Here is a 230,686-nt window from a genome sequence, read left to right on the forward strand (position 1 = left end):
GCGACCCAGGTTGAACGCCGCGCAATTCGTGAATCCGCGCAGGGCGCTGGTGCCCGTGAAGTCTTCCTGATTGAAGAACCGATGGCTGCCGCAATTGGTGCTGGCCTGCCGGTTTCTGAAGCGACCGGTTCTATGGTGGTTGATATCGGTGGTGGTACCACTGAAGTTGCTGTTATCTCCTTGAACGGCGTGGTTTACTCCTCTTCCGTGCGCATTGGTGGTGATCGTTTCGACGAAGCTATCATCAACTATGTGCGTCGTAATTACGGTTCTCTGATCGGTGAAGCCACCGCAGAACGTATCAAGCACGAAATCGGTTCGGCTTACCCGGGCGATGAAGTCCGTGAAATCGAAGTTCGTGGCCGTAACCTGGCAGAAGGTGTTCCACGCGGTTTTACCCTGAACTCCAACGAAATCCTCGAAGCACTGCAGGAACCGCTGACCGGTATTGTGAGCGCGGTAATGGTTGCACTGGAACAGTGCCCGCCGGAACTGGCTTCCGACATCTCCGAGCGCGGCATGGTGCTCACCGGTGGTGGCGCACTGCTGCGTAACCTTGACCGTTTGTTAATGGAAGAAACCGGCATTCCAGTAGTTGTTGCTGAAGACCCGCTGACCTGTGTGGCGCGCGGTGGCGGCAAAGCGCTGGAAATGATCGACATGCACGGCGGCGACCTGTTCAGCGAAGAGTAATCGGATGCAGGCAGGGGAAATGTCTGTTTACCCTGCCTGGTCTGATACGAGAATACGCATAACTTATGAAGCCAATTTTTAGCCGTGGCCCGTCGCTACAGATTCGCCTTATTCTGGCGGTGCTGGTGGCGCTCGGCATTATTATTGCCGACAGCCGCCTGGGGACGTTCAGTCAAATCCGTACTTATATGGATACCGCCGTCAGTCCTTTCTACTTTGTTTCCAATGCTCCTCGTGAATTGCTGGATGGCGTATCGCAGACGCTGGCCTCGCGTGACCAACTAGAACTTGAAAACCGGGCGTTACGTCAGGAACTGTTGCTGAAAAACAGTGAACTGCTGATGCTTGGACAATACAAACAGGAGAACGCGCGTCTGCGCGAGCTGCTGGGTTCCCCGCTGCGTCAGGATGAGCAGAAAATGGTGACTCAGGTTATCTCCACGGTTAACGATCCTTATAGCGATCAAGTTGTTATCGATAAAGGTAGCGTTAATGGCGTTTATGAAGGCCAGCCGGTCATCAGCGACAAAGGTGTTGTTGGTCAGGTGGTGGCCGTCGCTAAACTGACCAGTCGCGTGCTGCTGATTTGTGATGCGACCCACGCGCTGCCAATCCAGGTGCTGCGCAACGATATCCGCGTAATTGCAGCCGGTAACGGTTGTACGGATGATTTGCAGCTTGAGCATCTGCCAGCGAATACGGATATTCGTGTTGGTGATGTGCTGGTGACCTCCGGTCTGGGCGGTCGTTTCCCGGAAGGCTATCCGGTCGCGGTTGTCTCTTCCGTAAAACTCGATACCCAGCGCGCTTATACTGTGATTCAGGCGCGTCCGACTGCAGGACTGCAACGTTTGCGTTATCTGCTGCTGCTGTGGGGCGCGGATCGTAACGGCGCTAACCCGATGACGCCGGAAGAGGTGCATCGTGTTGCTAATGAACGTCTGATGCAGATGATGCCGCAGGTATTGCCTTCGCCAGACGCGATGGGGCCAAAGTTACCTGAACCGGCAACGGGGATCGCTCAGCCGACTCCGCAGCAACCGACGACAGGAAATGCAGCTACTGCGCCTGCTGCGCCCACACAGCCTGCTGCTAATCGCTCTCCACAAAGGGCTACGCCGCCGCAAAGTGGTGCTCAACCGCCTGCGCGTGCGCCGGGAGGGCAATAGTGGCGAGCTATCGTAGCCAGGGACGTTGGGTAATCTGGCTCTCTTTCCTCATTGCGCTGTTGCTGCAAATCATGCCCTGGCCGGATAACCTGATTGTTTTCCGGCCAAACTGGGTGTTACTCATCTTGTTGTATTGGATCCTGGCCTTGCCTCATCGCGTAAATGTGGGCACAGGTTTTGTGATGGGTGCCATACTGGATCTGATCAGCGGCTCGACGCTTGGCGTACGCGTATTGGCGATGAGCATCATTGCTTACCTGGTGGCGCTGAAATACCAGCTTTTCCGCAACCTCGCATTATGGCAGCAGGCGCTGGTCGTCATGTTGCTTTCGCTGGTGGTGGATATTATTGTTTTCTGGGCAGAGTTTTTAGTGATTAACGTCTCTTTCAGACCGGAAGTGTTCTGGAGTAGTGTAGTCAATGGGGTGCTCTGGCCGTGGATTTTCTTGCTGATGCGTAAAGTCCGTCAGCAGTTTGCAGTGCAATAAAGGTTTCTATGACTTCTCTGTATTTAGCTTCCGGTTCTCCGCGTCGTCAGGAGTTACTTGCGCAACTTGGTGTGACCTTTGAACGTATTGTTACGGGCATTGAGGAGCAGCGTCAGCCGCAGGAGAGCGCGCAGCAGTATGTTGTGCGTCTGGCGCGCGAGAAAGCACAGGCGGGTGTCGCGCAAACGGCGCAGGATCTCCCGGTGCTGGGTGCGGATACTATCGTTATCCTGAATGGAGAAGTGCTGGAGAAACCGCGCGACGCAGAGCATGCGGCGCAGATGTTGCGCAAATTATCGGGTCAGACCCATCAGGTGATGACGGCAGTGGCGTTGGCCGACAGCCAGCACATTCTCGATTGCCTGGTGGTCACCGATGTGACTTTCAGAACGTTAACAGACGAAGACATCGCGGGCTATGTCGCCAGCGGTGAACCGTTAGATAAAGCAGGTGCATACGGTATTCAGGGGCTGGGTGGCTGTTTTGTCAGGAAGATAAATGGCAGCTATCACGCCGTAGTCGGCTTACCTCTGGTTGAAACGTATGAATTATTAAGTAATTTTAACGCACTGCGTGAGAAAAGGGATAAACATGACGGCTGAATTGTTAGTAAACGTAACGCCTTCGGAAACGCGAGTGGCGTATATTGATGGCGGTATTCTGCAGGAAATTCATATTGAACGTGAGGCGCGACGCGGAATAGTAGGCAATATCTACAAGGGTCGTGTAAGTCGTGTACTTCCGGGTATGCAGGCGGCTTTTGTAGATATTGGGCTGGATAAAGCCGCGTTTCTTCATGCATCCGATATCATGCCGCACACCGAATGTGTGGCGGGTGAAGAACAAAAGCAATTCACGGTGCGCGACATCTCGGAACTGGTTCGTCAGGGGCAAGATCTGATGGTGCAGGTGGTGAAAGATCCGCTTGGCACTAAAGGTGCGCGCCTGACCACCGATATCACGCTGCCTTCTCGCTATCTGGTCTTTATGCCAGGGGCTTCTCACGTTGGGGTTTCCCAACGTATTGAAAGCGAATCAGAACGTGAACGCCTGAAAAAAGTGGTCGCAGAGTATTGCGACGAGCAGGGCGGGTTTATCATCCGTACCGCAGCGGAAGGGGTTGGCGAGGCTGAACTGGCCTCCGATGCCGCTTATCTGAAACGCGTCTGGACCAAAGTTATGGAGCGTAAAAAGCGCCCGCAGACCCGTTATCAGCTGTACGGCGAACTGGCGCTGGCTCAGCGTGTTCTGCGTGATTTCGCCGACGCCGAACTGGACCGCATTCGCGTTGACTCACGCCTGACTTACGAAGCATTACTTGAGTTCACCTCGGAGTACATTCCCGAGATGACCAGCAAGCTGGAGCATTACACCGGACGCCAGCCGATTTTCGATCTCTTTGATGTCGAAAACGAAATCCAGCGAGCGCTGGAACGCAAAGTAGAACTGAAATCCGGTGGTTATCTCATTATCGACCAGACCGAAGCGATGACCACCGTGGACATCAATACCGGAGCGTTTGTCGGTCATCGCAATCTGGACGACACCATTTTCAATACCAATATTGAAGCGACGCAGGCTATCGCTCGCCAGTTACGGTTGCGTAATCTGGGCGGGATTATCATTATTGATTTCATCGATATGAATAATGAAGATCACCGCCGCCGCGTGCTGCACTCGCTGGAGCAGGCGTTGAGCAAAGACCGGGTGAAAACCAGCGTTAATGGTTTTTCGGCGCTGGGGCTGGTGGAGATGACGCGTAAACGCACCCGCGAAAGCATTGAGCACGTACTGTGTAACGAATGCCCAACCTGCCACGGTCGCGGAACGGTGAAAACCGTGGAAACGGTATGCTATGAAATCATGCGCGAGATTGTTCGTGTCCACCATGCTTACGACTCCGACCGTTTCCTGGTCTATGCTTCTCCGGCAGTAGCCGAAGCCTTGAAAGGCGAAGAGTCACACTCGCTGGCGGAAGTGGAAATTTTCGTTGGCAAACAGGTTAAAGTACAAATTGAACCGCTCTATAACCAGGAGCAGTTTGACGTCGTAATGATGTAAACAGATGCTGGGCCGCCATCCGGCAAAGGGTTTTTGAGTCACATTTTTAGCAGACAAGGAGTGACGGGTGAGGCGATTGCCGGGGATTTTACTGCTTACTGGAGCCGCGCTCGTTGTGATCGCTGCCCTGCTGGTTAGCGGCCTGCGTATTGCTTTACCGCATCTTGACGCCTGGCGTCCGGAAATCCTCAACAAAATAGAATCCGCGACTGGCATGCCGGTAGAAGCCAGTCAGCTCTCAGCCAGCTGGCAGAATTTTGGCCCGACGCTTGAAGCACACGACATCCGTGCAGAACTAAAAGATGGCGGCGAATTTTCGGTTAAACGCGTTACTCTGGCGCTGGATGTCTGGCAGAGCCTGTTACATATGCGCTGGCAGTTTCGCGACCTCACTTTCTGGCAGCTGCGCTTTCGCACCAACACTCCTATCACCAGCGGTGGTAGCGATGACAGTCTGGAAGCCAGTCACATCAGCGATCTGTTTCTTCGTCAATTTGACCATTTCGATCTCCGCGACAGTGAAGTCAGTTTCCTGACGCCATCCGGTCAGCGTGCCGAGCTGGCGATCCCACAACTCACCTGGCTGAACGATCCACGTCGACACCGTGCGGAAGGCCTGGTAAGCCTCTCCAGCCTTACCGGACAGCACGGCGTGATGCAGGTGCGCATGGATTTGCGCGATGATGAGGGGTTGTTAAGCAATGGTCGCGTCTGGCTACAGGCGGATGACATCGACCTGAAGCCGTGGCTCGGTAAATGGATGCAGGACAATATTGCTCTGGAAACGGCACAGTTCTCCCTTGAAGGCTGGATGACGATCGACAAAGGCGATGTAACCGGCGGTGACGTCTGGCTGAAACAGGGCGGTGCCAGCTGGTTGGGCGAGAAGCAAACGCATACGCTGTCGGTGGATAATCTGACCGCGCATATTACGCGTGAAAATCCGGGCTGGCAGTTCTCTATTCCCGATACACGGATCACGATGGACGGCAAACCCTGGCCGAGCGGAGCATTGACGCTGGCCTGGATACCGGAACAGGACGTTGGCGGCAAAGACAATAAACGCAGTGACGAACTCCGGATTCGCGCCAGTAATCTGGAGCTGGCAGGCCTGGAGGGCATACGCCCGCTGGCCGCGAAACTTTCACCTGCACTGGGTGATGTTTGGCGCTCCACACAACCGAGCGGCAAGATTAACACTCTGGCGCTGGATATCCCGCTTCAGGCGGCAGACAAGACCCGTTTTCAGGCATCGTGGAGCGATCTGGCCTGGAAGCAATGGAAATTATTACCGGGTGCGGAACACTTCTCCGGGACGCTTTCCGGCAGCGTTGAAAATGGTTTGCTTACCGCGTCGATGAAGCAGGCAAAGATGCCTTACGAAACGGTATTCCGTGCGCCACTGGAAATCGCCGACGGCCAGGCAACTATAAGCTGGCTGAACAATGACAAAGGTTTCCAGCTGGATGGGCGTAATATTGACGTTAAAGCCAAAGCCGTCCATGCGCGCGGCGGTTTTCGTTACCTGCAACCTGCTAACGATGAACCCTGGCTGGGTATTCTGGCTGGCATCAGTACCGATGATGGTTCACAAGCCTGGCACTATTTCCCGGAAAACTTGATGGGTAAAGACCTGGTTGATTACTTAAGTGGCGCGATTCAGGGCGGTGAAGCGGATAACGCGACGCTGGTTTATGGTGGCAATCCGCAACTCTTCCCCTATAAACACAACGAAGGTCAGTTTGAAGTGCTGGTGCCGCTGCGCAACGCGAAGTTTGCCTTCCAGCCGGACTGGCCTGCATTAACTAACCTTGATATTGAACTGGACTTTATTAACGACGGTTTATGGATGAAAACCGATGGCGTTAATCTGGGCGGCGTGCGCGCGAGTAATCTCACCGCAGTGATCCCTGACTACTCGAAAGAAAAACTGCTGATTGACGCTGACATTAAAGGTCCGGGTAAAGCCGTTGGCCCTTACTTTGATGAGACACCGCTGAAAGATTCTCTGGGTGCGACCCTGCAAGAACTCCAGCTCGACGGCGATGTGAATGCTCGCTTACATCTTGATATCCCGCTGAACGGCGAGCTGGTAACCGCGAAAGGTGAAGTGACGCTGCGTAATAACAGTCTGTTTATCAAACCACTCGACAGCACCCTGAAAAATTTGAGCGGTAAATTCAGCTTTATCAATGGCGATCTGCAAAGTGAACCACTGACAGCAAGCTGGTTTAATCAGCCGTTGAACGTGGATTTTTCCACCAAAGAAGGGGCAAAAGCCTACCAGGTTGCGGTGAATCTCAACGGTAACTGGCAACCGGCGAAAACCGGCGTTCTGCCTGAAGCGGTGAACGAAGCATTGAGTGGCAGCGTGGCGTGGGATGGTAAAGTGGGCATTGATCTGCCTTATCATGCTGGCGCGACCTATAACGTAGAGCTGAACGGCGATCTGAATAATGTGAGTAGTCACTTACCTTCACCGTTAGCCAAACCTGCGGGTGAACCACTAGCGGTAAACGTTAAGGTTGATGGCAATCTCAACAGCTTTGAATTAACCGGACAGGCTGGTGCGGATAACCATTTCAATAGCCGCTGGTTGCTTGGTCAAAAGCTGACGCTCGATCGTGCTATTTGGGCGGCAGACAGTAAAACGCTCCCGCCGTTGCCGGAACAAAGTGGCGTTGAACTCAATATGCCGCCGATGAATGGTGCCGAGTGGCTGGCCCTGTTCCAGAAAGGCGCTGCGGAGAGTGTCGGTGGTGCAGCGAGTTTCCCACAATACATAACGTTACGTACGCCTATGTTGTCACTGGGAAATCAGCAATGGAATAACCTGAGTATTGTTTCGCAACCGACGGCAAATGGCACCCTGGTTGAGGCGCAAGGGCGTGAAATCAACGCCACGCTAGCGATGCGTAATAACGCGCCGTGGCTGGCGAATATCAAATATCTTTATTACAACCCGAGCGTGGCGAAAACTCGTGGTGATTCAACGCCGTCATCACCTTTCCCGACAACGGAGCGCATTAACTTCCGTGGCTGGCCGGACGCACAAATACGATGCACAGAGTGCTGGTTCTGGGGGCAAAAATTCGGTCGCATTGACAGTGATATCACCATTTCTGGCGATACGTTAACGCTGACCAATGGACTGATTGATACTGGTTTCTCGCGGCTTACTGCCGATGGTGAATGGGTTAATAATCCGGGGAATGAACGTACCTCGCTGAAAGGAAAACTGCGCGGGCAGAAAATTGATGCCGCCGCAGAATTTTTTGGTGTCACGACGCCCATACGCCAGTCGTCATTTAATGTGGATTACGATTTACACTGGCGCAAAGCACCCTGGCAGCCAGATGAAGCGACGTTGAATGGCATCATTCATACTCAACTGGGTAAAGGCGAAATTACCGAAATCAATACCGGACATGCCGGGCAATTGCTGCGCTTATTGAGCGTAGATGCCCTGATGCGTAAGCTGCGTTTTGATTTCAGAGACACTTTTGGCGAAGGGTTCTATTTTGACTCCATTCGCAGCACCGCGTGGATTAAAGACGGGGTTATGCACACCGACGACACGCTGGTGGATGGCCTGGAGGCGGATATCGCCATGAAAGGGTCGGTAAATCTGGTACGTCGCGACCTGAATATGGAAGCGGTTGTCGCACCAGAGATTTCTGCGACGGTGGGCGTGGCTGCGGCTTTTGCGGTTAACCCCATTGTTGGCGCGGCAGTTTTTGCCGCTAGTAAAGTGCTGGGGCCGCTGTGGAGCAAAGTCTCCATTTTGCGCTATCACATTTCGGGTCCGCTGGACGATCCGCAAATCAACGAAGTGTTGCGCCAACCGCGTAAAGAAAAAGCGCAATGATTTGACGAGGGCGCGTAATTGCCCCAATCTCATATGATAATCGTTGCCAAAGGCCAACGAGCCAGAACATAACCGTAGGCCGGATAGGGCGTTCATGCCGCATCCGGCAGCCGTAAAAAATCCTCTACTGCAGTAACTAACGAGTAGCAAAAACGATGAGTCTGAACCTGGTAAGTGAACAATTGCTAGCGGCGAACAGCCTGAAACATCAGGACTTGTTCGCGATCCTCGGTCAACTGGCCGAACGTCGCCTTGATTATGGCGATCTCTATTTTCAGTCGAGCTATCACGAATCCTGGGTTTTAGAAGACCGCATTATTAAAGATGGTTCTTACAACATCGATCAGGGCGTTGGCGTGCGTGCAATCAGCGGTGAAAAAACCGGATTTGCTTACGCTGACCAAATCAGCCTGCTGGCGCTGGAACAGAGTGCGCAAGCGGCGCGCACCATCGTCCGTGATAGTGGTGATGGCAAAGTACAGACGCTGGGCGCGGTAGAGCATAGCCCGTTGTATACCTCGGTAGATCCGCTGCAAAGCATGAGCCGTGAAGAGAAGCTGGATATCCTGCGTCGCGTCGATAAGGTTGCTCGCGAAGCGGACAAGCGCGTACAGGAAGTGACTGCCAGCCTCAGTGGTGTCTATGAATTAATTCTGGTTGCGGCCACCGACGGCACGCTAGCGGCGGATGTCCGTCCGCTGGTGCGTCTTTCCGTGAGCGTTCTGGTCGAAGAAGATGGCAAACGCGAACGCGGTGCCAGTGGCGGCGGCGGTCGTTTTGGTTATGAGTTCTTCCTTGCCGATCTTGACGGCGAAGTCCGTGCGGATGCATGGGCAAAAGAAGCAGTGCGTATGGCGCTGGTCAATCTTTCTGCCGTTGCTGCACCAGCGGGCACCATGCCGGTAGTACTTGGCGCAGGTTGGCCGGGCGTGCTGTTGCATGAAGCGGTAGGTCACGGTCTGGAAGGCGACTTCAACCGCCGCGGCACTTCAGTATTTAGTGGGCAGGTCGGGGAGCTGGTGGCTTCAGAACTGTGTACCGTGGTTGATGACGGCACGATGGTCGATCGCCGTGGTTCGGTGGCGATTGATGACGAAGGTACGCCAGGCCAGTACAACGTGCTGATTGAGAACGGCATTCTGAAAGGCTACATGCAGGATAAACTCAACGCGCGTTTGATGGGGATGACGCCGACTGGCAACGGTCGCCGTGAATCCTACGCCCATCTGCCCATGCCGCGTATGACTAACACCTATATGCTGCCGGGTAAATCGACCCCGCAGGAAATTATTGAATCCGTTGAGTACGGTATCTATGCACCGAACTTTGGTGGCGGTCAGGTGGATATCACCTCCGGCAAATTCGTTTTCTCCACTTCAGAAGCATATCTGATTGAAAACGGTAAAGTAACGAAGCCGGTGAAAGGCGCAACGTTGATTGGTTCCGGTATCGAAACCATGCAGCAGATTTCGATGGTTGGCAACGACCTGAAACTGGATAACGGCGTGGGTGTCTGCGGTAAAGAAGGGCAAAGTTTGCCGGTTGGCGTGGGCCAGCCAACGCTGAAAGTTGATAACCTGACTGTTGGCGGTACTGCGTAATAATTTCATTATTTTCAGAAGGATAATTAATCTTTCTACGTGCACGAACGGTCCCCTCGCTCCTCTGGGGTTAGGGTGAGGGGAACCCGTTGGCACAGGTTTGTAGAACGTAACAGTACAATATGAATTACTTCTCTTTCCCGCGCCCGTGCATCTCCTGAAACAATTTACCGACCTCAACAAAATAATCCGTCAGCGAGTTGATCACGACCTGTACCTTCAGCGGCAGCTTATCTTTTTCGGTATATAACGCATAAACCGGGCGTGGATCTGACTGATAACGCGGCAGCAGGATCTCCAGCTCACCGCGATTGATCTCGTTGATCACCCACATCAGCGGCACGTAGGCGATCCCGGCACCCGCCGTCAGCCAGCGCACCAGCGTCATCGGATCATTAGTCACAAATCTTCCTTGTGGGATCAGGCGAGTCGAGATCCCTTCCGGTGCGATCAGTTCAAATTCATTGTCGGGCCGCACGCTGTATTCAAGCCATGAATGACTACTCAAATCGGCGGGTTTTTCCGGTATGCCGTATTGTGTGAGATAGCTTTTCGCGGCGCACACCACCATCGGCATCGCGCCCAGACGGCGGGAAAACAGGCTGGAATCCTGCAACGCGCCGACGCGGATCACCACATCCAGACCGTCGGCAATCAGGTCGGGGGCTGGAATTCCGGTAACCAGATTGACGCTCAAACCTGGGTATTCTTTCAGCATTTTTGCTGTCAGCCCGGCGAGAACATTTTGTGCCATAGTTGAAGAACAGCCAATGCGCAGCGTCCCGATGGGGGTGTTATTGAAGGCATACAGTTGCTCATGAACATCCTGCACTTCATGAAGCATCCGACGGCAGCCCTGGTAGTAAATTCTGCCGGCTTCGGTCAGGCCAATGCTGCGTGTGCTACGGTTTAACAGCTTTACCTGCAACTCATCTTCCAGTTTTGACACCGTCTGACTGATGGACGAAACGCTCATCTGTAGCTGTCTGGCGGCGGCGGTAAAAGAGCCAAATTCAACTACTTTGGCAAACACCGACATGCGTTTTAGTCGTTCCATTATTCACTCTGACTTAAAAGTGATTTAGATCACATAATATAGATAACAGCATAACAGTTACGCTAATATATTAAATATCAATCTACAGCAATGTTGCTCTCGCCCGGCTTTCCATGCCCTTCTCTGCGGCGACAGATGCTGAAAATAATAACGCCTGCTCTCTCTTTACAACCAAGGTCAACATGAGTCTGTTTCCCGTTATCGTGGTGTTTGGACTGTCCTTCCCACCGATATTTTTTGAATTGCTTTTATCACTGGCGATTTTCTGGCTGGTGCGCCGGGTACTTGTGCCAACAGGTATCTACGACTTTGTCTGGCATCCGGCGTTGTTCAACACCGCGCTCTATTGCTGCTTGTTTTATTTGATATCGCGACTGTTCGTTTGAGGTTGAAGTGAAAACACTAATAAGAAAATTCTCCCGTACGGCCATCACGGTCGTATTAGTCATTCTAGCCTTCATCGCAATTTTTAATGCCTGGGTCTATTACACCGAATCCCCCTGGACGCGTGACGCGCGCTTTAGCGCTGACGTCGTTGCGATCGCGCCGGACGTTTCTGGACTCATTACCCAGGTGAATGTTCATGATAACCAGCTGGTGAAAAAAGGACAGATACTGTTCACCATCGACCAGCCGCGCTATCAAAAGGCGCTTGAGGAAGCGCAAGCCGATGTTGCTTATTATCAGGTACTGGCACAGGAGAAACGCCAGGAGGCCGGACGTCGTAACCGTCTCGGTGTGCAGGCGATGTCTCGCGAAGAGATCGACCAGGCCAACAACGTACTACAAACGGTTCTGCATCAGTTAGCGAAAGCGCAGGCGACCCGCGATCTGGCAAAACTGGATCTTGAACGCACGGTGATCCGCGCGCCAGCAGATGGCTGGGTGACCAACCTCAACGTCTATACCGGTGAGTTTATTACTCGAGGATCAACGGCGGTTGCGCTGGTGAAACAGAACTCCTTCTATGTACTGGCCTATATGGAAGAAACTAAGCTGGAAGGGGGGCGTCCGGGGTATCGTGCAGAGATCACGCCGCTTGGCAGTAACAAAGTGCTGAAAGGGACTGTTGATAGTGTTGCCGCAGGGGTCACCAACGCCAGCAGCACGCGTGACGACAAAGGGATGGCGACTATAGACTCTAATCTTGAATGGGTGCGTCTTGCGCAACGTGTTCCGGTTCGTATTCGTCTCGACAACCAGCAAGAGAACATCTGGCCTGCGGGCACCACTGCTACAGTGGTGGTCACTGGCAAACAAGATCGCGACGAAAGCCAGGATTCGTTCTTCCGTAAAATGGCCCATCGCCTGCGTGAGTTTGGTTAATCACGATGGGTATTTTCTCCATTGCTAACCAACATATTCGCTTTGCGGTAAAACTGGCGACCGCCATTGTACTGGCGCTGTTTGTTGGCTTTCACTTCCAGCTGGAAACGCCACGCTGGGCGGTACTGACAGCGGCGATTGTTGCCGCCGGTCCGGCCTTTGCTGCGGGAGGTGAACCGTATTCTGGCGCTATTCGCTATCGTGGCTTTTTGCGCATCATCGGCACATTTATTGGCTGTATTGCCGGACTGGTGATCATCATTGCGATGATCCGCGCACCATTATTGATGATTCTGGTGTGCTGTATCTGGGCCGGTTTTTGTACCTGGATATCCTCGCTGGTACGAATAGAAAACTCGTACGCGTGGGGGCTGGCCGGTTATACCGCGCTGATCATTGTGATCACCATTCAGCCGGAACCATTGCTTACGCCGCAGTTTGCCGTCGAACGTTGTAGCGAGATCGTTATCGGTATTGTGTGTGCGATTATGGCGGATTTGCTCTTTTCTCCGCGATCGATCAAACAAGAAGTAGATCGAGAGCTGGAAAGTTTGCTGGTCGCGCAATATCAATTAATGCAACTCTGTATCAAGCATGGCGATGGTGAAGTTGTCGATAAAGCCTGGGGCGACCTGGTGCGACGCACCACGGCACTACAAGGCATGCGCAGCAACCTGAATATGGAATCTTCCCGCTGGGCGCGGGCCAATCGACGTTTAAAAGCGATCAATACGCTATCGCTGACGCTGATTACCCAATCCTGCGAAACTTATCTTATTCAGAATACGCGCCCGGAATTGATCACTGATACTTTCCGCGAATTTTTTGACACGCCGGTAGAAACCGCGCAGGACGTCCACAAGCAGCTCAAACGCCTGCGGAGAGTTATCGCCTGGACCGGGGAACGGGAAACGCCTGTCACCATTTATAGCTGGGTCGCGGCGGCAACGCGTTATCAGCTTCTCAAGCGCGGCGTTATCAGTAACACAAAAATCAACGCCACCGAAGAAGAGATCCTGCAAGGCGAACCGGAAGTAAAAGTAGAGTCAGCCGAACGTCATCATGCAATGGTTAACTTCTGGCGAACCACACTTTCCTGCATTCTGGGCACGCTTTTCTGGCTGTGGACGGGCTGGACTTCCGGCAGTGGTGCAATGGTGATGATTGCGGTCGTGACGTCACTGGCAATGCGTTTGCCGAATCCACGCATGGTGGCGATCGACTTTATCTATGGGACGCTGGCCGCGCTGCCGTTAGGGCTGCTCTACTTTTTGGTGATTATCCCTAATACCCAACAGAGCATGTTGCTGCTGTGTATTAGCCTGGCAGTGCTGGGATTCTTCCTCGGTATAGAAGTACAGAAACGGCGACTGGGCTCGATGGGGGCACTGGCCAGCACCATAAATATTATCGTGCTGGATAACCCGATGACTTTCCATTTCAGTCAGTTTCTCGACAGCGCATTAGGGCAAATCGTCGGCTGTGTGCTCGCGTTCACCGTTATTTTGCTGGTGCGGGATAAATCGCGCGACAGGACTGGACGTGTACTGCTTAATCAGTTTGTTTTTGCCGCTGTTTCCGCGATGACTACCAATGTGGCACGTCGTAAAGAGAACCACCTCCCGGCACTTTATCAGCAGCTGTTTTTGCTGATGAATAAGTTCCCAGGGGATTTGCCGAAATTTCGCCTGGCGCTGACGATGATTATCGCGCACCAGCGCCTGCGTGATGCGCCGATCCCGGTTAACGAGGATTTATCGGCGTTTCACCGACAAATGCGCCGCACAGCAGACCATGTGATATCTGCCCGTAGCGATGATAAACGTCGTCGGTACTTTGGCCAGTTGCTGGAAGAACTGGAAATCTACCAGGAAAAGCTACGCATCTGGCAAGCGCCACCGCAGGTGACGGAACCGGTTCATCGGCTGGCGGGGATGCTCCATAAGTATCAACATGCGTTGACCGATAGTTAAGTCAAAACCGACGCCAAAAGCGTCGGTTTTTTCATGGCTATACTTAGCGATGCACGGCAGAACTCGCCGCGAAACGTGACGGTGGCAACAGATGAATATTTATACCTTTGATTTTGATGAGATTGAGAGTCAGGAGGATTTTTATCGTGACTTTAGCCAAACCTTTGGTCTGGCTAAAGATAAGGTACGCGATCTCGACTCACTATGGGATGTGTTAATGAACGATGTCCTGCCGCTACCACTTGAGATTGAATTTGTTCATCTGGGAGAGAAAACGCGTCGCCGTTTTGGCGCGTTAATATTGCTGTTTGATGAGGCAGAGGAAGAGCTGGAAGGGCATTTGCGTTTTAATGTTCGTCATTAGCGCAAAAAAAAGCCCCCGAACCGGGGGCAATATCGTCGGACAAGACGATGAGGGTTTATTTGTACAGTTCAGCCGTAGCGTGCCAGGTGTCACCGCTACGAGCTTCAGTAATCTGGTAGGCCGTTGCGCCTTTCTCTTCCGCTTTTTTGTTCAGCATTTCACGCATATCCATTGGCGAAGACGCCACACCACTTACGGATACGGTCCCGATTGCTTCACGATTTTGTGCTTGTGCAGTATCAATGGAGTCGGCAGCGAATGCACCGAAAGAGAGAACAGAAAGTACGCTTAATGCAGCTACAGTGGTTTTGATTTTCATGATTTTTACCTCGACATAATCTTTTAGCTGGGCCTTTGTTTCGTGACCCATATCACAAAATCAAGCATACACTAATTATTGAACTAATTAATACCACGCTAACTATTTCAGTTGATACTAAGTGTTAAAAATGTGAATTTTAATAACAAAAAAGAATTAAAAACACGGTTATTTATTGTTAATTCTAGTATTTTCAATTAGATAATGAATTTTACATAATGTGCTTTTTTTACCGTATGTATTCATTGTGTGAATGATATGTCGCGGTAAAACGCACTATTCGTTAAATTAATCGCAGGGGAAAGCAGGGGGTTGAGAGGAATAAGCAACATTTTCCCCGCCGCCAGAAGCGACGGGGCAGAGATTAAAGCTCCTGGTCGAACAGCTCTAAAATCGCTTCGTACAGGTCTTTGACGGTGAAACCGTTAGCAGGGGTGGTAAAGATGGTGTCATCGCCAGCGATGGTGCCCAGAATACCTTCTGCTTTGCCCAGTGAGTCCAGCAGGCGAGCAATTAACTGCGCCGCGCCAGGGCTGGTATGAATCACGACAACTGCATCGTTGTAGTCGATATCCAGCACCAGATTCTTCAATGGACTGGAGGTGGTTGGTACACCCAGTTCAGCTGGCAGGCAGTAAACCATTTCCATTTTGGCATTGCGTGTACGTACAGCACCAAACTTGGTCAACATCCGCGAGACTTTAGACTGATTAATATTGTCAAAGCCTTGCTCCTGCAACGCGGCGACGATTTCGCCCTGGGAGCTAAATTTCTCTTCTTTAAGTAATGCTTTAAATGCTTTAACTAGTTCTTCTTGCTTAGCCGAGCTTCGCATAAGTCACCCGATATGGTGGTTGATACAACATTATTGTGCATACAGATGAATTTTTATGCAAACAGTCAGCCCTGAAGAAGGCTGAAATAATGTTATGAAAGAGCGGGATTTTATCAAATTTCGTTATTGAGAAACATGCCTGCGTCACGGCATGCAAATTCTGTTTAAAAGTAAATTAATTGTTATCAAATTGATGTTGTTTTGGCTGAACGGTAGGGTATATTGTCACCACCTGTTGGAATGTTGCGCTAATGCATAAGCGACTGTTAATTACGTAAGTTAGGTTCCTGATTACGGCAATTAAATGCATAAACGCTAAACTTGCGTGACTACACATTCTTGAGATGTGGTCATTGTAAACGGCAATTTTGTGGATTAAGGTCGCGGCAGCGGAGCAACATATCTTAGTTTATCAATATAATAAGGAGTTTAGGATGAAAGTCGCAGTCCTCGGCGCTGCTGGCGGTATTGGCCAGGCGCTTGCACTACTGTTAAAAACCCAACTGCCTTCAGGTTCAGAACTCTCTCTGTATGATATCGCTCCAGTGACTCCCGGTGTGGCTGTCGATCTGAGCCATATCCCTACTGCTGTGAAAATCAAAGGTTTTTCTGGTGAAGATGCGACTCCGGCGCTGGAAGGCGCAGATGTCGTTCTTATCTCTGCAGGTGTAGCGCGTAAACCGGGTATGGATCGTTCCGACCTGTTTAACGTTAACGCCGGCATCGTGAAAAACCTGGTACAGCAAGTTGCGAAAACCTGCCCGAAAGCGTGCATTGGTATTATCACTAACCCGGTTAACACCACAGTTGCGATTGCTGCTGAAGTGCTGAAAAAAGCCGGTGTTTATGACAAAAACAAACTGTTCGGCGTTACCACGCTGGACATCATTCGTTCCAACACTTTTGTTGCGGAACTGAAAGGCAAACAGCCAGGCGAAGTTGAAGTGCCGGTTATTGGCGGTCACTCTGGTGTTACCATTCTGCCGCTGCTGTCACAGGTTCCTGGCGTTAGTTTTACCGAGCAGGAAGTGGCTGATCTGACCAAACGCATCCAGAACGCGGGTACTGAAGTGGTTGAAGCGAAAGCCGGTGGCGGGTCTGCAACCCTGTCTATGGGCCAGGCAGCTGCACGTTTTGGTCTGTCTCTGGTTCGTGCACTGCAGGGCGAACAAGGCGTTGTCGAATGTGCCTACGTTGAAGGCGATGGTCAGTACGCCCGTTTCTTCTCTCAACCGCTGCTGCTGGGTAAAAACGGCGTGGAAGAGCGTAAATCTATCGGTACCCTGAGCGCATTTGAACAGAACGCGCTGGAAGGTATGCTGGATACACTCAAGAAAGATATCGCCTTGGGCGAAGAGTTCGTTAATAAGTAATTGATTAGCGAATAATAAAAAACCGGAGCACAGACTCTAATGCCGATCAGTTAAGGATCAGTTGACCGATCCAGTGGCTGTGTAAGAATCCGGAAACGCTCACTTGTTTCCGGATTTTTTTATGCACATTGGACAGGCTCTTGATCTGGTATCCCGTTACGATTCTCTGCGTAACCCACTGACTTCTCTGGGGGATTACCTCGACCCCGAACTCATCTCTCGTTGCCTTGCCGAATCAGGTACTGTAACGCTACGCAAGCGCCGTCTTCCCCTCGAAATGATGGTCTGGTGTATTGTTGGCATGGCGCTTGAGCGTAAAGAACCTCTTCACCAGATTGTGAATCGCCTGGACATCATGCTGCCGGGCAATCGCCCCTTCGTTGCCCCCAGTGCCGTTATTCAGGCCCGCCAGCGCCTGGGAAGTGAGGCTGTCCGCCGCGTGTTCACGAAAACAGCGCAGCTCTGGCATAACGCCACGCCGCATCCGCACTGGTGCGGCCTGACCCTGCTGGCCATCGATGGTGTGTTCTGGCGCACACCGGATACACCAGAGAACGATGCAGCCTTCCCCCGCCAGACACATGCCGGGAACCCGGCGCTCTACCCGCAGGTCAAAATGGTCTGCCAGATGGAACTGACCAGCCATCTGCTGACGGCTGCAGCCTTCGGCACGATGAAGAACAGCGAAAATGAGCTTGCTGAGCAACTTATAGAACAAACCGGCGATAACACTCTGACGTTAATGGATAAAGGTTATTACTCACTGGGACTGTTAAATGCCTGGAGCCTGGCGGGAGAACACCGCCACTGGATGATACCTCTCAGAAAGGGAGCGCAATATGAAGAGCTCAGAAAACTGGGTAAAGGCGATCATCTGGTGAAGCTGAAAACCAGCCCGCAGGCACGAAAAAAGTGGCCGGGACTGGGAAATGAAGTGACAGCCCGCCTGCTGACCGTGACGCGCAAAGGAAAAGTCTGCCATCTGCTGACGTCGATGACGGACGCCATGCGCTTCCCCGGAGGAGAAATGGCGGATCTGTACAGTCATCGCTGGGAAATCGAACTGGGATACAGGGAGATAAAACAGACGATGCAACTGAGCAGGCTGACGCTGAGAAGTAAAAAGCCGGAGCTTGTGGAGCAAGAGCTGTGGGGTGTCTTACTGGCTTATAATCTGGTGAGATATCAGATGATTAAAATGGCGGAACATCTGAAAGGTTACTGGCCGAATCAACTGAGTTTCTCAGAATCATGCGGAATGGTGATGAGAATGCTGATGACATTGCAGGGCGCTTCACCGGGACGTATACCGGAGCTGATGCGCGATCTTGCAAGTATGGGACAACTTGTGAAATTACCGACGAGAAGGGAAAGGGCCTTCCCGAGAGTGGTAAAGGAGAGGCCCTGGAAATACCCCACAGCCCCGAAAAAGAGCCAGTCAGTTGCTTAACTGACTGGCATTAGAGCACAGACTCCGGTTTTTTGTTTTGAGCACTCGACTTAATTGGTTGCCGGATATTCCTGAATGGTGACCTGCAGCGTTAACTGCTTATCATCACGCATCACTACAACCGGGATCACCGAACCAGGGCGAATTTCCGCCACCTGATCCATCGTCTCCAGAGCAGAGATGGCCGGTTTGTTATCCACCGAAATAATCAGATCGTTGACCTGAATACCCGCATTCGCCGCCGGGCCGTCAGGTGACACTTCATTAACCACGATCCCTTGCAGTTGATCTATACCACCGCCCTGTGCGTGCAGCGGTGCGATCTCACGTCCGCCAATGCCAATGTAGCCGCGGATCACGCGACCATCGCGGATCAGCTTATCCATAATTTTGGTTGCTAACTGGAAAGGAATCGCAAAGCCGATACCTTCCGGCGTTTCGCCATCGTTACTCTTATCAAACGACAGCGTGTTAATGCCCATCAGTTCGCCCAGCGAGTTCACCAGCGCGCCGCCAGAGTTACCGTGGTTAATGGAAGCATCGGTTTGCAGGAAGTTTTGCCGCCCGGTCGGGTTCAGACCAATTCGACCCGTGGCACTAATAATCCCCTGGGTAATGGTCTGCCCGAGGTTGTACGGGTTACCGATCGCCAGTACCACGTCGCCAATATGCGGTACGCGACGTGCATTGATTGGAATGGTAGGTAAACCGCCAGTGGCATTAATTTTAAGTACCGCCAGATCGGTTAGAGAGTCAGATCCCACCAGCAATGCTTCAAATACACGACCATCCTGTAAGGCGACGATGATCTGATCGGCGTCGTTGATGACGTGTTTATTGGTGATGATATAACCGCGTTGATCCATGATTACACCGGATCCCAGGGTGCGGATCTCAAGCTGGTTGTGAGAGTTGGTGTTCAAACCACGGTTGTAAACGTTAACCACCGCTGGCGCGGCGCGGCGAACCGCCAGATTATAGCTGGCAGGCGTCTCATCGGTACTGTCAAATTGCGGAGTGGAAAGCGGGTTAAGGCTGCGCAGCGAAGGCATGGCAACCAGCAGAATAGCGCCGACAATTAATCCAATCGCAACGGAACGTAAGAGCTTCACAAACATGATGGAGGCGTCATTAAAAAAGGGAACGGCAGCAGCATACCACGAGTTAACCGGACATCACACGTAAGCCTGATGCCCGGTTTACGACATTAACGCATCAGCAGATAGATGCTTTCATTGCCGCGTACAATTTGCAGGGCGATGATGGCCGATTTTGCCGCCAGCACTTTACGCATTTCAGCAATCGAGTTCACCCGATCGCGGTTGACGCCAATGATCACATCGTCTTTTTGCAAGCCAGCCTGAGCAGCTGGGCTTCCTTTGACAACTTCATCGATCTTAATACCTTTGCCGCCATCTTTTAGCTGACCATCGCTCAACGTTGCACCTTCCAGCGCTGGCGCGATCATTTCAGCGCTGGCCGACGAAGAGGTGCTGGTATCGAGCGTCACTTCTACTTCCAGTGGTTTGCCGTTACGCAGCAGGCCAAGTTTCACTTTTGTGCCCGGCTCGGTGGTCGCGATACGAGAGCGCAACTCAGCAAAGCTATTCAGCGGTTTGCCGTTGAGGCTGGTAATAATATCGCCCGCTTTGACGCCCGCTTTCGCCGAGCCAGAACCTGGCAACACTTCGCTGACAAACGCGCCACGCTGCACGTCAAGGTTGAAGGCTTTGGCGATATCGGCACTCATCTCGGTGCCTTTGATGCCTAACAAACCGCGTTTGATTTCACCAAAGTCGATAAGCTGCTGCGCCAGTGTTCGCGCCATATTACTGGGGATGGCAAATCCAATCCCGACGCTCCCGCCGCCAGGCGCAAGGATTGCAGTGTTGATGCCAATTAACTCACCGTTAAGGTTTAACAGTGCACCGCCGGAGTTACCGCGGTTAATGGAAGCATCTGTCTGGATAAAGTTTTCCAGACCTTCAAGATTCAACCCGCTGCGTCCTAATGCGGAAACAATGCCAGAGGTGGCGGTTTGCCCAAGGCCAAATGGGTTACCGACCGCTACGGCAAAATCACCGACGCGCAATTTATCGGAGTCGGCAATAGCGATTTGCGTTAATTTGCTCGGGTTTTGAATTTGTAACAGGGCGATATCGCTCTGGTCATCGCTACCAATCAGTTTTGCATCAAACTCGCGCCCATCATTGAGCTGAATACTGATTTTCTGTGCCTGATTAATCACATGGTTGTTGGTCAGCACATAGCCTTTACTGGCGTTGATGATGACACCGGAGCCTAAACCTTCGAAGGGTTGTGCAGGTTGCTCCGGTAAATCATCACCAAAAAACTTTTTGAATTCTTCCGGGATTTTCTGTCCCTGACTGGCCGTTCCTTCCACCCGTACGCTCACCACTGCCGGAAGCACTTTTTCCAGCATTGGAGCCAGACTGGGGAGAGGGGCCTGATCGGCAACCTGGCCTGGAATCGACGCGACGGCCTGAAATGACGCCGAGAGAGTTAACCCGACACTTAACGCTAATGCACTCAACAGCTGGGGTTGTTTTTTCATTATTCCTGCTCTCGTACCTGAATGATAAGAAAAGAGATTCAAAACAGTTTGATGTTATTGAATTTTCAGACGGCTAACAATGAGACACCAGATTAAATGATAGTCGGGGAGGGAGAGAAGAGGAGGGCGCAATGGCTGCGCCCGAAAAATAAATTAGTCGCGCTTCGCGCCAGTACGCAGCAGGCCGGATGCGCCTTCAGAATAGTCGCGAGGCATCTGCACCGGTGCCTGATCGTTGCTGGCTTCAGACTCTGCCAGACGATTACGGAACGGGTTTGCTTCAGCAGACAGTTCCGGCAGCAGGCTGCTGGAGCTTTTCGCCATGTGCTGATACAGCTGGCGATAGTCGTGCGCCATGGTATCCAGTAATTCCGCGCTGCGGGCAAAGTGGCTAACCAGCTCTTCGCGATACTCGTCCAGTTCAGCTTTATTCTTTTCCAGTTCGTACTGCAACGCCTGTTGCTGGCGTAGTTTACGATTACCAAAACGCATGGCCACAGCACCAATAATGATGCCGACGACTAACCCAATTAGCGCATATTCCCAGGTCATGAACATCTCCCGTTGTCTTTTGTTTCCGTAGGGTGTTGGCTTCAGGCTCCATGCCTGCGGCTGATTATGCCACTATAACCGTTAATTCCACAGAAGTGGAATCCCGACTGCATATCGCGTAGTGTAGAACGGCCTTTTTTTCGTCAACCGTGAACAACGGCGCACCGATTATTCAAGGAATAACAATAAGATCATGCAAAGCGTTACCCCAACATCGCAATACCTGAAGGCGCTCAATGAAGGCAGCCATCAACCCGACGACGTTCAAAAAGAGGCCGTCAGCCGCCTGGAAATTATTTATCAGGAACTCATCAATAGCACGCCACCAGCCCCCAGGACGAGTGGGCTAATGGCGCGGGTCGGTAAGCTGTGGGGTAAACGCGAAGACACAAAGCATACGCCAGTGCGTGGCTTATATATGTGGGGCGGTGTAGGACGCGGGAAAACCTGGCTGATGGACCTTTTCTATCAAAGCCTGCCGGGAGAGCGGAAACAGCGCCTGCACTTTCACCGTTTTATGCTGCGGGTGCATGAAGAGCTAACTGCCTTACAGGGGCAGACCGATCCGCTGGAAATTATTGCCGATCGCTTTAAAGCCGAAACTGACGTGCTCTGTTTTGACGAATTTTTTGTTTCTGATATTACCGATGCCATGCTACTTGGCGGTCTGATGAAAGCCTTGTTCGCCCGCGGTATTACCCTGGTAGCGACGTCAAATATTCCGCCGGACGAACTTTATCGAAATGGCTTGCAACGTGCGCGTTTTCTGCCTGCAATCGATGCCATTAAACAGCATTGTGATGTAATGAACGTGGACGCTGGTGTTGATTATCGACTGCGTACACTCACTCAGGCGCATCTGTGGCTTTCGCCACTCCACGATGAAACCCGGGCGCAAATGGATAAACTATGGTTGGCGCTGGCGGGGGGAAACGAGAAAATTCACCGACGTTAGAAATCAACCATCGGCCATTAGCGACAATGGGCGTCGAGAACCAGACGCTGGCGGTCTCTTTTACTACGCTGTGCGTCGACGCCCGCAGTCAGCATGACTATATTGCGCTCTCACGTCTCTTTCATACGGTCATGTTGTTTGATGTACCAGTTATGACGCGGTTGATGGAGAGCGAAGCGCGGCGCTTTATTGCGCTGGTGGATGAGTTTTACGAGCGCCATGTCAAATTAGTGGTGAGTGCAGAAGTGCCGCTGTATGAAATTTATCAGGGCGATCGGCTGAAGTTTGAGTTCCAGCGTTGCCTGTCACGTCTGCAAGAGATGCAAAGCGAAGAGTATCTGAAGCGCGAGCATTTGGCGGGTTAAAACCTGTCACAAATCACAAAAAGGGGTCGATCTTTGACCCCGACTTCTCTATAATCCTGCGACCCCACGTTACAAGAAAGTTTTTTTCCCAAAACTTTTTGTGTGCTGGCATAGGCTATTCGAAGGGGTAGGTTTGCCGGACTTTGTCGTGTGAACCTCAACAATTGAAGACGTTTGGGTGTTCACCAACGTGTAACTATTTATTGGGTAAGCTTTTAATGAAAACTTTTACAGCTAAACCAGAAACCGTAAAACGCGACTGGTATGTTGTTGACGCGACCGGTAAAACTCTGGGCCGTCTGGCTACTGAACTGGCTCGTCGCCTACGCGGTAAGCACAAAGCGGAATACACTCCGCACGTAGATACCGGTGATTACATCATCGTTCTGAACGCTGACAAAGTTGCTGTAACCGGCAACAAGCGTACTGACAAAGTGTACTATCACCACACCGGCCACATCGGTGGTATCAAACAAGTGAGCTTTGAAGAGATGATTGCTCGCCGTCCTGAGCGTGTGATTGAAATCGCGGTTAAAGGCATGTTGCCAAAAGGCCCGCTGGGTCGTGCTATGTTCCGTAAACTGAAAGTTTACGCGGGTAACGAGCACAACCACGCGGCACAGCAACCGCAAGTTCTTGACATCTAATCGGGATTATAGGCAATGGCTGAAAATCAATACTACGGCACTGGTCGCCGCAAAAATTCCGCAGCTCGCGTTTTCATCAAACCGGGCAACGGTAAAATCGTAATCAACCAACGTTCTCTGGAACAGTACTTCGGTCGTGAAACTGCCCGCATGGTAGTTCGTCAGCCGCTGGAACTGGTCGACATGGTTGAGAAACTGGACCTGTACATCACCGTTAAAGGTGGTGGTATCTCTGGTCAGGCTGGTGCGATCCGTCACGGTATCACCCGCGCTCTGATGGAATACGACGAGTCCCTGCGTTCTGAACTGCGTAAAGCTGGCTTCGTTACTCGTGACGCTCGTCAGGTTGAACGTAAGAAAGTCGGTCTGCGTAAAGCACGTCGTCGTCCGCAGTTCTCCAAACGTTAATTGGCTTCTGCTCCGGCAGAAAACAATTTACGAAAAAACCCGCTTCGGCGGGTTTTTTTATGGCTAAATTCTGAATCAGCGTAAAAAATGGGAAGTTGCTTTTTGCTGCCGTCTGAAAGACAGGCAAAACAAAAACCACATCGCCAATAAGGGTCTAAGTCAACTATTTCAGACTAAAGCGCATCTCTTTTTCCCCATTTCCGGCATCCACTCACCACAATGGTCGCAAAATCTGGTAAACTATCATCCAATTTTCTGCCCAAATGTCGGGTATTGCTCATTTTTTGTTTGATTTTCGAACAAAGAGAGTCGTTCCTTATTGGGTAACACAACTTCTGACTGGCCACCTGGTGGCTGGTAGCAGTAAAAATTCTGACTATACCTGGAGGTTTTCATGGCTGTCGCTGCCAACAAACGTTCGGTAATGACGCTGTTTTCCGGTCCTACTGACATCTATAGCCATCAGGTCCGCATTGTGCTGGCTGAGAAAGGTGTAAGTTTCGAGATCGAACACGTGGAAAAGGACAATCCGCCTCAGGATCTGATTGACCTCAACCCGAATCAGAGCGTTCCGACCCTGGTGGATCGTGAGCTGACCCTGTGGGAATCTCGCATCATTATGGAATATCTGGATGAGCGTTTCCCGCATCCGCCACTGATGCCTGTTTACCCGGTAGCTCGCGGTGAAAGCCGTCTGTACATGCATCGCATCGAAAAAGACTGGTACACGCTGATGAACACCATCATCAACGGTTCAGCTTCTGAAGCAGATGCCGCACGTAAGCAACTGCGCGAAGAACTGCTGGCGATTGCGCCGGTCTTCGGTCAGAAGCCGTACTTCCTGAGCGATGAGTTCAGCCTGGTCGATTGCTATCTTGCTCCGCTGCTGTGGCGTCTGCCGCAACTGGGTATCGAGCTCAGCGGCCCGGGTGCGAAAGAGCTGAAAGGCTATATGACCCGCGTCTTTGAGCGTGACTCTTTCCTTGCTTCTTTAACTGAAGCAGAACGTGAAATGCGTCTGGGCCGGAGTTAATCTGTATGGATTTGTCACAGCTAACACCACGTCGTCCCTATCTGCTGCGTGCATTCTATGAGTGGTTGCTGGATAACCAGCTCACGCCGCACCTGGTGGTGGATGTGACGCTCCCTGGCGTGCAGGTTCCTATGGAATATGCGCGTGACGGGCAAATCGTACTCAACATTGCGCCGCGTGCTGTCGGCAATCTGGAACTGGCGAATGATGAGGTGCGCTTTAACGCGCGCTTTGGTGGCATTCCGCGTCAGGTTTCTGTGCCGCTGGCTGCCGTGCTGGCTATCTACGCCCGTGAAAATGGCGCAGGCACGATGTTTGAGCCTGAAGCTGCCTACGATGAAGATACCAGCATCATGAATGATGAAGAGGCATCGGCAGACAACGAAACCGTTATGTCGGTTATTGATGGCGACAAGCCAGATCACGATGATGACACTCATCCTGACGATGAACCTCCGCAGCCACCACGCGGTGGTCGACCGGCATTACGTGTTGTGAAGTAATACAAAACAGGCCCAGGCGGCCTGTTTTGTCTTTTTAATGACTTAATAAAATAGCGTGATTGTGGCAATCATATTCACCACGAAACCGACTGCCATGGGGATCGCTGTCCGCTTCACCACCGCAGTAATCGGCGAAACCGCGCGCGCTAGCGTCGTGGCAAAATGCATCGGCATAATCATTACAACCGCTGGTACATGTAGTCCGGCTGCGATATTCGGAATAAGACTGGCAAATGACATAAACGGCGCATTGCCAGAGCCCATCACAATGGCACAAATGGCAATGACTAGCGCCATAATAATCATCACGCCAATACCGCCCAGACCAGAATGCTCCGCACCCCTGATAACCGCATCAACAGTGCCAATCGTCGTTAAGCCTTTCGCAAATATTTCACCCGCGACCACCAGCGTTACCACGTTGGCAAACTGCGTACCCATGCCGTCAAAAAACGCCTGCACATCGTCCATTGTTTCGCGCAAGTTATGCTTGCGGAAGAACTCAACAAACATCGTCACCGTCAAACTTAGTAACATCACCACCACCAGATGCAGTTCTGACTTCATCAGCCCGACGTGGGCGAGGAACAGCGAGCCGAGCATCAGGATTAACGGCATCACAGGTAAAATGGCGTAATAGAGCGGCGGGACATTATCGAGAGTTTTTTGCTCTGCCTGTTCGTGATTGATATTTTTATCTTTTTTGTCAAAAGCGCGTTGCACGAAAAAGTGGGAGATCGCCACCGAGATAATGACGCAAGAGGCGACCGGAAGCTGGTAGTGGAAGAAGTATGTGGCAATTTTCATTCCCGCGACCTGGGCTGCAAAAATGGAGTTCGTTTCCAGAATCCCCCACTCAATGGACATCGTGGTTGCGATAACCGCCACCGCAGAGAGGCGACTTACTCCCAGACTCACCAGCGTCGGAAATAAGGTGACCATCAGCAACATACCCAGACCGGAGGCGCTGGTAATAAACTGCGCCATGATTTGGCCGATGACGTAAGTTGCCGACAGAATAATATACGGCGAGCGAATGAGTTTTAACGGGCGGCTTAGCAAGCTCACCATCGCGCGACTGGCTCCTATGCGCTCCATGTAGCGGGCATAACCGCCCACCGCCATAATCGACAGCCCCAATCCGGCAATGCGGTTGGACAGCATGCGCAGGATTTCATTATAAATGTCGACGATCAAGTAGCCGCTGCTTTTGGCGGGATCGAGTACACCACCGAACCCTAACCAGACTCCGCACATCATCAGGAAGACACCTGCGGCAGCCAGCACCACCTGAGGTTTGTAGTTTTTCAGGATCAAATAGCCCATCGTAATTAATACGATGACAGATATAATTATGCCGAACATTGTTGAACTCCGTGTCAAAAGAAAACGGTCAATCCCATAAACGGCAGATTGAAAACAATGATGTTATATTTTTTGCAAGTCTATTTATGGTGCGGATGTCGTGTTTTTAATTGTAGGTGATGTGATTTTTCATTAAAAAATATGCGCTTATGATTATTTTGTAAGAACACATTCATAATATTCATAATGCTTGTGAATAGTCTTATGAATAATTCAATCGGGATGTGTTTATCTGCGTTACATTAATTTTTCGCAATAGTTAATTATTCCGTTAATTATGGTAATGATGAGGCACAAAGAGAAAAACCTGCCATTTTCCCCTACTTTCAATCCTGTGATAGGATGTCACTGATGATGTTAATCACACTGACCTTACAGAATGGGCCTTATGAACGCATTTGATTCGCAAACCGAAGATTCTTCACCTGCAATTGGTCGCAACTTGCGTAGCCGCCCGCTGGCGCGTAAAAAACTCTCCGAAATGGTGGAAGAAGAGCTGGAACAGATGATCCGCCGTCGTGAATTTGGCGAAGGTGAACAATTACCGTCTGAACGCGAACTGATGGCGTTCTTTAACGTCGGGCGTCCTTCTGTGCGCGAAGCGCTGGCAGCGTTAAAACGCAAAGGTCTGGTGCAAATAAACAACGGCGAACGCGCTCGCGTCTCGCGTCCTTCTGCGGACACTATCATCGGTGAGTTTTCCGGCATGGCGAAAGATTTCCTTTCTCATCCCGGTGGGATTGCCCATTTCGAACAATTACGTCTGTTCTTTGAATCCAGTCTGGTGCGCTATGCGGCTGAACATGCCACCGATGAGCAAATCGATTTGCTGGCAAAAGCACTGGAAATCAACAGTCAGTCGCTGGATAACAACGCGGCATTCATTCGTTCAGACGTTGATTTCCACCGCGTGCTGGCGGAGATCCCTGGTAACCCAATCTTCATGGCGATCCACGTTGCCCTGCTCGACTGGCTGATCGCCGCACGTCCAACCGTGGCTGATCAGGCTCTGCACGAGCATAACAACGTTAGCTATCAACAGCATATTGCGATCGTTGATGCGATCCGCCGTCATGATCCTGACGAAGCCGATCGTGCGTTGCAATCGCATCTCAACAGCGTCTCTGCTACCTGGCACGCTTTCGGTCAGACCACCAACAAAAAGAAATAATGCCACTTTAGTGAAGCAGATCGCATTATAAGCTTTCTGTATGGGGTGTTGCTTAATTGATCTGGTATAACAGGTATAAAGGTATATCGTTTATCAGACAAGTATCACTTCAGAGGTATTTATGGCAACGAATTTACGTGGCGTAATGGCTGCACTCCTGACTCCTTTTGACCAACAACAAGCACTGGATAAAGCGAGTCTGCGTCGCCTGGTTCAGTTCAATATTCAGCAGGGCATCGACGGTTTATACGTGGGTGGTTCGACCGGCGAGGCCTTTGTACAAAGCCTTTCCGAGCGTGAACAGGTACTGGAAATCGTCGCCGAAGAGGCGAAAGGTAAGATTAAACTCATCGCCCACGTCGGTTGCGTCAGCACCGCCGAAAGCCAACAACTTGCGGCATCGGCTAAACGTTATGGCTTCGATGCCGTCTCCGCCGTCACGCCGTTCTACTATCCTTTCAGCTTTGAAGAACACTGCGATCACTATCGGGCAATTATTGATTCAGCGGATGGTTTGCCGATGGTTGTGTACAACATTCCAGCCCTGAGTGGGGTAAAACTGACCCTGGATCAGATCAACACCCTGGTTACGTTGCCTGGCGTCGGTGCGCTGAAACAGACTTCTGGCGATCTCTATCAGATGGAACAGATCCGTCGTGAACATCCTGATCTGGTGCTCTATAACGGTTACGACGAAATCTTCGCTTCCGGCTTGCTGGCAGGCGCTGATGGTGGTATCGGCAGTACTTACAACATCATGGGCTGGCGATATCAGGGGATCGTGAAGGCGCTGAAAGAAGGCGATATCCAGACCGCGCAGAAACTGCAAACTGAGTGCAACAAAGTCATTGATTTACTGATCAAAACTGGCGTATTCCGCGGCCTGAAAACTGTCCTGCATTATATGGATGTCGTTTCTGTGCCGCTGTGCCGCAAACCGTTTGGACCGGTAGATGAAAAATATCTGCCAGAACTGAAGGCGCTGGCCCAGCAGTTGATGCAAGAGCGCGGGTGAGTTGTTTTCCCCTCGCTCGCCCCTACCGGGTGAGGGGAAATAAACGCATCTGTACCCTACAATTTTCATACCAAAGCGTGTGGGCATCGCCCACCGCGGGAGACTCACAATGAGTACTACAACCCAGAATATCCCGTGGTATCGCCATCTCAACCGTGCACAATGGCGCGCATTTTCCGCTGCCTGGTTGGGATATCTGCTTGACGGTTTTGATTTCGTTTTAATCGCCCTGGTACTCACCGAAGTACAGGGTGAATTCGGGCTGACGACGGTGCAGGCGGCAAGTCTGATCTCCGCAGCCTTTATCTCTCGCTGGTTCGGCGGCCTGATGCTCGGCGCTATGGGTGACCGCTACGGGCGTCGTCTGGCAATGGTCACCAGCATCGTTCTCTTCTCGGCCGGGACGCTGGCCTGCGGCTTTGCGCCAGGCTACATCACCATGTTTATCGCTCGTCTGGTCATCGGCATGGGGATGGCGGGTGAATACGGTTCCAGCGCCACCTATGTCATTGAAAGCTGGCCAAAACATCTGCGTAACAAAGCCAGTGGTTTTTTGATTTCAGGCTTCTCTGTGGGGGCCGTCGTTGCCGCTCAGGTCTATAGCCTGGTGGTTCCGGTCTGGGGTTGGCGTGCGCTGTTCTTTATCGGCATTTTGCCAATCATCTTTGCTCTCTGGCTGCGTAAAAACATCCCGGAAGCGGAAGACTGGAAAGAGAAACACGCAGGTAAAGCACCAGTACGCACAATGGTGGATATTCTCTACCGTGGTGAACATCGCATTGCCAATATCGTAATGACACTGGCGGCGGCTACTGCGCTGTGGTTCTGCTTCGCCGGTAACCTGCAAAATGCCGCGATCGTCGCTGTTCTTGGGCTGTTATGCGCCGCAATCTTTATCAGCTTTATGGTGCAGAGTACAGGCAAACGCTGGCCAACGGGCGTAATGCTGATGGTGGTCGTGTTGTTTGCTTTCCTCTACTCATGGCCGATTCAGGCGCTGCTGCCAACGTATCTGAAAACCGATCTGGCTTATAACCCGCATACTGTCGCCAATGTGCTGTTCTTTAGTGGCTTTGGCGCGGCCGTGGGATGCTGCGTAGGAGGCTTCCTCGGTGACTGGCTGGGAACCCGCAAAGCGTACGTTTGTAGCCTGCTGGCCTCGCAGCTGCTGATTATTCCGGTATTTGCGATTGGCGGCGCAAACGTCTGGGTGCTCGGTCTGTTACTGTTCTTCCAGCAAATGCTTGGACAAGGGATCGCCGGGATCTTACCGAAACTGATTGGCGGTTATTTCGATACCGACCAGCGTGCAGCGGGCCTGGGCTTTACCTACAACGTTGGCGCATTGGGTGGCGCACTGGCCCCAATCATCGGCGCGTTGATCGCTCAACGTCTGGATCTGGGTACTGCGCTGGCATCGCTCTCGTTCAGCCTGACATTTGTGGTGATCCTGCTGATTGGTCTGGATATGCCTTCCCGCGTTCAGCGTTGGCTGCGCCCGGAAGCATTGCGTACTCATGACGCTATCGACGGCAAACCATTTAGCGGTGCCGTGCCATTTAGCAGCGCCAAAAACGATTTAGTCAAAACCAAAAGTTAATCCTGTTGCCCGGTCTATGTACCGGGCCTTTCGCTAAGGGAAGATGTATGTCGTTACTTGCACAACTGGATCAAAAAATCGCTGCTAACGGTGGCCTGATTGTCTCCTGCCAGCCGATTCCTGACAGCCCGCTCGATAAACCCGAAATCGTCGCAGCCATGGCATTAGCGGCAGAGCAGGCGGGCGCGGTTGCCATTCGCATCGAAGGTGTGGCAAATCTGCAAGCCACGCGTGCGGTGGTGAGCGTGCCGATTATTGGAATTGTGAAACGCGATCTGGAGGATTCTCCGGTACGCATCACGGCCTATATTGAAGATGTCGATGCGCTGGCGCAGGCGGGCGCGGACATTATCGCCATTGACGGCACCGACCGCCCGCGTCCGGTGCCTGTTGAAACGCTGCTGGCACGTATACATCATCACGGTTTACTGGCGATGACCGACTGCTCAACGCCGGAAGACGGCCTGGCATGCCAAAAGCTGGGCGCCGAAATTATTGGCACTACGCTTTCTGGCTATACCACGCCTGAAACGCCAGAAGAGCCGGATCTGGCGCTGGTGAAAACGTTGAGCGAAGCCGGATGTCGGGTGATTGCCGAAGGGCGTTACAACACGCCTGCTCAGGCGGCAGATGCGATGCGCCACGGCGCGTGGGCGGTGACGGTCGGTTCTGCCATTACGCGTCTTGAACACATTTGTCAGTGGTACAACACAGCGATGAAAAAGGCGGTGCTATGACCACACTGGCGATTGATATCGGCGGTACTAAACTTGCCGCCGCGCTGATTGGCGCTGACGGGCAGATCCGCGATCGTCGTGAACTTCCTACGCCAGCCAGCCAGACACCAGAAGCCTTGCGTGATGCCTTATCCGCATTAGTCTCTCCGTTGCAAGCTCATGCGCAGCGGGTTGCCATCGCTTCAACCGGAATTATTCGCGACGGCAGTTTGCTGGCGCTGAATCCGCATAATCTCGGTGGATTGCTACACTTTCCGTTAGTCAAAACGCTGGAACAACTTACCAATTTGCCGACCATTGCCATTAACGACGCGCAGGCCGCAGCATGGGCAGAGTATCAGGCGCTGGAAGGCGATGTAACCGAGATGGTGTTTATCACCGTTTCCACTGGCGTCGGCGGCGGTGTAGTGAGCGGCGGTAAACTGCTTACCGGCCCTGGCGGTCTGGCGGGGCATATCGGGCATACGCTTGCCGATCCACACGGCCCAGTCTGCGGCTGTGGACGCACAGGTTGCGTGGAAGCGATTGCTTCTGGTCGCGGTATTGCAGCGGCAGCGCAAGGTGAACTCATGGGCGCGGATGCGAGAACTATTTTCACACGCGCCGGGCAGGGCGACGAGCAGGCGCAGCAACTGATTCACCGCTCCGCACATGTGCTGGCAAGGCTGATCGCTGATATTAAAGCCACAACTGATTGCCAGTGCGTGGTGGTCGGTGGCAGCGTTGGTCTGGCAGAAGGGTATCTGGCGTTGGTGGAAACGTATCTGGCGCAGGAGCCAGCGGTATTTCATGTTGATTTACTGGCGGCGCACTACCGCCATGATGCAGGTTTACTTGGGGCAGCGCTGTTGGCCCAGGGAGAAAAATTATGATGATGGGTGAAGTACGGTCATTACCGTCTGCTGGGTTACATCCTGCGTTACAGGACGCGTTAACGCTGGCATTAGCTGCCAGACCGCAAGAAAAAGCGCCGGGTCGTTACGAATTACAGGGCGACAATATTTTTATGAATGTCATGACGTTTAACACTCAATCGCCCGTTGAGAAAAAAGCGGAGCTGCACGAGCAATACATTGATATCCAGCTGTTATTAAACGGTGAAGAACGGATTCTGTTTGGCATGGCAGGCACTGCGCGTCAGTGTGAAGAGTTCCACCATGAGGATGATTACCAGCTTTGCAGCACCATTGAAAACGAGCAAGCCATCATCCTGAAACCGGGAATGTTCGCCGTGTTTATGCTAGGAGAGCCGCATAAGCCGGGATGCGTTGTTGGCGAGCCGGGTGAGATTAAAAAGGTGGTGGTGAAGGTTAAGGCTGATTTAATGGCTTAAATTTATTAGATCAGGTGTGACCTGACCCATCTTTGGCACAGAGCCAAACCTGAACTGACGGACCGCTCTGTGCCATTACCTGACGTTGTATTCTTTTATGTTAACACCCTTGATACTGTATATACCTGTCCGCTTAATTCGCTTGCCCTTTTTATTCGTAATAGTTGCTGTAAGTGTACTGCAGCGAATGGAATGACGTTCATCAATCACCAGCCGAATTGCTTCTGAAGCATCTTCCACCTCTAGAAGGTCGTGAGTCTTATTTAAGCCGAATGGAACAAGGTGGAAGGCAGTTTTTCCTGATGATTTTCTGGTTATTTTTACTGGATACAACACATCACCACTTTTATGGATTAATTCAAGCTGTTCAATGTAAATCACGGCAACTTTCCTTCGTTTATTTGCATGAATATACAAACCGAAAATAGGAGATGCAATACAAAAGCTGTGGAAATATCAAACAGCCTCTCAATTTGGCAGACAGCGTCTGCCAAATCTTTGCCGATGGGAATTCTGCAGATGGTGTCTGCGGAATTCCCAATGGTGTTAATTCGCCAGACACTGTCTGGCGAATTTCAACATGTTGAAAAAAGAGGTAAAAAAGCCTCATTTGGCGTAAGTTTTTTGCAGAGAAACCACGCTTATACCTTAGACTTAAATCCTTTGATAGTCGCTTGATTAGCTGCGCACCATACGCAGCCCTTGCCTCGCCACCTTGTTCAAATTCGACAATTCGTCGGCCAATTTCCCAGTATGTCGCGGTCATCAGCGCGTTAACGCTACGTACCGTTTCCGTCCGGGCGCTATCGACCAGGTGAATAATACCGTCGTGGATTTGCTGGTAGCCTGTTGAGGTTCTCTCTGAGAGCGATTCCATTATCTGTCCCTTTATATGGCGCTGCGTTGAATAATGGAATCAGCTATACGCCGGGCATCTACCGGTAACAATCCAGATGAGCGTATTACATTGGTTTTCTTCAGATTATGCGAGGCGCTTTCCAGAAAGAAAGGAGAATTTCAGCGCCGACTCTTTTCTGAGGAGGCGGCGCTGGGACAGAGCTTAAACTTCCAGCCAGTTCATAATACCGTCTGCCGCCTTACGACCTTCGGCAATAGCGGTTACCACCAGATCGGAACCACGGACGATATCGCCGCCAGCAAAGATTTTCGGGTTGCTGGTCTGGAAGGCGTTGTCGCTGCCTTCCGGGGCGATGATGCGGCCTTGTGAATCCAGCTCGACGCTGTGTTTTGCCAGCCATTCCATGTTGTGTGGACGGAAACCAAACGCCATGATCACTGCATCTGCCGGAACGATATGTTCGGAACCTGCAACGATCTCCGCGCGGCGACGGCCTTTGGCATCCGGTTCGCCCATTTCGGTACGTACCATTTTTACGCCGCTGACTTTGCCGTTACCGTTCACTTCAATCCCCAGTGGCTGGACGTTGAATTTGAACTCTACGCCTTCTTCCCGCGCGTTTTTTCACTTCGCGGCGGGAACCCGGCATGTTCTCTTCATCACGACGATAGGCACAGGTAACGTGCTTCGCTCCCTGGCGCACGGACGTACGCACGCAGTCCATCGCAGTGTCGCCACCGCCAAGGACCACCACGCGTTTGCCTTCCATGCTGACGAACGGTTCGTCGCGGGTTTCACCAAAGCCCATTAACTGTTTGGTGTTGGCGATAAGGAACGGCAGCGCTGCGTACACGCCATCGGCGTCTTCGTTTTCCAGCCCGCCGCGCATTGACTGATAAGTCCCGACGCCAAGGAAGACGGCATCGTAATCACTCAGCAGATCGTCCAGCTGCACGTCGCGGCCCACTTCGGTATTGAGTTTGAATTCAATACCCATGCCGGTGAAGATTTCACGGCGACGCGTCATTACCTCTTTTTCCAGCTTGAAGGCCGGAATACCGAAGGTCAGCAGCCCGCCAATTTCTGGATGACGGTCGAAGACAACGGCTTTTACGCCGTTACGCGTCAGGACATCCGCACACGCCAGACCTGCCGGGCCTGCGCCGATAATCGCCACTTTTTTACCGGTTTGCTTCACGCCGGACATATCCGGACGCCAGCCCATTTCGAACGCTTTATCATTGATATAACGCTCAATGTTGCCGATGGTCACCGCGCCAAACTCATCGTTCAGAGTGCAGGAACCTTCGCACAGACGGTCTTGCGGGCAGACTCGTCCGCAAACTTCCGGCAGGGTGTTGGTCTGGTGCGACAGTTCCGCCGCTTCAAAAATACGCCCCTCGTTGGCGAGCTTCAGCCAGTTCGGGATGTAGTTGTGTACCGGACATTTCCACTCGCAGTATGGGTTGCCGCACGACAGGCAGCGGTCAGCCTGCGCTTTGGCCTGGCCTTCGGAAAACGGCTCGTAAATTTCAACAAACTCAATTTTGCGGATCTTCAGCGGTTTCTTTGGCGGATCAACGCGCTGCAGGTCGATAAATTGATAAACATTCTGACTCATTGTTGCTACCCCTTACTGCGCCTGCACGCGCAACTCTGCTGCGCTACGACTACGATGACCCAGCAGTGCTTTTACATCACTGGACTTCGGTTTAACCAGCGCAAATTTAGTGGCGAAGGTTGACCAGTTCGCCAGAATCTCTTCACCGCGCTGAGAGCCAGTATGCTGAACATGCTCGGTGATAAGACCGCGCAGATGCTCTTCATGGATCGCCAGATCGTCAACGCTTAAGACCTCGACCAGTTCCGGGTTAACGCGTTTGCGGAAATCACCGCTTTCATCGAGAACGTAAGCGAAGCCGCCGGTCATGCCCGCACCGAAGTTAACGCCGGTTTTACCCAGAATACAGACAATACCGCCCGTCATATATTCACAGCCGTTGTCGCCAATGCCTTCTACCACGGTGATAGCACCGGAGTTCCGCACGCCGAAACGTTCACCCGCGCGGCCTGCGGCATACAGACGACCACCGGTCGCGCCATACAGGCAGGTGTTGCCGATAATACTTGCTTCATGGCTGCGGAAGGCGGAACCAACCGGAGGACGAATGGCGATTAAGCCGCCCGCCATGCCTTTACCGACATAGTCGTTGGCATCCCCGGTCAGGTACAGTTCCACGCCGCCCGCGTTCCATACACCGAAACTCTGGCCTGCGGTGCCGTTGAAGTACGCTTTGATAGGATCGGCTGCCAGCCCCTGATCGCCGTGCGTCTGGGCGATATAGCCTGAAAGCGACGCGCCCACGGAGCGATCGGTATTGCGGATATCGAACCAGAAGGTTTTGCTCTGGCGTTCATCGACAAACGGTTTCGCCTGTTGCAGCAACTGCGCGTTCAGCAGGCCGTTATCAAACGGCGGGTTGTTTTCGGTGCAGTAGAGTGCCTTACCTGGATGCGGTTCGGCGGTCTCCAGCAGCTTCGACAGCGCCAGTTTCTGCTGTTTGGCGGTGAAACCGTCCAGCTCTTTCAGCAGGTCGGTGCGACCAATCAGATCCACCAGCCGCGTTACCCCCAGCTGTGCCATCAGCTCGCGGGTTTCACGGGCGATAAACTCAAAGTAATTCGTCACCTTGAACGGCAGGCCGTGATAGTGATTCTTACGCAGTTTGTCATCCTGAGTTGCCACACCCGTTGCGCAGTTGTTCAGGTGGCAAATACGCAGATATTTACAGCCGAGCGCGACCATTGGGCCAGTGCCGAAGCCGAAGCTTTCTGCGCCGAGAATCGCCGCTTTGATGATATCAACACCGGTTTTCAGGCCGCCATCGACCTGCAAACGGATCTTATGACGCAGACCATTGGCAACCAGCGCCTGCTGGGTTTCAACAAGCCCCAGCTCCCACGGGCAACCTGCGTATTTCACTGACGACAGCGGGCTTGCGCCGGTGCCACCGTCATAGCCTGCGATGGTGATTAAATCGGCATAAGCTTTTGCCACGCCAGTCGCGATGGTGCCTACGCCCGGTTCGGAAACCAGCTTCACGGAGATCATCGCTTTCGGGTTAACCTGCTTGAGGTCGAAAATGAGCTGCGCTAAGTCCTCGATAGAGTAGATATCGTGGTGCGGCGGCGGGGAGATCAGCGTCACTCCGGGCACCGAATAGCGCAGTTTGGCGATGTAAGGAGTGACTTTATCACCCGGCAACTGACCGCCTTCGCCCGGCTTCGCGCCCTGGGCGACTTTAATCTGAATGACGTCGGCATTGACCAGATACGCCGGAGTAACCCCAAAGCGACCGGAAGCCACCTGCTTGATGCGCGACACTTTGTTGGTGCCGTAGCGCGCCGGATCTTCACCGCCTTCACCGGAGTTTGAGTTACCGCCGATGCTGTTCATCGCTTCCGCCAGCGCCTCGTGGGCTTCCGGGCTTAACGCGCCGATAGACATCGCAGCGGTATCGAAGCGTTTAAACAGTTCGCTTGCCGGTTCAACATCAGCAATGTTGACCGCGTTTTCACCCGGCGTAATTGCCAGCAGATCGCGCAGCGTGGTTGCCGGACGCTCATTAACCAGCTTCGCGTATTCCTGATAGTCGCTGTACTCGCCGCTTTGTACCGCTTGTTGCAGCGTGCGCACCACGTCCGGGTTGTAGGCGTGGTATTCGCCGCCGTGGACGTATTTCAGCAGGCCGCCCTGGCTGATGGGCTTACGCGCCAGCCAGGCACGTTTCGACAGATTCAGCAGATCCTGCTGGAAGTCTTCAAAGCTTGCCCCACCAATGCGGCTGACCGCCCCCTGGAAGCACAGGCCCACTACATCATCGTGTAGACCGACCGCTTCAAACAGTTTCGAGCAGCGGTAAGAGGCGATGGTGGAGATGCCCATTTTGGACATGATTTTGTACAAGCCTTTGTTGATGCCGTTACGGTAGTTGAGCATCACGGTACGATAATCTTTGGCAATCGCATGGGTGTCTACCAGGCGGCCCAGCGTTTCATAGGCAAGGTATGGATAAATAGCCGTCGCGCCGAAGCCCAGCAACACGGCGAAGTGGTGCGGATCGCGGGCGCTGGCGGTTTCGACGATGATGTTGGCATCGCAACGCAGGCTTTGATCGACCAGACGGGTCTGGATCGCGCCAACCGCCATCGGGGCTGGAACCGGCAGGCGATCTTTAGCGATATTCCGGTCGGAGAGCACCAGCAGCACGGTGCCGCTACGTACCATTTTTTCGGCTTTGTCGCACAGCTCTTTGACTGTCGCTTCGAGCGTGGTTTTAGTGACGTCAAAGGTGATATCCAGCGTATCTGCGCGGTAGTGCTCCTCTTTCATCGTCGTGAGCTGTTTGAAATCGGAGTAGAGCAGAATCGGCGATTTAAAGCTTAAACGGTGCGCCTGGCCCTCTGCTTCGCAAAAGACGTTCATTTCACGACCGATACTGGTGGCGAGCGACATAACATGCGCTTCACGCAGCGGGTCGATTGGCGGGTTAGTCACCTGGGCAAACTGCTGGCGGAAGTAGTCGTAAATAATGCGCGGCTGACTGGAGAGCACGGCGAATGGGGTATCATCGCCCATCGAACCGACCGCTTCCTGACCGTTTTCGCCCAGTACGCGAATTACGGAGTCCAGCTCTTCCGCGCTGTAGTTAAACTGTTTCTGGTAGCTGGCAAGCGTGTCGTCGTCCAGTTCGCGGCTACCCACTTCTTCATCGGGCAGATCTTCAAACGGTACCAGTCGGCGGACGTTTTTCTCCATCCACTCTTTATATGGATGGCGGCTTTTCAGATCGTCATCGGTTTCTGCCGAGTGCAGAATATGCCCACTGCGGGTGTCGATAACCATCAGTTCGCCTGGCCCGACGCGGCCTTTTTCGACCACTTCGTCAGGCTGGTAATCCCAGATACCGACTTCAGAGGCGCAGGTGATGAGCTTATCTTTGGTGATGACGTAGCGCGCCGGACGCAGACCGTTACGGTCGAGGTTACAGGCGGCAAAACGACCGTCGGACATCACGATGCCCGCCGGGCCATCCCACGGCTCCATATGCATGGAGTTAAAGTCAAAGAAGGCACGCAGTTCCGGGTCCATATCCGGGTTGTTCTGCCAGGCGGGTGGCACTAACAGACGCATGGCGCGGATGATATCCATCCCGCCTGCCAGCAGGAGTTCCAGCATGTTATCCATCGAACTGGAGTCAGAGCCGGTTTCGTTGACGAACGGTGCGGCGTCGTGCAGATCAGGGATAAGCGGCGTCTGGAATTTATAGGTACGCGCACGCGCCCATTGGCGGTTACCAGTGATGGTGTTGATTTCACCGTTATGCGCCAGATAGCGGAACGGTTGCGCCAGCGGCCAGCGCGGTACGGTGTTAGTGGAGAAGCGCTGGTGGAACAGGCAAATGGCCGATTCCAGACGCAGGTCCGCAAGATCCAGATAAAAGCGCGGCAGATCCGCCGGCATACACAGACCTTTATAGATGTTCACCAGATTCGATAGGCTACAGACGTAGAAGTCTTTGTCGGCTTCGAGACGCTTTTCAATGCGGCGGCGGGCGATAAACAGACGGCGCTCCATATCGCGCGGACGCCAGCCTGCCGGGGCGTTCACAAAAATTTGCTCAATGCGGGGCAGAGAGGAGAGGGCGATTTCACCCAGTACGCCTTCGTTAGTGGGGACATCACGCCAGCCCACAATCGACAAGGTTTCGCGTTGCAGTTCTTCTTCAACGATGCGGCGTGCGGCAGCGGCGAGTTCAGGATCTTTATTCAGGAATAGCATCCCGACGGCGTAGTTTTTCGCTAAACGCCAGCCGCGCTCCTGCGCAACGATGCGAAAAAAGCGATCCGGTTTTTGTAACAGCAAGCCGCAACCGTCACCGGTTTTACCATCGGCGAGAATCGCGCCACGGTGCTGCATGCGGGCCAGTGCGTGTATTGCAGTACGCACTACCTTGTGGCTAGGTTCGCCTTCTATGTGGGCGATCAGGCCGAAACCACAGTTATCCCTCTCAAGGGATTTATCGTACAACATATCGTGAACCTCCCCCAGGCTCTGCGGGAACCCCACTACCGAACCGCTGCGCACGGGTACAGAAAGAGCGTGGCGACGGGGGTTGCGTGTCATACGCGCGCCTCGCATTCGCCCCCTTGTTGTCCTTTTCGCATCGGTTAATACGGTGAAGAGGGGATCTCAATTACTGCATAAATATGATGAGCAGGCTGCTCATCCAGAAAGCTTCCAGCGGATTTCCAACTTATCGGGAAAGCTGATACAGGTCAAATGGCAAGCTTATTGGTACAGAAATGTGCTTTAGCGCAAAATTCTTTATTAAATGGCTGAAATTAAAATAGATTTTATCTTTAAGGCTAAAAGGGAAGTCGTTAGAGAAACAGTCAATTCCTGACTGTCATAAAGGCGTGTTAACCCTTATCCTGCCTTGAATTGACGAGAAAACCAGCATTTTATACTGCATTAATTGGTAATGACGTTTCATGCTACTGTTTTTGCCTAAAATCCATAAGGAGATAAAAAAATCTGACACAAGATAAGCAAAAGTGATTTATGTGATTATGCATGAAATTTCGGTAATTTTGATTGATTATGCAGTTGATAAAAGCGGGCCGGGACGATTGATCCAGGTCATCGCCGAATTGAGCTAAAAATGGCAGGCTTTGGCCTCTTTTCAAGGCGCGGTCTATCAGATTATGCAGTTACAGAAATTAGTCAATATGTTTGGTGGTGATCTCACCCGTCGTTATGGGCAAAAGGTGCATAAGCTGACGCTGCACGGCGGTTTCAGTTGCCCGAATCGCGACGGCACCATCGGGCGCGGCGGCTGCACCTTCTGTAATGTTGCCTCGTTTGCCGACGAAGCGCAGCAGCATCGTTCCATTGCCGAACAGCTGGCGCATCAGGCGAATTTAATTAATCGCGCGAAACGTTACCTCGCCTATTTCCAGGCGTATACCAGCACCTTTGCCGAAGTTCAGGTGCTGCGTTCGATGTATCAACAGGCGGTGAGCCAGGCCAATATTGTCGGTTTGTGTGTCGGCACGCGCCCGGACTGCGTGCCGGATGCGGTGCTGGATCTGCTTTGCGAATATAAAGACCAGGGCTACGAAGTGTGGCTGGAGCTGGGGCTGCAAACCGTGCACGACAAAACGCTACATCGCATTAATCGCGGTCATGATTTCGCCTGTTATCAGCGCACGACGCAGCTGGCACGCCAGCGCGGGCTGAAGGTGTGCTCGCATTTAATTGTCGGTCTGCCAGGCGAAGGGCTGGCTGAATGTCTGCAAACGCTGGAGCGGGTAGTGGAAACCGGTGTTGACGGTATAAAGCTACATCCGTTGCATATTGTGAAAGGCAGCATTATGGCGAAAGCCTGGGAAGCGGGGCGTTTGAACGGTATTGAACTGGAGGATTACACGCTCACTGCCGGAGAAATGATTCGCCATACGCCACCGGAAGTGATCTACCACCGCATTTCCGCCAGCGCCCGTCGCCCGACGCTGCTTGCTCCTCTGTGGTGCGAAAATCGATGGACGGGAATGGTCGAGCTGGATCGCTATCTGAATGAACATGGCGTACAGGGATCGGCGCTGGGACGTCCGTGGCTACCTCCAACGGAGTAGGTCGTTGAGGGGAATTCCGCATTTCTCACACAATTTATAACGTAACTGTCAGAATTGGGTATTATTGGGGCAGGTTGTCGTGAAGGAATTCCCTAATGAAGCAAATTCGTCTGCTGGCGCAGTATTATGTTGACCTGATGATGAAGTTAGGTCTGGTGCGCTTCTCAATGTTGCTGGCGCTGGCCCTCGTCGTTCTTGCCATTGTGGTACAAATGGCGGTAACCATGGTGCTGCATGGTCAGGTCGAAAGCATTGATGTTATTCGTTCTATCTTCTTTGGTTTGTTGATTACGCCGTGGGCGGTCTACTTTCTATCGGTGGTCGTCGAGCAACTGGAGGAGTCACGACAACGTCTGTCACGGCTGGTGCAAAAACTGGAGGAGATGCGCGAGCGCGATTTGAGCCTCAACGTTCAGTTAAAAGATAATATTGCCCAGCTAAATCAGGAAATCGCCGTTCGTGAAAAAGCGGAAGCAGAACTGCAGGAAACCTTCGGCCAACTGAAAATTGAAATCAAAGAGCGCGAAGAGACACAAATTCAGCTCGAGCAGCAATCCTCATTCTTACGTTCCTTCCTTGATGCTTCACCCGACCTGGTTTTTTATCGTAACGAAGATAAAGAGTTTTCCGGCTGTAACCGCGCGATGGAGCTGCTGACCGGAAAAAGCGAAAAACAACTGGTTCACCTGAAACCTGCTGATGTTTACTCACCGGAAGCCGCCGCAAAAGTCATTGAAACCGATGAAAAAGTGTTCCGTCATAATGTGTCACTGACCTATGAACAGTGGCTGGATTACCCGGACGGGCGCAAAGCCTGCTTTGAAATCCGTAAAGTGCCGTACTACGACCGCGTGGGTAAACGTCACGGTTTGATGGGCTTTGGTCGAGACATTACCGAGCGTAAGCGGTATCAGGATGCGCTTGAACGGGCCAGCCGCGACAAAACGACGTTTATCTCCACCATCAGTCACGAATTGCGTACACCGCTGAACGGTATCGTCGGTCTGAGCCGCATTCTGCTGGATACCGAACTCACCGCCGAGCAGGAAAAATATCTCAAGACCATCCATGTTTCGGCCGTCACGCTGGGGAATATCTTTAACGATATTATCGACATGGATAAGATGGAACGGCGCAAGGTCCAGCTTGATAATCAACCGGTTGATTTCACCAGCTTCCTTGCCGATCTGGAAAATCTCTCCGCATTGCAGGCGCAACAAAAAGGATTGCGCTTTAACCTGGAGCCGACGCTGCCATTACCGCATCAGGTCATTACCGACGGGACGCGTTTACGGCAGATCCTGTGGAACCTCATCAGTAACGCCGTCAAATTCACCCAGCAAGGCCAGGTTACCGTGCGCGTGCGCTACGATGAAGGCGATATGCTGCATTTTGAAGTGGAAGACTCTGGTATCGGCATTCCGCAGGATGAGCTGGATAAAATTTTCGCCATGTATTACCAGGTGAAAGACAGTCATGGCGGTAAACCTGCCACCGGCACCGGTATTGGTCTGGCCGTTTCTCGTCGTCTGGCGAAAAATATGGGCGGCGATATTACGGTTACCAGCGAACAGGGCAAAGGTTCAACCTTTACGTTGACGATCCACGCACCGTCGGTAGCAGAAGAGGTCGATGATGCGTTTGATGAAGACGATATGCCTTTACCGGCGCTGAATGTGCTGCTGGTGGAAGACATTGAACTGAACGTGATTGTTGCGCGTTCTGTGCTGGAAAAATTAGGTAACAGCGTTGATGTCGCCATGACCGGCAAGGCGGCGCTAGAGATGTTTAAACCGGGCGAATACGACCTGGTGTTACTGGATATTCAGTTGCCAGATATGACCGGGCTGGATATCTCTCGTGAACTGACGAAGCGTTATCCGCGAGAGGATTTACCGCCGCTGGTGGCCTTAACCGCTAACGTGCTGAAAGACAAACAAGAGTACCTCAATGCTGGAATGGATGATGTGCTGAGTAAGCCGCTTTCTGTTCCGGCGCTAACCGCGATGATCAAGAAATTCTGGGATACCCAGGATGATGAGGAGAGTACGGTGACGACAGAAGAGAACAGTAAATCAGAAGCATTGCTCGATATTCCCATGCTGGAACAGTATCTCGAACTTGTAGGACCGAAGCTGATCACCGACGGGTTAGCGGTGTTTGAGAAGATGATGCCGGGCTATGTCAGCGTGCTGGAGTCGAATCTGACGGCGCAGGATAAAAAAGGCATTGTTGAGGAAGGACATAAAATTAAAGGTGCGGCGGGGTCAGTGGGGTTACGCCATCTGCAACAGCTGGGTCAGCAAATTCAGTCTCCTGACCTTCCTGCCTGGGAAGATAACGTCGGTGAATGGATTGAAGAGATGAAAGAAGAGTGGCGTCACGACGTAGAAGTGCTGAAAGCGTGGGTGGCAAAAGCCACTAAAAAATGACCCCGGCTAGACCGGGGTGCGCGAATACTGCGCCAACACCAGGGAAATCTTGGCTGCGCCGTAAATTATTATGATGAGTTACAAGGGCACAGCACTGTTTTTCAGGCCGCACGCAGTTAAGATAGCAAAACTTAAATGATTTGTTACATGAATCAGTTAAATGTGTGATGCGTACCATTTTTATTAAAAAAATTAATGTGTTTCAGTCAATTGCGAAAGGATGATCACAATGAAGAAAATTGGCGTAATTCTGAGCGGATGCGGCGTCTATGACGGTTCTGAAATTCATGAAGCGGTGTTGACGTTGTTAGCTATTTCACGCAGCGGTGCGCAGGCGGTCTGCTTTGCACCGGATAAGCAGCAGGTTGATGTTATCAACCATTTAACTGGCGAAGCGATGACGGAAACGCGCAACGTGCTGATTGAAGCGGCACGAATAACGCGCGGTGAAATCCGTCCTCTGGCCCAGGCCGATGCCGCTGAACTGGATGCGTTGATTGTGCCGGGGGGGTTTGGCGCGGCGAAGAATTTAAGCAATTTTGCCACTCTTGGTAGCGAATGCACCGTTGACCGTGAATTAAAGGCGCTGGCACAAGCGATGCATCAGGCCGGAAAACCGCTTGGTTTTATGTGTATTGCCCCGGCGATGCTGCCGAAAATTTTCGATTTCCCGCTGCGTTTGACCATCGGTACTGATATCGATACCGCAGAAGTGCTGGAAGAGATGGGCGCGGAGCATGTGCCCTGTCCTGTCGATGATATCGTGGTTGATGAAGACAATAAGATTGTCACCACCCCAGCATATATGCTGGCGCAGAACATTGCAGAAGCGGCGAGCGGCATTGATAAGCTGGTTTCCCGCGTGCTGGTTCTGGCTGAATGAGTAAAAGCCGCTTAACGGTGTTTAGTTTCGTTCGCCGTTTTCTTTTGCTGTTAATGGTTGTCCTCGCCGTTTTCTGGGGCGGGGGCATCGCGTTGTTTAGTGTTGCGCCTGTTCCCTTCTCAGCGGTAATGGTCGAGCGACAGGTCAGCGCCTGGCTGCATGGCAATTTTCGTTACGTGGCACATTCTGACTGGGTCAGTATGGATCAAATCTCGCCGTGGATGGGACTGGCGGTGATTGCCGCAGAAGATCAGAAATTTCCTGAGCACTGGGGCTTTGATGTCGCTTCCATTGAGAAAGCCCTGGCGCACAACGAGCGCAATGAAAACCGTATTCGCGGTGCTTCAACGATTTCTCAGCAGACGGCCAAAAATCTCTTTTTATGGGATGGGCGTAGCTGGGTACGAAAAGGGCTGGAAGCTGGATTAACGCTGGGGATAGAAACAGTCTGGAGCAAAAAGCGTATCCTGACGGTTTACCTGAATATCGCCGAATTTGGCGACGGTGTGTTTGGCGTCGAAGCTGCGGCACAACGTTATTTCCACAAACCCGCGAGCAAACTTACCCGGTCGGAAGCTGCATTACTGGCAGCTGTATTACCTAATCCACTTCGTTTCAAAGTCTCCTCGCCATCGGGCTACGTGCGTAGCCGTCAGGCGTGGATTTTACGGCAGATGTATCAGTTAGGCGGTGAGCCGTTTATGCAACAACACCAGCTGGATTAAGCTTCGCGCGAAGTGAGGGCCAGCGTTTTGCTCTCACGAGGTTGCAGATCTTTCTGCAGGGCAATAGCCAGCGCCGGTTGGGCGATAAATCGTTTCCATAACCGCTCTTGCTTACGCAGACAACACCACTTCGACCAGGTCGCCAGTGGAATCAATGTGCTTTCACCAATGTTGTCGCAGACGACCGGGATAACCTCTGACTCACTGATGCGGTGACAGAGGATATTCTGCGGCTTCAGCGACATCGTCACGATACGGTTATCCTGCAAATAACGCTTCAGCTGTTTCAGTAGCTGGCGCAGTTGTGCAATGTCTTCTTCGTAACGGCATTGTTCAGCAAATTCGGTCAGCGTAATGGAGAGTTTGCCGTCAAAATCTGCAATCACATCGTAGACATAACCGGTTCCGCAATCCGTCTCAACGGTACCGTGATAGCGCGGTATTCCACTCCAGTCTTTTAACCGGCGACCAAGATGCGCGTAGTACTTTAACTCACGGCGGATCTCTTTATCGCCACCATCGCCACGATGGTAGACAATCTTGATACAGCGTTGGGCATCTTCCGGATGCGCATAACATTTCCGATGTCTTCCGGTGCCCAGGGGACTTTGTTCAGATAAGCGAATCATGCCATCTCCTGGAAATATTTTCTGACGATCTCCAGTATGGTCGATTAACTTAAACAAAACCTAAACAATGCCTCTTAAGGTTTTCTTAAGGTTCTTCTGAAAGTGAAAAGCGCACAAAATGTACAAATGACGTTGATTGAGAACGATTTCAGTACGTGATTTTCTTATTGTCGGGGGGAGTTTGAAGGGAGTTGTATGTCAAAGTGATGAAGATTAATCTTCATCAAAACCAGAGTTAAAGAGGGCGATAACGGCGGCCAGTGCTTCCTCTTCCTGTGGGCCGGTCGCTTCAACTTCAATCTGCCGTCCTTTGGCAGAATCCAACATCAGCAGCGCAATAACGCTGTTGGCTTCGGCCTCGGTGCCTTCGTCATTACGTAACAGCACTTCAGCGTCAAAACCCTGCATTAATTCAAACAGCTTCATTGCAGGCCGGGCATGCATGCCCAGCTTGTTTGTGATTTCAACAGTTTGCTTGACGGTCATGGTTTACGTTTTTCCAGCGTACGATGGCGTGACTGGACGTTTTTACCGCGCGAGCGGAAGTAGTCTGCCAGTTGCTCTGCAATATACACCGAACGGTGCTTCCCGCCGGTACAACCAATGGCGACCGTCAAGTAGCTACGGTTGTTGGTTTCCAGCATAGGTAACCATAGCTCAAGATAGCTTCGCGTCTGGTAGATAAAATTGTGTACTTCTGTGTGGCGGTCGAGGAACGCGGCGACAGGTTTATCAAGACCTGTCATTGGACGCAGTTTCGGATCCCAGTGCGGGTTCGGCAAGAAGCGCACGTCAAAGACGTAATCTGCATCGATAGGGATACCGTGTTTGAAGCCGAAAGACTCAAAGACCATGGTCAGTTCGCGTTCACGTTTACCCAGCAGACGGGTACGCAGCATTTCAGCCAGCTCGTGAACGGACATTTCTGAGGTATCGACAATCAGATCCGCTCGCGAACGCAGAGGCTCCAGCAAATCGCTTTCTTTGTCGATAGCACTTTCCAGCGACAGGTTTTTGCTGGAAAGCGGATGCAGTCGGCGCGTGTCACTGTAACGACGAATTAAGGTATTACGGTCGGCATCCAGGAACAGGAGTTGCGGTGAGAAAGCGTCAGGCAGGTTACTCATCGCCTGTTCGAATATTTCTGGTGACTCCGGCATATTACGAACATCAATGCTGACGGCGGCAGAAATCTCGCGATCGGCCAGGGTTCGAGCCAGATCGGGTAACAACACTACGGGAAGGTTATCCACGCAGTAAAAACCCATATCTTCCAGCGCACGCAGGGCGACAGATTTACCTGAACCTGAACGTCCGCTGACGATCATCAGTACCATGTACTGTTTCTCCTCACAACGTCTAAAAGAGACATTACCGAATAACTACGCTTCATCCGGAGTACCTTCGGTATCCGTAATGATTTGATACAGCTCTTCATCGCTCTGGGCTGCGCGTAAACGGCGGCAGATGGTTTTGTCCGCCAGACGTTTCGCCACCAGCGACAGAGTATGCAGGTGCGTTTTAGTTTGGTCTGCCGACACCAGCAGGGCAAAAAGTAAGTCCACCGGTTGGTTGTCGATGGCATCGAAAGCTATAGGCGTTTCGAGCTGAACGAAAACGCCAACGGCGCGCAGAGTATCTTCTTCCAGTTTGCCATGCGGAATGGCAATACCATTGCCGATACCGGTACTGCCCATTTTTTCCCGCGTCAGGATAGCTTCAAAAACCACCTGAGGCGGCAGGCTAAGTTGTTTCGCCGCCAGCTCGCTGATGATTTCCAGGGCGCGTTTTTTGCTCTGACAGTGGACGCGGCTTCGCGTACATTCCCTGTTAAGAACACTGCTAAGCTGTAGAGTTGTATCATTATTTGTCATAATTTCACCTAAGAACCTGCCCACTCAAACAGTGGAACAGGCTCGGAGCATTAACCGTACAAATGGCCCGTTGTGCCGCACAACAGGCCGCCATGCACATGCTAATTGCCCGGACAATTAGTGTTGTTTCAGTTTATCTTTATGTTTGGTCAACTGGCGTGCCAGCTTATCAATTAAGCCATCAATGGCAGCGTACATGTCCTGACCTTCCGCGCTGGCATGAATTTCACCACCGTTTACATGCAGTGTTGCATCTGAGGTGTGGGTGACTTTCTCCACTTTCAGAACAACATAGACCTGGTTGATTCGGTCAAAATATTGCTCAAGTTTGGCAAATTTGGCTGTAACAAATTCGCGCAGTGCCTCGGTGATCTCGACGTTATTTCCGGTAATGTTGAGCTGCATAGTGTCTTCCTTATCGGTTGGGTCAAACGAGCTGTTTACGCTGGTTTGACGGCGGAATGGATAAAGACTCTCGGTACTTCGCAACAGTGCGGCGTGCCACCATGATACCTTGTTCCGACAGCAAAGAGGTTAACTTGCTGTCGCTCAACGGTTTCGCTGGGTTTTCCGCCGCGATTAATTTCTTCACCAGCGCACGAATCGCCGTGGAGGAAGCTTCGCCGCCGCCCTCGGTATTGATGTGACTGGAAAAGAAATACTTCAGTTCAAAAATGCCTCGTGGACTATGCAGGTATTTTTGCGTGGTCACGCGAGATATCGTCGATTCATGCATTTCGACAGCCTGGGCGATATCGGCCAGTACCATCGGTTTCATATATTCTTCACCTTGCTCAAAGAAGGCTTGCTGCTGTTCAACGATACAGCGACTCACGCGCAGTAGCGTATCGTTACGGCTTTCCAGACTCTTGATCAACCATTTGGCATCCTGCAGATTGCTGCGGATAAACTGGCTGTCACCATCGTTGCGCGCGTTATTGCACATCGAGGCGTAGTGCTGGTTGATTTGCAGACGCGGAATGCTGTCACTGTTGAGTTCTACCGTCCAGTGACCGTTATGCTTACGCACCAGCACATCTGGAATGACATACTCAGGTTCGCCAGTCTGGATCGACTGCCCGGGGCGCGGATCGAGCGACTGGATCAGATTGACGGCTTCTTTCAGCACATCTTCTTTCAGACGCGTGACGCGCATTAAAGTGCGGAAGTCGTGATTGGCTAACAGATCGAGATGATCGCTAATGATCAGTCTGGCCTCTTCCAGCCACGGCGTGGTTTTATCGAATTGGGAGAGTTGGATTAGCAGGCAGTCACGCAGATCTTTTGCCGCTACACCGACCGGATCAAACCGTTGGATCCGCTTAAGGACGGCTTCAACCTCGTCGATGTCGATCTCTTCATCGCCCATACTTTCGAGAATATCTTCCAGCGGGACAGTCAGATAACCGATGTCATCAACGGCATCGACGATAGAGGTAGCAATAGCGCGGTCAGTGTCGGAAAACGGTGTCAGCTCGACCTGCCACATCAGGTAATCCTGCAAGGTCTGCGTCGTTTCGCCCTGATAGACCGGCAGCTCATCGTCAATGTAGTCACCGCTGGTGCCGGATGGTGTACCAGCGGTGTAAATGGTGTCCCAACTGGCATCGAGCGGCAGCTCTTCCGGCATCTCTTTTTGTTCGAGCGCGTCGGCGGTGTCCAGCGTTTCACTGTCTTGCGTTTCGCGGGTGTCGATTTCTTCATGAGTGTCGATTTGCTCAAGCAGCGGATTACTCTCCAGCGCCTGCTGTAGCTCCTGCTGAAGTTCCAGCGTCGACAACTGCAACAGACGAATTGCCTGTTGGAGCTGTGGCGTCATCGCCAGTTGTTGGCTAAGCCTGAGTTGCAAACCTTGCTTCATGTTCAGAATCGTACTCTCCTGCTAAAACGTCGCAAACTTCTACCCTATCAGAGTCTGAAGTCTTCCCCAAGGTATACACGCTTAACGTGTTCGTCTTGTAAGATTTCTGTAGGCGTGCCGTGGGCGATCAAATGCCCCTGACTGACGATATAAGCGCGTTCACAAACCGCCAGTGTTTCACGCACGTTGTGGTCAGTGATCAGCACGCCCAGGCCGCTGTCGCGCAGGTGCTCAATGATGCGTTTAATGTCGATAACCGAGATCGGGTCAACCCCGGCAAACGGTTCGTCGAGCAGAATAAATTTCGGATTCGCAGCCAGTGCGCGGGCAATTTCTACACGGCGACGTTCACCCCCGGAGAGTGACTGCCCCATGCTGTCACGCAGGTGCTCAATGTGAAACTCTTCCATCAGCTCGTTCGCGCGGTCTTCACGTTGTTCAGCAGACAAGTCGTCACGAATTTGCAGTACCGCCATCAGGTTATCGTAAACGCTGAGGCGACGGAAAATGGAGGCTTCCTGTGGCAGATAGCCGATACCGCGGCGCGCGCGTGCATGCAGAGGCAGCAGACTGATATCGTCATCATCAATAATGATGTTGCCCGCATCGCGCGGCACAATGCCTACAACCATGTAGAAAGTGGTGGTCTTACCGGCACCGTTTGGCCCCAGCAGACCGACAATTTCCCCGGAGTTGACGGTCAGGCTGACGTCTTCTACCACGCGACGGCCTTTATAGGCTTTTGCAAGGTTCTTTGCAGTTAATGTTGCCATAACGAATTAATTACCCTTCTTCTGTGCCGGGGTCTGGCCTTTGTTGTTTTTGTCCTGCAGCTGCGACGGCACCAGAACGGTGGTTACGCGCTTGCCTTTGTCGCTGAAAGCCTGCATTTTCTGCTCTTTTACCAGGTAAGTGATCTTATCGCCCTTAATGTTGCTATCGACCTGCTGCAGATAAGCATTACCCGTCAGAACGACAAAATCTTTTGCCAGTTCGTAGTGCATCTGGGAAGCGTGACCTTCAACGGGTTTACCGTTGTCCTGCATCTGGTAGAACGTTGCCGGTTTACCGTAGCCGTCAATCACTTCTTTACCTTGTTCGCCGCCCGGACGGGTAACGACCACTTTGTCGGCATTAATTTTGATGGTGCCCTGGGTGACGATGACATTACCGGTAAAGGTAACCACGTTGCCTTGCATATCAAGAGATTGCTGGTCCGATTCAATGTGGATCGGCTGATCAGTGTCTCCGGTTACGGCAAATGCCGGAATGCTGGCGGCCAGAAGTGAGCTGGCAAGCACAAGATTAAGGCTGAGTTTGTTTGTTTTGAATTTCATAGGATGTTCTAACCTTTTCAATCAGCTCGGCGTTCTTGCTGCGTAAGTTGCCGCGCATTTTCAGACCGCTGGAGTTAAATGTTGTTCCGTATAACGTGACGAGGTCTTCAGAGGTAACATCCTGCGTCACCAGATTGATCTGCGCGTTATCCGTCGTGATTCTGCGAAGTTGAGAGTCTGGCACAAGTGCGTTGACTTCAACGTGTCCATATAAATAGAGCATCCGGTCATTGGTCAGCTTGGCTTTATCTGCTTTTACGGACCATGTCGGGATTTTATCCTTATCAAACGTGGTAAGTACCGGCTGCGTAAACCACGAAACGGCCTGATCGGAATAATATTCAACGTGTTGAGCAATCAATCGATAGCTTAGTGCCCCTTCTGGGTTATAGACGAGCGTGTCCGTATGCTCGCTTTTATAGGTGGGATCATTGTTGTTGACGACCACCTGGGCGGTATCGTCTTTTTCGGCCATATCAATGCCGATCATCACCAGAACCGCCAGTGATAGCACAATGATAACCCAACGTCTGGCTTTACTCATATCGATTGCCCTTTGGCTTCATCCAGTTTGCCCTGCGCCAGGAGTAATAAGTCGCAAACTTCGCGCACTGCGCCACGACCGCCAGCAATGCGCGTCACGTAATCGGCGCGCGGGATCAACAGTGGATGCGCATCGGCCACGGCGACGCTTAAACCCACTTTTTCCATTACCGGCCAGTCGATGAGATCATCGCCGACATAAGCCACATTTTCCGGGGCAATCGCCAGTTTTTCCAGCAGATCGCTAAAGGCGATCAGTTTGTTTGACTGCCCCTGATACAAGTGAGTGATCCCCAATGTGGCACAACGATCTTCTACCAGTTTAGCCTTTCGCCCGGTAATGATAGCGACTTCAATATCAGAGGTGAGCGCACAACGAATGCCATAACCGTCACGAACATTGAACGCTTTCAGCTCTTCGCCATTATTGCCCATATAAATCAGGCCATCTGACAGTACGCCATCGACATCGAGGATCAGCAGACGAATGTTCTCTGCTTTTGCTATAACGTCGGCGCTGACAGGGCCGTAACAGGTCGCAAGCGACGCACCTGCTTTGCTCATTGTTGTTTATCCTTGAATCTTTACACTACGCCTGCACGCAGTAAATCATGCATATGTAACACTCCGAGTAAATGGTCGCCATCGGCAACCATCACGGAGGTGATATGGCGGGACTGCATTAAGTTCAGTGCCTCAACGGCCAGAATGCCAGGGCGCACACGTATTCCCCCCGGCGTCATCACATCGGCAATACTTAACTGACGAACATCCACGCCCATATCGAAGACACGGCGTAAATCACCGTCGGTAAAGATGCCTTCAATCATCATATTGTCATCGCAAATGACAGTCATACCAAGATTTTTGCGGGTAACTTCCAGCAACGCGTCACGCAGACTGGCCGTTTTCTTAACATGCGGGATCTCATCGCCCGTATGCATAATATCGTTTACGCGCAGCAGAAGTTTACGACCCAGTGCGCCGCCTGGGTGTGAGAGCGCAAAATCTTCAGCAGTAAAGCCGCGTGCTTTTAACAGCGCGACAGCGAGGGCATCGCCCATAACCAGCGTGGCGGTGGTGCTGCTGGTCGGTGCCAGCCCTAACGGACAGGCTTCTTTCGCTACTTTAACACACAGATGCACATCTGCGGCGCGCGCCATGCTGCTCTCCGGGCGACCGGTGATGCAGATTAACGGTACGTGAAGACGCTTAAGCACTGGAATTAAGGCCGTGATTTCGCTGGATTCACCTGAGTTAGAGATAGCAATCACCACATCCTGTGGGGTGACCATGCCTAAATCACCATGCGCGGCTTCACCAGGATGGACGAAAAATGAAGGTGTACCGGTGCTGGCAAACGTTGCGGCCATTTTGCGCCCGATGTGCCCCGATTTCCCCATCCCCATGACGACAACTTTCCCTTTACACCAGAACATCTTTTCACAGGCAAGCGTGAAATTCTGATTGATGTATTGATCAAGCTCCGCCAGGCATTCACGTTCAATCGCCAGGACTTCTTTACCTGCTTGCTGAAAGTCAAAACCCGGTTGTAACTCTACGTGCGACATAATGCGTTTCCAGTTATTCAACGAGTATTGGCGATAACCAGTACAACATCGCCAGCCATACGATAAATCCGCCAGTTAATAATACCCCTACACCACGGCCCGGTTGCGGGGAGCGCCGCCAGCACAGCAACGCAAAAATAATGCTCACCAGCAACATCACGCTGTAGTCACGACTGTACGCCAATGGCTCAATCTCTCCTGGCGTTATCAGCGCGGGTAAACCCAACACGATGACAATATTAAAAATGTTTGCGCCAATGATATTTCCGACAGCAATGTCGTTTTCACCTTTGCGAACCCCCGCTATTGCGGTTGCCAGTTCCGGCAGGCTGGTTCCGATAGCAATTGCCGTCAGACCCATCGTCAACTCGCTGATGGCAAAGTAATTCGCCAGCACCGTGGCGTTATCAACCACCATCCGCGTGGCCACTGGCATGATGATAAGCGCAATGCCGAGCCATAAAAACGCGACGGGCAATCCGCCGTCACGCGGCAGCTCTGCAAGCTGCTCTCTGGTCAGGCTGTCAGTCCCCTGACGTTCAGCCTGACGTGCAAGTTTAACAATGAACAGCAGCCATAGCACAGCCAGAAAGAGGAGAAAGATACCATCGCTGCGACTAAGTTGTCCGTCATAGAGTACGGAACCGGCCACTACGCTGACCAACAACATTAAGGGTAATTCACGACGCAGAACATCGGAATGGACGGTAAAAGGACGAACCAGCGCAGCCAGACCGAGGATCAGCAAAATATTGATAATGTTTGAGCCGAGGGCTGTACCAACGGCTAAATCGCGTTGTTCGTGCAGAGACGCGGCAAGCGAGACGATGATTTCTGGTAACGATGTACCAATACTGACCACCGTCATGCCGATGATCAGCGGCGGGATGCCAAAGGTTCGGCAAAGAATAGACGCGGCAAAAACCAGGCGGTCGGCACTGTAAACGACCAAAAGTAAACCAACAATTAACAGTGCCGTAGCTAAAAGCATCTAACGTCCTTTCTTCAGGTATACTCGTCGGTCCGCTGAAGATTTTCAGAAAGCCGTAACGGATTCTTAATTTTGACTTTATGCGGCTAAAAAGTAAAACAAATGCCAGCTTTCGCTAACCACGGCGGGTAATATTCTGTAAATATGTTGGGTTCAAGGTTAAATTGAGCGCCATGCTTAGAAAATCAACGCAAGACGAAGGGTGAATTATGGAGCAGTCTGTGGCGAATTTAGTCGATATGCGCGATGTCAGTTTTACGCGTGGCAATCGCTGCATCTTCGATAATATTTCCCTGACCGTGCCGCGAGGGAAGATCACGGCGATCATGGGGCCATCGGGCATCGGTAAAACGACGCTACTCCGTCTGATTGGCGGGCAAATCGCACCAGATCATGGTGAGATCCTTTTCGATGGTGAGAATATTCCGGCGATGTCTCGTTCGCGCCTGTATACAGTGCGCAAACGGATGAGCATGTTATTTCAGTCCGGGGCGTTGTTCACTGATATGAACGTATTTGACAACGTCGCCTATCCACTGCGCGAACATACCCAACTACCCGCGCCATTGTTGCATAGTACGGTGATGATGAAGCTGGAGGCCGTGGGGCTGCGTGGAGCGGCTAAACTAATGCCTTCTGAACTTTCCGGTGGGATGGCGCGGCGTGCAGCGCTGGCGCGTGCGATTGCGCTGGAGCCGGATCTCATCATGTTTGATGAACCTTTTGTTGGGCAAGATCCCATCACCATGGGCGTACTGGTGAAGCTGATTTCTGAGCTGAACAGCGCGCTGGGCGTGACTTGTGTGGTGGTTTCTCACGATGTGCCGGAAGTGTTAAGTATTGCGGATCACGCCTGGATCCTGGCGGACAAAAAAATTGTCGCTCATGGCAGTGCCCAGGCGTTGCAGGCGAATCCTGATCCGCGCGTACGTCAGTTTCTGGACGGGATAGCTGACGGGCCTGTTCCGTTCCGCTATCCTGCCGGCGATTATCACGCTGATCTTTTACCAGGGAGTTAAGCCACTCATGCTGTTAAATGCGCTGGCGTCGCTCGGACATAAAGGGATTAAAACCCTGAGAACGTTCGGGCGGGCCGGGTTAATGTTATTCAATGCGCTGGTCGGCAAACCGGAATTTCGCAAACATGCGCCGCTGCTGGTGCGCCAGCTCTATAATGTCGGCGTCCTGTCGATGCTGATTATTGTGGTTTCTGGCGTGTTCATCGGAATGGTGTTGGGGCTGCAAGGTTATCTGGTTCTGACCACTTATAGTGCGGAAACCAGTCTGGGTATGCTGGTGGCGTTATCGCTACTGCGTGAACTGGGGCCGGTGGTTGCCGCGTTGTTGTTTGCCGGGCGTGCTGGTTCGGCGCTAACCGCAGAAATCGGCCTGATGCGCGCTACAGAGCAACTCTCCAGTATGGAGATGATGGCGGTGGATCCGCTGCGTCGGGTTATTTCTCCCCGTTTCTGGGCTGGGGTTATTTCATTACCACTGTTGACGGTTATTTTCGTCGCCGTGGGGATCTGGGGCGGATCTCTGGTCGGCGTCAGTTGGAAAGGCATTGATAGCGGGTTCTTCTGGTCGGCAATGCAAAATGCCGTCGACTGGCGTATGGATCTGGTCAACTGTCTGATTAAGAGCGTGGTGTTCGCCATCACGGTGACGTGGATTTCGTTGTTTAACGGCTACGACGCCATCCCGACGTCTGCCGGGATTAGCCGGGCAACCACTCGCACCGTTGTCCACTCGTCTCTGGCTGTTCTGGGGCTGGATTTTGTGCTGACCGCATTGATGTTTGGGAATTGAGTTCATGCAAACGAAAAAAAATGAAATTTGGGTGGGTATCTTTTTATTAGCAGCACTGCTGGCGGCGCTGTTTGTTTGCCTGAAGGCGGCGAACGTGACGTCCATACGTACTGAACCGACCTACACGCTTTATGCGACGTTCGATAACATTGGCGGCCTGAAAGCGCGCTCTCCGGTCAGTATTGGTGGCGTTGTTGTGGGTCGGGTGGCGGATATTACGCTGGACCCGAAAACCTATCTGCCGCGCGTAACGCTGGAAATTGAACAACGTTATAACCACATTCCAGATACCAGTTCGCTGAGCATTCGTACTTCCGGCCTGCTGGGGGAACAATATCTGGCATTAAACGTCGGTTTTGAAGACCCGGAACTGGGGACTGCTATCCTGAAGGATGGCGATACAATTCAGGACACTAAGTCTGCGATGGTGCTGGAAGATCTCATTGGTCAGTTCCTTTACGGTAGTAAAGGCGATGACAATAAGAATAGTGGCGATGCGCCAGCTGCTGCGCCAGGTAATAATGAAACCACTGAACCTGTGGGTACAACGAAATAATTTCAGGAGAACCGACGCATGTTTAAACGTTTAATGATGGTCGCTTTGCTGGTGATTGCACCTCTGAGTGCGGCAACCGAGGCAGACCAGACCAATCCTTATAAGCTGATGGACGAGGCGGCGCAGAAAACGTTCGATCGCCTGAAGAATGAGCAACCGCAAATTCGGGCCAACCCGGATTATCTGCGTACCATTGTTGATCAGGAACTGCTGCCATACGTACAGGTGAAATACGCCGGTGCGCTGGTGCTGGGCCAGTATTACAAGAGTGCGACCCCTGCTCAACGTGAAGCCTACTTTGCCGCTTTCCGTGAGTACCTGAAGCAGGCTTACGGTCAGGCGCTGGCGATGTATCACGGTCAAACCTATCAGATTGCGCCAGAACAGCCGCTGGGCGATAAAACCATTGTGCCTATTCGCGTTACCATTATTGACCCGAATGGCCGTCCGCCGGTGCGTCTGGACTTCCAGTGGCGTAAAAACTCCCAGACGGGAAACTGGCAGGCTTACGACATGATTGCTGAAGGCGTCAGTATGATCACCACCAAACAAAACGAGTGGGGAACGCTGCTGCGTACCAAAGGTATCGACGGCCTGACTGCGCAACTGAAATCGATTTCTCAACAGAAAATCACTCTGGAAGAGAAAAAATAATGAGCGAGTCACTGAGCTGGATGCAGACGGGTGACACGCTGGCGTTATCCGGAGAGCTGGATCAGGACGTTCTGCTACCGCTTTGGGAAATGCGTGAGGAAGCGGTGAAGGGGATTACCTGCATCGATCTTAGCCGTGTGTCCCGCGTGGATACGGGTGGACTGGCACTGCTGCTCCATCTTATCGATCTGGCGAAAAAGCAGGGCAACAACGTGACGCTTCAGGGGGTAAACGACAAAGTGTATACCCTCGCGAAATTGTATAATTTGCCTGCTGATGTTCTGCCTCGTTAAATTTTTTCAGGCCGGATATGGCGTTAACCGCCTGTCCGGCAAACCTGCCTGCAAGTCGAGCCTTGTCTGATTTATCAGCGAGGCTTTTTGCTTATTTATGCCAGCGCAACTTTGCTCTAAGATGTTTCGCTGGTTTATTAACTGATGATTGAAGATCCCATGGAAAATAATGAAATTCAGAGCGTGTTGATGAACGCTCTCTCCCTCCAGGAAGTCCACGTTTCCGGCGATGGCAGCCACTTTCAGGTTATTGCCGTGGGTGAGTTGTTTGACGGCATGAGTCGGGTTAAAAAACAGCAGACGGTCTATGGCCCGCTGATGGAATATATTGCGGATAACCGCATTCATGCTGTGTCGATCAAAGCGTATACCCCTGCGGAGTGGGCGCGCGATCGCAAACTGAACGGCTTTTGAGCTATGGGCGATTCGCCGGTAGCGGATATGAATTGTTAACTGAGAACAAACTAAATGGATAAATTTCGTGTTCAGGGGCCAACGAAGCTCCAGGGCGAAGTCACAATTTCCGGCGCTAAAAATGCTGCTCTGCCTATCCTTTTTGCCGCTCTACTGGCGGAAGAACCGGTAGAGATCCAGAACGTCCCAAAACTGAAAGACGTCGATACATCAATGAAGCTGCTAAGCCAGCTGGGTGCGAAAGTAGAACGTAATGGTTCTGTGCATATTGATGCCCGCGACGTTAATGTATTCTGCGCACCTTACGATCTGGTTAAAACCATGCGTGCTTCTATCTGGGCACTGGGGCCGCTGGTAGCGCGCTTTGGTCAGGGGCAAGTTTCACTGCCTGGCGGTTGTACGATCGGTGCGCGTCCGGTTGATCTACACATTTCTGGCCTCGAACAATTAGGCGCGACCATCAAACTGGAAGAAGGTTACGTTAAAGCTTCCGTCGATGGTCGTCTGAAAGGCGCACATATCGTGATGGATAAAGTCAGCGTTGGCGCAACGGTGACCATCATGTGTGCTGCAACCCTGGCGGAAGGTACCACGATTATTGAAAACGCAGCGCGTGAACCGGAAATCGTCGATACCGCGAACTTCCTGATTACGCTGGGTGCGAAAATTAGCGGTCAGGGCACCGATCGTATCGTCATCGAAGGTGTGGAACGTTTAGGCGGCGGTGTCTATCGCGTGCTACCGGATCGTATCGAAACCGGTACTTTCCTGGTGGCGGCGGCGATTTCTCGCGGCAAAATTATCTGCCGTAACGCGCAGCCAGATACTCTCGACGCCGTGCTGGCGAAACTGCGTGACGCTGGAGCGGACATCGAAGTCGGCGAAGACTGGATTAGCCTGGATATGCATGGCAAACGTCCGAAGGCTGTTAACGTACGTACCGCGCCGCATCCGGCATTCCCGACCGATATGCAGGCCCAGTTCACGCTGTTGAACCTGGTGGCAGAAGGGACCGGATTCATCACCGAAACGGTCTTTGAAAACCGCTTTATGCATGTGCCGGAGCTTAGCCGTATGGGCGCGCATGCCGAAATCGAAAGCAATACCGTTATTTGTCACGGTGTTGAAAAACTTTCTGGCGCACAGGTTATGGCAACCGATCTGCGTGCATCAGCAAGCCTGGTGCTGGCTGGCTGTATTGCGGAAGGGACGACGGTGGTTGATCGTATTTATCACATCGATCGTGGCTACGAACGCATTGAAGACAAACTGCGCGCTTTAGGTGCAAATATTGAGCGTGTGAAAGGCGAGTAATCGTCTGAGAGCTGGCAGCCCCGTTCGCGGGGCTACCGCCAGACCACTCATTTTTTCGGTTTAGTGTAGCTACGCATCAACTGCGTTCTGTCGATAAACTCATGGGTCTGCGGATCATGGTAGCGTGATGGCCAGATAACCCAGGGGTCAGTTCCCAGGGCTTTCGCAATAATCATCTCTCCTTTCGGCCATGGGCGCGATAATGCGTTTGCCAGCGTTGAGGAACTCAAACCATTTCTGCGAGACTCCGCCGCCATTGACGTTCCCTTCTTGCGCAAACCCGCAATGATGTCAGCGGGATGCCAGTCAATGAAATTACTTTCCATCTTTCCTCACTCCTTAAGTTAGTCGCTTTCATTCAGAACACTTCTTCTGTCGGGCATCACTATACTCCTGATGGCCTATTGCTCTAAAAAGTTCCTGTAAAGAGTGTGAATATTCAGAATATATAAAGATTCATCGCCCTTTTTTTCAGGTGTTATAGCGCTGAATTAGTGTTTTTATGGAATTTACTGGAATCATCCGCGCACTGCGCGGGATGAAGGGAGGGGATTAACGATCGCGTTGAACAGCGATGTGCGCGAGGCCGATGAGTGCTTCTCGCCAAGGGGTGTCCGGGAGCACCTGTAATGCTGCGATGGCTTTGTCTGCTTCTTCCTCGGCACGCTGACGCGTCCATTCAAGAGATCCACAAGCGTTCATTGCTTCCAGAACCGGTTCCAGAAGATGGCGACCGTTACCCTGTTCGATGGCGGTACGGATCATCTGTGCCTGTTCTGGTGTGCCATGATGCATCGCATGCAGCAGCGGCAGCGTCGGTTTACCTTCGTTCAGATCGTCGCCGACATTTTTACCTAACTGTTCGCCATCGGCATTGTAATCGAGTAAATCGTCGATCAACTGGAAAGCAGTGCCGAGATAGCGCCCATAATCCTGCAGGCCTTTCTCCTCCTCCGGCGTACAGCCAGCCAGAATCCCGGAACACTGCGCGGCAGCCTCAAACAGACGCGCGGTTTTGCTATAGATAACGCGCATGTAGTTTTCTTCAGTGATGTCCGGATCGTTAACGTTCATCAGTTGCAGAACTTCACCTTCTGCGATGACGTTTACAGCTTCTGACATGACTTCCAGCACTTTGAGTGAACCGAGGCTGGTCATCATCTGGAACGCGCGGGTATAAATAAAATCGCCTACCAGCACGCTGGCGGCATTGCCAAATGCGGCGTTGGCGGTAGCTTTACCCCTGCGCATATCTGATTCATCCACAACGTCGTCGTGTAGCAGAGTCGCCGTGTGGATAAACTCGATCAGGGCAGCAATGGTGACATGCGCATTTCCCTCATAGCCAACAGCTCGTGCAGCCAGTACAGCAATCATCGGACGAATACGTTTACCGCCGCCGCTGACGATGTAATAGCCTAACTGATTGATCAGTTGGACGTCGGAATTAAGCTGCTCAAGGATTGCCGCATTAACACCCGCCATATCTTGCGCGGTTAACTCATTGATTTTTTCTAAATTCATCGCAAAAGCCGGGCTTTTCGCCCCGATTACCTTACTGTGAACAAAGGCAACTTAGGGTTTATGGTTAGGAATATAGGGTGATTGTACTGAAAAAATGGCACAGATAAACGTTACCGTACAAGTTGTGTTTTTTTTCTTCGTGTATTGACTGTAGCACTTGTCAAAGGCGTGCGTTTTGCGTAATATTCGCGCCCTATTGTGAATATTTATAGCGCACTCTGAATCATTGAAAAGGTGTGCGCGGAAGCGGAGTTTTATATGTACGCGGTTTTCCAAAGTGGTGGTAAACAACACCGAGTAAGCGAAGGTCAGACCGTTCGCCTGGAAAAGCTGGACATCGCAACTGGCGAAACTGTTGAGTTCGCTGAAGTGCTGATGATCGCAAACGGTGAAGAAGTCAAAATCGGCGTTCCTTTCGTTGATGGCGGCGTAATCAAAGCTGAAGTTGTTGCTCACGGTCGTGGCGAGAAAGTTAAAATCGTTAAGTTTCGTCGTCGTAAACACTATCGTAAGCAGCAGGGCCATCGTCAGTGGTTCACTGATGTGAAAATTACTGGCATCAGCGCCTAAGACCTGAGGAGAGATTTCAAATGGCACATAAAAAGGCTGGCGGCTCCACACGTAACGGTCGCGATTCAGAAGCTAAACGCCTGGGCGTTAAGCGTTTCGGTGGCGAATCCGTTCTGGCGGGTAGCATCATCGTTCGTCAACGTGGTACCAAATTCCACGCTGGCGCTAACGTAGGTTGCGGTCGTGACCACACTCTGTTTGCTAAAGCAGACGGTAAAGTGAAATTCGAAGTTAAAGGCCCGAAAAACCGTAAATTTATCAGCATCGAAGCTGAATAAGTTTTTCGCGTCCCGGTAACGGATGAAAGCCCCGCAACACGTTGCGGGGCTTTTTACATTCGATAACCGGTAAAAATGCGCATGGTGCGACGTTAATCCGCAAATGCGCTTTGCAGGGAATACGGTATGAAGCAGCAGGCAGGCATTGGCATTCTTTTGGCGCTCACCACAGCAATTTGCTGGGGGGCGTTGCCAATCGCAATGAAGCAGGTGCTGGAGGTGATGGAACCTCCGACAATCGTGTTTTACCGTTTCTTGATGGCGAGTATTGGCCTTGGTGCCATTCTTGCGGTGAAGAAGAGGTTGCCGCCATTACGCGTGTTTCGTAAGCCACGCTGGTTGATTTTGTTGGCAGTGGCGACCGCCGGGCTGTTTGGGAACTTCATCCTGTTCAGCTCATCCTTGCAATACCTGAGTCCGACCGCTTCGCAGGTGATTGGGCAACTCTCGCCAGTTGGCATGATGGTTGCCAGCGTATTTATCCTGAAAGAGAAAATGCGCAGCACTCAGGTTGTAGGGGCATTGATGCTCCTGAGCGGCCTGGTGATGTTTTTTAACACCAGTCTGGTCGAGATATTTACAAAGCTCACCGATTACACCTGGGGAGTTATCTTTGGGGTCGGTGCGGCGACGGTTTGGGTGAGTTATGGCGTGGCGCAAAAGGTTTTATTGCGTCGGCTGGCCTCACCGCAGATCCTGTTTTTACTGTACACTTTATGTACAATTGCGCTCTTCCCTCTGGCAAAGCCTGGAGTGATAGCGCAGCTTAGCCACTGGCAGCTCGCATGTTTAATTTTTTGCGGACTGAATACATTGGTAGGATATGGCGCCCTGGCGGAAGCGATGGCTCGCTGGCAGGCAGCGCAGGTGAGCGCGATCATCACGCTCACCCCACTGTTTACGCTGTTTTTTTCAGATCTTTTATCACTGGCCTGGCCCGATTTCTTCGCCAGACCGATGTTAAACCTTTTAGGTTATCTCGGTGCGTTTGTCGTGGTTGCGGGCGCGATGTATTCCGCCATTGGTCATCGTATTTGGGGCGGATTACGTAAGCATACAACGGTGGTATCGCAACCCCGCGCAGGCGAATGATTTATGGAGAATAAAATGAAGTTTGTTGATGAAGCATCGATTCTGGTCGTTGCAGGTGATGGCGGTAATGGTTGCGTGAGCTTCCGCCGCGAAAAGTATATTCCGAAAGGCGGCCCGGATGGCGGCGACGGTGGTGATGGTGGTGACGTATGGATGGAAGCCGACGAAAACCTGAACACGCTTATCGATTATCGTTTTGAAAAATCTTTCCGTGCAGAGCGCGGTCAGAACGGCGCAAGCCGCGATTGTACCGGTAAGCGCGGTAAAGACGTGACGATTAAAGTGCCGGTAGGTACGCGTGTAATCGACCAGGGTACTGGTGAAACCATGGGCGATATGACTAAACACGGTCAGCGTCTGCTGGTTGCTAAGGGCGGCTGGCACGGTCTGGGCAATACCCGTTTCAAATCGTCCGTTAACCGTACACCACGGCAGAAAACCAACGGTACGCCGGGTGATAAGCGTGAGCTGCTGCTGGAGCTGATGCTGCTGGCTGACGTCGGTATGTTGGGGATGCCAAACGCGGGTAAATCGACCTTTATTCGCGCGGTATCGGCGGCTAAACCGAAAGTGGCGGATTATCCGTTTACCACTCTGGTGCCAAGTCTGGGTGTGGTACGAATGGACAACGAAAAGAGCTTCGTTGTTGCCGATATTCCAGGACTGATTGAAGGCGCTGCGGAAGGCGCAGGTCTGGGTATCCGCTTCCTGAAGCACCTGGAACGTTGCCGCGTCCTGTTGCACCTCATCGATATCGATCCGATTGACGGCACCGATCCGGTTGAAAACGCGCGTATTATTATCAGCGAGCTGGAAAAATACAGCCAGGATCTGGCGGCGAAACCGCGTTGGTTAGTGTTCAATAAGATCGATCTGCTGGATAAGGCAGAAGCTGAAGAGAAAGCGAAAGCGATTGCTGAAGCGCTGGGCTGGGAAGATAAATATTATCTGATCTCTGCGGCGAGCGGACTGGGCGTGAAAGATCTCTGCTGGGATGTGATGACCTTTATCCTTGAAAACCCGGTCGTGCAGGCTGAAGAAGCGAAACAGCCAGAGAAAGTCGAATTCATGTGGGACGATTATCATCGCCAGCAGCTTGAAGAGATTGCTGAAGAGGATGATGAAGACTGGGATGACGACTGGGACGAAGACGACGAAGAAGGCGTTGAGTTCATTTACAAGCGTTAATCACTGATGATAAACGCCAAATCAGCCTGATGCGCTACGCTTATCAGGCCTACAAGAGAATTGCAATATGTTGAATTTGCACGATTTTGTAGGCCGGATAAGGCGTTTACGCCGCATCCGGCATAAACAAAGCGCACTTTGTCAATAATCTGAAGCCCCGGCCATGTGCCGGGGTTTCTTTTTGACTAATTGTTCTGATAAATATCTTTATACAAACGGCTTTCAAAACGCACTAACGGAATACGGCGATTACGCTGATCCGCAGGTTCTACTGCATAGCCAGAAAGATATTGCACAAACGCCATTCGTTGCCCGCTCGCTGTGGTAATGAATCCCGCCAGGTTATATACCCCCTGCAACGAACCGGTTTTCGCTGAGACTTTTCCATCCACGCCCGCCTGATGCAGACCTGCACGGTACTGCAAAGAGCCGTCATAGCCCGCCAGCGGCAGCATGGAGATAAAGTTAAGTTCATTGTCGTGTTGGGCAATGTATTGCAGCACCTGCATCATGGTGGCGGGGGCAATCAGGTTATGCCGCGAAAGCCCTGAACCATCGGCAATAATGGTGTTTCCAATATCGACACCGGCTTGCTGGCGCAGGATCTGACGCACAGCGTCCGACCCGGCCCGCCATGTACCAGGTACATTGAAGCGCGCATGGCCTATCATGCGGAAAACCGTATCGGCGATCATGTTATCCGACTTTTTCAGCATAATCTTAAGCAGATCGTGCAGCGGGGCCGACTGTTTACTGGCAACTACCGTTCCAGGTTCGTTAACCTGAGTCTGGCGCAGCAGTGTTCCGCTCCAGGTGATACCCGCCTGTTTTAACTCATCTTTCAGAATTGCACCGGCATAACTGGCTCCATCCTGCACGGCAAAAGCCAACGGGAGCGGCTCAGAACGTTGTGGCAGGCATCCCGTCAGCGTAAAGCGGTTCAGGTCGCCTGGTACGACATCCAGTTCGCAGTATTGCGCTTCGGCAGAACCACGGGGGAGGGTGCGTACCTGGCTGAACATCGTAACGGGGTAATAAGATGCCACGCGTATAAAGGCCATATCACCGGGTTTTTGGGCACTGTAGAGCGAGACGGAGAAACAGTTGCGGTCAACTATGGCGGCGGCAGGCGGAGCGCTAAAGCATTGTGTCATGTCATTCCATGGCCAGCCGGGGGCTTTATCGTGGCTGGCGAAAATGGAGGTATCTATCAACACATTGCCATCGATTTGGTTGACGCCAGATTTTTTCAAAGTCGCGACCATATTGCGAATATCCTGACGTTTTAACGTCGGATCGGCACCAAATCGCGCCACTAAGTCACCCTTAAGTACGCCGTTTTCCACATTGCCTTTGGTTTCAAGCGTCGTGGTAAAACGAAAATCGGGGCCGAGTTGAATCAACGCCGCCAGCGCAGTAATCACTTTCTGGGTACTGGCAGGCAGCGCCATCTGCTGACTGTGGTAATCAATAGCGGGGGCCGACGCGCCGACTTTTTGCACCATCAGGGCAAGGTTGGCACCAGCGGGGAGTTGAGTAATGTACTCATCAACATTTGCGGCCTGAACACTGAACGCTATACAGCTGGTCAATCCGATGATAAATCTGGAAAATCGCATAATCTCGCGCTAACAACCTGGAATCGAGCCGTCATACTACGGCGCAACGCCCTATAAAGTAAACGATGACCCTTCGGGAACTTCAGGGTAAAATGACTATCAAAATGTGAATTGTAGCTGACCTGGGACTTGTACCTGGGTCGGTATTTTTTTGCTTCTGGTCCCGGTGAGGAGTTATGCCGGGCAGGCCGAACAGCCGGGGTGGGTGAAGACTTGCCCCATCAGGAATATTCAAGAGGTATAACAAATGCAAGCTATTCCGATGACCTTACGCGGCGCTGAAAAATTACGCGAAGAGCTGGATTTTCTGAAATCTGTGCGCCGTCCTGAAATCATTGCTGCTATCGCGGAAGCGCGTGAGCATGGCGACCTGAAAGAAAACGCCGAATACCACGCAGCTCGTGAACAGCAGGGCTTCTGCGAAGGCCGTATCAAAGACATCGAAGCCAAGCTGTCAAACGCGCAGGTGATTGATGTCACCAAAATGCCTAACAATGGGCGCGTTATTTTTGGTGCTACCGTAACGGTGCTGAATCTGGATTCTGACGAAGAACAGACTTATCGCATCGTTGGCGATGACGAAGCTGACTTTAAACAAAACCTGATTTCTGTAAACTCGCCTATTGCTCGTGGCCTGATCGGCAAAGAAGAAGATGATGTTGTGGTCATCAAAACGCCGGGCGGCGAAGTAGAATTTGAAGTAATTAAGGTGGAATACCTGTAAGAATTACCCAATACTCAAGATGTTGATGTATTGTAAAGAAAGGAAAAAGGCCGCTATGCGGCCTTTTATCAACGAACAGAGCGTGGCATTTTGCTCTCCTGCCTGCGGAAAACCCCTCGTTTTACACAGCAAATGTGTGTAACTTTAGGATAATCTTAGCGTGGCAGCGAGATTTTACGTTCTTTAGTTGGGCGATAAAGCACCAGCGTTTTACCGATGACCTGTACATTACAGGCGCCGGTTTCGCGCACGATAGCTTCCACGATCAAGGTTTTTGTTTCGCGATCTTCGGTGGCGATTTTCACCTTGATGAGTTCATGGTGCTCTAACGCTTGTTCAATCTCGGCCAGCACCCCTTCGGTCAAACCATTACTGCCAAGCAGAACAACTGGCTTGAGCGGATGTGCCAGACCTTTCAGGTGCTGTTTTTGTTTAGTACTCAGATTCATCGTATTTTTTGCTTACGTTGGGATTGAAAATGGGTCATTCTACCGCCATCTCCCATATATCACCAAATAGGCGCGTAAAAATTTACGCAATTGGTTACGATGAGTTATCCCCATGGGAAAGTTAAATGACAGGTAAGAAGCGTTCTGCCAGCTCCAGCCGCTGGCTTCAGGAACACTTTAGCGATAAATATGTTCAACAGGCACAGAAAAAGGGGTTACGTTCCCGTGCCTGGTTTAAACTTGATGAAATACAGCAAAGTGACAAACTCTTTAAACCGGGAATGACGGTTGTCGACCTTGGTGCTGCTCCGGGTGGTTGGTCACAATATGTGGTCACCCAAATTGGCGGCAAAGGCCGCATCATCGCTTGCGATCTTTTACCTATGGATCCTATCGTTGGTGTGGACTTTCTTCAGGGCGATTTTCGTGATGAACTGGTGATGAAAGCACTGCTGGAGCGCGTTGGCGACAGCAAAGTCCAGGTTGTCATGTCCGATATGGCACCAAACATGAGCGGAACACCGGCGGTGGATATCCCCCGTGCCATGTATCTGGTGGAACTGGCGCTAGAAATGTGTCGTGATGTATTAGCGCCAGGTGGCAGTTTTGTAGTGAAGGTGTTCCAGGGCGAAGGTTTCGATGAGTATCTAAGGGAAATTCGCTCCCTGTTTACGAAGGTCAAAGTTCGTAAGCCGGACTCTTCTCGTGCACGTTCGCGGGAAGTGTATATTGTAGCGACCGGGCGTAAACCCTAACCGGGAGATTTCAGACGAAAGTTTGAAAGATGCTGGATATAGAGTATCCTGACGCTGTTTTTAACACAGTTGTAATAAGAGGTTAATCCCTTGAGTGACATGGCGAAAAACCTAATACTCTGGCTGGTCATTGCCGTTGTGCTGATGTCAGTATTCCAGAGCTTTGGGCCCAGCGAGTCTAATGGCCGTAAGGTGGATTACTCTACCTTCCTACAAGAGGTCAATAACGACCAGGTTCGTGAAGCGCGTATCAACGGACGTGAAATCAACGTTACCAAGAAAGATAGTAACCGTTATACCACTTACATTCCGGTTCAGGATCCGAAATTACTGGATAACCTGTTGACCAAGAACGTCAAGGTTGTCGGTGAACCGCCTGAAGAACCAAGCCTGCTGGCTTCTATCTTCATCTCCTGGTTCCCGATGCTGTTGCTGATTGGTGTGTGGATCTTCTTCATGCGTCAAATGCAGGGCGGCGGTGGCAAAGGTGCCATGTCGTTTGGTAAGAGCAAAGCGCGCATGCTGACGGAAGATCAGATCAAAACGACCTTTGCTGACGTTGCGGGCTGCGACGAAGCAAAAGAAGAAGTTGCTGAACTGGTTGAATATCTGCGCGAGCCGAGCCGCTTCCAGAAACTCGGCGGTAAGATCCCGAAAGGCGTCCTGATGGTCGGTCCTCCGGGTACCGGTAAAACGCTGCTGGCGAAAGCGATTGCAGGCGAAGCGAAAGTTCCGTTCTTTACTATCTCCGGTTCTGACTTCGTAGAAATGTTCGTCGGTGTGGGTGCATCCCGTGTTCGTGACATGTTCGAACAGGCGAAGAAAGCGGCACCGTGCATCATCTTTATCGATGAAATCGACGCCGTAGGCCGCCAGCGTGGCGCTGGTCTGGGCGGTGGTCACGATGAACGTGAACAGACTCTGAACCAGATGCTGGTTGAGATGGATGGCTTCGAAGGTAACGAAGGTATCATCGTTATCGCCGCGACTAACCGTCCGGACGTTCTTGACCCGGCCCTGCTGCGTCCTGGCCGTTTCGACCGTCAGGTTGTGGTTGGCTTGCCAGATGTTCGCGGTCGTGAGCAGATCCTGAAAGTTCACATGCGTCGCGTACCATTGGCACCCGATATCGACGCGGCAATCATTGCCCGTGGTACTCCTGGTTTCTCCGGTGCTGACCTGGCGAACCTGGTAAACGAAGCGGCACTGTTCGCTGCTCGTGGCAACAAACGCGTTGTGTCGATGGTTGAGTTCGAGAAAGCGAAAGATAAAATCATGATGGGTGCGGAACGTCGCTCCATGGTGATGACGGAAGCGCAGAAAGAATCGACGGCTTACCACGAAGCGGGTCATGCGATTATCGGTCGCCTGGTGCCGGAACACGATCCGGTGCACAAAGTGACGATTATCCCACGCGGTCGTGCGCTGGGTGTGACTTTCTTCTTGCCTGAGGGCGACGCAATCAGCGCCAGCCGTCAGAAACTGGAAAGCCAGATTTCTACGCTGTACGGTGGTCGTCTGGCAGAAGAGATCATCTACGGGCCGGAACATGTTTCTACCGGTGCGTCCAACGATATTAAAGTTGCGACCAACCTGGCGCGTAACATGGTGACTCAGTGGGGCTTCTCTGAGAAATTGGGTCCACTGCTGTACGCGGAAGAAGAAGGTGAAGTGTTCCTCGGCCGTAGCGTAGCGAAAGCGAAACATATGTCCGATGAAACTGCACGTATCATCGACCAGGAAGTGAAAGCACTGATTGAGCGTAACTATAATCGTGCGCGTCAGCTTCTGACCGACAATATGGATATTCTGCATGCGATGAAAGATGCTCTCATGAAATATGAGACTATCGACGCACCGCAGATTGATGACCTGATGGCACGTCGCGATGTACGTCCGCCAGCGGGCTGGGAAGAACCAGGCGCTTCTAACAATTCTGGCGACAATGGTAGTCCAAAGGCTCCTCGTCCGGTTGATGAACCGCGTACGCCGAACCCGGGTAACACCATGTCAGAGCAGTTAGGCGACAAGTAAGTTCCCGCATCAGATGACTGTATTTGTACCGAAAACCCCGGGGCGTGCTCCGGGGTTTTTTCTTATCAATTCATACCAGGGATAACACCATGAAACTCTTTGCCCAGGGCACTTCACTGGACCTTAGCCATCCTCACGTAATGGGGATCCTCAACGTCACGCCTGATTCCTTTTCGGATGGTGGCACGCATAACTCGCTGATAGATGCGGTGAAACATGCGAATCTGATGATCAACGCTGGCGCGACGATCATTGACGTTGGTGGCGAGTCCACGCGCCCAGGGGCGGCGGAAGTTAGCGTTGAAGAAGAGTTGCAACGTGTTATTCCTGTGGTTGAGGCAATTGCTCAACGCTTCGAAGTCTGGATCTCGGTAGATACATCCAAACCAGAAGTCATCCGTGAGTCAGCGAAAGTTGGCGCTCACATTATTAACGATATCCGCTCCCTTTCCGAACCTGGCGCTCTGGAGGCGGCTGCAGAAACCGGTTTACCGGTTTGTCTGATGCATATGCAGGGAAATCCAAAAACCATGCAGGAAGCTCCGAAGTATGACGATGTCTTTGCAGAAGTGAATCGCTACTTTATTGAGCAAATAGCACGTTGCGAGCAGGCGGGTATCGCAAAAGAGAAATTGTTGCTCGACCCCGGATTCGGTTTCGGTAAAAATCTCTCCCATAACTATTCATTACTGGCGCGCCTGGCTGAATTTCACCATTTCAACCTGCCGCTGTTGGTAGGTATGTCACGAAAATCGATGATTGGGCAGCTGCTGAACGTGGGGCCGTCCGAGCGCCTGAGCGGTAGTCTGGCCTGTGCGGTCATTGCCGCAATGCAAGGCGCGCACATTATTCGTGTTCATGACGTCAAAGAAACCGTAGAAGCGATGCGGGTGGTGGAAGCCACTCTGTCTGCAAAGGAAAACAAACGCTATGAGTAATCGTAAATATTTCGGTACCGATGGGATTCGTGGTCGTGTAGGGGATGCGCCGATCACACCTGATTTTGTGCTTAAGCTGGGTTGGGCCGCGGGTAAAGTGCTGGCGCGCCACGGCTCCCGTAAGATCATTATTGGTAAAGACACGCGTATTTCTGGCTATATGCTGGAGTCAGCACTGGAAGCGGGTCTGGCGGCAGCGGGCCTTTCCGCACTCTTCACTGGCCCGATGCCAACACCGGCCGTGGCTTATCTGACGCGTACCTTCCGCGCAGAGGCCGGAATTGTGATATCTGCATCGCATAACCCGTTCTACGATAATGGCATTAAATTTTTCTCTATCGACGGCACCAAACTACCGGATGCGGTAGAAGAGGCCATCGAAGCGGAAATGGAAAAAGAGATCAGCTGTGTTGATTCGGCAGAACTGGGTAAAGCCAGCCGTATCGTTGATGCTGCGGGTCGCTATATCGAGTTTTGCAAAGCCACGTTCCCGAACGAACTTAGCCTCAGCGAACTGAAGATTGTGGTGGATTGCGCAAACGGTGCGACTTATCACATCGCGCCGAACGTGCTGCGTGAACTGGGGGCGAACGTTATCGCTATCGGTTGTGAGCCGAACGGTGTAAACATCAATGCCGAAGTGGGGGCTACCGACGTTCGCGCGCTCCAGGCTCGTGTGCTGGCTGAAAAAGCGGATCTCGGTATTGCCTTCGACGGCGACGGCGATCGCGTGATTATGGTTGACCATGAAGGCAATAAAGTCGATGGTGATCAGATCATGTATATCATCGCGCGTGAAGGTCTTCGTCAGGGCCAGCTGCGTGGTGGTGCTGTGGGTACATTGATGAGTAACATGGGGCTTGAGCTGGCGTTGAAACAGTTAGGAATTCCATTTGCGCGCGCGAAAGTGGGTGACCGCTACGTACTGGAAAAAATGCAGGAGAAAGGCTGGCGTATCGGTGCAGAGAATTCCGGTCATGTGATCCTGCTGGATAAAACCACTACCGGTGACGGCATCGTTGCTGGCTTGCAGGTGCTGGCGGCGATGGCACGTAACCATATGAGCCTGCACGACCTTTGCAGCGGCATGAAAATGTTCCCGCAGATTCTGGTTAACGTGCGTTACACCGCAGGTAGCGGCGATCCGCTTGAGCATGAGTCAGTTAAAGCTGTGACCGCCGAAGTTGAAGCGGCGCTGGGTAGCCGTGGACGTGTGCTGTTGCGTAAATCCGGCACCGAACCGTTAATTCGCGTGATGGTAGAAGGTGAAGACGAAGCGCAGGTAACTGAATTTGCACACCGTATCGCCGATGCAGTAAAAGCCGTTTAAAACGGTAAATAACTGGCTAAAAAGGCGGCGATTGTCGCCTTTTTTCTCAGCGAACACATCGGTTTTGCTGTTTTTTTCCGCAGTTGATACAATGCGATAAAATTGCCCTTGCGAAGGTCATTCGCTTTGGTTAGTATTCACACCCACTTCAGTGGGAAAGATTAAAAACTCCCGCTTTATTGGTTGAAGCATTGGTACGCGGCAACTCCGCAAGGAACAGGTTGATTATGTACGAAGCTCTTTTGGTAGTTTTCCTTATTGTGGCAATTGGCCTTGTTGGTCTGATCATGCTGCAGCAAGGTAAAGGCGCTGATATGGGAGCCTCCTTCGGAGCAGGCGCTTCCGCTACGCTGTTTGGTTCAAGTGGTTCTGGTAACTTCATGACCCGCATGACGGCGCTGCTGGCAACGTTATTCTTCATCATCAGTCTGGTGCTGGGTAACATCAATAGCAACAAAACCAATAAAGGTAGCGAATGGGAAAATCTGAGTGCACCGGCGAAAACCGAACAAACTCAGCCAGCTGCTCCGGCTAAGCCGACCAGCGATATCCCGAACTAAAAAGTAGTATCCGTGCCGAGGTGGTGGAATTGGTAGACACGCTACCTTGAGGTGGTAGTGCCCAATAGGGCTTACGGGTTCAAGTCCCGTCCTCGGTACCAAATTCCAGAAAAGAGACGCTGAAAAGCGTCTTTTTTCGTTTTGGTCCTGGTCTGAGGAATGGTTGTCAGGTATCTGTATCTCGTCCAGTTGCTTTACTCGTAGCTGGTACCTTGAAACGATGGTGCCGGTACGCCTTAGTTATAAACTTTTCCCTTCTGCTGACATAATTGGCACTTTATTGTGTCAACTCCAGTTCCGGTACGAATACGGATATGTTTACTTCTCGATAAACCATCCTGCTCCTGTCAGTATAACTACTGATGGCTACGTTCTGCGTAATGTTTAGAGACGCATTGATAATGTTATTTAATTACTGAGAACGCAATGGCCGCATCATTTAAAAAGAAAAAACTAACAGTGTTTCGGTCTGATATGGATCAGAGTTGAAAAACATGTCTGATATAAAATTGAACATTGTTGATAATTGTTTATATTGGTTGTGAACTTGGATTTCTGGATGACAGTATTCAACAAATTTGCTAGAAGTTTTAAATCTCATTGGTTGTTGTATCTTTGTGTTATTGTTTTTGGTATTACGAACTTAGTCGCCTCTTCCGGCGCGCATATGGTTCAGCGATTGCTGTTCTTCGTCCTGACCATCCTGGTTGTAAAACGTATATCATCCCTTCCGCTTCGCCTGCTTGTTGCCGCACCATTTGTGTTACTGACTGCGGCAGACATGAGTATTAGCCTCTATTCATGGTGTACCTTTGGTACAACTTTCAATGATGGATTTGCGATTAGTGTGCTGCAGAGTGATCCGGATGAAGTTGTCAAAATGCTGGGGATGTATATCCCTTATCTATGTGCTTTTGCTTTTTTATCCCTTCTTTTTTTGGCAGTAATAATAAAATATGATGTTTCCTTGCCGACAAAAAAAGTGACAGGAATATTATTGCTGATTGTCATTTCGGGCAGTTTATTTTCTGCTTGTCAATTTGCTTATAAAGATGCAAAAAATAAAAAAGCATTCAGTCCATATATACTAGCGTCGCGATTTGCTACCTATACGCCGTTTTTCAATCTCAATTATTTTGCTTTAGCAGCGAAAGAGCATCAAAGATTACTCTCAATTGCAAACACGGTGCCGTATTTTCAATTATCAGTCAGGGATACAGGTATTGATACCTACGTGTTGATTGTGGGGGAGTCTGTACGTGTCGACAATATGTCTTTGTATGGATATACACGCTCTACGACACCGCAAGTTGAAGCACAAAGAAAACAGATCAAACTGTTTAATCAATCAATAAGCGGCGCACCTTACACTGCGCTGTCGGTTCCCCTTTCTTTAACTGCTGATTCTGTTTTGAGTCATGACATTCATAATTACCCCGACAACATTATTAATATGGCTAATCAAGCAGGATTTCAGACTTTCTGGCTAAGCTCGCAATCCGCTTTTCGGCAGAATGGTACAGCAGTTACCAGTATCGCCATGCGCGCCATGGAAACAGTTTATGTCAGAGGATTTGATGAATTGTTGTTGCCGCATTTATCGCAAGCATTACAGCAAAATACGCAGCAAAAGAAACTGATTGTTCTTCATTTAAATGGAAGCCATGAACCGGCTTGTAGCGCCTATCCGCAATCCAGCGCCGTGTTTCAACCGCAGGACGATCAGGATGCCTGCTATGACAACTCCATTCATTACACAGATAGTTTGCTAGGTCAGGTTTTTGAATTATTAAAAGATCGCCGCGCCTCGGTCATGTATTTTGCCGACCACGGCCTGGAACGTGACCCTACGAAGAAGAACGTCTATTTTCATGGAGGCAGGGAGGCTAGCCAGCAGGCATATCATGTCCCGATGTTTATCTGGTATAGCCCCGTTCTTGGGGATGGCGTGGATCGTACAACGGAAAACAACATCTTTTCGACAGCTTACAATAATTACCTTATTAATGCGTGGATGGGGGTAACAAAGCCGGAACAACCGAAAACGCTGGAGGAAGTGATTGCACACTATAAAGGAGACTCACGGGTTGTGGATGCAAACCATGATGTTTTCGATTATGTGATGCTCAGAAAGGAGTTTACAGAGGATAAGCAAGGTAACCCCACCCCTGAAGGGCAGGGTTGATGTCGAATTACTGGCCTTTGTTTTCCAGATTCTCCACCTGCGGCACGCCTGAAGTGGCAGAGGAGGAGAGCAGGCCAGTTTTGGCATAACCAAAAAGTTTCTCTCGGGTATCAGTGATATCCAGGTTACGCATGGTCAATTGACCAATACGATCATCTGGCGAGAACACCGAGTCGCCTTTTTCCATCGTCAGACGCTCTGGCTTGTAGGTCAGGTTCTCTGAGACGGTATTCAGGATTGAATAATCGTTCCCACGGCGCAGCTCCAGGGTAACTTCACCAGTGATCTGGCTGGCAACCCAGCGTTGCAGAGAGTCACGCAGCATCAGCGCCTGGGAATCAAACCAACGCCCCTGGTACAGCAGACGGCCCAACTGACGACCATGTGCATGATACTGCTCAATGGTGTCTTCGTTGTGAATACCGGTCAACAGACGTTCATAAGCGATATGTAGCAGTGCCATCCCCGGAGCTTCGTAAATACCACGGCTTTTCGCTTCGATGATACGGTTTTCAATCTGGTCGCTCATGCCCAGGCCGTGACGACCGCCGATGCGGTTAGCTTCCAGCATCATTTCTACGTCGTCGCTAAAGGTTTTACCGTTCAGCGCTACCGGATGACCTTGCTCAAAGCGTACTGTGACTTCTTCTGCCGGGATCTTCACGCTCTCATCCCAGAATTTCACGCCCATAATTGGGTTGACGATTTTGACGCTGGAGTTGAGGTATTCCAGATCCTTCGCTTCGTGCGTTGCACCAAGCATGTTGGAGTCTGTGGAGTAGGCTTTTTCGACAGACATTTTGTAGTCGAAACCGCAGGCAATCATAAATTCAGACATCTCATGACGGCCGCCCAGTTCATCAATAAAGTCAGTATCAAGCCACGGTTTGTAAATCTGCAGTTCAGCATTGGTCAGCAGACCATAACGATAGAAACGTTCGATATCGTTTCCTTTATAGGTGCTACCGTCACCCCAGATATTCACGCCATCTTCTTTCATCGCAGCAACCAGCATGGTACCAGTCACGGCGCGGCCCAGCGGCGTCGTGTTGAAATAGGTCAGGCCGCCGGTGGTGTTATGAAATGCGCCACACTGAATAGCGGCAATACCTTCGGCCACCAGTTGTTTGCGGCAGTCGATCAGACGTGCGTTCTCCGCGCCGTATTCCATGGCACGACGAGGGATCGCATCATAATCCTCTTCGTCTGGCTGGCCCAGGTTTGCAGTATATGCATAAGGAACCGCTCCCTTTTGTCGCATCCACAGCAGTGCGGCACTGGTGTCCAGACCGCCGGAAAAAGCGATACCAATACGTTGACCTACCGGGAGATGCTTGAGAATCGTCGTCATAAAATAACACCCTGCTTAATTAACTGATGATGAGCCTGGATTTCCGCTCTCACTGAATTTTTATGCAAAATAAATGAGTTTTCATTTAATCATCTTTTATCGGAGACAGGAAGAGTTTAGTGTGTTTTTTGTAAAATAATGCGCTTATGTCAACGCCACGATGTTTGACCGTTATTTGCCATTTTCATGCCCGCTAAATACTTTCGTTACTGATGCTGTCCGCTTTCCACCATTTCATCATCACTGATTGGCGTTGTGTTTTTGGTCAGCACTCCAGCTTTACGTTTCTCTTTTAACCGGTAACTCTCTCCTTTGATATTCAGCGTGGTTGAGTGATGTAGCAGCCGATCCAGGATCGCTGTTGCCAGTACGTGATCTCCGAACATTTCTCCCCAGTCTGCGAACCCTTTGTTTGACGTCAGTATGATGCTCGCTTTTTCATATCGACGGTTCAGTAGCCGGAAGAACAGACTGGCTTCCTCTCTGTTCATCGGCAGATAGCCTATTTCATCCAGGATCAACACCCGGGCATAACTCAGTTGCTGTAGCTGACGCTCCAGCCGGTTTTCCTGTTTCGCTTTCATCAGTGTCGCGATCAGTCTGTCCAGTGGCATAAACAGTACCCGATGTCCCGCATCCACCGCTTTCACGCCAAGAGCTATGGCCAGATGAGTTTTTCCGACACCAGGAGGGCCCAGCAGGATCACGTTTTCGCTGCGCTCCACGAACGCCAGACCAGCCAGTTCCCGGACAACCTTACGGTCGATGCCCGGCTGGAAGGTAAAGTCGAACTGCTCCAGCGTTTTGACCCACGGCAGACGAGCCTGCTTCAGCCTGGACTCCATACCGCGCTGATGCCTGCCGTTCCATTCCTGCTGTAGCGCCATGCACAGGAACTCCCGGTAGTTCAGCTCTTTTTTAGCTGCCTGTTCCAGCAGGCTTTCAACGTGATAACTCAGATGCTCCATTTTCAGGCGACTCAGCAGGACTTCCAGTTCATGCATCACAACAGCTCCTCATAGGCACTCAGTGGTCGATGTTCCACCTGACTGACCTGCTGCCAGAGCGGGGCGTGATGCTCCGGCACTGTCTGCCAGCCAGACGATGCTGAACAGAGGCGATGTGAGGCCACCAGTTTCTCATTACTGTAGATCCGCAACTCGTCATCCAGCGATATTCGTATCGATACCGGCTGACCACACAGCGCTTCGGGAACGCTGTAACGATTACCACCAACCTCGATATAGCTGTCCCAGGACACATGGCGGATATCGAAGTAACTGGTATCGAAGTCTGTATCCGGTAACGGCTGCAGATGTTCCTGCTCCAGCGCGAAGCGCTGTTCCGGCGTTTCTTTGAACTGGCGAAGCTCCCGTTTGTCAGCCACATCGGCTATCCATTGCTCCAGTTGTTGATTGACATGAGTGAAGCTGTCGAACCTGCGGTACCGGACGAAGAAGTTCTCCTTGAGGTATTTCACCATCCGCTCAACCTTACCTTTTGTTCTGGCCCTGCGTGGACGGCATGCCCGTGGCAGGAAGTTATAGTGGTCAGCCAGCAACAGGAATCCGGAGTTGAACACGACTTTCCCGTTGTTATTCTTCAGCACCGCAGCCTTCTGGTTATCAACCAGCACCGTTTTCACACAACCACCGAAGTAGCGGAAGGCGCGAACCAGTGATTCGTAGGTATGCTCAGCATCCTGTTTTGGTGCGGCGAAGACATGGAAGCTGCGGGAGAACCCCAGCGTATTAACCGCAAAGTTAACTTTGCACCGTTGCCCGGCAACCTCCACCTCAACTTCGCCCCAGTCATGCTGGAGCTGGTATCCAGGCTGAGTTTCGAAGCGAACTGTTCTTTTTGACGGACGCATTTTACGTTTGGGCTGGATGTAGTAACGCAGCATGGAACGTCCGCCCGTATAACCCATTGCCTTAATCTCCGCGAAGATAACCTCGCTATTCCAGACATTCTCTGCCAGGCGCATGTCGATGTAATCCATAAACGGTTTCAGCTTAACCATTTTGTGGCGGGTCTTTCTGGCTGGCGGTTCAGGGTATTTGAGGTAGCGTCTGACCGTCCGTTCAGAGCAACCAATCTGAGTCGCAATATCGACGATGTACGCGCCCTGCTGGCGCATTTGCTTTATCATGTAAAAGTCCTCTCTGCTCAGCATGTTGATGTCCTTTCTGGTGTGAGAACCTTAAGGAAACAACATGTTGGGTGGAGCGGACAATCCAAATGGCGAATTACCGTCTTATATCACTGGCGCTGACACTTAAGGGGGAGCAGGAGAAGGCAAAAGTATTCAACAAATGAAAGTGAACTGGATATTCATTCACATGATTAGCAATAAACGTTGACAAAATGTGGCGTGGATCACTATAATGCCTGCAGATTTTACGTCCCGTCTCGGTACACCAAATCCCAGCAGTATTTGCATTTTTTACCCAAAACGAGTAGAATTTACCACGTTTCAGGCGCGGGGTGGAGCAGCCTGGTAGCTCGTCGGGCTCATAACCCGAAGGTCGTCGGTTCAAATCCGGCCCCCGCAACCACTTTCCCTTAGAGTCCTTTTTCAAATATACTGTGAAGACTTCGGCCTTCGTAGTGGGATTTGAAAAAATCCTTCTGGAAAGTGCTCCAGACCGCAGTTGCGGTTATAGGGTTCAGTTATATAAAGCCCCGATTTATCGGGGTTTTTTGTTATCTGACTACAGAATAACTGGGCTTTAGGCCCTTTTTTTATGTCTTGGGGGTGGGCTTGTCCACATTAGAGCAAAAATTAACAGAGATGATTACTGCGCCAGTTGAGGCCCTGGGTTTTGAACTGGTTGGCATCGAATTTATTCGCGGTCGCACATCCACACTGCGCATCTATATTGATAGTGAAGATGGCATCAATGTTGATGATTGTGCTGATGTGAGCCACCAGGTAAGTGCTGTGCTGGATGTTGAAGATCCCATCACCGTTGCTTATAACCTGGAAGTCTCCTCACCGGGTCTCGATCGCCCACTGTTCACGGCTGAACACTACGCCCGTTTTGTCGGAGAAGAGGTGACTCTGGTTCTCCGTATGGCGGTACAAAACCGTCGTAAATGGCAGGGCGTTATCAAAGCGGTAGACGGTGAAATGATCACAGTTACCGTCGAAGGTAAAGATGAAGTGTTCGCGCTGAGTAATATCCAGAAGGCGAACCTGGTTCCCCACTTTTAATAGTCTGGATGAGGTGAAAAGCCCGCGATGAACAAAGAAATTTTGGCTGTAGTTGAAGCCGTATCCAATGAAAAGGCGCTACCTCGCGAGAAGATTTTCGAAGCATTGGAAAGCGCGCTGGCGACAGCAACAAAGAAAAAATATGAACAAGAGATCGACGTCCGCGTACAGATCGATCGCAAAAGCGGTGATTTTGACACCTTCCGTCGCTGGTTAGTTGTTGATGAAGTCACCCAGCCGACCAAGGAAATCACCCTTGAAGCCGCACGTTATGAAGATGAAAGCCTGAACCTGGGCGATTACGTTGAAGATCAGATTGAGTCTGTTACCTTTGACCGTATCACTACCCAGACGGCAAAACAGGTTATCGTGCAGAAAGTGCGTGAAGCCGAACGTGCGATGGTGGTTGATCAGTTCCGTGAACACGAAGGTGAAATCATCACCGGCGTGGTGAAAAAAGTAAACCGCGACAACATCTCTCTGGATCTGGGCAACAACGCTGAAGCCGTGATCCTGCGTGAAGATATGCTGCCGCGTGAAAACTTCCGCCCTGGCGACCGCGTTCGTGGCGTGCTTTATTCCGTTCGCCCGGAAGCGCGTGGCGCGCAACTGTTCGTCACTCGTTCCAAGCCGGAAATGCTGATCGAACTGTTCCGTATTGAAGTGCCAGAAATCGGCGAAGAAGTGATTGAAATTAAAGCAGCGGCTCGCGATCCGGGTTCTCGTGCGAAAATCGCGGTGAAAACCAACGATAAACGTATCGATCCGGTAGGTGCTTGCGTAGGTATGCGTGGCGCGCGTGTTCAGGCGGTGTCTACTGAACTGGGTGGCGAGCGTATCGATATCGTCCTGTGGGATGATAACCCGGCGCAGTTCGTGATTAACGCAATGGCACCGGCAGACGTTGCTTCTATCGTGGTGGATGAAGATAAACACACCATGGATATCGCCGTTGAAGCCGGTAACCTGGCGCAGGCGATTGGCCGTAACGGTCAGAACGTGCGTCTGGCTTCGCAGCTGAGCGGTTGGGAACTCAACGTGATGACCGTTGACGACCTGCAGGCTAAGCATCAGGCGGAAGCGCACGCAGCGATCGACACCTTCACCAAATATCTCGACATCGACGAAGACTTCGCGACTGTTCTGGTAGAAGAAGGCTTCTCGACGCTGGAAGAACTGGCCTATGTGCCGATGAAAGAGCTGTTGGAAATCGAAGGCCTTGATGAGCCGACCGTTGAAGCACTGCGCGAGCGTGCTAAAAATGCACTGGCCACCATTGCACAGGCCCAGGAAGAAAGCCTCGGTGATAACAAACCGGCTGACGATCTGCTGAACCTTGAAGGGGTAGATCGTGATTTGGCATTCAAACTGGCCGCCCGTGGCGTTTGTACGCTGGAAGATCTCGCCGAACAGGGCATTGATGATCTGGCTGATATCGAAGGGTTGACCGACGAAAAGGCCGGAGCACTGATTATGGCTGCCCGTAATATTTGCTGGTTCGGTGACGAAGCGTAATAAACTGTAGCAGGAAGGAACAGCATGACAGATGTAACGATTAAAACGCTGGCCGCAGAGCGACAGACCTCCGTGGAACGCCTGGTACAGCAATTTGCTGATGCAGGTATCCGGAAGTCTGCTGACGACTCTGTGTCTGCACAAGAGAAACAGACTTTGATTGACCACCTGAATCAGAAAAATTCAGGCCCGGACAAATTGACGCTGCAACGTAAAACACGCAGCACCCTTAACATTCCTGGTACCGGTGGAAAAAGCAAATCGGTACAAATCGAAGTCCGCAAGAAACGCACCTTTGTGAAACGCGATCCGCAAGAGGCTGAACGCCTTGCAGCGGAAGAGCAAGCGCAGCGTGAAGCGGAAGAGCAAGCCCGTCGTGAGGCAGAAGAATCGGCTAAACGCGAGGCGCAACAAAAAGCTGAACGTGAGGCTGCAGAACAAGCTAAGCGTGAAGCTGCTGAACAAGCGAAACGTGAAGCTGCGGAAAAAGACAAAGTGAGCAATCAACAAGACGATATGACTAAAAACGCCCAGGCTGAAAAAGCCCGCCGTGAGCAGGAAGCTGCAGAGCTCAAGCGTAAAGCCGAAGAAGAAGCGCATCGTAAACTCGAAGAAGAAGCACGTCGCGTTGCTGAAGAAGCACGTCGTATGGCGGAAGAAAACAAATGGACTGATAACGCGGAACCGACTGAAGATTCCAGCGATTATCACGTCACTACTTCTCAACATGCTCGCCAGGCAGAAGACGAAAGCGATCGTGAAGTCGAAGGCGGTCGTGGCCGTGGTCGTAACGCGAAAGCAGCGCGTCCGAAGAAAGGCAACAAACACGCTGAATCAAAAGCTGATCGTGAAGAAGCACGCGCAGCAGTACGTGGCGGTAAAGGCGGAAAACGTAAAGGTTCTTCCCTGCAGCAAGGCTTCCAGAAGCCAGCTCAGGCCGTTAACCGTGACGTTGTGATCGGCGAAACCATCACCGTTGGCGAACTGGCGAACAAGATGGCGGTTAAAGGCTCTCAGGTCATCAAAGCGATGATGAAACTGGGCGCAATGGCAACCATCAACCAGGTTATCGATCAGGAAACCGCACAGCTGGTTGCTGAAGAGATGGGCCACAAAGTTATCCTGCGTCGTGAAAACGAGCTGGAAGAGGCGGTAATGAGCGACCGTGACACGGGTGCTGCGGCTGAACCGCGCGCGCCGGTTGTGACCATCATGGGTCACGTTGACCACGGTAAAACCTCTCTGCTGGACTACATTCGTTCAACGAAAGTTGCCTCTGGCGAAGCGGGCGGCATTACCCAGCACATTGGTGCATACCACGTTGAAACTGAAAACGGCATGATCACCTTCCTGGACACCCCGGGGCACGCCGCGTTTACTTCAATGCGTGCACGTGGTGCGCAGGCAACGGACATCGTAGTCCTGGTTGTTGCTGCCGACGACGGCGTGATGCCGCAGACCATCGAAGCAATCCAGCACGCGAAAGCGGCGCAGGTACCGGTGGTGGTTGCAGTGAACAAGATTGATAAACCAGAAGCCGATCCGGATCGTGTTAAGAACGAACTCTCCCAGTATGGCATCCTGCCGGAAGAGTGGGGCGGTGAAAGCCAGTTCGTACACGTATCTGCGAAAGCGGGTACCGGCATCGATGAACTGCTGGACGCTATCCTGCTGCAGGCGGAAGTTCTGGAGCTGAAAGCGGTACGTAAAGGTATGGCGAGCGGTGCGGTTATCGAATCCTTCCTCGATAAAGGTCGTGGTCCGGTTGCTACCGTTCTGGTACGTGAAGGTACTCTGCACAAGGGCGATATCGTTCTGTGTGGCTTCGAATACGGTCGTGTTCGTGCGATGCGTAACGAACTGGGTCAGGAAGTGCTGGAAGCGGGTCCGTCCATTCCGGTGGAAATCCTCGGCCTGTCCGGCGTACCGGCTGCGGGTGATGAAGTTACCGTTGTACGTGACGAGAAGAAAGCGCGTGAAGTTGCACTGTATCGTCAGGGTAAATTCCGCGAAGTTAAACTGGCGCGTCAGCAGAAATCTAAACTCGAGAACATGTTCGCCAACATGACCGAAGGCGAAGTTCACGAAGTGAACATCGTCCTGAAGGCAGACGTACAGGGTTCTGTGGAAGCGATCTCCGACTCCTTGCTGAAACTGTCTACTGACGAAGTTAAAGTGAAGATCATCGGTTCTGGCGTAGGTGGTATCACCGAAACCGACGCCACCCTGGCTGCGGCGTCCAACGCCATCCTGGTTGGCTTCAACGTACGTGCTGATGCCTCTGCACGTAAAGTGATTGAAGCGGAAAGCTTGGATCTGCGTTACTACTCCGTCATCTATAACCTGATTGACGAAGTGAAAGCGGCGATGAGCGGTATGCTGTCTCCGGAACTGAAACAGCAGATTATCGGTCTGGCGGAAGTTCGTGACGTGTTCAAATCGCCGAAATTTGGTGCCATCGCAGGCTGTATGGTTACCGAAGGTGTGGTTAAACGTCACAACCCGATCCGCGTTCTGCGTGACAACGTGGTTATCTACGAAGGCGAGCTGGAGTCCCTGCGCCGCTTCAAAGATGACGTTAACGAAGTCCGTAACGGTATGGAATGTGGTATCGGCGTTAAGAACTACAACGACGTCCGCACTGGCGATGTGATCGAAGTATTCGAAATCATTGAGATCCAACGTACCATCGCTTAAGGTTTTTAGGGTTCCATGCGGGATAAGGCGTTTACGCCGCATCCGGCATGGATTGCCTGATGTGACGCTGGCGCGTCTTATCAGGCCAACGTGAACAGCCCTTCCACCTGAAATTAATTTTAAAAAGGGGCTAACAGCCCCTTTTTTGTCAGGAGAATTTATTATGGCGAAAGAATTTGGTCGCCCGCAGCGCGTAGCGCAGGAAATGCAAAAAGAGATCGCTCTCATCCTGCAGCGTGAAATTAAAGATCCTCGCCTGGGCATGATGACCACCGTTTCCGGTGTCGAAATGTCTCGCGACCTGGCGTATGCCAAAGTATATGTGACGTTCCTCAACGACAAAGATGAAGACGCGGTTAAAGCGGGCATCAAAGCGTTGCAAGAAGCTTCTGGTTTCATCCGCAGCCTGCTGGGGAAAGCGATGCGCCTGCGTATCGTGCCGGAACTGACCTTCTTCTACGACAACTCTCTGGTTGAAGGGATGCGCATGTCAAACCTGGTGACCAGCGTGGTCAAACATGACGAAGAACGTCGTGTTAACCCGGACGACAGCAAGGAGGACTAATGAGTCGTCCTCGTCGTCGCGGTCGCGACATTAACGGCGTTTTGTTGCTGGATAAACCGCAGGGTATGTCCAGCAATGATGCGCTGCAAAAAGTGAAACGGATTTATAACGCCAACCGTGCCGGGCATACCGGTGCGCTGGACCCGCTGGCAACAGGCATGTTGCCAATTTGCCTCGGGGAAGCGACGAAGTTTTCCCAGTATCTGCTGGACTCCGACAAACGCTATCGGGTCATTGCGCGTCTTGGACAGCGTACCGATACTTCTGATGCCGACGGACAAATCGTTGAAGAACGTCCGGTAACCTTTAGCGCAGAGCAACTGGCGGCGGCGCTGGATACTTTCCGTGGCGATATCGAACAGATCCCTTCGATGTATTCAGCACTGAAATATCAGGGTAAAAAACTGTACGAATATGCGCGTCAGGGCATTGAAGTACCGCGTGAAGCGCGCCCGATTACCGTTTATGAATTGCTGTTTATTCGCCACGAAGGCAATGAGCTGGAGCTGGAAATTCACTGCTCAAAAGGCACTTATATCCGCACCATCATTGATGACCTGGGTGAAAAACTCGGTTGTGGCGCGCATGTTATTTACCTGCGTCGTCTGGCGGTAAGTAAATATCCGGTTGAACGGATGGTGACCCTGGAACATCTGCGTGAACTGGTCGAACAAGCCGAACAGCAGGATATTCCGGCTGCGGAGTTACTTGATCCATTACTGATGCCAATGGACAGTCCAGCTTCGGACTACCCGGTGGTGAATCTTCCGTTAACGTCTTCTGTTTACTTCAAAAATGGTAACCCAGTTCGTACATCCGGTGCGCCGCTGGAAGGACTGGTTCGCGTTACAGAAGGTGAGAACGGCAAGTTTATCGGTATGGGCGAAATTGACGATGAAGGCCGCGTCGCGCCTCGTCGCCTGGTGGTTGAATACCCGGCGTAATGTTAACCGTCTTGCGATAACAGGTCGCTACGAGTAGAATACTGCCGCTTAACGTCGCGTAAATTGTTTAACACTTTGCGTAACGTACACTGGGATCGCTGAATTAGAGATCGGCGTCCTTTCATTCTATATACTTTGGAGTTTTAAAATGTCTCTAAGTACTGAAGCAACAGCTAAAATCGTTTCTGAGTTTGGTCGTGACGCAAACGACACCGGTTCTACCGAAGTTCAGGTAGCACTGCTGACTGCACAGATCAACCACCTGCAGGGCCACTTTGCAGAGCACAAAAAAGATCACCACAGCCGTCGTGGTCTGCTGCGCATGGTTTCTCAGCGTCGTAAACTGCTCGACTACCTGAAACGTAAAGACGTAGCACGTTACACCCAGCTCATCGAGCGCCTGGGTCTGCGTCGCTAATTCTTGCGAGTTTCAGAAAAGGGGGCCTGAGTGGCCCCTTTTTTCAAGCTGACGGCAGCAATTCACTGGAAACTAATGTATTGTTGCTATGAATGATCTTCCGTTGCAGAGGTTCGCGCGGCTAATGAGAGGCTTTACCCACATAGAGCTGGGTTAGGGTTGTCATTAGTCGCGAGGATGCGCAGAAGATCGGGTATTAACACCAGTGCCGTAAGGTACTGTCTAAGAAAGAGAAAGGATATTACATTGCTTAATCCGATCGTTCGTAAATTCCAGTACGGCCAACACACCGTGACTCTGGAAACCGGCATGATGGCTCGTCAGGCTACTGCCGCTGTTATGGTTAGCATGGATGACACCGCGGTATTCGTTACCGTTGTTGGACAGAAAAAAGCCAAACCAGGTCAGGACTTCTTCCCACTGACCGTTAACTATCAGGAGCGTACCTACGCTGCTGGTCGTATCCCGGGTAGCTTCTTCCGTCGTGAAGGTCGTCCAAGCGAAGGCGAAACCCTGATCGCGCGTCTGATTGACCGCCCGATTCGCCCGCTGTTCCCGGAAGGCTTCGTCAACGAAGTTCAGGTTATCGCCACCGTGGTTTCTGTTAACCCGCAGGTTAACCCGGATATCGTCGCGATGATTGGTGCTTCCGCAGCACTGTCTCTGTCTGGTATTCCGTTCAATGGCCCGATTGGTGCTGCCCGCGTAGGTTACATCAATGACCAGTACGTACTGAACCCGACTCAGGACGAGCTGAAAGAGAGCAAACTGGATCTGGTTGTTGCCGGTACTGAAGCCGCTGTACTGATGGTTGAATCTGAAGCTGAACTGCTGAGCGAAGATCAGATGCTGGGCGCAGTAGTGTTCGGTCATGAACAACAGCAGGTTGTTATTCAGAACATCAATGAACTAGTGAAAGAAGCCGGTAAACCGCGTTGGGACTGGCAGCCGGAGCCGGTAAACGAAGCGCTGAACGCGCGCGTTGCTGCACTGGCTGAAGCTCGTCTGAGTGATGCTTACCGCATCACCGACAAACAAGAGCGTTATGCGCAGGTTGATGTCATCAAATCTGAAACCATCGCGACGCTGCTTGCTGAAGACGAAACCCTGGACGAAAACGAACTGGGTGAAATTCTGCACGCTATCGAGAAAAACGTTGTTCGTAGCCGCGTACTGGCAGGCGAACCGCGTATCGACGGTCGTGAAAAAGATATGATCCGTGGTCTGGATGTGCGTACTGGCGTGCTGCCGCGTACTCACGGTTCTGCGCTGTTCACCCGCGGTGAAACGCAGGCACTGGTTACTGCAACGCTGGGTACCGCTCGTGACGCGCAGGTTCTTGATGAACTGATGGGCGAACGTACCGATACCTTCCTGTTCCACTACAACTTCCCTCCGTACTCCGTAGGCGAAACCGGCATGGTCGGTTCTCCGAAGCGTCGTGAAATTGGTCACGGTCGTCTGGCGAAGCGCGGCGTGCTGGCAGTCATGCCGGATATGGACAAATTCCCGTACACCGTACGTGTAGTGTCTGAAATCACCGAATCCAACGGTTCTTCTTCTATGGCTTCCGTGTGCGGCGCGTCTCTGGCGCTGATGGACGCAGGTGTGCCAATCAAAGCTGCCGTTGCGGGTATCGCAATGGGTCTGGTGAAAGAAGGCGACAACTACGTTGTACTGTCTGACATTTTGGGCGACGAAGATCACCTGGGCGATATGGACTTCAAAGTTGCAGGTTCCCGCGACGGTATCTCTGCACTGCAGATGGATATCAAAATTGAAGGTATCACCAAAGAGATCATGCAGGTTGCGCTGAACCAGGCTAAAGGTGCGCGTCTGCATATCCTGGGCGTAATGGAACAGGCGATCAACGCGCCGCGTGGCGATATCTCTGAGTTCGCACCGCGTATCCATACCATCAAGATCAACCCGGATAAGATCAAAGACGTTATCGGTAAAGGCGGCTCTGTTATCCGTGCCCTGACCGAAGAAACTGGCACTACCATCGAAATCGAAGATGACGGTACTGTGAAGATCGCAGCGACCGACGGCGAGAAAGCGAAACATGCTATTCGTCGTATCGAAGAGATCACTGCAGAAATCGAAGTGGGCCGCGTCTACACTGGTAAAGTGACCCGTATCGTTGACTTTGGCGCATTTGTTGCCATCGGCGGCGGTAAAGAAGGTCTGGTCCACATCTCTCAAATCGCTGACAAACGCGTTGAGAAAGTGACCGATTACCTGCAGATGGGTCAGGAAGTACCGGTGAAAGTTCTAGAAGTTGATCGCCAGGGCCGTATCCGTCTGAGCATTAAAGAAGCGACTGAGCAGTCTCAACCTGCTGCAGCACCGGAAGCTCCGGCTGCTGAACAGGGCGAGTAAGGTTGCCATTTGCCCTCCGCTGCGGCGGGGGGCTTTTAACCGGGCAGGACGCCTTGTTAGCAACCGGGAACAGGACGTTCATTCAACCGTGGTCTTCGGGAGTGGGAAATGAAGCCTTTTTTGCGCTGGTGTTTCGTTGCGACAGCACTTACGCTTGCAGGATGCAGTAATACTTCCTGGCGTAAAAGTGAAGTCCTCGCGGTACCATTGCAACCGACTTTACAGCAGGAAGTGATTCTGGCACGTATGGAACAAATCCTTGCCAGTCGGGCTTTAACCGATGACGAACGCGCACAGCTTTTATATGAGCGCGGAGTGTTGTATGATAGTCTCGGTCTGAGGGCATTAGCGCGTAACGATTTTTCGCAAGCGCTGGCAATCCGACCGGATATGCCTGAAGTATTCAATTACTTAGGCATATATTTAACGCAGGCAGGCAATTTTGATGCTGCCTATGAAGCGTTTGATTCTGTACTTGAGCTTGATCCAACTTACAACTACGCGCACTTGAATCGCGGGATCGCATTATATTACGGCGGTCGTGACAAGTTAGCGCAAGATGATCTGCTGGCGTTTTATCAAGACGATCCCAATGATCCTTTCCGTAGTCTGTGGCTTTATCTCGCCGAGCAGAAGCTCGATGAGAAGCAGGCTAAAGAAGTGTTGAAACAGCACTTCGAAAAATCGGATAAGGAACAGTGGGGATGGAACATTGTCGAGTTCTACCTGGGCAACATTAGCGAACAAACGTTAATGGAAAGGCTCAAGGCGGACGCAACGGATAACACCTCGCTCGCTGAGCATCTCAGTGAAACCAACTTCTATTTAGGTAAGTACTACCTAAGTCTGGGGGATTTGGACAGCGCCACGGCACTGTTCAAACTGGCGGTTGCCAACAACGTTCATAACTTTGTTGAGCACCGATACGCATTGTTGGAATTATCGCTCCTGGGCCAGGACCAAGATGACCTGGCAGAATCGGACCAGCAATAGCTGACGTACACATCAGCCCGTAATCTTTTTTGATTGCCATCACCTTAACGGGTGAGGGCGTTGTTGTTCGTTAATACACCTACTTTGAGCCGGTTCACACTTTTCAATGAAAATTGCTGATCAATTTCATGATGAGTTATGTAGACTGGCCGCCATTAATTTTGAGGCACACGTACTACATGGCTGAATTCGAAACCACTTTTGCAGATCTGGGCCTGAAGGCTCCTATCCTTGAAGCCCTTAACGATCTGGGTTACGAAAAACCATCTCCAATTCAGGCAGAGTGTATTCCACATCTGCTGAATGGCCGCGACGTTCTGGGTATGGCCCAGACGGGGAGCGGAAAAACTGCAGCATTCTCTTTACCTCTGTTGCAGAATCTTGATCCTGAGCTGAAAGCACCACAGATTCTGGTGCTGGCACCGACCCGCGAACTGGCGGTACAGGTTGCTGAAGCAATGACGGATTTCTCTAAACACATGCGCGGCGTAAATGTGGTTGCTCTGTACGGCGGCCAGCGTTATGACGTGCAATTACGCGCCCTGCGTCAGGGGCCGCAGATCGTTGTCGGTACTCCGGGCCGTCTGCTGGACCACCTGAAACGTGGCACTCTGGACCTCTCTAAACTGAGCGGTCTGGTTCTGGATGAAGCTGACGAAATGCTGCGCATGGGCTTCATCGAAGACGTTGAAACCATTATGGCGCAGATCCCGGAAGGTCATCAGACCGCTCTGTTCTCTGCAACCATGCCGGAAGCGATTCGTCGCATTACCCGCCGCTTTATGAAAGAGCCGCAGGAAGTGCGCATTCAGTCCAGCGTGACTACCCGTCCTGACATCAGCCAGAGCTACTGGACTGTCTGGGGTATGCGCAAAAACGAAGCACTGGTACGTTTCCTGGAAGCGGAAGATTTTGATGCGGCGATTATCTTCGTTCGTACCAAAAACGCGACTCTGGAAGTGGCTGAAGCTCTTGAGCGTAACGGCTACAACAGCGCCGCGCTGAACGGTGACATGAACCAGGCGCTGCGTGAACAGACACTGGAACGCCTGAAAGATGGTCGTCTGGACATCCTGATTGCGACCGACGTTGCAGCCCGTGGCCTGGACGTTGAGCGTATCAGCCTGGTAGTTAACTACGATATCCCGATGGATTCTGAGTCTTACGTTCACCGTATCGGTCGTACCGGTCGTGCGGGTCGTGCTGGCCGCGCGCTGCTGTTCGTTGAGAACCGCGAGCGTCGTCTGCTGCGCAACATTGAACGTACTATGAAGCTGACTATTCCGGAAGTAGAACTGCCGAACGCAGAACTGCTGGGCAAACGCCGTCTGGAAAAATTCGCCGCTAAAGTACAGCAGCAGCTGGAAAGCAGCGATCTGGATCAATACCGCGCACTGCTGAGCAAAATTCAGCCGACTGCAGAAGGTGAAGAGCTGGATCTCGAAACTCTGGCTGCGGCACTGCTGAAAATGGCACAGGGTGAACGTACTCTGATCGTACCGCCAGATGCGCCGATGCGTCCGAAACGTGAATTCCGTGACCGTGATGACCGTGGTCCGCGCGATCGTAACGACCGTGGCCCGCGTGGTGACCGTGAAGATCGTCCGCGTCGTGAACGTCGTGATGTTGGCGATATGCAGCTGTACCGCATTGAAGTGGGCCGCGATGATGGTGTTGAAGTTCGTCATATCGTTGGTGCGATTGCTAACGAAGGCGACATCAGTAGCCGTTACATTGGTAACATCAAGCTGTTTGCTTCTCACTCCACCATCGAACTGCCGAAAGGTATGCCGGGTGAAGTGCTGCAACACTTTACGCGCACTCGCATTCTCAACAAGCCGATGAACATGCAGTTACTGGGCGATGCACAGCCGCATACTGGCGGTGAGCGTCGTGGCGGTGGTCGTGGTTTCGGTGGCGAACGTCGTGAAGGCGGTCGTAACTTCAGCGGTGAACGCCGTGAAGGTGGCCGTGGTGATGGTCGTCGTTTTAGCGGCGAACGTCGTGAAGGCCGCGCTCCGCGTCGTGATGACTCTACCGGTCGTCGTCGTTTCGGTGGTGATGCGTAATCATCGCTGAACAGCGAACACAATCTGTAAAATAATATATACAGCCCCGATTTTTACCATCGGGGCTTTTTTTCTGTCTTTTGTACTCGTGTACTGGTACAGTGCAATGCATAACAACGCAGTCGCACTATTTTTCACTGGAGAGAAGCTCTCATGGCAACACTAACCACCACCCAAACGTCACCGTCGCTGCTTGGCGGCGTGGTGATTATCGGCGGCACCATTATTGGCGCAGGGATGTTTTCTCTGCCAGTGGTCATGTCCGGGGCGTGGTTTTTCTGGTCAATGGCGGCGCTGATCTTTACCTGGTTCTGTATGCTGCATTCCGGCTTGATGATTCTGGAAGCTAACCTGAATTACCGAATCGGTTCGAGTTTTGACACCATCACCAAAGATTTGCTGGGCAAAGGCTGGAACGTGGTCAACGGTATTTCCATTGCCTTTGTGCTCTATATCCTGACCTATGCCTATATTTCTGCCAGTGGTTCAATTCTGCATCACACCTTCGCAGAGATGTCGCTAAACGTCCCGGCACGGGCGGCGGGTTTTGGTTTTGCACTGCTGGTAGCGTTTGTGGTGTGGTTGAGTACTAAGGCCGTCAGCCGCATGACGGCGATTGTACTGGGGGCGAAAGTCATTACCTTCTTCCTCACCTTCGGTAGCCTACTGGGGCATGTGCAGCCTGCGACATTGTTCAACGTCGCCGAAAGCAATGCATCTTATGCGCCGTATTTGCTGATGACCCTGCCGTTCTGTCTGGCATCGTTTGGTTATCACGGTAACGTGCCGAGCCTGATGAAGTATTACGGCAAAGATCCGAAAACCATCGTGAAATGCCTGGTGTACGGTACGCTGATGGCACTGGCGCTGTATACCATCTGGTTGCTGGCGACGATGGGTAACATCCCGCGTCCGGAGTTTATCGGTATTGCAGAGAAGGGCGGTAATATTGATGTGCTGGTACAGGCATTAAGCGGCGTGCTGAACAGCCGTAGCCTGGACCTTCTGCTGGTCGTGTTCTCAAACTTTGCGGTAGCGAGTTCGTTCCTTGGCGTAACGCTGGGTTTGTTTGACTATCTGGCAGATCTGTTTGGTTTCGATGACTCAGCCCTGGGGCGCTTGAAAACGGCATTGCTGACCTTTGCCCCGCCTGTTGTGGGTGGTCTACTGTTCCCGAACGGATTCCTGTACGCCATTGGTTATGCTGGTTTAGCAGCTACCATCTGGGCGGCAATTGTTCCGGCGCTGTTAGCCCGCGCATCGCGTAAACGCTTTGGCAGCCCGAAATTCCGTGTCTGGGGCGGCAAGCCGATGATTACGCTGATTCTGGTGTTTGGCGTTGGCAACGCACTGGTCCATATCTTATCGAGCTTTAATTTGCTGCCGGTGTATCAGTAATCAGCGGTGCCTTATCCGACATTTCTGCTGCCTACACAATGCCTGATGCGCTTCGCTTATCAGGTCTACGTAGGACAGCGTTGCCAGCTCGGATAAGGCTTCCCGCGTTAAGACACACTATCCCAACAACTCTTCCTTCACATCCATCGCCAGTTCAAACGAATGCAGGCGCGCCTGGTGGTCGAAAATCTGCCCGTTAACCATAATTTCATCGGCGTCGGTTTCGCGCAGGATCGACTGCAAGCCGTGACGCACTTTCGCTTTATCACCCACCAACGACATACTCAGCGCCTGCTGCACGCCATACTGCTCAGACGGTGACCAGAACTGATCCATATTTTGAATCGGCGGCGGCAGTTGTCCGGTTTCGCCACGGCGCAGCTTCACAAAGGCTTGCTGCATTGAGGTAAATAGAAATTCAGCGTCGCGGTTGCTGTCGGCGGCGATAATATTGATGCACACCATCGCGTATGGTTTTTCCAGTCGTGCCGACGGTTTGAAGTTGCTGCGATAAAGATGCAGCGCCTGGAACAACATATCCGGCGCGAAGTGTGAGGCAAACGCGAACGGCAGACCAAGCTGCGCCGCCAGTTGCGCGCTGTAAAGGCTGGAGCCTAACAACCACACGGGGATTTTCTCGCCATAGCCTGGTACCGGGCGCACATGCGGATTGGGATCGCGGGCGTCAAACCAGTCCACCAGCTCCGCGACATCGCGGGGGAAATTATCAATATCGCCGCTCATATGGCGACGCAGCGCCATCATTGTCCGTTGGTCACTACCTGGCGCACGACCCAGCCCCAAATCGATTCGCCCCGGATAGAGTGTATTGAGCGTGCCGAACTGTTCGGCAATGACCAACGGTGAGTGGTTAGGCAACATCACGCCGCCAGACCCCAGATGCAGCGTGGTGGTATTCGCCGCCAGATAGCCAATCAATACCGACGTGGCAGCACTGGCAATGCCAGTCATATTGTGGTGTTCTGCCAGCCAGTAGCGATGATAGCCGCGCTTTTCAGCCAGACGGGCGAGATCGAGAGAGTGGGAGAATGCTTCTCGCGCTGAAGAACCTTCGGGAATGGGGGCCAGATCGAGTAGCGAAAACGCAATGGTTTTATCAGTCATAACAGCTCACTTTGTTACCGATTAATCTTTAATACTGCATTAAAGAGTAGTTAAAGTTGTTAACAAAGTGAGCTGTGCTCTAAATAATTCGAGTTGCAGGAAGGCGACAAGAGAGTGAATCCCCAGGAGCTTACATAAGTAAGTGACTGGGGTGAACGAATGCAGATGCAGCACATGCAACTTGAAGTATGACGAGCATATTTACTTAGGCTTGCAGCTCCAGCCCAGCCAGCCGCCGCCAGTAGCCGTTACAGTCGCTGTTTGCCGTCAACGGCAGTGGCGCAGCGCCATTTTCATTAGCGCGGAAGGCGTCGAGCATCGCGAAAGTGTCAGTACCCTGCGGTGACAGGCGGACCACATCAACCAATCCCTGCATGGATGTCAGCTCGTTACCGAGGTTGTAAACGTAGCCGCTCATGGTCTGAATGCCATTGAGTACAAACACTTGTTGGTTTTCCTGCGACAGCACGTTGCGCCCGTTCGGATACTTAATGCAGCAGGTTTCACACTCATCTTTCGGGCGGTCTTCCGAACGCGCGGTAAAGCAGCGGGCGGAGTAGGCCAGCGGTAGATGACCGTAGCTCAGGACTTCCACTTCAAACTGGTTGCGAATCCCCAACTTATCGCACTGATTAAGCAGATTCACCAGCCAGTCGCGGGAAAGCTCCACCGGCATACACCAGCGCATCATGCCCTGTTTGAGCAATATTTTCAGCGTCACCGCGTTGTAGCAGTTCAGCGCGTGCCCGGCGACGAACGGCAGTTTGCGTTCAGCGCACATATTCACCACGCCGAGATCGCTGGCTTCAATCAGAAACTCACCGTTCTCAACATAGCGTTTCAGTTCGCCCAGTTCAGAGGATGCCTGCACCAGCGCCAGCGTGGAGAGCACTATCTGCTTCCCGCTTCCGGCGAGCGATTTTGCCATCTCCAGCCAGTCGCCAACTTTGGTTGCCCGGCGCTTGCTGCATACCGCTTCACCAAGATAAATCACGTCGGCGCTGCTGGTGGCGGCCTGCTGATAAAATTCTTCCAGCGCCTCTTTTGGCCAGTACCACAGCACTGGCCCTAAGGAATATTTCATTGCTCTTCTCACTGCCATTTACGGTGATACGCGCCAAGGGTGGTCTGCGTGCCTTCGGACATCGACCCGAGCGTCTCCATCCACGCGCTTTGCGGTACGAAGTTTTGCGGATCGGCCTTACAACGGTCGATAGCCTGACGCCAGACTTTCGCCACCTGGCTGACATACGCCGGGCTACGCTGGCGGCCTTCAATTTTCACCGAAGCAATATTCGCCGCCATTAACTCCGGCAGCAGTTCCAGGGTATTGAGACTGGTTGGTTCTTCCAGCGCGTGATAGCGCTCGCCGTCCACCAGATAACGCCCTTTACACAGCGTCGGATAACCTGCGTTTTCGCCATCCTGATAACGGTCGATCAGCACTTCGTTCAGGCGGGATTCCAGCCCCTGCGGCGTTTGTTGCCAGCGCACGAAACGGGCCGGAGAACACGCGCCCACGGTGTTGGGCGACTCACCCGTCAGATACGACGACAGATAGCAACGACCTTCCGACATAATGCACAGGCTGCCAAAAGCAAAGACTTCCAGCGGGACAGGTGTGACCCGTGCCAGCTGTTTCACCTGATGAATCGACAACACGCGCGGCAGCACCACGCGGGCAACATCAAAATGGCGATGATAAAAGTTAATCGCCTCTTCATTGGTCGCCGAAGCCTGCACTGACACATGACGCTCAATATGCGGGTAACGCTCGGCGGCGTACTCCAGCATGGCGAGGTCGGCGAGGATCAGCGCGTCGGCACCCAGCTGCGCCGCCATATCCACGGCGCGCTGCCAACGGGCGTAACCGTCCGGATGCGCAAAAGTGTTAATCGCGATGTGAAGTTTGCGGCGATGTTGATGGACAAAACTCACCGCTTCCTGCAATTTTTTCTCGGTAAAGTTAAGGCCGGCGAAGTGACGGGCATTAGTATCATCTTTTAGCCCGATATAAACAGCATCTGCGCCGTTTTCGATGGCCGCCTTAAGCGCCGGGAGATTTCCGGCAGGGCAGAGCAGCTCCATAATTTTTCCTGAAGGTTGCGCTTTCAAAACGCAAAAATGTTAACGAACTGGGATTTTAGTTAACCTTGCTGCGACAATTTTTGATTTAAGGCAGTTAAAGTTGTATTGGTGGTAGCAGCAATTTCATATGGAATTGTTGATTTATACCGCTATGTTATTTTTCTGATATGGCAAAATAGGATGATTGTTGAAACAGGGAGTAAAACTCGTGTTGGATAAACTGCGTTCCCGTATTGTGCATTTGGGGCCATCTCTGTTGAGTGTACCGGTAAAACTGACGCCATTTGCGCTAAAACGCCAGGTTCTTGAGCAGGTCTTAAGCTGGCAATTCCGTCAGGCGCTGGATGATGGTGAGCTGGAGTTTCTTGAAGGCCGCTGGTTAAGTATTCATGTGCGTGATATTGACCTGCAATGGTTTACCTCGGTGGTGAATGGCAAACTGGTGGTCAGCCAGAACGCGCAAGCTGATGTGAGTTTTAGTGCCGACGCCAGCGATCTGCTGATGATTGCGGCGCGTAAACAAGATCCGGATACGCTCTTCTTCCAGCGTCGGCTGGTGATTGAAGGCGATACGGAGCTGGGGCTGTATGTGAAAAACCTGATGGACGCCATTGAACTGGAGCAAATGCCGAAAGCCTTACGCATGATGCTGCTGCAACTGGCGGATTTTGTTGAGGCGGGAATGAAAACCGCGCCTGAAACCAAACAGACATCGGTAGGTGAACCATGCTAATTCGAGTAGAAATTCCCATTGATGCGCCGGGTATTGATGCCCTGCTGCGTCGCTCATTCGAAAGTGATGCGGAAGCGAAGCTGGTTCACGATCTGCGTGAAGATGGCTTTCTGACGCTGGGGCTGGTGGCGACAGATGACGAAGGTCAGGTCATTGGCTATGTGGCATTTAGTCCGGTTGATGTGCAGGGCGAAGACCTGCAATGGGTCGGCATGGCACCGTTGGCGGTTGATGAAAAATACCGTGGACAGGGGCTGGCACGCCAACTGGTCTATGAAGGACTCGATTCGCTTAATGAGTTCGGCTATGCCGCAGTGGTGACGCTGGGCGATCCGGCGCTGTACAGTCGTTTCGGCTTTGAACTGGCGGCGCATCACGATCTGCGTTGCCGCTGGCCGGGCACTGAAAGCGCCTTCCAGGTACATCGTTTAGCGGATGACGCGCTGAATGGCGTAACCGGTCTGGTTGAGTATCACGAGCATTTCAATCGCTTTTAATCTCCGGGGTTTGCAGACTGCTTAACAGCTCTGCAAACCCTGCGCCTTCCGCTACCAGACGCTCTTTTTGCCGTTTGGTCAGTTGCTTAACGCGATATTCCGCCCGTAACGCCAGCGAACGATCGCCCACTGGCGCAGAAAACGCCAGCGTCAGTTCTCCTTTCCCGCGCAGTGCTTTCGCCCCTTTGCCGCTTTGGTGCTGCTGATAGCGGCGTTCGACATCCGTGGTGATCCCGGTATAAAGCTTATTGTCGGCGGTACGGATCAAGTAAAGAAACCAGGGTGTCATCGTCTGCGTCGCATGTTAAGGTCAGGCCCACAGTATAAAAGAGAGCAGCAATGGAAACACTCATCACCATCAGCCGTTGGTTGGCAAAACAACATGTTGTCACCTGGTGTGTGCAGCAGGAAGGGGAACTGTGGTGCGCTAATGCTTTTTATCTGTTTGATGCGCAGAAAGTCGCCTTCTACATTTTGACGGAAGAAAAAACGCGCCACGCGCAGATGAGTGGGCCGCAGGCTGCGGTTGCCGGAACGGTAAACGGTCAGCCGAAAACGGTAGCGTTAATTCGCGGCGTGCAGTTTAAAGGTGAGATCCGCAGGCTGGAAGGTGAGGAAAGCGACCTCGCGCGCCAGGCGTACAATCGTCGCTTTCCGGTTGCCAGAATGCTGTCGGCCCCGGTGTGGGAAATCCGGCTCGATGAAATCAAATTCACTGACAACACGCTGGGCTTTGGTAAAAAAATGATTTGGCTACGCGACTCAGGCACCGAGCAGGCGTAACGCCTCGCGGTTAAACGCTGGCAGATCGTCCGGTGTCCGGCTGGTAACCAGCTGATCTTTATCAACCACGACTTCCTGATCGTAAAATTCCGCGCCCGCATTTTTAACATCAATAATGATCGGTTTAACTGCGGTCAGTTTGCGCCCCCGAATCACATCGGCGCTGATCAGCAGCTGCGGACCGTGACAGATGGCGAAAACAGGTTTGCCGCTATTCACAAAATCACGGGTAAAGGTGACAAAACGGTTGTCGCCACGCAGATAATCCGGTGAATGACCACCCGGTAGCAGCAGGGCATCAAACTCCGCTGGCGTCACTTCATCGATGGATTTATCGATGGTCACGCTGGCTTCTCCTTTTTTGCCTTTCACCGTTTTACCCGCTTGTTTTTCAATGGTAATCACTTCGTGTCCGGCTTTACGGAACTCGTCTGCGGGTGAAGTAAATTCTGAATCCTCAAATTCATCACTGATTAAAACGGCAATTTTCTTACTCATGCTTCCTCCGCGTTGTTGCATTGGATGAGGCGAATTTCACACAATCGGGGATAATTACCTCATGGTCTATTAAGCCTGGTGCATGAGCCGTGGAGCGCAAGGCAGACAATTCTGTAAAGGAGCGAAGATGAGTCAGGTACTGATTACAGGCGCAACGGGGCTGGTGGGCGGTCACCTGCTGCGGATGTTGATTAACGAACCGAAAGTTAACGCCATAGCCGCGCCGACGCGACGTCCGTTGGGCGATATGCCCGGGGTGTTTAATCCCCATGATCCGCAACTGAGTGACGCGTTGGCGCAGGTCACCGAACCCATCGACATTGTGTTTTGTTGTCTCGGCACCACGCGGCGAGAAGCGGGGAGCAAAGAGGCGTTTATTCATGCCGATTACACGCTGGTAGTGGATACCGCATTAACCGGGCGGCGACTGGGCGCGCAGCATATGCTGGTGGTCAGTGCTATGGGTGCCAATGCCCACTCGCCGTTTTTCTATAACCGCGTCAAAGGGGAGATGGAAGAAGCATTAATTGCCCAGAACTGGCCGAAATTGACCATTGCTCGCCCGTCGATGTTGCTGGGCGATCGTAGCAAACAGCGGATGAACGAAACGCTTTTTGCGCCGCTGTTTCGTTTACTGCCCGGTAACTGGAAATCCATTGATGCGAGAGACGTGGCGCGGGTCATGCTGGCAGAGGCGATGCGGCCTGAGCATGAAGGCGTGACTATTTTAAGCTCTTCAGAATTACGCAAAAGAGCTGAATAATTATTCCCAAGAATTGATAGTGAGCGTAATATTCACGCGCTCAATTATCATAACTTATTCCTGGGGAATGCTATGACTGGTCAGTCTTCATCTCAGGCGGCAACGCCCATTCAGTGGTGGAAACCCGCGCTTTTCTTTCTCGTTGTCATTGCCGGTCTCTGGTATGTGAAATGGCAACCTTACTACGGCAAAGCGTTTACTGCTGCCGAAACCCACAGTATCGGTAAATCTATCCTTGCGCAGGCGGATGCTAATCCGTGGCAGGCGGCGTTGGATTACGCGATGATCTATTTCCTCGCGGTATGGAAAGCGGCGGTGCTGGGGGTGATCCTCGGTTCGTTGATTCAGGTGCTGATCCCGCGTGACTGGTTGTTGCGTACGCTTGGACAATCGCGCTTTCGCGGCACGCTGCTGGGAACGCTGTTTTCGCTGCCGGGCATGATGTGTACCTGCTGTGCGGCTCCGGTCGCGGCGGGAATGCGTCGCCAACAGGTATCGATGGGCGGTGCGCTGGCATTCTGGATGGGCAATCCGGTGTTAAACCCGGCGACGCTGGTGTTTATGGGGTTTGTCCTCGGCTGGGGTTTTGCGGCGATTCGTCTGGTGGCCGGGCTGGTGATGGTGTTGCTGATTGCGACGCTGGTGCAAAAATGGGTGCGTGAAACACCGCAAACGCAGGCACCGGTCGAAATTGACATACCGGAAGCACAGAGCGGTTTTTTTAGCCGCTGGGGCAGGGCGCTATGGACACTTTTCTGGAGTACGATCCCGGTTTACATCCTTGCAGTACTGGTGTTGGGTGCCGCACGCGTCTGGTTATTCCCCCATGCCGATGGTGCTGTCGATAACAGCCTGATGTGGGTGGTGGCGATGGCGGTAGCAGGATGCTTGTTTGTCATTCCCACGGCAGCAGAAATTCCGATTGTACAAACGATGATGCTGGCAGGTATGGGAACCGCTCCGGCGCTGGCATTGTTGATGACGCTCCCGGCAGTGAGTTTGCCGTCACTGATTATGCTGCGCAAAGCGTTCCCGGCGAAAGCCTTATGGCTGACGGGGGCGATGGTGGCAGTGTCAGGCGTGATTGTCGGCGGGCTGGCGCTGTTATTCTGATTTGAGGGAAAACATGTCGGATGCGGCGTAAACGCCTTATCCGACCTACGGTTTGCATCGTTGTAGGCCTGATAAGACGCGGCAAGCGTCGCATCAGGCATTACAAGGGGCTGCTATTTAATAAACGTAAACGCTGTGGTTACCCGCTTTACGCCGCTCACCCGGCTGGCAATATCTGCCGCCGCTTTCGCTTCACGTTCAGTCACCAGCCCCATCAGGAACACTTCACCGTTTTCGGTGGTCACTTTCACGTTGGACGATTTCACCAGGTCGCTGGTTAAGAGCTGCGAACGCACTTTGGTGGTGATCCACGTATCGTTAGATGCTTCGCCCAGACCAATCGGCTGGCCCTGACGAATCTCGTTATACACTTCGTTGGCACCGTCTACGCCCATAGCAATCTGTTTGGCGCGAGCCGAAAGTTCAGCGTTTGGTGACTGCCCAACCAGCAGCACTTTGCCCTGATACGCCGTGACATTAATACGGGTTTCTTTCTTAATCTGTTCGTCTTTCGACAATGCGCTGTTCACGCGCACTTCCAGGGTACCATCGTCCACCTGGGTGCCGACACTGCGTGGGTCAGTTGCGGCTTTGGTACCCACAGCAGCGGTACCCACTACGGCAGCGGCAACACAACCTTGCAACAGCAGCGCGGAAATAAGGACTGCGATTGGCGATAATGCCTTCATGTATTCTCCTTAATCATCCTGGTGAGGGAAAAGCGTGTTATCGATCAGATCGCACAGGCAATTTACCGTCAGCATATGCATTTCCTGAATGCGAGCACTACGATGCGAAGGAATGCGGATCTCCACATCCTGTGGCCCTAACAAACCTGCAAGCTCGCCGCCGTCATAGCCGGTCAATGCCACAATGGTCATATCACGCGTAACGGCGGCTTCAACTGCTTTAACAATATCGCGGCTGTTGCCACGGGTGGAAATGGCTAACAATACATCTCCCGCATGACCCAGCGCCCGCACCTGTTTTGCATACACTTCATCATGTAAGCGATCGTTGGCAATCGCCGTTAAGACAACATTATCAGTATTTAGTGCAATGGCAGGTAAGCTGGGCCGCTCCGTTTCGAAACGGTTGATCATGCTGGCAGCAAAATGCTGTGCATTGGCAGCGGAAGTTCCATTACCACAACAGAGGATTTTGTTGCCATTGAGCAGAGACTGAACCAGCGTCATGGCTGCACGGGAGATGGCATCCGGAAGCGCCTCTGCCGCCGCAATTTGAGTTTGAATGCTTTCAGTGAAGCAAGCTTTAATTCTTTCTTGCACGCTAATCCTTAAACCTTAATTATGAGTGGTCATTAAAGGCATCCTTAATCCACTCAACCTCATTCCCGGTGAAGGCTACCACATCGAACCGGCAATCCACAGTATCAAAACTCCCATTATGACGCGCGAGCCACAAGCGGGCAGTCTGTAATAATTTGTGTTGTTTGCTGCGGGTCACACTGGCTGCCGCGCCGCCATAAAGCGCAGAGCGGCGATAGCGTACCTCGACAAAAACGGTGGTCCGGCCTTCACGCATTATCAGATCGATCTCGCCGCCACGCTCGTTCACGTTAGCGGCGATAAACCGCAGTCCTTTGCCTTCCAGCCAGCGACGCGCTTGTGCTTCCCACGCATCGCCGGTCTGTTTGGTGGTTAACTGACGGGGACTACCTGACCTTGTTGGTACTGTAGCCATGATAACTTCCTGTTAATCACGCAATCCGGGTTTGCCGTCAGGCTTCCGGTATTACCGTTGATTTCAAAACCCTGAACCTGGCGCATTTGTGAGAAATGATTTGCCAGCGACCAGGCATCGACGCCCATCGCATACATGCGAGCCAGTGAATAATCGTTATTCACCGCGCTGAGTGCCTGCTGCATTAACGGCAGATTACCGCCCGCCAGCATCGGGATTTCGCTGTACTGCAAACCTTCCATCTCCAGACGGAAATCCGGGCCTGCGGTGCCTTGTGCGCTGCGGGAGCTGGCGTACAGCATTGCACCGCTCTGGCTACCGTTACGCATGGCGATCATCGGTTTGATAAAAGCGATTTCACCCGGCGTTGCCACAATGTACACCGCATCGACACGACCGCCATTATTGGTGAACTGGTCATCGGTTGGCGTGGTTTGCAGCGTTGGATTGTTGGTCGTCATGCCGGAGTCGGTTGTCGCTCTGGGAGTAATCGGGGTACCCGTTAAAGCGATACCAGAACCGCCGTTAACACCCGCGCGTAATTCGCTGGTGGAACCAAATTTTTGTTGCAGAACGGTGCCGCCGCCCAGTTTCTGCCACTCTTGCGCAAACGCATTGGCTACGCGATCGCCCAATGAACTGCGTGGGATCAGCACCAGCGGCGCTTGTTTACCCTGGTCACGAATATGACGCGCTGCATCGCGCGCTTCGTCTTCAGGTGAAAGCGCGAAGTAACAAATATTGACGCGGTTTTCGATATTCTCTGGCTGGTTCAGTGCCAGCACGTTCAGCGGGGTGTTGCTCTTCAGCAACTCTTCAACGTTATTTTTCAGCAACGGACCAACCACAATACTCGCGCCATCCTGCTGAACCTGGCTTAAGATCTGGCTAAGTGGTTGTGATGAGGTATCGTAGATTTTCAGCTCTGCGGATGGATTTGCGGGTGCGCTTACCGCTGCGGTGCTTGTCGCCGGGGCGCTTACAGGCACCGGCTGGGCCGCAGGCTGATCACCGGTCAGATCGCTAACCGAGGCTTGTGCCGGGCTGGCAACGCCATCCACGGTTTGCGGCTGAGGTTGTTCAGCTACGTCTGCGGCAGGTGCGGCAGCTACCTGAGCCGCCACTGGCTGAGTGCCGATATTTTTCGCCGCTTCAAAGCCTTGCTGAATGGTGCGACCAAATACCGCTGCCTGGCCATTCAGCGGCAACAGCAGGGCGATTTTGTTGGTCGAGGCTGGTTTAAACGCTTTTACGTTAACCAACTGCGTTGGCAGCATTTTCGCGCCCGGATTGTTCGGATAACGTTTTTGCCAGTCGGCGATCCCGGCTTTCATCATGTCGGGATCGTTACGGTTATCAAACCAGACGCGCTGCAGATCCAGCCAGCCTTGCAGAATATTTTCGTCGGCGTTGATCACCAGCGTATTCGCCTGTTCCTGAGTCATGGAGGAGAGCGCCTGCCAGGTGGCATCAATATTCTGCTTTTTTTCTTTCGCGCCGAGCAGCGGTTCCTGAGCAATTAACGCGCGCAGTAAATCAATGGAAGGACGCCCCTGGCTGGCATCGATTTTTGCCTGCCAGTAACGCGCTTGCTGGTTTTGTTCTAAATCGGCAGGTGTGATTTTCGCCAGCAAGTTTTGCGCGCCAGCAAAATCTTTCTGCGCCAGTTTAATCTCTACCGCCAGCAGTGTTTTCTCGCGACGCTGAGAATCGTTCAGTTCTTGCGGTAGTTGGTTAAACAACTCAACCGCCTGCCCGGTTTTACCTTCTTTCACCAGTGCACGAATGGCGAGTAATTGCCAGTTGATCCTGGTATCATCAGAGCTTTGCTGCATCTGCTGAAGATAAAAGGCAGAATCAGCCTGCGCCGTGCCCTGCATATAAGCAGTGGACTGATCGGGAGTATGGGTGCCACAACCGGCGAAAATCAGGGCTGCCAGAACAACAGGCAGACAACGCGCGGCTTTCAAACGAGAAAATGTTGAGGGTACCATAATGTATCCAGTGATATTTTTTTACGCAATGCTCAATATTAAATCGGCAATACGGACGACACAATGAAACAACACCAATCGGCGGATAATTCTCAGGGCCAGCTTTACATTGTACCGACGCCAATCGGCAATCTGGCGGATATCACCCAGCGTGCGTTAGAGGTATTACAGGCCGTTGATCTGATTGCCGCCGAGGATACTCGTCACACCGGTTTATTGCTGCAACATTTTGGGATTAATGCCCGGTTGTTTGCGCTGCACGACCATAACGAACAACAAAAAGCCGAAACGCTGCTGGCGAAGCTGCAAGAGGGGCAAAACATTGCGCTGGTTTCCGATGCCGGAACGCCGCTAATTAACGATCCTGGCTACCATCTGGTGCGTACCTGCCGTGAAGCGGGGATTCGTGTGGTGCCGCTACCCGGACCGTGTGCTGCTATCACTGCGTTAAGCGCCGCGGGTTTACCCTCTGACCGTTTCTGTTACGAAGGCTTTTTACCTGCCAAATCAAAAGGCCGCCGTGATGCGCTAAAAGCCATTGAAGCGGAGCCGCGCACGCTGATTTTTTATGAATCTACCCACCGTCTGTTAGATAGCCTGGAAGATATCGTTGCGGTATTAGGCGAATCCCGCTACGTGGTTCTGGCGCGTGAGCTGACCAAAACCTGGGAAACCATTCACGGCGCGCCCGTTGGCGAGCTGCTGGCGTGGGTAAAGGAAGATGAAAACCGTCGCAAAGGCGAAATGGTGCTGATTGTCGAAGGTCATAAAGCACAGGAAGAAGACTTACCCGCCGATGCCCTGCGCACGCTGGCGCTGCTACAGGCAGAACTGCCGCTGAAAAAAGCGGCGGCGCTGGCCGCAGAAATTCATGGCGTGAAGAAAAATGCGCTGTATAAGTATGCGCTGGAGCAGCAGGGGTAACAGTGCCGAAGCGTTGCGTTAATCAAAACGCAACGTCTTCTTTTACCGCACCATGACGGTAATGGTGGCGGTGCCCTGAAATTTTCCTGTTTCCAGCTCACCACCGACCAGATTAACTGGCCAGGCGCGCATATTGACGGTGCCATGCCCGGAAGGATCAACGGGAAGGATACCGTTCTGAAAAGGAATATTTGCAACTCCGCCGCCGAGATTTTCAATACGAATACCGACATCGGGCACATTGTCTGAACTTCTTCGCCTGGCGACCAGGTTGTACTGGTCTACTACCCCAGTTGTACCGTCGATGCGCATTTGCAACGAGTTTTTAATCTTTGAAGTATCACCACAGTCATAAGTGATATCAAAGTCTACTGGAGTAAAACCGTCTGGCATGGCATTGCGGGTGGTAAACTTCTGACCATTGATGAATCCAAAATTAACCTTAATAACATCGCCCTGATTAATTTTGCACGACTGTGGGGCGGTGAGATTTCCCTGAATCGATAACTTGACTAAATCATGGAAGTCACCTGTAGACGGGCTTCCCATTCCATCGACCCACGCGCCTTTAATGACGGCAATATCCGTTTTCGGAATGGTCATCGAGCCGAGAAATGGCTTGGTGACATACAGGGTAAAGGTGGTATTTGCACCAATATTAACGGGTCCATAACGAGACGTGTCACCCTGGCAAACACCCGTTTGGGTTGCAGCAGAATATACGGTGCTGCTTTTTATCTGTGTGAATCGGGTGTTAACAGAGACAACCTGGTCGGTTGTGAGTCCTGGAATGTCGTTTGCCTGTAATGTGGTTTTAATATCCAGGCTGTCATTGAGTTTGTAATATCCTGTCTGATGTCCAGTGGTGGTAAGTACGGGGCTGACCATATAGACAAGTTTAACTGCCTTACCCGCAGAGCAGGAACAGGCGTATTGCCAGTTAGTGCTACTTAGCGTTGCAGAGGTAAATGGATTTGCCCCTATATTTCCAGACATCTGTTATCACTTAACCCATTACAAGCCCGCTGCCGCAGATATTCCCGTGGCGAGCGATAACCCAGCGCACTATGCGGATGCCATTCGTTATAATGCTCGAACGCCTCTGCAAGGTTCTTTGCTGCCGTTAACCCGTCTGGTTTGGGCATGATACTGATGTAGTCACGCTTTATCGTTTTCACGAAGCTCTCTGCTATTCCGTTACTCTCCGGACTCCGCACCGCCGTGTTCTTCGGTTCAAGTCCCAACATCCGGGCGAACTGGCGTGTTTCATTAGCCCGGTAGCATGAACCATTATCCGTCAGCCACTCCACTGGAGACGACGGAAGATCGTTGCCGAAGCGGCGTTCCACCGCTCCCAGCATGACGTCCTGTACTGTTTCACTGTTGAAGCCGCCGGTAGTCACCGCCCAGTGCAGTGCCTCACGATCACAGCAGTCCAGCGCGAACGTGACACGCAGTCTCTCTCCGTTATCACAGCAGAACTCGAACCCGTCAGAGCACCATCGCTGATTGCTTTCTTTCACGGCCACTCTGCCTGTATGTGCCCGTTTCGATGGCGGTACAGCAGGTTTTCGCTCAAGCAACAGCGCATTCTGGCGCATGATCCGGTAAACACGTTTGGCATTGATCGCAGGCATACCATCAAGTTCTGCCTGTCTGCGAAGCAACGCCCATACCCGACGATAACCATACGTGGGCAGCTCTCCGATAACATGGTGTATACGGAGAAGCACATCCGTATCATCAGTGTGACGACTGCGGCGGCCATCCATCCAGTCATCGGTTCGTCTGAGAATGACGTGCAACTGCGCACGCGACACCCGGAGACAACGGCTGACTAAGCTTACTCCCCATCCCCGGGCAATAAGGGCGCGTGCGCTATCCACTTTTTTGCCCGTCCATATTCAACGGCTTCTTTGAGGAGTTCATTTTCCATCGTTTTCTTGCCGAGCAGGCGCTGGAGTTCTTTAATCTGCTTCATGGCGGCAGCAAGTTCAGAGGCAGGAACAACCTGTTCTCCGGCGGCGACAGCAGTAAGACTTCCTTCCTGGTATTGCTTACGCCAGAGAAATAACTGGCTGGCTGCTACACCATGTTGCCGGGCAACGAGGGAGACCGTCATCCCCGGTTCAAAGCTCTGCTGAACAATTGCGATCTTTTCCTGTGTGGTACGCCGTCTGCGTTTCTCCGGCCCTAAGACATCAATCATCTGTACTCCAATGACTAGTCTAAAAACTAGTATTAAGACTATCACTTATTTAAGTGATACTGGTTGTCTGGAGATTCAGGGGGCCAGTCTAGTGGTACGCCGTCTGCGTTTCTCCGGCCCTAAGACATCAATCATCTGTACTCCAATGACTAGTCTAAAAACTAGTATTAAGACTATCACTTATTTAAGTGATACTGGTTGTCTGGAGATTCAGGGGGCCAGTCTAGTAAACTCCCGTCCTGTCACGTTATCTGTCTGGTTCACCGTAACATCATCAACCACACTGCTGTAATTTGTCGCACCGCTAGTGCTGTCAGCTCCACACCCTCCTGAGGAGGCATAAGCGCAGGATGTGGATATCAACAAAAGTCCTGTTATAAGAGGCGCTCTTTTCATTTTTTTATCCTTAATGGCACTGCGCCGTGCCTTGTAATACAGAGGTTGTTGGTTCTGAATCCGGTGTACTAAAAGCAAACTGACATTGTTGATCTGCCTGATTTCCCCAGCGTACAGTCCAGCTTTGTGATTTACTCGATATCCCAGAGAGATATAGTATGCCGCCCTCATCGACGATACTTTGTTGCCCCGTCTCATCGTTGCTGGCAAGAGCGCCAAAGGGCAACGGTTTACCGTTGCGATCGCTGACTGTAACAAGTACGCGATAACCGATATTGGCGTTGAAACGCGCCGCTACCATTGCACCTCTGTTGGGCACCACAAACTGTGTTGTTTGCTCAAGATCGACGTTATCGGGCAGCTGCGTAGTATCTACCGAGAGACGGTTTTCCTGGTAAGTCGTGAGATAAGGAACCACTGCATAGCCAAAGGGATCAGTAGCAATCCCCGGATAGTTTTGTATCCTCACGCCAGAAGCCCCATTAGCATCGATAAGCGCAAAAGCGTTGCCCAGATATTGCGAGAGCGTCACGCCATGAGTATGGATAACCACGCCGCCGGTAACGCCGTAATTGTATTGGCTGCTGTCATTACCGTAGCTGTATCCGGCACTGAAGGTGCCATAAGGTGAACGGTAACTGGCGTTCAGGCTACTGTTATGGTTGTTATCGTCATCCAGACTTTGTTCCAGGCTATAGCTCAGGCGACCATCATCCAGCAGTGAGCCATTAAGACGCATTTCATGTTGGGTTGGGCGATCTTTCTGGCTGGTCATCTGATAGGAAACCCGGCTACGCGGTAACCAGCGTTCTAACGGAATACTGAGATTCAAAGAGAGTGCGCGGTCATTATTTTGATCCGTGTAGCGACTGTATTGATAATTCAGGCTGTAACCAATTCCCCATTGCTGACCGGAAACCCCAACTGAGATATTCCTGTTTTTATCGTTATTGCCCCAATAGTCTTGCTGCGAACCGGAGGCATACAGACTTACCCCATCAAATATTGTCTGGCTGATGTTGAATTGAATTTCACTTTTTTGGCGACTGTTATAGTTCCAATTACGGGTATTGGCTTCATCAAAACTAAAATAGCCATCGTTGGTATAGCGATAGTAGCTGACAGCGATATTGGTGTTGGTTTCCGGGATATCTTTGATGTACTGCGTACGCCATTGATAGCCATGAAAAGAGTGCTGGTTATCGAATTGGGTGTCAGCTCTGTTGATATCCATCGACAACGCGCCCAGTGCGCCAAGTGTGCCGCCGATACCGATCCCCAGCGCATAATAATCTTCAGAACCGAGCAGGCCACCATACAGCGTAAAAGTATTATTCAAACCATATATTGCCGTGGCTTCAGCAAATTCGGGTTCTTTGCTATCACTGTTTGCATCAGCGCGATAGCGTCCAGCGGTCGCGCTATATTTTAGATGCCCAGGTCGCTGCATCATGGGTAATGAAGAATAAGGCTGGATAAAGCGACGTTGCGTACCGTCACTTTCTTCAATCGTGACTTCTAAATCGCCGCTGTTGGAAGAGGGGTAGAGATCGTTAATTTCAAAGGCACCCGCTGGCACGTTGCTTTGATAGATCACATAACCATTTTGCCTGATAGTCACGATTGCACTACTGTTTGCGATACCGCGTACCGTTGGGGCAAATCCGCGCTGGCTGTTTGGCAACATATTATCGTCGGAAGCGAGTTGAACGCCAGTAAAGGTGTAGCTGGAAAAAATACTGCCGCTGGTGGCGCTTTCTCCCAGAAGCAACTGAGACTTCAATGCCTTGATATCACGTTGTAAATAACTACTGATGGTATTCCAGCTTGATGTCTGATCGTTGCGTGTCCATGTGGAATAGTTGCGTAATCGCCAGGGGCCAAAATTAGCACCATTTTGCATATTCAGGTACTGTCGTTGGCTACGATTGCCCTGGCGGTAACGGTTATCAGAACCTGTAAACGAGTAGTTGGTAAACAGCGTTGGTATACCATCGTCCCAACGAGAAGGGGAGACGTAACCTCTTGCATCACGGTACAGTGCAATTTGGGGAATGCTCAAATTAAGTCGCTGATGATTGAAATCAAATTCAGCTGCTGTACCGGGAATGATTTGTTCAAGCGAGTTGATCACGCTATCGTCATCTTTTTCAGCCAGCGCCGGGATTTCATCCACCTTAATACCCAGCTCACGTAGTTGTTCTACCGTAAACTGTGGCTGCAGAAGTTGCTCTGCATTGGCGGTAAATGTAATTTTTTTCTGTGAAACCTTCTTTTTATTCAGCCAGATATCAACCTGATAAGTTCCTGGTAGTTGTGCGTATTTTTTTGAAAAACGTGACAGATCGGTTGTTTGCATACCACTTTTTGTAGTTTCCAGCATAATGGGGTCGAAATAATACTCTTCGGCGTTAGCGGTAGTGCAAAGCATGCCGCTGCCAGTGAGCACCATCGGCAAACAACGTTTGATGATGAGCGCCAACTGTTTCGGTGTGCGTTTATGTCCCTGGTGGTGTCGTTGTGGCATTCCCTGATGACCTGTGTTTTTTATATTTGTTATTGCAGTGGACGAGTTTCTGTCCCGGAACTGCCGCCATAATCATTGATTGCAGCCCATTTCACGTTCTTTCCGCCAGATGCAGGAAGTGGTAACTGTTTATGTTCTCCGGGCGCGATATATTCAATTTTGCTTGTGAGATCGGTTTTATCGACTGCCAGTCCGGCAAATACGACGTAATATTCAGTTGGGTTATATATATTGAGTGAATGGTCACTACGTTTAAATTCCAGTGATGTCCACGCATCGTTTACCCGTCCCTTCAGGTGTGCGGGGCGATAAAACATTTTGATCCGTGTTTTAAATACCAGCGTCAACTCGTTAGCATTAACATCATCTGATTTTTTCTTTGCTGGAATGGCACGAACATTAATGTAGAACAGCGACTCTTTATTTTCAGGCAGGTTATCAGCTGTTTTAATAATTCGCAGTGATGAGTCATCGCCAGCTTCAATACGAAATAGCGGTGGGGTTATAATAAATGGGGCACGGCTTGTAGGTGATGCTGCCAACTTACTGATTTAGTGTATGATGGTGTTTTTGAGGTGCTCCAGTGGCTTCTGTTTCTATCAGCTGTCCCTCCTGTTCAGCTACTGACGGGGTGGTGCGTAACGGCAAAAGCACTGCCGGACATCAGCGCTATCTCTGCTCTCACTGCCGTAAAACATGGCAACTGCAGTTCACTTACACCGCTTCTCAACCCGGTACGCACCAGAAAATCATTGATATGGCCATGAATGGCGTTGGATGCCGGGCAACTGCACGCATTATGGGCGTTGGCCTCAACACGATTTTACGTCACTTAAAAAACTCAGGCCGCAGTCGGTAACCTCGCGCATACAGCCGGGCAGTGACGTCATCGTCTGCGCGGAAATGGACGAACAGTGGGGCTATGTCGGGGCTAAATCGCGCCAGCGCTGGCTGTTTTACGCGTATGACAGTCTCCGGAAGACGGTTGTTGCGCACGTATTCGGTGAACGCACTATGGCGACGCTGGGGCGTCTTATGAGCCTGCTGTCACCCTTTGACGTGGTGATATGGATGACGGATGGCTGGCCGCTGTATGAATCCCGCCTGAAGGGAAAGCTGCACGTAATCAGCAAGCGATATACGCAGCGAATTGAGCGGCATAACCTGAATCTGAGGCAGCACCTGGCACGGCTGGGACGGAAGTCGCTGTCGTTCTCAAAATCGGTGGAGCTGCATGACAAAGTCATCGGGCATTATCTGAACATAAAACACTATCAATAAGTTGGAGTCATTACCAGGCACTCCCCGATATTAATCGGGAAGTACATTGGGATAAATCATAAAAAACTAATGATTATGCTGAAATTCGATTCGCTGAACCACAGACATTAATTTTATTTCTGACAACTTCTTTCATCGCATCCATTCCGACGCGCATATAATAACGAGGATCATTACCCTGCGGATTTTCCGCAAACCAGGCTTTAACCGCGCCAGCGAAGGCTATTTTTAATTCTGTGGCAACGTTCACTTTTGTGACGCCAAGTTCAATAGTGCGACGGACAAATTCATCCGGAACATCGCTGGCACCATGCAGCACCAGAGGAACATCCACCACTTCACGAATTTCCGCCAGCCGCTGGAAATCAATCTTCGGCGTTTTGCTGTATAAGCCGTGCGCCGTACCAATCGCTACCGCCAGGCTGTCGACGCCAGTCAGTTCGACAAAGCATTTAGCTTCTTGTGGATCGGTCAGGAATGCACTTTCGGCGTCAACGCTCATGTCATCTTCAACACCGCCCAGGCGGCCCAGTTCTGCTTCCACGCTGCAATCCTGGGAGTGGCAGAAGTCGACAACCGATTTCACCAGCTTTACGTTCTCGGCAAACGGGAAGTGGCTGCCGTCGATCATCGCACTGCGCACGCCTGCGTGGACTTTACGGCGAATATCATCCAGCGATTCGTGGTGGTCGAGATGCAGCGCCAGTGGCATGTTGTAGGTTGTGGAATAGGCGCTACACAGGGCGTAGATCTCTTCCAGCGCGATATGTTTAAAGGTCCCCGGCGTTCCGGCGAGGATCACCGGCGATCGCATTTCACTGCACACTTCGAGGATCGCCTGGATCGTCTCGGCGTTATGAATGTTAAAGGCAGGCACCGCGTAGTCATTGGCCTGGGCGTCCTGTAACAGATATTTGGTGGAGATAATGCTCATAATGCGATCCTCTTATGCCTGCCACGGATGAATGATTACGCCTTGCACCACGCGGTTAACGGTGCCACTGGCTGATGGGGTATCCGGCGTATTGCCCATGTGCAGCGACTGCATCAGTGCAAACGTCTGGGCGTACATCAGGAAGCAAAATGCCTGCTCAACGTCGATAAAGTGACGGGATGGCGGCAGGATGATATGCGGGCCAGCGGCGATAACGTCGGTGCTTTCCGCGGCGATGGCGATTACGCGCATTGCCTGGTTGTCACGGCGAAGTTCAGCCAGCAGATCAAGATCATACTGACGGGTGTAAGGGTGGCTTGAGACAAATACCACCACCAGCGTTTCGTTATCGACCAGCGATTTCGGGCCATGACGGAATCCGGTTGGGGAATCATAGAAGGCCGCCAGTTTACCCGCAGTCAGTTCCAGCACTTTCAGCGCCGACTCGCGTGCTGCGCCCTGTAAGCCACCGCTGCCGAGATAAACGATCCGTTTCCACGGTGTATAACCAAACACACCTTCGCTGAAATCACCCAGTGAGGTCAGGATCGCCTGGCAACGATCCGCCACATCGCGGAAGGTTTGGCTGTTGATCGTCTCAGGTGCGAAAACCGCGAGGCAGCTGGCCATCATGGTGGTAATGCTGCTGGTCATCGCAAAGCCGCGATCGTGCGTTTCTGCGGGCATCAGCAGGGCAAACGCGTTATCGCTGTTGATCGCGTTTTGGTAAAGAGCGCCCGCTTCGTTGCAGGTGATCGGCAGGTGATAGCACTCGGGTACAAATTGATTTGCCAGTTCCACGGCGGCGACGCTTTCCGGGCTGTTGCCGGATCGACCGAAGGAGATCAACAGCAGCGGATGAGCTGGATTCAGGTAGTCCATCGGATTGGTGACCAGATCGGTGGTCGGTACGGCGCTGAAGTTTTTACCGGTATGGCTGGCGAGCCACGGCGCGATGATGTCACCGATAAATGCCGACGTTCCGGCTCCGGTCAGGATGATCCGCAGATTCTCTTTGCGCAGTAACGGTTCAAGGAAGTTATTGAGCGCGGAACGTAGCGCGTCGATGTTGGTGAGTGAACGGATCCATGCGCGAGGCTGATGGCGGATCTCTTCTTCAGTCCATGTATCGGTTGCGGCGGCAGCAGGGGTGTAATTTTCTGGCATAACTCAATCCTTAGTCTGATGAACTTGACGTCGGGCGTTGTCGCTTTCACTTGCCTTTCGTTTCATTTCACTTGGTGATGTCTTTCGTTGATTAAAATCTATAGAAAAGAAACCGAAAGTTCAATGGAGGGAAGGGAAATAAAACGAAATCTGTGATCGTTGAAAGAAAAGACAAGGGAAGATTAAAGAATTGCGTAATGACGTCGCTATGTTCACCGATTGCCGGATGCGGCGTACCGTAGGTCGGATCAGACGCGTTAGCGTCGCATCCGGCACCGCTGCACAGATCAAAACGAAAGAAAAAGAAAGGCCTTACGGGGGAAGTGAAGGCCCAATAATGGAGCAAACCATCAAAACGAAGCTAATTGACCCTGAATCCAGATTTGTTGCACATGCAGCCCGCTATCCAGCGCAACGACGCTGGCGCGTTTGCCCGGTTTAAGCGATCCCAGAACACCATCAACACCCAGCATTCGCGCCGGATGCAGCGACGCCATATGGATGGCTTCCGCAGGCGTTACGCCCGTTAACTCGACCATGTTGCGCACTGCTGCATCGACAGATAGCGTACTGCCCGCCAGCCCACCGGACGCGGTACGGACAACGCCACCGTGCATCTGCACTTCTTCACCACATAACGTATAGCGACCATCCGGCATCCCAGCGGCCTGCATCGCGTCGGTGATCAGTACGATTCTCTCTTTCGCACAGCAACAACACAGCGACATTGCCGCCGGATGCACATGATGACCATCGGCTATCAGTTCCAGCCAGGCGCGCTTGTCCGTTAATCCCGCGCCAACCATTCCCGGTTCGCGGTGATGTAAACCTGTCATCCCGTTATAGCAATGCACCAGGCCGTCGGCACCAGCATCAAATGCGGCGCGGGTTTGTTGCCAGGCCGCCGCGCTATGCCCCAGCATCACCCTTACGTTTTGCTGTTTAAGATGGCGGATGGCCTGCAATGCCCCTTCTTTTTCCGGTGCCAGCGCTACCACACGTAAGGTGTGCTGAGAAACGGCAATCAACTGATCCAGCTCGGCAATTTCAAGCTCGCGAAACAACTCCGGCGGATGCGCGCCTTTATTCTGCGGCGTGAAGTACGGTCCTTCGAGATAACTCCCCAGCACTTGCGCACCAGGTCCGCCGCGTTGGCAACGTTGAGCAATACGTTTCAGCGCCGCATGAATGGTATTAAGCGGCGCGGTTACGGTGGTCGGTAACCAACTGCCGACACCTTCGCGTGCCTTGTGCATTGCCAGCTTGTCGAACACATCCGGCGCGTCATCCATTACATCAACGCCCGCACCACCGTGTACATGGGTGTCGATGTAAGCAGGGCAGAGCAGTTCCGCATCGCGTTCAGTCACGCCCACTGGAATCGGTTCGATTGCTGCGATGACACCGTCAGTAATACACAACTGATGGTCATCGAGCCATCCCTCTTCAGTCAGCAGCCTTCTGGCGCGCAGAACGTGTGTCATATTCCTTCCTCGACCGGACATTCCTCATGGCAGCGGCCTAACTCGTCCACCAGACAGGTCAGCCCACGGTGTCCACACTCCAGCGCCTGCACACGGAACTCTTCACCGCTTAACCCTTCGCGCTCCAGCACCATCTCCAGTAGCAGTTGCAAATTGGTGCCGGTAATCACTTCACAGCCCGGTTTTTGCATCGCCAGCGTTGAAGCTACGCGAAACGGCGTGCCGCCCAGCAAATCCGTCAGAAAAACAATGCCGTCTTCACAATCCAGTTGGGCGATGGCCTCTTCAAGCTGCGATGTAAGCAGCGCGGTGCTTGAGGTTTCGGGAAAATCGATGGCAATAAACTGCGATTGATCGCCGAGGATTTGCTTCATTGCTTTTTCCATGCCACTGGCAAACCCGCCATGCCCTGTCAAAATAATACTTAACATCTAATACCTCATTGTATTTAAAGGAAATGGCAGAATTTACCGACGATGCCGAGAACCACGGTCACTGCAATCAGGCGCAGCGGACTCCAGCCGCGGCGTACCAGCCAGAACATGGTCAGGGTGTAGACCAGCGGTAAGAAGGCAGGCATCAGTTTGTCAATAACATCAGTCTGTAACTTAACCACTGCGTCGCCCGCTGTGATTTCCAGCGTGGTGCTTAAACGAACATAGGTTGCCACCAGTGCGCCGATTACCGTCATTCCAACGATTGACGCAGCATGGCCGACTTTTTTGGTATTCGCTTTAATGAGTGGAATCGCCGCCACGCCCATGCGGTAAGCATAATGCGCCAGACCAAAACGCAGCCCCAGGTGTACCACGTTGAACAGCACAATAAAGACGACTGCGCCAAGAATAGAGCCTTGTAGCGCGAGGCTTGCGCCTATCCCGCCACAAATCGGCAGTAGCGTCAGCCAGAACATTGCATCGCCAATCCCGCCAAGCGGCGCACCGACGGCAATTTTGGTGCTCTGAATACTGTTAACGTCCTGCTTAGAACGCTCCATCGCAAGGATAATGCCGATAACAAACGTCACCAGAAACGGATGGGTATTGAAGAAACCCATATGCCCCTTCATGGCGCGCGCCAGGTCGCGTTTATTAGTGTGGATCTTTTTCAGAGCAGGCAGCAGACCGTACAACCAGCCAGAAGCCTGCATACGTTCGTAGTTAAAAGACGCTTGTAACAACATGGAACGCCAGGCGACGCGGTTGATATCTTTTTTCGTCAGCTCCGCGCCAATGCTCTGATCTTCATACACGTTTTCATTGACGCCAGTCAGCAATGTTTCTTCGTTTTCACTGACGTTCGGCAGGGTGGTTTGATTAGATGCCATCTTCAAATTCCTCTTTCTGTGCCGAAGGTTGAGTCGGTTCAGGAGATTTACGCAGCAGGTCGATCAGCGCCATCGCCAGCGCAGCGGCAGCAATAGCCAGCACCGGTAACTTGAGCCAGGCTGCGGCAACAAAGCCCAGGATGAAGTAGGGGATGTAGACGTTTTTCATCATGATTTTCAGCAGCACGGCAAAACCGATTGCTGGCATGATGCCGCCCGCGACGCCGAGGCCGTCGATTAATCGTTGCGGCAGGACATCAATGATGGTTTTTGCATGTTCCGCGCCGAAGTAGATAGGCAGGAAAGCGCAGAGAAAATAGAAAGTGCCGAGTGCCAGCAGTGCCAGATAGTTCACGCGTTCAATGCCGCGAGTATCGGCGTTCTCCGCCATCCGGTCGCAGCGAGACATCACGCCAGACATCACCGAGAACAGGAAGGTAATCCCCATCTGTACTGCGACAGCGAAAGGTACGGCGACACCGACTGCGACATCGGGTTTCACGCCAGTAGTAATGGCAAACGCCGTGCCGACGATAGTACCGATAATCACGTTAGGCGGCTGTGCGCCCGCCAGCGGGGCCAGCCCCATCCACACCAGTTCCAGCGTACCGCCGGTTAAAATTCCGGTATGCAGATCGCCAAGTACCAGCCCGACCAACGGGCCGAGGACCACCGGGCGGTGCATATGGGTTAGGCCGTTAAACATATCCAGGCCAGCGATAAAGGCGATAATGCCCAACGCGAATGCCTGCAACAGACTGATTTCCATGATGAATCCCTCAAAGTAATTTAAAGAGGTCCACAGCAGGCTCTGTCGGGACGCCCTGAACGAAGCATTCCACCCCAGCGGCTTTCAGGTCGTTAAATGCTGCGATATCGCCCGCATCCACAGAAACCGTTTTGGCGATTTGTTGTTTGCCATTGGCGTAGTGCATATTGCCAACGTTAATGCGATTCACCGGAACGCCACCTTTCACCAGCGTCAGGAAATCGGCGGGTGTTTTACAAACCAGCAGGATTTTCTGTCGATCGGCGGCGCGATGAATGTTGTCGATAACTTTTTGCAGCGTCCAGAAACGTACGGCGATCCCTTCTGCCAGTACCATTTCCATCAGGTTTTGTTGTACCGGATCTTCGGCAACCTCATCGTTGGCTACCAGCACCAGATTTGCCCCCGCAAATCCGACCCACTGAACGCCGACCTGACCGTGAATCAAGCGTTCATCAATCCGGCTTAAAACAATATTTGGCATAGCGTGTTCCTCTTTGTTTTGCTTATTGGCCTTCACAGGCTGTGTGGTACTGCGCCAGGATGTCCTGAATATGGTTGATAATGAGTTCCCGTGGCGTCGGTTGCAGCTCGCCGGAGCGAACTTTCACGTATTGCAGCGGCAGATACTGGCTGATGAGCGGTAGCGGAATTGGTGAATCCGCCAGATTACGAACCAGATGAGCGAAAGCGTCATCAATCTGGCTGTCCGGCCAGTAATAGCGCACGCGATCCGAGTAGCTATAACCACGCGCCAGACGACGCGCGTTGCCGTCACCGTGGTAGTGGCTTTGCCAGTATTCCGGCCGGTCGAGCATCACGTTTTCCAGCACCTGACGCAGACCGGAACAGGCTTTTGCTGGCACCAGTTCTTCTTCAATCGCCGCCAGAGAAAACAGGGCTTCACGCAGGGCGAAGGTCAGCGCCGGGCCAACTTTCAGAATGGCAAAGTGATCAATCACCAGCTGGCGCAGCGATTGCGGCGTTTGATAATCTGTAGAGTGCGCTTCGAATATCAGCGTTTCGTAGTTTTCGACCATCTGGCTTAAGGCGGTCGCTTTGGCGGGCTGATAATCAATAACGTTGGTGTGATCGAATTCGACGCCGGGTTGAACCACCAGGGCAATGATGCGTGGCCAGATGGCATTCAGACCCTGCTTTTTAAAGGCGTGACGATGGGCTTCCAGCGTGGCGCGGGCGGCATCCGGCGTGGTGACCGCCAGCTCGCTTAAGGTTTCATGCGCGTCGCCAGGTACCGGCACTTCGGTACCAATGACATACTCCAGATCGGCTTCGCCAAAGTGTTCGCGACAGGTTTCTTCCGCCACTTTCGCCAGACGGGCGGCGCGTTCAGCCACGATGTCATCAGTTAAGGGAATTGGATCGTCCTGACAGGACATGTTGCAATCAAGGTGGATTTTTTTGAATCCTGCCGCAACGTAGCTTTTAATCAAATCATCGGCATTGGCCATTGCCTGAGCGGCTGGCAGGTTTTGCCAGCGGTTTGGCCCCAGATGGTCACCACCCAGAATCAACGCATCCTGCGGGAAATTCAACGAGTCGGCGAGCTGACAAACAAAGCCGCGAAAATCGGCGGGCGTCATTCCGGTATAACCGCCGAACTGGTCTACCTGATTGGAGGTTGCTTCAATCAGTAACGGCGTTTGGTTTGCACTGGCGTAGCGGATTGCAGCCTCCAGCACCAGCGGATGTGCGGAACAAACGGCATAAATTCCATTTGTTTTGCCCGCTTTGTGCTGTCTCACCATTTCTGTCAGATGTTTCACTTTCCTCTCCAGTTCAGATTACTGCGATATTAATCTTTCGTTTTGTTTCAGTTGATACTGCGCCATGGTGAGATAAAAATAAAACGAAAGATAATAGTTTTCTGATCTGATTCACAAAAGAAACATAATGAAAGTTACTGAAACGAGAGTAGCTTGCGTCAATGGGCAAGGTGGGCTTGCATTTGCTTAATAGAAAGGCGTTAATAGGCAAAACGAAATGAAACGAAAGTTTTACGAAAGGACTTACTATGAGTAATACCGACGCTTCAGGTGAGAAGCGAGTGACAGGCACCAGCGAGCGACGAGAACAGATCATTCAGCGCCTGCGACAGCAAGGGAGTGTGCAGGTTAACGATCTGTCGGCATTGTATGGCGTATCTACTGTGACGATCCGCAACGATCTGGCGTTTCTGGAAAAGCAGGGGATCGCTGTGCGTGCCTATGGTGGCGCGTTGATCTGCGATAGCACGACGCCGTCAGTCGAGCCATCAGTGGAAGATAAAAGCGCACTGAACACCGCGATGAAACGCAGCGTTGCGAAAGCTGCCGTTGAGTTGATTCAGCCAGGTCATCGGGTGATCCTCGATTCCGGGACCACCACTTTTGAGATTGCTCGTCTGATGCGCAAGCACACTGACGTAATTGCGATGACCAACGGTATGAACGTGGCTAATGCGTTGCTGGAAGCCGAAGGCGTTGAGCTGCTGATGACCGGCGGGCATTTGCGCCGTCAGTCGCAATCTTTTTACGGCGATCAGGCTGAGCAATCGCTGCAAAATTACCACTTCGATATGCTGTTTCTTGGTGTAGATGCGATCGATCTGGAGCGCGGCGTCAGCACACATAATGAAGATGAAGCCCGTTTAAACCGCCGGATGTGCGAAGTTGCGGAACGGATCATCGTGGTCACCGATTCCAGTAAGTTCAACCGCTCCAGTTTACATAAGATCATTGATACTCAACGTATCGACATGATCATTGTTGATGAAGGCATTCCTGCGGATAGTCTGGAAGGACTGCGAAAGGCTGGGGTTGAAGTGATTCTGGTCGGGGAGTGAGAAAGGGTGCCCGCTGGTCAACACGAATGCGTTCGGCGGGCATTGTGAACACCATCAATGGGTTTCTTCTGTCTCTCGGGTGAGGGTTTCCCAGTCGGCAGGAGGATGTCCTCTTTTTAACATTTTGCTGAATACGGTATAGGCATTTGTTTTTTTACCGTAGGTGCGCAGAGTGTTTTCATCGTTCATCCGGTGATGCTGCCAACTTACTGATTTAGTGTATGATGGTGTTTTTGAGGTGCTCCAGTGGCTTCTGTTTCTATCAGCTGTCCCTCCTGTTCAGCTACTGACGGGGTGGTGCGTAACGGCAAAAGCACTGCCGGACATCAGCGCTATCTCTGCTCTCACTGCCGTAAAACATGGCAACTGCAGTTCACTTACACCGCTTCTCAACCCGGTACGCACCAGAAAATCATTGATATGGCCATGAATGGCGTTGGATGCCGGGCAACTGCACGCATTATGGGCGTTGGCCTCAACACGATTTTACGTCACTTAAAAAACTCAGGCCGCAGTCGGTAACCTCGCGCATACAGCCGGGCAGTGACGTCATCGTCTGCGCGGAAATGGACGAACAGTGGGGCTATGTCGGGGCTAAATCGCGCCAGCGCTGGCTGTTTTACGCGTATGACAGTCTCCGGAAGACGGTTGTTGCGCACGTATTCGGTGAACGCACTATGGCGACGCTGGGGCGTCTTATGAGCCTGCTGTCACCCTTTGACGTGGTGATATGGATGACGGATGGCTGGCCGCTGTATGAATCCCGCCTGAAGGGAAAGCTGCACGTAATCAGCAAGCGATATACGCAGCGAATTGAGCGGCATAACCTGAATCTGAGGCAGCACCTGGCACGGCTGGGACGGAAGTCGCTGTCGTTCTCAAAATCGGTGGAGCTGCATGACAAAGTCATCGGGCATTATCTGAACATAAAACACTATCAATAAGTTGGAGTCATTACCCGTTCATCCATCCCAGAATGATGACTTTCTCTTTTTCACTATAACGAAAGAAGAGACGATAACGACCTGCACCAAATTTTACCCGTGACCAGTCTTTATTTTTCCCAGAGCCTAACGACTTGCCATGACGGAATGCCGGTGATGATGGATTGACCGTGATATGCTCCTCAATCACTTTATGGACTACCGCCAATAACTTTGTGGCGGCTTTTCTCTGATAATTTTCAGGATCTTTTCCCTTTAATGTCTCGACTTCGGCAACTAAAGCGTCGTAGGTTTCCTGAAAACAGGGATGAGCATATAGCGCCCAACCATTAACCCTTTGTGGAAAATCCATTATTCGTCGTCGCCAATCTCATCATCAATGTTGACGTCCATGCCAGCGACAAGTTTCTTTCCTTGTTGAATGTTGAATGTTGAATGTTGAATGTTGAATGGACGAGTTTTTTGCGGGTTGTTCTGGATATCTGTATCCAGAAAACGCAAAAATGCATTCATAGTATGATCCTCCTGTTCATCTCCCAGTCGGCACATAAATACTTGCCCACCAGGCAGAATTTCGTAATGAATGCTGTCCTGGCCTGGCTTCAGTTTTAAGGCCTCACGCACTGGCGCGGGGATAGTTGTTTGTCCGCGTATCGTGACCTTTGATTCAGTGGTCAGTACAGCGTGAGAGCGAGCATTAGCGGGCATGATTCATTGTCCTTTTACAGCCTGTTTTCTGCTCAAATTATAAGCTTGAACTAAGGTAATGCAAATGCATTATTAATGGACGTGGGGGCTTTAAACAATAAAAACATGGCACTAAGGCCATGTTTTGCGAGGGACGTTCCAAAAGAAATCAGGTCACCGGTGCCGGGTTAAACACCGCCAGCTGGTTATGCAGCCCCCATTGATCCGAGAAGGTTTTCTTCTTCCCGCTGGCGACGTCGAGAATAAAGTGGAACAACTTCCAGCCCACCTCTTCAATGCTCTCTTCGCCGGTAGCGATAGTGCCCGCGTTAATATCCATTAAATCAAACCAGCGGTTCGCCAGCTCGGTGCGGGTTGCCATTTTAATTACGGGTACCGCCATCAGGCCGTACGGCGTACCACGGCCGGTCGTAAACACTTGTACGGTGATACCCGAAGCCACCTGTTGCGTGCCACAGACAAAATCGCTGGCTGGCGTCGCGGCGTAAATTAATCCGCGTTTAGTCGGGCGTTGACCGGGCGACAGCACTTCAACAATTGCACTTTTACCCGATTTAGCAATGGAGCCGAGTGCCTTCTCCACCACATTTGCCAGACCGCCTTTCTTGTTGCCCGGCGAAGGGTTGGCGCTGCGGTCGGTTTTTCCCATATTGAGATAGTTATCGTACCACTCCATCTCCTCCAGCAGCCGTTTGCCGACCTCTTCGTTCACTGCGCGTGGTGTCAGCAGATGGATCGCGTCACGCACTTCCGTTACTTCTGAAAACATCACCGTTGCGCCGCAGCGCACCAGTAGATCAGACGCATAGCCAACCGCCGGGTTTGCCGTTACACCAGAAAACGCATCGCTGCCACCGCACTGCACACCAACGACCAGTTCTGAAGCCGGGCAGGTTTCTCGCTGCCGTTGATTCAGTTTTTGTAGATGGCGTTCGGCGACCTGCAAAATATCCTCGACCATGGACTGAAAGCCGACATGCTTTTCATCCTGCAAACTGACAATGCTGGCGCTTTCTACTGGAATAGCTTGCACATCATCCGTGCCGACCAGCAGGCGCTCAGGCTGCAACTTTTCACAACCCAGACCAATCACCATTACTTCGCCGCCAAAGTTAGGGTTCAGCGAAATATTGTGGATGGTACGAATAGGCACAACTGCCGCCGGTGCGTTAATCGCCACGCCACAGCCGTACAAATGATTCAGCCCCACCACGCCATCGACGTTCGGGTATTTCGGTAGCAGATCGCGTTCAATGATTTTTACTACATAGTCCACCACGCCTGCCACACAGTGGACGCTGGTGGTGATGCCGAGCAGGTTTTTGGTGCCCACGCTGCCATCGGCATTGCGATAGCCCTCAAAGGTGTATCCTTCCAGCGGCGGTAAGGGGGCCGGGACTTTGGTTGCCAGTGGCAGCGTGTGTAACGGCGGCGCTTCCGGTAGTACAACCATTGATTCGTCGATCCAGCTTCCGCGTGGGATTGCGCGCACGGCGTAACCAATCACTTCGCCATAACGAATAATTTCACCATTAGCTGGAATGTCCAGCAATGCGACTTTATGCCCCTGGGGAATATGTTCAATTAATTCCAGCCCATCCGGAAAACGCGTTCCTGCTTTCAGGCCATTATCATTAACAATAATTGCCACATTATCTGTGTCGTGAACTTTTATATAAAACGCAGTTGGCGTTTCTTGTCTGATTTCGATGTTGGCCATTGTGCAATATTCTCCAGCCAGGGGTTATTAAAATGAGGATCTGGTCTCATTTAAAAATAAATGACTTCATTGGGTGAAATAAGAATGTCAGGAGTTTAAACGCAGAAATGTGATCAATGTCAATCATTTCAGGGATTGCAGTGCCGCCCGGTAAGGTAAAGCGCAAATCTGTGCTTTAGCGCGCAACCTTATGTGCATATGCTCAAAATAATATTTAAATAGTACTGATTAAATTAGCATTTGCACAATGATTATTATTCTCCCGCTGCTTATACTAATTCCCGAGTTCATTGTCGTAACGGCATAAATAAAACTCATAAATAACACCTTCCCCATAATAATAAAAATCAGCATAAGTACCCGAGGTAAATAAAATGATTCTGGACACCGTTGACGTAAAAAAGAAAGGCGTGCATACCAGCTATTTAATATTACTGATTATTTTTATTGTTACCGCCGTTAACTACGCCGATCGTGCAACGCTGTCTATTGCTGGTACCGAAGTGGCAAAAGAGTTGCAGTTAAGTGCGGTTTCGATGGGTTACATCTTCTCTGCTTTTGGCTGGGCCTACTTGCTGATGCAAATCCCCGGCGGCTGGTTGCTTGATAAGTTTGGCTCGAAAAAAGTTTACACCTACAGCCTCTTTTTCTGGTCGCTGTTCACCTTCCTGCAAGGCTTTGTTGATATGTTCCCGCTGGCCTGGGCAGGGATCTCCATGTTCTTTATGCGCTTTATGCTGGGGTTCTCGGAAGCGCCATCATTCCCGGCGAACGCCCGTATTGTCGCCGCCTGGTTCCCGACGAAAGAACGTGGTACTGCCTCCGCCATCTTTAACTCGGCGCAATATTTCTCGCTGGCGCTCTTTTCGCCGCTGCTTGGCTGGCTGACTTTCGCTTGGGGCTGGGAGCACGTCTTCACCGTTATGGGGGGATTGGTTTTGTGCTGACGGCGCTGTGGATCAAGTTGATTCATAACCCGACAGATCACCCACGTATGTCTGCGGAAGAGCTGAAGTTTATCTCTGAAAATGGCGCGGTGGTCGATATGGACCACAAAAAGCCGGGCAGCGCGGCAGCAAGCGGTCCCAAACTGCATTACATCAAGCAATTGCTCTCTAACCGCATGATGTTGGGCGTATTTTTCGGACAATATTTTATCAACACCATCACCTGGTTCTTCCTCACCTGGTTCCCGATTTATCTGGTGCAGGAAAAAGGCATGTCGATTCTGAAAGTGGGTCTGGTCGCCTCGATTCCGGCACTGTGTGGTTTTGCGGGCGGCGTGCTGGGAGGTGTCTTCTCGGATTATCTGATCAAACGCGGTTTATCCCTGACCCTGGCACGTAAGCTACCGATTGTGCTGGGAATGTTGCTGGTTTCCACCATCATCTTATGTAACTACACCAACAACACCACGCTGGTGGTCATGCTGATGGCGCTGGCTTTTTTTGGCAAAGGATTTGGTGCTCTGGGCTGGCCGGTGATTTCTGACACCGCGCCGAAAGAGATTGTTGGCCTCTGTGGCGGCGTCTTTAACGTCTTTGGCAATGTTGCCTCCATTGTCACTCCACTGGTGATTGGCTACCTGGTAAGTGAACTGCACTCCTTCAATGCAGCACTGGTTTTCGTGGGATGTTCAGCGCTGATGGCGATGGTCTGCTACCTCTTCGTAGTTGGCGACATTAAACGTATGGAATTGCAGAAATAAGCAAAGGTATAAGCGATGAATAACGATGTTTTCCCGAATAAATTCAAAGCCGCACTGGCTGCGAAACAGGTACAAATTGGTTGCTGGTCAGCACTCTCTAACCCGATTAGCACTGAAGTTCTTGGTTTGGCTGGGTTTGACTGGCTGGTGCTGGATGGCGAACATGCGCCAAACGATATTTCCACGTTTATTCCGCAGTTAATGGCCCTGAAAGGCAGCGCCAGCGCGCCAGTAGTGCGAGTGCCGACCAACGAGCCGGTAATTATTAAGCGTCTTCTGGATATCGGTTTCTATAACTTCCTGATTCCTTTTGTAGAAACAAAAGAGGAAGCAGAGCAGGCGGTGGCATCAACTCGTTACCCGCCGGAAGGCATTCGCGGCGTCTCCGTTTCTCACCGCGCCAATATGTTTGGCACCGTGGCGGATTATTTCGCTCAGTCGAACAAGAACATTACTATTCTGGTCCAGATAGAAAGTCAGCAGGGCGTAGATAACGTCGATGCTATTGCCGCTACCGAAGGTGTAGACGGTATCTTCGTCGGCCCCAGCGATCTGGCTGCGGCATTGGGCCATCTCGGCAATGCCTCGCATCCGGATGTACAAAAAGCAATTCAGCATATTTTTAACCGTGCCAGCGCGCACGGCAAACCCAGCGGTATTCTCGCGCCGGTCGAAGCCGATGCGCGTCGTTATCTGGAATGGGGCGCGACGTTTGTGGCTGTCGGCAGCGATCTTGGCGTCTTCCGCTCTGCCACTCAGAAACTGGCTGATACCTTTAAAAAATAACCACCACCGCAACAAGAGAGATGGTTGATATGACTATGAAAGTTGGTTTTATTGGCCTGGGGATTATGGGTAAACCAATGAGTAAAAACCTTCTGAAAGCAGGTTACTCGCTGGTGGTTGCTGACCGTAACCCAGAAGCTATTGCTGACGTGATTGCTGCAGGTGCAGAAACAGCGTCTACGGCTAAAGCGATCGCTGAACAGTGCGACGTCATCATAACCATGCTGCCAAACTCCCCTCATGTGAAAGAGGTGGCGCTGGGTGAGAATGGCATTATTGAAGGCGCGAAGCCAGGTACGGTATTGATCGATATGAGTTCTATCGCACCGCTGGCAAGCCGTGAAATCAGCGAAGCGCTGAAAGCGAAAGGCATTGATATGCTGGATGCTCCGGTGAGCGGCGGTGAACCGAAAGCCATCGACGGTACGCTGTCAGTGATGGTGGGCGGCGACAAGGCTATTTTCGACAAATACTATGATTTGATGAAAGCGATGGCGGGTTCCGTGGTGCATACCGGGGAAATCGGTGCAGGTAACGTCACCAAACTGGCAAATCAGGTCATTGTGGCGCTGAATATTGCTGCGATGTCAGAAGCGTTAACGCTGGCAACCAAAGCGGGCGTTAACCCGGACCTGGTTTATCAGGCAATTCGCGGTGGGCTGGCGGGCAGTACCGTGCTGGATGCCAAAGCGCCGATGGTGATGGACCGCAACTTCAAGCCGGGCTTCCGCATTGATCTGCATATTAAGGATCTGGCGAATGCGCTGGATACTTCTCACGGCGTCGGCGCACAACTGCTGCTCACAGCTGCGGTTATGGAGATGATGCAGGCACTGCGTGCAGATGGTTTAGGAACGGCGGATCATAGCGCCCTGGCGTGCTACTACGAAAAACTGGCGAAAGTCGAAGTTACTCGTTAATGACGTCGTGCCCGGATGGTGTATTGCAATCCGGGCCTGGAATCTAGGCCGAATAAGAGAAACGCCCTCCGGCGTCATGTGGTAACAGGCATAGGTATGAAAATCGTAATCGCCCCAGACTCTTATAAAGAAAGTTTATCTGCCAGCGAGGTTGCGCAGGCGATAGAAAAAGGATTTCGGGAAATTTTTCCTGATGCACAGTATGTTTCTGTTCCGGTTGCCGACGGTGGTGAAGGAACGGTGGAAGCGATGATTGCAGCCACCCAGGGGGCTGAACGTCACGCCTGGGTTACAGGGCCGCTGGGCGAGAAAGTGAATGCCAGTTGGGGGATCTCCGGCGATGGCAAAACCGCGTTTATTGAAATGGCGGCGGCCAGTGGGCTGGAGCTGGTACCTGCGGAAAAACGCGATCCACTCGTAACCACTTCACGCGGCACAGGCGAGTTAATCCTGCAGGCGCTGGAGAGCAGTGCAACAAACATTATTATCGGCATTGGCGGCAGCGCTACAAATGATGGCGGCGCAGGCATGGTACAGGCGCTGGGGGCGAAATTATGCGACGCCAACGGCAATGAAATTGGTTTTGGCGGCGGTAGTCTTAATACTCTGAATGATATTGATATTTCCGGCCTCGATCCGCGCTTAAAAGATTGCGTCATTCGCGTCGCTTGTGATGTCACCAATCCGCTGGTGGGCGATAACGGCGCATCGCGCATCTTTGGCCCACAAAAGGGAGCCAGTGAAGCGATGATTGTTGAGCTGGACAATAACCTCTCTCACTATGCCGATGTCATTAAAAAAGCGCTGCATGTTGATGTGAAAGATGTCCCCGGCGCAGGAGCTGCGGGCGGTATGGGCGCGGCGCTGATGGCGTTTCTTGGTGCGGAACTGAAAAGTGGTATTGAAATCGTCACTACGGCGCTGAATCTGGAAGAACATATTCACGATTGTACGCTGGTGATCACCGGTGAAGGGCGTATTGACAGCCAGAGTATTCACGGCAAGGTACCGATTGGCGTTGCAAACGTGGCGAAGAAGTACCATAAACCGGTGATTGGCATTGCGGGTAGCCTGACCGATGATGTTGGCGTTGTACATCAGCATGGCATCGATGCGGTCTTCAGCGTATTGACCAGCATAGGTACGTTGGACGAAGCATTCCGCGGGGCTTATGACAATATCTGCCGTGCTTCACGTAATATCGCCGCGACACTGGCGATTGGAATGCGCAACGCGGGGTGACAAGGGCGCGCAAACCCTCTATACTGCGCGCCGAAGCTGACCAGACAGTCGCCGCTTCGTCGTCGTCCTCTTCGGGGGAGACGGGCGGAGGGGAGGAAAGTCCGGGCTCCATAGGGCAGGGTGCCAGGTAACGCCTGGGGGGGAAACCCACGACCAGTGCAACAGAGAGCAAACCGCCGATGGCCCGCGCAAGCGGGATCAGGTAAGGGTGAAAGGGTGCGGTAAGAGCGCACCGCGCGGCTGGTAACAGTCCGTGGCACGGTAAACTCCACCCGGAGCAAGGCCAAATAGGGGTTCATAAGGTACGGCCCGTACTGAACCCGGGTAGGCTGCTTGAGCCAGTGAGCGATTGCTGGCCTAGATGAATGACTGTCCACGACAGAACCCGGCTTATCGGTCAGTTTCACCTGATTTACGTAAAAACCCGCTTCGGCGGGTTTTTGCTTTTGGAGGAGCGGAAAGATGAATGACTGTCCACGACGCTATACCCAAAAGAAAGCGGCTTATCGGTCAGTTTCACCTGGTTTACGTAAAAAACCGCTTCGGCGGGTTTTTGCTTTTGGAGGGGCAGAAAGATGAATGACTGTCCACGACGCTATACCCAAAAGAAAGCGGCTTATCGGTCAGTTTCACCTGATTTACGTAAAAACCCGCTTCGGCGGGTTTTTGCTTTTGGAGGGGCAGAAAGATGAATGACTGTCCACGACACTATACCCAAAAGAAAGCGGCTTATCGGTCAGTTTCACCTGATGTACGTAATAAACCGTTCCGGCGGGTTTCAGATTGTTGAGTGCGCTTTATTCATGCCGGATGCTGCGTGAACGCCTTATCCTGCCTACAAAAGCACGCAAATTCAATATATTGTAGAGATGGCGTAGGCCTGATAAGCGTAGCGCATCAGGCATTTTTGCGGTTGCCATCAGTTTCAAACCCGCGTCAGTGAGTTTTTGCTTTTGGTGCACAGGGTAAGATGAATGAATATCTACGGTATTAATTATAGATTTTGTAAGAAGTTATTATGTCTATATTGCATTTAAAAGGTCGTAATCATACGTATATTCCTCTCTGGTAAAATATAGATTCTCTGAGTTATATGCTTCATATGCGTTATATTTTTCGACCTCAAAGCAATTGTCCGAAGAATTTTCGTCTTTCTCGAGGCTATTATCAAAAAGGAATTCCTCTGAGCTAGAGTCTTCTATGTTTAAATCTATAGTGTAATTAATTTTTGGATCGACCAGATAAGCATTTTCTTTGATATTTTCATAATCTTCAATGATTATATCGATGTAATCATATATTTTTTTCTGATGAGAATTCTTTCATCTCTGGTAATTTAATTCTGTTCAAGCAATTGTTGATTTTCGATGAGCTTTTATATATTTCTTTTGTTAATTCATTTTCTAATTTATCTGTAAGAGTTGCCCTTGGTATAGATTTTATAATTGCAAATCTCATAATTTTTAATTGTTCTTCGGTAATGTCTCCAAGCTCATTTAAACAACTTTCGACAAACTTGATTTTTTCTTCAGAATACATATCGCTAATGCTTATTAAAACAGGCGTTATTTTTAGTAAATAATCCCAGGAGATTGTGGCGTTTTGTGTTGAACTAACAAAATTAACCTGGAACATGTTGGCATTAGTAAAATTTGTTGAATCCAATTTAAAAGGATTTAAAATAGTATTAGCCATATGTTTATCTGTAAAATCGTAATAATCTAAATCGACATTACGTAAGTCCAGAGAGGATAGATCAACTATATCTCCAGTCCCACAACTAAAAATTACGTTCAACCTCCTGATTTCATTGTAAATATTTTTTAATGGGCAATTAACATTGATATTGCCTGTAGATATTTCCGGTAATGACTCCAACTTATTGATAGTGTTTTATGTTCAGATAATGCCCGATGACTTTGTCATGCAGCTCCACCGATTTTGAGAACGACAGCGACTTCCGTCCCAGCCGTGCCAGGTGCTGCCTCAGATTCAGGTTATGCCGCTCAATTCGCTGCGTATATCGCTTGCTGATTACGTGCAGCTTTCCCTTCAGGCGGGATTCATACAGCGGCCAGCCATCCGTCATCCATATCACCACGTCAAAGGGTGACAGCAGGCTCATAAGACGCCCCAGCGTCGCCATAGTGCGTTCACCGAATACGTGCGCAACAACCGTCTTCCGGAGACTGTCATACGCGTAAAACAGCCAGCGCTGGCGCGATTTAGCCCCGACATAGCCCCACTGTTCGTCCATTTCCGCGCAGACGATGACGTCACTGCCCGGCTGTATGCGCGAGGTTACCGACTGCGGCCTGAGTTTTTTAAGTGACGTAAAATCGTGTTGAGGCCAACGCCCATAATGCGTGCAGTTGCCCGGCATCCAACGCCATTCATGGCCATATCAATGATTTTCTGGTGCGTACCGGGTTGAGAAGCGGTGTAAGTGAACTGCATTTGCCATGTTTTACGGCAGTGAGAGCAGAGATAGCGCTGATGTCCGGCAGTGCTTTTGCCGTTACGCACCACCCCGTCAGTAGCTGAACAGGAGGGACAGCTGATAGAAACAGAAGCCACTGGAGCACCTCAAAAACACCATCATACACTAAATCAGTAAGTTGGCAGCATCACCGATATTTCCTGGTTTTTTAACGGTTCATTAATGGGGTAATGACTCCAACTTATTGATAGTGTTTTATGTTCAGATAATGCCCGATGACTTTGTCATGCAGCTCCACCGATTTTGAGAACGACAGCGACTTCCGTCCCAGCCGTGCCAGGTGCTGCCTCAGATTCAGGTTATGCCGCTCAATTCGCTGCGTATATCGCTTGCTGATTACGTGCAGCTTTCCCTTCAGGCGGGATTCATACAGCGGCCAGCCATCCGTCATCCATATCACCACGTCAAAGGGTGACAGCAGGCTCATAAGACGCCCCAGCGTCGCCATAGTGCGTTCACCGAATACGTGCGCAACAACCGTCTTCCGGAGACTGTCATACGCGTAAAACAGCCAGCGCTGGCGCGATTTAGCCCCGACATAGCCCCACTGTTCGTCCATTTCCGCGCAGACGATGACGTCACTGCCCGGCTGTATGCGCGAGGTTACCGACTGCGGCCTGAGTTTTTTAAGTGACGTAAAATCGTGTTGAGGCCAACGCCCATAATGCGTGCAGTTGCCCGGCATCCAACGCCATTCATGGCCATATCAATGATTTTCTGGTGCGTACCGGGTTGAGAAGCGGTGTAAGTGAACTGCAGTTGCCATGTTTTACGGCAGTGAGAGCAGAGATAGCGCTGATGTCCGGCAGTGCTTTTGCCGTTACGCACCACCCCGTCAGTAGCTGAACAGGAGGGACAGCTGATAGAAACAGAAGCCACTGGAGCACCTCAAAAACACCATCATACACTAAATCAGTAAGTTGGCAGCATCACCCAATTTCTGCAAACTTTCTTTTTACCGTCCAATAATCAATATTTCTATTGTGATTGTTAACCACTGCGTGCATTGGCGGGATTGAAGGGTGAAAAATATGTGCAATTGGGAAGCCTTTCATTGATGCCTGCCTTGTCGTCATGACAAACAATAATAGATGCTTATTTTCCTCGCAGGGTTCTTTCGCACTATCAAAAAACGCTCATTTACCCGGCGTTACAGTAAACGAAGCAACATTCTGTGGCCTACGACGATCAAAAGCTCTGTGAAAATTTCCCTTGTTGTCTTTGTCTGACCTTATCGCGGCGATCAGCAATTATTCGTTTTGTGATCCTCAACACAAAATGCTATTCGTCGCCTATGAGGGGAGAAGAATTTATGGAAAACGATTGCATTCACAAAATGACGTCCTGTCAGAAGAGAAAAAGTTGACGTTAATCAATTGTTCGAGATGATCAATACCTGTATTCGAAATTTTAAAATATTGATAAAATAAATGTTTGTTCTCCAACAAATAGCGTGAAAAAATGTGACGTGCCGCAGTATTTATCGCTGAAAATGGTTTATTTATAATAAAATTTGAGAACTTGCTCATTAAATTTAACTCAAATTTTGCCTGGTAATTATCCGGTAATTGCTTGAAATATGGTCTCAGCCCCTTTTTTGTATTAACCACATAACGAATGATGTTATCGCCATAAAATATGGTTATCCCCGTCATTTTTTTTGACAAAAATCAGGGTTTATGCTGATTTTTATGCTTTAACTTGTTGATATTTAAAGGTATTTAATTGTAATGACGATACCCTGGAAAGTATTGAAAGTTAATTTGTGAGTGGTCGCACATATCCTGTTCATTTCATTTTGATACACTTCATGCCGTCAATGAGGTAATTAACGTAGGTCGTTATGAGCACTATTCTTCTTCCGAAAACGCAGCACCTGGTAGTCTTTCAGGAAGTCATTAGAAGTGGCTCTATCGGCTCGGCTGCAAAAGAATTAGGGTTAACTCAACCGGCCGTCAGTAAAATCATTAACGATATTGAAGATTATTTTGGTGTGGAATTAGTGGTGCGGAAAAATACCGGTGTAACATTAACACCTGCCGGTCAATTGTTACTCTCCCGTTCCGAATCCATTACCCGTGAAATGAAAAATATGGTTAATGAGATAAGCGGTATGTCTTCTGAGGCGGTGGTGGAAGTCTCATTTGGTTTTCCTTCATTGATTGGTTTTACTTTTATGTCAGGGATGATCAACAAGTTCAAAGAGGTGTTCCCGAAAGCGCAGGTTTCTATGTATGAAGCGCAACTGTCTTCGTTCTTACCGGCAATCCGCGACGGTCGACTGGATTTTGCGATTGGTACGTTAAGTGCAGAAATGAAGCTTCAGGATTTACATGTTGAGCCGCTGTTCGAGTCCGAGTTTGTGCTGGTAGCCAGTAAGTCCCGAACATGCACCGGCACCACCACGCTGGAGTCGTTGAAGAACGAACAGTGGGTGTTGCCACAAACTAATATGGGGTACTACAGCGAACTGCTTACTACGTTACAAAGAAATGGCATCAGTATTGAAAACATCGTTAAAACCGACTCAGTCGTGACAATTTATAATCTTGTTCTCAATGCTGATTTCTTAACTGTAATTCCTTGTGATATGACGTCACCTTTTGGTTCTAATCAATTTATTACTATTCCGGTTGAAGAAACATTACCTGTGGCACAATATGCCGCGGTATGGTCGAAAAATTATCGTATTAAAAAAGCAGCATCGGTTTTGGTGGAATTAGCCAAAGAGTATTCATCTTATAATGGGTGTAGACGAAGGCAATTAATAGAAGTTGGTTAGTTATTTGTTTTTATTTAAACATAAATAATCCACCTGTCTGTTTTGCAGGTGTCGGTTACGGTTACCTACATATTTAATTCAGGCGAAGAGGTTTTATAATGCATATTACATACGATCTGCCGATTGCTATTGATGATATTATTGAAGCGAAACAACGACTGGCTGGGCGAATTTATAAAACAGGCATGCCTCGCTCCAACTATTTTAGTGAACGTTGCAAAGGTGAAATATTCCTGAAGTTTGAAAATATGCAGCGTACGGGTTCATTTAAAATTCGTGGCGCATTTAATAAATTAAGTTCACTGACCGATGCGGAAAAACGCAAAGGCGTGGTGGCCTGTTCTGCGGGCAACCATGCGCAAGGGGTTTCGCTCTCCTGCGCGATGCTGGGTATCGACGGTAAAGTGGTGATGCCAAAAGGTGCGCCAAAATCCAAAGTAGCGGCAACGTGCGACTACTCCGCAGAAGTCGTTCTGCATGGTGATAACTTCAACGACACTATCGCTAAAGTGAGCGAAATTGTCGAAATGGAAGGCCGTATTTTTATCCCACCTTACGATGATCCGAAAGTGATTGCTGGCCAGGGAACGATTGGTCTGGAAATTATGGAAGATCTCTATGATGTCGATAACGTGATTGTGCCAATTGGTGGTGGCGGTTTAATTGCTGGTATTGCGGTGGCAATTAAATCTATTAACCCGACCATTCGTGTTATTGGCGTACAGTCTGAAAACGTTCACGGCATGGCGGCTTCTTTCCACTCCGGAGAAATAACCACGCACCGAACTACCGGCACCCTGGCGGATGGTTGTGATGTCTCCCGCCCGGGTAATTTAACTTACGAAATCGTTCGTGAATTAGTCGATGACATCGTGCTGGTCAGCGAAGACGAAATCAGAAACAGTATGATTGCCTTAATTCAGCGCAATAAAGTCGTCACCGAAGGCGCAGGCGCTCTGGCATGTGCTGCATTATTAAGCGGTAAATTAGACCAATATATTCAAAACAGAAAAACCGTCAGTATTATTTCCGGCGGCAATATCGATCTTTCTCGCGTCTCTCAAATCACCGGTTTCGTTGACGCTTAATTAATTCGTTGAGGATAGGATATGAGTACTTCAGATAGCATTGTATCCAGCCAGACAAAACAATCGTCCTGGCGTAAATCAGATACCACATGGACGTTAGGCTTGTTTGGTACGGCAATCGGCGCCGGGGTGCTGTTCTTCCCTATCCGCGCAGGTTTTGGCGGACTGATCCCGATTCTTCTGATGTTGGTATTGGCATACCCCATCGCATTTTATTGCCACCGGGCGCTGGCGCGTCTATGTCTTTCTGGCTCTAACCCTTCCGGCAACATTACGGAAACGGTGGAAGAGCATTTTGGTAAAACTGGCGGCGTGGTTATCACGTTCCTGTACTTCTTCGCGATTTGCCCACTGCTGTGGATTTATGGCGTTACTATTACCAATACCTTTATGACGTTCTGGGAAAACCAGCTCGGCTTTGCACCGCTGAATCGCGGCTTTGTGGCGCTGTTCCTGCTGCTGCTGATGGCTTTCGTCATCTGGTTTGGTAAGGATCTGATGGTTAAAGTGATGAGCTACCTGGTATGGCCGTTTATCGCCAGCCTGGTGCTGATTTCTCTGTCGCTGATCCCTTACTGGAACTCTGCAGTTATCGACCAGGTTGACCTCGGTTCGCTGTCGTTAACCGGTCATGACGGTATCCTGATCACCGTCTGGCTGGGGATTTCCATCATGGTTTTCTCCTTTAATTTCTCGCCAATCGTCTCTTCCTTCGTGGTTTCTAAACGTGAAGAGTATGAGAAAGACTTCGGTCGCGACTTCACCGAACGTAAATGTTCCCAAATCATTTCTCGTGCCAGCATGCTGATGGTTGCAGTGGTGATGTTCTTTGCCTTTAGCTGCCTATTTACGCTGTCTCCGGCCAACATGGCGGAAGCCAAAGCGCAGAATATTCCAGTGCTTTCTTATCTGGCTAACCACTTTGCGTCCATGACCGGTACCAAAACAACGTTCGCGATTACACTGGAATATGCGGCTTCCATCATCGCACTCGTGGCTATCTTCAAATCTTTCTTCGGTCACTATCTGGGAACGCTGGAAGGTCTGAATGGCCTGGTCCTGAAGTTTGGTTATAAAGGCGACAAAACTAAAGTGTCGCTGGGTAAACTGAACACTATCAGCATGATCTTCATCATGGGCTCCACCTGGGTTGTTGCCTACGCCAACCCGAACATCCTCGACCTGATTGAAGCCATGGGCGCACCGATTATCGCATCCCTGCTGTGCCTGTTGCCGATGTATGCCATCCGTAAAGCGCCGTCTCTGGCGAAATACCGTGGTCGTCTGGATAACGTGTTTGTTACCGTGATTGGTCTGCTGACCATCCTGAACATCGTATACAAACTGTTTTAATCCGTAACTCAGGATGAGAAAAGAGATGAATGAATTTCCGGTTGTTTTGGTTATTAACTGTGGTTCGTCTTCGATTAAGTTTTCCGTGCTCGATGCCAGCGACTGTGAAGTATTAATGTCAGGTATTGCCGACGGTATTAACTCGGAAAATGCATTCTTATCCGTAAATGGGGGAGAGCCAGCACCGCTGGCTCACCACAGCTACGAAGGTGCATTGAAGGCAATTGCATTTGAACTGGAAAAACGGAATTTAAATGACAGTGTGGCCTTAATTGGCCACCGCATCGCTCACGGCGGCAGTATTTTTACCGAGTCCGCCATTATTACCGATGAAGTCATTGATAATATCCGTCGCGTTTCTCCACTGGCACCCCTGCATAATTACGCCAATTTAAGTGGTATTGAATCGGCGCAGCAATTATTTCCGGGCGTAACTCAGGTGGCGGTATTTGATACCAGTTTCCACCAGACGATGGCTCCGGAAGCTTATTTATACGGCCTGCCGTGGAAATATTATGAAGAGTTAGGTGTACGCCGTTATGGTTTCCACGGCACGTCGCACCGCTATGTTTCCCAGCGCGCACATTCTCTGCTGAATCTGGCGGAAGATGACTCCGGCCTGGTTGTGGCGCATCTTGGCAATGGCGCGTCAATCTGCGCGGTTCGCAACGGTCAGAGTGTTGATACTTCAATGGGAATGACGCCGCTGGAAGGCTTGATGATGGGAACCCGCAGTGGCGATGTCGACTTTGGTGCGATGTCCTGGGTCGCCAGCCAAACCAACCAGAGCCTGGGTGACCTGGAACGCGTAGTGAATAAAGAGTCGGGATTATTAGGTATTTCCGGTCTTTCTTCGGATTTACGTGTTCTGGAAAAAGCCTGGCATGAAGGTCACGAACGCGCGCAACTGGCAATTAAAACCTTTGTTCACCGAATTGCCCGTCATATTGCCGGACACGCAGCTTCATTACGTCGCCTGGATGGAATTATATTCACCGGCGGAATAGGAGAGAATTCAAGTTTAATTCGTCGTCTGGTCATGGAACATTTGGCTGTATTAGGCGTAGTGATTGATACAGAAATGAATAATCGCTCTAACTCTTTTGGAGAGCGAATTGTTTCCAGTGAAAATGCGCGTGTCATTTGTGCCGTTATTCCGACTAACGAAGAAAAAATGATTGCTTTGGATGCCATTCATTTAGGCAAAGTTAACGCGCCCGCAGAATTTGCATAATTTAGTTGAAGTATTGTAGAGAGATTATTTTTCATGAAGATAGATATTGATACCAGCGATAAGCTGTACGCCGACGCATGGCTTGGCTTTAAAGGTACGGACTGGAAAAACGAAATTAATGTCCGCGATTTTATTCAACATAACTATACACCGTATGAAGGCGATGAATCTTTCCTCGCCGAAGCGACGCCTGCCACCACGGAATTGTGGGAAAAAGTAATGGAAGGCATCCGTATCGAAAACGCAACCCACGCGCCGGTTGATTTCGATACCAATATTGCCACCACAATTACCGCTCATGATGCGGGATATATTAACCAGCCGCTGGAAAAAATTGTTGGTCTGCAAACGGATGCGCCATTAAAGCGCGCGCTGCATCCGTTCGGTGGCATTAATATGATTAAAAGTTCATTCCACGCCTATGGCCGTGAAATGGACAGTGAATTTGAATATCTGTTTACCGATCTGCGTAAAACCCATAACCAGGGCGTATTTGATGTTTACTCACCGGATATGCTGCGCTGCCGTAAATCTGGCGTGCTGACCGGTTTACCAGATGGCTATGGCCGTGGGCGCATTATCGGTGACTATCGCCGCGTAGCGCTGTATGGCATCAGTTATCTGGTGCGTGAACGCGAACTGCAATTTGCCGATCTCCAGTCCCGTCTGGAAAAAGGCGAAGATCTGGAAGCCACCATCCGTCTGCGTGAGGAGCTGGCAGAGCATCGTCATGCGCTGTTGCAGATTCAGGAAATGGCGGCGAAATATGGCTTTGATATCTCTCGCCCGGCGCAGAATGCGCAGGAAGCGGTGCAGTGGCTCTACTTCGCTTATCTGGCGGCAGTGAAATCACAGAACGGCGGCGCGATGTCGCTGGGGCGCACGGCGTCGTTCCTCGATATCTACATTGAGCGCGACTTTAAAGCAGGCGTACTCAATGAGCAGCAGGCACAGGAACTGATCGATCACTTCATTATGAAGATCCGTATGGTGCGCTTCTTGCGTACGCCGGAATTTGATTCGCTGTTCTCCGGCGACCCAATCTGGGCGACGGAAGTGATCGGCGGGATGGGGCTGGACGGTCGTACGCTGGTGACCAAAAACTCCTTCCGCTATTTGCACACCCTGCACACTATGGGGCCGGCACCGGAACCTAACCTGACCATTCTTTGGTCGGAAGAATTACCGATTGCCTTCAAAAAATATGCCGCGCAGGTGTCGATCGTCACCTCTTCCTTGCAGTATGAAAACGACGATCTGATGCGTACTGACTTCAACAGCGACGATTACGCAATTGCTTGTTGCGTCAGCCCAATGGTGATTGGTAAGCAAATGCAGTTCTTTGGTGCACGCGCTAACCTGGCGAAAACACTGCTGTACGCAATTAACGGCGGGGTGGACGAGAAGCTGAAGATTCAGGTCGGGCCGAAAACAGCACCGCTGATGGACGACGTGCTGGATTACGACAAAGTGATGGACAGCCTCGATCACTTCATGGACTGGCTGGCGGTGCAGTACATCAGCGCGCTGAATATCATTCACTACATGCACGACAAGTACAGCTACGAAGCTTCGCTGATGGCGCTGCACGATCGTGATGTCTATCGCACTATGGCATGCGGCATCGCGGGCCTGTCGGTGGCGACGGACTCCCTGTCTGCCATCAAATATGCCCGCGTGAAACCAATCCGTGACGAAAACGGCCTGGCGGTGGACTTTGAAATCGACGGTGAATATCCGCAGTACGGCAACAACGACGAGCGCGTAGACAGCATTGCCTGCGACCTGGTTGAACGCTTTATGAAGAAAATTAAAGCGCTGCCAACCTATCGCAACGCCGTCCCTACCCAGTCGATTCTGACTATCACTTCTAACGTGGTGTACGGCCAGAAAACCGGTAATACGCCGGACGGTCGTCGCGCCGGAACACCGTTCGCGCCGGGCGCTAACCCGATGCATGGTCGTGACCGCAAAGGTGCCGTGGCCTCATTGACGTCGGTGGCGAAACTGCCGTTCACCTACGCCAAAGATGGGATCTCGTACACCTTCTCAATCGTTCCTGCGGCGCTGGGCAAAGAAGATCCAGTACGTAAAACCAACCTTGTCGGCCTGCTGGATGGGTATTTCCACCACGAAGCGGATGTCGAAGGCGGTCAACACCTCAACGTCAACGTAATGAATCGGGAAATGCTGCTGGATGCCATCGAGCACCCGGAAAAATATCCTAACCTGACAATCCGTGTCTCTGGCTACGCCGTGCGCTTCAACGCACTGACCCGTGAACAGCAACAGGATGTTATTTCACGTACTTTTACCCAGGCGCTCTGACGCCGGAGGATGTATGAAAAAGATTATCGAAACGCAACGTGCCCCAGGCGCAATCGGCCCTTATGTTCAGGGCGTTGATTTAGGCAGCATGGTCTTCACCTCCGGGCAAATTCCGGTTTGCCCGCAGACCGGTGAGATCCCGGCTGATGTGCAAGATCAGGCGCGTTTAAGCCTCGAAAACGTCAAAGCGATCGTGGTTGCTGCCGGGCTGAGCGTGGGCGATATCATCAAGATGACCGTGTTCATCACCGATCTGAATGATTTTGCCACCATCAATGAAGTCTATAAGCAGTTCTTCGATGAGCATCAGGCGACCTACCCGACCCGGAGCTGTGTGCAGGTTGCGCGTTTGCCGAAAGATGTGAAGCTGGAAATTGAAGCTATCGCAGTACGTAGTGCGTAAAGCCTCGTGAGCGGGACGGTCGCAAGGTCGTTCCGCTCCACTTCACTGAACGGCAATCCGAGGGTGTGGATATGATTAGTGCATTCGATATTTTCAAAATTGGGATTGGTCCCTCCAGTTCGCATACCGTGGGGCCAATGAATGCCGGAAAAAGTTTTATTGATCGGCTGGAAAGTAGCGGCTTATTAACCGCGACGAGCCATATTGTGGTCGATCTGTATGGGTCGTTGTCACTGACGGGCAAAGGCCATGCCACGGATGTCGCCATTATCATGGGACTGGCAGGAAACAGTCCGCAGGATGTTGTCATTGATGAGATCCCTGCATTTATAGAGTTAGTAACGCGCAGCGGGCGGCTGCCAGTGGCATCTGGTGCGCATATTGTTGATTTTCCTGTAGCAAAGAACATTATCTTCCATCCCGAAATGTTGCCTCGCCATGAGAACGGAATGCGGATCACTGCCTGGAAGGGACAGGAAGCGCTATTAAGTAAAACCTATTACTCTGTCGGCGGCGGGTTTATTGTCGAAGAAGAACACTTCGGCCTGTCGCACGATGTCGAAACGTCCGTACCTTACGATTTCCACTCAGCAGGTGAACTGCTGAAAATGTGTGATTACAACGGCCTGTCTATATCTGGCCTGATGATGCACAACGAGCTGGCGCTGCGCAGCAAAGCGGAAATTGACGCAGGATTTGCCCGTATCTGGCAAGTGATGCATGACGGTATTGAACGCGGGATGAACACTGAAGGCGTGCTGCCTGGTCCGCTCAATGTGCCGCGTCGTGCCGTAGCGCTGCGTCGTCAGCTGGTTTCTAGCGATAACATCTCTAACGATCCGATGAATGTCATCGACTGGATCAACATGTACGCGCTGGCGGTTAGTGAAGAAAACGCAGCTGGCGGGCGCGTGGTAACGGCACCGACTAACGGTGCGTGCGGCATTATTCCGGCAGTGCTGGCTTATTACGATAAGTTCCGTCGTCCGGTAAACGAGCGGTCAATTGCCCGCTATTTTCTGGCAGCGGGGGCTATTGGCGCGCTGTATAAAATGAACGCCTCCATCTCTGGCGCGGAGGTCGGCTGTCAGGGGGAGATTGGCGTGGCCTGTTCAATGGCGGCGGCAGGGTTAACTGAACTACTGGGCGGCAGTCCGGCGCAGGTATGCAATGCGGCGGAAATCGCGATGGAGCATAACCTTGGGCTGACCTGCGATCCGGTTGCCGGACAGGTACAAATCCCGTGCATTGAACGTAATGCCATTAATGCCGTGAAAGCAGTAAACGCCGCGTGGATGGCGATGCGCCGCACCTCGGCACCGCGTGTTTCACTCGATAAAGTGATCGAGACGATGTATGAAACCGGCAAAGATATGAACGATAAATACCGCGAAACATCACGCGGAGGACTGGCCATTAAAGTGGTCTGCGGCTGACATTGCTGTCAGCTTTCATCCTTGGGTGCACAAATGTGCACCTTTTTTTTGTGATCTGCCGCAAATAGAGAATGAATATTCTCTTGCGATTAATTTAGTAGAAAATTCTTATCCATCTCCGTTATTTCAAAGTCTTGATTGTGAAGATTTTCTCTGACCTCGCGCGTATCATTTCTTTATTCTAATAACTCGCCTGCAAAAACGTAGACCGCATATCGCCTTGATGCGGCTCGGAAAAAAATAATAAGCCCTACAAAATATTGAGCGAGAAATTATGGAAATTGCATCGAATAAAGGCGTCATTGCAGACGCTTCGACCCCGGCGGGTCGTGCTGGAATGAGTGAGAGCGAGTGGCGAGAAGCGATCAAATTCGACAGTACTGACACCGGCTGGGTGATTATGAGTATCGGGATGGCGATTGGCGCGGGGATTGTTTTTCTCCCGGTGCAGGTCGGTTTGATGGGATTGTGGGTATTTTTGCTCTCATCGGTGATTGGTTACCCGGCAATGTATCTGTTTCAGCGGTTGTTTATTAATACGCTGGCAGAATCACCAGAATGTAAAGATTACCCGAGTGTCATTAGCGGTTATTTAGGTAAAAACTGGGGCATCCTGTTAGGTGCGTTCTATTTCGTAATGCTGGTGATTTGGATGTTCGTCTATTCCACCGCCATCACCAACGATAGTGCTTCCTATCTGCATACCTTCGGCGTGACGGAAGGGTTGCTGTCAGACAGTCCCTTTTATGGTCTGGTACTGATTTGCATTCTGGTGGCGATCTCTTCACGCGGCGAGAAATTGTTATTCAAAATTTCGACCGGCATGGTGCTGACCAAGCTGCTGGTGGTCGCGGCGCTGGGCGTGTCGATGGTGGGAATGTGGCATCTGTATAACGTCGGTTCGCTACCGCCGCTGGGGCTGCTGGTGAAAAACGCCATTATTACGCTGCCGTTTACCCTGACGTCGATTTTGTTTATCCAGACGTTAAGCCCGATGGTGATCTCTTATCGCTCGCGGGAAAAATCTATTGAAGTGGCGCGGCATAAAGCATTGCGGGCAATGAATATCGCGTTTGGCATTTTGTTTGTCACCGTCTTTTTCTACGCCGTGTCGTTCACGCTGGCGATGGGGCATGACGAAGCGGTAAAAGCCTACGAGCAGAATATTTCCGCGCTGGCGATTGCCGCACAGTTTATTAGCGGTGACGGCGCAGCGTGGGTGAAAGTGGTCAGCGTCATTCTCAATATCTTTGCTGTCATGACTGCATTCTTTGGCGTCTATTTAGGCTTTCGCGAAGCAACGCAAGGGATCGTAATGAACATCCTGCGTCGCAAGATGCCTGCCGAGAAGATTAACGAAAATCTTGTTCAGCGCGGCATCATGATTTTCGCCATTTTGCTGGCCTGGAGCGCTATCGTACTGAACGCACCGGTGTTGAGCTTCACCTCTATCTGTAGCCCGATTTTCGGCATGGTAGGGTGCCTGATCCCGGCGTGGCTGGTTTACAAAGTACCGGCATTGCACAAATACAAAGGGATGTCTCTGTACCTGATTATCGTCACTGGTTTGTTGCTTTGTGTTTCTCCGTTCCTGGCATTTTCTTGATTTACCTGAAATTTTAAGGTTTTTAATATGTTTGATTCGACTTTAAATCCGTTATGGCAGCGTTACATCCTCGCCGTTCAGGAGGAAGTAAAACCGGCGCTGGGATGTACTGAACCGATTTCACTGGCGCTGGCGGCGGCGGTTGCTGCGGCAGAACTGGAAGGTCCGGTTGAACGTGTAGAAGCCTGGGTTTCGCCAAATCTGATGAAGAACGGTCTGGGCGTCACCGTTCCCGGCACGGGAATGGTGGGGCTGCCGATTGCGGCGGCGCTGGGGGCGTTAGGTGGAAATGCCAACGCCGGGCTGGAAGTGCTGAAAGACGCAACTGCGCAGGCAATTGCCGATGCCAAAGCACTGCTGGCGGCGGGGAAAGTCTCCGTTAAGATCCAGGAACCTTGCAATGAAATCCTCTTCTCACGCGCCAAAGTCTGGAACGGTGAGAAGTGGGCGTGTGTCACCATCGTCGGCGGGCATACCAACATTGTGCATATTGAGACGCACAATGGTGTGGTGTTTACCCAGCAGGCGTGTGTGGCAGAGGGCGAGCAAGAGTCTCCGCTGACGGTGCTTTCCAGAACGACGCTGGCTGAGATCCTGAAGTTCGTCAATGAAGTCCCGTTTGCGGCGATCCGCTTTATTCTCGATTCCGCGAAGCTAAATTGTGCGTTATCGCAGGAAGGTTTGAGCGGTAAGTGGGGGCTGCATATTGGCGCGACGCTGGAAAAACAGTGCGAGCGCGGTTTGCTGGCGAAAGATCTCTCTTCATCCATTGTGATTCGTACCAGCGCGGCATCCGATGCGCGTATGGGCGGCGCTACGCTTCCGGCTATGAGTAACTCCGGCTCGGGTAACCAGGGGATCACCGCAACAATGCCTGTGGTGGTTGTAGCAGAACACTTCGGAGCGGATGATGAACGACTGGCGCGTGCGCTGATGCTTTCTCATTTGAGCGCAATTTACATCCATAACCAGTTACCGCGTTTGTCTGCACTTTGTGCCGCAACGACCGCAGCAATGGGGGCCGCCGCCGGGATGGCATGGCTGGTGGATGGGCGTTATGAAACTATCTCGATGGCGATCAGCAGTATGATCGGCGATGTCAGCGGCATGATTTGCGATGGTGCGTCGAACAGCTGCGCGATGAAGGTTTCGACCAGTGCTTCGGCTGCGTGGAAAGCGGTGTTAATGGCGCTGGATGATACCGCCGTGACCGGCAATGAAGGGATCGTGGCGCATGATGTTGAGCAGTCGATTGCCAACCTGTGTGCGTTAGCAAGCCATTCGATGCAGCAAACGGATCGGCAGATTATCGAGATTATGGCGAGCAAGGCCAGATAAACGCCAGGTTTTGAGTATTGTGCCGGATGCGATGCTGGCGCACCTTATCCGGCCTACGGGTTGTTTAATTCGTTAATGTTGTTGGATTTTGTAGGCCGGATAAGGCGTTTTCGCCGCATCCGGCAACCTGTCTTTACGCGGTAGCTTCATCCTCGGCTAAACGCGTTTCAGCATCCGCGACGATGGCTTCCAGCTCGCTCAACATCTCTTCATAGCCAAAATTTTTGGCGGTGCGAGCAGGTTCTTTCGCCACCACGGGCTTCACTGGCTGGCGCTTTTTGGCCGATTTTTTACTCATCATCATCTCCCTGTAAAAACAACTAGACAGGCAAATCTATCAGCAAAGCGCGCAGTGGGGAATCGGCAACCAGCGTAATGTTAGCCTCGTCACGAATAAACGCCCCATCACCGCAGGTCAGCGCCGCTTTCTCTTCATGATGCGTAAGCGCATGAAATTTCCCGTGAATCGATTGCAAATACGCGCGTGGCCCATGCAACTGGAAATTCGCACTTTCGCCTTTGTCGAGCACGATATGGTGCAGCCACACTTGCTGGCGTAATTGCAGGCTTCCCATCGTACCCTCTGGCGAGGCGATTAATTGCTGCTTGCCCATATTAAGCGCCAGTTTTTGAATCAGCGGATTCTCTCGCTGCGGGCAGGCGTCCAGCCAAAGCTGCATTCGTGTTAACGGTTTGTCTTTGCTGAGATTGTGTTCGCTGTAGCTGACACCCGGCTGGGTAGAGAGCAGCAACGCCTCACCGGCGCTGGCCTGAACATGATTGCCTTCGCTGTCGCGATACTCTGCTTCTCCATCCAGAATCACATTTAAAATATCGACTTTGGGATAGGTTCGCGGCTGAAAGGCGGCACCTGGGGCCAGCACTTCCTGGTTAAGCACACGCAGGGAGGCATAGCCTAACAATTTCGGGTCGAAGTAGTGTCCAAAGGAAAAAGTATACCGGGCCTGCAACCATCCGTAGTCTGCTTGTCCACACTGCCTGGCAGTTCGGGTAGTAATCATAATTCTTGACCTCTCTTTACTTCCTTTTATGGTAAGGGGCTGGACGCTACATTGTTAGCCAGATATTCTGCCCGGTATGTTCAAATTTCCTGAATGAGAACGAAATGGCCAAAGAAAGGGCATTAACGCTGGAAGCACTACGGGTTATGGATGCGATCGCCGGGGCAGTTTTGCGGCGGCGGCGGATGAGCTGGGACGCGTGCCTTCCGCACTTAGCTACACCATGCAAAAACTGGAAGAAGAGCTGGATGTGGTGCTGTTTGACCGCTCGGGCCATCGCACCAAATTCACCAATGTCGGGAGGATGTTGCTGGAGCGAGGGCGCGTTTTGCTGGAAGCCGCAGATAAACTGACTACCGATGCGGAAGCCCTCGCGCGCGGTTGGGAAACGCATCTCACCATTGTGACCGAAGCGCTGGTACCGACACCTGCCTTTTTCCCGTTAATCGACAAACTGGCGGCAAAAGCCAATACCCAACTGGCAATCATCACCGAAGTGCTGGCGGGGGCGTAGGAACGACTGGAGCAGGGGCGGGCGGATATTGTTATCGCGCCGGATATGCATTTTCGTTCCTCGTCGGAGATCAACTCGCGCAAGCTCTATACGTTAATGAACGTCTACGTTGCCGCGCCTGATCACCCGATTCATCAGGAGCCGGAACCGTTATCTGAAGTGACGCGCGTGAAATATCGTGGAATTGCGGTAGCGGATACCGCTCGTGAGCGCCCGGTGTTGACCGTACAACTGCTGGACAAACAGCCGCGCTTAACGGTGAGCACGATTGAAGATAAACGTCAGGCATTACTGGCGGGGCTTGGCGTGGCGACGATGCCGTATCCGATGGTCGAAAAAGATATTGCGGAAGGGCGGTTGCGTGTCGTCAGCCCGGAATCGACCAGTGAGATCGATATTATTATGGCCTGGCGTCGTGACAGTATGGGGGAAGCGAAATCCTGGTGTCTGCGGGAAATTCCCAAACTTTTTAGCGGAAAATAATATTTATTATTGTTAATAAAAAGGGGCGAAATATCGCCCCAATTCTAAGATTAATTTGAACCAAACTTCGGATCGTTTCCGTAACGATTGCTGCCAGAAGTACCTTCTGTGCAGAAAAAAACCAGAAGCACGAGCCAGCCAATAAACGGAACAAAAAAGAGCAAGGCCCAGGCACCTGAACGGTCGGTATCGTGTAAGCGACGGATAGCAAGCGCAAGGACGGGAAGGAAGGTTGCCAGCAAATAAAGCATAGACAGATATGGAAGCTCCAGACCTAAAATCAATTGAATGACATTGATAATAGCGCCGACGATGGCGTTAATCAGAGTAAACATCCAGTACTCTTTACGACGTGCGCGACCAGAGAAACCAACATAATTTTTTAATACGGATAAATACCACTGCATAAAAACATCCCTTTAATTAAAAGTGACGAAAGTCTATTCCGGGTATTGTGTAAATGCTATTCGTATCTTTCTTTTTCGGATGTTATAAAGGTTTTGATATTTAAGATAAATACATGGTTATTTTTTATAGGTAATTTATATAACGACATTGAAATATTTTAAATAAACATTAGTAAATTATTCATTCATCAACATGATGATAAAAGCCGGATGAGTCAGACATCCGGCGAGCAGATTTGTTTTAAGGTTCCAGTTTTGGATCAGGTCCAAAGCGGTTTTCGCCTGGCGTACCCGCCTGGCAGTTAAAGACGATGATAATAAGCCAGCCGATAAACGGGATTAAGAATAGCAGTGCCCACCACGCCGAGCGGTCGGTGTCGTGCAGGCGGCGGAACTGAACTGCCCACCACGGTAAAAACACCAGAATACCGTAGATTGTCGTCAGGATGCCTTCGCCACCAGCGCGTTGCCAGCCTAACATTTTATCCAGCAGCCCCAGCACGAACGTAAAGATGATGTTGACCAGAATAAACATCCAGTACTCTTTGCGCCGCGCACGACCCCGGAAACCGACATAATTTTTTATTACTTTCAGATACCAGTCCATTTTTGCCTCAATTTTGCTCAATCACTTGTTTTTAAAGCAGCAAATTAAGAATAGACGTGAATGAAATGGCAGTAAATATTCGTTCAAGGAATTAATAAAGTGCTGTGAAGGCGCGCTAAGACTGATGACAAGCGCAAAATCGCCAGATGCGCTACGCTTATCTGGCCTGCGCGGTCATTGCAACATATTGAATATAAATGTTTTGTAGGTTTGATAAGGCGTTCACGCCGCATCCGATATGAACAACATGCACTTAGCTAATTATCAGAGGCACTTCGTAAGGTGCCTTTTTTTAACCGAAGCGAACATCTCGTCCTGCGGTTCATCGAGATCCTGCCACGGACCAATTGAAATAATCCCCGTAGGGTTGATGGTCTTATGGCTGCGGAAGTAATGATTACGGATGTGATCGAAATTGACAGTTTCGGCGATCCCCGGCATCTGGTAGATATCGCGCAGGAAGCCATACAGATTCAGGTAATCGCTGATGCGGTGCTTATCACACTTGAAGTGGGTCACATACACTGGATCAAAACGCACCAGCGTAGTCCACAGGCGAATATCGGCTTCGGTTAGCTGGTTGCCGGTCAGGTAACGATGCTGGCCTAAAATCTGCTCCAGTCGCGCCAGCGATTCAAACACTTTCGCCACCGCCTCGTCGTAGGCTTGCTGGCTGGTGGCAAAACCAGCTTTATACACGCCGTTGTTAACGGTGTCATAAATCCAGCCGTTAAGTTCGTCAATTTTCGTTTGCAGGGCTGGTGGGTAGTAATCACCCGCTTTCGCGCCCAGCGCATCAAACGCGGTATTGAACATGCGGATGATTTCTGTTGATTCGTTGCTGACGATGGTGTGGTTCTTTTTGTCCCACAGTACGGGAACAGTAACTCGTCCGCTGTAGTGTGGATCGGCGTGGAGATAAAGCTGATACAGAAATTCATGTTGATAGAGCGTATCTCCGGTTGCTCCCGGAAAACTGTCATCAAAGGTCCAGCCGTTTTCCAGCATCAGCGGGTTCACTACGGAAACGGAAATAAACGGTTCCAGTCCTTTGAGTTTGCGCATGATCAGCGTGCGGTGCGCCCACGGGCAGGCGAGTGAAATATAGAGATGATAACGATCTTTCTCTGCGATAAAACCGCCTGTGCCAGTGGGGCCAGGTGCGCCATCGGCAGTGAGCCAGTTACGAAATGCGGAAGCTGAACGTTGAAATTTACCGCCGGTAGATTTGGTATCGTACCAGGTGTCATGCCAGACGCCGTCAATCAGTTGACCCATTTTTCTCTCCTCCAATAGCAAAAACGAGGAGCTTCCTCCTCGTTTTTTATCGTTAAGTATAGCGCGTGCTTACCACTTTTTATTCAGCAGGCGGTCGATGCTATACGCGCCCGGACCGGTAATTGCCAGCAGCAGGAATCCGCCAGAAATTGTCAGGTTTTTCATGAACATCAGCGAGTTGACGCCTTCAGCAAAGTTGCTGTGAAATAAAAATGCCGTCAGCAGCGTAAAGCCCGCAGTAAACAGGGCTGTGGTGCGAGTCAGGAAACCGAACAGGATTGCCAGACCACCACCGAACTCAAGCAGAATCACCAGCGGCAGCATAAAACCCGGGACACCCATTGCTTCCATATATTGTTGGGTACCAGAGTAAGCGGTGATTTTTCCCCAGCCTGCGGTAATAAACAGAATCGGCATTAAAATGCGCGCTACCAGTACACCAACATCTTCTAATTTTTTCATCATACTCTCCACTGCGCCACTCAGGCTGCTGATTGTTTTTTTGTGCAAGGGCGCGGTATTAGCGTCGTTGCTGTCGATGGAGAGAATCATAAACGTGGTGAATGATGATTGTTAGCAAGGAAAACTGTCAAAAATCTTCAAAAAATTTGAGGGATAAGGCCGGAATTGCTCCGGCCAGAGGGAAGTTAACCGCGAAGCTGTTGCTGCTTGAGGGTCGTTTTAACCAGACGCCAGGCGCTCCATACGCCAAAACCGCGTCTGGCCCAGCGGACCAGCATATTAGGATGGCGAATCGTCCAGATCGCCATCACGCTACTGCCAACCAGCGCCCAGGAGCGCAGACTTAGCAGCATATTCCAGCGACGATCGTAAGCGCCTGTTGCCTCCAGCCATTCACGACGACTGGCGGAAAGATCCAGCCGTTGTTGCTGGATCTGGCTAAGCAGTTGCGCCTTACGTCGTTCACGTTCGACTTTACTGCTCACGGGACTCCTCCTCGAGCAGTTGCCGATCGTTTGCCAGCTCATGGCGTGTATGGCGCAGCAAGGTGGATTTACGCGATTTACGTAACGTCCAGATACCGCCAATCAGTGCCAGTAGCAGCAACACCACGGTGGTGGCAATCATCGCATTCAGGCGATATTGCGGATCAACCGCCCAAATAATTAGCACCATCAGGCTCATAAGACCAAATGCAGCGAAAAGCATCGTCAGGCCCAGCATCAGTAAAAGTTGAAAGAGATTAGCTTTTTCCTCTTCCAGCTCCACCACCGCCAGCCGCAGACGTGTTTCCACCATTTCAACCATGATGGAAACAATTCGCTGCCCGATGCCCAGAACGCTTTTACCGGGCCCTTGCGCGTGATGAGTGTCCGCCATAATTAACGACGCGACAGCAGAACGCCGAGCACTACACCGATTGCAGCGCCAATTCCCACGCCGGTCCACGGATTTTCACGCACATACTCATCAGCACGCGCCGCCGCGACACGGGTTTGTTTGGCGATGGCATCACCGGTTTCACCCAGGCGATAACGGCTCTGTTTCAGTGCCTGCTCCGCTTTGCTACGAATCTTACTCAACTCTTCTTTCGACTTCTCGCCAGATGAGCTAAGCACCTCTTCCAGCGTATCGGAAAGGGATTTCAACTCAGCACGCAGATGTTCCGTAGTGTGTTCTTTCGACATAGTTTTCTCCAGGTGAGTAAGTAGTGACTATTGTGAGTTAGTAGTCGCGCGCTTCCAGCTTTTTCAGCTCTTCCTGCGCTTCTGCCAGTTTCCGTTCGCGTTTGGCAATCTTATCGGCATCGCCTTTTTGCTTCGCCTCGGCTAAATCTTGCTGGCGTTCCGCCACCTCATCTTTCTGCTTTGCGATTTTCTTGTGATGATCGGCACGCAGCTGGCTATCTGAACAGTTGGCCCGGACTTCACTCAGGGCTTTATTCAGACCGTCAATACGATTCTGGTTTTGGTGTTTTTCGGCATAGCTGATCTCCTTAAGGATATTTTGCTCCTTTTCCTGACACAGGGTAGTGGCATAACTACCGGCACTAAGAGCAAAGAGAGAAACAGCTAAAGCGATGCGGTATTTCATTCTTGAACCTTCCATTGTGATTCGGACCTATTACAAAGGAACGATTGTCCAGACAACGAAGCGGTAGTGTTAACCACCGCCTCATTAATCATAGACAGTTACGGTGAAATCACCAAAGTGAGTGATATGTTTCGGATAACAGGAAGTTATCCGAAGCGATGAGAGTTATCCCGTAACCGGGTCAGCCACTGCATAGCCTGACTGTTATTGTCCTGCTGCGCAATGATGTAGCCATGGGGCAATGTTCTGTCGAGGACCGCTTTTGCGGCGGCGCTCTGGTCGCTGGAGTCAAATGTAATTAACAGAGTGTCGTTTTTGGGGGTGATACTTTTGAAAGGAATGCCATGAGCGTCAAGGTGATGCCAGATCGAAAAACCGTCTGGCATCGTTGTGCCTTGATGAACGGCACGAATCGCCAGCGTAGACTCTTGCTGGCGAACCGCGGACCAGGCCAGCAACAGCGTGCCGACCAGAAGTAAAACAGTGCCGGACCAGGCTAGCTGGCGAAGCGACATGCGAGGTATTTGCATCCCTTACCCCCGATTTCCATATTTCTTTTTCCATAACACGACCAGAGAACCTGCCAGGCCAAACACCAGCAGCACCACCGGGAGCAGCATCAGGCATGACATCAGCTGGTCCTCGTACTTTAAAAATATCGGCGTTTTGCCGAGCATGTAACCCAGAGTTGTCAGGATCAATACCCACAGCAGACCGCTCATCCAGTTGAAAAACTGAAAGCGCGCGTTATTCAGCCCTGATAACCCGGCAATCGTCGGCAGCAGTGTTCTGACAAACGCAATAAAGCGACCAATTAACAGCGCCGATAAACCGTGTTTATGAAAAAGATGGTGTGCGCGTTGATGATAATGCGCGGGTAAATGAGATAGCCAGTTTTGTACGGTGCGGGTATTGCCCAGCCATCGCCCCTGAATATAGCTGACCCAGCAGCCGAGGCTGGCGGCAACGGTCAGCAGCAGAATCGTTTGCGGGTAACCCATCGCGCCTTTCGCAATCAACACGCCGACCAATACCAGTAAACTGTCGCCCGGTAAAAAGGCCGCTGGAAGCAAGCCGTTTTCAAGGAACAAAATTACAAACAAGACAAAATACAACATGCCAATCATCGATGGATTGGCCAGGGTTTCAAAATCCTGCGCCCACAGGGCTTGCAGCAATTGGGTCAAAAGTTCCATTCATTATTCCTGGTGAATCGGTTAACGCCACGCTGGTTTTAAAAGATGCACTACCGCAATGTTATTGCTGTTTTGGTATGTTCTGCGGGTTTGATACATCAACACAGCCTGAACTATTCCCTGTTAAATCGTGAGATAAGAAAGCATTCAAAAACATAAATTCAAATTGAATCTAATTGTAACAAAGGTCAACGTTGTTCGTTATCAAAATTACATGTCCGTGGAGTCTGATTTTGCTGAATGCAGGGGAGGGTGGCGAGAGGATTTACACAGGCTGACACTTTATACTTTTCGCTTACCGACGAAGCGAACAGGCGCGTCGCAGCGCCTGTCGGACAGGAGTTTCATTTACTGCCACTGGTGGCCGTATCGAGATGCACTACCGGGTTTTCGGCGAATAGATAGCGGTCGGCATTGAACTCGAAATCGTCGCTGGTTTCGTTAAATAACATGATTTTGGTGTTTTCCAGATGCTGCCACATTGCCAGCTTAGCAGCATGGGGATCTTTGCGAATTAACGCCTTGAGAATTTGATCGTGGTCATCACACCAGTTATCAACGGTACGGGAATCAATGTGTTCGTGTAGTTTTTTCCAGTACGGGTTATGGCTACGCTGGGTCCACATTTTTTCAACGATGGCCGCCAGGGCGGAGTTCTGCGTCGCCAGGGCTACCTGAATGTGGAACTGTAAATCCCACTCGGAATCACGGAAGCATTGTTCGCCGCGCGCCTGTTCCTGAATGGCCATCAGTTTCATGATGTCTTGTTTCGTTACCTGAGTTGCCGCGAACTCGGCAATATTACTTTCGATGAGCTGGCGAGCCTGAAGCAACTCAAACGGACCGTAATTGGCGAATTCCATATTATTGTCAGCCGCCTGCTGATGGCGCGGCTGGTTGGAAACCACATGAATACCTGAACCTTTACGCACCTCCACATAGCCTTCAACTTCCAGCATGATGATGGCTTCACGAACTACCGTTCGGCTGACGTTCTTTTCATCGGCAATAAAGCGTTCGGCAGGCAGTTTATCACCCACCAGATAGACGCCCTGTTCAATGCGCTCTTTCAGGTCAGCGGCAAGTTGTTGATACAAACGGCGTGGTTCAGTGATTTCCATATGCGTCTCCCGGAGTGGAATGCGGACGAAGTTATCATACCACTTTATTCATGGGTATGCCATTGGTCATATATAAATTTGGTGATTGAATTAATGTATTGAATTAATATTGTGAATATTTATAAATTCCTAAAAAATAAGTATCGTCATTGTGAAAGCTACTAAATTTCAGTAAGTTAATTCCCAGCCTTTAAATTTAATATTAACTAAAAATGCTTTTTTATATTGACTTACAATAAATCTACATCTCTAATACACCAACTTTTTGGAAACAATATTGTAAGATCAAATTTATATGGTGGCGAAAATTAATCTCTTATCACGGCTTACGCCGCTTTTATTCGTGTTCGCTCCTTTTTTGGCACAGTCAAATATGACTGTTTATCCTATGGCTGTTTCCATTAATAGTCAGGGTGAAGGCAACGTTCGCGTAATATCTAAAAGTAATGAAGTTCAGTACATCAAGGCGACAGTATTCCGTATCGATAATCCATCGACGCCTCAGGAAAATGAAGTTGAGATTAAATCCGGTGATGCAAATCATCTGGTTGTTATGCCACCTAAATTCGCTTTACCAGCCGGTAGTAGCAAAACTGTGCGCTTTGTTGCAATGGAACCAGAGCAAAAAGAAAAAAATTATCGCGTTAAATTTGAAGCGGTTCCCAGTATTGATGACGTTGCCACAGATAAAAAAGATCTCTCTATGCAGTTAACAGTTAACTTAATTTGGGGGATTGTTGTTAGTGTTCCACCTCAGCAACCTATTGCTAAGTTAGAAGTAAATGCTGCCCAAAAATTAGTTAATGCAGGGAATCAACGCTTAAAGATTTTAACGATCGCTTATTTTAAAAATAATAGCAAAGAAAATTGTAAGATACAGACCGTAAATAAAAACATCTTCCTTGGTCAGGAAAGAAATCTTGAAAGCATATCTGGCTACGACAAAATCGTTGTCAAATATAATAACTGGATCACCAAAGATAATGGCGAGTTTGAACTGGCGGTCCATTAATTATCATTGTAATAAACGAAGGAATAGTAATGAAAAAGGTATTTGCAAAATCTCTTCTGGTCGCAGCGATGTTTTCTGTTGCAGGCTCCGCATTGGCAGTACAAAAGGATATTACTGTAACGGCCAACGTTGATGCCGCTCTGGATATGACACAGACCGATAACACCGCGTTGCCGAAAGCAGTAGAAATGCAATATCTGCCGGGGCAGGGTCTGCAATCTTACCAGTTGATGACCAAAATCTGGTCTAACGACGTTACCAAAGATGTAAAAATGCAGTTAGTTTCCCCGGCGCAACTGGTTCAAAGCCTGGATGCTAGCAAGATTGTTCCGCTGACAGTAACCTGGGGCGGTGAAGAAATTAAAGCTGATGCGGCAACCACTTTTACCGCAACCAAAATCTTTGCTTCCGATGCGTTAACTAACGGTTCTCTGGCTAAAAACCTGATGTTTGCTCAAACCACCAAAGGTGTTCTGGAGACAGGCATCTACCGTGGTGTAGTAAGCATTTATCTGTCTCAGGATATCTAATCCAGATAACAGAATTAACACGTAACAAAGGGAGGGGTAGCCCTCCCTTATTTTAACTGTTTTAGTATTTGTTATGGATTTCAGGATTGCCATGGATAAAAAATTACTGGCTCTTTTGATCCTGGCGAGTCTCAGCCCGGCAGAGGCGACATTAACCGAAATTCCCGCAGGGTTTGAGGTTATTGCTCAGGGACAGCAGGAGTATATCGAGGTTTATTTTTCAGGGAAAAGTCTCGGTAAATATTATGCAATGGTTAATCTTGATACCGTAACATTTCTTGATCCAGCAAGTCTATATAACAAGCTGGAACTGGATGTAGACGATCAGAAAATCGCGCATATAGTGAAAGAAAAATTATCGCAGCCGCTAGCTCGCCACGGTGAATTGGCTTGCGGTTATGTACGTACTGACTCAGGGTGTGGTTTTCTGAATACCGATACGCTGGAAATAATCTATAATGATGAAGAAAGTTCGGCAACGTTGTTTATTAATCCGCAATGGAATTCAGCTTTCGATGCGAAGTCATTATATTTAAATCCAGACAAAAATACTGTTAATGCTTTTATACATCAGCAAGACATCAATGTTCTGGCACAGGATGATTACCAATCGTTGTCTATTCAGGGAAACGGTGCGCTGGGAATAACAGAAAATAGTTATATTGGTGCACACTGGAATTTCAACGGTTATGATGCAGATGATGTCAGTGACAGTAATGCTGACGTCAGCGATCTCTATTATCGTTATGATTTTTTACGTCGTTATTATGTGCAGGCGGGTCGCATGGACAACCGCACACTATTTAATGCACAAGGCGGGAACTTTACCTTTAACTTTCTGCCACTCGGTGCAATTGATGGGATGCGTATCGGGTCGACACTGAGCTATTTAAACCAGGCGCAAAGCCAGCAAGGAACCCCAGTAATGGTTCTGCTTTCGCGCAATTCTCGTGTTGACGCTTATCGTAATGAGCAACTTTTGGGATCGTTTTATCTCAATAGTGGTTCGCAATTTATTGATACCAGTTCCTTTCCGCCAGGCAGCTACAGCGTGGCATTAAAAGTCTACGAAAATAACCAACTCACCCGCACCGAGCTTGTGCCGTTTACCAAAACCGGCGGTCTGACTGACGGAAATGCGCAATGGTTCTTACAGGCAGGTAAAACTACATCACAGGTTTCTGATGATGAAAGTTCAGCTTATCAGCTAGGAGTACGCCTGCCATTACATCCGCAATATGAGCTCTACGCAGGGCTGGCGAATGCCGATGATGTGAGTGCTTTCGAGTTAGGTAATAACTGGACGGCAGATTTAGGCGGGGTGGGGAATCTTGCAATCAGCGCCAGCGTGTTCCGTAACGATGACGGCGGCAAAGGTGATATGCAACAGGCCAACTGGAGTAATCCGGGATGGCCGACGTTGGGCTTTTATCGGACCAACTCTGACGGCGATGCTTGTACAACCGACAGCAGAGAGAGCTATAACGCCTTAAGCTGTTATGAAAGTATTTCCGCGACGGTTTCACAGAATTTTGTCGGCTGGAATATGATGCTGGGTTATACCCGCACACAAAATAACACTGATGATAGTTTGCGTTGGGATAAACAGCAGAGCTTTGAAAATAACTATCTTCGCCAGACAACAGCGCAAAGTATCTCTGAAACTGTACAACTTAGCGCTTCCCGCGCTTTTGTGATGCGTGACTGGATTTTGAGTACGTCAGTCGGTGTTTTCCATCGTAATGACAACGGTGGCGATAACGACGACAACGGCTTGTACTTATCGTTTTCGTTATCTGACACGCCAACGATGGATAGCAATAACAACAGCCATTCAACAAATGTGTCTACGGATTATCGTTATAGCGAACAGGATGGCGATCAAACGTCATGGCAGTTATCGCATACCTTTTATAACGATTCATTCAGCCATAAAGAACTTGGCGTAACCGTCGGAGGCCTGAACACCGATACCATAAACAGCGCGGTTAACGGGCGTTGGGATGGGCAATACGGAAATGTCTACGCTACCGTATCTGATAGTTATGACCGTAAGAATCATGATCATCTTTCGGCCTTTACGGGCACTTATAGCTCTACGCTGGCTGTCAGTTGCTATGGCGTTAATTTGGGAGCCAGTGGTACAGACGATTTGCTGGGTGCGGTACTGGTGGATGTGAAAGGCTTCTCTGAACAGGATGAAGAGAGTCAGGATCTGCAACTCGAAGCGCGGGTGGCAGGCAGCCGAACTTTGCAGCTTGGTCAAAGTGACAGTGTGTTGTTCCCTTATCCTGGATTTCAGTCTGGTTTTGTTGAGGTTAACGACAGTAGCCAGGGCAATCAGCAGGGGACAACAAACATCATTAACGGTGCAGGGAATCGTGAATTAATGTTGTTGCCTGGCAAGCTGCGCTATCGCGAAGTGTCTGCCAGCTTTAACTACAACTATATCGGTCGTTTATTACTGCCGGCAGCGGTGAAAAAATTCCCGATTGTGGGGCTGAACAGCGCCATGTTACTGGTAGCTGAAGATGGAGGATTTACACTTGAAATTAACGGCAGCGAAAAAGAGCTCTATCTGCTTTCCGGGCAGCAATTCCTTAAGTGTCCACTGAGTGTTGTAAAGAAACGCGCCAGCATTCGTTACAGCGGAGATGTTACTTGTAGTGTGGTGACTTATTCACAATTACCGGAGTCGATTCAGGTTCAGGCACAGTTGAAACAGCCTAAATTACGTGGAAACGTTCAGACGGCGCAAAGGGAGGTTGCACCATGAGAAATCGATTGATTGCGGCGATATTGGGCTTGTTTGGCACGCTCATTGGCGTTCAGGCAGCTCCTGACGTGACCAGTGAAATTACGTATGATTTGGCATCTGGTAGAGCGGATTATTACTTCTGGAAGGATGAAGCGTCGGCAGGAAATAATGGATATATGTGGTATGAATGTTCGTATCCTGACCTCCAACAAACCTGTACAGCTAATGGAAATATATCGACAGTACAAATCTATTTAACTGAACAACGCAGTGGGATGCGTTGGCCGGTAAAACTCAAAGGATTTAAAACAGCCATTGTAAGTAGCGATGAAGCGCCGCCAGGATGCAAGGGGGCAAAGGGCTTCAGACGAATCTTAAGGATTCTAATAGATCTTCATGTACAGAAGATGGTCAACATTATTATATATACGATACAAAGTTTCTTACGCTCTACCTTGAGCAGACAGAGATGAAGAATTTGCCGATTGGTGGCGTCTGGAAGGGGAAAGTTAAATTACATTCGAACAGCCCGGCCCAGGACTATTTCGCAAATATTACCCTGAATACGCTCGACCCCAACCATATTGACGTGTTCTTCCCGGAGTTCGCCCACGCCACGCCAAGGGTGCAGTTAGACTTGCATCCAACAGGAAGCGTTAACGGCAGCAACTACGCGCAAGATCTGACCATGTTGGACATGTGCCTGTACGATGGTTTTAACGGTAATGCCATCAGTTATGAAATCATGCTCAAAGATGAAGGGCGACCAGCTGCAGGGCGCAGAGACGGTGACTTCTCTATCTATCGTCAAGGAGGGACCACCACCGACGAGGGAGAACGCATTGATTACCGGGTCAAAATGTACAACCCGGAAACCGGTGGGCAAATTGATGTGCGCAATAATGAAAATATGGTCTGGAACAGCATTAACCTGAAACGTGTGCGTCCGGTGGTACTGCCCGGTATTCGCTATGCCGTGATGTGTGTGCCGACACCCTTGACTCTGGCAGTCGATAAATTCAGCGTGATGGATAAACAGGCCGGGTACTACATGGGCAAATTGTCAGTAATCTTTACGCCTTCCTTGCCAACCATCAATTGACCCCGCAGACCAGAAAAAACTAAACAACGAAGCCGCCTGATAAGGCGGCTTCGTCATTACAACTTACGTTAAACGTTAAACGTTAATGTTGCGGTGCGGGATCGTTATGTGTTTCCTGCGCCACCTCAATCGCCGGTTTGTTCTGCAATACGGTCCAGATAACCAGCGCACCCAGCAGGTCAAATACTGCCAGAACTGCGAACAGCGGGCTGAAGCCGATGGTGTCAGCCAGTGCACCGACAACCAGCGCAAACAGCGTACTTGCCAGCCATGCGGACATCCCGGTTAAACCGTTCGCCGTCGCCACTTCGTTACGACCGAACACGTCAGAAGAGAGCGTAATCAGCGCGCCAGACAGTGCCTGGTGGGCAAAACCACCGATACACAGCAGCATAATTGCGACATACGGGTTGGTGAACAGACCGATCATACCCGGGCCAATCATCAGCACAGCACCCAGCGTTACGACCATCTTACGGGAAACGATCAGGTTCACACCAAACCAACGCTGGAACAGCGGCGGCAGGTAACCACCGAGGATACAACCGAGGTCAGCAAACAGCATCGGCATCCAGGCGAACATCGCGATCTCTTTCAGGTTAAAGCCGTAAACTTTAAACATGAACAGCGGGATCCACGCGTTAAAAGTACCCCAGGCCGGTTCTGCCAGGAAACGCGGCAGTGCGATACCCCAGAACTGACGGTTACGCAGGATCTGACCAACGGACATTTTCTTCGCCGTGCTCACCTGGTGCTGGGCTTCCTGACCATTAATAATATAGTCGCGTTCTTCATCGGTCAGATGCTTCTGGTCGCGCGGATGTTTATAGAAAATCAGCCATGCCATCGCCCAGATAAAGCTCAATGCACCGGAGATGATAAATGCCATCTGCCAGCTGTGCATCACGATTGCCATACCACCAGCGGCGGCGCAATCATCGCACCAATCGAAGAACCTACGTTAAAGTAGCCTACTGCGATGGAACGCTCTTTCGCCGGGAACCATTCGGAGCTGGCTTTCAGACCCGCCGGGATCATCGCTGCTTCCGCGGCACCGACCGCACCACGAGCAACAGCCAGGCCACCCCAGCTACCTGCCAGCGCGGTTACACCACAGAACACGGCCCACAGCACAGCAAACATTGCATAACCGATTTTCGTACCCAGCACATCCAGTACATAACCTGCTACCGGTTGCATGACCGTATAAGCAGCAGAATAGGCTGCGATGATATAGGAATACTGTTGGGTGGAGATGTTTAACTCTTCCATCAGAGTTGGCGCAGCTGCCGCCACAGTGTTACGCGTCAGGTAACCAAGCACGGTGCCGAGCGTCACCAGTGCGATCATATACCAACGTAACCCTTTAATTTTACGCATGTAAAACCTCATCGTTTTGTTATATCCGCAGGAAGCGCGGCCATCATCCCGCCAGAGGCTGAAGATGTTAGTTACGACCGGGTAACCGAAAAAAAACCGGCACGCCCCGAACGTTGCCATGAAAGTTTCGTGCTAATTCGGCTTCCGTACCGGTTAACCCGATTCATCTAACAAATGAATGAATCGGCAATTTGCATTCCGTCGACTTATGATTTGCGACGGCAGAAAGATAACTTGTCATACAACTTTAAAAGGTGAGAGCCATCACAAATGTGCGAATATTTGTAGGGACATTACCTGACGACAGCGAGGCCAGTACTGGCGCGGCCTGCAGCGAGATTTATCACTTTGAGAGTAATTTTTTTAACTACGTTTATTGATCTAACTCACGAAAATATCTTCGGACTCTGGAAATTGGTGTGATAACTTTGTCAGCATCGCACCATAAGCAAGCTAGCTCACTCGTTGAGAGGAAGACGAAAATGACTCCGTTTATGACTGAAGATTTCCTGTTAGATACCGAATTTGCCCGCCGTCTGTATCACGACTACGCAAAAGACCAGCCGATTTTCGATTACCATTGCCATTTGCCGCCGCAGCAGATTGCGGAAGACTATCGTTTTAAAAACCTGTATGACATCTGGCTGAAAGGCGATCACTACAAATGGCGCGCTATGCGTACCAACGGTGTGGCCGAGCGTCTGTGTACCGGTGATGCATCTGACCGTGAAAAATTTGACGCCTGGGCGGCGACTGTTCCGCACACTATCGGCAACCCGTTATACCACTGGACGCACCTTGAACTGCGTCGTCCGTTTGGTATCACTGGCAAATTGCTTTCTCCGTCAACTGCCGATGAAATCTGGAACGAATGTAACGAACTGCTGGCGCAGGATAACTTCTCCGCGCGCGGCATCATGCAGCAGATGAACGTGAAAATGGTCGGCACCACCGATGACCCGATCGATTCTCTGGAGCATCACGCAGAGATCGCCAAAGACGGCTCTTTCACCATCAAAGTGCTGCCGAGCTGGCGTCCGGACAAAGCCTTCAACATCGAACAGGCGACCTTTAACGACTACATGGCGAAGCTGGGCGAAGTTTCCGATACCGACATTCGCCGCTTTGCTGACCTGCAAACTGCCTTGACCAAACGTCTGGATCACTTCGCCGCTCACGGCTGTAAAGTGTCTGACCATGCGCTGGACGTGGTGATGTTTGCTGAAGCGAACGAAGCGGAACTGGACAGCATTCTGGCGCGCCGTCTGGCTGGCGAAACCCTGAGCGAGCACGAAGTGGCACAGTTCAAAACTGCGGTACTGGTGTTCCTTGGTGCCGAATATGCACGTCGCGGCTGGGTACAGCAGTACCACATTGGCGCGCTGCGTAATAACAACCTGCGTCAGTTCAAACTGCTGGGGCCGGATGTAGGCTTTGACTCCATCAACGACCGTCCGATGGCGGAAGAGTTGTCTAAGCTGCTGAGCAAGCAGAACGAAGAAAACCTGCTGCCGAAAACCATTCTCTACTGCCTGAACCCGCGCGATAACGAAGTGCTGGGCACCATGATCGGTAACTTCCAGGGCGAAGGTATGCCGGGCAAAATGCAGTTCGGTTCCGGCTGGTGGTTTAACGATCAGAAAGACGGTATGGAACGTCAGATGACCCAACTGGCGCAGCTCGGTCTGCTGAGCCGCTTTGTCGGTATGCTGACTGACAGCCGTAGCTTCCTGTCATACACCCGTCACGAATACTTCCGCCGCATTCTGTGCCAGATGATCGGTCGCTGGGTGGAAGCGGGCGAAGCACCGGCGGACATCAACCTGCTGGGCGAGATGGTGAAAAATATTTGCTTTAACAATGCGCGTGACTACTTCGCCATTGAACTGAACTAAGGTCTGGGGTTGATATGCAATACATCAAGATCCATGCGCTGGATAACGTCGCGGTCGCTTTAGCAGATTTGGCTGAAGGCACAGAAGTCAGTGTCGATAACCAGACTGTTACGCTGCGCCAGGATGTTGCTCGTGGACATAAATTTGCGTTAACGGATATCGCAAAAGGGGCCAACGTCATCAAATATGGCCTGCCGATTGGTTATGCATTGGCGGATATTGCGGCGGGGGAACACGTCCACGCCCACAATACGCGCACGAATCTGAGCGATCTGGATCAGTATCGCTATCAACCTGATTTTCAGGATCTGCCTGCGCAAGCGGCAGATCGTGAAGTGCAGATCTATCGTCGCGCTAACGGCGATGTCGGGGTGCGTAACGAGCTGTGGATCCTGCCAACCGTGGGCTGTGTCAACGGCATCGCGCGGCAAATCCAGAACCGTTTCCTGAAAGAGACCAACAACGCCGAAGGTACCGACGGCGTGTTCCTCTTCAGCCACACCTACGGCTGCTCACAACTGGGCGACGATCACATCAACACCCGCACCATGCTGCAAAACATGGTGCGCCACCCGAACGCGGGCGCAGTGCTGGTGATTGGTCTGGGCTGTGAAAACAACCAGGTTGCCGCATTCCGTGAAACGTTGGGCGATATCGATCCTGAACGCGTTCATTTCATGATCTGCCAACAGCAGGATGATGAGATCGAAGCCGGGATCGAGCATTTGCATCAGCTGTATAACGTGATGCGCAACGATAAACGCGAGCCAGGCAAACTCAGCGAACTGAAGTTTGGTCTGGAGTGCGGTGGTTCTGACGGTCTTTCTGGTATTACTGCTAACCCGATGCTGGGGCGTTTCTCTGACTACGTGATTGCTAACGGCGGTACTACCGTACTGACCGAAGTGCCGGAGATGTTTGGCGCAGAGCAGTTGCTGATGGACCATTGCCGCGACGAAGCAACGTTTGAAAAACTGGTCACCATGGTCAACGACTTTAAACAGTACTTTATTGCCCATGATCAGCCGATCTACGAAAACCCATCACCGGGGAACAAAGCGGGCGGTATCACCACGCTGGAAGACAAATCACTTGGCTGTACCCAGAAAGCGGGTTCCAGTGTCGTGGTTGACGTGCTGCGTTACGGCGAGCGTCTGAAAACGCCTGGGCTGAACTTGTTAAGTGCGCCGGGTAACGATGCCGTAGCGACCAGCGCCCTGGCGGGTGCGGGCTGCCATATGGTGCTGTTCAGTACTGGTCGCGGCACGCCATACGGTGGATTTGTGCCGACGGTGAAAATCGCCACCAACAGTGAACTGGCGGCGAAGAAAAAACACTGGATCGACTTTGACGCGGGTCAGCTGATCCACGGTAAAGCGATGCCGCAGTTGCTGGAAGAATTTATCGACACCATCGTTGAGTTTGCCAACGGTAAGCAAACTTGCAACGAGCGTAACGACTTCCGCGAACTGGCGATCTTCAAAAGCGGCGTAACGCTATAAAGTCGAAATGAGTTGTTAATAAAAAACGGCGTTTCATAATGTGAAGCGCCGTTTGCTTTTCCATACCTGATAAGGATTTATCATGACCGCGTATTGGCTGGCCCAGGGCGTGGGTGTCATCGCCTTTCTGATTGGTATCACAACATTTTTCAATCGTGACGAACGTCGCTTCAAAAAGCAGCTTTCGGTCTATAGCGCCGTTATTGGCGTACATTTTTTTCTTCTGGGCACCTATCCCGCTGGTGCCAGTGCCATCCTTAATGCCATTCGTACATTGATTACCTTACGCACGCGCAGCTTATGGGTAATGGCGATTTTTATTGTGCTGACTGGCGGAATTGGCCTCGCGAAGTTCCATCATCCTGTCGAACTATTGCCGGTTATCGGTACGATTGTCAGTACCTGGGCGCTGTTCCGCTGTAAAGGGCTCACCATGCGCTGCGTGATGTGGTTTTCAACGTGTTGCTGGGTGATTCACAACTTCTGGGCGGGGTCGATAGGCGGCACAATGATTGAGGGTAGTTTTCTGCTTATGAATGGCTTGAATATCATTCGTTTCTGGCGGATGCAGAAAAGGGGAATTGATCCGTTTAAAGTAGAGAAAACCCCTCCCGCCGTAGACGAAAGGGGTTAAACAATTAATTACGCAGGGCGCTATTTGCCAGACGATCGTCTTCCGCCTGGCAAGCTGCCGCAGTGAACAGCACGTCAGTTGAAGAGTTCAGCGCGGTTTCGCAAGAGTCCTGCAATACGCCGATGATAAAGCCGACGGCAACCACCTGCATGGCGATATCGTTCGAAATACCGAACATATTACAGGCCAGCGGGATCAGCAGCAGAGAACCCCCCGCCACGCCGGATGCGCCACAGGCACACAGAGAAGCCACCACGCTCAACAGCAGCGCCGTGGGCAGATCGACCGGGATACCCAGCGTATTAACCGCAGCCAGCGTCAACACGGTAATGGTGATTGCTGCGCCCGCCATATTGATGGTGGCACCCAGCGGAATAGAAACGGAATAGGTATCGCGATCCAGATTCAGCTTTTCACACAGTGCCATATTCACCGGAATGTTCGCCGCAGAGCTGCGGGTGAAGAAGGCATACACGCCGCTTTCGCGCAGGCACAGCAGCACCAGCGGGAACGGGTTACGACGAATTTTCCACCACACCAGCAATGGGTTAACCACCAGCGCCACCAGTAACATACAGCCAACCAGCACGACCAGCAGTTGCGCGTAGCCCCACAGTGTGGAGAAACCGGTGGTTGCCAGGGTAGAAGAAACCAGACCAAAAATACCAATCGGTGCGAAGCGAATGACCAGTTTCACCATAAAGGTGACGGCATTCGACATATCGTTGACCAGGTTTTTGGTGGTCTCGTTACCGTGACGCAGTGCGAAACCGAGGCCAATTGCCCACACCAGGATCCCGATGTAGTTACCTTTCAGCAGCGCGTCGATGGGGTTGGAAACCATGCTCATTACCAGCCCGCGCATCACTTCTACAATGCCTGACGGTGGCGAAATATCACCCGCGCTACTGGATAAGTGCAGGGTAGAAGGGAAGGCGAAGCTGAAAACGACTGCGGCCAGAGCAGCAGAGAAGGTACCCAGCAGATAGAGGAACAAAATAGGGCGGATATTGGTTTTCTGCCCGTGCTGGTGGTTAGCAATAGATGCCATCACCAGCATCAACACCAGGATGGGGGCAACGGCTTTCAGTGCGCCGACGAACAAAGTACCTAACAGACCAACAGCTTCCGCCGCGGGTTTTGATATCCATGCCAGAAGAATCCCCAGAACAAGGCCGACCAGGATTTGTTTTACCAGGCTGCCATGAGCCAGACGCCGGAATAGCCCCGGTGAACGTTGCGTAGTCATTTTTCGATCCTTTCATTGTGTTATCGCACATCCCTGGTGCGTTCTGTCGACGCATCTTTCAGGATGTAACAAAGTGTTTGCAAGGTCGAGTATAAGGAAAGTTACAGCTTCGGGAAGCGAAAAATGCTGGATTTTAAAGAGAAGTCATATTTTGAAACTTAATGGTTACATTTGTTTGACATAAACAGAGGGAAGGACTGGCTACTAAGGCTGATTAGATAACATATGGGCAAAACTATTTGGAATATGAGAACGGTTGCGCTCCTTTAATGTGCTATGCCATATAAAGTCACTGGCGCAGGGAGCGCGCAGGGGGCGGCCAATCGCCGCCGCCCCCTGCACCCCCAGGCTCTGGCGAACAAAATCGCCGCTGCGCGATTCCCTCAGCTTATCCCTTGCGGCTACCGGGTCGGGCGCAAGGGAACGTCCCTGTAAGATGCGCCCTCGCCGCGCATCCATGCGCGTCGCCCCGGCCTCCAGGGAACGCTTCGGCGATTTTGACGCCACCAACACCCGTGCGGTCTTTTTGTAAAGAGCTACAAGCCGATTACATAATTAATAGCTCACCTTTGTCTGGAATGAGTTATCTCTAGGAATGGCTTAATATACAGCGAATCATTCTCCCCGCTGCTTATCATGCCGATAATTCACCCAGGCGTTGATAATAAACGTCATCACCAGAATGCCAAACACCACGCCCAGCGAGACGGCGATTGGAATATGGTAGAAGTCGACAATCAGCATCTTGATACCGATAAACACCAGAATCACCGCCAGGCCATATTTGAGCATCGAGAAACGCTCTGCTACGCCCGCCAGCAGGAAATACATCGCACGCAGGCCGAGGATCGCAAACAGGTTTGAGGTCAGCACAATGAACGGGTCAGTGGTCACGGCGAAGATAGCCGGAATGCTATCCACGGCGAAAATCACGTCGCTCAATTCCACCAGAATCAGTACCAGCATCAGCGGTGTGGCGTACAGCAATCCATTCTTACGCACAAAGAAATGCTCGTTGTCGATGGTGTCGGTCATGCGCAAATGACCGCGTAGCCAGCGCACCAGCGGCTTGTCGCCAATGCCTGATTCATCTTCATGGGCGAGCGCCATCTTCACGCCGGTAAACAGCAGGAAGGCACCGAAGATATACAGGATCCAGTCGAACTGCGAAATTAGCCAGCTGCCAGTGAAGATCATGATGGTACGCAGAACAATCGCCCCGAGCACGCCATACACCAGCACGCGGCGTTGTAATGCCGCCGGAACAGAGAAATAGCTGAACAACATCAGCCAGACAAAGACGTTATCGACCGCCAGCGATTTCTCAATCAGATAACCCGTGAGAAAGGCCAGTGCCTGTGGATCGGCAACGGCGCGACCTTCAGTTTGCACCAGATACCACCAGAAAGCGGCGTTAAACAGTAACGACAGCGTCACCCAGACCAGCGACCAGGCCGCAGCCTGTTTCATGGTCATGGCATGTGCCCCACGACGCCCCTGCAACAACAGGTCGATAGCCAGCATAATGGCGACAACAACAGCGAATCCGCCCCATAGCAACGGCGTGCCGACAGTATTCATAGAAGTTCCTTACACATAAAAAAACGGCCAACGTCGGAAGACGTCAGCCGCTGCTTTTTATGCATAGACCTCGCCTTCCGGCAAGGTCTCACTTACAACAAAAAAGGAATACGTCTGCGTATTCCTTTCGGGTTGCCCGGTGACCGGATGTGGTTTTTCACACATCGTAATGACGATCGACCGGCAATGAAGTTACTCCCCTTTGCAGGTAACAAAGTATGACAGACCATTCAGCCAGTCAATGGTCTGTTACATACCTTTTACACTGTTTTACTTTGGCAATTATAGTTTTACGCTATCTGCCGGAAAAATCACCCCAGTCTGGCGGCGGATCTCAGTCAGCAGTTTGGCGGTGATGCGACTGACCGCCAGCCCTGGATGATCCACCAGATGCTCATCCACCAGGGTAGCAAACAGCTCTGCTTCGTAGAGCATGGTATTAATATGCTGCGGCTGGGTGAGATCCTGCATCTGGCTGCCACGCGGCACGAAGCACACTTTCTGGCATTCAGACAGTTTTTCAATCACCAGCGATCCCGCTTCGCCCTGAATCTCGCTTTCCAGGACAGAATCACTGACCTTTGAGTGCTGCAACGTAACGCTGAAATCACCGTAATCCATCACCACCACGCCGTGGGCATCTACGCCGCTTGCCAACAAACTGGCGGTTGCCTGCACGCTTTTCGGTTCACCGAATAATGCCACCGCCGACGCCAGGCAGTAAAAGCCGATATCCATAATTGAACCGTTAGAGAATGCCGGATTAAAGGTGTTGGGATTCTCACCATCCAGGTAACGTTGATACCGCGAGGAATACTGGCAATAGTTGAAAAAGACTTTACGCAATTTGCCGACTTTCGGCAGCGCCTGGCGCAGCAAATGAAAGTTCGGCAGGCTGGCGGTTTTAAATGCCTCAAACAGCACCACCTGATTTTCCCGCGCACAGGCAATGGCGGCATCCACTTCCGCCAGATTCGACGCCAGTGGTTTCTCGCAAATCACATGAATTTTATGGCTAAGGAAAAGTTGTGTCTGGGAAAAGTGCAGGGCATTCGGGCTGGCAATATACACCGCGTCAATGGCATCGCTTTCCGCCATCGCTTCCAGCGAGGTAAACAGATGCTCGACAGAAAAATCATTGGCGAAGTGCTGGGCCTGTTCAAGGCTGCGGGAATATACGGCGGTTAACTTGTATTTACCGCTCTCATGGGCGGCCTCGACGAACTGGCGAGTGATCCAGTTCGTACCAATCACAGCGAAACGTATCATAACGCGTGGATACTCCATAAAGGGATTCTGTCGTCAATGTAGCACGCCTTTTTCATCTTCGACGTGCGCAGATACGCATTATTCTTTCGCCGGACAGCCATGCTCACTAAACGGCCCAATCATGACCGATGGCCCGAGATATTTCGGCTGGCGATGGAGGATTTTGGCGTCAATCACCGCGCTGACACGAGCGAGTTTCTCCCGCAGTTGAGTATAAAAACCGTGCTTCATATTAAGGTCTGGCGCGTTAAACCCGATAGCGTCGATGCCGTACTGTTTTGCCAGCCAGATGGCGCGTTGGTTATGAAATTCTTGCGAGATAATGGTGATATGGTTTTCCCCAAACACCTTTTTGGCACGCACCACTGAATCAAGCGTTGAGAATCCGGCATAGTCGCAGAAGATCACTTTCGCCGGTACGCCTTTAGCGATCAAAGCCTGCTGCATACCTGAGGCTTCATCGTAATTTTTACGTCCGTTATCGCCACTGACTAACAGCCATTTCACTTTTCCGACGTGGTACAACGCTGCTGCGGTATCAATACGTCGGGTAAAGTAGCGATTACCCGGCCTCGCCCCCAGCAATAAACCCACGTTACGCGCCGGAACTGCGTTGACATCGCTCCAGGTCAGCTGCTTGCTGGCGTTGACCATTACGCGATCGGCGATAAAAATGGTCGCTCCTGCCACAAGTAACAGTAAGCAGGTAATCTTTAGAGTCCGGCGAGAAAAACAAATACGGAGAAGAAGGCGGGGCTGCATGGTCGTTATCCTTAACGAAAGGGGGGAGGTCGATTTTAGGCGCTAAAGAAAGAAAAGATAACGCCTGACATCATTTTCAGATTTTGTCCTGCCCAAGCGACAACTGCGTTAGCCACAGCCGGGTGTCGAACTCAAGCTGGTGGTACTGCGGCTCCATATGGCAGCACAACTGGTAAAACGCTTTGTTATGCTCTTTCTCCTTCAGGTGCGCCAGTTCGTGCACCACGATCATGCGTAAAAACGGTTCCGGCGCGTTGCGAAACACAGTAGCGACGCGGATCTCTGCTTTTGCTTTCAGCTTGCCGCCCTGCACACGAGAAACAGCGGTATGTAATCCGAGCGCGTTTTTCAGTACGTGGATCTTATTGTCATACATCACTTTAGTGATCGGCGGGGCATTGCGCAGAAACTGATTTTTTAGATCCTGGGTATATTGCCAGAGGGCTTTATCGGTGGCGTAGTCGTGTGTTCCCGGATAGCGTTTTGCCAGCACATCGCCCAGACGCTGTTCGTTAATCAGCGTTCGCACCTGGGAAAGTAGCTGCTCGGGATAACCCTGAAGATAAGTAAGATTGCTCATAACCGCCCACGAAAAAGAGAAAAAGGGTATACTCACGCACCCTTTTCAGGGGCAACGTCGAAATTTTATCATTCAGGAGGGCCGATGAGCCACTTAGACAACGGTTTCCGTTCACTGACACTACAACGTTTTCCGGCGACGGATGACGTTAACCCGCTACAGGCGTGGGAAGCGGCGGATGAATATTTGCTGCAACAGTTGGACGACACAGAAATCCGCGGCCCGGTGTTGATCCTGAATGATGCCTTTGGTGCGTTAAGCTGCGCGCTGGCGGAACATAAGCCGTACAGCATTGGCGACTCATACATCAGTGAACTGGCGACGCGCGAGAATTTACGCCTCAACGGGATTGATGAGTCGAGCGTGAAGTTTCTCGACAGCACCGCCGACTACCCGCAACAGCCGGGTGTGGTGCTGATCAAAGTGCCGAAAACACTGGCATTGCTGGAACAGCAACTGCGTGCGCTGCGCAAAGTGGTCACGTCGGATACACGTATTATTGCCGGTGCCAAAGCCCGTGACATTCACACTTCCACGCTGGAGCTGTTCGAGAAAGTGCTCGGCCCGACCACCACTACGCTGGCATGGAAAAAAGCGCGCCTGATTAATTGCACTTTCAATGAACCGCCGCTGGCCGATGCGCCGCAGACCGTTAGCTGGAAGCTGGAAGGTACTGACTGGACTATCCACAACCATGCGAATGTCTTCTCCCGCACCGGGCTGGATATTGGCGCACGCTTCTTTATGCAACATCTGCCAGAGAATCTCGAAGGTGAGATTGTCGATCTCGGTTGCGGTAATGGCGTTATTGGTCTGACGCTGCTTGATAAAAACCCTCAGGCGAAAGTGGTGTTTGTCGATGAATCGCCGATGGCGGTTGCTTCCAGCCGTTTGAACGTTGAAACCAACATGCCAGAGGCGTTAGATCGCAGCGAGTTTATGATCAACAACGCGCTCTCCGGCGTGGAGCCTTTCCGCTTTAATGCTGTGCTCTGCAACCCGCCGTTTCACCAACAACATGCGCTGACCGATAACGTCGCCTGGGAGATGTTCCACCATGCCCGCCGCTGCCTGAAAATCAACGGCGAGCTGTATATTGTTGCCAACCGTCACCTGGATTACTTCCATAAACTGAAGAAGATTTTCGGCAACTGCACCACCATCGCCACGAATAATAAATTTGTGGTGCTGAAAGCAGTGAAGCTGGGGCGTCGTCGGTAAGATTGGGAGTTACCTGCCGGATGCGGCGTTAACGCCTTATCCGGCCTACGTTCAGCACGTTACTCCCAGGCCGGATAAGACGCGGCAAGCGTCGCATCCGGCAATGTCTGCCCAGTTCTGGAATCGCGCTTCCATAAAACAAAAAATCCCTCTCACCATCCTCTACATTCTCTTGTTTAGCGTTTTTCTACGTTTATTCTTCCGTCACACAGATAAATTCATCCGTTGCCAATCTGTCAACGGATGTTATCATATTGCCAATTTGTCAACGGACGTGATGAAGAATGCACCTGATAACTCAAAAAGCATTGAAAGATGCTGCGGAAAAATACCCGCAACATAAAACGGAGTTGGTGGCTCTGGGGAACACGATTGCTAAGGGATATTTCAAAAAACCTGAGTCATTAAAAGCAGTATTCCCATCTCTGGATAACTTCAAATATCTGGATAAGCATTATGTTTTCAATGTTGGGGGCAATGAATTACGTGTTGTAGCAATGGTCTTTTTTGAATCGCAAAAGTGCTACATACGTGAAGTTATGACGCATAAAGAATACGATTTCTTTACCGCTGTTCATCGTACTAAGGGGAAAAAATGATTGCGATTGCCGACATCTTGCAAGCAGGAGAAAAGCTAACTGCGGTGGCACCTTTTCTGGCGGGTATTCAGAACGAGGAACAATACACCCAGGCGCTGGAACTGGTAGATCATCTGCTGCTCAACGATCCTGAAAACCCCTTGCTGGATCTGGTGTGTGCCAAAATAACCGCGTGGGAAGAATCAGCGCCCGAATTTGCGGAATTTAATGCCATGGCTCAAGCCATGCCTGGCGGTATAGCCGTGATTCGTACCCTTATGGATCAATATGGTTTAACCCTTGCCGATCTGCCGGAAATTGGCAGTAAATCTATGGTGTCACGCGTTTTGAGCGGGAAGAGGAAATTAACGCTGGAACACGCTAAAAAATTGGCAACGCGATTCGGCATTTCTCCCGCCTTGTTTATTGATTAACGCGACGTGCCGGATGCGTTGCATCCGGCGCTTAAAATAACGATTTAAATCTCCAGCGCCAGCCGTGTTCCCTGGGCAATTGCCCGTCGTGCGTCCAGCTCCATAGCCACATCGCAGCCGCCAATTAAATGCACAGTTTTCCCGCTATCAATCAGCGGTTGCGCCAGCGCGCGGTTTGGCTCTTGCCCTGCGCAGATCACCACATTGTCCACTGCTAATACCTGCGTTTCGCCGTTGATCACCACATGCAGCCCGTCATCGTCAATCTTCTGATAACTTACGCCTGGGATCATTTTCACACCCCGCGAGAGCAGGGTGGTGCGATGGATCCAGCCGGTGGTTTTGCCTAACCCCTGTCCCGGTTTGCTGGCTTTGCGCTGGAGCATCACAATTTGCCGTGGGCTACGCGGGATCTGCATTCCCTGCGGGCTTAAGCCACCAGCCTGTTGTAGGCTGCTGTCGATCCCCCACTCATTACAGAACCTGGCGATATTCTGGCTGGTGGATTCGCCCGGCTGACTTAAATACATCGCCGTATCAAAACCAATCCCGCCACAACCGATGATGGCAACCTTGTTGCCTACCGGCGCTTTGTCGCGCAGTACATTGAGATAACTCAATACCTTCGGATGATCGATCCCGTCGATAGGCGGAACGCGCGGCACGATCCCACTGGCGAGGATCGTTTCATCGAACGCCTGTAACTGATCCGCCGTCACGGTGTGATTGAGTTTCAGCGTCACGCCCGTCACTTCGATCATCCGGTGGTAATAGCGCAGCGTTTCGTAAAACTCCTCTTTGCCGGGGATCTGTTTGGCGATATTAAACTGCCCGCCGATCTCGCTGTGGGCATCAAACAATGTTACCTGATGCCCACGCGCCGCCGCGTTAATGGCAAACGCCAGCCCAGCAGGTCCCGCACCGACCACCGCCAGATTTTTTTTCTGCACGGCAGGAAGGATTGGCATTTTGGTTTCGTGGCAGGCGCGAGGATTCACCAGGCACGAGGTGACTTTGCCAACGAAGATCTGATCGAGGCAGGCCTGATTGCAGCCAATGCAGGTGTTGATCTCATCGGCTCGCCCCGATTGCGCTTTTGACAGCAGTTCCGCATCAGCAAGAAACGGTCGTGCCATCGATACCATATCGGCATCGCCGCGCGAGAGAATATCGTCGGCAACCTGCGGATCGTTAATCCGGTTGGTGGTTACCAGCGGCAGCGAGACGTGGCCTTTCAGTTTGCGCGTGACCCAGCTAAATGCGCCGCGCGGCACGGGCGTGGCAATGGTCGGAATACGTGCTTCATGCCAGCCAATGCCGGTGTTGATAATGGTCGCGCCCGCCGCTTCAATGGCCTGCGCCAGCTCTACCGTTTCGGCAAAAGTCCCGCCGTCTTCGACCAGGTCGAGCATCGACAGTCGGTAGATAATAATGAAGTCGTTGCCGACGCGTTCGCGCACCGCACGCACTACTTCTACGGCAAATCGCATCCGGTTGCGGTAATCGCCGCCCCACTGGTCACTACGCTGATTGGTGCGCAGCGTCAGAAATTCGTTGATCAAATACCCTTCGGACCCCATTACCTCTACACCGTCGTATCCTGCCTCCCGTGCCAGTTGCGCGCAGTGGGCGAAATCGTCGATCAGTTGCAGGATCTCTTCATGGGTGAGTTCGTGAGGAACGAAACGGTTGATGGGGGCCTGCAATGCGGAGGGAGCGACCAGATGCGGTTGGTAGCTGTAGCGCCCGGTATGCAAAATTTGCAGGGCTATTTTGCCGCCTTCCTGATGTACCGCTTCGGTAATGGTGCGATGGTGTGGGATCTGGCTGGCGTCGTTGAGCATTGCGCCACCTTCCATGCCAACGCCTGTTAAATCTGGTGCAATGCCGCCGCTGACAATCAGCGCCACGCCGTGACGGGCGCGTTCGGCATAAAACGCTGCCAGCCGCTCGGCACCGTCCGGGTATTCCTCCAGCCCGGTGTGCATTGAGCCCATCAACACGCGGTTTTTTAACGTGGTAAAACCTAAATCCAGCGGGGCGAACAGCGACGGGTAGCTCATAAAATTGTCCAGTATGTAAAATAATTGTTATGTGGTCGGATGAGTTCTAATTTAGCCGTCGATGGAGAAAAGGGAAAAGGGGAGTGCGGGGTTTGTGATGGGATTCAAAAAGAATACGCCCGGTGGTAACGCCGGATGCAACGCTTGCCGCGTTTTATCCGGCCTGGGGGATTGCACATGTAGGGCGGATAAGGCGTTCACGCCGCATCCGCCAGCCGTTGCAAATTACTGCTTACGGAAAAAATCGTTATACAACATATACAAATGAGCGGCACTCCAGGAGAAATTTGGTGCGCCTTGCTGTGCGCCAGTCAGCGGGTTGTAATTCTCCTGAATTGGGCCATCGGCGGTTAATCCTTTGGCGTGCCGGAAGAACGTATCCGCCAGCTTCAGGGCATCATCACGATAACCGTAACGCTCCATCCCTTTCAGACCAAACCAGAACTGATCCACCCATACGCGCCCACGCCAGTAGATATCAGCGCCAAAAGCCGGATTGGTTAACGCCGCCGTTCCCAGCGGGACAAAGGTGTTGAACTCTTTAGGATCGAGCATCACCTTCACCACCGCGTCGGCGTTGGCCTGCGTTGCCGCACCGTTAAACAGCGGCGACCAGCCTTCCGGCCCTTTACCGCGCTCAACAATCGGTTTGCCCGCGCAGCCGTTCGCCAGTGGTTTATCTTCAATACGTACGTCATAGTAGAACTGGGTAGTCGGGTCGAACATACAGGTGTTGATGTAGTCCGCGAGCTGCTGTGCCAACTGGCGATAGCGTTTGGCCTCTTCTGGCTTACCGAGGATGGTTGCCATCTCCGCCAGATAATGGTTATCGCTGTACATATAGCTGGCCTGATCCACCGACTCCTGCAATAGCGAGTAGCCCAGCAACGTTCCGTCCTGACTGCGGTTTTCGGCGAATTTCACCGTCCAGTCGCTACGTTTGCCGCCATTAGCGACATATTTATCCAGCTGTTCTTTGTCGATAAACCCAAAGACGGCGGCATCATCACGCCCCGATTCCCACGATGCAGCAACCTGTGCCGGAATTTCCAGACTGTCGTACAGGCCTTTCTCCACCACGCGGGCGTAGTTGTTCAGCCCAGACTGCGTCTCTTCTTTATCGCCTTTTTTCACCGTAAACAGCATCTCGCCGCTCTCAGTGTTGTGGGCTTTGTCGCGGGTCGCGCCATATTCCGGCACGCCGTTGCCGTTGTGATCGCGGTTACGTAACCACCAGTCGTGATAGGCCACCAGTTTCGGGTACATCTCTGCCAACCAGGCTTTATCCTGGGTGACGTTGTACACTTCCATCACCGACCAGGCGGCAAGGCTGGGTTTGGTATTACGTTCGTTCCAGTTGCCGCCATCGCCACCACGCTCGGGGCTAAGGTTCCACGCTATCAGGTCGGGGACAAAGCCCACATCCTGCGGACGCACGCTATCGCCAGGCTGGATCTGCCAGGAGAAGACCGCGCGGATATTCTCTTTGGCGATGTCCGGATTGAAATGCGCCATCGCAAACGCCTGCTTCCAGGTATCCCACGGCCAGGTCTGATTGCCGGAGAACCAGCGCCCGGTCACCGACGGTGTAACGGTGTTAAATTTCACCGCACCGCCCGGTGAGAGCCAGTTACCGTTGAGCGTTTCGATCGCTTTCACCGCGACGCGCGTCTGTTCCGGCGTCGCATCCGGATTGGTTAACCCTTTCTTCAGGTATTCTTCCCAGCGTTGCTGCGAGGCGGTGAGATAAAACGCCGGACGCGCCAGAATATCGCGGATCTGCATTTGCTCTTTGCTAACTTCCTGAGCGGTCAGCAGATGGGAATAGGTGGTGTAGAGCGTGGTCGAACCGTTGATATGCGCCTTACTGGTAAAGCGATTACCGTTGATTTCAGTCTGCACCGGCAGGGATTTATGCACCTGATATTCCGATTCGCCGGAGGTCAGCAGATCCCAGGTGGCGCGCACTTTGCCAAAGGTGACTTTCAGGCCATCACGGGTGGCGCTGATTTTGCGCTGATAGTCAGGGTATTCGCCAGCAATGGTTTTATCGGAAAGCGGTTTCCCTTCTTTCGCTTCCAGTTTTTCCAGCAGTTCGCCGTCCCACACCAGATCCAGCGGTTTATTGCTGGTGATTTTGGTTTCCAGTAGTGACGTGCGCGGCGTGGCGAAGCGCAGAGTCATTTCGACTTGCACATCTTTTGCTGTCAGTTTTTGCACCAGCGCACCGGGAATACTGTATGCCTCCAGCGTAAAGTCGACTTTCTTGCCGTCCTGCCAGACGGTCAGGCGGTCGAAATTGCTGGCCATAAAGTTGATGTACTCTTCCGTCAGCAGCGCAACGCCCGGAAAGCCGCCCATGGTGTTAGGGCCGTCTGGCAACAGATGACCATGCCAGGCTCCGAGATCGAAAAACGGATTAAAACGCTGGTGATCGTCGTAATCGTAATCCTTCATGTACTGCGGCGCGCCAGTACGGTTAATCACGTTTTTATAATTGTCGGCGTTAGCGGCATGGGCGGAAAAACTTATCAGCAGAGCGCAGGTTACTGGCGTTAAAATAGTTTTTATTTTCATGAAATTACAGTCCTTATTACCAGTAGAAATATTGCATCAGGAAGATTTGGTCGCTGGGATCGTGAGAGGCATTTTTCATGTAGAAGCGGCTATCAAAAGCCGTGGCGAAACGTCCGCCGCCGTATTCGTACCAGATACCAAACTGCATGAAAGAGGTGGTTTCATCGTCAGCGTGGTCAGGGCGATGTTTGGCGTAGGTGTAAGCGGTGGAGAGATAAACGCCCTTTAACGCTTCATACATGGCGCTCACCATCATCCCACTTTCACTTCCCGGTACGTCCAGCCCGTCGGCGCGTCCGGTATGGTGCCAGGCGCGAGCGGCAAAGTTAGGAGTTAGCAGGCCCGTGAGATAGAGCTGTCCTGTGCCGTCGGTGATTTCCAGACCGTTCATCCAGGTGATGCCTTCGGCAAGGTCATACTGGATGTAACCGTTCATCATTGCCGGATAGGTGTATTTGTCGTCATAGCGATCGTATTTGCCAAAATGTAGCCAGGCTTTGCTTTCATCATGATGTCCGGCAGGAGTCGCGGTGACGCTATAACGAAAGTTGCCGCTTAAGTTCTGTACCTTCAGCGCAGTCATAATGTCGCGGGTATTGGGAATGACGTAGCCCAGATCGGGGGTGAAATCGCCCCACCATTGCAGGTCATCCAGCGAGGAATCCTGACGCAGACTGAGCATGATTTCGGTGCCATCATTGGTACGATAACCGCCATAGAAACGGTTAATTCCGCCCTCGAAACCACCCCAGCTATGGTCTGGCACCCAGGCATTGCCGTCGTGGTCGGCCTGCACGGTCCAGCCTTCGCCGTAAATCAGGCCGAACCAGGAGCCGTACTTCATCTCCAGGCCACCTTCAATATAGGTACCGTCGCTGTATTTATGTTTATTCTCACCCTCTAAATCCATATATCCACCACCCCCTAATCCCTAATTCGCCGTAAAAACGAAATGAAGGAGAAGATGTCGAGGTAATTGCGGGTGTTTTTGTGTCGTCATGTTCTGCCGGACGTGCTTCTTCTCCTGCCGCAGAAAAGGCGTAGCAAAACGGCAGAGCAAGTAATGCTCTGCATGGTGCAGTGATTAATTTCATTGTGTTAATCCATGAGCTAAAGAAAAAGTACAGCCTTTTATCGTTGTAATTATAAAAATATAAAGGCAGAAACTATTTTCCCTCTCCTCATCCAGGAAGAGGGAAAATGCCTGCTCATTTTTTATTATTCTGCTTAATCAACATTGCTGGCTGGCGTCGCTTCAATATGGCGCTCTTCAGCCGTTAATCCCTTTATATATTTACTGTATTTCCACCACGCAAAGCCAAGGAAGATAACAATACCGCCGACGTTATAAAAAATGATGGTCAGAATATTCGCGCCAGTCGGGAATGTCGAAGCGACAAACCCTACGGCAAATATCGCAATCAGCATTGAAACAACGATAATACCGGTGCGGCGGGAGCCCATACGGAAATCGCGTGGCAGGTGATCTAATTTGGCGCGTAAATTCAGGTAAGCCAGCATGATGAATAACGGCGGAAGCATGGACGCTGCGGCGGTAATGACTCCAACTTATTGATAGTGTTTTATGTTCAGATAATGCCCGATGACTTTGTCATGCAGCTCCACCGATTTTGAGAACGACAGCGACTTCCGTCCCAGCCGTGCCAGGTGCTGCCTCAGATTCAGGTTATGCCGCTCAATTCGCTGCGTATATCGCTTGCTGATTACGTGCAGCTTTCCCTTCAGGCGGGATTCATACAGCGGCCAGCCATCCGTCATCCATATCACCACGTCAAAGGGTGACAGCAGGCTCATAAGACGCCCCAGCGTCGCCATAGTGCGTTCACCGAATACGTGCGCAACAACCGTCTTCCGGAGACTGTCATACGCGTAAAACAGCCAGCGCTGGCGCGATTTAGCCCCGACATAGCCCCACTGTTCGTCCATTTCCGCGCAGACGATGACGTCACTGCCCGGCTGTATGCGCGAGGTTACCGACTGCGGCCTGAGTTTTTTAAGTGACGTAAAATCGTGTTGAGGCCAACGCCCATAATGCGTGCAGTTGCCCGGCATCCAACGCCATTCATGGCCATATCAATGATTTTCTGGTGCGTACCGGGTTGAGAAGCGGTGTAAGTGAACTGCAGTTGCCATGTTTTACGGCAGTGAGAGCAGAGATAGCGCTGATGTCCGGCAGTGCTTTTGCCGTTACGCACCACCCCGTCAGTAGCTGAACAGGAGGGACAGCTGATAGAAACAGAAGCCACTGGAGCACCTCAAAAACACCATCATACACTAAATCAGTAAGTTGGCAGCATCACCCGCTGCGGCGGTCATATTAATAATAGTATTCATCAGATCCTGCACGGTATTGGAACCGAGCATCGGGATAATCATCAGCGGGATGACGATCAGGAACTGGATCCACGCTGCGCGCGCCGGAACGCCGTTTTCGTTCAGTTCGACGGTTTTCTTACCAAAGATGCCTTCCGGGATTTCGGAGAAGAAAATTTTCACCGGCGTTGCGGTCCACATCAGCAGGGAACCGAACATCGCGGTAAAGGACACCAGACCGACAAAGCGATTCATCAACGCTTCCGGTAGACCAAAATACGCCGCCATGCCGTGGAATACCTGCACCGATCCGCCGGTAAATTTCAACTCTTTGCTGCTGACGAAGACGTTAATCAGCACCGAGGAGACGGAATACAGTACGCCGATAAAAATTCCGGCGAGGATGATCACTTTAACGAACGATTTCGAACCGCCTTTGACGTCGTTAACGTACACAGCGACGGACTCCGCGCCACCTGCGGCCATAAAGATCCAGGTGGTAACGCCGAGGAACGCCTAAATAGCTGCGCTTAATACCGCTACACTTTTGCCAGCCCATGTTTGCCTCCGGGGAATGGGCTGACGGTTTCCATAAAATGGCGAACTTTTTTCAACAGTTGCCACATTGAGCTGCACTGATGATTACGCGTTATTGTGTCGTGAAGTGCCTGCCATAGCCGTTCAACATGATTCACCCATGGCGAGTAAACCGGCTGATAAATGACCCTGAACTTCGGGTTCTCCTTCAGCCAGCTCTGTGTTTCCCGGCTTTTGTGGATAATGTAGTTGTCCACGATCAGCGTGATGGTTTTCGCCCGACGGTATGTCGCTTTAAGCCGCTTCAGCAGGCTGATGAACAGCGCCGAACTTTTGCTGTTGCCGCCCACACAGCTGACTTTACCTGTCCCGCTGTGCAGCGCTCCGGCCAGATAATATTTTTCATTCTGTCCCGGCGTGACCACCCGTTTTTGCTGTCCGCGCAGTTGCCAGTCCGCACCGATTTTGGGATTAAGATGGATATCCACTTCATCTTCATAAAAGACCGGATGCTCTGCGCTGCATTCGTCCAGTGCTTTATGGATTGCTGCCATCTTTTCATCTTTATGCGGGTCACGGATACGCAGAGTTGGCGCAGCCCTTCGCCACACAATCCCCGCAGACGGCAACCAGCGGCGAACGGTTCCGGCATTTAACTGGCAACCGGTTATCTCATTGATTTTTATTGCCAGCAGTTCTGTACTCCAGCGTGAACGCTGGTAGCCAAAGTCGCCGGGAGAATGTTTTACCAGCTCACGTAACAGTGTGCAGATATGCTCAAACGGCCAGCGACGGGCACGCCCGGCAGGTAATGATTTCAGTCCCTCAACACCCGACTGCGTGAACCAGTTAATCCAGCGTCCAACAGAGGAACGGGCGCAGCAGAGCGTTCTGGCAACGTCGCTGACACGGTCGCCCCGGTGCAGCATCAGCATGGCAGTCAGTCTGCGGGCATAATTTTTATCGTGTGTTTTATGGATGGCTTTCTGCATCAGGCGTCGTTCGTCACGGGAAATTGGTGCTATGATCGGCATTGCTCAGTCCGGTTGGTGATTTGTTTTGATTTGGCGATTGATCAGATCGCACAATCCGGGCTAAGTTCCCTCAAAGTGATCTACTATTCCGCGCAGCTATTTAGTTGAAGTTCGGGATCATCGCGTCAACGGTGATGGCGTCAGCAGGCTGTACGCCGCCAACCAGCGCCGTACCTGCCAGTAAAATGTAGGAGAGCGTTAACAGCAGCATCAGCGTTGAAGTGACGGAGGTAATTGGCCCCAACATTTTCGCCCCGTTGGTGGAAACCCAGGTGGAGAAGGCGAACAGCACCATACTGATAATGGTGGTGGCAACCGGCGTCATAATATATTCGTATCCGAGGAAGGCATACGAAGCATAAGCAATAACGCGCGGCAACAGTGAGGTGAAAAAGAACAGGTTTACGAACCAGTAGGTATAGGCAGTAATAAATGCCCAACGTCCGCCCAGCGAACTTTTTACCCATGCGTAGACACCGGCTTCTGAGTTTTTATTTAACGAAACAAATTCTGCGATGATCAGACAGAAGGGAATAAAATAAAAAATCGTCGCGAGGAAAAACATCGGTGCCGAGGCCAGTCCAAGATCAATATTATTATTGATAACGTTGTTAAAGCTGTAAACGGCGGCAAAAGTCAGCGAGAGCAAGCCGAATTTGCCGATTGTATTACGTTTGGTATCAGACATAACACATCTCCGAAAATGAGTAGGGTAGCGGTGGCGGCAAACTCCTTTTGCCGCCGTAGTTGTTATTTGTTATGGAAATAACCATCTTCGATGGTGACTTTGAGAACCACTTTTTTGACCGCGTTATTGCAGATAAACCGATACGCTTCATGGATATCGCAAATAACGATTTGCCCTTCGTGGACCTCAACGGTTTCTCCGCAGCCTTTTAAATATTCACGGTCAGTTTCATCACGATAATATTCCACTACCTGTAATGTCTCTTTCGGCGCATATTCAATTTTTTGCTGCCCTTGCAGGTAGTAATGCACTTCAAAATAGCGTCGATGCCCGGTAAATAGCGCATCGGTCGCGGAGTCTGTCTCCACGCGGTAAGTCAATGAGTCACCGATGGAGTGGGCGACGCCAGGCTGAATGTTGTCGATATTTTCAATCGCTTCAACGCAGCGTTGCCACTTCTTGCCAGAGGCGTAAATCTGGCGGAACTGTTCTAAGTTATCGATGATCCTCATTGCTTATTCTCGCTGTGCAAATTCGTGGAAAAGAACCCTGCGCCGAACTCATACGACGCCAGGCTTTGCGCGGTAGCTTCTCCGCCAGAAACCGGCAGCAACGTAAAGCCGTAGCTGAAGTCACGGAACCAGACGCGCCAGGAGTCCAGCACCTCGCTGCCCCAGGAGTTGGAGCCGAGGCCAAGCAGCTGGTGATCGAGGTTCAGGGTGATGTCATCACTGCGCTGCAGCTCGTTACAGTGCTGGGCAGCGTGGATGTTTTCCTAGGTATAGTGCCAGGCGCTGAAGTTAATTGGGCGCTGCGGAACCACCAGCAGACCGTTACCGTGGCGGTTAGTCAGTGCCGTCCAGCGGACATGCTGACGGTTACCGTTGTTCTGCGGGAAGGGATAGTTCTCGAACATGGCATCGACGGTGCTGCGCCAGATATCGATGATGTTAGCCTGCTGGCTGTCGGCGTAGTTTTCGCCCGGTCCACGACCGTAATACGCCACCTGATCGTATTCGCCGTTAATTCCCATGGTGAAACCGATGCACGGAATGATGTGCGGATAGTCGCCGTAACGCTCGCCGGAAAGCGCCACGTTAACCTGGCCATCGGCAGCGATGCGCCAGATGTAGGTGCAGCGCATTCCGAAATCAAACACCGGCGGGGCAATAACCGTGCGGCTGATGATCAACACTTCACCCTCGCTCTGTTCTACGGCAAAGTCGCGCAGATGTTCCTGCATGATCTGCAAATGATTCGGCTGCCACAACCCTTCGTACTCCTGCTTGTGGTTGTCGATCATCGGCTTGAAGAAGTTGATCTTTGGCTCGCGGGTCAGCAGCGACTCGCCATTTACCTGCCAGGATGTCGGTTTGCCACTCATTTTTGAGAAGGTGATCGCGAAGTTGTAGCCGCGAACGGTGCAGCTCAAACGATCGTCTTCCAGCGTCAGCGGACGCGCATTATTTGGTGCGAAAGGCACTGGCTGCGCGGTGTTTTCCTTCAGCGGGAACTGATAAGTGGCGATAGAATGCCCGGCTTCGCTGTAGCGGGTGCGGGAATCTTTGGTCACCGTAATGTTGAGGAACGCTTCGCGGGCGTCCAGCTGCGGCAGCGTGATCTGCAAGGGGGCTTCGCTGTTCGGCGCAACGTCGCGCAGTTTAATCTGCTGCGTCGCGAGCGTTTCACCTTCGGCGCGCACCTCTGCGTGCAGGGTGTAGTCATCAAGCGTGGTAAACCACAGTTTATTTTCGACTTTCAACTCGCCGCGAGTCAGATCCCGCGCGTGGATTTTTACCGGCGCGATAACCTGTTTGTACTCTTTCAGGCCCGGTCCCGGCGTCTGATCGGAATAGATCAAACCATCAAGACAGAAGTTATAGTTGTTGGGATAGTCGCCGTAGTCGCCGCCGAATTTATACCAGACATTGCCGTGGTCGTCCTGTGCCTGGATCCCGTGGTCGCACCACTCCCAGACATAATGACCCTGAATGCAATCGTGCTTATAGAAGACGTTCTGGTACTCCGTCAGCCCGCCCGGTCCGTTCCCCATCGCATGAGCATATTCACAGATGATGCGCGGCTTCGGATGCGGGTATTCACCAAACTCATTCATCAGCGGCACGCGGGTGTACATGGTGGAAATAATATCGACCACTTCAGCATCGCGATCTTCTTCGTAATGCACCAGTCGCGTGTCATCCAGCGCCTTCGCTGCGTGGTACATCGCGCGGATGTTACAGCCATAGCCGGATTCATTGCCCAGCGACCAGATGATGATCGACGGATGGTTTTTCTGCGCGTGAATATGGCGAACAATGCGCTCGACGTAGACTTTTTCCCACTGCGGATCGTCGGTAATACGGCTGATATCGCCGACATTAGCAAAGCCGTGCGATTCGACGTCGGTTTCCGCCATCACAAACAGGCCGTAGATATCACACAGTTCGTAAAAACGCGGATCGTTCGGGTAGTGAGCGGTACGCACGGAGTTGATGTTGTGCTGCTTCATCAACTGGAGATCTTTCTCGACGCGATCCATTCCAACGGCGCGGCCTTTGCGATGATCGTTGTCGTGACGGTTGACGCCGTGCAGCATCACATAACGGTTATTGATCCAGAACAGACCGTCGCGCACTTTGATATCACGGAAGCCAACGCGTTGTGGTACCACTTCCAGAACGTTGCCGTTGGCGTCTTTCAGCGTCATGACCAGATGGTAAAGATAAGGGGATTCTGCTGACCATTGCTGCGGCTGTTCGACAGTAAAAGCAAAGCTGGCGCTGGTCAGTTTTTCAATTGCCAAATGATCAATGGCGCTGCTGTGCACCACGCGTTCGCCATCAAACAGGGTATATTCCAGCGTCGTGACGACAGGGGAGGCGGCGAGATTTTCCAGCACCACTTCGCAGGAAAGCGTGGCATCGCAATAGGCTTCGTCAAAGTCGGTACGCACGGTGAAATCGTTAATATGTGTTAGTTGTTTTCCGATCAGATAAACATCGCGGAAGATCCCCGCTGACCACCACATATCCTGGTCTTCCACGTAGGTAGAGTCCGCCCATTGCATCACGCGCACACACAACAGGTTGTCGCCGGTTTTAACCATCGCGCTGATGTCAAACTCTGCGGTCAGGCGACTGCCCTTGCTGAAACCCACATACTGACCGTTAACGTAGACTTCAAAATAGGTTTCGACGCCGTCAAATTTAATCAGCGTCTGTTTACCCTGCCAGCCGTCGCTGAGGGTGAAAATACGTTGATAGGCACCGGTTGGGTTATCGCTGGGAACAAACGGCACATCGATGGGGAACGGAAAACCTTCGTCGGTATATTGCAGTTTGCCGTGACCTTCCATTTGCCACATGGCGGGGACGGTAATATGCCCCCAGTCAGCCATTAACTCAGAGGTGAAGGCTTCAGGCACTTGCAGCGGGTGGTCAAAAAAGTGGAAATTCCACTGACCGCTTAAGGGCAGAAACAGGCTGCTGGTTTCGCGGGCAAAGGTACGCGCTTGCGCAACAGAATCATATGAAAAAAAGTACGCACGTGGCGCAAGTCGGTTTTCGTGGGTGAGCTGAATGTTTTCCCAGCGATTCATAGGGCCTCCCGGTAGAGAGAAATCGGAACCATTCATGGTGATGGTAGTTTGTGTAATTGCTGGGGAGTTTAGTAAAATTTTTACTAAAAAGTGGCAGGTAAATGCATTTACTTTAACTGGATCACGAAAATAAACGGCAGCACTGTCCGTAATGCCGATCAGTTAAGGATCAGTTGACCGATCCAGTGGCTGTGTAAGAATCCGGAAACGCTCACTTGTTTCCGGATTTTTTTATGCACATTGGACAGGCTCTTGATCTGGTATCCCGTTACGATTCTCTGCGTAACCCACTGACTTCTCTGGGGGATTACCTCGACCCCGAACTCATCTCTCGTTGCCTTGCCGAATCAGGTACTGTAACGCTACGCAAGCGCCGTCTTCCCCTCGAAATGATGGTCTGGTGTATTGTTGGCATGGCGCTTGAGCGTAAAGAACCTCTTCACCAGATTGTGAATCGCCTGGACATCATGCTGCCGGGCAATCGCCCCTTCGTTGCCCCCAGTGCCGTTATTCAGGCCCGCCAGCGCCTGGGAAGTGAGGCTGTCCGCCGCGTGTTCACGAAAACAGCGCAGCTCTGGCATAACGCCACGCCGCATCCGCACTGGTGCGGCCTGACCCTGCTGGCCATCGATGGTGTGTTCTGGCGCACACCGGATACACCAGAGAACGATGCAGCCTTCCCCCGCCAGACACATGCCGGGAACCCGGCGCTCTACCCGCAGGTCAAAATGGTCTGCCAGATGGAACTGACCAGCCATCTGCTGACGGCTGCAGCCTTCGGCACGATGAAGAACAGCGAAAATGAGCTTGCTGAGCAACTTATAGAACAAACCGGCGATAACACTCTGACGTTAATGGATAAAGGTTATTACTCACTGGGACTGTTAAATGCCTGGAGCCTGGCGGGAGAACACCGCCACTGGATGATACCTCTCAGAAAGGGAGCGCAATATGAAGAGCTCAGAAAACTGGGTAAAGGCGATCATCTGGTGAAGCTGAAAACCAGCCCGCAGGCACGAAAAAAGTGGCCGGGACTGGGAAATGAAGTGACAGCCCGCCTGCTGACCGTGACGCGCAAAGGAAAAGTCTGCCATCTGCTGACGTCGATGACGGACGCCATGCGCTTCCCCGGAGGAGAAATGGCGGATCTGTACAGTCATCGCTGGGAAATCGAACTGGGATACAGGGAGATAAAACAGACGATGCAACTGAGCAGGCTGACGCTGAGAAGTAAAAAGCCGGAGCTTGTGGAGCAAGAGCTGTGGGGTGTCTTACTGGCTTATAATCTGGTGAGATATCAGATGATTAAAATGGCGGAACATCTGAAAGGTTACTGGCCGAATCAACTGAGTTTCTCAGAATCATGCGGAATGGTGATGAGAATGCTGATGACATTGCAGGGCGCTTCACCGGGACGTATACCGGAGCTGATGCGCGATCTTGCAAGTATGGGACAACTTGTGAAATTACCGACGAGAAGGGAAAGGGCCTTCCCGAGAGTGGTAAAGGAGAGGCCCTGGAAATACCCCACAGCCCCGAAAAAGAGCCAGTCAGTTGCTTAACTGACTGGCATTACAGCACTGTCCGGCAAAAATGATTGCCGGACAGTGTGTAAGGGGATTTAACGGGTCGTGCCGCGCAGTTTTAATTTGCTGGGAACGAAGACTAGCAGCGGCAGCGCGCGACCATCGCGGGCTTTTTCATACACCAGGTTAACGCCCTGACTTCCCATCATCTCGGAATGGATGCGCACGGTGGAGAGCGGCGGAAAGGTAAATCGCGCGGTGGGGATATCGTTAACGCTGAAAAGCGAAATATCCTGTGGGATGTTCAGGCCACGTTCATGAATTGCCCGCAGTACGCCGATAGCAATGGAATCGGAAGCAACAAACAGTGCCTTCGGATAGTCTTCCCGCGCCAGCATTTGTTTTGCCAGTTCATAACCCGACGAACTGGAAAAACCGCCGCGCCAGATATCCTCTTCGCGTACCACTTGTTTCAGTCGGCCATATTCCGCAAAGGCGACCTCACGAATATCCGCCTTGCCAGGCTCATCTTCACCGCCAATAAAACCAATACGATTAACGCCCTGGTTGATATAGAAGTCGATGATTTCTTTACTGATGCGTGCCAGATCGATATCCACCGCATCGTAACCGCTGCCGGGTTCGTGAAAGTCGATAAAACAGATATTGTCGGTCAACGCGCTGGCAGCGGCGCGCAGGGCGGGCGTGGGTTTGCCGACAATTAAAATACCGGTGACGTTTTTAATGTCTGGTAATCCGTTGTGTTCATAACAGTTGGTCAGTTCGATCGCCAGCTTTTCGCACTGAGTTTCAATGCCGTGGCGGATCGCCAGATAGTAAGGATCGTTGATCTCCAGCTCCTGCTGGTAGCTGTAGATAGCCAGAATATGGTGTTGGTTGACTGCGCCTGTCTGTAGTTTACGGGCGCTACTGGTCTTGTACTCCAGCTTTTCGGCGATCTCGAGAATGCGATGTTTCGTCTCTTCTTTCACATTCAATGTCGGATCGTCATTTAAGACCCTGGATACTGTCGCCAGGGATACGCCAGCTTCGATTGCGATGTCTTTTAATGTTGCCATGTTTACCTTTTTTACTTTCCCTGATGTGCGCCCCCATTGTAGAGGAAGTGCTTATCGGGTCACCTGTTTTCAGTAAATAAAGCGCGTTTCTTTGACGCTGTAACGGTAACACAGCGGCTTACGAATGTGATCACGCCTGCATTCTCCATTTTTAGCCTACAGGATTGAGAAAAAATTTTGCTATAGTTTAGTAAAATTTTACTTGAAGGGAGGAAGCAATGGAAACCGTGGCTTACGCTGATTTTGCACGTCTGGAAATGCGCGTCGGAAAGATTGTGGAAGTGAAACGCCATGAAAACGCCGACAAGCTGTACATCGTACAGGTTGATGTGGGGGAAAAAACACTGCAAACCGTGACCAGCCTGGTGCCGTACTACAGCGAAGAGGAGCTGATGGGAAAAACGGTGGTGGTCTTATGCAATCTGCAAAAAGCGAAAATGCGTGGTGAAACGTCGGAATGCATGCTGTTGTGTGCGGAAACCGATGACGGCAGTGAAAGCGTGCTGTTAACGCCGGAGCGGATGATGCCTGCGGGCGTACGCGTCGTATAAAAAGATCGGATGGCGACGTCGTATCGCCATCCGATTTGATATTACGCTTCTTCGACACTTACTCGCATGGCCGCCAGCGCCTTACGCGCCGCTTTGATCACCAGTTCACACTGTTCAATGGTCAGTGTCAGTGGCGGTTCAATGCGGATCGTTTTGGCGTTATTGAGCGTTCCGGCCACCAGTACGCGCTGGCGGAACATCTCGCTGGCAAAGTTATAGCCGATTTCGTTATCAACAAACTCAATCGCCATCAACATCCCTTTACCACGCGCTTCCTGTACCAGATCGGGATATTCCCGCGCCAGTTGACGGAAACCGTCCAGCAACATATCGCCTTTTTGATCAGCCTGAGCCGGTAAGTTCTGCTCCAGCAACACATTGATGGTCGCCAGCGCCGCCGCACAGGCCAGCGGGTTGCCGCCAAAGGTGGTGGTATGCAGGAATGGGTTGTCGAACAGAACTGAAAACACCTCTTCAGTGGCGATGGTCGCGCCAATCGGCATCACGCCGCCGCCGAGCGCTTTGGCAAGGCAGAGGATATCCGGCTGTACGTTCTCATGCTCGCAGGCGAACATCTTGCCCGTGCGCCCCATGCCCGTTTGTACTTCATCGAGGATCATCAGTGCGCCGAACTCATCGCATAGCTTACGTACGGCGGTGAGATAGCCCGGCGGCGGCAGAATTACGCCACCTTCACCCTGAATCGGTTCGAGGATCACCGCAGCCACATCATCACCGGTTTTTTTGCACTCGTTAAGAGCCGTGCGCATGGCTTCGATATTGCCAAACGGCACATGACGGAAGCCCGGCAGTAACGGCATAAACGGTTTGCGGAAGGTCGATTTCGCCGTGGCCGACAGCGCGCCAAGTGATTTACCGTGGAACGCGCCGCTGGTGGCAATAAAAGTAAACTTGCCGCGCGGTGACTGGTAAGCTTTCGCCAGCTTCAGCGCTGCTTCAACGGACTCGGTGCCGCTATTACAGAAGAAGCTGTATTTCAGTTTACCGGGCGTTAGCGCAGCAAGGGTTTTCGCCAACATCGCCCGTAACGGATCGAGCAGCTCCTGGCTGTGCAGCGGTTGTTTCGCAAGTTGATTCTGTACGGCGGAAACCACAACTGGATTACGGTGCCCCACGTTGAAAATTCCAAAACCTCCCAGGCAGTCGATAAACTCCTGTCCCTGGGTGTCGACAAGCGTATTTAAACTTCCCGCTTGCCACTCTACGGCTCCGTAATCCCCGCCGGCGGTAACAGATTTGCGATACTCTAAAAACCCCGGATTGACATGCTCTTTGAAGTATTCAATCACCTCTCGGTTAAGTGCTTTCATCTCCTCATGATCCAGCGTTCGCTTCTCAATGAGATTCAGGGCGTGGGCGCTGCACGCTAAAGCCGATGCGCTCGAAGGTAACCTGTTCAAAATATGCTCCGGAGGCTCGCGTATCACATGATACCGATTTAAGTATTGCAGGGATTGCGCCACTCCGGCTGCGATCGCGAAAATCGGGATAAACACAAATTCGGTTATCATTTGTGCAATATTTAATGCTATCTGTTAACATTTGTTGTTATTTTGCACGGTTTTTGTCGGGTATGGATTTGATGATTGCTGCGCAAATGCACGTTTTCAGGGCAATAATTGCCTGATTTTTGGGCAAGATAATTAACGTTTTCGTATAGTAACAGAGTGAAAGTATTTTAAATCAAAGAATTAGATTTGTGCTTTAATCGCAAATTGCGATCTAAATCAAATTAATCGGTTAAAGATAACCGCAGCGGGGCCGACATAAACTCTGACAAGAAGTTAACAACCATATAACCTGCACAGGACGCGAACATGTCTTCTCATCCGTATGTCACCCAGCAAAATACCCCGCTGGCGGACGATACCACTCTGATGTCCACTACCGATCTGCAAAGCTATATCACTCATGCTAATGACACTTTTGTGCAGGTGAGCGGCTTTACCTTGCAAGAGTTACAAGGGCAGCCGCACAACATGGTGCGTCACCCGGATATGCCAAAAGCGGCGTTTGCGGATATGTGGTTCACCCTGAAAAAAGGGGAGCCCTGGAGCGGCATCGTGAAAAATCGCCGCAAAAATGGCGACCATTATTGGGTGCGGGCCAATGCGGTACCGATGGTGCGCGAGGGAAAAATCAGTGGCTATATGTCGATTCGTACCCGGGCGACGGATGAAGAGATTGCGGCGGTGGAGCCGCTGTACAAAGCGCTGAACGCCGGACGTACCAGTAAGCGTATTCATAAAGGCCTGGTGGTGCGTAAAGGCTGGCTGGGTAAACTGCCTTCATTACCGCTTCGCTGGCGGGCGCGTGGAGTGATGACCCTGATGTTTATCTTGCTGGCGGCCATGCTTTGGTTTGTTGCTGCCCCGGTGGTGACGTATTTCCTCTGTGTGTTAGTGGTATTGTTGGCAAGCGCTTGTTTTGAATGGCAGATTGTGCGCCCGATAGAAAATGTCGCCCGTCAGGCACTGAAGGTGGCGACCGGAGAGCGTAATAGTGTTGAGCACCTGAATCGCAGCGATGAGCTGGGGCTGACATTACGCGCGGTAGGGCAGCTTGGCCTGATGTGCCGTTGGCTAATTAACGATGTCTCAAGCCAGGTGTCCAGTGTCAGAAATGGCAGTGAGACGCTGGCGAAAGGCACCGATGAACTGAACGAACATACCCAGCAGACAGTTGATAACGTTCAGCAAACGGTGGCGACCATGAACCAAATGGCGGCGTCGGTGAAACAGAACTCTGCCACGGCGTCGGCTGCCGATAAACTTTCTATCACCGCCAGTAATGCGGCAGTGCAGGGTGGGGAGGCGATGACCACGGTGATCAAGACAATGGACGATATCGCCGACAGTACCCAGCGCATTGGCACCATTACTTCGCTGATTAACGATATTGCGTTTCAGACCAATATTCTGGCCCTGAATGCGGCGGTGGAAGCGGCGCGTGCCGGCGAACAGGGCAAAGGTTTTGCAGTGGTGGCAGGGGAAGTGCGTCATTTAGCCAGCCGCAGCGCTAATGCTGCCAACGATATTCGCAAGCTGATTGATGCCAGTGCTGATAAGGTGCAATCCGGTTCGCAGCAGGTACACGCCGCCGGACGGACGATGGAAGATATTGTGGCACAGGTGAAAAACGTCACCCAGTTGATCGCCCAGATTAGCCATTCAACGCTGGAACAGGCCGATGGGCTTTCCAGCCTGACCCGTGCAGTGGATGAGCTTAACCTGATCACCCAGAAAAATGCTGAGCTGGTGGAAGAGAGTGCGCAGGTGTCGGCGATGGTGAAACACCGCGCCAGCCGACTGGAAGACGCGGTGACGGTGCTGCATTAATCGGTATGCCGGATCCGGCGGTTGGAGCACAATGCCTGATGCGATGCTGGCGCATCTTATCAGGCCTGCGGGGTGTGTAGGGTACGCCGCATCCGGCAATCGGTGATTAATCCAGTTGGGTAATATCAAAAGCGGCGTGGTCGATCACCGCAATGATCTTTTTTATTTGTGCATCAGTGATATCGCTCTGGTTGACGCGTAAATCCAGCACCGCTTTAAAATTATCCAGCGCCCGCTTCATTTGCGGGTTCTGGCGCAGCGCAGCACCAACGCAACGCGCTTTGATGCGTTCTTCAATCATCTCCACCTGTTCGCGGTTTTCTTCCAGCCACTGCGCGCCTTGTTCGGTCAGCGCAATCTGCTTCTTACCACCTTCCTCTTCGCGGATGGTAATCAGCGACTGCTCCTGCAGAAAATCCAGCGTTGGGTAGATGACGCCCGGGCTTGGGGTGTAATTCCCCTGGGTTAGATTCTCAATCGCTTTAATCAATTCGTAACCGTGGCTGTCATCGCGCGAGAGAATATCCAGAATCACCAGACGCAATTCACCGTGACCAAAGAAACGTTGCCGACGACCGCCGCCGCGACCGTGGCGACCACCGCAGCATTGACCGTGTTCATGCTGGTGACCGTGTCCGCAGTGCTCGTGTTCTGACTTCTCACCTTTGCAGCAGCCCTCATGGCGTGGCTGGCCTTCATGTTTACAACACCCTTCGTGATGATGGCTCATATCAGCCTCCTTTTGCTTGATTAGATATATCTAATTTATATCTGATATGAGCACTCTTGCAAGAATAAAAATGATTTTTAAATGTGGACTCATCTCACACGTAGGCCGGATAAGGCGTTCACGCCGCATCCGGCGTTGAGTAATGATGCCTGAGAAGAGGCGGTTCGTCTTATCAGACTATAGACATATCAGTTCTACAAATCGCTTGCATTTATCATGATTAACAATCATTATCATTTACGAAAATTATTTAGATATATCTGATTACCATCACGAAGGCGATAACAATGAATAACTCCCCCCGCTACCCGCAGCGCGTTCGCAATGATCTGCGCTTCCGTGAACTGACTGTGTTACGCGTTGAGCGCATCAGCGCCGGTTTTCAGCGCATTGTCCTCGGCGGCGAGGCGCTGGACGGTTTTACATCGCGCGGCTTTGACGATCACAGCAAACTCTTCTTTCCTCAACCTGACGCTCACTTTGTGCCGCCAACGGTAACGGAAGAGGGCATCGTCTGGCCGGAAGGACCACGCCCACCGTCGCGTGACTATACGCCGCTGTATGACGAACTACGCCATGAACTGGCGATCGATTTCTTTATTCACGACGGTGGGGTCGCCAGCGGCTGGGCGATGCAGGCGCAACCGGGCGATAAACTTACGGTTGCAGGTCCGCGCGGTTCGCTGGTGGTGCCGGAAGATTACGCGTATCAGCTGTATGTCTGCGATGAATCCGGAATGCCCGCACTGCGCCGCCGCTTGGAAACGTTGAGCAAACTTGCCGTTAAACCGCAAGTTAGTGCGCTGGTTAGCGTGCGGGATAACGCCTGTCAGGATTATCTCGCGCACCTTGATGGTTTTAATATCGAATGGCTGGCACATGATGAGCAGGCGGTAGATGCGCGTCTGGCGCAGATGCAAATCCCTGCCGATGATTACTTCATCTGGATAACCGGCGAAGGTAAAGTCGTTAAGAATTTAAGCCGCCGCTTTGAAGCGGAACAGTATGACCCACAGCGGGTACGTGCAGCGGCTTACTGGCACGCAAAGTAACTGATATATAAAAAGAAAAAGGCTGACGATTTCTCGTCAGCCTTTGCTATATCTGGTGGCCCCTGCTGGACTTGAACCAGCGACCAAGCGATTATGAGTCGCCTGCTCTAACCACTGAGCTAAGGGGCCATGGTAGCGGATTATAAAGTAACTCCGTGTCGCAATCCAGCCATTACCGTGCGCCTGCTGTTTTTATAAACAATGTATTTTCAATCCGTTATACTTTTCCTGGTGATGTTAGAAAGGAGTAAATATGGTTGAGGATATTTTGGCTCCAGGGTTACGGGTCGTGTTTTGCGGTATCAACCCTGGGCTTTCATCCGCCGGGACTGGTTTTCCCTTTGCTCATCCAGCAAATCGCTTCTGGAAGGTGATATATCAGGCCGGGTTTACCGACCGTCAGTTGAAGCCGCAGGAGGCACAGCATCTGCTGGATTATCGTTGTGGCGTCACCAAACTGGTAGACCGTCCAACGGTGCAAGCCAATGAAGTTTCAAAGCAGGAGCTGCACGCAGGTGGGCGTAAGCTGATTGAAAAAATTGAAGATTATCAGCCGCAGGCGTTGGCGATTCTGGGCAAACAAGCATATGAACAGGGATTCAGCCAGCGCGGTGCACAGTGGGGGAAACAAACGCTCACCATTGGTTCGACGCAGATTTGGGTGCTGCCAAATCCCAGCGGTTTAAGTCGCGTTTCACTAGAGAAACTGGTTGAAGCGTATCGCGAGCTGGACCAGGCGCTGGTAGTGCGTGGGCGATAAAAAACGCCACCGAAAAGGTGTAATGCCGATCAGTTAAGGATCAGTTGACCGATCCAGTGGCTGTGTAAGAATCCGGAAACGCTCACTTGTTTCCGGATTTTTTTATGCACATTGGACAGGCTCTTGATCTGGTATCCCGTTACGATTCTCTGCGTAACCCACTGACTTCTCTGGGGGATTACCTCGACCCCGAACTCATCTCTCGTTGCCTTGCCGAATCAGGTACTGTAACGCTACGCAAGCGCCGTCTTCCCCTCGAAATGATGGTCTGGTGTATTGTTGGCATGGCGCTTGAGCGTAAAGAACCTCTTCACCAGATTGTGAATCGCCTGGACATCATGCTGCCGGGCAATCGCCCCTTCGTTGCCCCCAGTGCCGTTATTCAGGCCCGCCAGCGCCTGGGAAGTGAGGCTGTCCGCCGCGTGTTCACGAAAACAGCGCAGCTCTGGCATAACGCCACGCCGCATCCGCACTGGTGCGGCCTGACCCTGCTGGCCATCGATGGTGTGTTCTGGCGCACACCGGATACACCAGAGAACGATGCAGCCTTCCCCCGCCAGACACATGCCGGGAACCCGGCGCTCTACCCGCAGGTCAAAATGGTCTGCCAGATGGAACTGACCAGCCATCTGCTGACGGCTGCAGCCTTCGGCACGATGAAGAACAGCGAAAATGAGCTTGCTGAGCAACTTATAGAACAAACCGGCGATAACACTCTGACGTTAATGGATAAAGGTTATTACTCACTGGGACTGTTAAATGCCTGGAGCCTGGCGGGAGAACACCGCCACTGGATGATACCTCTCAGAAAGGGAGCGCAATATGAAGAGCTCAGAAAACTGGGTAAAGGCGATCATCTGGTGAAGCTGAAAACCAGCCCGCAGGCACGAAAAAAGTGGCCGGGACTGGGAAATGAAGTGACAGCCCGCCTGCTGACCGTGACGCGCAAAGGAAAAGTCTGCCATCTGCTGACGTCGATGACGGACGCCATGCGCTTCCCCGGAGGAGAAATGGCGGATCTGTACAGTCATCGCTGGGAAATCGAACTGGGATACAGGGAGATAAAACAGACGATGCAACTGAGCAGGCTGACGCTGAGAAGTAAAAAGCCGGAGCTTGTGGAGCAAGAGCTGTGGGGTGTCTTACTGGCTTATAATCTGGTGAGATATCAGATGATTAAAATGGCGGAACATCTGAAAGGTTACTGGCCGAATCAACTGAGTTTCTCAGAATCATGCGGAATGGTGATGAGAATGCTGATGACATTGCAGGGCGCTTCACCGGGACGTATACCGGAGCTGATGCGCGATCTTGCAAGTATGGGACAACTTGTGAAATTACCGACGAGAAGGGAAAGGGCCTTCCCGAGAGTGGTAAAGGAGAGGCCCTGGAAATACCCCACAGCCCCGAAAAAGAGCCAGTCAGTTGCTTAACTGACTGGCATTACACCGAAAAGGTGGCGTTTGTGCAGAGGGACTAGTGCCGGGTGCGGCGTAACGCCTGATCCGGCCTACCGATTAATCGTCCAGGAAGCTACGCAACACTTCAGAACGGCTCGGGTGACGCAGTTTGCGCAGCGCCTTCGCTTCGATCTGACGGATACGTTCGCGGGTAACGTCGAACTGTTTACCCACTTCTTCCAGCGTGTGGTCGGTGTTCATATCGATACCGAAACGCATACGCAGAACTTTCGCTTCACGCGCGGTCAGGCCAGCCAGCACGTCGTGCGTTGCCGCACGCAGGCTTTCGGTGGTCGCAGAATCCAGCGGCAGCTCAAGGGTGGTATCCTCGATGAAATCCCCCAGATGCGAATCTTCATCATCACCGATCGGCGTTTCCATGGAGATTGGCTCTTTGGCGATCTTCAGCACTTTGCGGATCTTGTCTTCCGGCATCAGCATACGTTCAGCCAGTTCTTCCGGCGTCGGTTCACGGCCCATCTCTTGCAGCATCTGGCGAGAAATACGGTTGAGTTTGTTGATAGTCTCAATCATATGCACCGGAATACGGATGGTGCGCGCCTGATCCGCGATAGAACGGGTGATCGCCTGACGGATCCACCAGGTTGCGTAGGTGGAGAACTTGTAACCACGGCGGTATTCGAATTTATCAACCGCTTTCATCAGACCGATGTTGCCTTCCTGAATCAGGTCAAGGAACTGCAAGCCACGGTTGGTGTATTTCTTGGCGATAGAAATAACCAGACGTAAGTTCGCTTCAACCATCTCTTTCTTCGCACGGCGGGCTTTCGCTTCACCGATGGACATACGACGGTTGATATCTTTAACCTGCTCGATGGTCAGGCCGGTTTCTTCTTCAATCTGCTGCAGTTTCTGCAGGGCGCGATGCACTTCTTCAGAGACATCGTGCAGTTTTTCCGACCACGGCTTGTTCATCGCAATTGCCGCGTTGAACCAGGTATCGCTGGTTTCGTTGCCGGTAAACAGGGTAATGAAGTTTTTCTTCGGCATTTTGCACTGCTCAACGCAGAGCTTCATGATCAGACGTTCTTGCGTACGAACGCGGTCCATCATGACGCGCATGCTGTTGACCAGGTAGTCAAACTGCTTCGGCACCAGGCGGAACTGTTTGAATACTTCAGACAGTTTCAGGATCTCTTCCTGAGCGGCAGCGTGACTGCGACCTTTCGCTTTGATGGTGTCACGCGTTACAACGTACTGAGCGCGTAGTTCCGCAAATTTTTCGCGAGCCAGTTCCGGGTCGATGCTGTTGTCATCATCGGCGCTGTCGTCATCGCCATCTTCTTCGTCTTCATCTTCGTCATCGTCCAGATCTTCCTGGGAAAGCTCAGAACCGACGTGAGTGGCGGTAGGTGCCAGATCTTCTTCTGCGTTCGGGTCAACAAAGCCGGTGATCAGATCGGACAGACGCGCTTCTTCTGCTTCAACACGATCGTACTGTTCCAGCAGATAGGTGATCGCTTCCGGATATTCAGCAACGGAGCATTGAACCTGGTTGATCCCGTCTTCAATACGCTTAGCGATGTCAATTTCGCCTTCGCGGGTCAACAGTTCAACGGTGCCCATTTCACGCATGTACATGCGTACCGGGTCAGTCGTGCGCCCGATTTCAGATTCCACGCTGGAAAGCACCTGCGCGGCGGCTTCGGCAGCATCTTCGTCCGCGGTGTTTTCAGCCAGCATCAGATCATCGGCATCCGGTGCTTCTTCCATCACCTGAATGCCCATGTCGTTGATCATTTGGATGATGTCTTCGATCTGATCTGAATCGACGATATCTTCCGGCAGATGGTCATTGACCTCGGCATAGGTCAGATAGCCTTGCTCCTTACCACGGGTGACAAGAAGTTTCAGCTGTGACTGCGGGTTTTGCTCCATAAGACGGTATCCACACTTATTTCATGAGGTTGGTGTTGGGCGATTGACCCGATGTCCTTCAGCCGTTAACGCTGAAATCCAACGGTTGTTTACCGCCAACGATAATTACGAGGGCGTACTTATATATTTGCCGCTGCCTCTCAGTGCGGCTGTCGGGGGCTTCCCGATCGCTCTTCGGCACTTAAGCCGTTAAATCACTTTTTCGCCAGCTCCTGGTTTAATGTCCAGAGCTCCAGGCGTTCTTCGTTGCTTAAACCATGCGTGCGCTCACGAGCGATTAACTCTTCCTGGCGCAGTTCAAGCAGCGAATCAAACATATGGTTGAGTGAGTCGGTGAAGGTTTGCTCAGCAATATTCTTATCTGCTATATCGTCCCACATCGACAGTTTTTCAAGGGTGGCAGCATTATTTGTACCACGATAGTGCTCTAAAAGTTGCCCGGTGGTCAGACCTGGCTGGGAGAGACAAGTGTTGACCAGTTCTCTGAATAAGCCAAGTCCAGGGAGCTTATTTTCATCCAGATTCTCAAGCGGCGGGACCAACGTCGCTAATTCTGGATTTTGCACCAGCAACCCTATAAGTATACGCATGGTCGTGCGTTTTAGCTGCGGAACAGGGCGAGAAACGCCGCTCTCTGCCGCTTTTGGCATTAATCGTTCAAGCTGGCTGTCATCAAGTATGCCTAATTTGTTGCCTAATTCCTGACGAAGATATATTCGCAGCGTTTCGCCCGGCACTTGCGATATCAATGGCAGTGCCAGCGTACTCAAACGTGCGCGCCCGTCAGGGGTACTCAGATCAACTTGCGGCATCAGGCTGTTAAACAGAAATGCGGAAAGCGGCATCGCCTGCTCCATCCGCGCTTCAAACGCTTCTTTACCTTCTTTTCGTACCAGCGTGTCAGGGTCTTCGCCATCCGGCAAAAACATAAAGCGTAGCTGACGGCCGTCTGTCATGTAAGGCAGCGCCGTTTCCAGCGCTCGCCATGCGGCATCGCGGCCTGCACGGTCGCCGTCATAACAGCAAATGACATTGTTGGTCGCGCGGAACAACAGTTGTATGTGATCGGCGGTGGTTGACGTACCTAACGACGCAACGGCGTAATTAATGCCGTATTGCGCCAGCGCCACCACGTCCATATAGCCTTCGACCACAAGCAGACGATTGGGTTCAGCGTTATCCTGCTGCGCTTCATAAAGACCGTAAAGCTGGCGGCCTTTATGGAAAATGTCTGTTTCCGGCGAGTTCAGGTATTTGGGGGTATCGTTGCCCAGCACGCGCCCGCCAAAACCAATCACCCGACCGCGTTTATCGCGAATGGGGAACATCACCCGCTCGCGGAAACGATCGTAACTGCGTCCCTGATCGTTAGTGACCAACATCCCCGCATCAATCAATGACTGGCGATTTTCTGGATTGCCGCCAAACCGCTTCAGGACGTTGTCCCAGCCGGGGGGCGCAAAACCAATCGCAAAGCGAGCGATAACCTCGTGGCTTAATCCGCGTTTTTCCAGATACTGGCGCGCAGACGTGGCAACAGGTTGTTGTAAAGATTGTTGGTAAAACGTATTCAGACCGTCCATCAACTGATAAAGCGTTTGCCTCTGATGGCGCTCGATCTGGCTGGGGCCGCTGCCTGCTTCAAATGGCACTTCAAGATTGTGCATTGCTGCCAGCTCTTCGACCGTTTCAACGAACTCGAGCTTGTCGTAGTTCATCAGGAAGTCGATCGCGTTGCCGTGCGCGCCACATCCAAAGCAGTGGTAAAACTGTTTCTCACCGTTAACGGTGAATGACGGGGTTTTCTCGTTGTGGAATGGACAACACGCGTGGAAATTCTTGCCCTGCTTTTTCAGCTTCACACGGGCATCGATCAGATCGACGATGTCAGTGCGTGCCAGCAGATCATTAATGAATACGCGTGGGATTCGTCCAGCCATAGGCCCCGATTTTTAGCAATTCATAAACGAAAATAAGCCGCGCATTCCTTTCGGAAGCACGGCCTTACAACTACAACTCGGTCTGATCGGAGAGCAACGCTCTCGGGGAATTAGTACAGACGAGTGCGGCGTGCGTTTTCGCGAGCCAGTTTCTTCGCGTGACGTTTCACTGCAGAAGCTTTAGCGCGCTTACGTTCGGTAGTCGGTTTTTCATAGAACTCACGACGACGAACTTCCGCCAGAACACCTGCTTTTTCGCAGGAACGCTTGAAGCGACGCAGAGCTACGTCGAACGGCTCGTTTTCACGTACTTTAATTACCGGCATGTGCCTCTCACCTTTGATTAATTCGGTTTGCCGCTGGCATCAACGCCAGCTTATTTCAAAATGGTGCGGAATTTTACTGCAATTGCTGCTGCTTTGTAAAGCACCGCGGCCTTTTTGAAAGGGACTTTTATAAGGGTGAGGAGTATACACGAGGCTTTCTCCAGGGGCGAACAAAGTTTTACATCAACCCGCATTGGTCCTACACTGCGCGGTAATAAAGCGAGGTAAAACAAGTCATGCGTGTACTGGGTATTGAAACTTCCTGCGATGAAACCGGCATCGCCATTTACGACGATGAAAAAGGTTTGTTAGCCAACCAATTGTATAGTCAGGTGAAATTGCACGCTGACTATGGCGGCGTCGTGCCTGAACTGGCCTCCCGCGATCACGTGCGCAAAACCGTACCGTTGATCCAGGCGGCGCTAAAGGAGTCTGGCTTAACGGCAAAAGACATTGATGCTGTGGCCTATACCGCAGGCCCTGGATTAGTCGGCGCACTGCTGGTTGGCGCAACCGTGGGGCGTTCTCTGGCGTTTGCCTGGAACGTTCCGGCAATCCCGGTACACCATATGGAAGGGCATCTGTTAGCGCCGATGCTGGAAGATAACCCGCCGGAATTTCCGTTTGTCGCGCTGCTGGTGTCCGGCGGTCATACGCAGTTAATCAGCGTGACTGGCATTGGTCAGTACGAGCTGCTCGGCGAGTCTATCGATGATGCCGCCGGTGAAGCGTTTGATAAAACCGCGAAGCTGCTGGGGCTGGATTATCCTGGCGGACCGTTACTGTCGAAAATGGCGGCTCAGGGTACTGCCGGGCGCTTTGTTTTCCCGCGTCCGATGACCGACCGTCCGGGGCTGGATTTCAGCTTTTCTGGTCTGAAAACCTTTGCGGCGAACACGATTCGTGACAACGGCACCGACGACCAGACGCGTGCTGATATCGCCCGCGCCTTTGAAGATGCGGTGGTCGATACGTTGATGATTAAGTGTAAGCGAGCGTTGGATCAGACGGGCTTTAAGCGACTGGTCATGGCGGGCGGCGTGAGTGCTAACCGCACGTTACGGGCGAAGCTGGCTGAAATGATGAAAAAACGCCGCGGCGAAGTGTTCTACGCGCGTCCGGAGTTTTGTACTGATAACGGCGCGATGATCGCCTATGCCGGAATGGTGCGGTTTAAAGCAGGCGCGACGGCGGATCTCGGCGTTAGCGTGCGTCCGCGCTGGCCGCTGGCGGAGTTACCGGCTGCGTAAAACTATTGGGTGCCGGAGAGCAATTTCCGGCACCGTCCTCACTTAAAGCAACACCACGGGCATCCACAGTAAGCCGGTAATCACCAGCAACACGAGGAATATCAGCCCAAAAATCGCCCCCAGTCGCCAGTAATCCGCCGTTGGCAGATAACCACTACCGTAGTAAATCGGACTGGGTCCGGTGGCGTATGGTGTAAGAATGCTCCCCAGACCAATTGCCGCGCCAACCATCAGGCAGAACACCGGCAGCGGGATTTCCGGCATCGCCAGCGCAGCGGCAATCATCATCGGTGCGAGGGCGGAGGTATACGCCGTGGCGCTGGCGAAAAAGTAGCGCAGCAGATAAAACACCACAATCAACGCCACCATCACCATCGTTGGCGAATAACCGCTTAAGCTGCCTGCTAACAGTTTGCCAAACCAGCTAATAAAACCGGTGTTGTTGAGTCCGGTAGCGAGGGTGATAAGCGAGGCCAGCCAGAAGAAAACGTTCCACGCCGCTTTATTACTGACAATGTCGTCCCAACTGATAATGCGCAGAAGCAGCATCAGTGCCACCACGCTGTAACCGACCATCGCGGCATCGATATAATCACCGCCGAAAATCCACAGCACCAGCGCGCCTACTATCAGCCCCAGCATCCGTTTTTCACGCGAACAGAGCGGGCCCATTGCCTGCAGTTCCGTCTCTGCCCAGCGCGGCACCTGATCGCCAGACTTCAGTACCGGCGGGTACAGCACATAAGCCAGCCAGGGAACCAGCAGCACCAGCAAAATACTGAGCGGCAACATCCCGAGGAACCAGTCGCCCCAACTCAGCGTGGCGTGAGATGCGCTTTTCATCAGTCCAATTAACAGCAAGTTTGGTGCCATCGCCGTCAAGAAAATGGCGCTGGTCACGCAGTCGGCAACAATCCCCATCCACATGATGTACGAGCCAATGCTGCGCGAACTGCTGTCGTTTGGTTGTGATTGATAGAGCGGTGGCAGGTTACGGATGATGGGATAGATAATCCCCGCACCACGCGCCGAGTTGGACGGTGTTACAGGTGCGAGGATCAGCTCGGAGAACATCACCGCATAGCCGAGAAACAGCGTGCGATGTCCCATCTTTTTCACCAGAATCAGCGCAATGCGGCGTCCAAGCCCGGTTTTTTCATAGCCTGTGCCAAACATAAAGGCGGCGAAAATCAGCCAGATAACCGAATTAGAAAAACCGGAAACGGCCCACGAGAGGGATTTTGCAGTGAATTTAAAGCCTGGCTGAGCGAGCTGCTCCGGGCTGAACAGCAGCCAGGGAGAGAGTATGGCGATGATGGATATACCCACCATCGCCACCACGGCACCCGGCACGGGTTCGAGGATCAGTCCAACGATCACGCCAGTAAAAACGGCAAAGTAGAGCCAGGTATGACTCTCCAGCCCTGCGGGAACCGGAATTAGAGCAATAATGGCGATGACCGCCAGCGGCGCAAGGTATCGCCACCATTCAGTGGAAGGTTTCATCGTGTTATGCCTGCGAAAAAGGAGAGGGGGCGAGCCTCTCCGGGAGGGTTATTTGATGTAATGGACGTGCTCGCAGATCTCTTCCACGATGGGATCGCGGCGTTCGGCGAACAGCTTTTTGTTTTCGGCTATCAGGTTGTTGCCGTGGGTATCAATAGAGACAATCAGCGGGCCGAACTCTTTGACCCGACAGACCCACAGCGACTCCGGCATTCCGAGCTCTGTCCAGTGCACTTCTTCAATCTCTTCCACCTGGGTTGCCGCCAGCACCGCGCAGCCTGCCGGGAAAATCACATGTAGCGCCTTGAATTTCTGGCAGCCTTCTTCGGTCAGCGGCCCCATTCCGCCTTTGCCAACCACCAGTTTCACGCCGGTCTGCTCGATAAATTCACGTTCAAAACTTTCCATACGCATACTGGTTGTCGGGCCAACGGAAACCATCTCCCATTTATCGCCGTTTTTGCGCACGATGGGGCCAGCGTGGAAAATCGCTTTGCCGTTGAGATCGTAAGGGATCGGACGTTTCAGTTCGATCAAGCGGCGGTGACAAACGTCACGGCAGGTCACCAGCGTACCGGTCAGGTAGATCACATCGTCGACGCGAATATCTTGCAGATCTTCAGCTTTGATCGGGGTTGTCAGGATCTTTTTCATAACGCGCTCCGGGTGTGAGACAGATTTTCAAAGGTGAGATCGGCATGAACCAGCAGTGTGCCGCGACGATGCGCCCAGCAGCCGGTAGAGACAGCAACGCCGATGGTTGACGGATGGCGGGCGGCAGATTCGATATGTACGCCCATCACTGAACTGTTGCCAGTCAGCCCTTGTGGACCAATCCCCAGACGGTTGAGTCCTTCTTCCAGGCGTAGCTCCAGTTCTGCCGCTTTTGGATTGGGATGGCGGCTGCCAATCGGGCGCAAAATGGCTTTACGCGAGAGTACGGCGGCGGTTTCCACCGAGGTGGCGATGCCCACGCCCACCAGTACCGGTGGACAGGCGTTTACGGCGAGGGTGGAGATATTTTCGAAGACGAATTTCACCACGCCTTCGTAGCCTTCTGACGGCATTAACACTTTCGAGCGGCCAGGTAGCGTGCAGCCGCCGCCTGCCATGTAAACTTCGATTTCCGCATCGTCATTGTCGGGGATGATGTCCCAGGTGACCCACGGTACGCCGCTACCGGTATTTTTGCCGGTGTTTACTTCGTCAAAAATTTCTACCGCATTGTGACGTAGTGGCGCTTTGACGGTTGCCTCTTCCACGGCTTGTTTGAGTATGCTTTGCAGCTCGCCAAGCAGTGGGAAGCGGGAACCGACTTTAACGAAGAACATAATCTCCCCGGTGTCCTGACAGGCAGGACGATTCAGGTCAATCGCTTTTTGCATGTTGTCGAACATCGTATGGTAGATAATTTTCCCCATCGACGACGTTTCGGCATCCTTTAGCTGTTTTAGTTTATCCACCACGTCATCAGGCATTCGGGTAGAAATCATGGCGGTAAAGTTAGCGACAATCTCCGTCAACTTATTCACTGCCTGTTGCTTATTACTTTCGCTCATCATGGCAACTCCAGTTTTTGTATTTGTCTGGAAAAATTCACCGCCACAAACTACCACTAAAAATGTGGTTTTATATTTTTTGCCACCGTGAATATGTAATTAACAATTCGTGAATCAACGCGAAAATAAGAATGAATATTGCGCCAGAGCAGGGAATGGCAATGTTTTGCGAAATACACTGCGCTTATCACAACTGCGGATAATTAACGATGCTGAATAGCTGGCCTTTAGCCAAAGACTTGCAGGTACTGGTAGAAATCGTCCACAGCGGGAGTTTTAGCGCCGCAGCGGCGACGCTTGGGCAGACGCCTGCATTTGTCACCAAGCGGATCCAAATCCTTGAAAATACGCTGGCAACAACGCTGCTGAACCGCTCCGCTCGCGGCGTGGCGCTGACTGAAAGTGGCCAACGTTGTTACGAACATGCGCTGGAAATCCTCACCCAATATCAGCGACTGGTCGATGACGTCACGCAAATCAAAACGCGCCCGGAGGGGATGATTCGTATTGGTTGCAGTTTTGGTTTTGGGCGCAGCCATATTGCGCCAGCCATTACCGAACTTATGCGCAATTATCCTGAGTTACAGGTGCATTTTGAATTGTTCGATCGGCAAATTGATTTAGTGCAGGATAATATTGATCTGGATATTCGTATTAATGACGAAATTCCTGATTATTATATTGCGCATCTGTTAACGAAAAATAAAAGAATATTATGCGCAGCACCTGAGTATCTGCAAAAATATCCGCAGCCACAATCATTACAGGAATTAAGTCGTCATGACTGTCTGGTGACCAAAGAGCGCGATATGACCCACGGAATATGGGAGTTGGGGAACGGTCAGGAGAAAAAATCGGTGAAGGTTAGCGGGCATCTTTCCTCCAATAGCGGCGAGATAGTGTTGCAATGGGCGCTGGAGGGCAAAGGGATTATGCTGCGTTCCGAGTGGGATGTGTTGCCGTTTCTGGAGAGTGGCAAACTGGTGCAAGTATTGCCGGAGTATGCACAAAGCGCCAATATCTGGGCTGTTTACCGGGAGCCGCTCTATCGCAGCATGAAATTACGTGTCTGCGTGGAATTTCTGGCGGCATGGTGCCAGCAACGGCTGGGCAAGCCCGATGAAGGCTATCAGGTCATGTAGATCCACCAGAAATCACTCGGGATCCTTTTCGCGCTTTCTTTTGAATTTCGTCCAGATTTTTGTCTCCTGACGACGCCACAGACGCTGGATGTTGTCATGATGACGCAGCAGGATCAGGCAAGAGAGCATCGAAACCGGGAAGGTGAATTGTGGCTTAAACCACCAGACATAAAACGGAGCAATCAGTGCACTGACAATCGCTCCCAGCGACGAGTATCCGCTCAATAGCACGGTCAGTAACCAGGTTCCCGCCATTACTCCGGTGAGATCCCAGCCAATGGGTGCGATGGCACCAAAAGCGGTAGCAACGCCTTTTCCTCCTTTAAATCCGAAGAAAACGGGCCAGATGTGTCCAAGACAGGCGGCGATGGCAATTAAGCCTAACCAGAAGGGGCTGACACCTAATTCATACGCGCCCCAGACGGGCAACATTCCTTTCAGAACGTCGAAAATCAGTACTGCTACGGCTGCTCCCTTGCCACCGATACGTAACACATTGGTTGCGCCTGGATTGCCGGAGCCGCTGGTTCGCGGATCGGGCAGCCCACACAAGCGGCAAACCAGAATGGCACTGGAAATGGAGCCGCAGAGGTACGCGATGAGGATCATTCCAGGCGCGATTGCACTCATAAGCTGTTCCGTTTTGAAAATTCGTGTTCAACGATGAATCTGTGGATAATACGCACATTTCGCCGGAAGTGGTATCCGGTTAGCCAAAAAGCAGGCAGGACGTGATGGATATTGTATTTATAGAGCAACTTTCGGTAATCACCACTATTGGTGTTTACGACTGGGAACAGACCATCGAACAGAAGTTAGTGTTCGATATCGAAATGGCATGGGATAACCGTAAAGCGGCGAAAAGTGATGATGTGGCGGATTGCCTCAGTTACGCTGACATTGCAGAAACGGTGGTCAGCCACGTCGAGGGGGCGCGTTTTGCGCTGGTGGAACGCGTGGCTGAAGAGGTGGCGGAGCTGCTGTTAGCACGCTTCAACTCGCCGTGGGTGCGCATCAAACTCAGCAAGCCAGGCGCAATGGCGCGGGCGGCGAATGTTGGTGTAATCATTGAGCGTGGCAATAATCTGAAAGAAAATAATTAATTTTACAGCTGTTAAACCAAACGGTTATAACCTGGTCTTACTGCAGTAGTCCGGACAAGCGGTACATTTTAATAATTTAGGGGTTTATTGATGAGCGATATGCACTCGCTGCTGATAGCGGCAATATTGGGTGTGGTCGAAGGATTGACAGAATTTCTGCCGGTATCCAGCACGGGCCATATGATTATTGTCGGTCACTTGTTGGGGTTCGAGGGCGACACGGCGAAAACCTTTGAAGTTGTGATCCAGTTAGGATCAATTCTGGCGGTAGTAGTGATGTTCTGGCGGCGTCTGTTTGGCCTGATTGGCATCCACTTTGGCCGCCCGTTGCAGCACGAAGGAGAAAGCAAAGGTCGTTTAACGCTGATCCACATTTTGCTGGGGATGATTCCGGCGGTGGTACTGGGGCTGTTGTTCCACGACACGATTAAGTCATTGTTTAACCCGATAAATGTGATGTATGCACTGGTCGTTGGCGGTTTGTTGCTGATTGCCGCCGAATGCCTGAAGCCGAAAGAGCCGCGTGCGCCGGGTCTTGATGATATGACCTATCGTCAGGCGTTTATGATTGGCTGTTTCCAGTGTCTGGCGCTGTGGCCGGGTTTCTCCCGTTCCGGGGCCACCATTTCAGGTGGGATGCTGATGGGCGTGAGCCGTTACGCTGCTTCCGAGTTCTCGTTCCTGCTGGCGGTACCGATGATGATGGGCGCAACGGCGCTCGATCTCTACAAAAGCTGGGGCTTCCTGACAACCGGCGATATCTCGATGTTTGCCGTTGGGTTTATCACCGCTTTTGTGGTGGCGCTGATAGCGATTAAAACCTTCCTGCAATTGATTAAGCGCATTTCGTTTATCCCGTTCGCCATTTATCGCTTTATTGTGGCGGCTGCGGTGTACGTCGTGTTCTTTTGATTGAGAAAAGGTTCGGGAGCAGGCCTGGTTTTCTCCCTCGCTCTGTAGGGAGAGGGCCGGGGTGGGGGTGATTGTTCGCACCGGTGCTGGTCTGTTCCCCTCACCCTAACCCTCTCCCCGAAGGGGCGAGGGGATGGTTCGTGTTAACGTTTAGTTTTATACTCAGTCAGGCTTTGGGCAACGTTGTTCCTTCCAACTGGCTACCGCCGCAATCCGCCGTCGGGTCAGCTCCTCGCGAATCTCCACACCTTTAAATCCCGCTTCAACGACCGCTTTTGTCGGCACTGACTGCGCCACTTCCCAGGCTTCGCGCAACCAACGGCCTTGCGGGTAGTCCGCTGATTCAAAACCGGTTCTGCCGCGTACGTCAGCCTCGCTGGTCAGCGCCAGTTGCTCGACACGCTGCGGTTTACGCCAGGCGTCGATGGAATCAAACAATTTGACGATAGTTTTTGGGTTCAGCATTGGGAAGGTGTGGATGAGATCGTGAAACTCAGCCACCAGTCTGGCTAAATCGCGAATTTCATTTGGCACGCGCAGACGCTGGCAGAGTTGTTCCACTAATTTCACACCCGCCGGACCGTGACCATGATGACGCGGCCAAAGTTCTGGCGGCGTCAGTCCTTTACCGAGATCGTGGCATAAAGTTGCGAAACGGACATCGACCTGCGGACTCAGCATCGCCGCCATTGAGAGCGTCATTAAGGTATGAATACCCGTGTCGATTTCCGGATGCCACCTGGCAGGGGCCGGAACGCCAAACAGTGCGTCAATTTCCGGGAATAAAACGCGCAGTGCGCCGCAATCGCGCAGTACCTGGAAGAACACCTGTGGATTGCGGGTGGTGAGGGCGCTTTCCGTCTCTTTCCATACCCGTTCAGGCGTCAGGTGTTCCAGTTCACCCGCATGGGTCATCTCGCGCATCAGCGTCAGAGTTTCATCGGCAATACGAAAACCGAGGTGGGCATAACGCGCAGCAAAACGCGCCACGCGCAGTACGCGTAACGGATCTTCGCCAAAAGCGGGGGAAACATGGCGCAACAGACGATTTTGCAGATCGCCCAGACCGTTGTACGGGTCGATAATCTCGCCGTTATCGTCCTGGGCCAGCGCATTAATGGTCAGATCGCGACGCTTAAGATCATCTTCCAGCGTGACATCCGGTGCGGCATAGCAAGTAAAATCGGTGTAACCGGAACCGGATTTCCGTTCGGTACGTGCCAGCGCATACTCTTCATGCGTTTGCGGATGTAGAAACACAGGAAAATCGCGGCCTACCTGCTGGTAGCCCGCGTCGAGCATCTCCTGTGGCGTACTGCCGACTACCACCCAATCTCTGTCTTTGACCGGTAGCCCTAACAATGCATCCCGAATAGCACCACCGACCAGATAAATCTTCACGCCATCATCCCTTCGTCAAATACACAATTCCTAATAATAAGACAGTGCAACGAAGAAGGCGATTTAGTTCATCCAGCGATCTTTGCGTTTGCGGCTTGGGATCAGGTGCGGCAGTACCAGACCGAGCAGCAAGCCAAGCCCCAGCACGCCACCGCCATACATAAACCATTGCATGATGATGGTGCGCTGTTTGTCATCCAGCTGTACGCTGGCGGCATCGACCTTTTTCTGCGCGACAATCAGCTCGTTTTTCAGTTTCTGATTTTCTTCTTTTAACCCGTTGATCACGCTGTCGCTCTGCGCCACTTTTTGCTGCATTTCTGCGGTGCGCTGATTCCAGGTGTTATCGATATTGGTGAGTTTATCGGTCAGGGTTTTGACCTGATTTTCCAGATCTGGCACACGGGAGCGCAGGCTTGGCTCAGTGCTAAGTTGTTTCAACGGGATCCAGGCGGTACGGCCAGAGCTGTCTTTCACCTGGGCATAATTGGTGTTGGCGTCAGTTTGTAATAAGGTCACTTCCTCGCCGGCGTTAACCGTGCCCACGAGGCGATAATGATCTCCCGGACCGCTACGGACCCAGGTATTCAGTTCGTCAGAAACATAGCGCGTTTCTTCAGCGTGTGAGACGGCAGTCGCGCTAAGTGCGAGTAAAGTTAATCCGATCAGGCGTAATTTTGGCATCAGGCTGTCGTTATTGTCATGGAAAGTGGAACGATAGTAGTGGCATCAGTGTCGCTACGCAAAGCATTCGACATCAATCGGAATCCTCTGTGTCAGGTCTTGCCACTGCTTCAAACTTTTACGCCCGTCAAATTGCCCGTTGCATGGCAATTTGGCGCAAAATACTATCTACTGACAAAAAAGATCGCATTAAGTTCGCCGTTCATCGTCACTTATGTGACATAACCGATAAGTAAAGGCCATGGCTCAGGAAATCGAATTAAAGTTTATTGTTAATCACAGTGCCGTTGAGGCGTTGCGTGACCATCTCAATACGCTGGGCGGCGAGCACCATGACCCCGTGCAGTTGCTGAATATTTACTACGAAACGCCGGATAACTGGCTGCGTAGGCACGATATGGGCTTACGTATTCGTGGCGAAAACGGTCGCTATGAGATGACCATGAAAGTTGCAGGAAGAGTGACAGGCGGCTTACACCAGCGCCCGGAATATAACGTGGCGTTGAGCGAACCGACGCTCGACCTGGCGCAGTTTCCCTCGGAAGTCTGGCCGAACGGTGAATTGCCTGCCGATCTCGCTTCCCGCGTACAACCGCTGTTCAGCACCGATTTTTATCGCGAAAAATGGCTGGTGGCGGTCGATGGCAGCCGAATTGAAATCGCTCTCGATCAGGGGGAGGTGAAAGCGGGGGAATTTGCTGAACCTATCTGTGAGCTGGAACTGGAACTGCTTAGCGGCGACACGCGCGCGGTGCTGAAACTGGCGAACCAACTGGTATCGCAAACCGGATTACGCCAGGGCAGCCTGAGCAAAGCGGCGCGTGGCTATCATCTGGCGCAGGGCAATCCGGCGCGTGAAATCAAACCGACCACCATTTTGCATGTTGCGGCAAAAGCCGATGTAGAACAGGGGCTGGAAGCGGCGCTCGAGCTGGCGTTAGCGCAATGGCAGTATCATGAAGAACTGTGGGTACGCGGTAACGATGCGGCGAAAGAACAGGTGCTGGCAGCCATTAGCCTGGTCCGTCATACGCTGATGCTGTTCGGTGGTATTGTGCCGCGTAAAGCGAGCACTCACTTACGTGATTTGCTGACCCAATGCGAAGCGACCATTGCTTCTGCGGTTTCTGCCGTGACGGCGGTCTACTCTACCGAAACGGCAATGGCGAAGCTGGCGTTGACCGAATGGTTGGTAAGCAAAGCATGGCAGCCATTTTTAGATGCCAAAGCGCAGGGCAAAATCAGCGACTCCTTCAAACGCTTTGCCGATATCCATCTTTCCCACCATGCCGCTGAACTGAAAAGCGTTTTCTGCCAGCCGTTAGGCGATCTCTACCGTGACCAGTTGCCACGCCTGACGCGTGACATTGACTCAATACTGTTGCTGGCGGGTTACTATGATCCTGTCGTCGCGCATGCCTGGCTGGAGAACTGGCAGGGGCTGCGTCACGCTATTGCGACCGGGCAACGCATTGAAATTGAGCATTTCCGTAATGAGGCAAACAATCAGGAACCGTTCTGGTTGCACAGCGGAAAACGTTAATCAGGCAAGGATAAAATCGCTTATGAAGCCGCTCTCTTCACCGTTACAGCAGTACTGGCAGACCGTTGTTGAGCGGCTGCCAGAGCCTTTAGCCGAGGAACCACTAAGTGCACAGGCGAAGTCAGTACTTACTTTCAGTGATTTTGTGCAGGACAGCATAATTGCGCATCGAGAGTGGTTGACGGAACTGGAAAGCCAACCGCCGCAGGCCGATGAATGGCAGCATTACGCTGCATGGTTGCAGGAGGCGCTCAGTAATGTGAGTGACGAAGCCGGGTTAATGCGCGAGCTGCGGCTATTCCGGCGGCGCATTATGGTGCGCATCGCATGGGCGCAAACGCTGGCACTGGTTACTGAAGAGAGCATATTGCAGCAGCTCAGTTATCTGGCGGAGACGCTGATTGTTGCGGCGCGTGACTGGCTGTATGACGCCTGCTGCCGCGAGTGGGGAACGCCGTGCAATGCGCAGGGCGAAGCGCAACCGCTGCTGATCTTAGGCATGGGTAAGCTGGGCGGCGGGGAACTGAATTTCTCCTCTGATATCGATCTGATTTTTGCCTGGCCGGAACATGGTTGTACGCAGGGCGGACGCCGGGAACTGGATAACGCGCAGTTTTTTACCCGCATGGGGCAGCGGCTGATTAAAGTGCTGGATCAACCAACGCAGGATGGCTTCGTCTATCGCGTGGATATGCGACTGCGTCCGTTTGGCGAAAGTGGCCCGCTGGTGCTGAGCTTTGCCGCGTTGGAGGATTATTACCAGGAGCAGGGGCGCGACTGGGAGCGTTACGCGATGGTCAAAGCGCGGATTATGGGCGATAGCGAAGGCGTCTATGCTAACGAGTTGCGTGCGATGCTACGCCCGTTTGTTTTCCGTCGTTACATCGATTTCAGCGTGATTCAGTCGCTGCGCAACATGAAAGGAATGATTGCCCGTGAAGTGCGTCGGCGCGGTTTGACCGACAACATCAAACTTGGCGCGGGTGGTATTCGCGAAATTGAATTTATCGTCCAGGTATTCCAGCTCATTCGCGGCGGGCGCGAACCGTCGCTGCAATCGTGCTCTTTACTGCCAACGCTCAGCGCCATTGCTGCGCTGCATCTGCTTTCTGAAAACGATGCTGAACAATTGCGAGTGGCGTATCTGTTCCTGCGGCGTCTGGAAAACCTGCTGCAAAGCATTAACGACGAACAAACCCAGACGCTTCCTTCTGATGAGCTTAACCGTGCGCGGCTGGCGTGGGCGATGGACTTTGCTGACTGGCCGCAACTGACCGGGGCGCTGACCGCACATATGAACAATGTGCGCCGGGTGTTTAATGAATTGATTGGCGACGACGAAAGTGAAACTCAGGAAGAGTCGCTGTCGGAACAGTGGCGTGAGCTGTGGCAGGATGCGTTGCAGGAAGATGACACTACGCCAGTGCTGGCGCATCTTAGCGAGGATGATCGCAAACAGGTGCTAACGCTGATTTCCGATTTCCGCAAAGAGCTGGATAAGCGCACCATCGGGCCGCGAGGACGTCAGGTGCTCGACCATCTGATGCCGCATCTGCTAAGTGATGTCTGTGCGCGTGAAGACGCTGCTGTCACGCTGTCGCGCATTACCGCCTTGCTGGTGGGGATTGTTACCCGCACCACCTATTTAGAATTGCTCAGTGAATTCCCTGCGGCGCTTAACCATTTGATTTCTCTGTGTGCCGCATCGCCGATGATTGCCAGCCAGCTGGCGCGTTATCCATTATTGCTGGATGAATTGCTCGATCCAAACACTCTTTACCAGCCGACGGCGACCGATGCCTACCGCGATGAGTTGCGCCAGTATTTGCTGCGCGTGCCGGAAGATGACGAAGAGCAACAGCTTGAGGCGCTGCGTCAGTTCAAACAGGCGCAGCTGTTACGCATCGCCGCAGCGGATATCGCTGGTACGCTACCGGTGATGAAAGTGAGCGATCACTTAACCTGGCTGGCGGAAGCCATGATAGATGCCGTCGTTCAGCAGGCGTGGGTTCAAATGGTTGCCCGCTACGGTAAGCCGAATCACCTCAACGATCGCGAAGGGCGTGGTTTTGCAGTGGTCGGCTACGGCAAGCTGGGCGGCTGGGAGTTAGGCTACAGTTCCGATCTTGACCTGATCTTCCTCCATGATTGCCCAATGGATGCGATGACTGACGGCGAGCGGGAAATCGACGGACGACAGTTTTATCTTCGTCTGGCGCAACGCATTATGCACCTGTTCAGCACGCGAACCTCTTCCGGCATTTTGTACGAAGTGGATGCGCGGCTGCGCCCGTCCGGGGCGGCGGGAATGCTGGTTACCTCCACAGAAGCATTTGCCGATTATCAGAAAAACGAGGCCTGGACGTGGGAACATCAGGCGCTGGTGCGTGCGCGGGTAGTGTACGGCGATCCGCAGCTCACCGCGCACTTTGACGCAGTGCGTCGCGAGATTATGACGCTGCCGCGTGAAGGTAGAACTCTGCAAACGGAAGTGCGGGAAATGCGCGAGAAAATGCGCGCTCATCTCGGCAATAAACATCGCGATCGCTTTGATATCAAAGCTGATGAAGGCGGAATTACCGATATCGAATTTATTACCCAATATCTGGTGTTGCGCTACGCTCATGAAAAACCGAAGTTAACGCGCTGGTCAGACAACGTGCGTATTCTGGAGCTGCTGGCGCAAAACGACATTATGGAAGAGCAGGAAGCGATGGCGCTGACCCGTGCTTACACGACGCTGCGCGATGAACTTCATCATCTGGCATTACAGGAATTGCCGGGCCATGTGTCGGGGGATTGCTTCACCGCAGAGCGTGATCTGGTGCGGGCAAGCTGGCAGAAGTGGCTGGTGGAAGAATGAAGTATGGTATTATCGCGCGCAAATTTTGAATCTCTCAGGAGACAGGAATGAAAGTAACGCTGCCAGAGTTTGAACGTGCAGGAGTGATGGTGGTTGGTGATGTAATGCTGGATCGTTACTGGTACGGTCCCTCCAGCCGTATCTCGCCGGAAGCGCCGGTGCCCGTGGTTAAAGTGAATACCATCGAAGAACGTCCGGGCGGCGCGGCTAACGTGGCGATGAATATCGCTTCTCTCGGTGCTAATGCACGCCTGGTCGGGTTGACGGGCATTGACGATGCAGCGCGCGCGCTGAGTAAATCTCTGGCCGACGTCAACGTCAAATGCGACTTCGTTTCTGTACCGACGCATCCGACCATCACCAAATTACGGGTACTTTCCCGCAACCAACAGCTGATCCGTCTGGATTTCGAAGAAGGTTTCGAAGGCGTTGATCCGCAGCCGCTGCACGAGCGGATTAATCAGGCGCTGAGTTCGATTGGCGCGCTGGTGCTTTCTGACTACGCCAAAGGTGCGCTGGCAAGCGTACAGCAGATGATCCAACTGGCGCGTAAAGCGGGCGTTCCGGTGCTGATTGATCCAAAAGGTACCGATTTTGAGCGCTACCGCGGCGCTACGCTGTTAACGCCGAATCTCTCGGAATTTGAAGCTGTTGTCGGTAAATGTAAGACCGAAGAAGAGATTGTTGAGCGCGGCATGAAACTGATTGCCGATTACGAACTCTCGGCTCTGTTAGTGACCCGTTCCGAACAGGGTATGTCGCTGCTGCAACCGGGTAAAGCGCCGCTGCATATGCCAACCCAGGCGCAGGAAGTGTATGACGTTACCGGTGCGGGCGACACGGTGATTGGCGTCCTGGCGGCAACGCTGGCAGCGGGTAATTCGCTGGAAGAAGCCTGCTTCTTTGCCAATGCGGCGGCTGGCGTGGTGGTCGGCAAACTGGGAACCTCCACGGTTTCGCCGATCGAGCTGGAAAATGCAGTGCGTGGGCGCGCAGATACCGGCTTTGGCGTGATGACCGAAGAGGAACTGAAGCTGGCCGTAGCGGCAGCGCGTAAACGCGGCGAAAAGGTGGTAATGACCAACGGTGTCTTTGACATCCTGCACGCCGGGCACGTCTCCTATCTGGCAAATGCTCGCAAACTGGGTGACCGTCTGATTGTCGCTGTGAACAGCGATGCCTCCACCAAACGGCTGAAAGGGGATTCCCGCCCCGTTAACCCGCTCGAACAGCGTATGATTGTGCTGGGCGCACTGGAAGCGGTCGACTGGGTGGTGTCGTTTGAAGAAGACACGCCGCAGCGCTTGATCGCCGGGATCCTGCCAGATTTACTGGTGAAGGGCGGCGACTATAAACCAGAAGAGATCGCCGGGAGTAAAGAAGTCTGGGCCAACGGCGGCGAAGTGCTGGTGCTCAACTTCGAAGACGGTTGCTCGACCACTAACATCATCAAGAAGATCCAACAGGATAAAAAAGGCTAACCGGAAAGCGGTTCACAGATCTCGCTTTGTAGCAGGCAGGCCTATTGACGCTGTTGTTTTTTCAACCTAAAGTAAAGGAACAAGGGTAAGGGAGGATTTCTTCCCCTCTGATCAGTTGTTAGTAAGTCGGGAAACTTAACAGTAACAACACAACCAGTATGATGACGAACTTCATCATAACCCTTTCCTTCTATAAGGCCCCTTCCTCGGGAGGGGCTTTCCCGTTTCAGCCCCTTGCTGACTCCCCGATTGTTGATGAGCGCCGGACCCCGCGCAACGCTTTCCCTGAAGCAGTTTTGCCTTCCCCGAGCGATCACGCAAAACGCTGCAACGTCCTGAGCATTTGCACCTTTTAGCGGAACGCAGATATAAAAAATCCCCGGCTTTTTGGGCCAGGGATATGTGTTAATGAAACCTTCTTGACGCTGATTTTTTTTCAACCTAAAGTAAAGGAACAAGGGTGAGGGAGGATTTCTCCCCCCTCTGATTGGCTGTTAATAAGCTGCGAAACTTACGAGTAACAACACAATCAGTATGATGACGAGCTTCATCATAACCCTTTCCTTCTGTAAGGCCCCTTCCTCGGGAGGGGCTTTCCCGTTTCAGCCCTTTGCTGACTCCCCGATTGTTGATGAGCGCCGGACCTCGCGCAACGCTTTCCCAGAGGCAGTTTTGCCTTCCCCGAGCGGTCACGCAAAACGTTGCAACGGCCTGATCATTTGCAGTTTTTAGCGGAACGCAGATATAAAAAATCCCCGGCTTTTTGTGCCAGGGACGTTCATAGCTGAAAATTTATTCTACGTTTTCGGCGACGGGAGTTGTTGAGGTTAAGGGTGAAGTCAATGCCGCCAGTGAGCCGCCTGAAACGCCAATTTCATTGAGCAAGGAGTCAATCAGCGGTGCCTGTGTGCGGTAAGAGAGAGCGGCTGATAATGCTTGTTCCGCTAGGTTTCCGCCCCCCACATTACCCGTGTTTGCATCACCCGCAGCGCTGCCACGATTCAGACCATCGACCTGAATAATCTTGATACCGTCAATGGACTTCATCGGCTCAACGGATTTCTCTATTACCGCAGGTAGCGCCTGCAACAAGGCCAGTTTGAATTTAAGGCTGGTTTGTTCATCAGAAAGTACGTTGATAGCATCGTTCAGCGCACGTTGTGCTTCTGCTTCCGCCAGACCCTTTTTACGTGTAGCTTCGGCTAACTCAACGATAGCCGCCGCCTGCATCTCTGCGGCTTCTTTTTCTGCTTTCGCCCGCACGGTCAGTTCAACCGCTTTGGTTTCTGCATCCTGCGCGGCAGCGATTAGGGCAACTTGTTTAGCACGATCGGCTTCTGCGGTCTGGCGAGTGGTTTCTACGTTTTGTTGCGCACTTACTGCTTCTGCGAGTGCAAGGTTAGCACGCGCTTCTGCCTGGGACTGTTGTTCCGATTTGGCGGCAATAGCGATCGATTTCGTCTGGTTGGCGATTTCGGTGACCTGCTGCTGTTCGATCTCTTTAATACGAACTTCACGTTCAGCCTCAACCTTTCTTGAGCGGACGGCCTGCTCGCGCTCGATCTCCGTTTCCTGAATTTGTCGTTCAGCCAGAATTCGCGTCTGCTCTGCTTCACGACGACGTTCAGCTTCAAAAGCCGCAATACGTGCATTCTGTTCGGCAGTACGGGTTTTAACCTGCTGCTCCTGCTCAAGCGTCATAAACGCTTCTTGTTGTTCAATCTCCAACTTGCGCGAAAGTGCATCACGGTTTTTCTCACGCACCGCAACTTCTACATCCTGTTCAACTTCGTTACGTTCGCGACGACGGCGCTCCGTCTCCTGAGTCAGTTTGGTTAAACCTTCGGCGTCAAAGGCATTGTTCGGATTGAAATGTTCTTTCGAGGTCTGGTTAAAGTTGGTAAGTGAAACGCTTTCCAGCTCAAGACCGTTTTTCGATAGGTCTTCTGCGACAGTATTTTGTACTCCCTGCACGAAGTTCTCGCGGGTATCCTGTAACTCATGCATGGTCATTTGTGCAGCTGTTGCACGGAGGGCATCGACAAATTTATCTTCAACCAACATACGTAAGTCTTCTGGTGATAGCGTGCGTTGCCCCAACGTCTGCGCCGCAGTGGCGATGCCTTCTACAGACGGTTTTACCCGTACAAAGAAAGCGACTACTACATCGACACGCATACGATCTTTCGTAATCAGGCTATCAATGGTTGAGCGGCTGACTTCCAGCTTCAGAGTATTCATATTGATGGGGATTATTTCATGAAAGATCGGCATCACGATTGCGCCACCGCTCATCACCACTTTTTGCCCACCTAAACCAGTACGAACAAAAGCTTGCTCTGCCGAAGCGCGACGATAGAGCCTGGCGAAAATAATTCCAATAATAAACAGAATGCATACGGCAATAATCGCGGTAAACATCCAGGAGGGCACAGAATTAACAATATCATCCATTATTAAATTTCCTTTTGATTAATAAATTACAATATTTGTGGCCAGGGATTGTTTTCCGCCAAATATCGCGTTGCAGAAAGTCGGCAAATAATTAACACTTTGACTCCTTTAGTGAAAATTTTTCCTTCTTCAGGCTCCAGTAGTAAATAATGTATTTGGCCAAATTGATCGGTGAGTTTTCCTTCGCAGGGATTACCTGAAGTGGCTTGATGACCGGTAATTAATGCCATGCTACCAATATATTCTTCTTCTGTAATAGCTGAACTATGGTCGCGTGGAATCCAGGGCGCAACTATTTTACCGGTATAATGCACCGCAATAATCGTAAACAGTAAACTGACAGGAACCACGAACAGGTTCGACAGTGGTGATTGCCAGACCATGATGCAGGCATGCTGCAACAGGATGCCAATAAGACCAAAAAAACCAGCCAGCAAGCAGAGAACGACGAGAGCTGGCAATCTTCCGATATTGAGATAATGAAGTGCCTGGCTAATATGACCTGTGGTTATGGAATTATAATGGTCAAGATGTGCATCAAGAGCACCGGAGAGCATGTGACCGCAGATAAGCGCTAAAATTTCTAAAAGGCCGATCAACAGTACAAAGGAAATAGCGAAAAGATAAGGGGTATTATAGTCGGCGAATAAAATCATATGTCACTCCAATGTCCATTTAGTGACGCAATATTTACTTTGGGATAGTTTCCTTGCTTACATTTATCTTTGTTAATAATAACACATGTTAGAGAAGTTCTGGAAGAGAAAGTTTTTTAATATAGTTTTTTATTTTTCACTAAAAAGTGTGATCGGGGACAATATATTTACGCACGTTATGTTTAAAGGCACTACACTGATTGGGGAATACTGAAATCAGAAAAAGCATATGGCCTTAAAAGGTATGCGATAACCGGAGGATGTGCTTATGGATCATAGTCTTAATTCTTTAAATAATTTCGATTTCCTGGCGCGTAGTTTTGCCAGAATGCACGCAGAAGGTCGCCCGGTCGATATTCTTGCCGTTACTGGTAACATGGATGAAGAACATAGAACCTGGTTTTGCGCACGTTATGCCTGGTATTGCCAACAGATGATGCAGGCAAGAGAGCTGGAGTTAGAGCACTGATATAACGGGCCTGATGGCCCGTTTTAGTGTTTGTATTAGATGCTAAATAGCTGCGCGGAATAGTAGATCACTTTGAGGGAACTTAGCCCGGATTGTGCGATCTGATCAATCGCCAAATCAAAACAAATCACCAACCGGACTGAGCAATGCCGATCATAGCACCAATTTCCCGTGACGAACGACGCCTGATGCAGAAAGCCATCCATAAAACACACGATAAAAATTATGCCCGCAGACTGACTGCCATGCTGATGCTGCACCGGGGCGACCGTGTCAGCGACGTTGCCAGAACGCTCTGCTGCGCCTGTTCCTCTGTTGGACGCTGGATTAACTGGTTCACGCAGTCGGGTGTTGAGGGACTGAAATCATTACCTGCCGGGCGTGCCCGTCGCTGGCCGTTTGAGCATATCTGCACACTGTTACGTGAGCTGGTAAAACATTCTCCCGGCGACTTTGGCTACCAGCGTTCACGCTGGAGTACAGAACTGCTGGCAATAAAAATCAATGAGATAACCGGTTGCCAGTTAAATGCCGGAACCGTTCGCCGCTGGTTGCCGTCTGCGGGGATTGTGTGGCGAAGGGCTGCGCCAACTCTGCGTATCCGTGACCCGCATAAAGATGAAAAGATGGCAGCAATCCATAAAGCACTGGACGAATGCAGCGCAGAGCATCCGGTCTTTTATGAAGATGAAGTGGATATCCATCTTAATCCCAAAATCGGTGCGGACTGGCAACTGCGCGGACAGCAAAAACGGGTGGTCACGCCGGGACAGAATGAAAAATATTATCTGGCCGGAGCGCTGCACAGCGGGACAGGTAAAGTCAGCTGTGTGGGCGGCAACAGCAAAAGTTCGGCGCTGTTCATCAGCCTGCTGAAGCGGCTTAAAGCGACATACCGTCGGGCGAAAACCATCACGCTGATCGTGGACAACTACATTATCCACAAAAGCCGGGAAACACAGAGCTGGCTGAAGGAGAACCCGAAGTTCAGGGTCATTTATCAGCCGGTTTACTCGCCATGGGTGAATCATGTTGAACGGCTATGGCAGGCACTTCACGACACAATAACGCGTAATCATCAGTGCAGCTCAATGTGGCAACTGTTGAAAAAAGTTCGCCATTTTATGGAAACCGTCAGCCCATTCCCCGGAGGCAAACATGGGCTGGCAAAAGTGTAGCGGTATTAAGCGCAGCTATTTAGTTATAGGTGATTTTGAGGATTACGTCTTTACTAAACGGTCCCTCAACAACAGTCTCTGCCGGGTTCGCACTAAGTTCTGCCCTGAATGGTGCGGTGACCGAAGGTGCACTAGACGATGAAAAAGAAGCAAATTGTGAGAAGCGGTTAAATTCCGTTGCTGTTCCATCTTTATGAAATATCTTCAATAGCAGTCCATTACCCATATCCAGATGGCTATAATCACTCAAAATATCCGTAGTGAAAAAGCTCCCTAAAATATTGAATTGCTCAGTACAGGCCGCACCAGGATCTTTTGTCATGACTACACTAAACGTCTCACTAACGCTGGTATTTTTAATTGTTCGGGAATTTATTTTACCAAAGTCAACAACGCCATCAGCTGGTTCCAGTGCGACATTAACAAAGCAGTCAAGGACATGAATATTATTTAATCCACGAATCCTGAAGGTCAAATTTTTGTCTACTTCTATAGCTCCTGCGCCACTCATACCTTTAAACTCTAGAGCGATATATTCATCAGGTAACACCAGGTTTTTATTAACTCTATTGGCATTTTTTGCTAATTTAATATAGAGTTGTACGCGAGCTGGAAAGGTTACTGATAATTGAGGCTCAGGACCTCCACTACAGACAGCGGGGTTTTTATAGTGATTATTAAAGGTACCCGCTCCTTTTATATCAATGCATTCTGGTGCTGCGATAGCATTAGGGGCAGTCGAATCATAATCAACTCCATTGTATGTTACGCCAAAAATATAGGAGTTCTGATTATAAAAGTCCTGACCGCCTGGTAAAAACATCATTATATTAGTCCAGGCTGATGGGTATTCTTCTCCAGGTGATGGGGCAGGTAATGCATTATTACAGAAGACATTCATAAAATACTCACTGCTTTGCCAGATCTTATCACCTTTTTTACCATTACTGGGGATAGAAATTCTTGGTACGTAACCAATGACTACGGTATTTCCCCCTTCATGTTCAGCATAGCAGTCCATTGCCCATACAGGTAATGCACTAAAACCTATAATAAATATAATTACAATTAATAAGTAGCGCATATTATTTATCTCGTTTGGCTACGGAAACATTACAAGAGTTATTAACCGTCGGGCAGTTTATTTCATAAAAACTTAATCCACCAAAATCATTGATATAACCAACCTGAAAAGCTGACGGAACATTTTTAAACTGCGTATCTGCATGGCTATAAGGGGTTACCATTAAACTTTGCGTTTGTGGCAACATTGTGATTCCGTTTGTTCCGATATAACCCAGCGTAACGTGATAAGGCATCTTATTGTTAAAGCGGATCGAACCATCATTTCTACGGATGATTTCAACTTTTTCGTAAGACATTACCCCATCATCTTCTAATTCAATAGCTTTTGGTCGCCAGAATAGTTTCAATGCGTGCTGCATAGTGACTTGCATCACATTTTTTTTATCTGTTTTTGGCGGTATTTCTCGCACGTTAAAATAGAAGAGCGTTTCTCTGTCATTAGGCAGTTGAGCAATTTTTTCCTGACTTATCATTCTTATTTGAATTTGCTCACTGGGATTTAAACGTACCATAGGGGGAACCGTGACAATAAAGTCACGTGATTTATTGCCTTTCGTATCTTCTATCCATGTTTGCGCCAGATAGGGTAGATTTTTGCTTTGATTAGTAAGTTTTAATGCTTCCCCTTTATCTGACTCATTCATTATGATACGGGTACGGTCCGGGATGATGGCACCCCAGGCAATGCTGCTCATGCAGGCGAGTAATACTCCTGCTGCAATGAGATTCTTTGTGTTTAAGTAGCGCATTAGTTTCATCCTGAATTAATTTTGGCTAATACACGGTAAAATAACCGTTCCGGTGGTTAAGTTGCTGCTATTGGGTGGTTGAATAAAACAGGATTTATCACCCCAGCGTAAAGTAAGTTTGCTGTCATCCTGAATGCCGTTGAGGTATACAAAGCCGCCATCAGCAACCAGTCCTAATTCTTTATGGCTGGTTTTATCTTTTACGCTAATCCCCAGTGGTGGGTGACTACCATCTGCCAGGCGAATAACCCCCATGATTTGATAGCCCTTGCGGGTATCAAGTTTGGCGTAGCCAATAGCACCTTCGGTTAAGGTGGTGGTGATAACCGAGTTTTCGATATCCACATTTTCTGGAAGATTTCGGGTATCAACGCTTAATGATGTTGTTATGTAACTGCTGACTGATGGAATAACTCCGATGCCATACCGATTAGTTACCGCGCGTTTATTGTTCAACGGAATATCTTCTGCACCATCTGCGTCGATCATAAAACGCGAGTCAGCACTACCACTATAGTCATGGAAAGCGGCTCCGTGACGAGTCGCCGTGAATGAACCATTCCAACTGGCATTCAGAGAATAATAACTGTCTCGCTGTGATGTCCCGGAGAGATAGAGACGACCGTTCTCGGTATTATGCTGATAACTGGCGCGTAGTGACGCTTTCATATCTTTGAATTCATCATTGTCGCCTGAAGCAGAAACGCTCCAGGAATTATTTCGATCGGAAGAGTCATACCACGAAGCAGTATGCGAAATCTTGTTATCCTGATTTCGTTGCATACCATAGCTCAATGTTCTACTGGTTCCCCAGGGAATCGAAATATTTAGGTACAGTTGATCCTGGTTGTCTTCTTCCCAGTTTATTCGGCTAAATGTTAGAGAAGCGGAGACGTTTTTTTAATGGCCCGATATCAAAATCGCGGCTAAGTGATAATGAATAATTCACATTACTGCTGGCGTCCCAGTAAGTATTACGAGCCAAACTTACGTATGTATTTAACCTTAATGATTCAAGATACTGGTTAAACGTGACAATATAACTCTCTTTTTCATTCTGATAATTCATGTAATGGTTAGTGTCATTGATATATTCATTCATTGTCACAAAGTTTTTATCAGAGAAACGGTAACCAGCGAAAGTGAGCTGGCTACCGGTAGATTCAAAACGTTTTGAATAGTTAGCGCGGTAGCTATAACCCGTTTCTTTATCCTGATTATGCAACTGAGCATCAGATCGTGTGACATCAAAAGATAATGAACCCAATGAGTTAAGGTTAAAGCCAACGCCGGCAGCCAGAGATTGATAATCACGGTTTGTTAAAACTGAACCACCATACAGGGATACATTGTTCAGCCAACCCCATGAGAATTCACCAGTCCAGAAGAAGGGTTGTTGTAAGGAATCACCACCAACGCTGGTCGGTTTACCCATAGCAGTGGTGTAGCGAATCTGCCCTTTACGCGTCAGATAAGGAATACTATTAGATGCAACTTGCCATTGCGTGACTTGCCCGTCCTCTTCTTCAACCTTGACGTCCAGTTGCCCCTGTAATGTATTGAATAAATTAGTAATAGCAAATGGGCCAGGAGGAACATTTTCTTGATAAATAATACGGTTGTTCTGTGAGACAGTGACCTTTGCATTCGTTTGTGCAACACCCGTGATTTGCGGTGCGTAACCACGTAGATCAGGCGGCAACATATTCTCATCGCTTTTCAACGAAACGCCAGAAAAATGGAAAGAGTCGAAAATAGAGGATTCAGTATCGTATTGACCTATAGTTAGTTTTGCATTAATTGCTGGGATTGGGCGAAACAAATAAATACGCGGAAAATCCAGGTTGTTCGCCTGGCTTTTGCCATTGTTAAATGACTGATCGTACTGGTAATCAGTACGCAGGCGCCAGGCCCCAAGATTAACCCCAGCCTGCCCATAGGAACTTATATTTTGTGAATTATCGCCCTGATGTGGTGCATAATGAGAGGCATATAAATTGTAGTCAAGAAATGCCCCAGCAATACCATGATCCCAAAGTTCAGGAGGCGTCCAGTTTGCATCTTTGTATTTTAACCATGCCTGAGGTGCAGATATGGATAATTGCATTTTCCCTTTATCGAGATAAGTTGTAATTTGTTTTTCTTTTTCGATAGGGTAACAACCATCGATCAGGTTTTGCTGAGCCTCTTCAATAATCTCATCAGTAAAGCCTAATAATGTTAATTGCTCTGGAGTCAGACAAACTGCAGTTTGGTTATCAATTAATACCCATTGCAGGTCCAGATGGATTGGCGTCCTTTTATTATTAATAAGAGCGTTTAATGAGTATTTACCTACGGGTAATTGGCCATCAGTTTCAAATTGGGAAAGGTTAACGTTTTCACGATCTTCGGCTTCGATTAAATCTTTGTTGAATTCAACGGCATAAGCTGACGCACAACCAATGATGAGAACGGATAATGAACAATAAATATTTTTAATCAATTCGCTTATTGTGGTTAATTTTAATTTTTTATACATCTGTTCCACTTATCATTAATCCGTTAATGATGTGGCCGGGCGAACCCGGCCTAATGTGATTACTCGTAAGCAATCTTATAGTCAGCCTGAGCGTAAACGTTGCCCGGGGTAGCATCTTTGCCCGGGGATTCCATACGAGCTTTGAAGTTCAGTTCCTGATAGCTGTTAGTATTGTTGAATGTAATTACTACCGGAGTACCTAAAGTCACTTCGCCGCTCTGGCTATCCAGAATACGTACGCCAACGCCTGTGGCACCACCGATTTCAGTTTCTTTGGTGTTTTTCAGCAGGTCAGTCTGACCCGTCATAGTATTCGCTGTGGTGAAAGTAACCTTCGCTTTTGAATAAGTGGTTCCACCCTGGCTCAACATGCAGTCTTGCAGGTGAATAGTGAAAGGCTCAGCCAAAGATTTCTGGTCGCTTTTCAGAACGGTATCTGCTACTTCACCCAGATTTACAGTTAAGTCTTCGTCACCTGGTTTAATTGAACATGGAGCAGAGATAACTTCACCTTTAAATTTAACAATGCCGTGACCTTCGTCAGCAAATACGTTATTGGAAAGAATCATTGCTACGCCAGCAACAAGAAGTGACTTTTTAAAAGCAGACATAATATTCCTTTATATAAATATAAGTAGAAAATGAATGATTAGTAACTGTTATTTAAGGATTGCTAATCATTCAAATATTATATTTTACTTTTCGGGTTTTATGAAATTAGTTTATCTAAATATGGATTAAGTAAAACTTAAAAAATACATAACAATTATATTTTCAATTGCACTCATTCATTTTTGTGATGATATTCTGAATGGAATTAAGCGATAAGGTAATAGAAAGCACTGTAAATTAGAAGATTAATTCATAATTTACAGTGCATTAAAGACAAATGTTTACAGCGTTGGGGGGAGAGTCTCTGGATCTGGCTGCTTTTTAATCTCAGTACTGCGATTTTCCAGTTCGCTCATTCTTTGTTCAAGCCGCGCCAGTTTCTCACGAGTCCGTAACAGGACTTGCGTTTGGACGTCGAACTCTTCACGGCTTACAAGGTCGAGGCGCGTCAGCTGAGCTTGTAGGGTTTGGCGGATTTTTTTCTCCACATCTTCCCCGAACTCCCTGATTCCTTTAGGCATTGATTCGTGAACCTGGCGAGCGATTTGCTCAATTTTTTTCGGGTCAATCATTGTAGTTTCCCTGTACTGATAGGTGTTGAGTACCATTGTAGTGCGATAAGGGTAAGTCATAAACCAGAATTATGTGAAGCTATGCGTTGCTGCCGCTAATCATTAGCGTTATAGTGAATCCGCTTATTCTCAGGGCGGGGCGAAATTCCCCACCGGCGGTAAATCAACTCAGTTGAAAGCCCGCGAGCGCTTTGGGTGCGAACTCAAAGGACAGCAGATCCGGTGTAATTCCGGGCCGACGGTTAGAGTCCGGATGGGAGAGAGTAACGATTCTGTCGGGCATGGACCCGCTCACGTTATTTTGGCTATATGCCGCCACTCCTAAGACTGCCCTGATTCTGGTAACCATAATTTTAGTGAGGTTTTTTTACCATGAATCAGACGCTACTTTCCTCTTTTGGTACGCCTTTCGAACGTGTTGAAAATGCACTGGCTGCGCTGCGTGAAGGACGCGGTGTAATGGTGCTTGATGATGAAGACCGTGAAAACGAAGGCGATATGATCTTCCCGGCAGAAACCATGACCGTTGAGCAGATGGCGCTGACCATTCGCCACGGTAGCGGTATTGTTTGCCTGTGCATCACTGAAGATCGCCGTAAACAACTTGATCTGCCAATGATGGTAGAAAATAACACCAGCGCCTATGGCACCGGTTTTACCGTGACCATTGAAGCGGCTGAAGGTGTGACTACCGGTGTTTCTGCCGCTGATCGTATTACGACCGTTCGCGCAGCGATTGCCGATGGCGCAAAACCTTCTGATCTGAATCGCCCGGGCCACGTTTTCCCACTTCGCGCGCAGGCAGGTGGTGTACTGACGCGTGGCGGTCATACTGAAGCGACTATTGATTTGATGACGCTGGCAGGCTTTAAACCGGCTGGTGTGCTGTGTGAGCTGACTAATGACGATGGCACGATGGCGCGTGCACCAGAGTGCATTGAGTTTGCCAATAAACACAATATGGCGCTCGTGACTATTGAAGACCTGGTGGCATACCGTCAGGCACATGAGCGTAAAGCCAGCTGAAAACCGCTGCTTAATTACTGCCTTAATCAAGAAACCGAAGTTGTAGCTGGCTTCGGTTTTTATTTTGCCCTGCTATGCAAGATGTTAATTCCGCTTCTCTTTCTATGAGAAAATTTCATTAATATCAGGCATTCTTTTTCATTATGATCAAAATCATATAATTGTTCCGTTATTATGCGACCATATGAATATATCCGAAAAAGGATATGTGAAATTTATGCGCTAAATGTTTAGTATTGTTAAATATTAAGGGTAAAAGGATGTTTATCGCCTGGTACTGGATTGTATTGATTGCTCTGGTTGTGGTGGGTTATTTCCTGCATTTGAAACGTTATTGTCGGGCGTTTCGCCAGGACAGAGACGCACTGCTTGAAGCGCGGAACAAATACTTAAACAGTACGAGAGAAGAGACAGCCGAAAAGGTAGAATAAGGCTTTCGTGAAGCTGGCAGAAGTTGTCCATGTGCTGGACAACTTCTGATGTTGTTTTTAACCAATTCCCGCCGTTTGTAGCAGCACTAAACTGAATCCCATCACTGACATTCCACATAGTACGCCATAGCTGGGGTTATTATTAGGGTCAATCTCTTTGGCGAGCGGCATTAATTCATCAACCGAGAGCGCCACCATAATTCCTGCAACCGCCGCCATGATTGCCGCCATGACCACCGGGGAAATCATGCTACCGAGGATTAACCACGCCAGCACACCACCAAGAATTTCTGCTAGTCCAGAAATCCCCGCCCACAGAATCGCGGTGCGTTTAGACCCCGTTGCCGCATAAACCGGGCCTGCCACTGCCAGACCTTCAGGGATATTGTGCAACGCGACGGCCAGTGCGATGCCAAATCCCAGCTCCAGGTTGCTGCTCGCCGTGACAAAGGTGGCAATCCCTTCCGGGAAGTTATGCAGACTGATGCCGAGAGTGAGCAGAATGGCTGTGCGCTTGATCGATTTTGGCAACGGCTGCACCGATTTTTGCATTAAATCCTGCGGATGCGCATGTGGCAACATGCGGTCCAGGCCAAAATAGCCAAGCAGACCGAAGATAAACATTCCATAACCCAACACAGGCGACATTCCTTCAGCTGCTAGTGCGGCAGGAAGCATTTCCATTAATGAGATGAGCAACATGATCCCCGCCGCAAATCCTAGCGAAAACGCCAGTAAGCGGTTCGAGGGTTTTTGCCCGAGAACGCCGAGAAACGCGCCAATAAACGTGGCTGCCCCCGCCAGTATGGTCAGAATGAGAGGTACTGACATCGACAACTCCTTATAAATCTTCACCTTCAGGCAGATCGTCAAAATAACTGATGATCATCATCATTGTTATCCGGGTTCTTACTCCGCCGAACAAGCGTATTGTGAGGATATCAAAATGACACCTTTAGTTAAGGATATCATCATGTCTTCAACACGTATGCCAGCATTGTTTTTAGGTCACGGTAGTCCGATGAACGTGCTGGAAGATAATTTGTATACCCGCAGCTGGCAGAAGTTGGGGATGACATTGCCACGCCCGCAAGCGATTGTGGTGGTTTCGGCTCACTGGTTTACCCGTGGAACAGGAGTGACCGCGATGGAGACGCCGCCCACGATTCATGACTTTGGTGGCTTCCCGCAGGCGCTGTACGATACGCATTATCCTGCTCCGGGTTCGCCTGTGCTGGCACAGCATCTGGTTGAGCTGTTAGCGTCGGTCCCGGTGACGCTGGATAAAGAAGCCTGGGGCTTTGACCACGGTTCCTGGGGCGTGCTGATTAAGATGTATCCTGACGCCGATATCCCGATGGTGCAGTTGAGTATCGACAGTAGCAAACCTGCCGCCTGGCATTTCGAAATGGGGCGCAAACTGGCAGCGCTGCGAGATGAAGGAATAATGTTGGTCGCCAGTGGCAACGTGGTGCATAACCTGCGTACAGTGAAGTGGCACGGTGATAGTTCACCATATCCTTGGGCGATGTCGTTTAATGAGTATGTGAAAGCGAATCTGACGTGGCAAGGGGCGGTAGAGCAGCATCCTCTGGTGAATTACCTTGACCATGAAGGTGGCGCGTTATCGAACCCAACGCCGGAGCACTATCTGCCGTTGTTGTATGTCTTAGGTGCGTGGGATGGGCAGGAGCCAATTACCATTCCGGTCGATGGTATAGAAATGGGCAGCCTGAGTATGCTGTCGGTGCAGATAGGTTAACAATTACCGGATGGCGAATGCCATCCGGCATCATTGATTACTCAATAAAAATATGTGGATAAAACCGAGACATATCCTGGGTGATCAACGCACGGTCTTCACGAATGCCAATTCCGGCAGGTTGATCGTTCACCAGCCAGCTACCAATCAGCATATAGCTGTCGCCGAATTTCGGTAACGGGTGGAATTGCTGAACAATCATCCCTTCTTCGCCATACGGACCTTCCGCTGCTTCAATGGTTTTGCCGTTCTCAATGATCGACACGTTTGCGCCTTCACGGGAGAAGATCGGTTTAACCACATATTTTTCCATTTGCGGATGATCATCTTCCGCAAAATAAGCGGGCAGCAGGTTCGGGTGATTCGGGAACATCTCCCACAGTAGCGGTAGAAGCGCTTTGTTGGAGATAATGCTCTTCCACGCCGGTTCCAGCCAGCGTACGCCTGCATCCTCCAGCTTGGTGGAGAACATCTCACGCAACATAAATTCCCATGGATACAGCTTGAACAGGTTGGAAATTACCTGATCCTGTAAATCCGTGAACTGACCTTTTTCACCTAACCCGATATCGTCAATGTAGAGGAACTCGGTAGCGATTTCAGCTTCCGTCGCGCAGTCCTGCAAATACTGAATGGTTCCGCGATCTTCCACCGTGTCGCGACAGCAGGTGAGATGCAGCAACTGGAAGCCATACTGTTCACGCAACTCGACAAAGCGATCGATTAGCTTTTCTTGCAGACTGTTAAACTGGTCGCTGCCCTCCGGCAAGTTACCGGCGTTAAGCTGATCTTCCAGCCAGATCCACTGAAAGAACGCCGCCTCGTATAGTGACGTTGGTGTATCGGCGTTATTTTCCAGCAGTTTAGGTTCGCCAGTGCCATCCCATGCCAGATCAAGACGCGAATAAAGCGATGGCTGGTGAGTCAGCCATGACTGACGCACAAAACTCCAGGTGCGTTTTGGAATGCGGAATTTGGTCATCAGCTCATCGCTGGCGATCACTTTTTCCACCACTTTCAGGCACATCTGGTGCAGTTCGGCGGTGACTTCTTCCAGCTTTTCAACCTGGGCGAGGGTCAACTTGTAGTAAGCATCTTCACACCAGTACGGCTCGCCGTACATGGTGTGAAAATTGAAACCGTATTCGTGGGCTTTTTCGCGCCAGTCCGGGCGCTCGGTAATACTGACTCTTTCCATCGGTATCAGCCACCCATTGAACGAGAAGAGGTGCCGGTTGCGCTACGCTGCATAGTGCTTTGTTTGGCAACAGATTCACCAAAACCGCCACGGGTAACGGTAGTAGTGGTCGCCGGTTTTGGTGCCATGGCTGTCTTCGGTACGGTCATGGTGCGGCCTGGCTGGGCTGCGCCATAGTTTTTACCCGTCGCGTCGGTATATTTACCGTAAGCCGGGCTGGCTGGGTTTTTCGAGGAGAACAGCGGCTGCTGTGCAAATCCCGCGCCGCCGCCCATCAGACGCCCCATCATGTAACCGGCCATCAGCGGCATCCAGAAACTCCCGCTGGATTGCTGGGCCTGCGCCTGGTTTTCTGGTGCCATGCCAGCCTGGGCTGGTGCCTGCTGGCACTGACCTTCACCAAATTCAGCAACACAGTCTTCACGGGTGGCGTATTTCGGCGCAGTACGTTCGGCTTCTTTCAGCGCATTGTTGTACGCGGTGGTACATTCGGCGCTTTTGCCTGGGTTTGCAGCTGAACAGTCGTCAGCATTTTGATAGAGAGACACTGTTTCATCACTCTTTTCACAGCCAGCCAGCATAAAAACAGTGGCAACCGCGAGAGCGACTGGTGTCAGATGGCGTGCGCTCCAGTTTTTGCGGAACGATGCGTGGCGTATGGATTTTGTCCGTTTCATTTTTGTCTTCCGGGACCAGTGGTAAATACCCATCAGAATAGAGGATGGCTGGTCGAAATTGAAGCGAGAAGGGGGAAGAATGCGGCAGATAACCCGTATCTTTACGTTGCCTTACGTTCAGACGGGGCCGAAGCCCCGTCGTCGTCGTCAGTTACGGAAAGGGTTATGACCGTTACTGGTGGTAGTGCGTGCGGATGTTTGCTGAACGACTGGTGCCGGGCTATCAGGCGCATAACCATCAGCAATAGCATTCTGTTCCGGCGTTTGCGGTGCAACGTTTTCCGGATTAGTGGAAACCGGTTTGCTCAGCGCATTGTTCAGTGCCAGCAGATCCTGCTCGTTCAACGTACCCAGAGCTGACTTAATATTCAACTGGTTAATCAGGTAGTTATAACGCGCATTTGCCAGCTCTTGCTTAGCGTTGTACAGCGTGGTGGTTGCATCCAACACATCAACAATGGTACGCGTACCGACCGAGTAGCCCGCTTCCATCGCGTCTAATGAGCTTTGAGCGGAAACTACGGCTTGTTTGTAGGCGTTAATGCTACTGATAGATGCATTAATGTTGTTGAAGGAGGAACGTACGGTTTGCACGACGCTACGATGCGCGCTTTCCAGTTGCTCGCTGGCACCAACAAAGTTGTACTGGGCCTGTTTCACCTGCGAGTTAACCATTCCGCCCTGATAAATCGGCAGCGAGAAGCTCAGGCCCACTTTGTTCTGGCCCATATTGCTGTCGTCATACTGGGTACCAGCGGCACCACGGGTTTTCGAACCGCTATAAGAGGTGTCAGAAATCCCGGTAGAAGCCGTTAAATCCAGCGTCGGTAAGTGACCATCCTGCGCCTGGCGAATTTGCTCGCGCGCCAGGTCCTGGCTCAAGCGTGCCTGTAACAGCGACAGGTTGCGTTTTTCGGCTTCTTTCAGCAGCGCGTTAACCGGCTGTGGTTTGTCGGTTTTAAAGTTTTCGACATTCAGCGCCGCCAGTTCCGGATAGTAGTTACCGGTGATCTGGCGCAGCTGCTCTACCGCGTTATCAAGGTTATTACGTGCGGTCACTTCGTTCGCCAGCACGGTATCGTACTGCGCGCGGGCGTTCTGCACGTCGGTGATCGCTACCAGGCCCACGTTAAAACGTTGGGTGGTTTGATCTAATTGACGGTAGATCGCTTCTTTTTGTGCCTGTGTATAGGAAAGAACGTCAATAGCATTCAACACGTTGAAATAAGCGGTCGCGGTGTTGAGGATCAAGGTTTGCTGATCGGTCTGATATGTGACGTCCTGAATCCCTGCTGCTTTTTCCTGCAGCGTTAACGCACGCCATTTCGACATATCAAAAATGGATTGAGTTAACTGCAGGGACGCACTGGTCGCGTTAGAGTTGATGCCGTTCGCGTCGCGGTAGCCGTTGCTATAGGTGTAATCTGCACCTAAACCTAGCTGTGGCAGTAATGGACTGCGCGCTTCATTAATTTTTTCAAAGGCAGCATCACGATCGGCGGCAGACTTACGCAATTCCGGGTTACTAAGGCGTGCTTGCTGATAAACTTGCATTAGGTTCTCGGCCTGGCTCAACGAACTGAACCCAGAAAGGCTCAGGCCGATAAGAATGGGGAGCAATTTCTTCATTTGCATTCCTTGTGGTGAAGCAGTATTTAGCGCGATCAAACTGTAAAATTATTGCGGATTCTAGCAGAAGCCGCTACCGCAAAAGGTTGGCGTTACGTGCCATAGGGCGTTAATGTGCCTCAATTTAACACATGACTGCTCAAACGGCAGTCAAACGTCGCTGAAATTCACATTTAATTCACTATTAGTGCCAGGACATTAACAA

Annotated in this window: 204 protein-coding genes, 3 tRNA genes, 1 other RNA gene, 21 pseudogenes and 1 riboswitch (2 of these 230 only partly in view); of the genes and pseudogenes, 112 read left to right on the forward strand and 117 right to left on the reverse strand. The window is 51.3% G+C overall.

The window, feature by feature from the left end:
• From mreB to tldD, 7 genes are all read left to right on the forward strand, one after another.
• Nucleotides 1–693, forward strand: the 3' portion of a protein-coding gene (gene mreB / locus C1P89_RS22345) for a rod shape-determining protein MreB (RefSeq protein WP_000913396.1). The gene continues 351 nt to the left of window position 1, outside the view; the window shows 693 of its 1,044 coding nt (coding positions 352–1,044); the start codon falls outside the window, past its left edge; the stop codon is at nucleotides 691–693.
• A 65-nt stretch (nucleotides 694–758) separates the two neighbouring features.
• Nucleotides 759–1,862 (forward strand): rod shape-determining protein MreC, encoded by a 1,104-nt coding sequence (mreC, locus tag C1P89_RS22350; RefSeq protein ID WP_000802516.1) that lies wholly within the window; start codon nucleotides 759–761, stop codon nucleotides 1,860–1,862.
• The gene (mreD, locus tag C1P89_RS22355; protein ID WP_000179409.1) at nucleotides 1,862–2,350 is read left to right on the forward strand and encodes a rod shape-determining protein MreD; all 489 of its coding nucleotides are present in this window, start codon (nucleotides 1,862–1,864) and stop codon (nucleotides 2,348–2,350) included. Before mreC ends, mreD begins: the two co-directional genes overlap by 1 nt.
• An 8-nt stretch (nucleotides 2,351–2,358) precedes the next feature.
• A complete protein-coding gene (gene yhdE, locus C1P89_RS22360; RefSeq protein WP_000203096.1) occupies nucleotides 2,359–2,952 on the forward strand; it encodes a nucleoside triphosphate pyrophosphatase YhdE in 594 nt (197 codons plus the stop codon).
• Entirely contained in the window at nucleotides 2,942–4,411 is a 1,470-nt protein-coding gene (gene rng / locus C1P89_RS22365) for a ribonuclease G (protein ID WP_000123197.1), read from the forward strand. Before yhdE ends, rng begins: the two co-directional genes overlap by 11 nt.
• Nucleotides 4,412–4,478: 67 nt before the next feature.
• Nucleotides 4,479–8,279, forward strand: a complete 3,801-nt coding sequence (gene yhdP / locus C1P89_RS22370; RefSeq protein ID WP_001253597.1) for an AsmA2 domain-containing protein YhdP — start codon at nucleotides 4,479–4,481, stop codon at nucleotides 8,277–8,279.
• Nucleotides 8,280–8,434: 155 nt separating this feature from the next.
• The gene (tldD, locus tag C1P89_RS22375; RefSeq protein WP_000055945.1) at nucleotides 8,435–9,880 is read left to right on the forward strand and encodes a metalloprotease TldD; all 1,446 of its coding nucleotides are present in this window, start codon (nucleotides 8,435–8,437) and stop codon (nucleotides 9,878–9,880) included.
• A 127-nt stretch (nucleotides 9,881–10,007) separates the two neighbouring features.
• On the opposite strand, the gene aaeR is transcribed toward tldD, so the two are convergent.
• Nucleotides 10,008–10,937: an HTH-type transcriptional activator AaeR gene (gene aaeR / locus C1P89_RS22380; RefSeq protein ID WP_000440317.1), complete on the reverse strand. Its 930-nt coding sequence runs from the start codon at nucleotides 10,935–10,937 to the stop codon at nucleotides 10,008–10,010.
• Between the two features lie 182 nt (nucleotides 10,938–11,119).
• Here aaeR and aaeX point away from each other — a divergent pair, with 182 nt between their 5' ends.
• The 4 genes from aaeX to C1P89_RS22400 all read left to right on the forward strand — a co-directional run bounded on the left by aaeX (nucleotide 11,120) and on the right by C1P89_RS22400 (nucleotide 14,600).
• Complete coding sequence (gene aaeX, locus C1P89_RS22385) at nucleotides 11,120–11,323, forward strand: p-hydroxybenzoic acid efflux pump operon protein AaeX (RefSeq protein ID WP_000051841.1); 204 nt, start codon at nucleotides 11,120–11,122, stop codon at nucleotides 11,321–11,323.
• 7 nt (nucleotides 11,324–11,330) lie between these two features.
• On the forward strand, nucleotides 11,331–12,263 hold the full coding sequence (gene aaeA, locus C1P89_RS22390) for a p-hydroxybenzoic acid efflux pump subunit AaeA (protein ID WP_000854018.1): 933 nt from the start codon (nucleotides 11,331–11,333) through the stop codon (nucleotides 12,261–12,263).
• 5 nt (nucleotides 12,264–12,268) lie between these two features.
• Entirely contained in the window at nucleotides 12,269–14,236 is a 1,968-nt protein-coding gene (aaeB, locus tag C1P89_RS22395) for a p-hydroxybenzoic acid efflux pump subunit AaeB (RefSeq protein ID WP_000510948.1), read from the forward strand.
• A gap of 91 nt (nucleotides 14,237–14,327) precedes the next feature.
• Complete coding sequence (locus C1P89_RS22400) at nucleotides 14,328–14,600, forward strand: barstar family protein (protein ID WP_001029013.1); 273 nt, start codon at nucleotides 14,328–14,330, stop codon at nucleotides 14,598–14,600.
• Between the two features lie 55 nt (nucleotides 14,601–14,655).
• On the opposite strand, the gene yhcN is transcribed toward C1P89_RS22400, so the two are convergent.
• Nucleotides 14,656–14,919 carry a peroxide/acid stress response protein YhcN gene (gene yhcN, locus C1P89_RS22405; protein WP_005140291.1) on the reverse strand — a complete coding sequence of 88 codons (264 nt, stop codon included), beginning with the start codon at nucleotides 14,917–14,919 and terminating at the stop codon, nucleotides 14,656–14,658.
• A gap of 364 nt (nucleotides 14,920–15,283) precedes the next feature.
• On the reverse strand, nucleotides 15,284–15,754 hold the full coding sequence (gene argR, locus C1P89_RS22410) for a transcriptional regulator ArgR (RefSeq protein WP_001257846.1): 471 nt from the start codon (nucleotides 15,752–15,754) through the stop codon (nucleotides 15,284–15,286).
• A gap of 434 nt (nucleotides 15,755–16,188) precedes the next feature.
• Here argR and mdh point away from each other — a divergent pair, with 434 nt between their 5' ends.
• Together mdh and C1P89_RS22420 are read left to right on the forward strand one after the other, a co-directional pair.
• Entirely contained in the window at nucleotides 16,189–17,127 is a 939-nt protein-coding gene (gene mdh, locus C1P89_RS22415) for a malate dehydrogenase (protein ID WP_001295272.1), read from the forward strand.
• A 103-nt stretch (nucleotides 17,128–17,230) separates the two neighbouring features.
• Nucleotides 17,231–18,577: an IS4-like element IS4 family transposase gene (locus C1P89_RS22420; protein ID WP_000483769.1), complete on the forward strand. Its 1,347-nt coding sequence runs from the start codon at nucleotides 17,231–17,233 to the stop codon at nucleotides 18,575–18,577.
• A 50-nt stretch (nucleotides 18,578–18,627) separates the two neighbouring features.
• On the opposite strand, the gene degS is transcribed toward C1P89_RS22420, so the two are convergent.
• The 3 genes from degS to zapG all read right to left on the reverse strand — a co-directional run bounded on the left by degS (nucleotide 18,628) and on the right by zapG (nucleotide 21,704).
• The gene (degS, locus tag C1P89_RS22425; RefSeq protein ID WP_000497723.1) at nucleotides 18,628–19,695 is read right to left on the reverse strand and encodes an outer membrane-stress sensor serine endopeptidase DegS; all 1,068 of its coding nucleotides are present in this window, start codon (nucleotides 19,693–19,695) and stop codon (nucleotides 18,628–18,630) included.
• 89 nt (nucleotides 19,696–19,784) lie between these two features.
• Nucleotides 19,785–21,152, reverse strand: a complete 1,368-nt coding sequence (degQ, locus tag C1P89_RS22430; protein ID WP_005143681.1) for a serine endoprotease DegQ — start codon at nucleotides 21,150–21,152, stop codon at nucleotides 19,785–19,787.
• A 153-nt stretch (nucleotides 21,153–21,305) separates the two neighbouring features.
• Complete coding sequence (zapG, locus tag C1P89_RS22435) at nucleotides 21,306–21,704, reverse strand: Z-ring associated protein ZapG (protein ID WP_001295270.1); 399 nt, start codon at nucleotides 21,702–21,704, stop codon at nucleotides 21,306–21,308.
• A 193-nt stretch (nucleotides 21,705–21,897) separates the two neighbouring features.
• Between zapG and zapE the strand changes: the two are divergent.
• The 5 genes and pseudogenes from zapE to sspB all read left to right on the forward strand — a co-directional run bounded on the left by zapE (nucleotide 21,898) and on the right by sspB (nucleotide 25,615).
• A pseudogene (gene zapE / locus C1P89_RS22440) lies at nucleotides 21,898–23,024 on the forward strand (cell division protein ZapE).
• 218 nt (nucleotides 23,025–23,242) lie between these two features.
• On the forward strand, nucleotides 23,243–23,671 hold the full coding sequence (rplM, locus tag C1P89_RS22445) for a 50S ribosomal protein L13 (protein ID WP_005140285.1): 429 nt from the start codon (nucleotides 23,243–23,245) through the stop codon (nucleotides 23,669–23,671).
• Between the two features lie 15 nt (nucleotides 23,672–23,686).
• Nucleotides 23,687–24,079, forward strand: a complete 393-nt coding sequence (rpsI, locus tag C1P89_RS22450; RefSeq protein WP_000829812.1) for a 30S ribosomal protein S9 — start codon at nucleotides 23,687–23,689, stop codon at nucleotides 24,077–24,079.
• A 394-nt stretch (nucleotides 24,080–24,473) separates the two neighbouring features.
• Entirely contained in the window at nucleotides 24,474–25,112 is a 639-nt protein-coding gene (gene sspA / locus C1P89_RS22455; RefSeq protein WP_000257295.1) for a stringent starvation protein SspA, read from the forward strand.
• Between the two features lie 5 nt (nucleotides 25,113–25,117).
• Nucleotides 25,118–25,615: a ClpXP protease specificity-enhancing factor gene (gene sspB / locus C1P89_RS22460; protein ID WP_000366129.1), complete on the forward strand. Its 498-nt coding sequence runs from the start codon at nucleotides 25,118–25,120 to the stop codon at nucleotides 25,613–25,615.
• 42 nt (nucleotides 25,616–25,657) lie between these two features.
• On the opposite strand, the gene dcuC is transcribed toward sspB, so the two are convergent.
• Nucleotides 25,658–26,980, reverse strand: a complete 1,323-nt coding sequence (dcuC, locus tag C1P89_RS22465) for an anaerobic C4-dicarboxylate transporter DcuC (RefSeq protein WP_000467027.1) — start codon at nucleotides 26,978–26,980, stop codon at nucleotides 25,658–25,660.
• A gap of 379 nt (nucleotides 26,981–27,359) precedes the next feature.
• Here dcuC and nanR point away from each other — a divergent pair, with 379 nt between their 5' ends.
• The 6 genes from nanR to nanQ all read left to right on the forward strand — a co-directional run bounded on the left by nanR (nucleotide 27,360) and on the right by nanQ (nucleotide 32,836).
• On the forward strand, nucleotides 27,360–28,151 hold the full coding sequence (nanR, locus tag C1P89_RS22470; RefSeq protein WP_000523837.1) for a transcriptional regulator NanR: 792 nt from the start codon (nucleotides 27,360–27,362) through the stop codon (nucleotides 28,149–28,151).
• 121 nt (nucleotides 28,152–28,272) lie between these two features.
• A complete protein-coding gene (nanA, locus tag C1P89_RS22475) occupies nucleotides 28,273–29,166 on the forward strand; it encodes an N-acetylneuraminate lyase (protein WP_000224714.1) in 894 nt (297 codons plus the stop codon).
• A 109-nt stretch (nucleotides 29,167–29,275) separates the two neighbouring features.
• Nucleotides 29,276–30,766 (forward strand): sialic acid transporter NanT, encoded by a 1,491-nt coding sequence (nanT, locus tag C1P89_RS22480; RefSeq protein WP_077478133.1) that lies wholly within the window; start codon nucleotides 29,276–29,278, stop codon nucleotides 30,764–30,766.
• 47 nt (nucleotides 30,767–30,813) lie between these two features.
• The gene (locus C1P89_RS22485) at nucleotides 30,814–31,503 is read left to right on the forward strand and encodes an N-acetylmannosamine-6-phosphate 2-epimerase (protein WP_005140275.1); all 690 of its coding nucleotides are present in this window, start codon (nucleotides 30,814–30,816) and stop codon (nucleotides 31,501–31,503) included.
• Complete coding sequence (gene nanK / locus C1P89_RS22490; protein WP_000209028.1) at nucleotides 31,500–32,375, forward strand: N-acetylmannosamine kinase; 876 nt, start codon at nucleotides 31,500–31,502, stop codon at nucleotides 32,373–32,375. Before C1P89_RS22485 ends, nanK begins: the two co-directional genes overlap by 4 nt.
• Nucleotides 32,372–32,836 carry an N-acetylneuraminate anomerase gene (gene nanQ / locus C1P89_RS22495; RefSeq protein ID WP_000979911.1) on the forward strand — a complete coding sequence of 155 codons (465 nt, stop codon included), beginning with the start codon at nucleotides 32,372–32,374 and terminating at the stop codon, nucleotides 32,834–32,836. The genes nanK and nanQ overlap by 4 nt, the downstream gene beginning before the upstream one ends.
• Before the next feature lie 75 nt (nucleotides 32,837–32,911).
• Here the strand turns inward: nanQ and C1P89_RS22500 are convergent, their stop codons facing one another.
• From C1P89_RS22500 to gltB, 4 genes and pseudogenes are all read right to left on the reverse strand, one after another.
• Entirely contained in the window at nucleotides 32,912–33,217 is a 306-nt protein-coding gene (locus tag C1P89_RS22500) for a transposase (protein ID WP_000639208.1), read from the reverse strand.
• Nucleotides 33,218–33,308: 91 nt separating this feature from the next.
• Nucleotides 33,309–33,713, reverse strand: a pseudogene (locus tag C1P89_RS22505) (DUF1016 N-terminal domain-containing protein); the annotation flags it as partial.
• Between the two features lie 183 nt (nucleotides 33,714–33,896).
• Nucleotides 33,897–35,316 (reverse strand): annotated as a pseudogene (gene gltD, locus C1P89_RS22510) (glutamate synthase subunit GltD).
• Between the two features lie 12 nt (nucleotides 35,317–35,328).
• Complete coding sequence (gltB, locus tag C1P89_RS22515; RefSeq protein WP_005148018.1) at nucleotides 35,329–39,789, reverse strand: glutamate synthase large subunit; 4,461 nt, start codon at nucleotides 39,787–39,789, stop codon at nucleotides 35,329–35,331.
• 674 nt (nucleotides 39,790–40,463) lie between these two features.
• On the opposite strand from gltB, the gene mnmL reads away from it, so the two are divergent.
• The 4 genes from mnmL to mtgA all read left to right on the forward strand — a co-directional run bounded on the left by mnmL (nucleotide 40,464) and on the right by mtgA (nucleotide 45,433).
• The gene (gene mnmL, locus C1P89_RS22520) at nucleotides 40,464–41,393 is read left to right on the forward strand and encodes a tRNA modification radical SAM protein MnmL/YtqA (RefSeq protein WP_005140269.1); all 930 of its coding nucleotides are present in this window, start codon (nucleotides 40,464–40,466) and stop codon (nucleotides 41,391–41,393) included.
• 95 nt (nucleotides 41,394–41,488) lie between these two features.
• Nucleotides 41,489–43,825, forward strand: a complete 2,337-nt coding sequence (arcB, locus tag C1P89_RS22525; protein ID WP_000809774.1) for an aerobic respiration two-component sensor histidine kinase ArcB — start codon at nucleotides 41,489–41,491, stop codon at nucleotides 43,823–43,825.
• Nucleotides 43,826–44,054: 229 nt separating this feature from the next.
• Nucleotides 44,055–44,708, forward strand: a complete 654-nt coding sequence (gene elbB / locus C1P89_RS22530; protein WP_001299134.1) for an isoprenoid biosynthesis glyoxalase ElbB — start codon at nucleotides 44,055–44,057, stop codon at nucleotides 44,706–44,708.
• Nucleotides 44,705–45,433, forward strand: coding sequence for a monofunctional biosynthetic peptidoglycan transglycosylase (gene mtgA / locus C1P89_RS22535; RefSeq protein WP_000047066.1), 729 nt, complete (start codon nucleotides 44,705–44,707; stop codon nucleotides 45,431–45,433). Before elbB ends, mtgA begins: the two co-directional genes overlap by 4 nt.
• Here mtgA and yrbL read toward each other — a convergent pair.
• The 12 genes from yrbL to C1P89_RS22595 all read right to left on the reverse strand — a co-directional run bounded on the left by yrbL (nucleotide 45,430) and on the right by C1P89_RS22595 (nucleotide 54,239).
• Nucleotides 45,430–46,062, reverse strand: a complete 633-nt coding sequence (gene yrbL, locus C1P89_RS22540; RefSeq protein ID WP_000620394.1) for a PhoP regulatory network protein YrbL — start codon at nucleotides 46,060–46,062, stop codon at nucleotides 45,430–45,432. The genes mtgA and yrbL overlap by 4 nt on opposite strands.
• A gap of 213 nt (nucleotides 46,063–46,275) precedes the next feature.
• Nucleotides 46,276–46,548, reverse strand: a complete 273-nt coding sequence (npr, locus tag C1P89_RS22545; RefSeq protein ID WP_000216791.1) for a PTS phosphocarrier protein NPr — start codon at nucleotides 46,546–46,548, stop codon at nucleotides 46,276–46,278.
• Complete coding sequence (gene rapZ / locus C1P89_RS22550) at nucleotides 46,545–47,399, reverse strand: RNase adapter RapZ (protein WP_000243741.1); 855 nt, start codon at nucleotides 47,397–47,399, stop codon at nucleotides 46,545–46,547. The genes npr and rapZ overlap by 4 nt, the downstream gene beginning before the upstream one ends.
• A 45-nt stretch (nucleotides 47,400–47,444) precedes the next feature.
• Nucleotides 47,445–47,936, reverse strand: a complete 492-nt coding sequence (gene ptsN / locus C1P89_RS22555) for a PTS IIA-like nitrogen regulatory protein PtsN (protein WP_005140261.1) — start codon at nucleotides 47,934–47,936, stop codon at nucleotides 47,445–47,447.
• A gap of 117 nt (nucleotides 47,937–48,053) precedes the next feature.
• Nucleotides 48,054–48,341 carry a ribosome hibernation promoting factor gene (hpf, locus tag C1P89_RS22560; protein ID WP_001176599.1) on the reverse strand — a complete coding sequence of 96 codons (288 nt, stop codon included), beginning with the start codon at nucleotides 48,339–48,341 and terminating at the stop codon, nucleotides 48,054–48,056.
• A 22-nt stretch (nucleotides 48,342–48,363) separates the two neighbouring features.
• On the reverse strand, nucleotides 48,364–49,797 hold the full coding sequence (rpoN, locus tag C1P89_RS22565; protein ID WP_000809039.1) for an RNA polymerase factor sigma-54: 1,434 nt from the start codon (nucleotides 49,795–49,797) through the stop codon (nucleotides 48,364–48,366).
• A 47-nt stretch (nucleotides 49,798–49,844) separates the two neighbouring features.
• Nucleotides 49,845–50,570 (reverse strand): LPS export ABC transporter ATP-binding protein, encoded by a 726-nt coding sequence (gene lptB, locus C1P89_RS22570; RefSeq protein WP_000224099.1) that lies wholly within the window; start codon nucleotides 50,568–50,570, stop codon nucleotides 49,845–49,847.
• A 6-nt stretch (nucleotides 50,571–50,576) separates the two neighbouring features.
• Nucleotides 50,577–51,134, reverse strand: coding sequence for a lipopolysaccharide ABC transporter substrate-binding protein LptA (gene lptA / locus C1P89_RS22575; RefSeq protein WP_000669785.1), 558 nt, complete (start codon nucleotides 51,132–51,134; stop codon nucleotides 50,577–50,579).
• Entirely contained in the window at nucleotides 51,103–51,678 is a 576-nt protein-coding gene (lptC, locus tag C1P89_RS22580) for an LPS export ABC transporter periplasmic protein LptC (RefSeq protein WP_000030528.1), read from the reverse strand. The genes lptA and lptC overlap by 32 nt, the downstream gene beginning before the upstream one ends.
• On the reverse strand, nucleotides 51,675–52,241 hold the full coding sequence (gene kdsC, locus C1P89_RS22585; protein WP_000030005.1) for a 3-deoxy-manno-octulosonate-8-phosphatase KdsC: 567 nt from the start codon (nucleotides 52,239–52,241) through the stop codon (nucleotides 51,675–51,677). The genes lptC and kdsC overlap by 4 nt, the downstream gene beginning before the upstream one ends.
• 20 nt (nucleotides 52,242–52,261) lie before the next feature.
• Nucleotides 52,262–53,248: an arabinose-5-phosphate isomerase KdsD gene (gene kdsD, locus C1P89_RS22590; protein ID WP_001295557.1), complete on the reverse strand. Its 987-nt coding sequence runs from the start codon at nucleotides 53,246–53,248 to the stop codon at nucleotides 52,262–52,264.
• Between the two features lie 13 nt (nucleotides 53,249–53,261).
• Nucleotides 53,262–54,239 (reverse strand): calcium/sodium antiporter, encoded by a 978-nt coding sequence (locus C1P89_RS22595; protein ID WP_000922874.1) that lies wholly within the window; start codon nucleotides 54,237–54,239, stop codon nucleotides 53,262–53,264.
• Nucleotides 54,240–54,448: 209 nt separating this feature from the next.
• Between C1P89_RS22595 and mlaF the strand changes: the two genes are divergently transcribed.
• The 7 genes from mlaF (at nucleotide 54,449) to murA (ending at nucleotide 59,279) form a co-directional block, all read left to right on the forward strand.
• Nucleotides 54,449–55,258, forward strand: a complete 810-nt coding sequence (gene mlaF / locus C1P89_RS22600) for a phospholipid ABC transporter ATP-binding protein MlaF (protein ID WP_000438245.1) — start codon at nucleotides 54,449–54,451, stop codon at nucleotides 55,256–55,258.
• Nucleotides 55,259–55,265: 7 nt separating this feature from the next.
• Complete coding sequence (gene mlaE, locus C1P89_RS22605) at nucleotides 55,266–56,048, forward strand: lipid asymmetry maintenance ABC transporter permease subunit MlaE (protein WP_000925795.1); 783 nt, start codon at nucleotides 55,266–55,268, stop codon at nucleotides 56,046–56,048.
• Nucleotides 56,049–56,052: 4 nt separating this feature from the next.
• On the forward strand, nucleotides 56,053–56,604 hold the full coding sequence (mlaD, locus tag C1P89_RS22610; protein WP_001296448.1) for an outer membrane lipid asymmetry maintenance protein MlaD: 552 nt from the start codon (nucleotides 56,053–56,055) through the stop codon (nucleotides 56,602–56,604).
• Nucleotides 56,605–56,622: 18 nt separating this feature from the next.
• Nucleotides 56,623–57,258 (forward strand): phospholipid-binding protein MlaC, encoded by a 636-nt coding sequence (mlaC, locus tag C1P89_RS22615; protein ID WP_000476491.1) that lies wholly within the window; start codon nucleotides 56,623–56,625, stop codon nucleotides 57,256–57,258.
• A complete protein-coding gene (gene mlaB / locus C1P89_RS22620) occupies nucleotides 57,258–57,551 on the forward strand; it encodes a lipid asymmetry maintenance protein MlaB (RefSeq protein WP_000004488.1) in 294 nt (97 codons plus the stop codon). Before mlaC ends, mlaB begins: the two co-directional genes overlap by 1 nt.
• 159 nt (nucleotides 57,552–57,710) lie before the next feature.
• Nucleotides 57,711–57,965 (forward strand): BolA family iron metabolism protein IbaG, encoded by a 255-nt coding sequence (gene ibaG / locus C1P89_RS22625; RefSeq protein WP_000429656.1) that lies wholly within the window; start codon nucleotides 57,711–57,713, stop codon nucleotides 57,963–57,965.
• Between the two features lie 54 nt (nucleotides 57,966–58,019).
• Complete coding sequence (gene murA, locus C1P89_RS22630; protein ID WP_000357259.1) at nucleotides 58,020–59,279, forward strand: UDP-N-acetylglucosamine 1-carboxyvinyltransferase; 1,260 nt, start codon at nucleotides 58,020–58,022, stop codon at nucleotides 59,277–59,279.
• Between the two features lie 47 nt (nucleotides 59,280–59,326).
• Here the strand turns inward: murA and sfsB are convergent, their stop codons facing one another.
• Together sfsB and ispB are read right to left on the reverse strand one after the other, a co-directional pair.
• Complete coding sequence (sfsB, locus tag C1P89_RS22635; RefSeq protein WP_000445413.1) at nucleotides 59,327–59,605, reverse strand: DNA-binding transcriptional regulator SfsB; 279 nt, start codon at nucleotides 59,603–59,605, stop codon at nucleotides 59,327–59,329.
• Between the two features lie 226 nt (nucleotides 59,606–59,831).
• Nucleotides 59,832–60,803, reverse strand: coding sequence for an octaprenyl diphosphate synthase (ispB, locus tag C1P89_RS22640; RefSeq protein WP_001047336.1), 972 nt, complete (start codon nucleotides 60,801–60,803; stop codon nucleotides 59,832–59,834).
• A gap of 258 nt (nucleotides 60,804–61,061) precedes the next feature.
• On the opposite strand from ispB, the gene rplU reads away from it, so the two are divergent.
• The 4 genes from rplU (at nucleotide 61,062) to cgtA (ending at nucleotide 63,931) form a co-directional block, all read left to right on the forward strand.
• Nucleotides 61,062–61,373 (forward strand): 50S ribosomal protein L21, encoded by a 312-nt coding sequence (rplU, locus tag C1P89_RS22645; RefSeq protein WP_000271401.1) that lies wholly within the window; start codon nucleotides 61,062–61,064, stop codon nucleotides 61,371–61,373.
• 20 nt (nucleotides 61,374–61,393) lie between these two features.
• Nucleotides 61,394–61,651: a 50S ribosomal protein L27 gene (rpmA, locus tag C1P89_RS22650; RefSeq protein ID WP_000940595.1), complete on the forward strand. Its 258-nt coding sequence runs from the start codon at nucleotides 61,394–61,396 to the stop codon at nucleotides 61,649–61,651.
• Nucleotides 61,652–61,777: 126 nt separating this feature from the next.
• Nucleotides 61,778–62,743: a DMT family transporter gene (locus C1P89_RS22655; protein ID WP_000813037.1), complete on the forward strand. Its 966-nt coding sequence runs from the start codon at nucleotides 61,778–61,780 to the stop codon at nucleotides 62,741–62,743.
• Nucleotides 62,744–62,758: 15 nt separating this feature from the next.
• On the forward strand, nucleotides 62,759–63,931 hold the full coding sequence (gene cgtA, locus C1P89_RS22660) for an Obg family GTPase CgtA (RefSeq protein ID WP_000673565.1): 1,173 nt from the start codon (nucleotides 62,759–62,761) through the stop codon (nucleotides 63,929–63,931).
• A gap of 185 nt (nucleotides 63,932–64,116) precedes the next feature.
• Here cgtA and dacB read toward each other — a convergent pair whose 3' ends face one another.
• A complete protein-coding gene (gene dacB, locus C1P89_RS22665) occupies nucleotides 64,117–65,550 on the reverse strand; it encodes a serine-type D-Ala-D-Ala carboxypeptidase (protein WP_001212623.1) in 1,434 nt (477 codons plus the stop codon).
• 247 nt (nucleotides 65,551–65,797) lie between these two features.
• On the opposite strand from dacB, the gene greA reads away from it, so the two are divergent.
• Entirely contained in the window at nucleotides 65,798–66,274 is a 477-nt protein-coding gene (gene greA / locus C1P89_RS22670) for a transcription elongation factor GreA (RefSeq protein WP_001148001.1), read from the forward strand.
• A 155-nt stretch (nucleotides 66,275–66,429) separates the two neighbouring features.
• Here greA and yhbY read toward each other — a convergent pair whose 3' ends face one another.
• Nucleotides 66,430–66,723, reverse strand: a complete 294-nt coding sequence (yhbY, locus tag C1P89_RS22675; RefSeq protein ID WP_001054420.1) for a ribosome assembly RNA-binding protein YhbY — start codon at nucleotides 66,721–66,723, stop codon at nucleotides 66,430–66,432.
• A gap of 125 nt (nucleotides 66,724–66,848) precedes the next feature.
• On the opposite strand from yhbY, the gene rlmE reads away from it, so the two are divergent.
• From rlmE to C1P89_RS22710, 7 genes are all read left to right on the forward strand, one after another.
• Nucleotides 66,849–67,478 carry a 23S rRNA (uridine(2552)-2'-O)-methyltransferase RlmE gene (gene rlmE / locus C1P89_RS22680; protein ID WP_000145975.1) on the forward strand — a complete coding sequence of 210 codons (630 nt, stop codon included), beginning with the start codon at nucleotides 66,849–66,851 and terminating at the stop codon, nucleotides 67,476–67,478.
• A 99-nt stretch (nucleotides 67,479–67,577) separates the two neighbouring features.
• Nucleotides 67,578–69,512 carry an ATP-dependent zinc metalloprotease FtsH gene (ftsH, locus tag C1P89_RS22685; protein WP_001107467.1) on the forward strand — a complete coding sequence of 645 codons (1,935 nt, stop codon included), beginning with the start codon at nucleotides 67,578–67,580 and terminating at the stop codon, nucleotides 69,510–69,512.
• A gap of 89 nt (nucleotides 69,513–69,601) precedes the next feature.
• Nucleotides 69,602–70,450, forward strand: coding sequence for a dihydropteroate synthase (gene folP, locus C1P89_RS22690; protein WP_000764731.1), 849 nt, complete (start codon nucleotides 69,602–69,604; stop codon nucleotides 70,448–70,450).
• Nucleotides 70,443–71,780: a phosphoglucosamine mutase gene (glmM, locus tag C1P89_RS22695; RefSeq protein ID WP_000071137.1), complete on the forward strand. Its 1,338-nt coding sequence runs from the start codon at nucleotides 70,443–70,445 to the stop codon at nucleotides 71,778–71,780. Before folP ends, glmM begins: the two co-directional genes overlap by 8 nt.
• 227 nt (nucleotides 71,781–72,007) lie before the next feature.
• A complete protein-coding gene (secG, locus tag C1P89_RS22700) occupies nucleotides 72,008–72,340 on the forward strand; it encodes a preprotein translocase subunit SecG (RefSeq protein WP_001295556.1) in 333 nt (110 codons plus the stop codon).
• 14 nt (nucleotides 72,341–72,354) lie between these two features.
• A tRNA-Leu gene (locus C1P89_RS22705) sits at nucleotides 72,355–72,441 on the forward strand.
• Nucleotides 72,442–72,899: 458 nt separating this feature from the next.
• Nucleotides 72,900–74,525, forward strand: coding sequence for a phosphoethanolamine transferase family protein (locus C1P89_RS22710; RefSeq protein ID WP_014334070.1), 1,626 nt, complete (start codon nucleotides 72,900–72,902; stop codon nucleotides 74,523–74,525).
• Nucleotides 74,526–74,532: 7 nt separating this feature from the next.
• On the opposite strand, the gene argG is transcribed toward C1P89_RS22710, so the two are convergent.
• The 3 genes from argG to istA form a co-directional block, all read right to left on the reverse strand.
• A complete protein-coding gene (argG, locus tag C1P89_RS22715) occupies nucleotides 74,533–75,876 on the reverse strand; it encodes an argininosuccinate synthase (protein WP_000207683.1) in 1,344 nt (447 codons plus the stop codon).
• 206 nt (nucleotides 75,877–76,082) lie between these two features.
• A complete protein-coding gene (istB, locus tag C1P89_RS22720; RefSeq protein WP_000544828.1) occupies nucleotides 76,083–76,880 on the reverse strand; it encodes an IS21-like element IS21 family helper ATPase IstB in 798 nt (265 codons plus the stop codon).
• Nucleotides 76,880–78,052 carry an IS21-like element IS21 family transposase gene (gene istA, locus C1P89_RS22725; RefSeq protein WP_000952382.1) on the reverse strand — a complete coding sequence of 391 codons (1,173 nt, stop codon included), beginning with the start codon at nucleotides 78,050–78,052 and terminating at the stop codon, nucleotides 76,880–76,882. Before istA ends, istB begins: the two co-directional genes overlap by 1 nt.
• 305 nt (nucleotides 78,053–78,357) lie before the next feature.
• Here istA and C1P89_RS22730 point away from each other — a divergent pair.
• From C1P89_RS22730 to mtr, 12 genes are all read left to right on the forward strand, one after another.
• A tRNA-Met gene (locus C1P89_RS22730) sits at nucleotides 78,358–78,434 on the forward strand.
• Between the two features lie 206 nt (nucleotides 78,435–78,640).
• Complete coding sequence (gene rimP / locus C1P89_RS22735) at nucleotides 78,641–79,093, forward strand: ribosome maturation factor RimP (protein WP_001300397.1); 453 nt, start codon at nucleotides 78,641–78,643, stop codon at nucleotides 79,091–79,093.
• 27 nt (nucleotides 79,094–79,120) lie between these two features.
• Complete coding sequence (gene nusA, locus C1P89_RS22740; protein ID WP_001031057.1) at nucleotides 79,121–80,608, forward strand: transcription termination factor NusA; 1,488 nt, start codon at nucleotides 79,121–79,123, stop codon at nucleotides 80,606–80,608.
• 24 nt (nucleotides 80,609–80,632) lie between these two features.
• A complete protein-coding gene (gene infB, locus C1P89_RS22745) occupies nucleotides 80,633–83,305 on the forward strand; it encodes a translation initiation factor IF-2 (protein ID WP_000133038.1) in 2,673 nt (890 codons plus the stop codon).
• A gap of 163 nt (nucleotides 83,306–83,468) precedes the next feature.
• A complete protein-coding gene (rbfA, locus tag C1P89_RS22750) occupies nucleotides 83,469–83,870 on the forward strand; it encodes a 30S ribosome-binding factor RbfA (protein WP_001040205.1) in 402 nt (133 codons plus the stop codon).
• The gene (gene truB / locus C1P89_RS22755; protein WP_000089698.1) at nucleotides 83,870–84,814 is read left to right on the forward strand and encodes a tRNA pseudouridine(55) synthase TruB; all 945 of its coding nucleotides are present in this window, start codon (nucleotides 83,870–83,872) and stop codon (nucleotides 84,812–84,814) included. Before rbfA ends, truB begins: the two co-directional genes overlap by 1 nt.
• A 148-nt stretch (nucleotides 84,815–84,962) precedes the next feature.
• Nucleotides 84,963–85,232, forward strand: a complete 270-nt coding sequence (gene rpsO, locus C1P89_RS22760) for a 30S ribosomal protein S15 (protein ID WP_000059466.1) — start codon at nucleotides 84,963–84,965, stop codon at nucleotides 85,230–85,232.
• Between the two features lie 246 nt (nucleotides 85,233–85,478).
• Entirely contained in the window at nucleotides 85,479–87,614 is a 2,136-nt protein-coding gene (gene pnp / locus C1P89_RS22765; RefSeq protein ID WP_001298740.1) for a polyribonucleotide nucleotidyltransferase, read from the forward strand.
• Between the two features lie 108 nt (nucleotides 87,615–87,722).
• Nucleotides 87,723–88,607 carry a lipoprotein NlpI gene (gene nlpI / locus C1P89_RS22770; RefSeq protein ID WP_000802080.1) on the forward strand — a complete coding sequence of 295 codons (885 nt, stop codon included), beginning with the start codon at nucleotides 87,723–87,725 and terminating at the stop codon, nucleotides 88,605–88,607.
• 106 nt (nucleotides 88,608–88,713) lie between these two features.
• Nucleotides 88,714–88,794: a protein YrbN gene (yrbN, locus tag C1P89_RS22775; RefSeq protein WP_010723222.1), complete on the forward strand. Its 81-nt coding sequence runs from the start codon at nucleotides 88,714–88,716 to the stop codon at nucleotides 88,792–88,794.
• Nucleotides 88,787–90,676 (forward strand): ATP-dependent RNA helicase DeaD, encoded by a 1,890-nt coding sequence (gene deaD, locus C1P89_RS22780; protein WP_001295553.1) that lies wholly within the window; start codon nucleotides 88,787–88,789, stop codon nucleotides 90,674–90,676. The genes yrbN and deaD overlap by 8 nt, the downstream gene beginning before the upstream one ends.
• Before the next feature lie 153 nt (nucleotides 90,677–90,829).
• The gene (gene mtr, locus C1P89_RS22785; RefSeq protein ID WP_000224340.1) at nucleotides 90,830–92,074 is read left to right on the forward strand and encodes a tryptophan permease; all 1,245 of its coding nucleotides are present in this window, start codon (nucleotides 90,830–90,832) and stop codon (nucleotides 92,072–92,074) included.
• Between the two features lie 117 nt (nucleotides 92,075–92,191).
• On the opposite strand, the gene C1P89_RS22790 is transcribed toward mtr, so the two are convergent.
• The 3 genes from C1P89_RS22790 to ubiU all read right to left on the reverse strand — a co-directional run bounded on the left by C1P89_RS22790 (nucleotide 92,192) and on the right by ubiU (nucleotide 95,287).
• A complete protein-coding gene (locus C1P89_RS22790; protein WP_000130380.1) occupies nucleotides 92,192–93,199 on the reverse strand; it encodes a luciferase-like monooxygenase in 1,008 nt (335 codons plus the stop codon).
• 205 nt (nucleotides 93,200–93,404) lie between these two features.
• On the reverse strand, nucleotides 93,405–94,283 hold the full coding sequence (locus tag C1P89_RS22795) for a U32 family peptidase (protein ID WP_005143665.1): 879 nt from the start codon (nucleotides 94,281–94,283) through the stop codon (nucleotides 93,405–93,407).
• Between the two features lie 8 nt (nucleotides 94,284–94,291).
• Nucleotides 94,292–95,287 (reverse strand): ubiquinone anaerobic biosynthesis protein UbiU, encoded by a 996-nt coding sequence (gene ubiU, locus C1P89_RS22800; protein WP_000421305.1) that lies wholly within the window; start codon nucleotides 95,285–95,287, stop codon nucleotides 94,292–94,294.
• 208 nt (nucleotides 95,288–95,495) lie between these two features.
• Between ubiU and ubiT the strand changes: the two genes are divergently transcribed.
• Together ubiT and C1P89_RS22810 are read left to right on the forward strand one after the other, a co-directional pair.
• Nucleotides 95,496–96,020 (forward strand): ubiquinone anaerobic biosynthesis accessory factor UbiT, encoded by a 525-nt coding sequence (gene ubiT / locus C1P89_RS22805; RefSeq protein ID WP_001295552.1) that lies wholly within the window; start codon nucleotides 95,496–95,498, stop codon nucleotides 96,018–96,020.
• On the forward strand, nucleotides 96,014–96,517 hold the full coding sequence (locus C1P89_RS22810) for a GNAT family N-acetyltransferase (RefSeq protein WP_000908554.1): 504 nt from the start codon (nucleotides 96,014–96,016) through the stop codon (nucleotides 96,515–96,517). Before ubiT ends, C1P89_RS22810 begins: the two co-directional genes overlap by 7 nt.
• Here the strand turns inward: C1P89_RS22810 and yhbQ are convergent.
• Nucleotides 96,504–96,806 carry a DNA damage response exodeoxyribonuclease YhbQ gene (gene yhbQ / locus C1P89_RS22815; protein ID WP_000189314.1) on the reverse strand — a complete coding sequence of 101 codons (303 nt, stop codon included), beginning with the start codon at nucleotides 96,804–96,806 and terminating at the stop codon, nucleotides 96,504–96,506. The two genes, C1P89_RS22810 and yhbQ, sit on opposite strands and share 14 nt — an antisense overlap.
• 50 nt (nucleotides 96,807–96,856) lie before the next feature.
• Here yhbQ and C1P89_RS22820 point away from each other — a divergent pair, with 50 nt between their 5' ends.
• Nucleotides 96,857–97,300, forward strand: coding sequence for a YhbP family protein (locus tag C1P89_RS22820; protein WP_000449043.1), 444 nt, complete (start codon nucleotides 96,857–96,859; stop codon nucleotides 97,298–97,300).
• Here C1P89_RS22820 and yhbO read toward each other — a convergent pair.
• Nucleotides 97,280–97,798, reverse strand: a complete 519-nt coding sequence (gene yhbO, locus C1P89_RS22825; RefSeq protein ID WP_000037593.1) for a protein/nucleic acid deglycase — start codon at nucleotides 97,796–97,798, stop codon at nucleotides 97,280–97,282. The genes C1P89_RS22820 and yhbO overlap by 21 nt on opposite strands.
• A gap of 127 nt (nucleotides 97,799–97,925) precedes the next feature.
• Here yhbO and C1P89_RS22830 point away from each other — a divergent pair, with 127 nt between their 5' ends.
• Together C1P89_RS22830 and C1P89_RS22835 are read left to right on the forward strand one after the other, a co-directional pair.
• Entirely contained in the window at nucleotides 97,926–98,561 is a 636-nt protein-coding gene (locus tag C1P89_RS22830; protein ID WP_001343556.1) for an NAD(P)H-binding protein, read from the forward strand.
• Between the two features lie 72 nt (nucleotides 98,562–98,633).
• Nucleotides 98,634–99,674, forward strand: a complete 1,041-nt coding sequence (locus tag C1P89_RS22835) for a permease (protein ID WP_000147624.1) — start codon at nucleotides 98,634–98,636, stop codon at nucleotides 99,672–99,674.
• Nucleotides 99,675–99,787: 113 nt separating this feature from the next.
• On the opposite strand, the gene dolP is transcribed toward C1P89_RS22835, so the two are convergent.
• Genes dolP through lpoA form a run of 4 tightly spaced genes read right to left on the reverse strand, consistent with a single transcriptional unit; the run spans nucleotide 99,788 to nucleotide 103,372 of the window.
• Nucleotides 99,788–100,363: a division/outer membrane stress-associated lipid-binding lipoprotein gene (gene dolP / locus C1P89_RS22840; protein ID WP_000646043.1), complete on the reverse strand. Its 576-nt coding sequence runs from the start codon at nucleotides 100,361–100,363 to the stop codon at nucleotides 99,788–99,790.
• A gap of 9 nt (nucleotides 100,364–100,372) precedes the next feature.
• The gene (gene diaA / locus C1P89_RS22845) at nucleotides 100,373–100,963 is read right to left on the reverse strand and encodes a DnaA initiator-associating protein DiaA (RefSeq protein WP_001158034.1); all 591 of its coding nucleotides are present in this window, start codon (nucleotides 100,961–100,963) and stop codon (nucleotides 100,373–100,375) included.
• Nucleotides 100,964–100,982: 19 nt separating this feature from the next.
• A complete protein-coding gene (locus C1P89_RS22850; RefSeq protein ID WP_000246837.1) occupies nucleotides 100,983–101,378 on the reverse strand; it encodes a YraN family protein in 396 nt (131 codons plus the stop codon).
• Nucleotides 101,336–103,372: a penicillin-binding protein activator LpoA gene (gene lpoA, locus C1P89_RS22855; protein ID WP_000249140.1), complete on the reverse strand. Its 2,037-nt coding sequence runs from the start codon at nucleotides 103,370–103,372 to the stop codon at nucleotides 101,336–101,338. Before lpoA ends, C1P89_RS22850 begins: the two co-directional genes overlap by 43 nt.
• Nucleotides 103,373–103,435: 63 nt before the next feature.
• Between lpoA and rsmI the strand changes: the two genes are divergently transcribed.
• Nucleotides 103,436–104,296 carry a 16S rRNA (cytidine(1402)-2'-O)-methyltransferase gene (rsmI, locus tag C1P89_RS22860; RefSeq protein ID WP_000809262.1) on the forward strand — a complete coding sequence of 287 codons (861 nt, stop codon included), beginning with the start codon at nucleotides 103,436–103,438 and terminating at the stop codon, nucleotides 104,294–104,296.
• A 42-nt stretch (nucleotides 104,297–104,338) separates the two neighbouring features.
• On the opposite strand, the pseudogene C1P89_RS22865 reads toward rsmI, so the two are convergent.
• The 5 genes and pseudogenes from C1P89_RS22865 to C1P89_RS22885 form a co-directional block, all read right to left on the reverse strand.
• Nucleotides 104,339–105,268 (reverse strand): annotated as a pseudogene (locus C1P89_RS22865) (fimbrial protein); the annotation flags it as partial.
• An 8-nt stretch (nucleotides 105,269–105,276) separates the two neighbouring features.
• Nucleotides 105,277–106,505, reverse strand: a protein-coding gene (locus tag C1P89_RS22870; protein ID WP_088895425.1) for an IS3-like element IS2 family transposase whose coding sequence is annotated in 2 segments (ribosomal slippage) — nucleotides 105,277–106,190 and nucleotides 106,190–106,505 — 1,230 coding nt in all. Because the reading frame shifts where the segments join, the coding sequence is not laid out codon by codon here.
• A 225-nt stretch (nucleotides 106,506–106,730) separates the two neighbouring features.
• A pseudogene (locus C1P89_RS22875) lies at nucleotides 106,731–106,901 on the reverse strand (fimbrial protein); the annotation flags it as partial.
• A gap of 10 nt (nucleotides 106,902–106,911) precedes the next feature.
• Entirely contained in the window at nucleotides 106,912–109,428 is a 2,517-nt protein-coding gene (locus C1P89_RS22880; protein ID WP_001136484.1) for a fimbria/pilus outer membrane usher protein, read from the reverse strand.
• Nucleotides 109,429–109,457: 29 nt separating this feature from the next.
• A pseudogene (locus C1P89_RS22885) lies at nucleotides 109,458–109,952 on the reverse strand (fimbrial biogenesis chaperone); the annotation flags it as partial.
• A gap of 59 nt (nucleotides 109,953–110,011) precedes the next feature.
• On the opposite strand from C1P89_RS22885, the gene C1P89_RS22890 reads away from it, so the two are divergent.
• Nucleotides 110,012–110,709 (forward strand): IS1-like element IS1A family transposase gene (locus tag C1P89_RS22890; RefSeq protein WP_094096600.1). Its coding sequence is split into 2 segments (ribosomal slippage): nucleotides 110,012–110,261 and nucleotides 110,261–110,709, totalling 699 coding nucleotides; the frame shifts between segments, so codons are not numbered across the junction.
• A 73-nt stretch (nucleotides 110,710–110,782) separates the two neighbouring features.
• Here the strand turns inward: C1P89_RS22890 and kbaY are convergent.
• The 8 genes from kbaY to kbaZ form a co-directional block, all read right to left on the reverse strand.
• The gene (kbaY, locus tag C1P89_RS22895; RefSeq protein ID WP_000022754.1) at nucleotides 110,783–111,643 is read right to left on the reverse strand and encodes a tagatose-bisphosphate aldolase subunit KbaY; all 861 of its coding nucleotides are present in this window, start codon (nucleotides 111,641–111,643) and stop codon (nucleotides 110,783–110,785) included.
• Nucleotides 111,644–111,655: 12 nt separating this feature from the next.
• Entirely contained in the window at nucleotides 111,656–112,810 is a 1,155-nt protein-coding gene (locus tag C1P89_RS22900) for an AgaS family sugar isomerase (protein ID WP_001114854.1), read from the reverse strand.
• Between the two features lie 350 nt (nucleotides 112,811–113,160).
• Nucleotides 113,161–114,294 carry an N-acetylglucosamine-6-phosphate deacetylase gene (nagA, locus tag C1P89_RS22905; RefSeq protein ID WP_005147957.1) on the reverse strand — a complete coding sequence of 378 codons (1,134 nt, stop codon included), beginning with the start codon at nucleotides 114,292–114,294 and terminating at the stop codon, nucleotides 113,161–113,163.
• The gene (gene agaF, locus C1P89_RS22910; protein WP_000948813.1) at nucleotides 114,291–114,725 is read right to left on the reverse strand and encodes a PTS galactosamine/N-acetylgalactosamine transporter subunit IIA; all 435 of its coding nucleotides are present in this window, start codon (nucleotides 114,723–114,725) and stop codon (nucleotides 114,291–114,293) included. Before agaF ends, nagA begins: the two co-directional genes overlap by 4 nt.
• 17 nt (nucleotides 114,726–114,742) lie before the next feature.
• Nucleotides 114,743–115,621, reverse strand: a complete 879-nt coding sequence (gene agaE / locus C1P89_RS22915) for a PTS N-acetylgalactosamine transporter subunit IID (protein WP_001298758.1) — start codon at nucleotides 115,619–115,621, stop codon at nucleotides 114,743–114,745.
• Nucleotides 115,611–116,390, reverse strand: a complete 780-nt coding sequence (gene agaW, locus C1P89_RS22920; RefSeq protein WP_000406215.1) for a PTS N-acetylgalactosamine transporter subunit IIC — start codon at nucleotides 116,388–116,390, stop codon at nucleotides 115,611–115,613. Before agaW ends, agaE begins: the two co-directional genes overlap by 11 nt.
• A gap of 10 nt (nucleotides 116,391–116,400) precedes the next feature.
• Nucleotides 116,401–116,874, reverse strand: a complete 474-nt coding sequence (gene agaV, locus C1P89_RS22925; RefSeq protein WP_001295547.1) for a PTS N-acetylgalactosamine transporter subunit IIB — start codon at nucleotides 116,872–116,874, stop codon at nucleotides 116,401–116,403.
• A gap of 22 nt (nucleotides 116,875–116,896) precedes the next feature.
• Nucleotides 116,897–118,177, reverse strand: a complete 1,281-nt coding sequence (gene kbaZ, locus C1P89_RS22930; protein WP_000681913.1) for a tagatose-bisphosphate aldolase subunit KbaZ — start codon at nucleotides 118,175–118,177, stop codon at nucleotides 116,897–116,899.
• A 248-nt stretch (nucleotides 118,178–118,425) separates the two neighbouring features.
• On the opposite strand from kbaZ, the gene agaR reads away from it, so the two are divergent.
• Complete coding sequence (gene agaR / locus C1P89_RS22935; RefSeq protein ID WP_000072187.1) at nucleotides 118,426–119,235, forward strand: aga operon transcriptional regulator AgaR; 810 nt, start codon at nucleotides 118,426–118,428, stop codon at nucleotides 119,233–119,235.
• 54 nt (nucleotides 119,236–119,289) lie between these two features.
• On the opposite strand, the pseudogene yhaV (C1P89_RS22940) reads toward agaR, so the two are convergent.
• Nucleotides 119,290–119,424, reverse strand: a pseudogene (gene yhaV / locus C1P89_RS22940) (type II toxin-antitoxin system ribonuclease toxin YhaV); the annotation flags it as partial.
• A gap of 57 nt (nucleotides 119,425–119,481) precedes the next feature.
• Between yhaV (C1P89_RS22940) and C1P89_RS22945 the strand changes: the two are divergent.
• Nucleotides 119,482–120,179, forward strand: a protein-coding gene (locus tag C1P89_RS22945) for an IS1-like element IS1A family transposase (RefSeq protein WP_094096600.1) whose coding sequence is annotated in 2 segments (ribosomal slippage) — nucleotides 119,482–119,731 and nucleotides 119,731–120,179 — 699 coding nt in all. Because the reading frame shifts where the segments join, the coding sequence is not laid out codon by codon here.
• 16 nt (nucleotides 120,180–120,195) lie between these two features.
• Here the strand turns inward: C1P89_RS22945 and yhaV (C1P89_RS22950) are convergent.
• The 3 genes and pseudogenes from yhaV (C1P89_RS22950) to garD form a co-directional block, all read right to left on the reverse strand.
• Nucleotides 120,196–120,531 (reverse strand): annotated as a pseudogene (gene yhaV, locus C1P89_RS22950) (type II toxin-antitoxin system ribonuclease toxin YhaV); the annotation flags it as partial.
• Nucleotides 120,531–120,887 (reverse strand): type II toxin-antitoxin system PrlF family antitoxin, encoded by a 357-nt coding sequence (locus C1P89_RS22955; RefSeq protein WP_024261481.1) that lies wholly within the window; start codon nucleotides 120,885–120,887, stop codon nucleotides 120,531–120,533. The gene C1P89_RS22955 and the pseudogene yhaV (C1P89_RS22950), both read right to left, overlap by 1 nt.
• 148 nt (nucleotides 120,888–121,035) lie before the next feature.
• Nucleotides 121,036–122,607 carry a galactarate dehydratase gene (gene garD, locus C1P89_RS22960; RefSeq protein WP_001273744.1) on the reverse strand — a complete coding sequence of 524 codons (1,572 nt, stop codon included), beginning with the start codon at nucleotides 122,605–122,607 and terminating at the stop codon, nucleotides 121,036–121,038.
• A gap of 374 nt (nucleotides 122,608–122,981) precedes the next feature.
• On the opposite strand from garD, the pseudogene garP reads away from it, so the two are divergent.
• The 5 genes and pseudogenes from garP to rnpB all read left to right on the forward strand — a co-directional run bounded on the left by garP (nucleotide 122,982) and on the right by rnpB (nucleotide 127,672).
• Nucleotides 122,982–124,315: pseudogene (garP, locus tag C1P89_RS22965) on the forward strand (galactarate/glucarate/glycerate transporter GarP).
• Nucleotides 124,316–124,330: 15 nt separating this feature from the next.
• Nucleotides 124,331–125,101, forward strand: a complete 771-nt coding sequence (gene garL, locus C1P89_RS22970; RefSeq protein WP_001058227.1) for a 2-dehydro-3-deoxyglucarate aldolase — start codon at nucleotides 124,331–124,333, stop codon at nucleotides 125,099–125,101.
• A gap of 29 nt (nucleotides 125,102–125,130) precedes the next feature.
• Entirely contained in the window at nucleotides 125,131–126,021 is an 891-nt protein-coding gene (garR, locus tag C1P89_RS22975; RefSeq protein ID WP_011310298.1) for a 2-hydroxy-3-oxopropionate reductase, read from the forward strand.
• A 96-nt stretch (nucleotides 126,022–126,117) separates the two neighbouring features.
• Nucleotides 126,118–127,263, forward strand: a complete 1,146-nt coding sequence (gene garK / locus C1P89_RS22980; RefSeq protein ID WP_005140202.1) for a glycerate 2-kinase — start codon at nucleotides 126,118–126,120, stop codon at nucleotides 127,261–127,263.
• Nucleotides 127,264–127,295: 32 nt separating this feature from the next.
• Nucleotides 127,296–127,672, forward strand: an RNA gene (gene rnpB / locus C1P89_RS22985) — RNase P RNA component class A.
• A gap of 613 nt (nucleotides 127,673–128,285) precedes the next feature.
• Here the strand turns inward: rnpB and C1P89_RS22990 are convergent.
• The 5 genes and pseudogenes from C1P89_RS22990 to tdcR all read right to left on the reverse strand — a co-directional run.
• A pseudogene (locus C1P89_RS22990) lies at nucleotides 128,286–129,129 on the reverse strand (hypothetical protein); the annotation flags it as partial.
• A 13-nt stretch (nucleotides 129,130–129,142) separates the two neighbouring features.
• Nucleotides 129,143–129,840 (reverse strand): IS1-like element IS1A family transposase gene (locus tag C1P89_RS22995; RefSeq protein ID WP_237158176.1). Its coding sequence is split into 2 segments (ribosomal slippage): nucleotides 129,143–129,591 and nucleotides 129,591–129,840, totalling 699 coding nucleotides; the frame shifts between segments, so codons are not numbered across the junction.
• 104 nt (nucleotides 129,841–129,944) lie between these two features.
• Nucleotides 129,945–130,642, reverse strand: a protein-coding gene (locus C1P89_RS23000) for an IS1-like element IS1A family transposase (protein ID WP_094096600.1) whose coding sequence is annotated in 2 segments (ribosomal slippage) — nucleotides 129,945–130,393 and nucleotides 130,393–130,642 — 699 coding nt in all. Because the reading frame shifts where the segments join, the coding sequence is not laid out codon by codon here.
• Between the two features lie 56 nt (nucleotides 130,643–130,698).
• A pseudogene (locus tag C1P89_RS26170) lies at nucleotides 130,699–130,818 on the reverse strand (hypothetical protein); the annotation flags it as partial.
• Between the two features lie 255 nt (nucleotides 130,819–131,073).
• On the reverse strand, nucleotides 131,074–131,292 hold the full coding sequence (gene tdcR, locus C1P89_RS26175) for a transcriptional activator TdcR (RefSeq protein ID WP_001390702.1): 219 nt from the start codon (nucleotides 131,290–131,292) through the stop codon (nucleotides 131,074–131,076).
• A 314-nt stretch (nucleotides 131,293–131,606) separates the two neighbouring features.
• Between tdcR and tdcA the strand changes: the two genes are divergently transcribed.
• The 9 genes from tdcA to cyuA all read left to right on the forward strand — a co-directional run bounded on the left by tdcA (nucleotide 131,607) and on the right by cyuA (nucleotide 143,331).
• Nucleotides 131,607–132,545 carry a transcriptional regulator TdcA gene (gene tdcA / locus C1P89_RS23010; protein WP_000104211.1) on the forward strand — a complete coding sequence of 313 codons (939 nt, stop codon included), beginning with the start codon at nucleotides 131,607–131,609 and terminating at the stop codon, nucleotides 132,543–132,545.
• A 98-nt stretch (nucleotides 132,546–132,643) separates the two neighbouring features.
• Nucleotides 132,644–133,633: a bifunctional threonine ammonia-lyase/L-serine ammonia-lyase TdcB gene (tdcB, locus tag C1P89_RS23015; RefSeq protein ID WP_000548339.1), complete on the forward strand. Its 990-nt coding sequence runs from the start codon at nucleotides 132,644–132,646 to the stop codon at nucleotides 133,631–133,633.
• A gap of 21 nt (nucleotides 133,634–133,654) precedes the next feature.
• Nucleotides 133,655–134,986 carry a threonine/serine transporter TdcC gene (gene tdcC / locus C1P89_RS23020; RefSeq protein WP_000107723.1) on the forward strand — a complete coding sequence of 444 codons (1,332 nt, stop codon included), beginning with the start codon at nucleotides 133,655–133,657 and terminating at the stop codon, nucleotides 134,984–134,986.
• Nucleotides 134,987–135,011: 25 nt separating this feature from the next.
• Nucleotides 135,012–136,220, forward strand: a complete 1,209-nt coding sequence (gene tdcD, locus C1P89_RS23025; RefSeq protein WP_001352528.1) for a propionate kinase — start codon at nucleotides 135,012–135,014, stop codon at nucleotides 136,218–136,220.
• 33 nt (nucleotides 136,221–136,253) lie between these two features.
• Nucleotides 136,254–138,548, forward strand: coding sequence for a 2-ketobutyrate formate-lyase/pyruvate formate-lyase (gene tdcE / locus C1P89_RS23030; RefSeq protein WP_000686861.1), 2,295 nt, complete (start codon nucleotides 136,254–136,256; stop codon nucleotides 138,546–138,548).
• 13 nt (nucleotides 138,549–138,561) lie between these two features.
• Nucleotides 138,562–138,951 carry an enamine/imine deaminase gene (locus tag C1P89_RS23035; RefSeq protein ID WP_000719990.1) on the forward strand — a complete coding sequence of 130 codons (390 nt, stop codon included), beginning with the start codon at nucleotides 138,562–138,564 and terminating at the stop codon, nucleotides 138,949–138,951.
• Between the two features lie 71 nt (nucleotides 138,952–139,022).
• Nucleotides 139,023–140,387, forward strand: coding sequence for an L-serine ammonia-lyase (gene tdcG, locus C1P89_RS23040; protein WP_000622116.1), 1,365 nt, complete (start codon nucleotides 139,023–139,025; stop codon nucleotides 140,385–140,387).
• Nucleotides 140,388–140,661: 274 nt separating this feature from the next.
• Nucleotides 140,662–141,993 carry an SLC5/6 family protein gene (locus C1P89_RS23045; protein WP_000401571.1) on the forward strand — a complete coding sequence of 444 codons (1,332 nt, stop codon included), beginning with the start codon at nucleotides 140,662–140,664 and terminating at the stop codon, nucleotides 141,991–141,993.
• 27 nt (nucleotides 141,994–142,020) lie between these two features.
• Nucleotides 142,021–143,331: a cysteine desulfidase gene (gene cyuA, locus C1P89_RS23050; RefSeq protein ID WP_000460519.1), complete on the forward strand. Its 1,311-nt coding sequence runs from the start codon at nucleotides 142,021–142,023 to the stop codon at nucleotides 143,329–143,331.
• A gap of 133 nt (nucleotides 143,332–143,464) precedes the next feature.
• Here the strand turns inward: cyuA and yhaL are convergent, their stop codons facing one another.
• Both yhaL and C1P89_RS23060 read right to left on the reverse strand, forming a co-directional pair.
• Complete coding sequence (yhaL, locus tag C1P89_RS23055; RefSeq protein WP_001295544.1) at nucleotides 143,465–143,629, reverse strand: protein YhaL; 165 nt, start codon at nucleotides 143,627–143,629, stop codon at nucleotides 143,465–143,467.
• Nucleotides 143,630–143,651: 22 nt separating this feature from the next.
• Nucleotides 143,652–144,353, reverse strand: a complete 702-nt coding sequence (locus tag C1P89_RS23060; RefSeq protein WP_000633577.1) for a pirin family protein — start codon at nucleotides 144,351–144,353, stop codon at nucleotides 143,652–143,654.
• 104 nt (nucleotides 144,354–144,457) lie between these two features.
• Between C1P89_RS23060 and yhaJ the strand changes: the two are divergent.
• Nucleotides 144,458–145,350: pseudogene (gene yhaJ / locus C1P89_RS23070) on the forward strand (DNA-binding transcriptional regulator YhaJ).
• 50 nt (nucleotides 145,351–145,400) lie between these two features.
• Here the strand turns inward: yhaJ and C1P89_RS23075 are convergent.
• The 12 genes and pseudogenes from C1P89_RS23075 to exuR all read right to left on the reverse strand — a co-directional run bounded on the left by C1P89_RS23075 (nucleotide 145,401) and on the right by exuR (nucleotide 152,014).
• Nucleotides 145,401–145,757, reverse strand: coding sequence for a DUF805 domain-containing protein (locus C1P89_RS23075; RefSeq protein WP_001198807.1), 357 nt, complete (start codon nucleotides 145,755–145,757; stop codon nucleotides 145,401–145,403).
• Between the two features lie 241 nt (nucleotides 145,758–145,998).
• Nucleotides 145,999–146,364, reverse strand: a complete 366-nt coding sequence (locus C1P89_RS23080; protein ID WP_005140186.1) for a DUF805 domain-containing protein — start codon at nucleotides 146,362–146,364, stop codon at nucleotides 145,999–146,001.
• Between the two features lie 292 nt (nucleotides 146,365–146,656).
• A pseudogene (gene yqjG, locus C1P89_RS23085) lies at nucleotides 146,657–147,642 on the reverse strand (glutathionyl-hydroquinone reductase YqjG).
• Nucleotides 147,643–147,711: 69 nt separating this feature from the next.
• Nucleotides 147,712–148,104 (reverse strand): DoxX family protein, encoded by a 393-nt coding sequence (locus C1P89_RS23090; protein WP_000732233.1) that lies wholly within the window; start codon nucleotides 148,102–148,104, stop codon nucleotides 147,712–147,714.
• A 185-nt stretch (nucleotides 148,105–148,289) separates the two neighbouring features.
• Nucleotides 148,290–148,589, reverse strand: coding sequence for a YqjK-like family protein (locus tag C1P89_RS23095; protein WP_000096086.1), 300 nt, complete (start codon nucleotides 148,587–148,589; stop codon nucleotides 148,290–148,292).
• Nucleotides 148,579–148,983 carry a phage holin family protein gene (locus C1P89_RS23100; RefSeq protein WP_000785722.1) on the reverse strand — a complete coding sequence of 135 codons (405 nt, stop codon included), beginning with the start codon at nucleotides 148,981–148,983 and terminating at the stop codon, nucleotides 148,579–148,581. The genes C1P89_RS23095 and C1P89_RS23100 overlap by 11 nt, the downstream gene beginning before the upstream one ends.
• 2 nt (nucleotides 148,984–148,985) lie before the next feature.
• Entirely contained in the window at nucleotides 148,986–149,291 is a 306-nt protein-coding gene (locus C1P89_RS23105; protein WP_000031415.1) for an ElaB/YgaM/YqjD family protein, read from the reverse strand.
• A 37-nt stretch (nucleotides 149,292–149,328) separates the two neighbouring features.
• Entirely contained in the window at nucleotides 149,329–149,697 is a 369-nt protein-coding gene (yqjC, locus tag C1P89_RS23110) for a DUF1090 family protein YqjC (RefSeq protein ID WP_001297156.1), read from the reverse strand.
• Nucleotides 149,698–149,843: 146 nt separating this feature from the next.
• A complete protein-coding gene (gene mzrA / locus C1P89_RS23115; RefSeq protein WP_001166768.1) occupies nucleotides 149,844–150,227 on the reverse strand; it encodes an EnvZ/OmpR regulon moderator MzrA in 384 nt (127 codons plus the stop codon).
• Between the two features lie 3 nt (nucleotides 150,228–150,230).
• Nucleotides 150,231–150,893, reverse strand: a complete 663-nt coding sequence (gene yqjA, locus C1P89_RS23120; RefSeq protein WP_000422147.1) for a DedA family general envelope maintenance protein YqjA — start codon at nucleotides 150,891–150,893, stop codon at nucleotides 150,231–150,233.
• Nucleotides 150,894–150,914: 21 nt separating this feature from the next.
• Nucleotides 150,915–150,998 (reverse strand): protein YqiM, encoded by an 84-nt coding sequence (gene yqiM, locus C1P89_RS26180; protein WP_211180508.1) that lies wholly within the window; start codon nucleotides 150,996–150,998, stop codon nucleotides 150,915–150,917.
• A 239-nt stretch (nucleotides 150,999–151,237) separates the two neighbouring features.
• Nucleotides 151,238–152,014 carry a transcriptional regulator ExuR gene (exuR, locus tag C1P89_RS23125; RefSeq protein WP_000406488.1) on the reverse strand — a complete coding sequence of 259 codons (777 nt, stop codon included), beginning with the start codon at nucleotides 152,012–152,014 and terminating at the stop codon, nucleotides 151,238–151,240.
• Between the two features lie 295 nt (nucleotides 152,015–152,309).
• Between exuR and C1P89_RS23130 the strand changes: the two genes are divergently transcribed.
• The 4 genes and pseudogenes from C1P89_RS23130 (at nucleotide 152,310) to C1P89_RS23145 (ending at nucleotide 157,416) form a co-directional block, all read left to right on the forward strand.
• Nucleotides 152,310–153,026, forward strand: coding sequence for a fimbria/pilus periplasmic chaperone (locus C1P89_RS23130; protein WP_077814945.1), 717 nt, complete (start codon nucleotides 152,310–152,312; stop codon nucleotides 153,024–153,026).
• A 29-nt stretch (nucleotides 153,027–153,055) separates the two neighbouring features.
• The gene (locus tag C1P89_RS23135; protein WP_000755097.1) at nucleotides 153,056–153,556 is read left to right on the forward strand and encodes a CS1 type fimbrial major subunit; all 501 of its coding nucleotides are present in this window, start codon (nucleotides 153,056–153,058) and stop codon (nucleotides 153,554–153,556) included.
• A gap of 91 nt (nucleotides 153,557–153,647) precedes the next feature.
• Nucleotides 153,648–156,332 (forward strand): TcfC E-set like domain-containing protein, encoded by a 2,685-nt coding sequence (locus C1P89_RS23140; protein WP_000358651.1) that lies wholly within the window; start codon nucleotides 153,648–153,650, stop codon nucleotides 156,330–156,332.
• A pseudogene (locus tag C1P89_RS23145) lies at nucleotides 156,329–157,416 on the forward strand (CblD like pilus biogenesis initiator family protein). The gene C1P89_RS23140 and the pseudogene C1P89_RS23145 overlap by 4 nt, the downstream one beginning before the upstream one ends.
• Nucleotides 157,417–157,498: 82 nt before the next feature.
• Here C1P89_RS23145 and exuT read toward each other — a convergent pair.
• Nucleotides 157,499–158,796 (reverse strand): annotated as a pseudogene (gene exuT / locus C1P89_RS23150) (hexuronate transporter ExuT).
• A 482-nt stretch (nucleotides 158,797–159,278) separates the two neighbouring features.
• Between exuT and uxaC the strand changes: the two are divergent.
• The 3 genes from uxaC (at nucleotide 159,279) to C1P89_RS23165 (ending at nucleotide 162,827) form a co-directional block, all read left to right on the forward strand.
• Nucleotides 159,279–160,691: a glucuronate isomerase gene (gene uxaC, locus C1P89_RS23155; protein ID WP_000187442.1), complete on the forward strand. Its 1,413-nt coding sequence runs from the start codon at nucleotides 159,279–159,281 to the stop codon at nucleotides 160,689–160,691.
• A gap of 14 nt (nucleotides 160,692–160,705) precedes the next feature.
• On the forward strand, nucleotides 160,706–162,193 hold the full coding sequence (gene uxaA, locus C1P89_RS23160) for an altronate dehydratase (protein WP_001199376.1): 1,488 nt from the start codon (nucleotides 160,706–160,708) through the stop codon (nucleotides 162,191–162,193).
• An 82-nt stretch (nucleotides 162,194–162,275) separates the two neighbouring features.
• Complete coding sequence (locus tag C1P89_RS23165; protein WP_000128137.1) at nucleotides 162,276–162,827, forward strand: YgjV family protein; 552 nt, start codon at nucleotides 162,276–162,278, stop codon at nucleotides 162,825–162,827.
• A gap of 4 nt (nucleotides 162,828–162,831) precedes the next feature.
• Here C1P89_RS23165 and sstT read toward each other — a convergent pair whose 3' ends face one another.
• The 5 genes from sstT to C1P89_RS23190 all read right to left on the reverse strand — a co-directional run bounded on the left by sstT (nucleotide 162,832) and on the right by C1P89_RS23190 (nucleotide 168,268).
• Complete coding sequence (sstT, locus tag C1P89_RS23170; protein WP_000211655.1) at nucleotides 162,832–164,076, reverse strand: serine/threonine transporter SstT; 1,245 nt, start codon at nucleotides 164,074–164,076, stop codon at nucleotides 162,832–162,834.
• Between the two features lie 615 nt (nucleotides 164,077–164,691).
• Complete coding sequence (gene alx, locus C1P89_RS23175) at nucleotides 164,692–165,657, reverse strand: TerC family membrane protein Alx (RefSeq protein ID WP_001098805.1); 966 nt, start codon at nucleotides 165,655–165,657, stop codon at nucleotides 164,692–164,694.
• 282 nt (nucleotides 165,658–165,939) lie between these two features.
• Nucleotides 165,940–166,926, reverse strand: coding sequence for a Gfo/Idh/MocA family protein (locus C1P89_RS23180; protein ID WP_001446103.1), 987 nt, complete (start codon nucleotides 166,924–166,926; stop codon nucleotides 165,940–165,942).
• Nucleotides 166,927–167,004: 78 nt separating this feature from the next.
• Nucleotides 167,005–167,688, reverse strand: coding sequence for a SanA/YdcF family protein (locus tag C1P89_RS23185; protein WP_001183060.1), 684 nt, complete (start codon nucleotides 167,686–167,688; stop codon nucleotides 167,005–167,007).
• Between the two features lie 76 nt (nucleotides 167,689–167,764).
• The gene (locus C1P89_RS23190; protein ID WP_001305117.1) at nucleotides 167,765–168,268 is read right to left on the reverse strand and encodes a M48 metallopeptidase family protein; all 504 of its coding nucleotides are present in this window, start codon (nucleotides 168,266–168,268) and stop codon (nucleotides 167,765–167,767) included.
• Between the two features lie 84 nt (nucleotides 168,269–168,352).
• Here C1P89_RS23190 and rlmG point away from each other — a divergent pair, with 84 nt between their 5' ends.
• The 3 genes from rlmG to higA all read left to right on the forward strand — a co-directional run bounded on the left by rlmG (nucleotide 168,353) and on the right by higA (nucleotide 170,501).
• On the forward strand, nucleotides 168,353–169,489 hold the full coding sequence (gene rlmG, locus C1P89_RS23195) for a 23S rRNA (guanine(1835)-N(2))-methyltransferase RlmG (RefSeq protein WP_000018685.1): 1,137 nt from the start codon (nucleotides 168,353–168,355) through the stop codon (nucleotides 169,487–169,489).
• Nucleotides 169,490–169,773: 284 nt separating this feature from the next.
• Complete coding sequence (higB, locus tag C1P89_RS23200; protein ID WP_000550189.1) at nucleotides 169,774–170,088, forward strand: type II toxin-antitoxin system toxin HigB; 315 nt, start codon at nucleotides 169,774–169,776, stop codon at nucleotides 170,086–170,088.
• Nucleotides 170,085–170,501, forward strand: coding sequence for a type II toxin-antitoxin system antitoxin HigA (higA, locus tag C1P89_RS23205; protein WP_000560263.1), 417 nt, complete (start codon nucleotides 170,085–170,087; stop codon nucleotides 170,499–170,501). The genes higB and higA overlap by 4 nt, the downstream gene beginning before the upstream one ends.
• 44 nt (nucleotides 170,502–170,545) lie before the next feature.
• Here the strand turns inward: higA and fadH are convergent, their stop codons facing one another.
• From fadH to ebgA, 10 genes and pseudogenes are all read right to left on the reverse strand, one after another.
• The gene (gene fadH, locus C1P89_RS23210; protein WP_000121452.1) at nucleotides 170,546–172,564 is read right to left on the reverse strand and encodes an NADPH-dependent 2,4-dienoyl-CoA reductase; all 2,019 of its coding nucleotides are present in this window, start codon (nucleotides 172,562–172,564) and stop codon (nucleotides 170,546–170,548) included.
• Nucleotides 172,565–172,789: 225 nt separating this feature from the next.
• On the reverse strand, nucleotides 172,790–175,141 hold the full coding sequence (gene ygjK / locus C1P89_RS23215; protein WP_000695472.1) for an alpha-glucosidase: 2,352 nt from the start codon (nucleotides 175,139–175,141) through the stop codon (nucleotides 172,790–172,792).
• Nucleotides 175,142–175,157: 16 nt separating this feature from the next.
• Nucleotides 175,158–176,235: pseudogene (gene ygjJ, locus C1P89_RS23220) on the reverse strand (protein YgjJ).
• Nucleotides 176,236–176,368: 133 nt separating this feature from the next.
• A pseudogene (locus C1P89_RS23225) lies at nucleotides 176,369–176,701 on the reverse strand (amino acid permease); the annotation flags it as partial.
• Between the two features lie 9 nt (nucleotides 176,702–176,710).
• Nucleotides 176,711–177,408, reverse strand: a protein-coding gene (locus C1P89_RS23230; RefSeq protein WP_094096600.1) for an IS1-like element IS1A family transposase whose coding sequence is annotated in 2 segments (ribosomal slippage) — nucleotides 176,711–177,159 and nucleotides 177,159–177,408 — 699 coding nt in all. Because the reading frame shifts where the segments join, the coding sequence is not laid out codon by codon here.
• Between the two features lie 31 nt (nucleotides 177,409–177,439).
• A pseudogene (locus C1P89_RS23235) lies at nucleotides 177,440–177,991 on the reverse strand (amino acid permease); the annotation flags it as partial.
• Between the two features lie 23 nt (nucleotides 177,992–178,014).
• Nucleotides 178,015–179,046: an IS630-like element IS630 family transposase gene (locus tag C1P89_RS23240; protein WP_005136263.1), complete on the reverse strand. Its 1,032-nt coding sequence runs from the start codon at nucleotides 179,044–179,046 to the stop codon at nucleotides 178,015–178,017.
• A gap of 103 nt (nucleotides 179,047–179,149) precedes the next feature.
• Nucleotides 179,150–179,734: pseudogene (locus C1P89_RS23245) on the reverse strand (amino acid permease); the annotation flags it as partial.
• A gap of 62 nt (nucleotides 179,735–179,796) precedes the next feature.
• Nucleotides 179,797–180,246, reverse strand: a complete 450-nt coding sequence (locus C1P89_RS23250) for a beta-galactosidase subunit beta (RefSeq protein ID WP_001219954.1) — start codon at nucleotides 180,244–180,246, stop codon at nucleotides 179,797–179,799.
• A pseudogene (gene ebgA / locus C1P89_RS23255) lies at nucleotides 180,243–183,335 on the reverse strand (beta-galactosidase subunit alpha). The gene C1P89_RS23250 and the pseudogene ebgA overlap by 4 nt, the downstream one beginning before the upstream one ends.
• Nucleotides 183,336–183,550: 215 nt before the next feature.
• Here ebgA and C1P89_RS23260 point away from each other — a divergent pair.
• Entirely contained in the window at nucleotides 183,551–184,897 is a 1,347-nt protein-coding gene (locus C1P89_RS23260; RefSeq protein WP_000483769.1) for an IS4-like element IS4 family transposase, read from the forward strand.
• A 59-nt stretch (nucleotides 184,898–184,956) separates the two neighbouring features.
• On the opposite strand, the gene ebgR is transcribed toward C1P89_RS23260, so the two are convergent.
• Nucleotides 184,957–185,940, reverse strand: a complete 984-nt coding sequence (ebgR, locus tag C1P89_RS23265; RefSeq protein ID WP_000212443.1) for a transcriptional regulator EbgR — start codon at nucleotides 185,938–185,940, stop codon at nucleotides 184,957–184,959.
• A 218-nt stretch (nucleotides 185,941–186,158) separates the two neighbouring features.
• Here ebgR and C1P89_RS23270 point away from each other — a divergent pair, with 218 nt between their 5' ends.
• On the forward strand, nucleotides 186,159–186,491 hold the full coding sequence (locus C1P89_RS23270; protein WP_000450589.1) for a tRNA-binding protein: 333 nt from the start codon (nucleotides 186,159–186,161) through the stop codon (nucleotides 186,489–186,491).
• Nucleotides 186,492–186,532: 41 nt separating this feature from the next.
• Here C1P89_RS23270 and ygjG read toward each other — a convergent pair whose 3' ends face one another.
• Nucleotides 186,533–187,912 carry a putrescine aminotransferase gene (ygjG, locus tag C1P89_RS23275; protein WP_001365008.1) on the reverse strand — a complete coding sequence of 460 codons (1,380 nt, stop codon included), beginning with the start codon at nucleotides 187,910–187,912 and terminating at the stop codon, nucleotides 186,533–186,535.
• A gap of 417 nt (nucleotides 187,913–188,329) precedes the next feature.
• On the opposite strand from ygjG, the gene aer reads away from it, so the two are divergent.
• On the forward strand, nucleotides 188,330–189,850 hold the full coding sequence (gene aer / locus C1P89_RS23280) for an aerotaxis sensor receptor Aer (protein WP_000094682.1): 1,521 nt from the start codon (nucleotides 188,330–188,332) through the stop codon (nucleotides 189,848–189,850).
• A gap of 106 nt (nucleotides 189,851–189,956) precedes the next feature.
• Here aer and nfeR read toward each other — a convergent pair whose 3' ends face one another.
• The gene (nfeR, locus tag C1P89_RS23285; protein WP_000018004.1) at nucleotides 189,957–190,580 is read right to left on the reverse strand and encodes a DNA-binding transcriptional regulator NfeR; all 624 of its coding nucleotides are present in this window, start codon (nucleotides 190,578–190,580) and stop codon (nucleotides 189,957–189,959) included.
• A 287-nt stretch (nucleotides 190,581–190,867) separates the two neighbouring features.
• Here nfeR and nfeF point away from each other — a divergent pair, with 287 nt between their 5' ends.
• Nucleotides 190,868–191,632 carry an NADPH-dependent ferric chelate reductase NfeF gene (gene nfeF / locus C1P89_RS23290; protein ID WP_001065895.1) on the forward strand — a complete coding sequence of 255 codons (765 nt, stop codon included), beginning with the start codon at nucleotides 190,868–190,870 and terminating at the stop codon, nucleotides 191,630–191,632.
• Between the two features lie 53 nt (nucleotides 191,633–191,685).
• Here the strand turns inward: nfeF and C1P89_RS23295 are convergent.
• Nucleotides 191,686–191,761, reverse strand: a tRNA-Ile gene (locus C1P89_RS23295).
• A gap of 124 nt (nucleotides 191,762–191,885) precedes the next feature.
• Between C1P89_RS23295 and mug the strand changes: the two genes are divergently transcribed.
• Both mug and C1P89_RS23305 read left to right on the forward strand, forming a co-directional pair.
• Nucleotides 191,886–192,392 carry a G/U mismatch-specific DNA glycosylase gene (gene mug / locus C1P89_RS23300; RefSeq protein WP_000228937.1) on the forward strand — a complete coding sequence of 169 codons (507 nt, stop codon included), beginning with the start codon at nucleotides 191,886–191,888 and terminating at the stop codon, nucleotides 192,390–192,392.
• An 86-nt stretch (nucleotides 192,393–192,478) separates the two neighbouring features.
• Complete coding sequence (locus C1P89_RS23305) at nucleotides 192,479–193,825, forward strand: IS4-like element IS4 family transposase (protein ID WP_000483769.1); 1,347 nt, start codon at nucleotides 192,479–192,481, stop codon at nucleotides 193,823–193,825.
• Nucleotides 193,826–193,909: 84 nt separating this feature from the next.
• Here the strand turns inward: C1P89_RS23305 and rpoD are convergent, their stop codons facing one another.
• The 3 genes from rpoD to rpsU form a co-directional block, all read right to left on the reverse strand.
• Nucleotides 193,910–195,751, reverse strand: a complete 1,842-nt coding sequence (rpoD, locus tag C1P89_RS23310; RefSeq protein ID WP_000437371.1) for an RNA polymerase sigma factor RpoD — start codon at nucleotides 195,749–195,751, stop codon at nucleotides 193,910–193,912.
• Between the two features lie 194 nt (nucleotides 195,752–195,945).
• Nucleotides 195,946–197,691 carry a DNA primase gene (gene dnaG, locus C1P89_RS23315; protein ID WP_000918827.1) on the reverse strand — a complete coding sequence of 582 codons (1,746 nt, stop codon included), beginning with the start codon at nucleotides 197,689–197,691 and terminating at the stop codon, nucleotides 195,946–195,948.
• 110 nt (nucleotides 197,692–197,801) lie between these two features.
• Nucleotides 197,802–198,017: a 30S ribosomal protein S21 gene (gene rpsU / locus C1P89_RS23320; protein WP_001144069.1), complete on the reverse strand. Its 216-nt coding sequence runs from the start codon at nucleotides 198,015–198,017 to the stop codon at nucleotides 197,802–197,804.
• A 236-nt stretch (nucleotides 198,018–198,253) separates the two neighbouring features.
• On the opposite strand from rpsU, the gene tsaD reads away from it, so the two are divergent.
• Nucleotides 198,254–199,267 (forward strand): tRNA (adenosine(37)-N6)-threonylcarbamoyltransferase complex transferase subunit TsaD, encoded by a 1,014-nt coding sequence (tsaD, locus tag C1P89_RS23325; RefSeq protein ID WP_001264365.1) that lies wholly within the window; start codon nucleotides 198,254–198,256, stop codon nucleotides 199,265–199,267.
• 42 nt (nucleotides 199,268–199,309) lie between these two features.
• On the opposite strand, the gene ttdT is transcribed toward tsaD, so the two are convergent.
• Genes ttdT through ttdA form a run of 3 tightly spaced genes read right to left on the reverse strand, consistent with a single transcriptional unit; the run spans nucleotide 199,310 to nucleotide 202,335 of the window.
• On the reverse strand, nucleotides 199,310–200,773 hold the full coding sequence (gene ttdT, locus C1P89_RS23330) for an L-tartrate/succinate antiporter (RefSeq protein WP_000804919.1): 1,464 nt from the start codon (nucleotides 200,771–200,773) through the stop codon (nucleotides 199,310–199,312).
• Nucleotides 200,774–200,821: 48 nt separating this feature from the next.
• Nucleotides 200,822–201,427 carry a L(+)-tartrate dehydratase subunit beta gene (gene ttdB / locus C1P89_RS23335; RefSeq protein WP_000722950.1) on the reverse strand — a complete coding sequence of 202 codons (606 nt, stop codon included), beginning with the start codon at nucleotides 201,425–201,427 and terminating at the stop codon, nucleotides 200,822–200,824.
• On the reverse strand, nucleotides 201,424–202,335 hold the full coding sequence (gene ttdA, locus C1P89_RS23340) for a L(+)-tartrate dehydratase subunit alpha (RefSeq protein ID WP_000986797.1): 912 nt from the start codon (nucleotides 202,333–202,335) through the stop codon (nucleotides 201,424–201,426). The genes ttdB and ttdA overlap by 4 nt, the downstream gene beginning before the upstream one ends.
• Before the next feature lie 206 nt (nucleotides 202,336–202,541).
• Between ttdA and ttdR the strand changes: the two genes are divergently transcribed.
• Complete coding sequence (gene ttdR / locus C1P89_RS23345) at nucleotides 202,542–203,474, forward strand: L-tartrate utilization transcriptional activator TtdR (RefSeq protein WP_000935206.1); 933 nt, start codon at nucleotides 202,542–202,544, stop codon at nucleotides 203,472–203,474.
• A 12-nt stretch (nucleotides 203,475–203,486) separates the two neighbouring features.
• Here the strand turns inward: ttdR and plsY are convergent, their stop codons facing one another.
• Entirely contained in the window at nucleotides 203,487–204,104 is a 618-nt protein-coding gene (plsY, locus tag C1P89_RS23350) for a glycerol-3-phosphate 1-O-acyltransferase PlsY (protein WP_001272796.1), read from the reverse strand.
• Nucleotides 204,105–204,208: 104 nt separating this feature from the next.
• Between plsY and folB the strand changes: the two genes are divergently transcribed.
• The gene (gene folB / locus C1P89_RS23355; protein WP_005137085.1) at nucleotides 204,209–204,577 is read left to right on the forward strand and encodes a bifunctional dihydroneopterin aldolase/7,8-dihydroneopterin epimerase; all 369 of its coding nucleotides are present in this window, start codon (nucleotides 204,209–204,211) and stop codon (nucleotides 204,575–204,577) included.
• Nucleotides 204,578–204,667: 90 nt separating this feature from the next.
• The gene (bacA, locus tag C1P89_RS23360; RefSeq protein ID WP_005137087.1) at nucleotides 204,668–205,489 is read left to right on the forward strand and encodes an undecaprenyl-diphosphate phosphatase; all 822 of its coding nucleotides are present in this window, start codon (nucleotides 204,668–204,670) and stop codon (nucleotides 205,487–205,489) included.
• 162 nt (nucleotides 205,490–205,651) lie between these two features.
• On the opposite strand, the gene cca is transcribed toward bacA, so the two are convergent.
• Nucleotides 205,652–206,890, reverse strand: coding sequence for a fused tRNA nucleotidyltransferase/2',3'-cyclic phosphodiesterase/2' nucleotidase/phosphatase Cca (gene cca, locus C1P89_RS23365; RefSeq protein ID WP_000708437.1), 1,239 nt, complete (start codon nucleotides 206,888–206,890; stop codon nucleotides 205,652–205,654).
• A 63-nt stretch (nucleotides 206,891–206,953) separates the two neighbouring features.
• Nucleotides 206,954–207,574 carry a TIGR04211 family SH3 domain-containing protein gene (locus C1P89_RS23370; protein WP_001125331.1) on the reverse strand — a complete coding sequence of 207 codons (621 nt, stop codon included), beginning with the start codon at nucleotides 207,572–207,574 and terminating at the stop codon, nucleotides 206,954–206,956.
• A gap of 241 nt (nucleotides 207,575–207,815) precedes the next feature.
• Between C1P89_RS23370 and ygiF the strand changes: the two genes are divergently transcribed.
• From ygiF to hldE, 3 genes are read left to right on the forward strand one after another with little or no spacing between them, the layout of a single operon-like run.
• Entirely contained in the window at nucleotides 207,816–209,117 is a 1,302-nt protein-coding gene (gene ygiF / locus C1P89_RS23375) for an inorganic triphosphatase (protein ID WP_000046318.1), read from the forward strand.
• A 22-nt stretch (nucleotides 209,118–209,139) separates the two neighbouring features.
• On the forward strand, nucleotides 209,140–211,980 hold the full coding sequence (gene glnE, locus C1P89_RS23380) for a bifunctional [glutamate--ammonia ligase]-adenylyl-L-tyrosine phosphorylase/[glutamate--ammonia-ligase] adenylyltransferase (protein ID WP_005137092.1): 2,841 nt from the start codon (nucleotides 209,140–209,142) through the stop codon (nucleotides 211,978–211,980).
• A gap of 47 nt (nucleotides 211,981–212,027) precedes the next feature.
• Entirely contained in the window at nucleotides 212,028–213,461 is a 1,434-nt protein-coding gene (gene hldE, locus C1P89_RS23385) for a bifunctional D-glycero-beta-D-manno-heptose-7-phosphate kinase/D-glycero-beta-D-manno-heptose 1-phosphate adenylyltransferase HldE (protein WP_000869158.1), read from the forward strand.
• Nucleotides 213,462–213,579: 118 nt separating this feature from the next.
• Here hldE and ibsE read toward each other — a convergent pair whose 3' ends face one another.
• The 4 genes from ibsE to C1P89_RS23405 form a co-directional block, all read right to left on the reverse strand.
• Complete coding sequence (ibsE, locus tag C1P89_RS23390; protein WP_001387082.1) at nucleotides 213,580–213,639, reverse strand: type I toxin-antitoxin system Ibs family toxin; 60 nt, start codon at nucleotides 213,637–213,639, stop codon at nucleotides 213,580–213,582.
• Between the two features lie 316 nt (nucleotides 213,640–213,955).
• Nucleotides 213,956–214,015: a type I toxin-antitoxin system Ibs family toxin gene (locus tag C1P89_RS23395; RefSeq protein WP_001387081.1), complete on the reverse strand. Its 60-nt coding sequence runs from the start codon at nucleotides 214,013–214,015 to the stop codon at nucleotides 213,956–213,958.
• Nucleotides 214,016–214,253: 238 nt separating this feature from the next.
• A complete protein-coding gene (locus C1P89_RS23400) occupies nucleotides 214,254–215,915 on the reverse strand; it encodes a flotillin family protein (protein WP_000341046.1) in 1,662 nt (553 codons plus the stop codon).
• 26 nt (nucleotides 215,916–215,941) lie between these two features.
• Nucleotides 215,942–216,571, reverse strand: a complete 630-nt coding sequence (locus C1P89_RS23405) for an OB-fold-containig protein (protein WP_000599954.1) — start codon at nucleotides 216,569–216,571, stop codon at nucleotides 215,942–215,944.
• Between the two features lie 268 nt (nucleotides 216,572–216,839).
• Here C1P89_RS23405 and glgS point away from each other — a divergent pair, with 268 nt between their 5' ends.
• Both glgS and C1P89_RS23415 read left to right on the forward strand, forming a co-directional pair.
• Nucleotides 216,840–217,040: a cell surface composition regulator GlgS gene (gene glgS / locus C1P89_RS23410; protein ID WP_000350095.1), complete on the forward strand. Its 201-nt coding sequence runs from the start codon at nucleotides 216,840–216,842 to the stop codon at nucleotides 217,038–217,040.
• A gap of 146 nt (nucleotides 217,041–217,186) precedes the next feature.
• Entirely contained in the window at nucleotides 217,187–218,218 is a 1,032-nt protein-coding gene (locus C1P89_RS23415; protein ID WP_005147854.1) for an IS630-like element IS630 family transposase, read from the forward strand.
• A gap of 19 nt (nucleotides 218,219–218,237) precedes the next feature.
• Here the strand turns inward: C1P89_RS23415 and C1P89_RS23420 are convergent, their stop codons facing one another.
• The 5 genes and pseudogenes from C1P89_RS23420 to ubiK form a co-directional block, all read right to left on the reverse strand.
• Nucleotides 218,238–219,302 carry a fimbrial protein gene (locus tag C1P89_RS23420; protein ID WP_001269793.1) on the reverse strand — a complete coding sequence of 355 codons (1,065 nt, stop codon included), beginning with the start codon at nucleotides 219,300–219,302 and terminating at the stop codon, nucleotides 218,238–218,240.
• Nucleotide 219,303: 1 nt separating this feature from the next.
• Nucleotides 219,304–220,053, reverse strand: coding sequence for a fimbrial biogenesis chaperone (locus C1P89_RS23425; RefSeq protein ID WP_001269825.1), 750 nt, complete (start codon nucleotides 220,051–220,053; stop codon nucleotides 219,304–219,306).
• Between the two features lie 15 nt (nucleotides 220,054–220,068).
• Nucleotides 220,069–222,574 (reverse strand): annotated as a pseudogene (locus tag C1P89_RS23430) (fimbria/pilus outer membrane usher protein).
• A gap of 59 nt (nucleotides 222,575–222,633) precedes the next feature.
• Nucleotides 222,634–223,185, reverse strand: coding sequence for a fimbrial-like protein (locus C1P89_RS23435; RefSeq protein ID WP_001272147.1), 552 nt, complete (start codon nucleotides 223,183–223,185; stop codon nucleotides 222,634–222,636).
• A gap of 282 nt (nucleotides 223,186–223,467) precedes the next feature.
• Nucleotides 223,468–223,758, reverse strand: a complete 291-nt coding sequence (ubiK, locus tag C1P89_RS23440; RefSeq protein WP_005137101.1) for a ubiquinone biosynthesis accessory factor UbiK — start codon at nucleotides 223,756–223,758, stop codon at nucleotides 223,468–223,470.
• 121 nt (nucleotides 223,759–223,879) lie between these two features.
• Nucleotides 223,880–224,027: riboswitch (FMN riboswitch) on the forward strand.
• Between the two features lie 103 nt (nucleotides 224,028–224,130).
• On the opposite strand from ubiK, the gene ribB reads away from it, so the two are divergent.
• Nucleotides 224,131–224,784, forward strand: a complete 654-nt coding sequence (gene ribB / locus C1P89_RS23445) for a 3,4-dihydroxy-2-butanone-4-phosphate synthase (RefSeq protein ID WP_001076997.1) — start codon at nucleotides 224,131–224,133, stop codon at nucleotides 224,782–224,784.
• A gap of 260 nt (nucleotides 224,785–225,044) precedes the next feature.
• The gene (gene yqiD, locus C1P89_RS26185) at nucleotides 225,045–225,215 is read left to right on the forward strand and encodes a protein YqiD (protein WP_000469266.1); all 171 of its coding nucleotides are present in this window, start codon (nucleotides 225,045–225,047) and stop codon (nucleotides 225,213–225,215) included.
• A gap of 57 nt (nucleotides 225,216–225,272) precedes the next feature.
• Here the strand turns inward: yqiD and zupT are convergent, their stop codons facing one another.
• On the reverse strand, nucleotides 225,273–226,046 hold the full coding sequence (gene zupT / locus C1P89_RS23450; protein WP_001295627.1) for a zinc transporter ZupT: 774 nt from the start codon (nucleotides 226,044–226,046) through the stop codon (nucleotides 225,273–225,275).
• Nucleotides 226,047–226,188: 142 nt separating this feature from the next.
• On the opposite strand from zupT, the gene ygiD reads away from it, so the two are divergent.
• Entirely contained in the window at nucleotides 226,189–226,977 is a 789-nt protein-coding gene (gene ygiD / locus C1P89_RS23455) for a 4,5-DOPA-extradiol-dioxygenase (protein ID WP_005143585.1), read from the forward strand.
• 37 nt (nucleotides 226,978–227,014) lie between these two features.
• Here the strand turns inward: ygiD and C1P89_RS23460 are convergent, their stop codons facing one another.
• The 3 genes from C1P89_RS23460 to tolC all read right to left on the reverse strand — a co-directional run bounded on the left by C1P89_RS23460 (nucleotide 227,015) and on the right by tolC (nucleotide 230,481).
• Nucleotides 227,015–228,175, reverse strand: a complete 1,161-nt coding sequence (locus tag C1P89_RS23460) for a glutathionylspermidine synthase family protein (protein ID WP_000442875.1) — start codon at nucleotides 228,173–228,175, stop codon at nucleotides 227,015–227,017.
• A gap of 5 nt (nucleotides 228,176–228,180) precedes the next feature.
• Nucleotides 228,181–228,852: a DUF1190 family protein gene (locus tag C1P89_RS23465; RefSeq protein WP_000831543.1), complete on the reverse strand. Its 672-nt coding sequence runs from the start codon at nucleotides 228,850–228,852 to the stop codon at nucleotides 228,181–228,183.
• A 147-nt stretch (nucleotides 228,853–228,999) separates the two neighbouring features.
• Nucleotides 229,000–230,481, reverse strand: coding sequence for an outer membrane channel protein TolC (gene tolC / locus C1P89_RS23470; protein WP_000735278.1), 1,482 nt, complete (start codon nucleotides 230,479–230,481; stop codon nucleotides 229,000–229,002).
• Nucleotides 230,482–230,685: 204 nt separating this feature from the next.
• Here tolC and nudF point away from each other — a divergent pair, with 204 nt between their 5' ends.
• Nucleotide 230,686, forward strand: partial view of an ADP-ribose diphosphatase gene (nudF, locus tag C1P89_RS23475; protein ID WP_000917117.1) — a 1-nt sliver only. The gene runs 629 nt beyond the window's last position; a 1-nt sliver of its 630-nt coding sequence is all that appears in the window; only part of the start codon is in view: it crosses the right edge, with 1 base visible at nucleotide 230,686; its stop codon lies off the right edge, out of view.

Source organism: Shigella sonnei (assembly GCF_002950395.1).
In the GTDB taxonomy this organism is placed as follows: Bacteria; Pseudomonadota; Gammaproteobacteria; order Enterobacterales; family Enterobacteriaceae; genus ECMA0423.

Excerpts from the sequence above, each read along its gene's own strand:
- ygiD (WP_005143585.1), top strand. The coding sequence starts at position 226,189 with ATGTCTTCAACACGTATGCCAGCATTGTTTTTAGGTCACGGTAGTCCG.
- agaW (WP_000406215.1), bottom strand. The coding sequence starts at position 116,390 with ATGGAAATCAGTCTGTTGCAGGCATTCGCGTTGGGCATTATCGCCTTT.
- nagA (WP_005147957.1), bottom strand. The coding sequence starts at position 114,294 with ATGACACACGTTCTGCGCGCCAGAAGGCTGCTGACTGAAGAGGGATGG.
- C1P89_RS23080 (WP_005140186.1), bottom strand. The coding sequence starts at position 146,364 with ATGGACTGGTATCTGAAAGTAATAAAAAATTATGTCGGTTTCCGGGGT.
- C1P89_RS23435 (WP_001272147.1), bottom strand. The coding sequence starts at position 223,185 with ATGTCTGCTTTTAAAAAGTCACTTCTTGTTGCTGGCGTAGCAATGATT.
- C1P89_RS23165 (WP_000128137.1), top strand. The coding sequence starts at position 162,276 with ATGACCGCGTATTGGCTGGCCCAGGGCGTGGGTGTCATCGCCTTTCTG.
- C1P89_RS23075 (WP_001198807.1), bottom strand. The coding sequence starts at position 145,757 with ATGCAGTGGTATTTATCCGTATTAAAAAATTATGTTGGTTTCTCTGGT.
- ygjK (WP_000695472.1), bottom strand. The coding sequence starts at position 175,141 with ATGAAAATAAAAACTATTTTAACGCCAGTAACCTGCGCTCTGCTGATA.
- agaR (WP_000072187.1), top strand. The coding sequence starts at position 118,426 with ATGAGTAATACCGACGCTTCAGGTGAGAAGCGAGTGACAGGCACCAGC.
- C1P89_RS23140 (WP_000358651.1), top strand. The coding sequence starts at position 153,648 with ATGGATAAAAAATTACTGGCTCTTTTGATCCTGGCGAGTCTCAGCCCG.
- C1P89_RS22655 (WP_000813037.1), top strand. The coding sequence starts at position 61,778 with ATGAAGCAGCAGGCAGGCATTGGCATTCTTTTGGCGCTCACCACAGCA.
- greA (WP_001148001.1), top strand. The coding sequence starts at position 65,798 with ATGCAAGCTATTCCGATGACCTTACGCGGCGCTGAAAAATTACGCGAA.
- gltB (WP_005148018.1), bottom strand. The coding sequence starts at position 39,789 with ATGTTGTACGATAAATCCCTTGAGAGGGATAACTGTGGTTTCGGCCTG.
- istA (WP_000952382.1), bottom strand. The coding sequence starts at position 78,052 with ATGCTGAGCAGAGAGGACTTTTACATGATAAAGCAAATGCGCCAGCAG.
- exuR (WP_000406488.1), bottom strand. The coding sequence starts at position 152,014 with ATGGAAATCACTGAACCACGCCGTTTGTATCAACAACTTGCCGCTGAC.
- C1P89_RS23105 (WP_000031415.1), bottom strand. The coding sequence starts at position 149,291 with ATGTCGAAAGAACACACTACGGAACATCTGCGTGCTGAGTTGAAATCC.
- argG (WP_000207683.1), bottom strand. The coding sequence starts at position 75,876 with ATGACGACGATTCTCAAGCATCTCCCGGTAGGTCAACGTATTGGTATC.
- arcB (WP_000809774.1), top strand. The coding sequence starts at position 41,489 with ATGAAGCAAATTCGTCTGCTGGCGCAGTATTATGTTGACCTGATGATG.
- ttdA (WP_000986797.1), bottom strand. The coding sequence starts at position 202,335 with ATGATGAGCGAAAGTAATAAGCAACAGGCAGTGAATAAGTTGACGGAG.
- yhbO (WP_000037593.1), bottom strand. The coding sequence starts at position 97,798 with ATGAGTAAGAAAATTGCCGTTTTAATCAGTGATGAATTTGAGGATTCA.
- yrbN (WP_010723222.1), top strand. The coding sequence starts at position 88,714 with ATGAAAATTGCTGATCAATTTCATGATGAGTTATGTAGACTGGCCGCC.
- C1P89_RS22595 (WP_000922874.1), bottom strand. The coding sequence starts at position 54,239 with ATGCTTTTAGCTACGGCACTGTTAATTGTTGGTTTACTTTTGGTCGTT.
- C1P89_RS23460 (WP_000442875.1), bottom strand. The coding sequence starts at position 228,175 with ATGGAAAGAGTCAGTATTACCGAGCGCCCGGACTGGCGCGAAAAAGCC.
- C1P89_RS23400 (WP_000341046.1), bottom strand. The coding sequence starts at position 215,915 with ATGGATGATATTGTTAATTCTGTGCCCTCCTGGATGTTTACCGCGATT.
- degQ (WP_005143681.1), bottom strand. The coding sequence starts at position 21,152 with ATGAAAAAACAACCCCAGCTGTTGAGTGCATTAGCGTTAAGTGTCGGG.
- mlaF (WP_000438245.1), top strand. The coding sequence starts at position 54,449 with ATGGAGCAGTCTGTGGCGAATTTAGTCGATATGCGCGATGTCAGTTTT.
- folP (WP_000764731.1), top strand. The coding sequence starts at position 69,602 with ATGAAACTCTTTGCCCAGGGCACTTCACTGGACCTTAGCCATCCTCAC.
- lpoA (WP_000249140.1), bottom strand. The coding sequence starts at position 103,372 with ATGGTACCCTCAACATTTTCTCGTTTGAAAGCCGCGCGTTGTCTGCCT.
- mlaE (WP_000925795.1), top strand. The coding sequence starts at position 55,266 with ATGCTGTTAAATGCGCTGGCGTCGCTCGGACATAAAGGGATTAAAACC.
- uxaC (WP_000187442.1), top strand. The coding sequence starts at position 159,279 with ATGACTCCGTTTATGACTGAAGATTTCCTGTTAGATACCGAATTTGCC.
- C1P89_RS22955 (WP_024261481.1), bottom strand. The coding sequence starts at position 120,887 with ATGCCCGCTAATGCTCGCTCTCACGCTGTACTGACCACTGAATCAAAG.
- ispB (WP_001047336.1), bottom strand. The coding sequence starts at position 60,803 with ATGAATTTAGAAAAAATCAATGAGTTAACCGCGCAAGATATGGCGGGT.
- C1P89_RS22835 (WP_000147624.1), top strand. The coding sequence starts at position 98,634 with ATGACTGGTCAGTCTTCATCTCAGGCGGCAACGCCCATTCAGTGGTGG.
- ttdR (WP_000935206.1), top strand. The coding sequence starts at position 202,542 with ATGCTGAATAGCTGGCCTTTAGCCAAAGACTTGCAGGTACTGGTAGAA.
- nanT (WP_077478133.1), top strand. The coding sequence starts at position 29,276 with ATGAGTACTACAACCCAGAATATCCCGTGGTATCGCCATCTCAACCGT.
- yqiD (WP_000469266.1), top strand. The coding sequence starts at position 225,045 with ATGTTTATCGCCTGGTACTGGATTGTATTGATTGCTCTGGTTGTGGTG.
- C1P89_RS22795 (WP_005143665.1), bottom strand. The coding sequence starts at position 94,283 with ATGAAATATTCCTTAGGGCCAGTGCTGTGGTACTGGCCAAAAGAGGCG.
- C1P89_RS22790 (WP_000130380.1), bottom strand. The coding sequence starts at position 93,199 with ATGACTGATAAAACCATTGCGTTTTCGCTACTCGATCTGGCCCCCATT.
- agaF (WP_000948813.1), bottom strand. The coding sequence starts at position 114,725 with ATGTTAAGTATTATTTTGACAGGGCATGGCGGGTTTGCCAGTGGCATG.
- rpsU (WP_001144069.1), bottom strand. The coding sequence starts at position 198,017 with ATGCCGGTAATTAAAGTACGTGAAAACGAGCCGTTCGACGTAGCTCTG.
- sstT (WP_000211655.1), bottom strand. The coding sequence starts at position 164,076 with ATGACTACGCAACGTTCACCGGGGCTATTCCGGCGTCTGGCTCATGGC.
- ribB (WP_001076997.1), top strand. The coding sequence starts at position 224,131 with ATGAATCAGACGCTACTTTCCTCTTTTGGTACGCCTTTCGAACGTGTT.
- C1P89_RS23420 (WP_001269793.1), bottom strand. The coding sequence starts at position 219,302 with ATGCGCTACTTATTAATTGTAATTATATTTATTATAGGTTTTAGTGCA.
- kdsD (WP_001295557.1), bottom strand. The coding sequence starts at position 53,248 with ATGTCGCACGTAGAGTTACAACCGGGTTTTGACTTTCAGCAAGCAGGT.
- C1P89_RS22710 (WP_014334070.1), top strand. The coding sequence starts at position 72,900 with ATGACAGTATTCAACAAATTTGCTAGAAGTTTTAAATCTCATTGGTTG.
- C1P89_RS23270 (WP_000450589.1), top strand. The coding sequence starts at position 186,159 with ATGGAAACCGTGGCTTACGCTGATTTTGCACGTCTGGAAATGCGCGTC.
- mtr (WP_000224340.1), top strand. The coding sequence starts at position 90,830 with ATGGCAACACTAACCACCACCCAAACGTCACCGTCGCTGCTTGGCGGC.
- nanR (WP_000523837.1), top strand. The coding sequence starts at position 27,360 with ATGGGCCTTATGAACGCATTTGATTCGCAAACCGAAGATTCTTCACCT.
- mlaD (WP_001296448.1), top strand. The coding sequence starts at position 56,053 with ATGCAAACGAAAAAAAATGAAATTTGGGTGGGTATCTTTTTATTAGCA.
- elbB (WP_001299134.1), top strand. The coding sequence starts at position 44,055 with ATGAAGAAAATTGGCGTAATTCTGAGCGGATGCGGCGTCTATGACGGT.
- C1P89_RS22810 (WP_000908554.1), top strand. The coding sequence starts at position 96,014 with ATGCTAATTCGAGTAGAAATTCCCATTGATGCGCCGGGTATTGATGCC.
- C1P89_RS23090 (WP_000732233.1), bottom strand. The coding sequence starts at position 148,104 with ATGAAAAAATTAGAAGATGTTGGTGTACTGGTAGCGCGCATTTTAATG.
- dolP (WP_000646043.1), bottom strand. The coding sequence starts at position 100,363 with ATGAAGGCATTATCGCCAATCGCAGTCCTTATTTCCGCGCTGCTGTTG.
- C1P89_RS23135 (WP_000755097.1), top strand. The coding sequence starts at position 153,056 with ATGAAAAAGGTATTTGCAAAATCTCTTCTGGTCGCAGCGATGTTTTCT.
- garD (WP_001273744.1), bottom strand. The coding sequence starts at position 122,607 with ATGGCCAACATCGAAATCAGACAAGAAACGCCAACTGCGTTTTATATA.
- rlmE (WP_000145975.1), top strand. The coding sequence starts at position 66,849 with ATGACAGGTAAGAAGCGTTCTGCCAGCTCCAGCCGCTGGCTTCAGGAA.
- mlaB (WP_000004488.1), top strand. The coding sequence starts at position 57,258 with ATGAGCGAGTCACTGAGCTGGATGCAGACGGGTGACACGCTGGCGTTA.
- ubiK (WP_005137101.1), bottom strand. The coding sequence starts at position 223,758 with ATGATTGACCCGAAAAAAATTGAGCAAATCGCTCGCCAGGTTCACGAA.
- ftsH (WP_001107467.1), top strand. The coding sequence starts at position 67,578 with ATGGCGAAAAACCTAATACTCTGGCTGGTCATTGCCGTTGTGCTGATG.
- degS (WP_000497723.1), bottom strand. The coding sequence starts at position 19,695 with ATGTTTGTGAAGCTCTTACGTTCCGTTGCGATTGGATTAATTGTCGGC.
- truB (WP_000089698.1), top strand. The coding sequence starts at position 83,870 with ATGAGTCGTCCTCGTCGTCGCGGTCGCGACATTAACGGCGTTTTGTTG.
- agaV (WP_001295547.1), bottom strand. The coding sequence starts at position 116,874 with ATGCCAAATATTGTTTTAAGCCGGATTGATGAACGCTTGATTCACGGT.
- agaE (WP_001298758.1), bottom strand. The coding sequence starts at position 115,621 with ATGGCATCTAATCAAACCACCCTGCCGAACGTCAGTGAAAACGAAGAA.
- lptC (WP_000030528.1), bottom strand. The coding sequence starts at position 51,678 with ATGAGTAAAGCCAGACGTTGGGTTATCATTGTGCTATCACTGGCGGTT.
- mnmL (WP_005140269.1), top strand. The coding sequence starts at position 40,464 with ATGCAGTTACAGAAATTAGTCAATATGTTTGGTGGTGATCTCACCCGT.
- nfeR (WP_000018004.1), bottom strand. The coding sequence starts at position 190,580 with ATGAGCCATCATCACGAAGGGTGTTGTAAACATGAAGGCCAGCCACGC.
- garK (WP_005140202.1), top strand. The coding sequence starts at position 126,118 with ATGAAAATCGTAATCGCCCCAGACTCTTATAAAGAAAGTTTATCTGCC.
- mreC (WP_000802516.1), top strand. The coding sequence starts at position 759 with ATGAAGCCAATTTTTAGCCGTGGCCCGTCGCTACAGATTCGCCTTATT.
- argR (WP_001257846.1), bottom strand. The coding sequence starts at position 15,754 with ATGCGAAGCTCGGCTAAGCAAGAAGAACTAGTTAAAGCATTTAAAGCA.
- rpsI (WP_000829812.1), top strand. The coding sequence starts at position 23,687 with ATGGCTGAAAATCAATACTACGGCACTGGTCGCCGCAAAAATTCCGCA.
- ubiU (WP_000421305.1), bottom strand. The coding sequence starts at position 95,287 with ATGGAGCTGCTCTGCCCTGCCGGAAATCTCCCGGCGCTTAAGGCGGCC.
- garR (WP_011310298.1), top strand. The coding sequence starts at position 125,131 with ATGACTATGAAAGTTGGTTTTATTGGCCTGGGGATTATGGGTAAACCA.
- C1P89_RS22850 (WP_000246837.1), bottom strand. The coding sequence starts at position 101,378 with ATGGCTACAGTACCAACAAGGTCAGGTAGTCCCCGTCAGTTAACCACC.
- mlaC (WP_000476491.1), top strand. The coding sequence starts at position 56,623 with ATGTTTAAACGTTTAATGATGGTCGCTTTGCTGGTGATTGCACCTCTG.
- C1P89_RS22830 (WP_001343556.1), top strand. The coding sequence starts at position 97,926 with ATGAGTCAGGTACTGATTACAGGCGCAACGGGGCTGGTGGGCGGTCAC.
- aer (WP_000094682.1), top strand. The coding sequence starts at position 188,330 with ATGTCTTCTCATCCGTATGTCACCCAGCAAAATACCCCGCTGGCGGAC.
- sspA (WP_000257295.1), top strand. The coding sequence starts at position 24,474 with ATGGCTGTCGCTGCCAACAAACGTTCGGTAATGACGCTGTTTTCCGGT.
- aaeR (WP_000440317.1), bottom strand. The coding sequence starts at position 10,937 with ATGGAACGACTAAAACGCATGTCGGTGTTTGCCAAAGTAGTTGAATTT.
- murA (WP_000357259.1), top strand. The coding sequence starts at position 58,020 with ATGGATAAATTTCGTGTTCAGGGGCCAACGAAGCTCCAGGGCGAAGTC.
- C1P89_RS23130 (WP_077814945.1), top strand. The coding sequence starts at position 152,310 with ATGGTGGCGAAAATTAATCTCTTATCACGGCTTACGCCGCTTTTATTC.
- yqjC (WP_001297156.1), bottom strand. The coding sequence starts at position 149,697 with ATGAAATACCGCATCGCTTTAGCTGTTTCTCTCTTTGCTCTTAGTGCC.
- C1P89_RS23425 (WP_001269825.1), bottom strand. The coding sequence starts at position 220,053 with ATGCGCTACTTAAACACAAAGAATCTCATTGCAGCAGGAGTATTACTC.
- deaD (WP_001295553.1), top strand. The coding sequence starts at position 88,787 with ATGGCTGAATTCGAAACCACTTTTGCAGATCTGGGCCTGAAGGCTCCT.
- glmM (WP_000071137.1), top strand. The coding sequence starts at position 70,443 with ATGAGTAATCGTAAATATTTCGGTACCGATGGGATTCGTGGTCGTGTA.
- tdcB (WP_000548339.1), top strand. The coding sequence starts at position 132,644 with ATGCATATTACATACGATCTGCCGATTGCTATTGATGATATTATTGAA.
- lptA (WP_000669785.1), bottom strand. The coding sequence starts at position 51,134 with ATGAAATTCAAAACAAACAAACTCAGCCTTAATCTTGTGCTTGCCAGC.
- higB (WP_000550189.1), top strand. The coding sequence starts at position 169,774 with ATGCACCTGATAACTCAAAAAGCATTGAAAGATGCTGCGGAAAAATAC.
- rplU (WP_000271401.1), top strand. The coding sequence starts at position 61,062 with ATGTACGCGGTTTTCCAAAGTGGTGGTAAACAACACCGAGTAAGCGAA.
- tdcC (WP_000107723.1), top strand. The coding sequence starts at position 133,655 with ATGAGTACTTCAGATAGCATTGTATCCAGCCAGACAAAACAATCGTCC.
- C1P89_RS22400 (WP_001029013.1), top strand. The coding sequence starts at position 14,328 with ATGAATATTTATACCTTTGATTTTGATGAGATTGAGAGTCAGGAGGAT.
- rlmG (WP_000018685.1), top strand. The coding sequence starts at position 168,353 with ATGAGCCACTTAGACAACGGTTTCCGTTCACTGACACTACAACGTTTT.
- alx (WP_001098805.1), bottom strand. The coding sequence starts at position 165,657 with ATGAATACTGTCGGCACGCCGTTGCTATGGGGCGGATTCGCTGTTGTT.
- lptB (WP_000224099.1), bottom strand. The coding sequence starts at position 50,570 with ATGGCAACATTAACTGCAAAGAACCTTGCAAAAGCCTATAAAGGCCGT.
- dnaG (WP_000918827.1), bottom strand. The coding sequence starts at position 197,691 with ATGGCTGGACGAATCCCACGCGTATTCATTAATGATCTGCTGGCACGC.
- C1P89_RS23240 (WP_005136263.1), bottom strand. The coding sequence starts at position 179,046 with ATGCCGATCATAGCACCAATTTCCCGTGACGAACGACGCCTGATGCAG.
- higA (WP_000560263.1), top strand. The coding sequence starts at position 170,085 with ATGATTGCGATTGCCGACATCTTGCAAGCAGGAGAAAAGCTAACTGCG.
- secG (WP_001295556.1), top strand. The coding sequence starts at position 72,008 with ATGTACGAAGCTCTTTTGGTAGTTTTCCTTATTGTGGCAATTGGCCTT.
- C1P89_RS23190 (WP_001305117.1), bottom strand. The coding sequence starts at position 168,268 with ATGAGCAATCTTACTTATCTTCAGGGTTATCCCGAGCAGCTACTTTCC.
- cgtA (WP_000673565.1), top strand. The coding sequence starts at position 62,759 with ATGAAGTTTGTTGATGAAGCATCGATTCTGGTCGTTGCAGGTGATGGC.
- yhbY (WP_001054420.1), bottom strand. The coding sequence starts at position 66,723 with ATGAATCTGAGTACTAAACAAAAACAGCACCTGAAAGGTCTGGCACAT.
- mdh (WP_001295272.1), top strand. The coding sequence starts at position 16,189 with ATGAAAGTCGCAGTCCTCGGCGCTGCTGGCGGTATTGGCCAGGCGCTT.
- tdcG (WP_000622116.1), top strand. The coding sequence starts at position 139,023 with ATGATTAGTGCATTCGATATTTTCAAAATTGGGATTGGTCCCTCCAGT.
- garL (WP_001058227.1), top strand. The coding sequence starts at position 124,331 with ATGAATAACGATGTTTTCCCGAATAAATTCAAAGCCGCACTGGCTGCG.
- nanQ (WP_000979911.1), top strand. The coding sequence starts at position 32,372 with ATGATGATGGGTGAAGTACGGTCATTACCGTCTGCTGGGTTACATCCT.
- npr (WP_000216791.1), bottom strand. The coding sequence starts at position 46,548 with ATGACCGTCAAGCAAACTGTTGAAATCACAAACAAGCTGGGCATGCAT.
- tdcE (WP_000686861.1), top strand. The coding sequence starts at position 136,254 with ATGAAGATAGATATTGATACCAGCGATAAGCTGTACGCCGACGCATGG.
- glnE (WP_005137092.1), top strand. The coding sequence starts at position 209,140 with ATGAAGCCGCTCTCTTCACCGTTACAGCAGTACTGGCAGACCGTTGTT.
- C1P89_RS22900 (WP_001114854.1), bottom strand. The coding sequence starts at position 112,810 with ATGCCAGAAAATTACACCCCTGCTGCCGCCGCAACCGATACATGGACT.
- bacA (WP_005137087.1), top strand. The coding sequence starts at position 204,668 with ATGAGCGATATGCACTCGCTGCTGATAGCGGCAATATTGGGTGTGGTC.
- plsY (WP_001272796.1), bottom strand. The coding sequence starts at position 204,104 with ATGAGTGCAATCGCGCCTGGAATGATCCTCATCGCGTACCTCTGCGGC.
- C1P89_RS23180 (WP_001446103.1), bottom strand. The coding sequence starts at position 166,926 with ATGATACGTTTCGCTGTGATTGGTACGAACTGGATCACTCGCCAGTTC.
- kdsC (WP_000030005.1), bottom strand. The coding sequence starts at position 52,241 with ATGAGCAAAGCAGGTGCGTCGCTTGCGACCTGTTACGGCCCTGTCAGC.
- ygiF (WP_000046318.1), top strand. The coding sequence starts at position 207,816 with ATGGCTCAGGAAATCGAATTAAAGTTTATTGTTAATCACAGTGCCGTT.
- C1P89_RS23035 (WP_000719990.1), top strand. The coding sequence starts at position 138,562 with ATGAAAAAGATTATCGAAACGCAACGTGCCCCAGGCGCAATCGGCCCT.
- rplM (WP_005140285.1), top strand. The coding sequence starts at position 23,243 with ATGAAAACTTTTACAGCTAAACCAGAAACCGTAAAACGCGACTGGTAT.
- sfsB (WP_000445413.1), bottom strand. The coding sequence starts at position 59,605 with ATGGAAAGTAATTTCATTGACTGGCATCCCGCTGACATCATTGCGGGT.
- rpsO (WP_000059466.1), top strand. The coding sequence starts at position 84,963 with ATGTCTCTAAGTACTGAAGCAACAGCTAAAATCGTTTCTGAGTTTGGT.
- aaeX (WP_000051841.1), top strand. The coding sequence starts at position 11,120 with ATGAGTCTGTTTCCCGTTATCGTGGTGTTTGGACTGTCCTTCCCACCG.
- nfeF (WP_001065895.1), top strand. The coding sequence starts at position 190,868 with ATGAATAACTCCCCCCGCTACCCGCAGCGCGTTCGCAATGATCTGCGC.
- rbfA (WP_001040205.1), top strand. The coding sequence starts at position 83,469 with ATGGCGAAAGAATTTGGTCGCCCGCAGCGCGTAGCGCAGGAAATGCAA.
- rpoD (WP_000437371.1), bottom strand. The coding sequence starts at position 195,751 with ATGGAGCAAAACCCGCAGTCACAGCTGAAACTTCTTGTCACCCGTGGT.
- hpf (WP_001176599.1), bottom strand. The coding sequence starts at position 48,341 with ATGCAGCTCAACATTACCGGAAATAACGTCGAGATCACCGAGGCACTG.
- C1P89_RS22485 (WP_005140275.1), top strand. The coding sequence starts at position 30,814 with ATGTCGTTACTTGCACAACTGGATCAAAAAATCGCTGCTAACGGTGGC.
- cyuA (WP_000460519.1), top strand. The coding sequence starts at position 142,021 with ATGTTTGATTCGACTTTAAATCCGTTATGGCAGCGTTACATCCTCGCC.
- C1P89_RS23250 (WP_001219954.1), bottom strand. The coding sequence starts at position 180,246 with ATGAGGATCATCGATAACTTAGAACAGTTCCGCCAGATTTACGCCTCT.
- C1P89_RS23060 (WP_000633577.1), bottom strand. The coding sequence starts at position 144,353 with ATGATTACTACCCGAACTGCCAGGCAGTGTGGACAAGCAGACTACGGA.
- nanK (WP_000209028.1), top strand. The coding sequence starts at position 31,500 with ATGACCACACTGGCGATTGATATCGGCGGTACTAAACTTGCCGCCGCG.
- rng (WP_000123197.1), top strand. The coding sequence starts at position 2,942 with ATGACGGCTGAATTGTTAGTAAACGTAACGCCTTCGGAAACGCGAGTG.
- uxaA (WP_001199376.1), top strand. The coding sequence starts at position 160,706 with ATGCAATACATCAAGATCCATGCGCTGGATAACGTCGCGGTCGCTTTA.
- C1P89_RS23415 (WP_005147854.1), top strand. The coding sequence starts at position 217,187 with ATGCCGATCATAGCACCAATTTCCCGTGACGAACGACGCCTGATGCAG.
- yqjA (WP_000422147.1), bottom strand. The coding sequence starts at position 150,893 with ATGGAACTTTTGACCCAATTGCTGCAAGCCCTGTGGGCGCAGGATTTT.
- aaeB (WP_000510948.1), top strand. The coding sequence starts at position 12,269 with ATGGGTATTTTCTCCATTGCTAACCAACATATTCGCTTTGCGGTAAAA.
- rsmI (WP_000809262.1), top strand. The coding sequence starts at position 103,436 with ATGAAACAACACCAATCGGCGGATAATTCTCAGGGCCAGCTTTACATT.
- kbaY (WP_000022754.1), bottom strand. The coding sequence starts at position 111,643 with ATGAGCATTATCTCCACCAAATATCTGTTACAGGACGCCCAGGCCAAT.
- zupT (WP_001295627.1), bottom strand. The coding sequence starts at position 226,046 with ATGTCAGTACCTCTCATTCTGACCATACTGGCGGGGGCAGCCACGTTT.
- yhdE (WP_000203096.1), top strand. The coding sequence starts at position 2,359 with ATGACTTCTCTGTATTTAGCTTCCGGTTCTCCGCGTCGTCAGGAGTTA.
- yhcN (WP_005140291.1), bottom strand. The coding sequence starts at position 14,919 with ATGAAAATCAAAACCACTGTAGCTGCATTAAGCGTACTTTCTGTTCTC.
- istB (WP_000544828.1), bottom strand. The coding sequence starts at position 76,880 with ATGCATGAACTGGAAGTCCTGCTGAGTCGCCTGAAAATGGAGCATCTG.
- ttdT (WP_000804919.1), bottom strand. The coding sequence starts at position 200,773 with ATGAAACCTTCCACTGAATGGTGGCGATACCTTGCGCCGCTGGCGGTC.
- C1P89_RS22880 (WP_001136484.1), bottom strand. The coding sequence starts at position 109,428 with ATGCCACAACGACACCACCAGGGACATAAACGCACACCGAAACAGTTG.
- yhaL (WP_001295544.1), bottom strand. The coding sequence starts at position 143,629 with ATGAGTAAAAAATCGGCCAAAAAGCGCCAGCCAGTGAAGCCCGTGGTG.
- rapZ (WP_000243741.1), bottom strand. The coding sequence starts at position 47,399 with ATGGTACTGATGATCGTCAGCGGACGTTCAGGTTCAGGTAAATCTGTC.
- ibaG (WP_000429656.1), top strand. The coding sequence starts at position 57,711 with ATGGAAAATAATGAAATTCAGAGCGTGTTGATGAACGCTCTCTCCCTC.
- dacB (WP_001212623.1), bottom strand. The coding sequence starts at position 65,550 with ATGCGATTTTCCAGATTTATCATCGGATTGACCAGCTGTATAGCGTTC.
- infB (WP_000133038.1), top strand. The coding sequence starts at position 80,633 with ATGACAGATGTAACGATTAAAACGCTGGCCGCAGAGCGACAGACCTCC.
- C1P89_RS23185 (WP_001183060.1), bottom strand. The coding sequence starts at position 167,688 with ATGCAGCCCCGCCTTCTTCTCCGTATTTGTTTTTCTCGCCGGACTCTA.
- tdcR (WP_001390702.1), bottom strand. The coding sequence starts at position 131,292 with ATGAGCAAGTTCTCAAATTTTATTATAAATAAACCATTTTCAGCGATA.
- rpoN (WP_000809039.1), bottom strand. The coding sequence starts at position 49,797 with ATGAAGCAAGGTTTGCAACTCAGGCTTAGCCAACAACTGGCGATGACG.
- C1P89_RS23045 (WP_000401571.1), top strand. The coding sequence starts at position 140,662 with ATGGAAATTGCATCGAATAAAGGCGTCATTGCAGACGCTTCGACCCCG.
- hldE (WP_000869158.1), top strand. The coding sequence starts at position 212,028 with ATGAAAGTAACGCTGCCAGAGTTTGAACGTGCAGGAGTGATGGTGGTT.
- zapG (WP_001295270.1), bottom strand. The coding sequence starts at position 21,704 with ATGACCTGGGAATATGCGCTAATTGGGTTAGTCGTCGGCATCATTATT.
- nusA (WP_001031057.1), top strand. The coding sequence starts at position 79,121 with ATGAACAAAGAAATTTTGGCTGTAGTTGAAGCCGTATCCAATGAAAAG.
- rpmA (WP_000940595.1), top strand. The coding sequence starts at position 61,394 with ATGGCACATAAAAAGGCTGGCGGCTCCACACGTAACGGTCGCGATTCA.
- fadH (WP_000121452.1), bottom strand. The coding sequence starts at position 172,564 with ATGAGCTACCCGTCGCTGTTCGCCCCGCTGGATTTAGGTTTTACCACG.
- ptsN (WP_005140261.1), bottom strand. The coding sequence starts at position 47,936 with ATGACAAATAATGATACAACTCTACAGCTTAGCAGTGTTCTTAACAGG.
- mtgA (WP_000047066.1), top strand. The coding sequence starts at position 44,705 with ATGAGTAAAAGCCGCTTAACGGTGTTTAGTTTCGTTCGCCGTTTTCTT.
- mzrA (WP_001166768.1), bottom strand. The coding sequence starts at position 150,227 with ATGCAAATACCTCGCATGTCGCTTCGCCAGCTAGCCTGGTCCGGCACT.
- sspB (WP_000366129.1), top strand. The coding sequence starts at position 25,118 with ATGGATTTGTCACAGCTAACACCACGTCGTCCCTATCTGCTGCGTGCA.
- C1P89_RS23405 (WP_000599954.1), bottom strand. The coding sequence starts at position 216,571 with ATGATTTTATTCGCCGACTATAATACCCCTTATCTTTTCGCTATTTCC.
- nanA (WP_000224714.1), top strand. The coding sequence starts at position 28,273 with ATGGCAACGAATTTACGTGGCGTAATGGCTGCACTCCTGACTCCTTTT.
- mug (WP_000228937.1), top strand. The coding sequence starts at position 191,886 with ATGGTTGAGGATATTTTGGCTCCAGGGTTACGGGTCGTGTTTTGCGGT.
- C1P89_RS22820 (WP_000449043.1), top strand. The coding sequence starts at position 96,857 with ATGGAAACACTCATCACCATCAGCCGTTGGTTGGCAAAACAACATGTT.
- C1P89_RS23100 (WP_000785722.1), bottom strand. The coding sequence starts at position 148,983 with ATGGCGGACACTCATCACGCGCAAGGGCCCGGTAAAAGCGTTCTGGGC.
- ttdB (WP_000722950.1), bottom strand. The coding sequence starts at position 201,427 with ATGAAAAAGATCCTGACAACCCCGATCAAAGCTGAAGATCTGCAAGAT.
- ebgR (WP_000212443.1), bottom strand. The coding sequence starts at position 185,940 with ATGGCAACATTAAAAGACATCGCAATCGAAGCTGGCGTATCCCTGGCG.
- C1P89_RS23465 (WP_000831543.1), bottom strand. The coding sequence starts at position 228,852 with ATGAAACGGACAAAATCCATACGCCACGCATCGTTCCGCAAAAACTGG.
- tolC (WP_000735278.1), bottom strand. The coding sequence starts at position 230,481 with ATGAAGAAATTGCTCCCCATTCTTATCGGCCTGAGCCTTTCTGGGTTC.
- C1P89_RS23370 (WP_001125331.1), bottom strand. The coding sequence starts at position 207,574 with ATGCCAAAATTACGCCTGATCGGATTAACTTTACTCGCACTTAGCGCG.
- tdcA (WP_000104211.1), top strand. The coding sequence starts at position 131,607 with ATGAGCACTATTCTTCTTCCGAAAACGCAGCACCTGGTAGTCTTTCAG.
- nlpI (WP_000802080.1), top strand. The coding sequence starts at position 87,723 with ATGAAGCCTTTTTTGCGCTGGTGTTTCGTTGCGACAGCACTTACGCTT.
- glgS (WP_000350095.1), top strand. The coding sequence starts at position 216,840 with ATGGATCATAGTCTTAATTCTTTAAATAATTTCGATTTCCTGGCGCGT.
- tsaD (WP_001264365.1), top strand. The coding sequence starts at position 198,254 with ATGCGTGTACTGGGTATTGAAACTTCCTGCGATGAAACCGGCATCGCC.
- yhbQ (WP_000189314.1), bottom strand. The coding sequence starts at position 96,806 with ATGACACCCTGGTTTCTTTACTTGATCCGTACCGCCGACAATAAGCTT.
- dcuC (WP_000467027.1), bottom strand. The coding sequence starts at position 26,980 with ATGTTCGGCATAATTATATCTGTCATCGTATTAATTACGATGGGCTAT.
- tldD (WP_000055945.1), top strand. The coding sequence starts at position 8,435 with ATGAGTCTGAACCTGGTAAGTGAACAATTGCTAGCGGCGAACAGCCTG.
- yrbL (WP_000620394.1), bottom strand. The coding sequence starts at position 46,062 with ATGATTCGCTTATCTGAACAAAGTCCCCTGGGCACCGGAAGACATCGG.
- tdcD (WP_001352528.1), top strand. The coding sequence starts at position 135,012 with ATGAATGAATTTCCGGTTGTTTTGGTTATTAACTGTGGTTCGTCTTCG.
- folB (WP_005137085.1), top strand. The coding sequence starts at position 204,209 with ATGGATATTGTATTTATAGAGCAACTTTCGGTAATCACCACTATTGGT.